173 protein-coding genes, 1 tRNA gene and 5 pseudogenes are annotated in these 181,711 nt (G+C 65.7%); 97 read left to right on the top strand and 82 right to left on the bottom strand.

Features of this window, described 5'->3' with window-relative positions:
- Positions 1-188: pseudogene (locus tag M1248_RS19555) on the top strand (HNH endonuclease); the annotation flags it as partial.
- A 660-nt stretch (positions 189-848) separates the two neighbouring features.
- On the opposite strand, the gene M1248_RS19550 reads toward M1248_RS19555, so the two are convergent.
- Entirely contained in the window at positions 849-1,301 is a 453-nt protein-coding gene (locus M1248_RS19550) for a VOC family protein (protein ID WP_163730771.1), read from the bottom strand.
- 84 nt (positions 1,302-1,385) lie between these two features.
- Here M1248_RS19550 and M1248_RS19545 point away from each other — a divergent pair, with 84 nt between their 5' ends.
- Positions 1,386-2,963 carry a glycosyltransferase family 39 protein gene (locus tag M1248_RS19545; protein WP_410506693.1) on the top strand — a complete coding sequence of 526 codons (1,578 nt, stop codon included), beginning with the start codon at positions 1,386-1,388 and terminating at the stop codon, positions 2,961-2,963.
- 1 nt (position 2,964) lies between these two features.
- On the opposite strand, the gene M1248_RS19540 is transcribed toward M1248_RS19545, so the two are convergent.
- From M1248_RS19540 to M1248_RS19530, 3 genes are all read right to left on the bottom strand, one after another.
- Entirely contained in the window at positions 2,965-3,810 is an 846-nt protein-coding gene (locus M1248_RS19540) for a family 16 glycosylhydrolase (protein ID WP_317149455.1), read from the bottom strand.
- Between the two features lie 85 nt (positions 3,811-3,895).
- Entirely contained in the window at positions 3,896-4,501 is a 606-nt protein-coding gene (locus M1248_RS19535) for a maleylpyruvate isomerase family mycothiol-dependent enzyme (RefSeq protein ID WP_410506695.1), read from the bottom strand.
- 2 nt (positions 4,502-4,503) lie between these two features.
- On the bottom strand, positions 4,504-5,622 hold the full coding sequence (locus tag M1248_RS19530) for a citrate synthase 2 (protein WP_317149454.1): 1,119 nt from the start codon (positions 5,620-5,622) through the stop codon (positions 4,504-4,506).
- Between the two features lie 126 nt (positions 5,623-5,748).
- Here M1248_RS19530 and pdxH point away from each other — a divergent pair, with 126 nt between their 5' ends.
- The 5 genes from pdxH (at position 5,749) to M1248_RS19505 (ending at position 10,620) form a co-directional block, all read left to right on the top strand.
- Complete coding sequence (pdxH, locus tag M1248_RS19525) at positions 5,749-6,408, top strand: pyridoxamine 5'-phosphate oxidase (RefSeq protein WP_410506694.1); 660 nt, start codon at positions 5,749-5,751, stop codon at positions 6,406-6,408.
- 140 nt (positions 6,409-6,548) lie between these two features.
- A complete protein-coding gene (locus M1248_RS19520) occupies positions 6,549-7,199 on the top strand; it encodes a TetR family transcriptional regulator (protein WP_317149438.1) in 651 nt (216 codons plus the stop codon).
- 105 nt (positions 7,200-7,304) lie between these two features.
- A complete protein-coding gene (locus tag M1248_RS19515; protein ID WP_163730763.1) occupies positions 7,305-8,600 on the top strand; it encodes a citrate synthase in 1,296 nt (431 codons plus the stop codon).
- Positions 8,601-8,765: 165 nt separating this feature from the next.
- Positions 8,766-10,202 carry an MFS transporter gene (locus tag M1248_RS19510; RefSeq protein WP_317149437.1) on the top strand — a complete coding sequence of 479 codons (1,437 nt, stop codon included), beginning with the start codon at positions 8,766-8,768 and terminating at the stop codon, positions 10,200-10,202.
- Entirely contained in the window at positions 10,192-10,620 is a 429-nt protein-coding gene (locus tag M1248_RS19505; RefSeq protein WP_317149436.1) for a MarR family winged helix-turn-helix transcriptional regulator, read from the top strand. The genes M1248_RS19510 and M1248_RS19505 overlap by 11 nt, the downstream gene beginning before the upstream one ends.
- Positions 10,621-10,630: 10 nt before the next feature.
- On the opposite strand, the gene M1248_RS19500 is transcribed toward M1248_RS19505, so the two are convergent.
- Together M1248_RS19500 and M1248_RS19495 are read right to left on the bottom strand one after the other, a co-directional pair.
- Positions 10,631-12,193, bottom strand: a complete 1,563-nt coding sequence (locus tag M1248_RS19500; RefSeq protein WP_317149453.1) for an NAD(P)/FAD-dependent oxidoreductase — start codon at positions 12,191-12,193, stop codon at positions 10,631-10,633.
- Positions 12,190-12,438 carry a DUF2630 family protein gene (locus M1248_RS19495; protein ID WP_163730757.1) on the bottom strand — a complete coding sequence of 83 codons (249 nt, stop codon included), beginning with the start codon at positions 12,436-12,438 and terminating at the stop codon, positions 12,190-12,192. The genes M1248_RS19500 and M1248_RS19495 overlap by 4 nt, the downstream gene beginning before the upstream one ends.
- A gap of 22 nt (positions 12,439-12,460) precedes the next feature.
- On the opposite strand from M1248_RS19495, the gene M1248_RS19490 reads away from it, so the two are divergent.
- Positions 12,461-12,844: an FKBP-type peptidyl-prolyl cis-trans isomerase gene (locus tag M1248_RS19490; protein WP_207568664.1), complete on the top strand. Its 384-nt coding sequence runs from the start codon at positions 12,461-12,463 to the stop codon at positions 12,842-12,844.
- 10 nt (positions 12,845-12,854) lie between these two features.
- Here M1248_RS19490 and M1248_RS19485 read toward each other — a convergent pair whose 3' ends face one another.
- A complete protein-coding gene (locus M1248_RS19485; RefSeq protein WP_163730753.1) occupies positions 12,855-14,195 on the bottom strand; it encodes a sensor histidine kinase in 1,341 nt (446 codons plus the stop codon).
- Positions 14,196-14,199: 4 nt separating this feature from the next.
- Positions 14,200-14,910, bottom strand: coding sequence for a two-component system response regulator PrrA (gene prrA, locus M1248_RS19480; RefSeq protein ID WP_163737715.1), 711 nt, complete (start codon positions 14,908-14,910; stop codon positions 14,200-14,202).
- 150 nt (positions 14,911-15,060) lie between these two features.
- On the opposite strand from prrA, the gene M1248_RS19475 reads away from it, so the two are divergent.
- From M1248_RS19475 to M1248_RS19450, 6 genes are all read left to right on the top strand, one after another.
- Positions 15,061-16,050 (top strand): phospholipase D-like domain-containing protein, encoded by a 990-nt coding sequence (locus M1248_RS19475; RefSeq protein ID WP_317149435.1) that lies wholly within the window; start codon positions 15,061-15,063, stop codon positions 16,048-16,050.
- Positions 16,043-16,612 carry a chromate transporter gene (locus tag M1248_RS19470; RefSeq protein ID WP_317149434.1) on the top strand — a complete coding sequence of 190 codons (570 nt, stop codon included), beginning with the start codon at positions 16,043-16,045 and terminating at the stop codon, positions 16,610-16,612. The genes M1248_RS19475 and M1248_RS19470 overlap by 8 nt, the downstream gene beginning before the upstream one ends.
- 10 nt (positions 16,613-16,622) lie before the next feature.
- Positions 16,623-17,168, top strand: coding sequence for a chromate transporter (locus M1248_RS19465; RefSeq protein ID WP_317149433.1), 546 nt, complete (start codon positions 16,623-16,625; stop codon positions 17,166-17,168).
- A gap of 66 nt (positions 17,169-17,234) precedes the next feature.
- Positions 17,235-18,113, top strand: coding sequence for an ion transporter (locus M1248_RS19460; protein WP_317149432.1), 879 nt, complete (start codon positions 17,235-17,237; stop codon positions 18,111-18,113).
- A 232-nt stretch (positions 18,114-18,345) separates the two neighbouring features.
- The gene (locus M1248_RS19455) at positions 18,346-20,301 is read left to right on the top strand and encodes an ABC transporter ATP-binding protein (RefSeq protein WP_317149431.1); all 1,956 of its coding nucleotides are present in this window, start codon (positions 18,346-18,348) and stop codon (positions 20,299-20,301) included.
- Positions 20,298-22,121 (top strand): ABC transporter ATP-binding protein, encoded by a 1,824-nt coding sequence (locus M1248_RS19450; protein ID WP_317149430.1) that lies wholly within the window; start codon positions 20,298-20,300, stop codon positions 22,119-22,121. Before M1248_RS19455 ends, M1248_RS19450 begins: the two co-directional genes overlap by 4 nt.
- Before the next feature lie 30 nt (positions 22,122-22,151).
- Here M1248_RS19450 and M1248_RS19445 read toward each other — a convergent pair whose 3' ends face one another.
- Complete coding sequence (locus M1248_RS19445; protein ID WP_317149429.1) at positions 22,152-23,528, bottom strand: NAD(P)-binding protein; 1,377 nt, start codon at positions 23,526-23,528, stop codon at positions 22,152-22,154.
- 8 nt (positions 23,529-23,536) lie between these two features.
- Positions 23,537-24,670, bottom strand: a complete 1,134-nt coding sequence (locus M1248_RS19440) for an epoxide hydrolase (protein WP_317149428.1) — start codon at positions 24,668-24,670, stop codon at positions 23,537-23,539.
- A 99-nt stretch (positions 24,671-24,769) separates the two neighbouring features.
- Here M1248_RS19440 and M1248_RS19435 point away from each other — a divergent pair, with 99 nt between their 5' ends.
- Positions 24,770-26,398, top strand: a complete 1,629-nt coding sequence (locus M1248_RS19435) for an AMP-binding protein (protein WP_317149427.1) — start codon at positions 24,770-24,772, stop codon at positions 26,396-26,398.
- A gap of 30 nt (positions 26,399-26,428) precedes the next feature.
- A complete protein-coding gene (locus tag M1248_RS19430) occupies positions 26,429-26,830 on the top strand; it encodes a hypothetical protein (protein WP_317149426.1) in 402 nt (133 codons plus the stop codon).
- Here M1248_RS19430 and M1248_RS19425 read toward each other — a convergent pair.
- A complete protein-coding gene (locus M1248_RS19425; RefSeq protein ID WP_317149425.1) occupies positions 26,808-27,944 on the bottom strand; it encodes an FAD-dependent oxidoreductase in 1,137 nt (378 codons plus the stop codon). The genes M1248_RS19430 and M1248_RS19425 overlap by 23 nt on opposite strands.
- 101 nt (positions 27,945-28,045) lie before the next feature.
- On the opposite strand from M1248_RS19425, the gene M1248_RS19420 reads away from it, so the two are divergent.
- Positions 28,046-28,588 carry a TetR/AcrR family transcriptional regulator gene (locus tag M1248_RS19420; RefSeq protein WP_317149424.1) on the top strand — a complete coding sequence of 181 codons (543 nt, stop codon included), beginning with the start codon at positions 28,046-28,048 and terminating at the stop codon, positions 28,586-28,588.
- Positions 28,589-28,600: 12 nt separating this feature from the next.
- Positions 28,601-29,047, top strand: a complete 447-nt coding sequence (locus M1248_RS19415) for a hypothetical protein (protein WP_317149423.1) — start codon at positions 28,601-28,603, stop codon at positions 29,045-29,047.
- Between the two features lie 6 nt (positions 29,048-29,053).
- Here the strand turns inward: M1248_RS19415 and M1248_RS19410 are convergent, their stop codons facing one another.
- The gene (locus M1248_RS19410) at positions 29,054-29,746 is read right to left on the bottom strand and encodes a hypothetical protein (protein ID WP_317149422.1); all 693 of its coding nucleotides are present in this window, start codon (positions 29,744-29,746) and stop codon (positions 29,054-29,056) included.
- Between the two features lie 105 nt (positions 29,747-29,851).
- The gene (locus M1248_RS19405; protein WP_317149421.1) at positions 29,852-31,321 is read right to left on the bottom strand and encodes a carboxyl transferase domain-containing protein; all 1,470 of its coding nucleotides are present in this window, start codon (positions 31,319-31,321) and stop codon (positions 29,852-29,854) included.
- Positions 31,322-31,347: 26 nt separating this feature from the next.
- Here M1248_RS19405 and M1248_RS19400 point away from each other — a divergent pair, with 26 nt between their 5' ends.
- Genes M1248_RS19400 through M1248_RS19375 form a run of 6 tightly spaced genes read left to right on the top strand, consistent with a single transcriptional unit; the run spans position 31,348 to position 37,964 of the window.
- The gene (locus tag M1248_RS19400; RefSeq protein ID WP_317149420.1) at positions 31,348-32,082 is read left to right on the top strand and encodes an enoyl-CoA hydratase; all 735 of its coding nucleotides are present in this window, start codon (positions 31,348-31,350) and stop codon (positions 32,080-32,082) included.
- Positions 32,082-33,191, top strand: coding sequence for an MBL fold metallo-hydrolase (locus M1248_RS19395; RefSeq protein WP_317149419.1), 1,110 nt, complete (start codon positions 32,082-32,084; stop codon positions 33,189-33,191). The genes M1248_RS19400 and M1248_RS19395 overlap by 1 nt, the downstream gene beginning before the upstream one ends.
- Positions 33,192-33,217: 26 nt before the next feature.
- Positions 33,218-34,804, top strand: coding sequence for a serine hydrolase (locus M1248_RS19390; protein WP_163730735.1), 1,587 nt, complete (start codon positions 33,218-33,220; stop codon positions 34,802-34,804).
- A gap of 28 nt (positions 34,805-34,832) precedes the next feature.
- Complete coding sequence (locus M1248_RS19385) at positions 34,833-37,220, top strand: cation-translocating P-type ATPase (RefSeq protein ID WP_317149418.1); 2,388 nt, start codon at positions 34,833-34,835, stop codon at positions 37,218-37,220.
- 10 nt (positions 37,221-37,230) lie between these two features.
- A complete protein-coding gene (locus M1248_RS19380; protein WP_163730733.1) occupies positions 37,231-37,512 on the top strand; it encodes an antitoxin in 282 nt (93 codons plus the stop codon).
- Positions 37,513-37,517: 5 nt separating this feature from the next.
- Positions 37,518-37,964 carry an SRPBCC family protein gene (locus M1248_RS19375; RefSeq protein WP_317149417.1) on the top strand — a complete coding sequence of 149 codons (447 nt, stop codon included), beginning with the start codon at positions 37,518-37,520 and terminating at the stop codon, positions 37,962-37,964.
- Between the two features lie 71 nt (positions 37,965-38,035).
- Here M1248_RS19375 and M1248_RS19370 read toward each other — a convergent pair whose 3' ends face one another.
- From M1248_RS19370 to M1248_RS19305, 14 genes are all read right to left on the bottom strand, one after another.
- On the bottom strand, positions 38,036-38,602 hold the full coding sequence (locus tag M1248_RS19370; protein ID WP_317149416.1) for an isomerase: 567 nt from the start codon (positions 38,600-38,602) through the stop codon (positions 38,036-38,038).
- Positions 38,602-39,807, bottom strand: a complete 1,206-nt coding sequence (locus tag M1248_RS19365) for a cytochrome P450 (RefSeq protein WP_317149415.1) — start codon at positions 39,805-39,807, stop codon at positions 38,602-38,604. Before M1248_RS19365 ends, M1248_RS19370 begins: the two co-directional genes overlap by 1 nt.
- Complete coding sequence (locus M1248_RS19360) at positions 39,804-40,217, bottom strand: hypothetical protein (protein WP_163730729.1); 414 nt, start codon at positions 40,215-40,217, stop codon at positions 39,804-39,806. Before M1248_RS19360 ends, M1248_RS19365 begins: the two co-directional genes overlap by 4 nt.
- Positions 40,214-41,272 (bottom strand): dihydrodipicolinate reductase, encoded by a 1,059-nt coding sequence (locus M1248_RS19355; RefSeq protein WP_163730728.1) that lies wholly within the window; start codon positions 41,270-41,272, stop codon positions 40,214-40,216. The genes M1248_RS19360 and M1248_RS19355 overlap by 4 nt, the downstream gene beginning before the upstream one ends.
- Positions 41,265-42,314 carry a dihydrodipicolinate reductase gene (locus tag M1248_RS19350; protein ID WP_317149414.1) on the bottom strand — a complete coding sequence of 350 codons (1,050 nt, stop codon included), beginning with the start codon at positions 42,312-42,314 and terminating at the stop codon, positions 41,265-41,267. Before M1248_RS19350 ends, M1248_RS19355 begins: the two co-directional genes overlap by 8 nt.
- Positions 42,311-43,528, bottom strand: coding sequence for a cytochrome P450 (locus M1248_RS19345; protein WP_163730726.1), 1,218 nt, complete (start codon positions 43,526-43,528; stop codon positions 42,311-42,313). The genes M1248_RS19350 and M1248_RS19345 overlap by 4 nt, the downstream gene beginning before the upstream one ends.
- Positions 43,525-43,959 carry a hypothetical protein gene (locus M1248_RS19340; protein ID WP_163730725.1) on the bottom strand — a complete coding sequence of 145 codons (435 nt, stop codon included), beginning with the start codon at positions 43,957-43,959 and terminating at the stop codon, positions 43,525-43,527. Before M1248_RS19340 ends, M1248_RS19345 begins: the two co-directional genes overlap by 4 nt.
- A gap of 23 nt (positions 43,960-43,982) precedes the next feature.
- Positions 43,983-44,678, bottom strand: a complete 696-nt coding sequence (locus tag M1248_RS19335; RefSeq protein ID WP_317149413.1) for a hypothetical protein — start codon at positions 44,676-44,678, stop codon at positions 43,983-43,985.
- Entirely contained in the window at positions 44,675-44,803 is a 129-nt protein-coding gene (locus tag M1248_RS19330; RefSeq protein ID WP_286201645.1) for a hypothetical protein, read from the bottom strand. Before M1248_RS19330 ends, M1248_RS19335 begins: the two co-directional genes overlap by 4 nt.
- Position 44,804: 1 nt before the next feature.
- Complete coding sequence (locus M1248_RS19325; RefSeq protein WP_163737709.1) at positions 44,805-45,590, bottom strand: CbbQ/NirQ/NorQ/GpvN family protein; 786 nt, start codon at positions 45,588-45,590, stop codon at positions 44,805-44,807.
- 29 nt (positions 45,591-45,619) lie between these two features.
- A complete protein-coding gene (locus M1248_RS19320; RefSeq protein ID WP_317149412.1) occupies positions 45,620-47,152 on the bottom strand; it encodes a MorD protein in 1,533 nt (510 codons plus the stop codon).
- Between the two features lie 135 nt (positions 47,153-47,287).
- Positions 47,288-47,890 carry a TetR/AcrR family transcriptional regulator gene (locus tag M1248_RS19315; protein ID WP_163730722.1) on the bottom strand — a complete coding sequence of 201 codons (603 nt, stop codon included), beginning with the start codon at positions 47,888-47,890 and terminating at the stop codon, positions 47,288-47,290.
- Positions 47,891-47,947: 57 nt separating this feature from the next.
- Positions 47,948-48,679, bottom strand: a complete 732-nt coding sequence (locus tag M1248_RS19310) for a hypothetical protein (RefSeq protein ID WP_163730721.1) — start codon at positions 48,677-48,679, stop codon at positions 47,948-47,950.
- A gap of 40 nt (positions 48,680-48,719) precedes the next feature.
- Positions 48,720-49,319, bottom strand: a complete 600-nt coding sequence (locus tag M1248_RS19305) for a TetR family transcriptional regulator (protein WP_163730720.1) — start codon at positions 49,317-49,319, stop codon at positions 48,720-48,722.
- Between the two features lie 100 nt (positions 49,320-49,419).
- On the opposite strand from M1248_RS19305, the gene M1248_RS19300 reads away from it, so the two are divergent.
- The 3 genes from M1248_RS19300 to M1248_RS19290 are packed head-to-tail and all read left to right on the top strand — an operon-like array spanning position 49,420 to position 53,552.
- Positions 49,420-50,208 (top strand): SDR family NAD(P)-dependent oxidoreductase, encoded by a 789-nt coding sequence (locus M1248_RS19300; protein ID WP_317149411.1) that lies wholly within the window; start codon positions 49,420-49,422, stop codon positions 50,206-50,208.
- A gap of 13 nt (positions 50,209-50,221) precedes the next feature.
- Entirely contained in the window at positions 50,222-51,295 is a 1,074-nt protein-coding gene (locus tag M1248_RS19295; RefSeq protein WP_317149410.1) for a dihydrodipicolinate reductase, read from the top strand.
- Between the two features lie 52 nt (positions 51,296-51,347).
- Entirely contained in the window at positions 51,348-53,552 is a 2,205-nt protein-coding gene (locus tag M1248_RS19290) for a molybdopterin-dependent oxidoreductase (protein ID WP_317149409.1), read from the top strand.
- Here M1248_RS19290 and M1248_RS19285 read toward each other — a convergent pair.
- The 6 genes from M1248_RS19285 to M1248_RS19260 form a co-directional block, all read right to left on the bottom strand.
- Positions 53,536-54,195: an NAD(P)-binding oxidoreductase gene (locus tag M1248_RS19285; RefSeq protein ID WP_317149408.1), complete on the bottom strand. Its 660-nt coding sequence runs from the start codon at positions 54,193-54,195 to the stop codon at positions 53,536-53,538. The two genes, M1248_RS19290 and M1248_RS19285, sit on opposite strands and share 17 nt — an antisense overlap.
- A gap of 103 nt (positions 54,196-54,298) precedes the next feature.
- Entirely contained in the window at positions 54,299-55,762 is a 1,464-nt protein-coding gene (locus tag M1248_RS19280) for a long-chain fatty acid--CoA ligase (protein ID WP_317149407.1), read from the bottom strand.
- Entirely contained in the window at positions 55,759-56,529 is a 771-nt protein-coding gene (locus M1248_RS19275) for an SDR family NAD(P)-dependent oxidoreductase (RefSeq protein WP_163730714.1), read from the bottom strand. The genes M1248_RS19280 and M1248_RS19275 overlap by 4 nt, the downstream gene beginning before the upstream one ends.
- Before the next feature lies 1 nt (position 56,530).
- Positions 56,531-58,078, bottom strand: coding sequence for an AMP-binding protein (locus M1248_RS19270; RefSeq protein WP_317149406.1), 1,548 nt, complete (start codon positions 58,076-58,078; stop codon positions 56,531-56,533).
- Positions 58,075-58,821, bottom strand: coding sequence for a GntR family transcriptional regulator (locus M1248_RS19265; protein ID WP_317149405.1), 747 nt, complete (start codon positions 58,819-58,821; stop codon positions 58,075-58,077). Before M1248_RS19265 ends, M1248_RS19270 begins: the two co-directional genes overlap by 4 nt.
- Positions 58,818-60,422: an SMP-30/gluconolactonase/LRE family protein gene (locus M1248_RS19260; RefSeq protein WP_317149404.1), complete on the bottom strand. Its 1,605-nt coding sequence runs from the start codon at positions 60,420-60,422 to the stop codon at positions 58,818-58,820. The genes M1248_RS19265 and M1248_RS19260 overlap by 4 nt, the downstream gene beginning before the upstream one ends.
- Before the next feature lie 138 nt (positions 60,423-60,560).
- Between M1248_RS19260 and M1248_RS19255 the strand changes: the two genes are divergently transcribed.
- The 12 genes from M1248_RS19255 to M1248_RS19200 all read left to right on the top strand — a co-directional run bounded on the left by M1248_RS19255 (position 60,561) and on the right by M1248_RS19200 (position 75,174).
- Positions 60,561-61,406, top strand: coding sequence for an SDR family NAD(P)-dependent oxidoreductase (locus tag M1248_RS19255; protein WP_317149403.1), 846 nt, complete (start codon positions 60,561-60,563; stop codon positions 61,404-61,406).
- Between the two features lie 12 nt (positions 61,407-61,418).
- Positions 61,419-62,843 carry an aromatic ring-hydroxylating oxygenase subunit alpha gene (locus M1248_RS19250; protein WP_163730709.1) on the top strand — a complete coding sequence of 475 codons (1,425 nt, stop codon included), beginning with the start codon at positions 61,419-61,421 and terminating at the stop codon, positions 62,841-62,843.
- Positions 62,844-62,910: 67 nt separating this feature from the next.
- Positions 62,911-64,770 carry an NAD(P)/FAD-dependent oxidoreductase gene (locus M1248_RS19245; RefSeq protein ID WP_317149402.1) on the top strand — a complete coding sequence of 620 codons (1,860 nt, stop codon included), beginning with the start codon at positions 62,911-62,913 and terminating at the stop codon, positions 64,768-64,770.
- The gene (locus M1248_RS19240) at positions 64,763-65,677 is read left to right on the top strand and encodes an SDR family NAD(P)-dependent oxidoreductase (RefSeq protein ID WP_317149401.1); all 915 of its coding nucleotides are present in this window, start codon (positions 64,763-64,765) and stop codon (positions 65,675-65,677) included. The genes M1248_RS19245 and M1248_RS19240 overlap by 8 nt, the downstream gene beginning before the upstream one ends.
- Positions 65,670-66,830 carry a CaiB/BaiF CoA transferase family protein gene (locus M1248_RS19235; protein ID WP_163730706.1) on the top strand — a complete coding sequence of 387 codons (1,161 nt, stop codon included), beginning with the start codon at positions 65,670-65,672 and terminating at the stop codon, positions 66,828-66,830. The genes M1248_RS19240 and M1248_RS19235 overlap by 8 nt, the downstream gene beginning before the upstream one ends.
- A gap of 3 nt (positions 66,831-66,833) precedes the next feature.
- Positions 66,834-68,000 (top strand): acyl-CoA dehydrogenase family protein, encoded by a 1,167-nt coding sequence (locus M1248_RS19230; RefSeq protein WP_317149400.1) that lies wholly within the window; start codon positions 66,834-66,836, stop codon positions 67,998-68,000.
- Positions 67,997-68,914, top strand: a complete 918-nt coding sequence (locus M1248_RS19225; RefSeq protein WP_317149399.1) for an acyl-CoA dehydrogenase family protein — start codon at positions 67,997-67,999, stop codon at positions 68,912-68,914. Before M1248_RS19230 ends, M1248_RS19225 begins: the two co-directional genes overlap by 4 nt.
- Complete coding sequence (locus tag M1248_RS19220) at positions 68,911-69,831, top strand: Gfo/Idh/MocA family oxidoreductase (RefSeq protein WP_317149398.1); 921 nt, start codon at positions 68,911-68,913, stop codon at positions 69,829-69,831. Before M1248_RS19225 ends, M1248_RS19220 begins: the two co-directional genes overlap by 4 nt.
- Positions 69,828-71,042, top strand: a complete 1,215-nt coding sequence (locus M1248_RS19215) for an acyl-CoA dehydrogenase family protein (protein ID WP_163730702.1) — start codon at positions 69,828-69,830, stop codon at positions 71,040-71,042. The genes M1248_RS19220 and M1248_RS19215 overlap by 4 nt, the downstream gene beginning before the upstream one ends.
- On the top strand, positions 71,042-71,989 hold the full coding sequence (locus tag M1248_RS19210) for an acyl-CoA dehydrogenase family protein (RefSeq protein ID WP_163730701.1): 948 nt from the start codon (positions 71,042-71,044) through the stop codon (positions 71,987-71,989). Before M1248_RS19215 ends, M1248_RS19210 begins: the two co-directional genes overlap by 1 nt.
- 19 nt (positions 71,990-72,008) lie before the next feature.
- The gene (locus tag M1248_RS19205; RefSeq protein WP_163730700.1) at positions 72,009-73,721 is read left to right on the top strand and encodes a thiamine pyrophosphate-binding protein; all 1,713 of its coding nucleotides are present in this window, start codon (positions 72,009-72,011) and stop codon (positions 73,719-73,721) included.
- Positions 73,722-73,749: 28 nt separating this feature from the next.
- On the top strand, positions 73,750-75,174 hold the full coding sequence (locus M1248_RS19200; RefSeq protein WP_163730699.1) for an aldehyde dehydrogenase family protein: 1,425 nt from the start codon (positions 73,750-73,752) through the stop codon (positions 75,172-75,174).
- A gap of 4 nt (positions 75,175-75,178) precedes the next feature.
- Here M1248_RS19200 and M1248_RS19195 read toward each other — a convergent pair whose 3' ends face one another.
- On the bottom strand, positions 75,179-75,499 hold the full coding sequence (locus tag M1248_RS19195) for a DUF1330 domain-containing protein (protein WP_317149397.1): 321 nt from the start codon (positions 75,497-75,499) through the stop codon (positions 75,179-75,181).
- 4 nt (positions 75,500-75,503) lie between these two features.
- On the opposite strand from M1248_RS19195, the gene M1248_RS19190 reads away from it, so the two are divergent.
- On the top strand, positions 75,504-76,403 hold the full coding sequence (locus M1248_RS19190; protein WP_163730697.1) for an amidohydrolase family protein: 900 nt from the start codon (positions 75,504-75,506) through the stop codon (positions 76,401-76,403).
- A 90-nt stretch (positions 76,404-76,493) separates the two neighbouring features.
- Positions 76,494-77,258, top strand: a complete 765-nt coding sequence (locus M1248_RS19185) for a VOC family protein (RefSeq protein ID WP_317149396.1) — start codon at positions 76,494-76,496, stop codon at positions 77,256-77,258.
- Here M1248_RS19185 and M1248_RS19180 read toward each other — a convergent pair.
- Positions 77,255-77,911: an SDR family oxidoreductase gene (locus M1248_RS19180; RefSeq protein ID WP_163730695.1), complete on the bottom strand. Its 657-nt coding sequence runs from the start codon at positions 77,909-77,911 to the stop codon at positions 77,255-77,257. The two genes, M1248_RS19185 and M1248_RS19180, sit on opposite strands and share 4 nt — an antisense overlap.
- Before the next feature lie 161 nt (positions 77,912-78,072).
- Between M1248_RS19180 and M1248_RS19175 the strand changes: the two genes are divergently transcribed.
- Both M1248_RS19175 and M1248_RS19170 read left to right on the top strand, forming a co-directional pair.
- Entirely contained in the window at positions 78,073-78,450 is a 378-nt protein-coding gene (locus M1248_RS19175) for an RNA-binding S4 domain-containing protein (RefSeq protein WP_163730694.1), read from the top strand.
- Between the two features lie 36 nt (positions 78,451-78,486).
- The gene (locus M1248_RS19170; protein WP_317149395.1) at positions 78,487-79,260 is read left to right on the top strand and encodes a 3-keto-5-aminohexanoate cleavage protein; all 774 of its coding nucleotides are present in this window, start codon (positions 78,487-78,489) and stop codon (positions 79,258-79,260) included.
- Here the strand turns inward: M1248_RS19170 and M1248_RS19165 are convergent.
- Positions 79,196-79,642, bottom strand: coding sequence for a cupin domain-containing protein (locus tag M1248_RS19165; protein ID WP_317149394.1), 447 nt, complete (start codon positions 79,640-79,642; stop codon positions 79,196-79,198). The two genes, M1248_RS19170 and M1248_RS19165, sit on opposite strands and share 65 nt — an antisense overlap.
- Before the next feature lie 22 nt (positions 79,643-79,664).
- Here M1248_RS19165 and M1248_RS19160 point away from each other — a divergent pair, with 22 nt between their 5' ends.
- Together M1248_RS19160 and M1248_RS19155 are read left to right on the top strand one after the other, a co-directional pair.
- A complete protein-coding gene (locus M1248_RS19160) occupies positions 79,665-80,102 on the top strand; it encodes a hypothetical protein (RefSeq protein ID WP_163730691.1) in 438 nt (145 codons plus the stop codon).
- Positions 80,099-80,695: a GNAT family N-acetyltransferase gene (locus tag M1248_RS19155; protein ID WP_163730690.1), complete on the top strand. Its 597-nt coding sequence runs from the start codon at positions 80,099-80,101 to the stop codon at positions 80,693-80,695. Before M1248_RS19160 ends, M1248_RS19155 begins: the two co-directional genes overlap by 4 nt.
- A gap of 85 nt (positions 80,696-80,780) precedes the next feature.
- On the opposite strand, the gene M1248_RS19150 is transcribed toward M1248_RS19155, so the two are convergent.
- The 4 genes from M1248_RS19150 to M1248_RS19135 all read right to left on the bottom strand — a co-directional run bounded on the left by M1248_RS19150 (position 80,781) and on the right by M1248_RS19135 (position 84,969).
- Complete coding sequence (locus M1248_RS19150) at positions 80,781-81,230, bottom strand: Hsp20/alpha crystallin family protein (protein ID WP_163730689.1); 450 nt, start codon at positions 81,228-81,230, stop codon at positions 80,781-80,783.
- Between the two features lie 117 nt (positions 81,231-81,347).
- Complete coding sequence (locus tag M1248_RS19145; RefSeq protein WP_317149452.1) at positions 81,348-82,196, bottom strand: winged helix-turn-helix transcriptional regulator; 849 nt, start codon at positions 82,194-82,196, stop codon at positions 81,348-81,350.
- Positions 82,197-82,229: 33 nt separating this feature from the next.
- Positions 82,230-83,747, bottom strand: a complete 1,518-nt coding sequence (locus M1248_RS19140) for a carotenoid oxygenase family protein (RefSeq protein ID WP_317149451.1) — start codon at positions 83,745-83,747, stop codon at positions 82,230-82,232.
- A gap of 7 nt (positions 83,748-83,754) precedes the next feature.
- Positions 83,755-84,969 (bottom strand): acetyl-CoA acetyltransferase, encoded by a 1,215-nt coding sequence (locus tag M1248_RS19135; RefSeq protein WP_317149393.1) that lies wholly within the window; start codon positions 84,967-84,969, stop codon positions 83,755-83,757.
- A gap of 187 nt (positions 84,970-85,156) precedes the next feature.
- Here M1248_RS19135 and M1248_RS19130 point away from each other — a divergent pair, with 187 nt between their 5' ends.
- The 8 genes from M1248_RS19130 to M1248_RS19095 all read left to right on the top strand — a co-directional run bounded on the left by M1248_RS19130 (position 85,157) and on the right by M1248_RS19095 (position 91,490).
- Positions 85,157-85,864 (top strand): GAF and ANTAR domain-containing protein, encoded by a 708-nt coding sequence (locus M1248_RS19130; protein ID WP_317149392.1) that lies wholly within the window; start codon positions 85,157-85,159, stop codon positions 85,862-85,864.
- A gap of 24 nt (positions 85,865-85,888) precedes the next feature.
- The gene (locus M1248_RS19125) at positions 85,889-86,593 is read left to right on the top strand and encodes a Type 1 glutamine amidotransferase-like domain-containing protein (protein ID WP_317149391.1); all 705 of its coding nucleotides are present in this window, start codon (positions 85,889-85,891) and stop codon (positions 86,591-86,593) included.
- Between the two features lie 73 nt (positions 86,594-86,666).
- A complete protein-coding gene (locus M1248_RS19120; protein WP_317149390.1) occupies positions 86,667-87,197 on the top strand; it encodes a hypothetical protein in 531 nt (176 codons plus the stop codon).
- A gap of 306 nt (positions 87,198-87,503) precedes the next feature.
- Positions 87,504-88,601 carry a site-specific integrase gene (locus tag M1248_RS19115; protein WP_317149450.1) on the top strand — a complete coding sequence of 366 codons (1,098 nt, stop codon included), beginning with the start codon at positions 87,504-87,506 and terminating at the stop codon, positions 88,599-88,601.
- A gap of 355 nt (positions 88,602-88,956) precedes the next feature.
- Positions 88,957-89,136, top strand: coding sequence for a helix-turn-helix domain-containing protein (locus M1248_RS19110; RefSeq protein ID WP_317149389.1), 180 nt, complete (start codon positions 88,957-88,959; stop codon positions 89,134-89,136).
- A gap of 45 nt (positions 89,137-89,181) precedes the next feature.
- The gene (locus tag M1248_RS19105; protein ID WP_317149388.1) at positions 89,182-90,327 is read left to right on the top strand and encodes a hypothetical protein; all 1,146 of its coding nucleotides are present in this window, start codon (positions 89,182-89,184) and stop codon (positions 90,325-90,327) included.
- A gap of 85 nt (positions 90,328-90,412) precedes the next feature.
- Complete coding sequence (locus M1248_RS19100; protein ID WP_317149387.1) at positions 90,413-90,724, top strand: hypothetical protein; 312 nt, start codon at positions 90,413-90,415, stop codon at positions 90,722-90,724.
- A gap of 406 nt (positions 90,725-91,130) precedes the next feature.
- A complete protein-coding gene (locus tag M1248_RS19095; protein ID WP_317149386.1) occupies positions 91,131-91,490 on the top strand; it encodes a hypothetical protein in 360 nt (119 codons plus the stop codon).
- A 359-nt stretch (positions 91,491-91,849) separates the two neighbouring features.
- Here the strand turns inward: M1248_RS19095 and M1248_RS19090 are convergent.
- A tRNA-Arg gene (locus M1248_RS19090) sits at positions 91,850-91,922 on the bottom strand.
- A 118-nt stretch (positions 91,923-92,040) separates the two neighbouring features.
- Between M1248_RS19090 and M1248_RS19085 the strand changes: the two genes are divergently transcribed.
- The 3 genes from M1248_RS19085 to M1248_RS19075 are packed head-to-tail and all read left to right on the top strand — an operon-like array spanning position 92,041 to position 93,622.
- The gene (locus M1248_RS19085; RefSeq protein ID WP_174262265.1) at positions 92,041-92,757 is read left to right on the top strand and encodes a hypothetical protein; all 717 of its coding nucleotides are present in this window, start codon (positions 92,041-92,043) and stop codon (positions 92,755-92,757) included.
- A complete protein-coding gene (locus M1248_RS19080) occupies positions 92,754-93,344 on the top strand; it encodes a cytochrome c oxidase subunit 3 (protein ID WP_317149385.1) in 591 nt (196 codons plus the stop codon). The genes M1248_RS19085 and M1248_RS19080 overlap by 4 nt, the downstream gene beginning before the upstream one ends.
- Complete coding sequence (locus M1248_RS19075; RefSeq protein WP_317149384.1) at positions 93,344-93,622, top strand: cytochrome C oxidase subunit IV family protein; 279 nt, start codon at positions 93,344-93,346, stop codon at positions 93,620-93,622. The genes M1248_RS19080 and M1248_RS19075 overlap by 1 nt, the downstream gene beginning before the upstream one ends.
- On the opposite strand, the gene M1248_RS19070 is transcribed toward M1248_RS19075, so the two are convergent.
- A complete protein-coding gene (locus M1248_RS19070) occupies positions 93,623-94,444 on the bottom strand; it encodes a TIGR03621 family F420-dependent LLM class oxidoreductase (protein ID WP_317149383.1) in 822 nt (273 codons plus the stop codon).
- Positions 94,445-94,616: 172 nt separating this feature from the next.
- Here M1248_RS19070 and M1248_RS19065 point away from each other — a divergent pair, with 172 nt between their 5' ends.
- Positions 94,617-95,717 (top strand): glutamate--cysteine ligase, encoded by a 1,101-nt coding sequence (locus M1248_RS19065; protein WP_317149382.1) that lies wholly within the window; start codon positions 94,617-94,619, stop codon positions 95,715-95,717.
- Here M1248_RS19065 and M1248_RS19060 read toward each other — a convergent pair.
- The 13 genes from M1248_RS19060 to M1248_RS19000 all read right to left on the bottom strand — a co-directional run bounded on the left by M1248_RS19060 (position 95,714) and on the right by M1248_RS19000 (position 107,330).
- Positions 95,714-96,433 carry an anti-sigma factor gene (locus M1248_RS19060; RefSeq protein WP_317149381.1) on the bottom strand — a complete coding sequence of 240 codons (720 nt, stop codon included), beginning with the start codon at positions 96,431-96,433 and terminating at the stop codon, positions 95,714-95,716. The two genes, M1248_RS19065 and M1248_RS19060, sit on opposite strands and share 4 nt — an antisense overlap.
- Positions 96,430-97,011, bottom strand: a complete 582-nt coding sequence (locus M1248_RS19055) for a sigma-70 family RNA polymerase sigma factor (RefSeq protein WP_163730677.1) — start codon at positions 97,009-97,011, stop codon at positions 96,430-96,432. The genes M1248_RS19060 and M1248_RS19055 overlap by 4 nt, the downstream gene beginning before the upstream one ends.
- Positions 97,008-97,793 carry a DUF1295 domain-containing protein gene (locus tag M1248_RS19050; protein ID WP_317149380.1) on the bottom strand — a complete coding sequence of 262 codons (786 nt, stop codon included), beginning with the start codon at positions 97,791-97,793 and terminating at the stop codon, positions 97,008-97,010. Before M1248_RS19050 ends, M1248_RS19055 begins: the two co-directional genes overlap by 4 nt.
- Before the next feature lie 25 nt (positions 97,794-97,818).
- Positions 97,819-99,090: a class I SAM-dependent methyltransferase gene (locus M1248_RS19045; RefSeq protein WP_317149379.1), complete on the bottom strand. Its 1,272-nt coding sequence runs from the start codon at positions 99,088-99,090 to the stop codon at positions 97,819-97,821.
- Complete coding sequence (locus M1248_RS19040; RefSeq protein ID WP_317149378.1) at positions 99,087-99,830, bottom strand: DUF1365 domain-containing protein; 744 nt, start codon at positions 99,828-99,830, stop codon at positions 99,087-99,089. Before M1248_RS19040 ends, M1248_RS19045 begins: the two co-directional genes overlap by 4 nt.
- Positions 99,824-101,122 carry an NAD(P)/FAD-dependent oxidoreductase gene (locus M1248_RS19035; protein ID WP_317149377.1) on the bottom strand — a complete coding sequence of 433 codons (1,299 nt, stop codon included), beginning with the start codon at positions 101,120-101,122 and terminating at the stop codon, positions 99,824-99,826. The genes M1248_RS19040 and M1248_RS19035 overlap by 7 nt, the downstream gene beginning before the upstream one ends.
- Before the next feature lie 49 nt (positions 101,123-101,171).
- The gene (locus tag M1248_RS19030; protein WP_317149376.1) at positions 101,172-102,236 is read right to left on the bottom strand and encodes a poly-gamma-glutamate hydrolase family protein; all 1,065 of its coding nucleotides are present in this window, start codon (positions 102,234-102,236) and stop codon (positions 101,172-101,174) included.
- Positions 102,236-103,462 carry an Nramp family divalent metal transporter gene (locus tag M1248_RS19025; RefSeq protein WP_317149375.1) on the bottom strand — a complete coding sequence of 409 codons (1,227 nt, stop codon included), beginning with the start codon at positions 103,460-103,462 and terminating at the stop codon, positions 102,236-102,238. Before M1248_RS19025 ends, M1248_RS19030 begins: the two co-directional genes overlap by 1 nt.
- Positions 103,463-103,540: 78 nt before the next feature.
- Positions 103,541-103,789 (bottom strand): hypothetical protein, encoded by a 249-nt coding sequence (locus M1248_RS19020; protein WP_317149374.1) that lies wholly within the window; start codon positions 103,787-103,789, stop codon positions 103,541-103,543.
- 93 nt (positions 103,790-103,882) lie between these two features.
- Entirely contained in the window at positions 103,883-104,197 is a 315-nt protein-coding gene (locus M1248_RS19015) for a hypothetical protein (protein ID WP_317149373.1), read from the bottom strand.
- Between the two features lie 30 nt (positions 104,198-104,227).
- Positions 104,228-105,304 carry a diacylglycerol kinase gene (locus M1248_RS19010; protein ID WP_317149372.1) on the bottom strand — a complete coding sequence of 359 codons (1,077 nt, stop codon included), beginning with the start codon at positions 105,302-105,304 and terminating at the stop codon, positions 104,228-104,230.
- Between the two features lie 10 nt (positions 105,305-105,314).
- The gene (locus M1248_RS19005) at positions 105,315-106,106 is read right to left on the bottom strand and encodes an SDR family oxidoreductase (RefSeq protein ID WP_317149371.1); all 792 of its coding nucleotides are present in this window, start codon (positions 106,104-106,106) and stop codon (positions 105,315-105,317) included.
- 144 nt (positions 106,107-106,250) lie between these two features.
- The gene (locus M1248_RS19000) at positions 106,251-107,330 is read right to left on the bottom strand and encodes a methyltransferase (protein ID WP_317149370.1); all 1,080 of its coding nucleotides are present in this window, start codon (positions 107,328-107,330) and stop codon (positions 106,251-106,253) included.
- Between the two features lie 72 nt (positions 107,331-107,402).
- Here M1248_RS19000 and M1248_RS18995 point away from each other — a divergent pair, with 72 nt between their 5' ends.
- Complete coding sequence (locus tag M1248_RS18995; protein WP_317149369.1) at positions 107,403-108,065, top strand: helix-turn-helix domain-containing protein; 663 nt, start codon at positions 107,403-107,405, stop codon at positions 108,063-108,065.
- A gap of 3 nt (positions 108,066-108,068) precedes the next feature.
- On the opposite strand, the gene M1248_RS18990 is transcribed toward M1248_RS18995, so the two are convergent.
- The 4 genes from M1248_RS18990 to M1248_RS18975 are packed head-to-tail and all read right to left on the bottom strand — an operon-like array spanning position 108,069 to position 112,314.
- Positions 108,069-108,974 (bottom strand): Ku protein, encoded by a 906-nt coding sequence (locus M1248_RS18990; RefSeq protein WP_317149368.1) that lies wholly within the window; start codon positions 108,972-108,974, stop codon positions 108,069-108,071.
- A gap of 9 nt (positions 108,975-108,983) precedes the next feature.
- Positions 108,984-109,931, bottom strand: coding sequence for a carbohydrate kinase (locus M1248_RS18985; protein ID WP_317149367.1), 948 nt, complete (start codon positions 109,929-109,931; stop codon positions 108,984-108,986).
- Positions 109,928-111,316, bottom strand: coding sequence for a mannitol dehydrogenase family protein (locus tag M1248_RS18980; RefSeq protein WP_317149366.1), 1,389 nt, complete (start codon positions 111,314-111,316; stop codon positions 109,928-109,930). Before M1248_RS18980 ends, M1248_RS18985 begins: the two co-directional genes overlap by 4 nt.
- Entirely contained in the window at positions 111,313-112,314 is a 1,002-nt protein-coding gene (locus M1248_RS18975; RefSeq protein ID WP_317149449.1) for an NAD(P)-dependent alcohol dehydrogenase, read from the bottom strand. Before M1248_RS18975 ends, M1248_RS18980 begins: the two co-directional genes overlap by 4 nt.
- A gap of 115 nt (positions 112,315-112,429) precedes the next feature.
- Here M1248_RS18975 and M1248_RS18970 point away from each other — a divergent pair, with 115 nt between their 5' ends.
- The 9 genes from M1248_RS18970 (at position 112,430) to M1248_RS18930 (ending at position 126,495) form a co-directional block, all read left to right on the top strand.
- Entirely contained in the window at positions 112,430-113,452 is a 1,023-nt protein-coding gene (locus M1248_RS18970) for a sugar-binding transcriptional regulator (protein WP_410506692.1), read from the top strand.
- A 19-nt stretch (positions 113,453-113,471) separates the two neighbouring features.
- Positions 113,472-114,836, top strand: coding sequence for a sugar ABC transporter substrate-binding protein (locus tag M1248_RS18965; protein WP_317149365.1), 1,365 nt, complete (start codon positions 113,472-113,474; stop codon positions 114,834-114,836).
- On the top strand, positions 114,836-115,819 hold the full coding sequence (locus tag M1248_RS18960; RefSeq protein ID WP_317149364.1) for a sugar ABC transporter permease: 984 nt from the start codon (positions 114,836-114,838) through the stop codon (positions 115,817-115,819). Before M1248_RS18965 ends, M1248_RS18960 begins: the two co-directional genes overlap by 1 nt.
- Complete coding sequence (locus M1248_RS18955; protein WP_317149363.1) at positions 115,819-116,688, top strand: carbohydrate ABC transporter permease; 870 nt, start codon at positions 115,819-115,821, stop codon at positions 116,686-116,688. Before M1248_RS18960 ends, M1248_RS18955 begins: the two co-directional genes overlap by 1 nt.
- Positions 116,689-116,698: 10 nt before the next feature.
- Positions 116,699-117,778: a sn-glycerol-3-phosphate ABC transporter ATP-binding protein UgpC gene (locus M1248_RS18950; RefSeq protein ID WP_317149362.1), complete on the top strand. Its 1,080-nt coding sequence runs from the start codon at positions 116,699-116,701 to the stop codon at positions 117,776-117,778.
- Position 117,779: 1 nt separating this feature from the next.
- A complete protein-coding gene (locus tag M1248_RS18945) occupies positions 117,780-119,036 on the top strand; it encodes a DUF4032 domain-containing protein (RefSeq protein ID WP_317149361.1) in 1,257 nt (418 codons plus the stop codon).
- 122 nt (positions 119,037-119,158) lie between these two features.
- Positions 119,159-120,820 (top strand): HNH endonuclease signature motif containing protein, encoded by a 1,662-nt coding sequence (locus M1248_RS18940; RefSeq protein WP_317149360.1) that lies wholly within the window; start codon positions 119,159-119,161, stop codon positions 120,818-120,820.
- Positions 120,821-120,849: 29 nt separating this feature from the next.
- Positions 120,850-123,156, top strand: coding sequence for an ATP-dependent DNA ligase (locus tag M1248_RS18935; protein ID WP_317149359.1), 2,307 nt, complete (start codon positions 120,850-120,852; stop codon positions 123,154-123,156).
- 309 nt (positions 123,157-123,465) lie between these two features.
- Positions 123,466-126,495 (top strand): protein kinase domain-containing protein, encoded by a 3,030-nt coding sequence (locus tag M1248_RS18930; RefSeq protein ID WP_317149358.1) that lies wholly within the window; start codon positions 123,466-123,468, stop codon positions 126,493-126,495.
- Here the strand turns inward: M1248_RS18930 and M1248_RS18925 are convergent.
- Both M1248_RS18925 and M1248_RS18920 read right to left on the bottom strand, forming a co-directional pair.
- Entirely contained in the window at positions 126,492-127,106 is a 615-nt protein-coding gene (locus M1248_RS18925) for an FHA domain-containing protein (RefSeq protein WP_317149357.1), read from the bottom strand. The two genes, M1248_RS18930 and M1248_RS18925, sit on opposite strands and share 4 nt — an antisense overlap.
- A 117-nt stretch (positions 127,107-127,223) precedes the next feature.
- Positions 127,224-128,237, bottom strand: coding sequence for a hypothetical protein (locus tag M1248_RS18920; RefSeq protein WP_317149356.1), 1,014 nt, complete (start codon positions 128,235-128,237; stop codon positions 127,224-127,226).
- Between the two features lie 187 nt (positions 128,238-128,424).
- Here M1248_RS18920 and M1248_RS18915 point away from each other — a divergent pair, with 187 nt between their 5' ends.
- Entirely contained in the window at positions 128,425-129,426 is a 1,002-nt protein-coding gene (locus M1248_RS18915) for a linear amide C-N hydrolase (protein ID WP_317149355.1), read from the top strand.
- Here the strand turns inward: M1248_RS18915 and M1248_RS18910 are convergent.
- Positions 129,423-130,298, bottom strand: a complete 876-nt coding sequence (locus M1248_RS18910; RefSeq protein ID WP_317149354.1) for a TIGR03619 family F420-dependent LLM class oxidoreductase — start codon at positions 130,296-130,298, stop codon at positions 129,423-129,425. The two genes, M1248_RS18915 and M1248_RS18910, sit on opposite strands and share 4 nt — an antisense overlap.
- A 65-nt stretch (positions 130,299-130,363) precedes the next feature.
- Here M1248_RS18910 and M1248_RS18905 point away from each other — a divergent pair, with 65 nt between their 5' ends.
- On the top strand, positions 130,364-130,630 hold the full coding sequence (locus M1248_RS18905) for a DUF4235 domain-containing protein (protein WP_317149353.1): 267 nt from the start codon (positions 130,364-130,366) through the stop codon (positions 130,628-130,630).
- Positions 130,631-130,656: 26 nt separating this feature from the next.
- Complete coding sequence (locus M1248_RS18900; protein WP_317149352.1) at positions 130,657-131,868, top strand: MFS transporter; 1,212 nt, start codon at positions 130,657-130,659, stop codon at positions 131,866-131,868.
- Here M1248_RS18900 and M1248_RS18895 read toward each other — a convergent pair.
- Together M1248_RS18895 and M1248_RS18890 are read right to left on the bottom strand one after the other, a co-directional pair.
- The gene (locus M1248_RS18895; protein WP_317149351.1) at positions 131,808-132,095 is read right to left on the bottom strand and encodes a DUF4873 domain-containing protein; all 288 of its coding nucleotides are present in this window, start codon (positions 132,093-132,095) and stop codon (positions 131,808-131,810) included. The genes M1248_RS18900 and M1248_RS18895 overlap by 61 nt on opposite strands.
- 28 nt (positions 132,096-132,123) lie before the next feature.
- Positions 132,124-133,014 carry a diiron oxygenase gene (locus tag M1248_RS18890; protein WP_317149350.1) on the bottom strand — a complete coding sequence of 297 codons (891 nt, stop codon included), beginning with the start codon at positions 133,012-133,014 and terminating at the stop codon, positions 132,124-132,126.
- Between the two features lie 126 nt (positions 133,015-133,140).
- Here M1248_RS18890 and cobF point away from each other — a divergent pair, with 126 nt between their 5' ends.
- The 4 genes and pseudogenes from cobF (at position 133,141) to M1248_RS18870 (ending at position 135,190) form a co-directional block, all read left to right on the top strand.
- On the top strand, positions 133,141-133,884 hold the full coding sequence (cobF, locus tag M1248_RS18885; RefSeq protein WP_163730644.1) for a precorrin-6A synthase (deacetylating): 744 nt from the start codon (positions 133,141-133,143) through the stop codon (positions 133,882-133,884).
- A gap of 25 nt (positions 133,885-133,909) precedes the next feature.
- On the top strand, positions 133,910-134,311 hold the full coding sequence (locus tag M1248_RS18880) for a phage holin family protein (RefSeq protein ID WP_163687602.1): 402 nt from the start codon (positions 133,910-133,912) through the stop codon (positions 134,309-134,311).
- Positions 134,312-134,326: 15 nt separating this feature from the next.
- Positions 134,327-134,569, top strand: a pseudogene (locus M1248_RS18875) (DNA-formamidopyrimidine glycosylase family protein); the annotation flags it as partial.
- Positions 134,570-134,722: 153 nt separating this feature from the next.
- Complete coding sequence (locus M1248_RS18870) at positions 134,723-135,190, top strand: zinc finger domain-containing protein (RefSeq protein ID WP_317149447.1); 468 nt, start codon at positions 134,723-134,725, stop codon at positions 135,188-135,190.
- On the opposite strand, the gene M1248_RS18865 is transcribed toward M1248_RS18870, so the two are convergent.
- Complete coding sequence (locus tag M1248_RS18865) at positions 135,183-135,770, bottom strand: chorismate mutase (protein ID WP_410506691.1); 588 nt, start codon at positions 135,768-135,770, stop codon at positions 135,183-135,185. The genes M1248_RS18870 and M1248_RS18865 overlap by 8 nt on opposite strands.
- An 11-nt stretch (positions 135,771-135,781) precedes the next feature.
- Here M1248_RS18865 and M1248_RS18860 point away from each other — a divergent pair, with 11 nt between their 5' ends.
- Positions 135,782-136,531, top strand: a complete 750-nt coding sequence (locus M1248_RS18860) for an SDR family oxidoreductase (RefSeq protein WP_317149348.1) — start codon at positions 135,782-135,784, stop codon at positions 136,529-136,531.
- A 47-nt stretch (positions 136,532-136,578) separates the two neighbouring features.
- Complete coding sequence (locus tag M1248_RS18855) at positions 136,579-136,956, top strand: hypothetical protein (protein WP_163730640.1); 378 nt, start codon at positions 136,579-136,581, stop codon at positions 136,954-136,956.
- 125 nt (positions 136,957-137,081) lie between these two features.
- On the opposite strand, the gene pgi is transcribed toward M1248_RS18855, so the two are convergent.
- Positions 137,082-138,749, bottom strand: coding sequence for a glucose-6-phosphate isomerase (gene pgi / locus M1248_RS18850; RefSeq protein WP_317149347.1), 1,668 nt, complete (start codon positions 138,747-138,749; stop codon positions 137,082-137,084).
- A gap of 48 nt (positions 138,750-138,797) precedes the next feature.
- Between pgi and M1248_RS18845 the strand changes: the two genes are divergently transcribed.
- Together M1248_RS18845 and M1248_RS18840 are read left to right on the top strand one after the other, a co-directional pair.
- Complete coding sequence (locus M1248_RS18845; protein WP_163730638.1) at positions 138,798-140,246, top strand: NAD-dependent succinate-semialdehyde dehydrogenase; 1,449 nt, start codon at positions 138,798-138,800, stop codon at positions 140,244-140,246.
- Between the two features lie 87 nt (positions 140,247-140,333).
- On the top strand, positions 140,334-142,271 hold the full coding sequence (locus M1248_RS18840) for an acyltransferase family protein (protein ID WP_317149346.1): 1,938 nt from the start codon (positions 140,334-140,336) through the stop codon (positions 142,269-142,271).
- 3 nt (positions 142,272-142,274) lie between these two features.
- Here M1248_RS18840 and M1248_RS18835 read toward each other — a convergent pair.
- A pseudogene (locus M1248_RS18835) lies at positions 142,275-142,581 on the bottom strand (chorismate mutase).
- Positions 142,582-142,782: 201 nt separating this feature from the next.
- Between M1248_RS18835 and pcrA the strand changes: the two are divergent.
- A complete protein-coding gene (pcrA, locus tag M1248_RS18830) occupies positions 142,783-145,095 on the top strand; it encodes a DNA helicase PcrA (RefSeq protein WP_163730635.1) in 2,313 nt (770 codons plus the stop codon).
- Here pcrA and M1248_RS18825 read toward each other — a convergent pair.
- A complete protein-coding gene (locus M1248_RS18825) occupies positions 145,092-145,673 on the bottom strand; it encodes a hypothetical protein (RefSeq protein ID WP_317149345.1) in 582 nt (193 codons plus the stop codon). The two genes, pcrA and M1248_RS18825, sit on opposite strands and share 4 nt — an antisense overlap.
- Positions 145,674-146,747: a M23 family metallopeptidase gene (locus tag M1248_RS18820; RefSeq protein WP_163730633.1), complete on the bottom strand. Its 1,074-nt coding sequence runs from the start codon at positions 146,745-146,747 to the stop codon at positions 145,674-145,676. It abuts the gene before it with no gap.
- Positions 146,748-147,023: 276 nt separating this feature from the next.
- Here M1248_RS18820 and sucC point away from each other — a divergent pair, with 276 nt between their 5' ends.
- From sucC to M1248_RS18805, 3 genes are all read left to right on the top strand, one after another.
- Positions 147,024-148,187, top strand: coding sequence for an ADP-forming succinate--CoA ligase subunit beta (sucC, locus tag M1248_RS18815; RefSeq protein ID WP_163730632.1), 1,164 nt, complete (start codon positions 147,024-147,026; stop codon positions 148,185-148,187).
- 12 nt (positions 148,188-148,199) lie between these two features.
- On the top strand, positions 148,200-149,114 hold the full coding sequence (sucD, locus tag M1248_RS18810) for a succinate--CoA ligase subunit alpha (protein WP_163730631.1): 915 nt from the start codon (positions 148,200-148,202) through the stop codon (positions 149,112-149,114).
- A gap of 87 nt (positions 149,115-149,201) precedes the next feature.
- Positions 149,202-150,734 carry an acetyl-CoA acetyltransferase gene (locus tag M1248_RS18805; RefSeq protein ID WP_317149344.1) on the top strand — a complete coding sequence of 511 codons (1,533 nt, stop codon included), beginning with the start codon at positions 149,202-149,204 and terminating at the stop codon, positions 150,732-150,734.
- 2 nt (positions 150,735-150,736) lie between these two features.
- Here the strand turns inward: M1248_RS18805 and M1248_RS18800 are convergent, their stop codons facing one another.
- Complete coding sequence (locus M1248_RS18800; RefSeq protein ID WP_317149343.1) at positions 150,737-151,585, bottom strand: LLM class F420-dependent oxidoreductase; 849 nt, start codon at positions 151,583-151,585, stop codon at positions 150,737-150,739.
- A gap of 117 nt (positions 151,586-151,702) precedes the next feature.
- On the opposite strand from M1248_RS18800, the gene sfnG reads away from it, so the two are divergent.
- Genes sfnG through purH form a run of 5 tightly spaced genes read left to right on the top strand, consistent with a single transcriptional unit; the run spans position 151,703 to position 157,519 of the window.
- Complete coding sequence (gene sfnG / locus M1248_RS18795) at positions 151,703-152,833, top strand: dimethylsulfone monooxygenase SfnG (RefSeq protein ID WP_317149342.1); 1,131 nt, start codon at positions 151,703-151,705, stop codon at positions 152,831-152,833.
- A 49-nt stretch (positions 152,834-152,882) separates the two neighbouring features.
- Positions 152,883-153,725 carry a DUF5336 domain-containing protein gene (locus tag M1248_RS18790; protein ID WP_163730627.1) on the top strand — a complete coding sequence of 281 codons (843 nt, stop codon included), beginning with the start codon at positions 152,883-152,885 and terminating at the stop codon, positions 153,723-153,725.
- A 59-nt stretch (positions 153,726-153,784) separates the two neighbouring features.
- Complete coding sequence (locus M1248_RS18785; protein ID WP_317149341.1) at positions 153,785-155,314, top strand: DUF6350 family protein; 1,530 nt, start codon at positions 153,785-153,787, stop codon at positions 155,312-155,314.
- 10 nt (positions 155,315-155,324) lie between these two features.
- Entirely contained in the window at positions 155,325-155,954 is a 630-nt protein-coding gene (gene purN, locus M1248_RS18780; RefSeq protein WP_163730625.1) for a phosphoribosylglycinamide formyltransferase, read from the top strand.
- On the top strand, positions 155,951-157,519 hold the full coding sequence (purH, locus tag M1248_RS18775; protein ID WP_317149340.1) for a bifunctional phosphoribosylaminoimidazolecarboxamide formyltransferase/IMP cyclohydrolase: 1,569 nt from the start codon (positions 155,951-155,953) through the stop codon (positions 157,517-157,519). Before purN ends, purH begins: the two co-directional genes overlap by 4 nt.
- 68 nt (positions 157,520-157,587) lie before the next feature.
- On the opposite strand, the gene M1248_RS18770 is transcribed toward purH, so the two are convergent.
- Positions 157,588-157,845: a Rho termination factor N-terminal domain-containing protein gene (locus M1248_RS18770; protein WP_163730623.1), complete on the bottom strand. Its 258-nt coding sequence runs from the start codon at positions 157,843-157,845 to the stop codon at positions 157,588-157,590.
- Between the two features lie 147 nt (positions 157,846-157,992).
- Here M1248_RS18770 and M1248_RS18765 point away from each other — a divergent pair, with 147 nt between their 5' ends.
- Both M1248_RS18765 and M1248_RS18760 read left to right on the top strand, forming a co-directional pair.
- Complete coding sequence (locus M1248_RS18765; protein ID WP_317149339.1) at positions 157,993-159,375, top strand: ATP-binding protein; 1,383 nt, start codon at positions 157,993-157,995, stop codon at positions 159,373-159,375.
- Positions 159,368-161,359, top strand: a complete 1,992-nt coding sequence (locus tag M1248_RS18760) for a VWA domain-containing protein (RefSeq protein WP_163730621.1) — start codon at positions 159,368-159,370, stop codon at positions 161,357-161,359. Before M1248_RS18765 ends, M1248_RS18760 begins: the two co-directional genes overlap by 8 nt.
- 9 nt (positions 161,360-161,368) lie before the next feature.
- Here the strand turns inward: M1248_RS18760 and M1248_RS18755 are convergent, their stop codons facing one another.
- The 10 genes from M1248_RS18755 to M1248_RS18710 all read right to left on the bottom strand — a co-directional run bounded on the left by M1248_RS18755 (position 161,369) and on the right by M1248_RS18710 (position 173,638).
- Positions 161,369-161,950, bottom strand: a complete 582-nt coding sequence (locus M1248_RS18755; RefSeq protein WP_163730620.1) for a DUF1707 domain-containing protein — start codon at positions 161,948-161,950, stop codon at positions 161,369-161,371.
- A gap of 190 nt (positions 161,951-162,140) precedes the next feature.
- Positions 162,141-162,902, bottom strand: a complete 762-nt coding sequence (locus M1248_RS18750; RefSeq protein ID WP_317149338.1) for an SDR family oxidoreductase — start codon at positions 162,900-162,902, stop codon at positions 162,141-162,143.
- 9 nt (positions 162,903-162,911) lie between these two features.
- Positions 162,912-164,417 (bottom strand): glycosyltransferase family 39 protein, encoded by a 1,506-nt coding sequence (locus M1248_RS18745; RefSeq protein WP_317149337.1) that lies wholly within the window; start codon positions 164,415-164,417, stop codon positions 162,912-162,914.
- 175 nt (positions 164,418-164,592) lie between these two features.
- Positions 164,593-164,979 carry a hypothetical protein gene (locus tag M1248_RS18740; protein ID WP_317149336.1) on the bottom strand — a complete coding sequence of 129 codons (387 nt, stop codon included), beginning with the start codon at positions 164,977-164,979 and terminating at the stop codon, positions 164,593-164,595.
- Between the two features lie 238 nt (positions 164,980-165,217).
- Complete coding sequence (locus M1248_RS18735) at positions 165,218-165,988, bottom strand: enoyl-CoA hydratase family protein (RefSeq protein WP_317149335.1); 771 nt, start codon at positions 165,986-165,988, stop codon at positions 165,218-165,220.
- On the bottom strand, positions 165,988-167,148 hold the full coding sequence (locus M1248_RS18730) for an acyl-CoA dehydrogenase family protein (RefSeq protein WP_317149334.1): 1,161 nt from the start codon (positions 167,146-167,148) through the stop codon (positions 165,988-165,990). The genes M1248_RS18735 and M1248_RS18730 overlap by 1 nt, the downstream gene beginning before the upstream one ends.
- A gap of 8 nt (positions 167,149-167,156) precedes the next feature.
- Complete coding sequence (locus tag M1248_RS18725) at positions 167,157-169,094, bottom strand: acetyl/propionyl/methylcrotonyl-CoA carboxylase subunit alpha (protein WP_317149446.1); 1,938 nt, start codon at positions 169,092-169,094, stop codon at positions 167,157-167,159.
- A 2-nt stretch (positions 169,095-169,096) separates the two neighbouring features.
- Positions 169,097-170,686, bottom strand: a complete 1,590-nt coding sequence (locus tag M1248_RS18720) for an acyl-CoA carboxylase subunit beta (protein ID WP_317149445.1) — start codon at positions 170,684-170,686, stop codon at positions 169,097-169,099.
- Positions 170,687-170,688: 2 nt separating this feature from the next.
- The gene (locus M1248_RS18715; protein WP_317149333.1) at positions 170,689-171,843 is read right to left on the bottom strand and encodes an acyl-CoA dehydrogenase family protein; all 1,155 of its coding nucleotides are present in this window, start codon (positions 171,841-171,843) and stop codon (positions 170,689-170,691) included.
- A 49-nt stretch (positions 171,844-171,892) separates the two neighbouring features.
- A complete protein-coding gene (locus M1248_RS18710; protein WP_317149444.1) occupies positions 171,893-173,638 on the bottom strand; it encodes an acyclic terpene utilization AtuA family protein in 1,746 nt (581 codons plus the stop codon).
- Between the two features lie 256 nt (positions 173,639-173,894).
- Between M1248_RS18710 and rpmF the strand changes: the two genes are divergently transcribed.
- The 7 genes from rpmF to M1248_RS33415 all read left to right on the top strand — a co-directional run bounded on the left by rpmF (position 173,895) and on the right by M1248_RS33415 (position 180,165).
- Entirely contained in the window at positions 173,895-174,068 is a 174-nt protein-coding gene (gene rpmF, locus M1248_RS18705) for a 50S ribosomal protein L32 (protein ID WP_066978450.1), read from the top strand.
- 92 nt (positions 174,069-174,160) lie between these two features.
- Positions 174,161-174,847, top strand: a complete 687-nt coding sequence (locus M1248_RS18700) for a response regulator transcription factor (RefSeq protein WP_317149332.1) — start codon at positions 174,161-174,163, stop codon at positions 174,845-174,847.
- Positions 174,847-176,334: a HAMP domain-containing sensor histidine kinase gene (locus M1248_RS18695; RefSeq protein ID WP_317149331.1), complete on the top strand. Its 1,488-nt coding sequence runs from the start codon at positions 174,847-174,849 to the stop codon at positions 176,332-176,334. The genes M1248_RS18700 and M1248_RS18695 overlap by 1 nt, the downstream gene beginning before the upstream one ends.
- Before the next feature lie 143 nt (positions 176,335-176,477).
- A complete protein-coding gene (locus M1248_RS18690) occupies positions 176,478-177,854 on the top strand; it encodes a S1C family serine protease (protein ID WP_317149330.1) in 1,377 nt (458 codons plus the stop codon).
- Positions 177,855-177,883: 29 nt separating this feature from the next.
- Positions 177,884-178,429 (top strand): MogA/MoaB family molybdenum cofactor biosynthesis protein, encoded by a 546-nt coding sequence (locus M1248_RS18685; RefSeq protein WP_317149443.1) that lies wholly within the window; start codon positions 177,884-177,886, stop codon positions 178,427-178,429.
- A 581-nt stretch (positions 178,430-179,010) separates the two neighbouring features.
- Positions 179,011-179,655, top strand: a complete 645-nt coding sequence (locus M1248_RS18680) for an MspA family porin (RefSeq protein WP_317149442.1) — start codon at positions 179,011-179,013, stop codon at positions 179,653-179,655.
- A 378-nt stretch (positions 179,656-180,033) separates the two neighbouring features.
- Positions 180,034-180,165 (top strand): helix-turn-helix domain-containing protein, encoded by a 132-nt coding sequence (locus M1248_RS33415; RefSeq protein WP_333894593.1) that lies wholly within the window; start codon positions 180,034-180,036, stop codon positions 180,163-180,165.
- A gap of 685 nt (positions 180,166-180,850) precedes the next feature.
- Here the strand turns inward: M1248_RS33415 and M1248_RS18675 are convergent.
- Positions 180,851-181,288: pseudogene (locus M1248_RS18675) on the bottom strand (ATP-binding protein); the annotation flags it as partial.
- Positions 181,289-181,358: 70 nt separating this feature from the next.
- Here M1248_RS18675 and M1248_RS33410 point away from each other — a divergent pair.
- A pseudogene (locus tag M1248_RS33410) lies at positions 181,359-181,661 on the top strand (ATP-binding protein); the annotation flags it as partial.
- Positions 181,662-181,711 lie beyond the last annotated feature (50 nt).

Here is a 181,711-nt window from a genome sequence, read left to right as displayed (position 1 = left end):
CCATCACCGGACCCGCCGACAGCCTCACCGTCACCGACAGCGATGGCCGAACCCTGAGCCCGGGATCACTGGCCCGCCCACCCACCCGCCCCCCACCCGACGCCGCGCCCTACCGCGGACCCACCGGCGAACGCGCCCAATGGAAGTGGTACACCCCCTTCCAACCCACACCACAGAACGACAACTAGGTCTGGCAGTCGAGGCTGAATCATGTTGGCCTAGTGCCGGATCGCGGAGGTCAGCCGATCCTCTGCCTAAAGTTCTGATTCGCACCATTCGGGCATGTCGCGATGCGAGTGGTGAGAAGCGCTGTCCACTCGCTGAGATATCGATCGTCGGGTACTCGCGCCTGCGATCGGCGAAAGGGTGGGGCGAAGCGGGCTCCGAGTATGCCGTCGACACTGAGTGCGGTATCGGGATGGCCACATCCGAGAGACGTGCGAACGGTACTCCGCCGAGCATCAGTCGAAGCACGAGGCGCAAAACGAGGGAGCCTTAAAGAACATCAAAGACTCGGTGGCGCAAATGGATGTTCTCGAGAGGCTCGCGAAACACGAATCGTCATATCCAGTCTGGCCGTTTGGCTATAGATCGCGAGTTGGGGTGTTCCTAAACTCCACGTTTCCGCTCACGTGCACGCTCGCCGGTGTGGTCGTCGACAACATGATCGGAATCTAGCCCCGGCCTCCATGCCGAGTTGAGTCAAAGAATCGCCTCGGCTTGCAGGTCGAGCGACGGAGGGTTTGCGGCGATGACGCCGTTGATGTCGATGATGGCTGAGCGCAGGGCTTGAGACACCCCGGCGATCCCAGGGGGTCACAGACGCTGCCCTGCGCTCGCCCGAGCCGTTACTGGCTCTGCTTCATCGCCGCTTCGATCTCCTCCATGCTGACCTCGCGCATCGGCTGGCCCATCGACCACAGATGGCCGAACGGATCGCGCACGACGCCGTACCGGTCGCCCCAGAACGCGTCCTCCAGCGGGTGCACCACCGTGGCACCGGCGTCTATGGCCTGCTGGAATTTGGTGTCGACCTCGGTGACCGTCAGGTGAATGGTCACCGGGCTGCCGCCGAGCGCCTTGGGGGTCGTCGACTTGCCCTCGGTCATCTCAGGGAAGTCGTCGTTGAGCATCACCGTGGAACCGTTGATGTTCAATGCGGCGTGAACGAGCTTGCCGTCGGGACCCGGAACTCGGCCGTACTCCTGGGCGCCGAAAGCCTTGACGTAGAAGTCGATGGCCGCCGCAGCATCGTCGACGACGAGGTGGGGGGATACGGCGGGCTGGACGTCGATTGCCATGAGCAGTCTCCTAGAGAGTTGAATTTCCCGTGCGGGCAACGAGTACGACTCGGCCTGCGAGCCAAACTCATCGCGCCGGTCCTCATGCAAGCACCGAGCACCGACAAGTGCTTCTGGCAACATAGCGGCGTGCCTGGCCAGGAAGTCCCGACGAAGTCGAGGGTGGCGGTATTCGATCCCCTCGTCGTCGGGGTGTTCGCCGCCGCGCTCAGCATCGTCGGCGCCGGCCGCCCGTCCTTCTGGTACGACGAGGCGGCGACGATCTCGGCTTCGTACAGCCGCTCGCTGGGTCAGCTGTGGCACATGATGGGCAACGTCGACGCTGTCCACGGGCTGTATTACGTGCTCATGCACGGCTGGTTCACGATCTTCCCGCCGACAGAGTTCTGGTCGCGCGTGCCCAGCGGTCTGGCCGTCGGCGGTGCGGCGGCGGGCGTCGTGGTGCTGGGCAGACAGTTCTCGTCGCGCACTGTCGCACTGAGCGCCGGTGTCCTGTGTGCGATCCTGCCGCGCGTGACATGGGCGGGTATCGAGGCCCGTCCGTACGCGCTGACGATGCTGGCCGCCGTGTGGTCGACTGTTCTGCTGGTCCACGGTGTGCGCCGCAACAACGACTGGATCTGGCTCTGCTACGCGGCGGCCATGGCGGCGTCGATTCTGCTCGACGTGTACCTCGCGCTGATGTTCCTGCCACACGCCGTCTTCCTTTGCTTTCATCGTCCGGCCCGGACCGTCGTCGTGCGGTTCGCCGTCACCATGGTGTGCACGTGTCTGGCAGTGGCGCCGTTCGTGCGGCTGGCCGTCGGTCAGGCGCACCAGATCATCTGGATCTCACCGGTGGGCCGCCGAACCGTCGAAGACGTGGCCGTTCAGCAGTACTTCGAGAGAAGTCCGTTGTTCCTGATCGTCTCCTGCTGTGTCGCCGTCGCGGCGATCGTCTTGTGGCGCTTCACATCTGCGAAACTTTCCGGGCCGGATCGTCAGCTGTTGGCCATGGCGATCGCATGGCTGGTGGTCCCCACCGCGTTGATCCTCGGCTGGTCGGCTCTGGTAAATCCGATCTACACACCGCGGTATCTGTGCTTCACCGCACCGGCGATGGCACTCGTGCTGGGGGTGTGCGTTGGCGCGTTGGCGGTCCGGCCGTGGGTAGTCGCCGTCGTGCTGGTCGTCTTCACTGCTGCGGCAGCGCCCAATTATCTTCTGGTGCAACGCAGTCCGTATGCGAAGTACGGAATGGACTACAGTCAGGTCGCCGACCTCATCGAAGCGAAGTCCCAGGGAGAGCCGGGTGAGTGCCTGCTGGTGAACGACACCGTGACCTTCATGCCCGCGCCGATGCGCCCCCTGCTCGCCGCCCGCCCCGATGCCTACGACAAAGTCGTCGACATCAGCCTGTGGCAGACGGCGGTCGAGCGCGACGACGTCTTCGACACCAACCTCATACCGGAAGCGTCGGTAGGTCCCCTGAACGTCTGCCGCGTGCTGTGGATCATCACGCAGGCCGACCCGACACGGCCTGCCCACGAACAGAATCCAGCGATGGAGCCGGGCCCGCTATTCGGCGGCACCCCGGCCTTCGCCGTAACGCGTGAAACCGGCTACCGACTGGTGGAACGCTGGCAGTTCAACCTGGTTCAGGTCATCAAAGCGCAGCGATGAGTTACCAGACGCGGAGATAGTCGACGAGCATTGACGCCGGGAACACACCTGCGGCCGGGTTGCCGCCACCGGGCCCACCGACCGCGAGGGTGAACATCGGCTGCATCCAGTAGCCGGGAATGCTGAAGGGCCACCGGAGGTCACCGGGCCGGCCCGACACGGGGATCGGGTTGGGCGGCACATGGAAGTACGGTTCGGCACCATCGACGTAATCCCGCCAGAACGTGAAACCGTCCTCGCCCCAGTGCATTCGCCAGGTGTGCCAGGCGGTGTCGACCATGCCTGGGATCGACTTGCCCTCCCAGGTCTTACCGTTGGACGCCGCATGCACCGTGGTGCCGGGTGGCCACTGATTGTTGCCGTACCACTCGAAGACGTCGACCTCACCGTCGGGCAGCGGGTCCTCGTTGACGGCCCAGAACGCGGGCCAGCAGCCGGGGGTCAGGCAGTCGAGCTTGATCCGCGCTTCCCACGTCTGGTTGATCATGCCGCGCCAGATACCGCGCAGCTTGGCGCCGTAGTAGGTGCCCATCTCGTTGGTGGCCATCATCACCAGATTGGAGTTGCCATCCTGGAAGATGTTGCGGCGATCGTTGCGGTAGATGCCCTGAACCGGCGGGTAGACCTCGTCCTGCCAGGTCTGGATCAACCACTTGGCCGGGTCGGGCGCCGATCCGGCCGGGCCGTCGAACTCGTCGTGGAAGATATAGGTTCCCGGGTCGGCAGTCGGCGGCTGCGTCGGTAGCGGCGCGCGCTTCATCGGGCTTGCCTGGGCTTGGGCGACGGGGATCGTGGCTGCCAACACGCCAAGACCCGCCATCATCGTCATCATGTCGCGGCGATCCATCTGGGGCACCCGCTCACCCTAGAAGGAAGTTCCCAGGTTTAGGTTCATTTCCGGGTCGCACGTGTTGTATCTAACCTTTGCCGGCTCACACCACGGAGAACGACGGCGGCAACGCGGAGCGACCCGTCAGCGCCATTAGCAGCGACTCCCCGCCGCCGGTCGCAATGGCCGTTCGCGTCGCGATGGCCAGCGCCTCGGCGAGTACGTCCTCGGACAACTGGAACGAAATGTCGACCGCCCTGGCGATGTCCACTCCGTGTACGGCCAGTTCGAATACCCGGGTCGGCAAGTACGTGCGCAGCCGAATCCCCAGCCCGCCAATGATCTTGATCAACGGATCGCCGTCGACCTCTGTGAGTGCACCAAGCACTTTTGAGACCAATGCGTCGACGGCGGCCGCCGGATCTTCGCCGAGATCCCGGCCCGCCTGTCTGCCGCGCTCGGCGACATCGGCGGGATCAATACCCAGCGCGGCAGGTGTCACCAGCACGTAGTACTCCTGCGGAGTCGCGATGTCCTCCCGGTCAGCGCTGGTCTGTAGGTAGCTGAGCACGGTGGTCAGCGAGCGCGACGTGTGGCCCACCAGCGCGCGAACGTCCCAGTCGCCCAGTCCGGGCTGGCCCCACGCGCCGGCCGGAATCTCGCGCACCAGCGCGGCGAAACTCGTCGCCGCCGCACGATACGTCTCGATCGTCACGACCGGGCGACTTGGTCCCAACCCTCGACGGACTCCGGGCTGCGGGGGCCGGGGCCGACGTAGATCGCGGCCGGGCGCACCAGCTTGCCGAGCCGCATCTGCTCGAGGATGTGCGCACACCAGCCGGCGGTGCGACCGCAGGTGAACATCGCGGGCATCATCTGGGTCGGTACCTCGGCGAAGTCCAGGATCACCGCTGCCCAGAATTCGACGTTGGTCTCGATCGCGCGGTCGGGACGGCGTTCACGTAGCTCGGCGAGTGCGGCCTGCTCCAGCGCCGACGCGACCTCGAAGCGGGGCGCCCCCAACCGCTTGGCGGTGGCCCGCAGCACCCGCGCCCGCGGGTCCTCCGCGCGGTAGACGCGGTGGCCGAAGCCCATCAGCTTTTCCTTGCGGTCGAGGATGCCCTTGACGACCGCGCGCGCATCGTCGGTCTTCTCGACTTCCTCGATCATCGGCAGCACGCGGGCCGGGGCACCGCCGTGCAGCGGTCCGCTCATCGCGCCGATGGCTCCGGACAACGCCGCCGCGACGTCGGCGCCGGTCGATGCGATCACGCGGGCGGTGAACGTGGACGCGTTCATGCCGTGCTCGGCGGCCGACACCCAGTAGGCGTCGATCGCCTCGACGTGCTTGGGATCGGGCTCACCCTGCCAACGGGTCATGAATCGCGCTGTCACGGTGGAACATTCGTCGACGACCCGCTGGGGAACCGCGGGTCGGTAGATACCGCGTGCGGACTGCGCGACGTAGGACAGGGCCATCACTGACGCGCGGGCCAGCTGGTCGCGCGCAGTTTCTTCGTCGATGTCGAGCAGCGGCGCATACCCCCAGATCGGAGCGAGCATCGCCAGGCCGGCCTGGACGTCGACGCGGACGTCGCCGCTGTGAATCGGCAGCGGGAACGGTTCGGCGGGCGGCAGTCCGCGGCCGAACTTGCCGTCGACCAGCAGCGCCCAGACATCGCCGAAGGTGACGTGCTGGCTGACCAGATCGTCGATGTCGACGCCGCGATAGCGCAGCGCGCCGCCATCCTTGTCGGGTTCGGCGATCTCGGTGGTGAAGGCGACCACGCCCTCGAGTCCGGGTACGAAATCCTCAGGAACCGTCGACACCGTAGTCATGGGCAAAATTCTCGCACCCGCTCCCGCGCCTTTTACTACCGGTCGGTAATGGGTCGGCGAACCGCGCAGGCGTAGCGTGAGCGCGTGGAACCTCGCGACGACGACCATCTGGCGAGAATGCGGGTCGAGTACGGCTCGGTGGAGAAAGACGGCAGCGGCGACCTCGACGCGGACTGGCTCGCCGACGGCTGGGTTGCGCTGCTGCACAAGTGGTTAGCCGACGCCGAACGCGCAGGGGTGGCCGAGCCCAACGCGATGGTGGTGGGCACCGTCGACGCGCGCGGACGCCCGTCCACCCGCTCGGTGCTCTGCAAGAGTGTCGACGCCGACGGCATCACCTTCTTCACCAACTACGACTCCGCCAAAGGTGAAGACCTGGCCGGGACGCCGTACGCATCGGCGACATTCCCCTGGTACCTGCTCGGCCGCCAGGTCCACGTCCGGGGACTGGTCACCAAGGTTTCCGCCGAACAGACCGCGGACTACTGGTCCAAGCGCCCGCGGGGTTCGCAGCTGGGCGCCTGGGCGTCGCACCAGTCCGCGCCGATCGCCTCGCGTTCCGCGCTACTCGAACAGCTGGCCGAGGTGACCCAGCGGTTCGCTGATCTCGACGAGGTGCCGGTGCCGCCGAATTGGGGCGGGTACCTCATCTCTCCCGAGGTGGTGGAGTTCTGGCAGGGCCGGGAGAACAGGGTGCACAACAGGATTCGTGTCGTCATCGATGCCGAGCTGCCGGTGAGCATGCACAACAGCCGCATCGAGCGGTTACAGCCGTAAGTGCTCGGCCGGATTCCCCGCTCGCGCGGGCGCATCTCTGCCGATATCGGTGACGCCGGAGTGTGACCTAGGGGGCCAATTGTCGGAGGGTGCCACTTTTCTCAGCGGCCTCTTACGTTGGCTGGCTAGCATCCGAGTTCGTGTCTGATCTCAGCGGGGAGGCAACCCTCGGGCTGCGGGAACGCAAAAAGCAACGCACCCGTGCCACCCTCATCGACGCTGCGGTCGACCTTTGCGAACGCCAGGGGTTCGATCGCACCACCGTCGACCAGATCGCCGCCATCGCCGACGTCTCGCCGCGCACGTTCAGCCGGTACTTCGCCACCAAGGACGCGATTGCGCTGGCCCTCATCGACGAGGTGCTGGAGAGGACGGCCATCGAACTGGCCCGGCAACCGCTCGACGTCAACCATTTCGAGGCGCTGCTGAACGCCTACCTCGCGATGGCCGAGGCGTCGAAGGTCGCGCCGGCCGGCGAGCTGTCGGCGGACCGGGTGATGTGCATCGTGCGGATCATCTTGTCGTCGTCGGCCTTACGGCAGTCCGCACTGGAGTACCGCGGAAACGCCATCGACGCGGAACTCGCCAGGCGGATGGGACTGGCCATCGGCGATCGCGCGCCACGGCTGGTCTCCGCGGTGTGGGGTTCGATGCTCATGACCGCACTGACCGGTCTGGCCGCAGGCGGCCGGGACGGTACCCAGCTGACGATCGACGACGTGGCCGCCTATCTGGAGGACACATTTGCCGAGTTCACCGGCCTCATGACCGGCAATCGGCAGCCGGTCTGACCGTCTGGCGGCACCCCCTCGGGCGAGATCGTTGGAATGGGACTACCTTTTGAGGGACAGACACGACATGTTCTCGATATTCCTTGCAACGTAGAAGGGATCCCCGTGGCCGAAAAAGACGAGCACGCCACCCTCAACTACCCCGGTGGCGAGCTTGAATTGGACGTCGTCAAGGCCACCGAGGGCTCCGACGGCATAGCCCTGGGTTCGCTGCTGGCCAAGACCGGCTACACCACGTACGACGACGGCTTCGTCAATACCGCCTCGACCAAGAGCGCCATCACCTACATCGACGGCGACGCCGGGATCCTGCGTTATCGCGGTTATCCGATCGACCAGCTCGCGGAGAAGTCGAACTTCATCGAGGTCAGCTACCTGCTGATCTACGGTGAGCTGCCGACCCCGGATCAGCTCGAGGCGTTCACCACGCAGATTCAGCGGCACACCCTGCTGCACGAGGACCTCAAGCGGTTCTTCGACGGCTTCCCGCGCAACGCACACCCGATGCCGGTGCTGTCCAGCGCGGCGAATGCGCTGAGCGCTTACTACCAGGACTCCCTGGATCCGTTCGACGACGAGCAGGTCGAGCTGTCGACGATCCGGTTACTGGCCAAGATGCCGACGATCGCGGCGTACGCGTACAAGAAGTCGGTCGGCCAGCCGTTCCTCTACCCGGACAACTCGATGAGCCTCGTCGAGAACTTCCTGCGGATGACGTTCGGTCTGCCGGCCGAGCCATATGAGGTCGACCCGGAACTGGTCCGCGCTCTCGACATGCTCTTCATCCTGCACGCCGACCACGAGCAGAACTGCTCGACGTCGACGGTGCGGCTGGTCGGCTCGTCGCAGGCCAACCTGTTCACCTCGATCTCCGGCGGCATCAATGCGCTCTGGGGTCCGCTGCACGGCGGTGCGAACCAGGCCGTGTTGGAGATGCTGGAGAAGATCCGTGTCGGAGACGACGACGTGCAGACCTTCGTCAAGAAGGTCAAGAACAAGGAAGACAACGTCAAGCTGATGGGCTTCGGCCATCGGGTCTACAAGAACTACGATCCGCGGGCGCGCATCGTCAAGGAACAGGCCGACAAGATTCTCGGCAAGCTCGGCGGCGACGACGAACTGCTCGACATCGCCAAGGAACTCGAAGAGTTCGCGCTCACCGACGACTTCTTCATCGAGCGCAAGCTGTATCCGAATGTCGACTTCTACACTGGCGTGATCTACCGGGCGATGGGCTTCCCAACCCGGATGTTCACCGTGCTCTTCGCGCTGGGCAGGCTGCCGGGATGGATCGCGCACTGGCGCGAGATGCACGACGAGGGCGGCGGCAAGATCGGCCGTCCGCGCCAGATCTACACCGGGTACACCGAGCGCGACTACGTCGACACCGGCTCACGCTAAGCCCCCCCGCGTCTGCCGAACGTGGGTTACCCGCACGCTTCGGGCGGCCGGAGCGTGTCACAACTCCACACTCGGCGTCGTAACGCATTTCACTCGCGGTAGGGCTTGCCATCGCAACAGTTGTAGTTTCACAATAGTTGTGTGAATGAAACTGTCGTCCGATCAATGAGCAGTCGGCGCAAGGCCATCATCTTGGTGTCCTGCTGCCTGAGCCTGCTGATCGTGTCGATGGATGCGACGATCGTGAACGTCGCCATTCCGAACATTCGCAAGGATCTCGGCGCGACGGCGTCGCAGCTGCAGTGGGTCATCGACATCTACACGCTGGTGCTGGCGTCGCTGCTGCTGCTCGCGGGCGCGGCGGCGGACCGCTTCGGGCGTAGGCGCACCTTCCAGATCGGGCTGACGGTCTTCGCGGTCGGCTCCCTGCTGTGCAGCCTCGCGCCCAACATCGAGACGTTGATCGCCGCGCGATTGGTACAAGCCGTCGGCGGTTCGATGATGAACCCGGTCGCCATGTCGATAATCACCCAGGTGTTCACCGGCCGCGTCGAGCGCGCCCGCGCCATCGGTGTGTGGGGCGGTGTCGTCGGCATCTCGATGGCGTTGGGCCCGATCGTCGGCGGGGCGCTCATCGAGTTCTCCAGCTGGCGTTCGGTGTTCTGGATCAACCTGCCGATCTGTGCGCTCGCGATCCTGCTCACCGCGATCTTCGTGCCCGAGTCCAAGTCGGTCACCATGCGCGACGTCGACCCTATCGGTCAGGGCCTCGGCATGGCGTTCCTGTTCGGCATCGTCTTCGTCCTCATCGAAGGACCGAACTTCGGCTGGGGCGACGCCCGCACCATCGTCGTGGCCATCGTCGCGGCTGCCGCCCTGGTCGCCTTCCTCCGCTTCGAGTCCCGACGCCACGACCCGTTCATCGATCTGCGCTTCTTCCGCAGCATTCCTTTCGCGTCCGCGACCGTGATCGCGGTGTGCGCGTTCGCCGCGTGGGGTGCCTTCCTGTTCATGATGTCGCTGTACCTGCAGGACGAGCGCGGCTTCTCGGCCATGGAGACCGGGTTGATCTATCTGCCGGTAGCCATTGGCGCGCTGGTGTTTTCACCGCTGTCGGGCCGGATGGTCGGACGTTGGGGGAGCCGGCCGTCGATTGTCATCGCGGGCGTGCTGATCACCACGTCGACGGTGCTGCTCACCTCGCTGAGCGCGACGACGCCCGTGTGGCAGCTACTGATGATCTTCGCAGTGTTCGGCATCGGCTTCTCGATGGTCAACGCCCCGATCACGAATGCTGCCGTCAGCGGCATGCCGACCGACCGGGCCGGCGCGGCATCGGCCGTCGCGAGCACCAGCCGCCAGGTCGGCGTCAGTCTTGGTGTGGCGGTGTGCGGTTCGATCGCCGGGTCGGCGCTGGCGACGGCGGGCGCGGACTTCGCCGTGGCGGCGCGACCGCTGTGGGTCATCTGCGCAGTGCTCGGGGTGACGATCGTCGTGCTCGGCGTGTACTCGACCTCGCCGCGCGCACTGCGTTCGGCCGAGCGACTCGCGCCTCTGATCGTCGGAACCGAAGCGCAGCGGGAGGTCGCCGATGTCCGATAACCCATTGGCCGACGAGGTCTGGCGCACCATGGCCGAGGTCGTGATCGACAACCGCGACTCATGGAAGCGGGCGGTGGTCGAACGATCGGGCCTGCCGTTCAGCAGGATTCGCATCCTCAAGCGATTGGGCCAGCGCTCGATGTCGGTCAAGGAGTTGGCGCATGCGGCAACCATCGACGCGCCTGCGGCGACCGTGGCGATCAACGACCTCGAGGGTCGCGGACTGGTCGTGCGCGAGATCGATCCGGCGAACCGACGCTGCAAGATCGTATCGCTCACCGAAGACGGCCACGCGATGCTTCGCGTCATCGACGCGACCGAGGACCCGGCACCCGAGGCGCTGGCGTCACTCGACGACGCCGAACTCCAGTCGCTGCGCGCGATTTTGGCGCGCTTACAGTCCTTCAGCGTCCACTAGCGCGCCGAATTCACGTTTCTAGAACGGCCATCGCGGCGTTGTGCCCTCCGACGCCCGACACCGCGCCACCGCGGCGTGACCCCGAGCCGCACAACAGAATACGGTCATGCGCGGTCGCGACACCCCAGCGCCGCGCCGGGGTGTCCAGCGGCTCGTCGTCCTCGACGAACGGCCACGACAACGCACCGTGGAAAATGTTGCCAGACGTCATGCCGAGTGAGTGCTCCAGGTCGGCTGTCGTCTTCGCCTCGATGCACAGCCGTCCGGCGGAATCCTGCATCAGCACATCTTGAATGGGTTCGGCCAGAACGGAGTTCAGCGAGTTTAGCACCGCCGAGGTCAAGGTATCCCGCATCCGGTCGGGATCGCCGGCGGACACCAACGTATGCGGGGTGTGCAGGCCGAAGACCGTCAACGTGTGCGCACCAGAGGCGCGAAGGCTGTCGGACAGGATTGTCGGATCGGTCAGCGAGTGACAGTAGATCTCGCACGGTAGCGGGTCGGGCACGACGCCGTGATCCGCCCGCGTGTAGGCCCTGTCGAGTTGGCGGTAGGTCTCGTTGATGTGGAAGGTCCCGCCGAAAGCCTGTTCCGGCGAGACGGTTTGGTCGTGCAGCCGCGGTAGTCTCTGCAGCATCAGGTTGACCTTCACCTGCGCGCCTGGTGCCTGCGTGGGTGCAGGTTCGCCCAGCAGCGTGGCGAGCACGGTCGGCGTGACGTTCGAAAGGATGTGTCCCGCGTGGACGCGGTGGTCGCGGCCGTCCCGACGGTAGCGCACGTCCCCGTCGGGGCTGATCGCGTAAACCTCGGCATCACATATGATTTCGGCGCCGTATCCGGTGGCTGCGGCCGCCAGTGCACCGCTGACCGCGCCCATACCGCCGATCGGGACGTCCCAGTCGCCGGTGCCACCGCCGAGCAGGTGGTACAGAAAGCAGATGTTCTGGGTCAGCGCGGGATCGCTGAGGCGGGCGAATGTGCCGATCAGTGCATCGGTGGCCATGACACCGCGCACGAGGTCGTTCGACACGGCGGCGGTGATGGCCTGTCCGATCGGCTCGTCGACCATCAGGTGCCACGCGACGTCGTCGCCGACGTGTTTGCGCGCCTGGTCGCGGGTGCTCAGCGGTCGCAGCAGCGTCGGCCACATGCGCGACGTCAGTGCGCGACAGCGTTGGTAGAACTCTTCGAAACCGGCCTCGTCCGACGCCGCGCCCACCGCGCCGAATGTCGACGGCGGCCCGATCAGCAACCCGGTCCGGCCGCCCGCTTCCGGATCAGGTGTGTACGACGAATAACGGCGGCGCACCAGCCGAACCCGGGCGCCCAAGTCCTCGACGATGCGCCGCGGCAGCAGGCTCACCAGATACGAGTAGCGCGACAGCCGGGCGTCCACACCCTCGAAGGCGTGTGCAGACACCGCCGCGCCGCCGACGTGGTCGAGCCGCTCCAGCACCTGTACCCGTCGACCGGCGCGGGCGAGGTAGGCCGCAGCCACCAGCCCGTTGTGTCCGCCACCGACGATGACGACGTCGGATGTCGCCGACCTCGCGGCTCCGGTGTCGGAGGTCAGTTGAGGTAACCCTCGACCTCGTCGGGCGGACGGACGCTCGCCGCCCCCGGATCGCCGCCGGTCTCACGAAGTGCGCGGCGCTGGCGCAGCAGATCCCAGCACTGGTCCAACTGCACCTCCAGGGCGCGTAGACGGTCATGCTCCTCGGACTCGTCGATCTCGCGGTGCTGCAGCTGCGCGCGTAGCTCCTTCTCCTCGGCAACGAGCTGGTTCACCTGATCGAGAATGTCTTGGTCCTTCGCCATTGCTTCAGTGTGCCCGACTACGGTGAATACGGTGACTTCCAATTCAGGACAGAAGCCCGAGATCGAGTTCATCGACGGTCCCCCTCCGACCGAACTGGTCATCAAGGATCTGGTGGTCGGCGACGGTGCCGAGGCGGTGCCCGGTGGCAACGTCGAGGTGCACTACGTCGGCGTCGAGTTCGACACCGGCGAGGAGTTCGACAGTTCGTGGGCGCGTAACGAGTCGATCGAATTCCCGCTGCGTGGCCTGATCCAGGGCTGGCAAGACGGCATCCCCGGCATGAAGGTCGGCGGCAGGCGCCAACTCGTCATCCCGCCGGAGCAGGCCTACGGACCCGCGGGCGGCGGGCACCGGCTGTCCGGCAAGACGTTGATCTTTGTTATCGACCTACTGGCAACCCGATAGAGGGGGCGCGTCAGCTCGGGCCGGGCAGTCTCAGCAACAGCCGGGCGCCGCCGAGCGGACTCTCCTCGAGAGCGGCTGTGCCGCCGTGCAATTCGGCCTGCTGCGCGACCAGCGCCAGCCCCAGCCCAGAGCCTGAGTGCGACGCTGTCGAACCGCGGGAGAACCGGTCGAACACGAGCTTGCGTTCCTCTTCGGGGACGCCGACGCCGTCGTCGTCGATCGCGATCTCCACACCGGCGCGCGAACTGACCGCCGACAGCTGCACACGGGATGCACCCCCGTGTTTGACAGCGTTGGCGATCGCGTTGTCCACCGCCAGCCGCAGCCCGGCGGGCAGCCCGACGATGATCACGGTCGGCGCGGGCACCAGCGACACGTCCAGCTCCGGGTACACGCGCATCGCGTCGTGAGCGGCGCGGTCCAGCAACTCGGTGATGTCGACGGTCACGTGGTCGTCCGCCGTCGACAGCTCACCCTGGGCCAGCCTCTCCAGTGCCCCGAGCGTGGCCTCGATGCGTGACTGCGTGCGGATGACGTCGTTGACGACTTCCTTGCGCTGTTCCTCGGGCAGATCCAACGTGGCCAGCACCTCGAGATTGGTCCGCATCGCGGTCAGCGGTGTCCGTAGTTCGTGCGCCGACACCGACGCGAAGTCGCGGGCCGACGTCAACGCCGCCTTGGTCTTGTCCTGTTCGTTCCACACGCGTTCGACCAGTCCCTGCACCGCCTCGGCGATCTCGACGGCCTCGGTGGCGCCGGCGACGTCGATGTCGGGATCCTCGTCGCCCGCGTCGATCTGCCGGGTCTGCTGGGCCAGTCGTTTGAACGGGCGCACGGCGAACGCGGCGAGCACCCACCCGCCCACGGTCGCGGCGCCGATCGCCAGGGTGCAGATGATGATCACCCGGCGATGCAGGTTGTTGATGTCGGCGATGGTCCCTTCGTAGGTCGCGCCCACGGCCACCGACATCGGTTCGGGCAGGCGGATGTCGACGGTGCGGACGCGGTAGCGCACGCCGTCGATGTACGTGTCGGCGTAGCCCGGCTCCAGCTCCGGCAAGACGATGTCGGAGTTCGACGTGACCTGACCGTCCTTGCGGACGGTGATGATGGCGTCCTGATCGTTCGGCGACTTCGGGATCTCGTCGAGCCCGCGGGGGACGAACGGGATCGCGAAGCCGGCCGCCTCGTCCAGCCTGCGGTCCAGCCGCTCGTTCCACGCGTCGGTGATGCCGAACCAGACCACGGTGCCCGCGATGACGACGACGATCGCGCCGGCGATGGCGCTGGTGAACGCCACCCGCTGTCGAAGTGAGGGGGTCCGCCGGAAGACGCGCGTCAGAATGCTCATCGGACTACTGCGTGCGCAGGACGAAGCCCACTCCGCGCACGGTGTGCAGAAGCCGGGGTGCGCCGCCTGCCTCGAGCTTGCGGCGCAGATAGCCGATGAAGACGTCGACGACGTTGGTGTCGGCAGCGAAGTCGTATCCCCACACCAGCTCGAGCAGTTGAGCCCGCGACAGTACCGCGGTCTTGTGCTCGGCGAGCACGGCGAGCAGATCGAACTCGCGCTTAGTGAGGTCGACGTCGACGCCGTTGACGCGGGCGCGACGGCCGGGGATGTCGACCTCCAGTGGACCGACCTGGATGGTCTCCGATGAGAACGTCGCTGTGGAACCGCGCCGGCGCAGCAGCGCCTTGACCCGGGCCACCAGTTCCTGGAGCACGAATGGTTTGACGAGGTAGTCGTCGGCGCCGGCTTCTAGACCAGCGACCCGGTCGTCGACCGAACTGCGCGCCGACAGGACACACACGGGCACGTCGTTGTCCATCGCACGCAGCGCGGTCACCACGCTGACGCCGTCGAGCACGGGCATGTTGATGTCGAGCACGATCGCGTCCGGGCGGGTCTCCGTCGCACTGCGCAGCGCTTCGGCGCCGTCGATCGCGGTGGACACATCGAAACCGGAGAGCCGCAGTCCACGCTCGAGTGAGGCGAGCACGTCGGGGTCGTCGTCGACCACGAGCACCCGCGGGGAGGCTGCTCCACTGTCCATGGCCACAATCTTGCCTGATGGCACCTCCGGCATGTGTCAGGCGCGTACGTCGGGCGGTCTCACCGCAGCCACGGTCTTGTCACCGCCGCGTCACGGCGCCCGAAACGATCGGTTGATAGCAAAGCGGGCAAACACGCGCGCTGCTAGCATCCGACACTTGTGCCAGCTCCTTCACCCCGGTTGATCGTCGAGCCCGACGACGGCGTGGAACCGGTCCGAGAGTTGATCGCCTCGGCACAGAATTCACTGCTGATCAAGCAGTTCACGTTCACCGAGGACATCTTGATACAGACGGTGATCGACCGGCGCAACGCGGGTGTCGACGTGCGCGTGATGCTCAACCCTGCGCGGTCGGGCGGTGACCGGGCCAACGACGAGACGTTCCAGAGATTCGCCGACGCCGGTATCACCGTGAAGTGGTCCAACCCGAAGTTCTATGTCACGCACGAGAAGTCGATCGTCGCCGATGACAGGGCCGCGCTCGTCGCCACCTTCAACCTGTGCACCAAGTACTTCACGATGACCCGTGACTACGGCGTCATCACCCATGACCCCGTGCACGTCGCACAGATCGTCGAAGTCTTCAATGCCGATTGGCACGAGCAGGATTGGACCTGTTCGGCGTACGAAGGTCTGCTCTGGAGCAATTCCAATTCGCGCTATCACATGGCGCAATTCATCGACACCGCCACATCCCGGCTCGATATTCAGCACCCGAAGTACGTCGACGCCGTCATTCTCGAGCGAATTGCGGCGGCCGCCGATCGCGGGGTCAAGGTGCACGTTCTCTGCGGCGGCAAGCACGGCATCAGCGAATGGGACATCCTCGACACCTTCGCGTCGCTGCGCACCCTGCGCCGCTTCGGGGTGAAGGTGCACAAGCAAAAGAATCTGCGGGTGCACGCGAAGCTGTTGCTCGTCGACGACGAACGCGCGCTGGTCGGGTCGATGAACATCGACCGCAGCGCGTTCGACCTGCGTCGTGAGCTGGGAATCCTGGTGTCAGACGCGCCGACGGTGGCACGTCTGAAGGAGGTCTTCGACGCGGACTGGGAACTGTCGCACCACTACGAACCTCCGGATCCGCTGCAGCCTGCCCACCACCACGAGGACGACTTCCCGCACGATCACGAACTGATGCATGAGTGAGCCCGAGCCCGGGCTCGAGAAGGTCCCGCTAGCCGAGCTGGCGTGGACGTTCAACCACATCGCGCTGGCGTCCTTTGGCGGCGGTCTGTCCGCGTGGTCGCGTGAGGTGCTTGTCGTCGAGAAGAAGTGGCTGGGCGAAGAGGAGTTCCTGTCGGCGATGACGATGTGCCGGATCTTGCCCGGTGCGAATCAGGTGAACATGGCGGTCTTCGCGGGCAGCAAGATGCGTGGGCTTCCCGGTGTGCTCGCGTCGCTGTTCGGGCTGTGCTTCCTGCCGGTGGTCATCGTGCTGGTGATGGCATTCCTGTATTTCCGCTTCAAGGAGCAGGCCGCGGTCAAGGGGGTCCTGCATGGGGCGTCTGCTGCGGCTGTGGCGCTGACCATCGCCATGGTGATCCAGACGGGTAAGAAGTGTCTGACCGGGCTCGTGCCGATCGCACTGTTCTTGGCGGCGTTCGTGCTGAACGGTCTTGTGCGGCTGCCCTTGCCGATGACGTTGCTGATCGTCGCGCCGCTGGCGCTGCTGTGGGCGTGGCCGCGAAACCGTGCCGCGCAGTCGTGAAGACCTCGCGATGAACACCTATCTAGAGCTGGCCGGCATGTTCGCGAGTCTGTCGCTGCTGTCGATCGGCGGCGGCAACGCGGTGCTGCCCGACATGCATCGCCAGGCCGTCAACGGTCATCACTGGATGACCAACGCGCAGTTCGCCGACATATTCTCGATCTCCCAGACCGCGCCGGGTCCGAGCATCCTGATCGTGACGCTCGTCGGTTACGGCGCCGGGTTGTCGGTGGGGGGCGTGCCCGGCGCGATTGTCGGGGGGCTCATCGCCACGGTGGCGATGATCGTCCCGGCGGCGTCGCTGATGTACACGGTGACGCTGTTCTGGCAGAAGGCGCAGAAGTCGAAGTGGCGGATCGCCGTCGAGAAGGGCTTCGCGCCGTTGACCGTCGGTCTGATCATGGCGACCTCGCTGGTGATGAGCCGGACCGCCGACCACGACTGGCGGGCCTACCTGCTGACCGCGGTGTGCACGGCGATCTTCGTCTTCACCAAAACCAACCCGTTGATCGTGGTGGTGGCGGCCGGTGTCATCGGCTACTTCGGAATTGTTTGACGCGGACGACAAAAAAAGAGTGCGGTTCGTCGGGCGGATAGGCGTGCGTACTGCTATCCACATAGGGTGACGGTCAAATCACCCGACGCTGTCGGGGCTCCACCGCCTGAACGGGCGCCTGAACCGCAGTCGAACTCGAGCTCGATCCCGGACCGCTGCCGTGCCCTGATCAACAGTCGCACGTTCGAGCTCTTCATCGTCGGCGTGATCGTCTTCAACGCAATCGTGCTGGGTTTGGGGACATACGCGGACATCGCGAGTCGCCATGAACCCCTGTTCGCCACGATCTATAACGTCATCCTCGGCATCTACGTCGTCGAGTTGCTGATTCGCCTCACGGCTTATCGGTGGAATCCTCGCGAGTTCGTCAAGGACGGCTGGAACGTCTTCGACTTCATCGTCGTCGCCGCCTCCTTCGTCCCGGCGTTGCGGGCGAACGCGATGCTGCTTCGGTTGGTGCGGCTGCTGCGCATCGTGCGCCTGGTGCGATTCCTGCCCGACCTCCGCATACTCGTCTCCGCGGCGGGCAGGAGCGTGCCGGGCATCGCGTCGCTGGCGGCGGCGACGTTCGTGCTGATCTTCATCTACGGGATGCTCGGCTGGGTGTTGTTCAGCGGCCACGATCCGGCCAACTACGGCAACGTGGGCCAGGCCATGCTGACGATGTTCGTCATGCTCACGCTGGAGAACTTCCCCGACAATGTCGCGATGGGGCAAGCGGTTTCGCAGTGGTCGATCGTGTACTTCATCAGCTATGTGCTGCTGGCCAGCTTCCTGATCTTCAACCTGTTCATCGGCATCGTGCTGAACGCCATGGAGGAGGCCAGGGGCGCCGACCGCAAAGAGCACGAGACCGACGACCTGCTCACCCGGCTGCGAGACGCGCGAGAAGCGTTGGAGCAAGCCGAAGAGGAGCTGCAGAAAACGCATCGCGACGACCGTTAGTCGCGCGCCGCGCAGCCCACTCGCTCCGGGGACCACGTCCTGCCTGGCAAAGAGGGCTCTGTAGCAGTCGAGCGACATTGTCGCTGAGACGACGGCACGCAGGGTATATGCCTCGCGGACCTGACACGACGCCGGGCGGCCGTGCTCGGAAGCAATTGACCTCAATGTTTGTTGAGGTTTTACGGTGCGTCCAGCACGTTAACAGTTTGCATGTAATGGGAAGATCTACTAAGTGACTGACTCCTCGAACGCGCTTCGCGCGGCGCCGGCGATAGCGCCGCCGCCCAAACGCGTCAGAGCGAGCTCGGATCTATGGCGCATCCTGCCCTATCTCATGCCCTACCGCGTCCGCTGGATCGCGATGGTCGCGACCGCGCTCCTTTCTCTGGTCGCCACCGTGGCGATCCCGCTGATGACCAAGGCCGTCATCGACGGCCCGGTGCGTCGTCAGGATCAGCAGGGGCTGTGGCTGCTCGGCGCCGCGGCGATGGGCGTCGGCATCTCCGAGGCGGTGCTGTGGTTCATTCGGCGGTGGCTGGTCGCGCGCGCGACCATGGGTGTGGAAGCCGACATCCGCAAGGACCTCTACGCACGCCTTCAGATCCTGCCGATGAGCTTCCACGGCCGCTGGCAATCGGGTCAGCTGCTGTCGCGAATCATGAACGACCTCGGCACGATTCGCCGATTCATGTCGTTCGGCATGGTCTTCCTGCTGCTGTCCACCATCCAGATCACCGCGGTGACCATCATCCTGCTGACGATGTACTGGCCACTCGGTGTGGTCGTGCTGCTGTCGATCGTGCCGATCGCCGCGACGGTGCTGCATTTCCAGCAGGAGTACGTGCGGTTGTCGCGGTTGGCTCAGGATCAATCGGGCCACGTCGCCACCCACGTCGAGGAATCCGCGTTGGGTCTGCGGGTGGTCAAGTCGTTTGGTCGCGAGGACTACGTCTACAAGAGGTTCGACGAACAAGTCACCGACCTCTACGACACCCAGATCAACAGAGTGCAGGTGTCCGCGAAGTTCTGGACGCTGCTCGAGGTCATCCCCAACCTGACGCTGATCGTGGTGCTCGGCTTCGGTGCGTACGCCGCGGGGCACGGTCTGGTCACCATGGGCACGCTGGTCGCGTTCATCACGATGATGCTGTCGCTGGTCTGGCCGATCGCGTCGCTGGGATTCCTGCTGTCGATGACGCAGGAGTCGTTCACCGCCGCCAACCGCATTGCCGAGATCTTCGATGCGCCGGTGGAAATCGTCGACGGGCCCAGTGACGTCGTGCCGTCGCGCGGCAAGCTGGAGTTCATCGACGTCGGATTCCGGTTTCCCGACGCCAAGGACGACGGGCTGGCGCCGTCCGGCGAGCCGGACAAATGGGTTCTGCGGCACGTCACCGTCACCGTGGAACCGGGGGAGACGCTGGCGCTCGTCGGTTCGACCGGATCGGGCAAGTCCGTGCTGGCGTCGCTGGTGTCGCGGCTTCACGATGTCACCGAAGGCGCGATTCGTATCGACGGCACAGACATTCGCGAGCTGACGCTGCCCACACTGCGCAAGACGGTGGCCACCGCGTTCGAGGATCCGACGCTGTTCTCCATGTCTGTCGCCGAGAACCTGAGGTTGGGCGCCCCGGATGCGACCAACGAAGAGATGGCTCAGGCGATCGACGTCGCGGCGGCACAGTTCGTTTACGACCTGCCGTTCGGTCTGGACACCCGCATCGGTGAGCAGGGGATGAGCCTGTCCGGCGGTCAGCGGCAACGGCTTTCGCTCGCGCGCGCCATCCTGGCGGCGCCGAAGATCCTTGTCCTCGATGACACGCTGTCCGCGCTGGACGTGCACACCGAGGCCGTCGTCGAGGAGGCTCTGCGTCGGGTCTTGCATGCGGTGACCGGCATCGTCGTCGCCCATCGCGCATCGACCGTATTGCTCGCCGACAAGGTCGCACTGCTGGACGACGGCGTCATCACCCACGTCGGCACCCACGCCGAGTTGCTTGCCGCCGTCCCGCAGTACCGCTATCTGCTGGCCGCCGACGACGAACTCGACGACGGCCGCGAGCGTGCCTGCGAGTGGCAGGAGGACGACGACCGTCACCGGCTCGATCACACATACAGCGAGCAGGAAGCACTGGAACGCGAACGCGTCGGGTCCAAGTTCGTCACCTCGGAGGCCGAGGGCCGATGAGCACCACAGAGTGGCGCGGCAGGTTCGACGAGGACCAGGACGACGATCTGCCGATCGACGAAAGCCTTCCGCGGCGCCGCGAGGCCCGCGCGCTGCTGGGCTCGTTGCTGCGGCCGTACAGCAGAACGGTGGCCTTGCTAGCGCTCGTCGTCGTGGTGGAAAATGCTGCACGCCTTTCTGTTCCGATTCTGGTGCAGCGAGGTATCGACCGGGGCATCCCGCCGATCGTCGACGGGGGCTCGGCACACACCTTGATGCTGGTGGTGGCTGCCATGGCCGGAGTGGTGCTGGTGCAGGCCGTCAGCAGAGTCTTCTTCCTGCGGCGGTCGGGCCGTGTCGGGCAGAAGGTCCTGACGGAGTTGCGGCGCAGAGTGTTCCGGCACTTCCAGCGGCTCGACATCAGGTTCCACGACCGCTACACCTCGGGCCGGGTGGTGAGTCGGTCGACCAACGACGTCGAAGCCATCCAGGACATGCTGGAGACGGGTTTCGACAGCATGATCACCGCGGTGCTGACCCTGGTCGGCACGTCGATTCTGCTTGTGACGCTAGATGTTCGGCTCGGCCTGATGTGTCTGGTCGCCGTGCCCGTCCTGGTGGCGCTGGTGTGGTGGTTCCGCAACGAGTCGGCCAAGGTCTACCGCAAGGTGCGCGAAAGCGCGGCGCTGGTGATCGTGCAGTTCGTCGAGACGATGACCGGTATCAAGGCGGTGCAGGCGTATCGGCGGGAACCCCGCAACCAGGAGATCTTCGAGGACGTTGCCGACGACTACCGCGAGATCAACGAAAAGACCTTCAGGTTGCTCGCGATCTTCATGCCCGGTGTGAAACTCGTCGGCAACCTGACCACCAGCGTGGTGCTGCTCTATGGCGGCTACCGCGTCCTGCACGGCGAGATGACCATCGGCACGCTGGCGGCGTTCCTCCTCTACCTGCGGATGTTCTTTGAACCGATGCAGGAGATCTCGCAGTTCTTCAATACGTTCCAATCCGCGTCGTCGGCGCTGGAGAAGCTGGCGGGTGTGCTGGCCGAGCGGCCGAGCATCAGCGATCCGCAGCAGCCCGTCGAACTCGACACGGTTCGCGGTGACATCGCGTTCAACGATGTGCAGTTCTCGTACGTCGAGGGACGTCCAGTGCTGCCGGATCTCAACCTCGAAGTGCCTGCGGGTCAGACCGTCGCGCTTGTGGGCACCACGGGTGCGGGCAAGACGACGATCGCGAAACTCATTGCGCGCTTCTATGATCCGTCGTCGGGATCGGTCACCTTGGACGGTGTCGACTTACGCGACCTCGCCCAGTCCGAACTGCGCCGCCACGTCGTCATGGTGACGCAGGAGAACTTCATGTTCGAGGGCACCGTGGCCGACAACATTCGCTTCGGCAGGCCCGACGCCACCGACGAAGAGGTCGTCGAAGCGGCCGCGGCCGTCGGCGCCGACCGATTCATCGACGCGCTGCCCGAGGGGTACGACACCGACGTCGCCAAGCGCGGTGGACGGCTGTCGGCCGGCCAGCGGCAGTTGGTGGCGTTCGCCAGAGCCTTTCTGGCCGACCCCGCGGTACTGATCCTCGACGAGGCGACGTCGTCGCTGGACATCCCCAGCGAGCGGCAGGTGCAACGCGCGCTGGAGACGGTGCTCGCCGACCGGACCGCACTCGTCATCGCGCACCGGCTGTCCACCGTGCAGGTCGCCGATCGGGTGTTGGTGGTCGACAACGGGCGCATCATCGAGGACGGCCCTCCCGACGACCTGATCGGTCGCGCCGGCGGCCGGTACGCGGCGCTGCACCAGGCGTGGGAAGACTCGCTCGCCTAGTACTACTTCGCGAGGACAGTCTCGCGAACATCACGCCTGCGCGATCAGCTTCTCCAGCTTGTCGTTGATGACGGGCATGTTGGAGTTCAGCACCGAGATGATCTTCTCCCGGGCACGCTCGCTGACGCCGGCCGACACGTGATGCAGCACGTTGAGCCGAGACGCGTCGACCCACGCCATCATGTCCGGGTCGGAGAACCACTGCAGCTGGTTCTTGTTGAACGCGAGCATCATTCGCAGCCAGTCGATGGGATCGGACGGATACGGTACGGGGTTGCAGTACGCGTTTTTGGTCTCATCGTCGGGGTACGTCGCTTCCACATGGCCGATGACGGCCGCGCTGAACGCCGGTTGGCAGGTCCGCACCGCCTGCAGGGCGATACCCTCGTCGGTGAAGATCGTCGCCGGCGCGATCCGCGCGAAACCGTCTGCGCTGCAGTCGATGTACAACGCTGAGTCGTCGATGTCGCGGGTCCCTCCCTCGAGCGTGATACGGCCCGGCTCGATCGACTGGACGTGACCCATCCGGACGACATCGGAGATTCGTCGCAACTCCTCGAGTTCTGCCTTCGACAGGATCGCGCACCGGTACATCGTCGGCTCGATCGAGGTGTCGATGCGCTGCAGACAGCCTTTGTCCTCCAGGATCCTGAACAGATCCGGCAGCGACTCGGCCTCCAGCACCGCGTTGAGCTGATTGGAGAAGTCGCGCAACACACCGCGCGCGAACTGCGAGCCGGGCTGGATCGCCGCGCGGTCCAGCAGCCACGAGTCGCGCGGCTTGATCCACGTCAACCGCGCCGGCGCCACGCCGTGGCGCAACAGCCACAGGCAGGCATCCATCGCGGTCTTGCCCGCACCGACGATCACGTACCGGCCCCGCGCCTCGCGGAGACGCGGAAGGGCGTTGGGCGGTACGCATTCGACGCCGGCGGCGACGTCGTAGGACGGCCCGCGCATCGACGGCACGATGATCTCGACGTGCGTGGTGACGACGCGGCGCGCGGCCACATCGATCTCTTCGCCGCCGAGCGTGCGCACGCGCCGGTCGCCGAGGTATTCGCTCATCGGCAGGTATGTCACTCGACCCGTCGGCAGCAGATGCTGACGCATCACCGCGTCGAAATAGGCGCAGACCTCCGCGCCGCTGGCCAACTCGTAGTAGCCGGCGTTCAGGCCGCTGTGGTCGATGGTGTCGCTGCCCAGACTCCGCGAGTTCACGCCGTAGTAGGCCGACGGCTGATGCAGGCGAACGAACGGGTACGCCGCCGTCCAGTGGCCTCCCGGCTGGTCGTTGCGATCGACCACCACGACCGTCGCGTCCGTTTCGGCCACCAGTGTGTCGACGAACGCGAGTCCCATCGCGCCCGCGCCGACGACGAGGTAATCGGCCTCGATCGTTCGCATGGAATCTCCTAGCGCAGCGTGGTGAAGAACTTCTGGACGTCGTCGACGAAAAGGTCCGGCTGTTCGAACGCCGCGAAATGACCCCCGCGCGGCATGTCCGTCCAGTGCGTGATGTTGTACCCAGCTTCGCACCAACTACGCGGCGCCTTGAGGATCTCCCTGGGGAACGCCGCGACGCCGGTGGGGAGCTCGACGCGGTCGAAGCTGCCGAACGCGTTGAAGCTCTCCCAGTACAGCCGCGCCGACGACGCCCCGGACGCGGTCAGCCAGTACAGCATCACGTTGTCGAGCATCTCGTCGCGGGTCAGCACATTCTCCGGATCGCCGTCGCTGTCCGTCCACGACCAGAACTTCTCGACGATCCACGCCAACTGGCCCACGGGGGAGTCGACCAATCCGTAGCCGACGGTCTGCGGCCGCGTCGATTGCTGTTTGGAGTAGCCGGAATCCCACTTCTGGTAGTACTGGCCCCGTTCGAGCGCCGCCTTCTCCTCGTCGGTCGGATTGTCGAGTTTGCCGGGCGGGAAGCCGAGCGGCATGTTCAGGTGGATGCCCGCGCAGCCGCTGATGTCGCCGCCGGGGCGGCTCCGGGACCCCGCGTTGCGGCCGATCTGCGTGGTCACGGCTGCGCCCCAGTCGCCGCCCTGTGCGCCGAAGCGTTCGTAGCCGAGCCGGCCCATCAGGGTGTCCCACGCCGTCGCGATCTTCTCGACACCCCAGCCCGTCGTGGTGGGCTTGGCGGAGAAGCCGTATCCCGGCAGCGACGGGCACACCACGTCGAAGCCGCGTTCGTTCAGCGGCTCGATGACCTTGTGGAACTCGACGATCGAACCGGGCCAACCGTGGGTGATCAGCAGCGGGAACGCATTCTTCTCATCCGATCGCTGATGAATGAAATGAATGTCGAGACCGTCGATTTCCGTCGTGAAGTGGTCGAACCGGTTCAGCGCCGCTTCGCGTGCCCGCCAGTCGTATTCGTTGGCCCAGTAGTCGGCCAGCCGCCTGGTGTAGGCCAGTGGGATGCCCTGGCTCCAGTCGTCGACGCATTCGGCCTCGGGCCAGCGGGTGCGGGCCAGCCTGGCCTGCAGGTCGTCGAGATCGGAGTCGGGAATCGCGATGCGGAAGGGAGAGATCTGGCCCATGCCCCCCATCCTTACCCCCTCGGACACCGAGCCTGCGCAGAGTGCACGAATTTCGGCCGATTCGCGATCTGTGCGCAGTTTCGACGCGACGATGAGCTGATGAAGTCGCAAGACGCGGGTCGCACCGACATCCCCATCCTCGAGGAGACCATCGGGCAGAACTTCGAACGCACCGTCGCGGCCAACCCCGACGGCGATGCGTTGGTCGACATGGCAAGCAGTCGGCGGTGGACGTACACCGAACTCAACGACGACGTGGACCTGATCGCACGCGGCCTGATGGCGCTGGGCATCGAACGCGGTGAGCGCGTCGGCATCTGGGCGCCCAACTGCCCCGAGTGGACGATCGTGCAGTACGCGACCGCGAAGATCGGCGCGATTCTGGTCAACATCAACCCGGCCTACCGCACCCACGAACTGGCCTACGTGTTGCAGCAGTCCGGGATCCGGACGCTGATCTCCGCCACAACGTTCAAGACGTCGGACTACGTGAGCATGGTCGACGAGGTGCGCGCCGAGGCACCCGAGCTGCGGGACGTGTTGTACCTCGGCACCGATGACTGGCGTGCCCTGTTCGACAAAGCGGAGGGCGTCTCCGTCGACGAGTTACGCACCAGAACGGACTCGCTGGACAACACCCAACCGATCAACATCCAATACACCTCGGGCACAACGGGTTTCCCCAAGGGCGCCACGCTCTCGCATCGCAACATCCTCAACAACGGCTACTTCACCACCGAGGTCATCAACTTCGGCCCGAACGACCGGCTGTGCATACCGGTGCCCTTCTATCACTGCTTCGGCATGGTGATGGGCAACCTGGGATGTACGAGCCACGGCGCCACCATGGTGATCCCGGCGCCTGCCTTCGAACCCGCGCTCACCCTGGACGCCATCGAGAAAGAAAGGTGTACAGGCGTTTACGGGGTGCCGACGATGTTCATCGCGATGCTCGGCCAGCCCGACCTGGCGCAGCGCGATCTGTCCTCGCTACGCACGGGCATCATGGCCGGATCGGTCTGCCCGGTCGAGGTCATGAAGCGCTGCGTCAGCGACATGCACATGACCGAGGTCGCGATCGCCTACGGCATGACGGAGACGTCGCCGGTGTCCTGTCAGACGCTCATCGACGACGACCTCGAACGTCGTACCAGTTCGATCGGCCGGGCCCATCCGCACGTCGAGATCAAAATCGTCGACCCCGAAACCTGCGAGGTCGTCGAGCGGGGCCGGCCCGGCGAATTCTGCACGCGCGGTTACTCGGTGATGCTCGGCTATTGGGAGGACGAGGCCAAGACCGGCGAGGCGATCGACGGCGACGGCTGGATGCACACCGGCGACCTCGCCGTCATGCGCGACGACGGCTACTGCAACATCGTCGGCCGCATCAAGGACATGGTGATCCGTGGCGGTGAGAACATCTATCCGCGCGAGATCGAGGAGTTCCTGTACACCCATCCCGATGTCGACGACGCGCAGGTCATCGGTGTGCCCGATGCGAAGTACGGCGAGGAAGTCTGTGCGTGGGTGCGGATGAAGCCGGGCAAGGACCCGCTGGACGCCCAGACTCTGCGGGAATTCGCCGACGGAAAGCTGGCCCACTACAAGATCCCGCGCTACGTACACGTTGTCGACGAGTTCCCCATGACGGTCACCGGCAAGGTGCGCAAAGTCGAGATGCGCGCCGAAACGGTCAAACTTCTCGGTCTCGACTCCACGGAGGGATGAGTTCTGGTCGCCGCCGGAGTCTGCACCTACGTGACGTCCCCATCGATTCTCGCCCGACGGGCGTGCGCGGTGCTGGCAGCCGTGTCAGCCGGCTTGCACGCGGCGATGCTCGGCCACGCGTCCAGCCTGGTCGCGACGGCGCTGCTCGCGGCGATGATCATCACCTGCCTGTATTGCGCACACGATCTGTGGTGTGACGGTACGGCGCGGGCGTGGGTGGTCGTCGCGCTGATGAACCTCGCCATGATCGCCGTGCACCTGCCCGCTCCCGCGCATCAGCACGGCGCCCCACACGTTGCCGCGCCGACGCCGTCGACGCTCATGACGGTGGCGACGCTGCTGGCGTTCACCGAGGTCGTTGCCGCGACCGCGGCGCTGTATGTCGGCAGCCGCGGCCGCATGGGCGCGCTCAGCGGTACACCAGACCGCTGAGCCTGCGGGCCAGCGCCAGCCGAATCGACGGCACCCGCCCGGCCAGGCCGATGACCGCATTGCGGATCGGGCGTGCCGCGCGCGGCAGCGTGGCCAACCGGGTGAGCCGATCCGTCATCGCCACAACGTCTTTGGCGATCGGGCGACGATTATCGCTGTATTCGTCGAGCAGGCTGTCCGGCGCTCCGTCGAGAACGGCGGCGACCGCGTGGGCCAACGCGACGGCGTCCTGAATGCCCAGATTCATGCCCTGCCCGCCGGCGGGACTGTGCACGTGCGCGGCGTCGCCTGCAAGGAGCAGACGGCCCGCGCGGAAGGTGTCGGCGACGCGGTGGTGGACGCGGAACCGCGAACCCCAGATGACGGCGGTGACCTCCAGTCGGTTCGCGCCGACACGGGTGTCGAGGACCTGTTGTACGAACTCTGCGGACGGCGCCTCGGGGGCGTCGGCGACGGGTGCGACGATGCGGTACGTGCCATCCGGAAGGGGAGCCACCACGGTCAGGCCGGCCGTCGCCCAGTACAGAATCACTTGGTCATGTGGCGCGTCGCCCGTCAATTTGACGTCGGCGAGCACGAACGATTCGTCGTACACGCTGCCCTCGAAATCGATCCCCGCCTGCTGGCGCACGATGCTGCGAATGCCGTCCGCGCCGACGACATAGCGCGCGCGAACGACGTCACCGTCCTCGAATGTCGCCGTCACCCCGTCGGGATCCTGATCGATCGCGGTGACGCTCCGCGGCCGCTGCACGGATCCGCCGAGTTCTTCGAGGCGTTCGAGCAGCAGCCGTTCGGTGGTCGACTGCGGCACCATCAGCGAGTACGGATATTCGGTCGGCAACCCGCTGAAGTCGATCGGGATCAGCGTGCGGCCCCGGTCGCGGATCGTGAACCGCGGCGCCTCGACGCCTTCCTTGACCAGCCGTCTGGACACGTCCAGGTCTTCCAGCACCTCGAGCGTGCGGGCGTTCACCACGGCGGCGCGGGAGGTGTTGGCTCCCGCCGCCTGCTGGTCGACGACCGTGGTCGTGACTCCGCGTGCGACCAGTGAGGCGGCCAGGGCCAAACCCGTCGGACCTGCGCCGATAACCAGAACGTCGGTGTCATACATTGCCGTCTCCTTCTCTCGAACTGCCTATGCCAACACTTGTTGGCATAACTATCGTCCGAGTCGTGACCAATGTCAACACCTGTTGGCATACACTTGTTGGCATGCGTAGATCTTCGGAGGAGACCAAGGCCGTGATCCTGGCGGCAGCCAGGGAGCAGTTCGCCAAAGCCGGGTTCGAGCGGGCGACCATCAGGGCCATCGCCGCGGACGCGAACATCGACCCGTCGATGGTGATGCGCTACTTCGGCAGCAAGGACCAGCTGTTCGCCGCGGCGGCCGACTTCGACCTGGAGCTACCCGACCTCTCGGATATCGACCGTGACCGGTTGGGCGCAGCCCTGGTCGACCACTTCATGAAACGGTGGGAACGCGACGAGGTGCTCATCGTGCTGCTGCGGGCCAGCGCTACCAATGCCGAAGCAGCGCAACGGATGCGGGCGATGTTCGCGACTCAACTGTTGCCGGTGATCACGAAGATCAACCCCGCCGAACCGGAACGTCGCGCCGCGTTGATCGCCACGCAGACGCTCGGTCTGGCCCTGTGCAGGTACGTCCTGCAGTTGCCGCCGATCGTCACGATGCCGCACGACGAGGCGGTGGCGTGGCTGGGACCCACCGTTCAGCGCTATCTGGACGCGCCCTGATAATTGGCGGTGATGTGGACACCGACGCTCGTCCTGATCGCCACAACGACCCTTGTCGCCTGCGTTCTGCTCGGCGGCGGCCTCTATGAAACCGTCGTCGTCGACCCCGCCTGGCCGAAGCGACCCGGCATCATCCAGGCGCAGAACGGCGGCATCTCGCGGCGCCGATTCTGGATTCCGGTGCACACCCTCTTCGAGGTGCTGCTGATCGTCGCGCTGATCGCCTCCTGGGGTGACGCCGCCGTACGGCTTGCGCTGCTGGTGGCGTTGGTCAGTCACGCCGTGATGCGGGTGTGGTCGTTGGTCGACTTCGTGCCAAGGGCGGTGGAGTTCGAGAAGGCGGATCCCGCAGGTATCGATGAAGCGGCCGCGGTGGCCTGGACCCGACGCAGCCTCATGCGGCTGCCGCTGGATCTCGTCACGTGCGTGGCGTTGCTCGTCGCCCTGGTCGTCGCCTGAAAAGGGTCAGGCCTCGATCTCGCCCGCGATCTTGCGCTCGATGGCGGCGCGGGTGACGGCCGGAAGCACGATCAGCCCGTCGAGTTCCTTCTTGGCGCGCGCGTAGGCGGCCCTGCGCTCCTCGTTGGTGGCGCCGCCGTCCGACGCCAGCCGCAGTAGATGCTGTGCACGCTCGAGACGCTCTTGTGCTTCGGCGGAGAAATCGCTGCGGCGTCGGCGGATCGCCTCGGCCTCCGCCACATCGAACGCGGCGACGTATTCGTGCACCGCGTCGCGGTACTCCAGCTGCGCATCGCGGTCGTCGAGGATGTCCTCGACGCTGTCGGGTCGCAGTAGATCGGCACGGCTGCGAGCCTTGTGGAACGCAATGGTCAGTGGGTCGCGCATATCCGTCATCAGCGGAAAGTCCAGCAGCTTGGCGACGTCGATCTCGTATTCGAGCCAGCGGGCGTCGGTGTTGTCGTGGCGGGTCAGCACTTTCGTCATCTCGCGACGATTGGCGGCTTCGTTGGTGCGGGCCCGACCCGACGCCTCCGCGAGCGCGACCTTGGTCTGCTGTTTGATGCGGTAGCGCTCGAGCCGTCGCTGCGCGCGACGCTCATTGGCGGCCTGGACGGCCTTCAACCCACCACCGATGACCCCACTGAGCGGAAAGATCAGCCACCAGAAGTTTCCGGCGAAATGCAGGAGAGCTTCCACCTATCCCAGAATGCCACGGCCGAGGTCTCACGCGTCCCGGCCGAACGTGGGTTACCCGCACAAGAAACTGCACTTTGGCGTGCGGGTAACCCACGTTCGTCGGCGCTACAGGCCGATCTGGCGATAGCGTGCGAGCCTGACGTTGAGCCGTTCCGCGTCGGGCATCGAGCGCAACCCGTGCAGTTCGTTGGCGATGGTGTCCGACAGCCGGCGCGTGAAGGCCAGTGGCTCATCGGCCGCATCGGGCGACTCGGGCACGATCGCGTCGACGATACCGCTGCGCAACAGGTCGGCTGAGCGGATACCTTGTGCCGCAGCAAGTTCCGGAGCGTGCTCGGTGTCGCGGAAGACGATGGCGCTCGCGCCCTCCGGTGGTAGCGGGGCGAGCCAGCCATGCAATGCGGCCAGTACCCGGTCCGCGGGCACCATCGCCAGCGCGGGCCCCCCGCTGCCCTGGCCGAGCAGGATCGACACCGTCGGAGTGTCCAGCGTGACGAGATCGGCCAGACAGCGCGCGATTTCGCCGGCCAGGCCGTCCTGTTCGGCCTCGACCGTGAGCGCCGGTCCGGCCGTGTCTATGACGAGCACCAGCGGCAACTTGAGTCCCGCGGCCAGTGCCATGCCGCGTCGCGCCTCACGCAGCGCCGCCGGGCCGACCATCCCGCCCAGCACCCGCTGCTGGCCGAGCACGACAGCCGGTTGACCGCCGAACCTGGCCAACGCCAGCAGTGTGGTGCCATCCTCGCCGCGGCCGGTGCCCGACAACAAGACCCGGTCGGATGTGCCGTGCCGCAACAGGTATCCCACGCCGGGGCGGTCCGGCCGACGCGAGGCCACCACCGAATCCCACGCGGGCACGTCGGGTATCGGTACGGACGCCGGCGGTGGCGGTGGCGGCTCGGGCGCATCGGCAAGGACCTTCAACGTGCGGTCGAGCGTTGAGCGCACCGCCTCCAGCGGCACGACGCCGTCGATCACGGCATGGCGCTCCAGGTTCTCCGCGGTCTGCACACCCGAAGGGAAGGCTTCACCGTAAAGGTGCTCGTACACCCTCGGGCCGAGGAAACCGATCAGCGCGCCCGGTTCGGCCGCGGTCACATGGCCGAGTGACCCCCACGAGGCGAACACCCCACCGGTTGTCGGATGACGCAGGTACACCAGATAGGGCAGATGCGCCCGCTTGTGCAGTTCGACGGCCGCCGTGATCTTGACCATCTCCAGGAACGCCACCGTGCCCTCCTGCATGCGGGTGCCACCTGAACTCGGTGACGCGACCAGCGGCAGGCGCTCGGCCGTCGCGCGGGCCACCGCACGGGTGATCCGCTCCGCCGCGGCCACCCCGATCGAACCCGCCAGGAAATCGAACTCGCAGGCCACCAGGGCCACCCGTCGCCCGAACACGGTGCCCTCGCCCGTCAGCACCGACTCGTCGAGGCCGGTCTTGGCGGCCGCGGCAGCCAGTTCGCGCTGATACTCCTCACTGCCGCCCACGTCGAGCGGTGGGCTGTCCCAGCTGCGGAACGAGTCCGCGTCCAGCACGGCATCGCGCAGTTCAAGGGCACTGATGCGGCTCACACCCAGAGGCTATATAGGGTGGCGCCATGATTGGTGTGACCCGCGACGGCGATGTGATGACGCTGGAAATGCAGCGCGCCGACCGCCGCAACGCGCTCAACGGCGCACTCGTAGACGGTTTGCGTGATGCGGTGGAGAAGGCCGCGAGCGAGAACGTCCGCGCCATCGTGCTCACCGGCCAGGGCCATGTGTTCAGCTCGGGGGCGGATCTGTCGGACGCTGCGGGTGTCGCCGAGGAGCTCCCCGAGAAGGCCAAGGCCCTCAACATCGCGATCGACAGGGCCCCCGTGCCGGTCATCGGCGCCATCAACGGCCCCGCGATCGGCGCAGGCGTCATCCTCTCGATGATCTGCGATCTACGGGTCGTTGCACCCGAGGCGTACTTCCAGTTCCCCGTCGCGAAATACGGCCTGGCGCTGGATAACTGGAGCATCCGGCGGCTCACGTCGCTGGTCGGAGCCGGCCGTGCGAGGGGCATGCTGCTCGGCGCCGAACGGCTGACCGCCGAGGCCGCGCTGCACACGGGCATGGCCAACCGCATCGGCACGCTGGCGGACGCGCAGGCCTGGGCCGCCGAGCTCGCCGGCTACGCGCCGCTGGCCCTGCAGCACGCCAAACGCGTGCTCAACGACGACGGCGCATACGAGGACCCGTGGCCTGAGCACACGGATCTGTTCGACCGGGCGTGGGCCAGCCAGGACGTCATCGAGGCTCAGGTGGCGCGCATCGAGAAGCGGCCGCCGAGGTTCCAGGGGGCCTGATGATCGGGGCGACGCTGCGCATCGGCTTTGGTACGGCTTCGTTGCTGGCCGGGGGATGGGCATTGCGCGCGCTGCACGGTACGCCGTCGGCCCTCGGCGCGTCCCCGGGGGAGATCGACGGTGTCGCCAAGCGGTCCCCGAACTACCAGGACGGCGTCTTCGTCAACATCGAGGCGGCCAGCCCGGTCGAGTTGACTCGTCAGGAGCAGTTCCTGCTGGTCCGTGAGGTCATCGGCGGCAGTTCGAACCAACAGCCGTCCTCGGCTGTCCCGTTGGTCACACCCGACCCGAGTGTGGCGGTCGGAGATCTCGCGGTCACCTGGTACGGCCACTCGTCGGCCGTCATCGAGGTCGACGGCTACCGCGTGCTGGCAGATCCCGTGTGGAGCGACCGCTGCTCGCCGTCGAGGACAATCGGTCCGCGGCGGCTGCACCCGGTGCCGGCCCCGCTGGAGGCGCTGCCCGCCATCGACGCGGTCATCATCAGCCATGACCACTACGACCACCTCGACATCGACACCGTCAAACAGCTGGCGCGCACCCAGCGAGCCAAGTTCTTCGTCCCGCTCGGCATCGGCGCCCATCTGCGGTCCTGGCACATCCCGGCCGACCGGATCGTCGAACTCGACTGGAACGAGAGTGCCCGCCTCGACGACCTGACCCTGGTGTGCACCCCTGCGCGGCATTTCTCCGGCCGGTTCCTCACTCGCAACACGACGCTGTGGTCGTCATGGGCGTTGATCGGGCCCAGCCACCGCGCGTTCTTCGGCGGTGACACCGGATATTCGAAGAGTTTCGGCGACATCGGCGTCGAGCACGGACCGTTCGACCTGACCCTGATGCCGGTGGGCGCCTATCACCCTGGCTGGCCAGATATCCACATGAACCCCGAGGAAGCGGTTCGCGCGCACCGCGACGTCACCGACGCGGGGTTGCTGGTCCCGATCCACTGGGCGACGTTTCGGCTCGCGCCGCATCCGTGGTCTGAGCCGGTGCAGCGACTGGTCAAGGCGGCCGAAGCCGACAACGCCCTGATCGCGGTGCCGAAGCCGGGGCAGCGGGTCCAGCCCGACGCGGCCTTGGCGAACGACCCGTGGTGGCTCCTCTAGCCATTTCGACGGGATACGGTGCACGCATGAACGCACTGGCCAGGCTGGCCGTCGTGGGGTTGATCGCCCTGCTACCGGGCTGTACCGCGGACAAGCCTGCCGAACCGGCGCCGCCGTCCACGCCGACCCAGGCGGACATACCGCCGCCGCTGGTGCCCGCGATGCCCTTGCCCGAGAACGCCGTCGACAAGGCCATCGCCAAACTCGACGGCATCGCCGAGGAACTGATGCGTAAATCCGGGATTCCCGGCATGGCCGTCGCCGTCGTGTACCGGGGGGAAACCGTGTACGCGAAAGGTTTCGGCGTCAAAGACGTCCGAGCCGGCGATGACGAGAAGAACCGCGTCGACACCGACACGGTGTTTCAACTGGCGTCGCTGTCAAAGCCGCTGTCCTCGACGGTGGTCGCCCACCAGGTCGGTGTGAACGCGATCGGCTGGGACACCCCCGTCGTGTCGAAGCTGCCGTGGTTCGCCCTGTCGGACCCGGTCGTCACGCAGATGGTCACCGTGGGCGACATGCTCTCGCACCGCTCCGGACTGCCCGACCATGCCGGCGACATGCTCGAGGACATCGGCTACGACCGCCGCTACATCATGGACCGGCTGCGCGACCAACCGCTCGATCCGTTCCGAATCTCCTACGCCTACACGAACTACGGCTACACCACGGGCGCCGAGGCGGTCGCGGCGAGTGCCGGCAAGCCGTGGGATGTGCTGGCCGACGACGTGCTGTTCGACCCACTCGGTATGCCGTCGACGAGCTACCGGTTCGCCGACTACGAGTCCCGCGCCGACCGCGCCCTCGGACATATCCACGTCGACGGCCAGTACCAGCCGCTCTATGTCCGTGACGCGGATCCACAGGCGCCCGCGGGCGGTGCGAGTTCCTCCGTCAACGACATGACCCGGTGGCTCGCGATGGTGCTCGCGAACGGAAAGCACGGCGACAAGCAGATCGTCGAGGCCGACGCGCTGTTGCCCGCGCTCACCCCTCAGATCGTGTCGAGCCCCGCGTCGGAACCCGCGATGCGGTCCGGCTTCTATGGATTCGGATTCAATGTGGGGACGACGTCGGCATCGCGGACCGAACTGAGCCACTCGGGTGCGTTCGAACTCGGCGCCGGAACGAATTTCGCGATCCTGCCGTCGGCCGATGTGGCGATCGTCGCGCTGACCAACGCCACGCCCTCGGGCGTACCCGAAACGCTGACAGCCCAATTCGCCGATCTCGTTCAGTTCGGCGAGGTGCGTGAGGACTGGTACGGCCTCTACAGCGGGGTCTTCGCCCAGATGGAGGAACCCGTGGGGTTGCTCGTCGGCAAGCCGCGGCCGTCAAGTCCGGCGCCGGCCGCGCCGCTGGCCACCTACGTTGGCACCTACGCCAACGACTACTGGGGTCCGGCGCGGGTCACCGAGCAGGACGGCCAACTGATGCTGGCGCTCGGCACGAAGCTGAACGTGCCACTGCAACATTGGGACGGCAACGTCTTCACGTTCACGTTCGTCACCGAAAATGCGCCGCCGGGAACAATTTCCAAGGCGACATTCGACGGCGACAAGCTGATGCTGGAGTACTACGACGAGCTCGGCAAGGGGACGTTCGTACGATGAGCGCTCGTGCGAAGGGAATCGAGTACGGATGACCACCGTTCCCATCACAGCCAGCGGGCTCACCGACGCCGAAGTCGCACAGCGTGTTTCCGAAGGCAAGACCAACGACGTGCCGACCCGCGCGGCCCGCAGTGTCTCCGAGATCGTGCGGGCCAATGTGTTCACCCGTATCAACGCGATTCTCGGCGTGCTGCTTGTCATCGTGCTCTCCACCGGTTCGGTGATCAATGGCGCTTTTGGGCTGCTCATCATCGCCAACAGCGCGATCGGGATCATCCAGGAACTGCGGGCCAAGCAGACGCTGGACAAGCTGGCCATCGTCGGCCAGGCAAAACCCTTGGTGCGCAGGCAAACCGGAACGAAAGCGGTACTTCCCGCCGAGGTCGTGCTCGATGACATCATCGAGCTCGGCCCGGGCGACCAGATCGTCGTCGACGGTGAGATCGTCGAGGAGTCCAACCTCGAGGTCGACGAGTCTCTGCTCACCGGTGAGGCCGACCCGATCGCCAAGGACGCCGGCGACCACGTGATGTCGGGCAGCTTCGTCGTCGCGGGCAGCGGCGCATACCGGGCCACCAAGGTCGGGAAGGAAGCCTACGCGGCTAAACTCGCCGAGGAGGCGAGCAAGTTCACGTTGGTGAATTCCGAACTTCGCAGCGGTATCAACAAGATCCTGCAGTTCATCACCTACCTGTTGATCCCCGCGGGCGTGCTGATCATCTACACCCAGCTGTTCACCACCGAGTCGGGTTGGCGGGAGTCGGTGTTGCGGATGGTGGGCGCATTGGTGCCGATGGTGCCCGAGGGTTTGGTGCTGATGACGTCGATCGCGTTCGCCGTCGGCGTCGTCCGACTCGGCCGCAGGCAGTGCCTGGTCAACGAATTGCCCGCAATCGAGGGGTTGGCCCGCGTCGACGTCGTATGTGCCGACAAGACCGGCACTCTGACCGAAAACGGTATGCGGGTCTCGGATCTCAAGGTACTCGACGAATGCGCGGTCGCCGACATCCTGGCGCAGCTCGCCGCCGACGACGCGCGGCCGAACGCCAGCATGGCGGCGATCGCCGAGGCCTACAAGATGCCGCCCGGGTGGCAGGCGTCGGCGACCGCACCGTTCAAGTCCGCCACCAAGTGGAGTGGGGCGTCGTACACCGACCACGGCAACTGGGTGATCGGCGCACCCGACGTGCTGCTCGAACCGGGTTCTGACATCGCCCAGGAAGCCGAGCAGATCGGCGCCAAGGGGTTACGGGTGTTGCTGTTGGGCTCCTGCGAGATGGCCGTCGATGACGCGGAGGCGCCGGGCCGCGTCACGCCGGCCGCGCTGGTGGTCCTCGAACAGCGTGTGCGGCCCGATGCCCGCGAAACCCTGGATTACTTTGCGGAGCAAAAGGTTTCGATCAAGGTCATCTCGGGTGACAACGCGGTGTCGGTCGGGGCGGTCGCCGGCTCGCTTGGCCTCGAAGGCGAGACCATGGACGCCCGCCAGCTGCCCGACGAGCCCGATCAGCTGGCCGACACCCTGGAGGAATACACCACGTTCGGCCGGGTGCGACCCGATCAGAAGCGCGCCATGGTGCACGCGCTGCAGTCCCGCGGGCACACGGTGGCGATGACCGGCGACGGTGTGAACGACGTGCTGGCCCTCAAGGACGCCGACATCGGTGTGGCGATGGGATCGGGTAGCTCGGCCTCACGCGCGGTGGCTCAGATCGTGTTGCTGGACAACAAGTTCGCGACGCTGCCGTACGTGGTCGGCGAGGGCCGCCGGGTGATCGGCAACATCGAACGGGTCTCGAACCTGTTTCTGACCAAAACCGTGTACTCGGTGCTGCTGGCGATACTCGTCGGCCTCGCCGGGTTGTCATCCAAGATCTTCGGTACCGATCCGTTGTTGTTTCCCTTCCAGCCGATTCACGTCACGATCGCGGCGTGGTTCACCATCGGCATCCCGGCGTTCATCCTGTCGCTGGCGCCCAACAACGAACGGGCGCACACCGGATTCGTGCGACGGGTCATGACGGCGGCACTCCCGTCGGGCATGGTGGTCGGTATCGCGACGTTCACGTCGTACCTGGTGGCTTATCAGGGGCGTGAAGCGACTGCGGTGGAGCAGACGCAGGCGTCGACGGCCGCCCTGATCACGCTGTTGGTGTCGGGAGTGTGGGTGCTCGCGGTGGTGGCGCGGCCGTATGAGTGGTGGCGGGTCGCGTTGGTCGTGGTGTCCGGGCTGGCGTACGTGGTGATCTTCTCGATACCGCTGGCGCGAAAGGCGTTCATGCTCGACGCGTCGAACATCAAGATCACGACTGTGGCGCTGATCATCGGCCTCGTCGGAGCCGCGGCGATCGAGGTCATCTGGTGGGTTCAGGGAGCCGTTTTGGGGGAACGTCGCAGCTTGTGGCGCTCGGAGTAGGGTGGGCCGCATGGCATTCCTCGACAAGCTCAAGACAGTGCTGGCCAAGAACGCCGACAAGGTCGACACCGCGATCGACAAGGCCGGTGACCTCGTAGACAAGAAGACGCAGGGTAAGTACGCCCAACACGTCAACAAGGTGCAGGACGCCGCCAAGAAGGCGGTGGACACCAACGCCAACCAAACCGGCCAGGTGCCTCCGACGCAGCAATCAGGCCAGGTGCCGCCACCTCAGCCGCCGCCCGGGACCCCGCCGCAGCAGCAGCCCCCGACGGCCCCACCCACCTCCTAGCGCGTATGGCCAAACTCTCCGTCTCCGTCGACGTTCCCCTTCCGCCGGAGAAGGCGTGGGAGTGCGCGTCTGATCTGTCCCGTTACAAAGAATGGCTCAGTATTCACCGGGTTTGGCGCAGCAAGCTGCCCGAAACCTTGGAGAAGGGCACGGTCCTCGAGTCGATCGTGGAAGTCAAGGGCATGCCCAACCGGATCGAGTGGACCATCGTGCACTTCAAACCGCCGGAGGCGATGACGCTCAATGGCGACGGCCGCGGTGGCGTGAAGGTCAAACTCCTGGGCAAGGTGCGGCCCTCTGCACAGGATCCGGAGGGGTCGACGGTCACGTTCGACATCCACCTCGGCGGGCCGGCGTTGTTCGGTCCGATCGGTATGGTCGTCGCGAGTTCGCTGAAGAGTGACATTCGAGAGTCGTTGAACCGCTTCAAATCTGTGTTCGCTCCGGGCTGATTCAGTGACGAGTGGCCACCTGTCCGACGCAAATCGCCGCCGGGCGTAGGTTGATTGGCCACTCGGCACAATCAGCGGTGGAGCTGGCGGCGCACCAGCTTGGCGAACTCGACGGTCGAGCGGCGCACCGATTCGTACTCCAGCGACACCAGCAGGGTGTCGACCATCGCGAACGGCAGCGTCGTGGCCACCGCTCCGCGGCCGTACTCGATATGCCACGAGCCGGGATGGATGGTCATGCCACGGGCTTCACCCCTCGCCATGTGCGCGTGTTCACCCGGCACCAACGTGTTGGCAGTGAGGTCGTCCGATTCCACGTCGTACCAGTCGATTTGGCCGGCGATCAGGAACTTGTGCACGTCGACGTGCTTGTAGCGACCCGAAAAGCCTTGGGTGCCAGTCGGTGAGCCGAAGATGACGATGTACTCACGCGGGCTGAAGTAGAGGAACCGGACCTTGCCGAGGATCCCGCCGGCCTTGCTGCCCACCCAGCGTCCCGGCGTGGCATCGATGAGGTCTGGGTATTCGTCGGCGAGCGCCTCGATGGCCCGGGTGATCAACTCACCGCTCTCCAGCGGCAGGCCGACGACCTGCTTGGCCACCCTGCCCAGCACGTCGGGATCGATCTTGTAGGACATCAGGCGAACTCTATCTTCAGGCTGGTCGGTCCGCTGAGACCGAGCAGAGGTTTCCACGGCACCGATTCGGTGCGCCGTGGGGCGGGGATGCGCGTGGTGAGTATCTTCAGCGCCTCCGCGAGTTCCAACCGTGCCAGGTTGGCGCCCAGGCAGTAGTGGACGCCGCCACCGAAGGTCAGGATCGGTGGCGGTTCGTCGCGGGTGATGTCGAAGCGAGCCGGATCGTCATAGATCGCGCTATCGCGGTTGGCGGCATAGGTATTCACGATGATGAAGGTGTCCGCCGGAAAGGTGTAGTCGCCGATGGTGACGTCCTCGGCGACGCTGCGCACCGTGCTGCACATCGACGGTGAATGACGCATCGTCTCCTCGACGGCCCGCATCGCCAGCTCCGGCTGCTCTCTCAGCAGCGACCACTGCTCGGGGTGATCGCAGAACACCTGCATCGACGCGGCGAGCTGGCTGCGCGTGGTATCGGTGCCGGCTACCAGAATGCTGAACGCCAGCATGCGCAACTCCCCGGTGTCCAACCGGTCACCCGCATCCTCGATGCGGATGAGGTCGGACAGCAGATCGTCGGTCAAGTTCTGCCGCCTGTCGGCGACCATGTCGTCGATGTAGTCGTCGAACTCGCCCCACGCCTTGAGGACGACGGGTTCCTCCTCGAGGAGATTGCAGTCGAAGCTGACGATCTTGAAGATGTCGTCGGCCCATCGCGAAAACTGCCGCCAGTCCTCCCGCGGAGCGCCCAGCAGCGCGCAGATGACCGGAATGGGGTAGGGCCGTGCGATATCCGCGACGAACTCGCAACCGCCCGAGTCGGCAACCTGGTCGATGAGCTCGTTCACGACGGCGTGAATGGTGTCGTGCATTCGGGCCGTCGCCCTTGGCGTGAAGGCCCGCGACACCAGGCTCCGCAGTCGACGGTGTTCGTCGCCCTCCATGTTGAGGATGCTGCGGGTCACCCTGTCCCACAACGGTCCTGACGTGATGCCGTGGGCGGACAGGTGGATGCCCTTCGGGACGACGAACCGCGGATCGCGAAGCACGGTGCGGGCCAGCTCATACGAGATCACCTCGGGACCGATCGGCCCTAGCGCGATTGGCGCGAGCTGCTGTGCGGCCCGAAACTGCGGGTAGATCTCCTGCGGCGTGTCGGTGACGTCGTAGGACAGGATCGGGAGGCCGGCGTCGAAAACGCTCACGGAATGTTGGTGTCCAACAATGTCAACGGCAGGCCCAACACCGACAGGTCGATCTCCTCGAGGTGCGTGCCGTCGCCCTCCAGTTTCTGACGAAAGCGGATCGTCGACGCGTACCGCTCGGCGACGGCCTCGGCCTCCGAGGCGCCGGGGACCTGCAGCACGACGGTGTAGATGCCATCACCCTTGCTGTCGAGAAACGCCTGGACCGATGCCGCCACATCCGCCGTCGCGCCCGCAGTGGGGCTGATGAGCTCGATGCCCCGATCCCAGTCCAGGCTGACGGTGACCCCGAGTTCGGCGAGTTCGGCCGGTTGCAGACGGAAGCCGAGGTCGGTGAACATCTGCGCGACGGTCTCGTGGCGCTCTGGCGCGACGGCGAAGACGACGTGATGGAGCCGCGGTGCGGTCATTTGCGAACCAGGCCTCGCGGCCGGATCAGGCCCAGGTCGAAATGGTGCACCCACCCGGGCTGCGCATCGCAGACGTCGGGAATCGCGTTGATGGCACCCATCGCGGTCCAGTCGTAGCCCGGATGATGCATCGTGCCGTCGGGTTGGTCGACGCCCTGGAGGATGAGTTCGGTCGGCGGGTCGCCCTGGATCTCGATGCGGTAGCGCGTTTTCCCGAATTCCCAGGCCGGCTCGAGCTTGTCCGGAGTGGTTGTGGTGTAGAGGGCCTCGAAGACGATGAGCGGACTGCCGCCCACCCAGGCCGTCCACTCGTGGCGTTGGGCCGCGACGGTGCCCCGCGGTATCGCACCCAACGGATGGGGGATGTCCTCGGTGGCCACAGCCGCTGCCACATCCGCGGCGGTCACCTTGTCGATAGACACACCGAGGCCGTCGGCGATCATGTACATCGATTGCGCGAAGAACGGAAGGCCAAGCCCGAGAATCGTTGGCTCAGAGAGGAATTTGTCCCTGTCCTTGCCGAACCCCATCCAGTCGATGTGGTCGAGTGGCGCATCGGTGAGAACGTTGACCACCTCCTCGACGCGGATCTGGTCGATCCTGTTCATCACTCGGGCCAGCGTTACCGGCAGGATGTCGCCCGCGTATCCGGGGTGGATACCGCCGCCGTGAAACGACGTTCCGCCGTCGGCACACGCAGCACGAATCTTCTCGCCGTCCGCGGCGAAGTCGGGTGACGGGTAGAAGAAGCCGCTTGTGGTGACGACGTTCTTGCCGGAACGCAGGAGCCTGCACACGGTGTCGGTGTCCATGATGATCGGCGTGTAAAAGACACAGTCGGCATCCATGGTGATGACCGCCTCGATGTCATCGGTCGCGATGACACCTGTCGGCGGGATGCCTGCGATCTCACCCGCGTCCTTGCCGACCTTTTCCTTGTCGTGCACGAGGACGGCGACGAGGTCGAACGTGGGGTTGTCGGAGAAGTGCCGGACCCCGACCTGCCCGACGTCGCCGGTCATCCATTGAATGACTCGATAGGTCTTCTCAGACATTCACGACACCTCGCGGTAGGAGCAGCGGCAGATCGTTGTAGGTCGCGATGCCGGGGTCCGCCGCGACGACGGCGGGGATCGCGGTGATCGCCGGGACGGCGGTGATGGTGAGTCCGAGCAGGATGTATTCCTCGATGGTCTCGGCCACGAAGTCGGGCGGCGGCTCGAAGGCTAGGGTGGTCTTGATCGTCGGCCGCCCCTCGACCGTGATCTTGTAGCCGAATCCCATCTCCCACACAGGATCCAATGCTTGACCCTTGGTCCACACCGCCCGTGCTTCGACGACGTCCCGGTCACCGACGTAGCCCTTCCAGCTCACGTCGATTCCCGCCACGCAGCCCTTGGCGATGACCCAGTCGCCGGGAAGGCTGACGTCCTCCGTGGCCTGCGCGTATTTGGCCTCGCAACGGATGTCGTCGAGTTCGACCCCCAGGGCGTCGGCGACGAGCATGACCGCTTCACGGAATATCGAAGACCCTTCCTCGGTCACCGCATGCAGATCCGGGTAGTCAATCGGGTATCCGAATCCCATGATCTTCTCGGTCTCCGGAGAGTTGTAGATCGTGGTGTCGAAGGATTCCTCGATGTACACCCGATCGATCCGATCCGACAGTCCTGCCGAAACGATCGCGAAGAGCTGGATGAAGCCGGGGTTCAGTCCGCTGCCGAAGATCGTCGACTTGCCGGCCTCACATGCCTTCGCAACACGATCACGCCCGTCGCCGAGCCGGTGTCCGGTGATGAACTCCGTCGTAGTGACCACGTTGATCCCCGCCTCGAGAATGCGGACAAGGTGGTCGACGTCGGCGAACATCTGGTTGTAGACAACGCAATCCGGCTTCAGCGCGATCAAGGCGTGGACATCGTCGGTGGCCAGCACACCAAGGGGTTGGATGCCGCATAGTTCACCGACGTCTTTGCCGACCTTGTCCGGTGACCATGCGTAGCACCCGACCAACTCGAGTTGCGAGTTCTCGACGATGGCGTGCACCGACTTCACTCCGATGTTGCCGGTCGTCCACTGGACGATTCGGAACGTCATATCGACTTCTCGCCGGGCGTGAAATTCACTGGGATAGCACGGAAACCTCGGGTAACGGAGTTGCCGTGGAACACCGCATCCCGGTCGGACGCGAGGCGATAGTCAGGCATCCGTGACAGCACCTGCTCGACCCCGATCTGGAATTCCAGGCGAGCCAGATTGGAGCCGAGGCACCGATGGACGCCTGCGCCGAATCCCAGGTGGCGATTCGACTTGCGATCGAGGATGCACCGGTCTGGGTCGGGAAACTGTTCCGCATCGCGATTCGCGGAGGCGTAGTTGACGATGACGGATTCACCGGGGCAGAAGGTGTGGCCACTCAGTTCGACTTCCCGGGTGACGGTGCGCGGGATGCCGTGGATCGACCCTGAGAAGCGAAGGAACTCCTCGATGGCACGCGGCCGCAGCTCGGGGTCCTCGATGAGGCGGTCGCGCTCCTCGGGATGGGTAGCAAGATAGTGGAAGGCGAACGACATCGCGCTTGCCGTGGTTTCGAGACCTGCCTGCACCAAGAGCATTGCGTTGCCGACGATGTCGCCGAACTGCAGCTTTTCGCCGTCGATCTCGGCGTTGAGAAGGACGTCGATCATGTCGTCCTTCGGGGGTTGGGTGGTCCGTGCGGTGATCGCGTCGTGGAGGTGCTGGTACAGCCCGCCCCACGCGGCCCCGCGCGCTTCCTCGGTGTCGCCGTTCAACCCGGCGTCGGTCAGGTCGATACACAGCGGTACGTCGTCGGTGGGCAATCCGAACAGGTACTTGAAGAACACGATCCCAGGCTGGCGCCACGCAACCTGGGCGAGGTCTCCGCGACCCTCGTCGATGAAATCGTCTATCAGATGGTCGGTTTCGTCGCGGATCTGGGGTGTGAGCGCCTTCATCCGCGCCGGTGAGAAGTACGGGTTGAGCACCTTGCGGAACTGCTGCTGCCGAGGCGGATCGAGCGTGATCACGAGATCGCCGGCGAGCCGCTCGGAAGCCTCGGGCGTCGGATTGGACGAGAAATGCTCCCAGTCCTGCAGAATCTTGTAGCAGTCCTCGTAGCGGACCGCCACCCACGCGCCGCCGGGCGTCGCGCTCAGAAACGGCGTATCGGTATGCGCAAAGGGTGAGTTGCGACGCATCACTTCGTAGACGTCGTAGAGGAAGTCGTTGTCCTGGAAATCCTCGTGTCGAAGGTCCCAGTTGTCCGCGTGCTCCTCGAGCGATTTGGTCACGGTGCGCCTTGCTGTTCAGCGGCCTGCCGCGCCTCACGCTCTTCATGTATCCGCACCAGTTCGCGGAACCCGATCCGGTTGTACTTCGGGACCGGTTGGATCCCCCACTCGTCCTGTGCGGTGTCCTTGCCTTCGGCTCCCTCCGGCGGACCAAGCGGCGGGTACGGAACCTTGCATTCCAGCGCGTCATCGGAATACCGCACCTTCAGCAGCTCGCTACAAATCTCGGTGAGACTCAGCGTCGGATAGCCGTAGTAGACGGCCATGAACGGTAGCGTGAAGGCGCCCTCGATGACGAGCGCGACGAGGCATACCAGGACCGCTCGCTTGATCCACTTGTGCATCCGCGCGTAGTACGGCGTGGTGCCAGGTGGCAGGTCTTCGGTCTTCTGTTCCGTTTCGGCTTCCGGTGTTTGAGAAGTTGAAGTCACAGCTGTGCTCCCTCGAATCAGGTTCAGTCGGAGAAGATTTCGCGATTGACCGTGTGCAGATACGGGATCGCGAGGAATGGGGTGATGTAGAAGATGTCGTAGAGCCACCAGCCGATGACCGGGAAGACCACACCGGCAAACCGCACGTCGGCGTACATGGTCATGTTGAACACGTAGAGACACCAGATGAGCACGCCCATCCAGCAGGTGACGATCATCCACTGGTGGCCCCAGCGCTTCATCTGCAGGAACCCGATCGCCGCCGCGCACCGCATCGCGAAGACAGTGACGATCATCCCGAACACCATGGACTTCTCGCCCGGTCCGGCCGCGCCACCGACCCAGAATTCGTTGTAGTGCCAGAAGTATCCGGCGTCGAACATCGCACCCCAGCCGACCATCAGCACGCGGTTGATCAGCGTGTGGTTGGCGACGAGATCCAATGCCCACCCGAGGCTGTTGAGCATGCCGTCGATCAGCACCAGGTATCCGATCAGGGTGACGATCATCGGCCGCATCGACAGACCGGCGCGCGCTGCCTGGCGCTGCAGCCAGACCCCACGCAGGAAGATCGGCAGGCCGAAGATCCCCGGTGCCCACATGCCCATCAGGCCGGCGCCGACGATCATCCATTTGTCGGCCCGGCGTTGCGCCAGCCGCGACGCCTCGTCGTGCTCCTCGAGGCTTACCGTGCCGCCCGACCGGACGTCGAGGCTCACAACTCCCACCACCCCCGGGCGAAGGACATGTACAGCTGGATCCCGAACATCGTCAGCAGGTAGCCGTAGATGACGATCTGCAAGATGATGAGTGCCCTCTTGCGCTTGCGTTCCTTCTGATCCACGTCAGTTGACTCCTTCCATGAGGCTGGCCGCCGCGACTTCGCGTAGACCTTCGGTGATGGCCCCGTCGCTCGAGAGCGGCGCGAGAATGCAGGCCTCGGCCGCCTCCAATTCAGTTGCGCCCGCCGCGATCAGGTGCGCTGCGGTGACGAGCACTCGGGTGGACGGGGGTTCGAAGTGGAATGCTTCGTCCGCGGTCCTGATCGCCGTTGCACATTGCACAAGACGCTGGGCCGACCCCAATGCGATACCGGCCTCGGTGACGATCACCTCGGCCTCGCGATCCGGCGGGAGATAGCGCATCGGGAGGGTGACGAAGCGCTGCCGGAACGACGGCTTGAGTTCCTTCAACGAACTGCGGTACGCGGGGTTGTAGGAGCACACGAGCATGAACGCTTCGGGCGCCTGGACTACCTCGCCCGCCCGGTCCAGGTAAAGAGCCCGACGATGGTCGGTCAGCGAGTGCAGGATCGCGAGCGAATCGTGGCGGGCCTCTACGACCTCGTCGAGATAGCAGATGGCTCCGGCCTTTACGGCTCTGGTGAGCGGACCGTCCGTCCAGACGACGTCACCGCCGGTGACCATGAACCGTCCGACCAGATCCGAGCTCGTCAGGTCGTCGTGGCAGCTGATCGTGACGACGGGCCGCCGTAGGAGCAGCCCCATGTGCTCGACCAGACGTGTCTTACCGCACCCGGTGGGCCCGGTGAGCATCACCGGTAATCGCTGGCGGTACGCCTGTTCGAACAGCTGAACTTCGTTGCCGTTGGAGTAATACTGCTGAGACATGTGCGATCCGCTGTCGCTACTCGCTTCTGTCACGCTGCCACCAACTCTCGATGCACATGGGCCAACACCCTGGGAAGCTCCTCGATCCGCCGGATGCGTTGGGAGCGGCGAGGTCCGAACACCTCGGGCAGCGGATCGACGCGCGTCGGGCCGACGCCGACGTAGTACATGCTCACGCCCGCCTCGCTGGCCTCCTTCACCGCATGCGCGGCATCCGCCCAGGCGTAGCGGCCCTCGTATCCCTCGTCGGAGATCAGGCCGTCGCCGATGACGATCAGCAGTCGCCGTTCCGACGGTTGGGCGAGCAGCCGGCTGGTCAGATGCCGCAGTGGCGCGCCGAGCCGGGTGTATCCGCCCGTGGCCAGGCCGAGGCCACCCGGCGGCACGAACCGGCGGTCCTCGAAATCCTTGAGGCAGGTGACCTCGACGCGGTGGCGGGTGTTGCCGGTGAACACGAATATCCCGTGGCGTTCGCGGGCGAGGGTCATCGCCTGTGAAAGCGCGTCGGCGCAGGCCAATTCGAGCTTGAAGATCTTGCCGCCGTGCACCCCCAGCGACGAGCTACCGTCGAGCAGCAGTGCGGTGGTGACGTCGCGGCTGCTGGGCAACAGGTCCCGGAAGATGCGTGGCTCGACGGCTTCGCCGGTCGTCAGATCGATGTAATGGCTGACGTACTGCTCGACGTCGAGGTCGGATCCGTCCTCCAGCCTGTTCTTCATGGCGCGATGGGTGTGCTCTGAGAACCACTTTCGCAGATCCGCCGAGGCCATCACCTGATGGCGGTGCTGACTCGTGTGGGTGCGTTCGAGCACCGCAACGTGGTCGGCCAGGAAGCTTTCGGTCCACGCATTCCACTCCGGATACGGGATGCCGGGGCGGTGCTCGGGCGTGATGTCCAGATCGTTGTCCTGCGGACGACTCGGCGGAGGCAGGTTCGGATTGCGCACGCCGCCATCGCCGCCGACGGGAACGGAGTACGGCCGGGGCAGCCGCTTCTGTGTTGTGGTCCAGGGCATCCGGCCGAAGGTGCGACGCAGCTTGTCGGCAATGCCCTGCGGGTCGGTGTACGCCCGGGGCAAGGTGCCCAGCAACGGGTCAACAATGAGCGGCTGCTGCGTACGCGCCAGTGCGACGGCGCGATGGAGCATCTCCTTGGCGTCCATATCGCTGGGCGCGACCGCAAGATCAGGTAGCAGACGGCGCACTTCCGCCAGCAGCCCAGGCCAGTTGTCCGCGATCCAGCCCACGGCGACACCCGCCTCGACGAGGGACAGCGCGCTCAGCTCCCGCGCCGAGAGCTCGTTCAATCGATAGTCGACCACGCGGTCCTTCGACGGTGAACATTGAAGCGCTACACCGCATGTCAGGCTGCGCCTGGTCCAGTCGTGAACCGGTGGGGGATACGGGACATGGACGAAATCGAGGGTGGAGCTCAGACCGAAGTCCCGCCGGTGTCCGCTCACGAGGCGCACACCCTCGCGGCGTTGCCCGCTGAGGGCCACGGCCGTGACGGCGCAGCTGCGTTCCACGGCGAGCGCGTGCGTTTCGGACAGCTCAGACATATCGATTACTCAGAACGTGCCGATGTTCGAGAACATCCAGTACCAGAACCAGATGATCAAACCGGTGCCGCCCCAAGCGGCGACGTATCGCAGGATCTCCCATACCCAATCCACGTCAGGCCTCCTTGCTATAAGTCATCGGATCTCCAGACCTCGGACCGCCGTGTCGACCAATTTGGCGAGCATCGTGTCCCGGATATCGGACTTGACCGTGGTCGTGAACACGCCGTACACGCCGAGCAGGAAGAACGCGGCGCTGTAGAACGCGTCGACGGCGGGATGCACCGCACCGTCGCCGCGCGCCCGTTCGATCTCATCGACCAACAACACGATCATCGGGTGGTCGGTCCATTCGTCCTTGGTCGGCCGGGTCGGCGAGAAGTGCAAGGCGAGTAGCTCTTTGAACAGCAGCGGGCCAAGACGTTCTTCGAGGCCGGTCACCAGCTGGACCGCCTCATCGAGCACCGTCACCAGATCATGTGGGTGACCCACGAAGCGGGCGAAATCGGCAGCCATCCGTGCCTCTTCGCGGCTTTCCAACTCGAGGAGGACGTGCTCCTTGCTCGGGAAGTGGAAGAAGAAGGTGCCGTGGGCGACGCCGGCGGCCGTCGCAATCGCGTTCACGTCGGCGCCGGACATGCCCGCGAGCTTGAACTCGGCGATCGCTGCGCCGAGGATGCGTTCCCGCGTCTGCAACCGGCGCGTTTCCCGCGCCGACTGCTTGACTTGAGGCGTCATGGTCCGCCCTTTGTAACTTAGTTACTGACCAAAGTCAATGAGTTGAGTCATTGACACTCAGTCGGAGAAGATCTCACGATTCACCGAATGCAGGTAGGGGATCGCGAGGAATGGGGTGATGTAGAAGATGTCGTAGAGCCACCAGCCGACGACGGGTAGGACGACGCCCGCGAACCGCACGTCGGCGTACATGGTCATGTTGAACACGTAGAGACACCAGATGAGCACGCCCATCCAGCAGGTGACGATCATCCACTGGTGTCCCCACCGCTTCATCTGCAGGAATCCGATCGCCGCCGCGATGCGCATGGTGAAGACGGTGAGGATCATCCCGACTTCCATGGCCTTCTCGCCGGGCCCGGCGGCACCTCCCAGCCATAGTTCGTTGTAGTGCCAGAAGTAGCCCGCGTCGAACATTGCGCCCCAGCCGTTCAACAGGATTCGGGCCAGGATGGTGTGGTTGGCGACCAGGTCCAAGGCCCATCCGACGGTGTTGATCGCCGCGTCGATGATCACCAGATAGCCGAGCAGCGTCACCAGCATGGGGCGCACTGTCAGACCTTCGCGTTGTGCCTTGCGAAGGAGCCATACCCCTCGCAGAAACAGCGGCAGACCGAAGACGCCGAGCGCCGCGGTACCGATCAGCAGGCTGCCGGATATGAGCCACTTGTCGGCCTGCCGCTGTGCTGCCTGCGACGCGGCCATGTGTTCGTCAAGGCCACTGCCGGAGGGCTTCGCGCTCGTCGAGGCAGCACGTTTACGGCCCAGATTCAGCGTGGGCAGATTCATGCAGACTGACTATAGTCAACCAGCGACGGTAGTCAATCGGCTACTCTGCTTCGATGCTGCGCAGTGTCCGCGTCACGTAGTCGTCGATCATCGCGGCCTGGCCGGGCCAAGCGTGGGTCGTCGTCAACAGCGCATACAGCCCGAGCAGGAAGAACACCGCGCTGTTCATCGGGTTCACATCCGGTGCTACTTCGCCCCGCTTCTGGGCGTGTTCGATCGCCTGTGCGACCTCAACGATAACGGGGTGCTGACGGCTCTCGTCGATGGGTCTCGTCTGTGAAAAGTGGAGTGCGAGAAAGTCTTTGAACAGCACCGCGCCGAGACGGCGTTCCAGTCCCATCACCAGCCGCACCGCTTCCCCCAGCATCGATGCGAGGTCATGTTCGGAGCCCGCGGCCCGTGCGAGTTGTTTGGCGATGCGTTCTTCTTCACGCTGCTCGAGTTCGAGCAGTACGTGTTCCTTCGTCGGAAAATGGAAGAAGAACGTGCCGTGAGCGACGCCTGCTGCCGCGACGATCGCGCCGACGTCCGCTTCGGCCATCCCCGCGCGTTTGAACTCGGCGATGGCCGCTCCCATCAAACGCTCGCGGGTCTGCAGACGCTTCGTCTCACGCGCTGAGGGCCTGTCTACCACTGCCATACGCCGACTCTACCGTCTGACTGCGCGTGCTTGAACGACGCTTATTGACTTCAGTCAATGGAAGTCGTTAGATGAGCAGCACTCAAAGGAGAGGACGCGGATGGCGCTGGAGCAGTTCAACCTCGCCGGGCAGGTGGCCATCGTCACCGGCGCCGGCAAGGGGGTCGGTCAGGGGATCGCGAGGGTGCTTGCCGAAGCCGGCGCGACCGTCGTCGGAACAGCACGTACGGAGTCGGACATCGTCGCGACGATCGACGGCATCGAGAAGGAGGGCGGCAAGGGGCTGGCGCTGGTCGCCGACGCCATGAGCCGACCCGACGGTGAACGCGTCGTGTCGACGGCCATGGAGCAGTTCGGCCGTATCGACATCCTGATCAACAATGTCGGCGGCTCGAGATTCGGGTCGTTTCTCGACATCACCGACGAGGACTTCAGGCGCACCTTCGACTGGTGCGTGACTTCGGCGTTCATCATGAGCCAGCTCACTGCTCCGCACATGATCGGGGCCGGACACGGATCCATCGTCAACATCTCCTCGGGTTCAGCACGTTTCGGCATCCGTGCGCTCACTGCGTACTGCGTCGCCAAGGGTGGGCTCGAAGCGCTCACCCGGGCGATGGCCCAGGAGTTGGCGCCGAAGATCCGGGTCAACGCGATCGCACTGGGCTCTTTCGCTACGGAAGGGCTACAGAGCGGCTTGGACATGATGCCGGGGGCGCTGGACACGATGCTCGGGCTCACGCCGCTGCACCGCCTCGGCGACGTCGAGGACCTCGGGCGTCTCTGTGTGTATCTGTCGACCAAAGACTGTTACGCGACCAACGCTATCTTCCATGTGGACGGCGGCATCGACTCGAACAACCTACCGCTGCCCATTCCCGACTACTGATCGAGGAACTCACATGCGACGAGTTGTGCAGTTCTCCACCGGCAACGTCGGCCAGCATTCACTCAAGGCGATCATCGGTCGGCCGGATCTGGAGCTGGTGGGTGTGCACGCGGCCAGTCCGAACAAGGTCGGGCGTGACGCCGCCGAACTGTGCGGATTGACCGAGCCGACGGGCGTCATCGCGACAGACGACATCGATGCGCTGATCGCGCTCAAACCCGACTGCGTCGTCTACACAGCACAGGCCGAGACCCGGCCGATGGAAGCCGTCGAGCAATTGGCGAAGCTCCTTGCCGCCGGCATCAACGTCGTCGGCTCGTCGATGGTGTGGCTGGTGACGCCGCGTCAGGCCGACGACTGGCTGACCGGACCGCTGGAGAAAGCGTGCGAGGAGGGCAACTCGTCGCTGTACGTGAACGGCATCGACCCCGGCTACTCCGGCGACACCGAGGTGCACAGCGCGCTGAGCTTGGTCACCCGCGCGACGTCCGTTCTTGTCCAGGAGATCTTCGACTACGCAAACTATGACGATTACGAGTTCACCGGTAAGTCAATGGGTTTCGGCCTGAAGGCGGATGACGAGCAGCCGATGTTCTTTCTGCCTGGTGTGCTGACGACCATGTGGGGCGGCCCGGTCCGCAATCTCGCCGACCAGCTCGACATCGAACTCGACGATGTGCGGCAGCGGATCGAACCCTGGTACACCGACCAGAGGATCGGGTGCAAGCTGTGCACCGTCGAGCCCGGTGGCATGGCCGCGGTCAAGTTCGCGGTCGAGGGGGTGCGTGACGGGGTTCCCGTGATCACGATGGAGCACATCACCCGACTGACGGAGGTGGCCGCGCCGGAGTGGGAGTTCCCGCCCGTCGGCAAGCCCGGTGTGCACCGCGTGGTGGTCGAGGGTGAGCCGCGGGTGGAGCTGAACACGCACGTCTCGGATCCGCTGCTCGATGTCACCGAGGCCGGATGTGTCTCCACCGCGGCCCGGGTGGTCAACGTGATCGATTGGGTGTGCGACGCCCCCAAAGGACTGATCGCGGTCGAGGACATTCCGCAGGCAGCGGTTATCCGCGGGCTGTTCTGGTGACGTCATCCGCGATTGCACTCCGGATTGCTGAGCAGTCGCCTAGCATCGGGTGATGTCGCAGACCACCACCCAGCCGGGAATCTGCCGGATCTGCTCGGCGCACTGCGGGGTGCTGGCAACCGTCACCGACGGTCGGCTCACGAAGGTGACGGGGGATCCCGACAATCCCATGTTCAAGGGGTACACCTGCGCCAAGGGTCGGGCACTGCCGGAAATCCACAACAACCCAATGCGGCTCCTGCACAGCCAGAAACGACAGGCGGACGGTACCTACGCGCCGATCGAGTCCGAGCGCGCGATGGACGAGATCGCGGCGAAACTGCAGGACTTGATCTCCACCCACGGCCCGCGCTCGATCGCGATGTACCTGGGAACCAACGGTTTGCCGTATCCGGCGTCGGCGTTGATGGGCAACGCGTTTCTCAGAGCGATCGAGTCGCCGATGTTCTTCACCGCCAACACCATCGACCAACCCGGCAAGCAGATCGCGCTTGCTGCACACGGTCACTGGCTCGGCGGGGATGTCGACTTCCACCAGGCCGACAGCTGGCTGCTGGTGGGAACGAACCCGCTGGTCTCCAAGGCCATCGGCATCCCCGGGCAGAACCCGGCGCAGAACCTGCGGGCAGCGATCAGCCGTGGGATGAAACTCATCGTGATCGATCCGCGCCGGTCCCAGACGGCGGCACGCGCAGCGATTCACCTGCAGCCCCGCCCTGGTGAAGATGTGACGATTCTCGCTGGGATGATCAACTTCGTCATCCGGGAAGGTCTGTGCGACACCGCGTTCATCGAGGAGAACGTGGCAGGCTTTGATGACCTGGCGGCAGCCGTGGCCGGTTTCACCCCGGCCTACGTCGCCGAGCGCGCCGACGTTCCGGAGGGCCAGTTCATCGCCGCTGCAAGGCTTTTCGCGACGTACGGCGAGCGGCGCGGAATGGTGAATGCGGGAACCGGCGCCAACTTCGCGATGCACGGCAGCTTGCTCGAATATCTGTGTCTCGCGCTGACGACGATCTGCGGCCGCTGGCAGCGTGCCGGCGAAAAAGTGCTGCGGCCCAACACATTGATGCCTGCGTTCACAGCCAAGGCGCAGCCGCATCCGCCCTACGAGGGATGGGGATACGGCGAGAAGTTGAGGATGCGCGATCTTACCGACACCGTGGCCGGTATGCCGACTGCGGCGCTCGCCGATGAGATCCTGCTCGAGGGCGATGGTCAGGTGAAGGCGTTGATCTGTATCGGTGGCAATCCGATGGCCGCGTGGCCCGATCAGCGCAAGACGCTGCGCGCTCTGGAGAGCCTCGACCTGCTGGTCACCCTGGATACGGAGATGTCGCTGACGTCGCGGCTCGCTGACTATGTCATCGCCCCGATGATGCAGATGGAGACACCCGCGATGACGATGGGCAGCGAGCTCATCAAGTACTACACCAGCGGCACAGGCATCCCCGCTGCATACGCGCAATATGTGCCCCGACTCCTCGATCCGCCGGCCGGTTCCGATCTCACCGAGGAGTGGCAGTTCTTTCTCGGACTGACCAAACGCATGAACCTGGATCTCTGGTTTGTGAACTTTTTCGGCGGCGGTGGGGGCAGATTCATGGAATCACCACCGGTGGTGCTCAACATGAATCGCGACACCGACCTCACTACCGAAGAACTGTTCGCGCAAATGTGTTCGACTTCGCGTGTCCCTTTCGACGAGGTGCGCAGCCATCCGCACGGCAAGATCTTCGACGTCGATGCCGTGGTCGAGCCACGGGATCCCGATTGCACAGCCCGGCTCGACGTCGGCAACAGATACCTCCTTGGTGAGCTGGCAGACGTGCTGACTGAGGACTTCGCCACTGCTCGAAGCGATTCCGCCTTCCCGTTCCGGCTGATCCCGCGACGCAGTCAGAACTTCATGAATTCCTCTGGCACCAATCTCGCCGCGCTGCACAGGGGCAAACCGTACAACCCCGCGTACATGCACCCCGATGCGATCGACGCACTTGGCCTGCGGTCCGGGGATTCGGTGCGAATCGAATCCCCCCACGACGGCGTTCCGGCGGTGCTGGAAGCCGACGACAGCCTGCGGCCCGACGTGATAGCGATGCACCACGCTTTCGGTGGATTGCCCGAGGAAGACGCCGAGTTTCGGGACAGGGGCTCGAACGTCGGCCGCCTCGTCCCCACCGACGTCGACTACGACCGCATCACCGGCCTACCGCGTCAGGGCAACATTCCCGTCGTTGTCACCGCGCTTGGTTGACCGCCTGGGCGATCGGCGTTTCCCCGCCGATCAGCTCGAACGTGCGCCCGGCGGTCTCGGGAGTGTCGAGCATCCCGAGCAGAACCTTGGCGACATCCTCGCGCGGGATGTCACCATGCCCGGTCTGGTCGGATATCTCGACCCGACCCGTGCCCGCGTCGTTCGTGAGATGGCCGGGGCGTATGACGGTGACCTCGAGTGCATCACGCGCGCGGATCACGTCGTCCGCATGGCCTTTCGCGCGCAGATACGCGACGAACACCGGATCGCCGATGTCATCGGGTGCCTCGACATCGGCACCGATCGCCGAAACCATCACGTAGCGCCGCACTCCCGCGATCTCGGCCGCGTCGGCGAGCAGAATGGCCGCATCACAGTCGACGGTCTGCTTGCGTGCCGCGCCACTGCCAGGGCCTGCCCCCGCCGCGAACACGACGGCGTCGGCGCCCTGCAGGTGCGTTGCGACGTCGGCGGCGGTGACCGCTTCGAGGTCGACGACGACCGCCTGGGCACCTGTCGCTTCCACGTCGGCGACGTGGTCGGGGTTTCTGATCAGGCCGACCGCCGTGTCTCCGCGCTCGGAGAGCAGGCGTTCGAGGATGAGGGCGATCTTGCCGTGCCCACCGGCGATGACGACGCGCATGCTGCCATGCTACGGCTCCTCTTCTCCGCCGAACGTGGGTTACCCGCACGCATACTCGGCTCTTGGCGTAACAAAACCCCACACTCGCGTGTTCTGGATCTCGCTAAGCCAAGCGCTCGCGCAAGGCCCGCTTGAGCACCTTGCCGTAGCTGTTCTTCGGCAGCTCGTCGATGTACTCGTACCGCTTGGGCCTTTTGAACCGCGCGATGCGCTCGAGCAGATGAGCGTCCAGGTCCGCGGGCGACGCCGAGCCGACGATGAACGCAACGACGACCTCGCCCCACTCCTCGTCAGGCGCCCCCACGACACCCGCCTCGTCGACGCCCGGATGCTCGAGCAGGATCTCCTCGACCTCGCGCGGATAGATGTTGCTTCCTCCGCTGATCACCACATCCTTGGAGCGGTCCCGCAACGTGAGGAAGCCGCGCTCGTCGAACGACCCCAAGTCGCCGGTGCGCAACCACCCTTCCTGCAGGGTCTTCGCGGTGGCCTCGGGATTGTTCCAGTAGCCGGCCATGACAACGTCTCCGCGACAGACGATCTCACCGATCTCACCCGCCGACGCCGGTGTGCCGTCGTCGCGCAGCACCGCGACGTCCACACCTGACCGGGCGTACCCGACGGAACCCAGAACCGCGTCATCGGCGTCGATGTGGTCGGCCCTGCGCAGCCCGGTGATGGTCATCGGTGCCTCGCCTTGACCGTAGAGCTGGACGAATATCGGGCCGAACGCCGCCATCGCCTTCTTCAGGCTGTCGACGTACATCGGGCCGCCGCCGTACACGATCGTGCGCAGGTTCTGTGGGCGTGCGCGTCCGGTCTGGACGAGGCGCTGAACCATCGTGGGCGCGAGGAACGCGCTGCAGCCGGGATGACGCTCACAAAGGTCGAGAAACTCGCCCGGCTCAAACGCCGCGGAGGCCGGAATCACCTGCCGCGCAGCACGTAACACGTAGGGCGGGATGTACAGGCCGGAGCCGTGCGACATCGGTGCGCCGTGCACCAGGCTGCAGGTGTGGTCCGGCGAGTCGAAATCCGCCAGGTGCGACACCGTCATCGCCATCAGGTTGCGGTGCGAGAGCATGGCCCCCTTCGAGCGGCCGGTGGTCCCGCTGGTGTAGAAGAGCCAGGCCAGGGTCGCCGGGTCGGTGCTGCGCGGCCGTTCCACCGGGGTGCTCGTTGTGCGCGCCGAATAGGCCTCTGAGTCAACGGTTTCGACGGGCACGTCGGTGGCCGACGACAGCTCCGCGCCGATCTTGGGCGACGCGAACACCTGCGAGACCCCTGCGTCGTCGATGATCTGGACCATTTCGCGCGGATGAAGCTTGTAGTTGATCGGCACGACCGCACACTCGGCCGCCCATGTCGCGAACATCAGCTCGACGATCTCAGGGCGGTTCTCGCTGGCGATGGCGATACGGGTGCCGGGCGCCCCAAGGGTGGACGCGATTCGCATCGCCCGTTCACGCAACTCGGACCACGTGTGCAACTGGCTCTCACCACGGAACACCGCGCCACGATCGCCGAACCGCTCTGCGGCCTGGTCCAGAAGGCCGAACAGGTTCACTGCCGCTCGACCCAATCGGCGTTCAGCGCGAAGTCCGAGAGGTACTTGGTCGACGTCCAGCCGCCGTCGACGGCGATCTCCTGCCCGTTGATGAAGGCTGCTCCGTCGCTACACAGGAACGCGACGGTGCTCGCGATGTCCTCGACCTCGCCCAGGCGTGGGTACGGCGTCATCTCGGTGTTGATCTTGCGGAATCGCGGGTCTTCTAAACGGCTCGCCACCATCGGAGTGAGGGTGACACCCGGGGCAACGGCATTGCAGCGAATGCCCTGTGGCCCGTACTGGCAGGCGATGTGCCTCGTCAGGGATGTCAGGCCACCCTTGGCCGCCGAGTAGGCGCCGCCCCGCAGACCGCCCACGATGGCGAATGTCGACGTGATGTTGATGATCGCCGAACCGGGCTGCATGTGCACGACCGCTTCACGGGCCAACCGGAACGGCGCGCGCAGCATCAAACCCAGGAAATAGTCCAGTGATTCGTCGTCTGTCTCGTGTAATGGCTTGGGGCTGCCCACTCCGGCGTTGTTGATCAGGAAGTCGATGCGGCCCCACCGTTCGATGGCGGTGTCCACGATCCGGCGCGGCGCATCGTCCGCGGTGAGATCAACGGCGAGGGTCTCGATGTGCCCCGGGTCGTGGCTCTTGAGTTCCGCGAGCCTGGCGTCGTCGCGGCCGGTGCCCAGCACGGCCATTCCCTGGGAGGCGAGTTTGGTCGCGCATCCGAACCCGATGCCGCTACTCGCGCCCGTCACGATCGCAACCTGCATATCACTCCACCTTCTCAAGTGTCGCCCGGATCTGATGCTTGAGCACCTTGCCCGCGTCGTTCTTCGGCAGCGCATCCCAAATAACGATCTGCTCAGGGATTTTGAACTTGGCCAGACCTGCACCGATCAACAGTTCCCGCAGGTCGTCGATGTCGGGTACGCGTTCTCCGGTGGCGACGACCACCGCGCACGCGCGTTCTCCCGTCCGGTCGTCGGGCACGCCGACGATCGCGATCTCGGCGATCGCCGGGTGCGCGATGAGCAGGTCCTCTACTTCCTTGGGCGAAATGTTCTCGCCGTTGCGGATGATGATGTCCTTGGCCCGGCCAGTGACCACCAGGTAGTCCTCATCGACCCAGCGGGCCAGATCGCCGGTGCGGAAATAGCCCTCGCTGTCGAAGGATTCCGTCTCGTCGTCGGAGTGCAGATAACCGACGAGCATCTGCGGGCCGCGCGCACAGATCTCACCGCCGATCAGTTTGACATCTGCGATACCAGCGCGACCGTCGGTATCGGCCGCATGGTCGACGTCATCGAGAGATCCCACGGTTGTCACCGGCACCTCGGTCGATCCGTACACCCGGGACACCGCGGCCTTCTCGAAATAGTCTGTCGCCCCGCGGATCAGCGACGGCGGAACCGAAGCGCCGCCGCAGATGAACACCTTCAGGTCTGGCAGCCGGCTGTCCGCCCGCTCAGCGGCCGCCAACAGACCGTCGAGAAACGGTGTGGCACCCGCCATGTGAGTGCAGTGTTCCGCCAGCATCAGCGCCACCGCGGCATCCGGATCCCAGCGTTCCATCAGCACCGCCGTGGTGCCGAGCAGCAGCGGGCACTCGAACGCGTAGATCGACCCGCCGATGTGTGCGATCGGCGATGGGACGAGGAACCGGTCGTCGTCGGCGACCCACCAGTGCTCGCCGATCTGGCGGATCAGCGCGTGGATCGAATTATGCGTGTGCAGAACGCCCTTGGGCCGTCCGGTCGTGCCGGAGGTGTAGAGGATCATGCGCACGGTGTCGGGATTCAGAACCGGCAACACCGCGGTCGTCTCGGTCGCGAACATCGAGGCGTACGGCGTATGGCTGTCACCGCGGACGACCACGACGGCCGGTGGTGCGGCCATCGATGCGGTCACCCGTTCCAGCATTGCGGCGTAGTCATGGCCACCGAAGTTCGACGGTATGAAGATTACGCGGCTGTCGGCGTCGCACAGGATGAACGCGAGTTCGCGATCGCGAAGCGAGGGCAGAATGGGATTCACCACCATGCCGGCGAGGGTTGCGCCCAGATATATGACGGCGGCCTCATGCCAGTTCGGCAGCATGAACGACACCACGCTGCCCGCGGGCATCAACGCCATCAGGGTTTGAGCCAGTGCGGTGGCCTTGTCGTGTAAATCTCTGCAGTCGAGCCGGATTGCACCGTCCACCAACACCGTGCGCTCGGGTGTGGCCCTGGCCGCGTCGCGCAGCGAGTCGGCGAGCGTCTCGCTCACCCACAGCCCACGTCGGTACGCGTCGGCCGCGCGCTGCTCGTCGACCCTCACTGGCCGGCCTGCTCCTTGACCCGGCGCATCGTCATGGAATGCCGGTAGCGTGACGAGGGATGGGTGTTGACGGTGACCTGCGCGACCTCACCGTCGGACGTCTTGTAGGTGCGCTGCATCTCCAGCGCCGCGCTGCCCACCTCGACCTGGAGCACCGCGGCCAGCTCGGACGTGACGGGCACCGCGGCGATCTCCTGTCGCACCTCGACGATGCTGACCCCGAACAGGTCCTCGATCAGCGGGAAGATGGGCCCCGAATGCCGTTGCAGCAGGCGGCCGACCGCCGCGAACGCCCGGTTGATGTAGTACTCCGTCGCGCATACCGGAGCTGAGGTGCCGTCCGCTCGGTGGCCGCGGACGGCCAGCCATTCCGTTCCCACGCTGAGGCCGGTCCGCTCGCCCAGGTGCTCGTCGATGACCACCATCGCATTGCTTTCGATCGTGAGCTGTGCACCAGAGGCGAACGCGAGCAGGTCGTTGATCGACATCACGTCTTGGGCATAGCTGTTCGTCTCCGGCCGCGGCACCACCAGTGTGCCGGCGCGAGGGCGGGATGCGACGAGATTGTCGTCGCGCAGCCGTCGCAGCGCCTCGCGCACGGTGTAGCGGCTGACCTCGAAACGTTCGCACAGCTGTTGTTCGGTAGGCAGTTGAGAACCGACGGGATACACCCCGTCCACGATCTCCTTCCGGAGAGTGCGCGCCACCTGGAGGTACCGGTGATCGGCCGGCGTGACTGTCATGTGCGCCGCAACGCCAGAACGCTGCCGTCGCCGTCCGCCGAGAAATACAGGGAGCCGTCAGGTCCCGAGGTGATGCCGGCGAACGGTCCTTGTGGCCCGGAGAACGGCGGCATTCCCTTGAGCGGCTTAGGATCAACCCCCGGCGGCGGCCCGACGGGCAGGCCGGAGGCGATGGTATTCCGTTCACCGCTCGCGAGATCGACCGCGACGACCTCCTTGGCTCCCGCGTCGACGATGTACAACTGACCGTCTCTGACGTGGATTCCCTGCGGTCGTTGCAATCCGTCGACCACGGTCTCGGTCGAACCCGCAACCCGTACGACTCGGCCGGCGCCCGACTCGGCGACCATCGGCACACCGTCGGGCCCGAAGGTCACACCGACGGGGTCCTGCAGGCCGGCGGCGAGCAACTCGACGTGGCCCGACCGCAATGCGTGCACGCTGCCGGTACCGAGTTCGGCGAACACGATGCTGTCGCCCGGTCCGATGGCGACACCGTACAGTTGATCGAATCCGTCTGCGAGGTAGTCGGTTTCGCCGTCGCCGGGCCGGTAGCGTGCGATCTGCCCACCCGATGTCGCCACCACGAAGACGCCGGGACCCGCTGGAGCCAACCCGCGCAGAAAGCCCGGATACCCCGGAGTGAACAACATCCCGACGGTTTCCAGCACGCCGTCGGTGCCGACGGCGTAGAAGTACGTGCCGTCGGCGACGTAGAGCTGGCCGTCGTCGCCGACGACCAGGTCCAGCGGCCAATTCAGCCCGCCGGGCAGCGCGGTGCGTGTTTCACCGCCGGCCAGGATCTCGGTGATCTCACCGGTGAAGTTGGACACGAACAGCCGGTCGCCTACGAAGGTCAGGTTGTCCAGGCCGGGGTTTAGTTGCGCCAGCAGCATCTTGTCGCCGCTGCGCGGGTCGATGCGCAGCACCTGCCCGCTGGCCACCTGCGTGGATACCAGATAGCCCTGCGGGTCGAACTTGACCGCGTCGGGCACGCCGAGATCACCGGTGACCCGTTGCGGCTCGCCGCCATCGGGATGAATGCGCCAGATCTCGTTGGCCGTCATCAGCGGGTAATACAGCATGCCGTCGGGGCCGACTTCCATCGCGTTCGGCGAGGACAGGTCCTCCAACAGAATTCGCGATGCGCCGGTGGCCCTGTCCAGCTCCATCAGCCTGCCGCCGTCTCGACATTCATTGATGAACAACCGGTCCTGATACACGGTGATGCCGTTGGCGCACGGAAGATCGTCGCGCAGCACCCGCGCTGCACCGGCGGCGTCACGCACGCTCACCCGGCCGTCCATCACCTCGGTCGCGTACAGGTTGCCGCTCGAATCGAAGGCGACATCATCGGGCGCGATGATGTCGCCTCCCTTGGGGCTGATGGCCTCGACGTCGCCCGCGAGGTCAAGGGCGCTGATCTGGCTGCCGGTCACCTGCGCGACATAGACCCGTCCGTCGGGACCGGTGCGCAGGCCGTTCGCCCCGAACAGCCGGCTCGGTGGCGTGAGCCTCTCGAGCCGCCAGCCGTTGGCCGTCCTCGGGTCGGTCGCGATGTACCGGGAGGGCGGGCGCGAGGCCGTCGCGGGAACAGTCATGAACCCGGACGCTACCAAGCCCTGCTAGTCCAGACAATAGCCCGAATTGCCAGGTACCTCGCCCTTGACGGGGTCATTACCGCTGCGGAATAGTGTTCTGCAATATGCAGAGCAACATATGTTGTCCGGACAAATGTCATGACTGACCTGCTGGGGCTGGCTGGGCGCATGGTCGTGGTGTCCGGTGCGGGCGGTGGCGGCATCGGTACCACGGTCACGCGCATGGCCGCGGAGGCGGGCGCCACCGTGATCGCAGTGAGCCGGTCGAAAGAGAATCTCGACGAACACGTCGCGCCCCTGGCCGAGCAGGGTTTGTCGGTGGTGCCGGTCTCCGCGGACGCGTCCACCGACGAGGGAATCGCCACGGTGATGCATCACGTGCGGCGCATCGACGGTGTGCTGTACGGGTTGGTGAACATCGCGGGCGGTGCGGCGCCGTCGACGTGGATGCCTGCCACCCGGGTCACGCGCGAGGACTGGCGGGCGCTGTTCGCCGCGAATCTGGAGACCGCGTTCTTCATGAGCCAAGCGGTCGCCGCCGAGATCCGGGCACAGCAGACGCCGGGATCGATCGTCTCGGTGTCCTCGATCAGCGGAATGAACACCGCGCCCTTCCACATCGCCTACGGCACCGCGAAGGCGGCGATCGTGGCGATGACCCGCACCATGGCCGCCGAACTGGCACTGGACAACATCCGCGTCAACGCTGTCGCCCCCGGGGTGACGGCGACAGCCGCGTCGCGCACCTACGTCGACGACGACCCGGATCGTGACCGCACCGCCATCGCGATGGGCCGTCGCGGCACTCCCGAGGAGCAGGCGGGTGCGATCCTCTTTCTGCTGTCGGGCATGTCGAGCTACATCACCGGCCAGACGCTGCTGGTCGACGGCGGCCTCAACCTCAAATGGACGCACCTCGGCGCCGACAACACGTCGCTTTTCCTCGCCGACGAATCCTTCCGCGAAGCCATCAGTCGGCCCTGAAAGGTAGACGAAGTGACCCACACCGAATCCGATCTGGACGCCGCGATCGAAATCGATGGAGACCCGGACGACTCGACGGGGCAGATCGCCGAAGACCTGTCGTCGCCGATGACCATCGGCGTCGACGCCTACATCTCCGAGGATTATGCCCGTGCCGAGCGGGATCGGTTGTGGCGCAAGGTATGGCAACAGGTCGGCCGGGTGGAGGAGATACCTGAGGTCGGCAGTTACCTGACCTACGACATCCTCGACGACTCGATCATCATCGTACGAACGGGCACCGGATCCGGGCCCGACTCCTTCAAGGCGCATCACAACGTGTGCATGCATCGCGGCCGCAAACTGGTCGACAATCCCGAAGGCGCCAAGAACGCCGTCGGGCGGGCCCGCAAGTCCTTCGTCTGCGGATTTCACGGCTGGACATACGGTTTGGACGGAGCCTGCACCCACATCCGCGAACAGGACGACTGGAAGGGTGCGCTGACGCCGGACAACACCCACCTCGTACCCGTCCAGGTCGACACCTGGGGCGGCTGGCTGTTCATCAACATGGACCCGGATTGCGAACCGCTGGTCGACTACCTGTTTCCCGCGGCGAAGATCCTCGACCCGTTCGGTCTGGAGAACATGCGCTACAAGTGGCGCAAGTGGCTCTACTTCGACTGCAACTGGAAGGTCGCGATGGAGGCCTTCAACGAGACCTACCACGTGTTCACCACTCACCCGGAGTTCAACAGGTTCGGCGAATTCAAGGGCTGGGCCAAGGCGCAGGGCAAGCACAGCAACATCGGGTATGACGCTCCCAAAGGGATGGACGAAACCAAGTCCAAAATCCGTTTGGGAACCGGCGATCCGCGTATATCGACCGCTGAGATGCAGGTCTACACCATGGAGGAGACCAACGCGACCACCACCAACACGCTGGTGAACGCAGCTAAGCGGCTGGTCGACGAACTGCCCGAGGGCACTCCCGCCGACCAGGTGCTGCAGCATTGGCTCGCGTCAGCCCGCCGTGACGACGAAGCGCGTGGGGTGATCTGGCCGACGATCCCGGCCGACATTCTCGGTCAGAGCGGGACCGCCTGGCAGATCTTCCCGAACTTCCAGGTCGGCCAGGGCTTGACGAGCGCGCTCTGCTACTCGGCCCGTCCTGATCCGAGCTACAACCCCAACAAGTGCATCTTCGAGGTCGCGGTGTTCGAGCTCTATCCCAAAGATGAAGAGCCGCAAACGGAATGGCAGTACACACCAAAGGACTCGCCGAACTGGCTGTCTGTGCTGCCGCAGGATTTCTCGAATATGGCGGCAGTACAGCAGGGCATGAAGTCGGCCGGCTTCCCCGGTACGAGGCCCAACCCGTACCGCGAGCGCAGCACCGTCAACCTTCATTACCAGCTGTCCAAATACATGGGCACCGGCGAACCACAGGAGCTTTGAGCGATTTCGGTGTAGTTGGTCGCGTTGAGCGCGACCAGCTACACCGAAATCACGAGTTAGGAGATACATGACGACCACCGAGAACACGTGCGGGCCGACCGACACCCCGTCCGACATCGACATCCCCGCGATCCGGGAGAAGTACGCCGCTGAACGGGCCAAACGTCTACGACCCGAGGGTGGGTCGCAGTATTTGGAACTCGAAGGGGAGTTCGCGGAGTTCTCCGAGGTCGACCCCTATACGACGGTGGTCGAGCGCGACCCGGTCGCCGAAGACGTCGACGTCGTCATTCTCGGCGGCGGCTTCTCCGGCCTGCTGGCCGGCGCCTATCTCAAGAAGGCCGGCGTCGACGGCATCCGCGTCATCGAGATGGCGGGCGACTTCGGCGGGGTGTGGTACTGGAACCGGTTCCCTGGAATCCAATGTGACAACGACGCTTACTGCTACATCCCGCTGCTCGAAGAGTTGGACTTCATGCCGTCGAAGAAGTTCGCCGACGGCGCCGAGATCTTTCAGCACTGCCGCAACATCGGCAAGCACTTCGGCCTGTACGACGGCGCGCTGTTCTCCACTCAGGTCCGCGATTTGATCTGGGACGACGCCACCGCGCGCTGGCGTATCAGCACCGACCGCGGAGACGACATCCGCGCTCGCTTCGTCGTGATGGCTCAGGGCTCGTACAACCGCCCGAAACTTCCCGGAATCCCCGGCATCAAGGAGTACCAGGCTGCCGGTGGGCACGTGTTCCACTCCGCGCGTTGGGACTACGACTACACCGGCGGAGACGCCGACGGCGGCCTGACCAAGCTGGCGGACAAGCGCGTCGCACTCGTCGGCACCGGTGCCACGGGCATCCAATTGGTACCGCACCTCGGTCGCGACGCCAAGCACCTGTTCGTATTCCAGCGGACGCCGTCGTCGGTGGATACGCGCACCAACCCCGCCACCGACCCCGACTGGGCTGCGTCGCTGCAACCGGGTTGGCAGGAGGAGCGCAAACGCAACTTCCACAACTGGTCGCCGTTTGTGGGCGTCGTGTTCGGTGAGCCGGATCTGGTGTGCGACTTCTGGACTGAACTCGGCCGCAACCTGACCGCCCGCATCGCGGGTAGCGAGGATCCGGCTTCGGTGACCATCGAGCAGATCATGGCCTTCCGGGAAGAGGAAGACTACAAGATCATGGAGCGGTTACGTCGCCTCGTCGACGAGATCGTCGACGATCCGGACACCGCCGAGACGCTCAAGCCGTACTACCGCTTCATGTGCAAGCGGCCGACGTCCAGCGAGCAGTATCTCGCCACCTTCAACCGACCCAACGTGACGCTGGTCGACGTGTCGGCGTCCAAGGGTGTGGAACGGCTGACCAAAAAGGGAATCGTCGCCGATGGCGTCGAATATGAGGTCGACTGCGTCGTGTTCGCCAGTGGTTTCGAGATCTCGACCGAGATCAGCCGACGCTATGCGATCGATCGAATCGTCGGCCGCGACGGGCTCTCGCTGTTCGACTATTGGCAAGACGACTACAAGACCCTGCACGGGATGACAAGTCGGGGTTTCCCCAACCAGTTCTTCATGGGATTCATCCAGGGCGGCGTTTCGGCCAACACCACGGCGATGTTCGAGCAGCAGGCCAACCACATCGCTTACCTCATCGCCGAGGCGCAGAACCGCGGCGCCACGACGATCGAGCCCAGTCAGGAGGGCCAGGACGCCTGGGTGCAGACCGTCCGTGAACTCGCCATCGACAACTCGGCATTCGAACTGTCGTGCACGCCCGGCTACTACAACAACGAAGGCCAGGGCGGTGCCGTGAAGAACGGCGCATTCCTCGGTGACTTCTATTCGCCCGGCTTCTACGCCTTCGACGAGTTGATCGCGCAGTGGCGGGCCACGGGCGACCTCGACGGGCTTGAACTCCGTGCCTGACCTGAGGTTCGACGGCCGGGTCGCGGTCATCACCGGCGGCGGCAGGGGACTGGGCCGCTCGTACGCCCTGTTGCTGGCGGCGCACGGCGCGAAGGTCGTGGTGAACGACGCCGGCGGAAGTCTCATCGGTGACGGTTCAGATGCCGAGCCTGCCGATGACGTGGTGCGCGAAATCATCGCCGCGGGTGGAGAAGCGGTCGCCAACACCGATTCGGTCGCGACTCCTGAGGGCGGTCAGGCGATCATCGGGACGGCGCTGGACCGGTTCGGTCGCATCGACATCCTCATCCACAACGCCGGAAATGTGCGACGGTCCCCGCTGCGCGAGATGTCCTACGAGGACTTCGAGGCCGTCGTCGACGTACATCTGCGCGGAGCGTTCCACGTTGTGCGCCCGGCTTTTCCGGTGATGTGTGATGCGGACTATGGCCGCATTGTGCTGACATCGTCGATCGGCGGGCTGTACGGCAACCACGGCGTCGCGAACTATGCGGTCGCCAAGGCGGGCGTGATCGGGCTGTCCAACGTCGCCGCGATGGAAGGTGTCGACTACGGCATCAGGAGCAATGTGATCGTGCCCGCCGCCGTCACACGCATGGCCGAGGGCATCGACACCTCGGCGTATCCTCCGATGGGACCAGAGCTGGTGGCGCCCGCCGTCGGATGGCTGGCACACGAGACATGTTCGATCACAGGGGAGATACTCGTCGCGCTCGCGGGCCGGGTGGCGACGGCAAAGGTAGCGGAGACTCCGGGTGTGTACCGGCCGTCGTGGACGATCGCCGACGTCGGTGAGAACATGACGGCGATCCGCGACGACACCGAACCGCTGGTTTTCCCCGTGGTGCCCGACGGCCACGGCGACCACATCCGGTACAGCTTCGCGATGGCAGCGCAGAATGCCTAGCGGTCCGCTGGCGGGCGTCCGCGTCGTCGACCTCACCGCTGTGGTGATGGGGCCGTACTGCACCCAGATCATGGCGGACATGGGCGCCGACGTCGTGAAGGTCGAACCACCCGAGGGCGACATCGTGCGCTACGTCGCCGAGGGGCCCGCGCCCGGTATGAACGGCGTCTTCATGAACGTCAATCGCGGTAAGCGCAGCGTGGTCCTCGATCTGACGTCCGACGAGGGCGTCGTGGCGCTTCGCGCTCTTGTCGAATCAGCCGACGTCTTCATACATTCCATGCGAGCGAAAGCGATCGCCAAGCTCGGATTCGACTACACCGCTGTTGCGGCTATCAATCCGAAGATCATCTACACCAACTGCTACGGCTACAGCAGGCGTGGTCCGGATGCCGACCGCCCGGCCTACGACGACACCATCCAGGCCGAGTGCGGACTACCTGCCGTCCAGAAGGAACTAACAGGAGACGCCACGTACGTGGCAACGATCATGGCGGACAAGGTGACCGGGCTGACGGCGCTGTACGCCACCATGATGGCGCTGTTCCATCGGGAGCGCACCGGGGAGGGGCAGGAAGTCGAAGTCAGCATGTTCGAGACCATGGCCTCCTTCATGTTGGTCGAACATGCCAACGGTGCAATATTCGACCCTCCACTAGGTCCGGCAATCTACCCGCGCACGGTTGCACCAAACCGGCGTCCGTACCGCACGAGTGACGGTCATGTCGCCGCGTTGATCTACAACGACAAGCACTGGAATGCCTTCATCGCGTCGGTGCAACCGGCGTGGAACTGCGATGAGTTTGCGACGCTGGCCCTGCGCGCCAAGCAGATTGACAGGGTCTACGGTTTGCTGGCGCAGACCATGTTGCAGCGCACCACAGCCGAGTGGCTCAAGCTCTTCGCTGAACTCGAGATTCCCGCCACGCCGATCAACACCCTCGACTCTCTGTTCGACTCCCCGCAACTCAATGCGGCCGGTCTGTTCGAAACCGTCGAAACTCCCCAAGGCCCAGTGCGGTTTCCCGGTGTTCCGACATGGTTCTCGCGGACTCCCGGTCGGGTCGCCGGTCCGGCTCCTCGGCTTGGCGAAGACACCGACGAGGTGCTCGGCGAGCTTGGGCTGGCATCGGACCTGAAGAGATCGGGGTAGGGCATGGACTTCACGATGGGCCAGAAGGCCCACGAGCTGCGCGCAGAGTTACGCGAGCTGGTGAACGCCAATGTGCCCGAACACTTTCTGGGTGCCTTCACCGACGATCCCGCCGACCTGGAGACCGCGCAGGCCTTCTGTCGCTTACTCGCCGAGCGCAACCTGCTGTGCCTGTCCTGGCCCGAGGAGTTCGGCGGCGGCGGCGCGTCGGTGTGGGAGCAGACAGTCGTGCGCGAGGAGATGTGGGCCCATCACGAACCGCGCGGAGCCCAGTACATGGGGGTGAACTGGGTCGGGCCGATCATCATGCGACACGGCACCTCCGAACAGCAGCAGAAACATCTGCCACCGATCGCGCGCGGCGAGGTCATCTGGTGCCAGGGTTTCTCCGAACCGGAGGCGGGCTCGGATCTCGCGTCACTGCGCACCGCTGCACGACGCGACGGCGACGATTGGCTGGTCAGCGGTCAGAAGATCTGGACCTCCTACGCGACCATGGCGCAATGGTGCTTCCTGCTGGCGAGGACGTCGAAGGTCGGAGTAGGCGCAACCCAGAAAAAACAACAGGGTCTGACGATCTTCTTGGTGCCGATGGACGATCCGGCGATTCAGGTGCGACCGATCCGCTGCATGATGGGCCCGCACCACCTCAACGAGGTGTTCTTCGACGACCTGCGGGTCACCGAGGCCGACGTGCTCGGCACCGTTGACGCGGGCTGGTCGATCGTGCAGGACGTGATGTCCTTCGAGCGGGTCGGCATCGCCCGGTATGCCCGATGCGAACGGCTACTGGCGGCTGCCCCAACGGTTCTCGGGGGCCGCTGGGAGGACCTGTCCACCGAACTGCGCGGACGCTGGGTGCGGATGCTGACCCACTGCCGCCGCGCGCGCCTGATGGCGTACCGGGTGGTCTCGCTGCAGAGCAGCGGGCGTATCCAGCCCGGTGACGCGGCGGCCTACCGGATCGCCGTCACCAAGCTGGACCAGGACAGCGCCGAGGTACTGATGGACATCGCCGCCGAGGTGTCGCACGACGATCCGCGCGCGGCATGGTTTCTCGGCGAGGTCGAGGACCACTGGAAGTACTCGCAGGCCTCCACCGTGTCATCCGGCAGCATCGAGATGCAGCGCATCCTGCTGTCGCGCAGCCTGCTGGCGGCCACGAGATGATTCTCGATCTCAGCGAGGACGCCAAAGAATATGGCCGTCAGGCTCTTCGCGCATTCGAGGCGGGGGGCGGCGACCAACTCGTACAACAGGCGGAGGCCAAACCCGCCATCCGCGAGTCGCTGGCGGGGCCAGTGCTCGCTGGACTAGGCGCCTGGGAACTCGATCCCCGCAACGACACCGACGGTCTCGAAGCCGCCGCGGCGCTGTGCCGAAGCGCCGGTTACTGGGCGGTGCCCTACCCGGTCGCCGAACGGCTGGCGGCGCCGACCGACCTCGATGCCGACGGTCTGATCGTGGTCGCGCGCACTCGTCCGTCCGGTGCGCTCGCCGGGCTCGAATCACGTTGGGCTGCCGTCACGCTGGACGGGGCCCGGTCGACGGTGTCAGGCATCGGCGGCACAGGGACGGGTTTCGTCACCGAGGTGACACTGTCTGCGATCGACGACGGCGGTGCGGACGATGTGGCGCTGGGACTCGTGCTGCCGTGTTGGACACTGCTCGGCATGCTCGATCGTGCGATCGAACTGACCGTCTCGCACGTCAGCCTGCGCAAGCAGTTCGGGCAGACGCTGTCGTCCTTCCAGGGTGTGCAGTTCCAACTGACCGACGCCGAGGTCGAGCGCAGTGGGCTGGACATCCTCGCCAAGTACGCGCTGTGGAGTATCGGGACCCGCCAGCCGGATGCGCTCAATGACGCGTTGGCGCTGCGGATGTCGGCGATCGAGGCGGCGGAGGTGATCTTCCGGGTGTGCCACCAGCTGCACGGTGCGGTCGGGTTCTGCGACGAGACCACGCTGTCGTGGCTGTCGCGCTACAGCCAACCGCTACGCCGGTTGCCCCTGGGCCTTTCGGCCACGCGCGACGAGCTGACCCGCCGCGTCGGTGGATCCGGATTGACGGGCCTGTTCGCATGAAGGTCGCCGTGATCGGAACCGGCTTCGGTAAGCACGCCGCCGCACCCGTGTATGAAAGTCTCGGGCTCGACGTCGAGGTCATCAGCCCTCGCGACGAGGCGGCGGTGAAGACCGCAATCGCCTCCGACGTCGCCCTCATCTCGGTGCACTCTCCGCCCTTCATGCACGTCGAGCATGTGACGGCCGCAGTCGATCACGGACACGCAGTGCTGTGCGACAAGCCGTTCGGCCGCAACGCCGAGGAGGCGGAGTCGATGCGCGAACACGCCCGCGCCGCCGGTGTACTGAACTTCCTGAACTTCGAATTCCGCTACAACGAGTCGTGGGCGAAGATCAAACAGCTGGCCGACGATGGAATCATCGGCACACCCCTCCATTTGAACTGGACGTTCTACGGCAGCGGCATGCGCGGTCGAAAGTACGGCTGGATCAACGACCGTGAGCTCGGCGGCGGATGGATCGGGGCGTACGGCTCCCATCTGATCGACTTCACGCGCTGGCTGTTCAACAGCGAGGTCGCCGATTGTGGAGGCGTGACCCGGATCGACGGGTCGCCGCCCGGGGCCACTGCCGAAGACGCGTATTCGGCATGGTTCACGATGGCGAACGGCTGCACCGCCGCGCACGACACCGGCTTCGCCGGGTCGGTCCCCCTCGCGCCACGCGCGACACTGCTGGGCAGCGACGGCTCGCTCGAGCTGGCCGGGGACACCAGACTGGTCGTGCATCGGCCAGGCGCGGAACCCCAGACGTTCGAATTCCCACCGGCGCCGCGGAGGTCGCCACCGCCGGCGCTGTCGGCGTTCCTGAGTGACGTCGTCGGTGCGGTACGAACCGGCACACAGATCGCCCCGTCGTTCGACGACGGTGTGGCGGTAGCCCACGCGATGGACAAGCTCCGGGTGAACGCATCATGAGCCTGGACGACTTCCGCGACACTGTGCGCGCGTGGTGCGTCGAGCACATCCCGCCGGACTGGCGTCAGGCCCAAACCGGCGCCACCGACGAGGAATTCGTCGCCTTCCAGAAGTCGTGGTTCGCGACGCTGCACAGCGCCGGCTACGCCGTCCCGCACTGGCCGCGCGAGTGGGGCGGCGGTCTCTCGGTCGCCGAGCAGGTCGTGCTGTACCAGGAGTTGGCCGCCCACGACGCACCACGACTGGTGCTCGCCTTCGTCGGAATCCACCACGCCGCGTCGACCCTGCTCGTTGCGGGCACCGACGAACAGCGCCGTCAACACCTACCCGCGATCCTCGACGGCGAGATCTGGGTGCAGGGCTTCTCCGAACCCGAGGCCGGGTCCGACCTGGCGAGCCTGCGCACCACAGCACGACGCGCGGGCGACACCTTCGTCGTCAACGGCCAGAAGTTGTGGGCCAGCGGCGGCATGCACGCCGACTGGTGCCTGCTGTTGGCCCGCACCGACCCCGAAGCCCCCAAGCGCCCTGGTGCCCGAAAGAGCGCTGGCATTTCGTACTTCCTGCTGGACATGACGACACCCGGCGTGGAGGTGCGGCCGATCCGCAACGCGATCGGCGATTCACATTTCTGCGAGGTGTTCCTCAACGATGTGCGAATCCCCGCCGCCAACCTCATCGGCGATGAGAACCAAGGCTGGCAGGTCGCCCAGGCGACGTTGGGTGCCGAGCGGGGCATGACGATGCTCGAGCTCGCCGAACGTCTCGGCAACGCCGGCTTCCGCTGGCTGTTGCAGAGCAGCCCGGTCGACGACCCGATCGTGGCCGACCGCCTGGCGCAGTTCGAAACCGAGATCGCGGGTCTGCGCGGTATGTGCCGAAAGGTAGTCGAGGATAACGAGAGTGGGAGCGCAGGCCCCGCCGACGCATCCATCGTCAAACTGTTCTACAGCGAGCTGCTGCAGCGGATGACGGATTTCGGCGCGGAGGTCGGGGGACTGGCCGCGCATACCGAGTTGACGAAGCCCATGTCGAGCGGCTGGGAGTCCGGCGCCTGGATGCTCGACTTCATCGGGTCGTGGGAGTGGACGATCCCCGGTGGAGCGAGCGAGATCCAGCGCACCATCATCGGTGAGCGCGGGCTCGGGCTGCCGCGAGAACCGAGTTCCGAGCGGGGCCTTGTGAGACCGCGAGAATCGGGCAGAGTGTGATGACCGACTATTCGGAGTTCCACGACGAGCTGCGCTCGGTCGCAGGTGACCTGCTGGCCAAGGATCGCGCGGTGGACTGGCCGGTGCTCGTCGACGCGGGCTGGGTGGGCCTCGAAGTTCCCGAGCAGTTCGGCGGAGCGGGTGCGACGTTCGCCGAGACCGCGGTGATCTGCGAGGAGATCGGCCGAGCCGCCAGCGCCAACAGCTACCTGGGTAGCGCTGTACTGGCCGTCGGTACCTTGAAAGCGCTGCAGCCCAGTGATACTCGAGATCAGCTACTCACCGACCAGGCATCCGGGGCGGTCAGGCTGGCCGTCGCGATCGAATCGGACTTCGTGCCCGACGCCGAGGGCGCCGACAGGATCCTCATCATCACCGACGACGGCGTCGCCGTCTGCGCGCCGAGCGTCACCGCGCAGCCGGTGCTCGACGACACACGCAGACTGGCCACGGTCACGGCTATCGACAGCGCCGAGGTGCTGCGGTTCGAGGGGGACCCCGCCGCTGCAATGAGGCGCCTACGTGATCGCGCCGCGGTCGCCGTCGCCTGCGACAGCCTGGGCATCTCGGAAGCGATGCTGGACGCGACGGTGGGTTATGCGAAGGTGCGCGAGCAGTTCGGCAGGCCCATCGGCTCGTTCCAGGCCGTCAAGCACGCGTGCGCCGACATGCTCGTCACCGTCTCGGTCGCGCGCCAGCTCGTCGGCGCCGCGGTGCACGCCATTGCCGACGACCGACCCGACGCCGATGTTGCCGCTGCGATGGCCAAGTCGTACGCGTGCGGATCCGCCGTCGACATCGCCGGCAAGGCCATGCAGCTGCACGGCGGCATCGGTTACACGTGGGAGAGCGGCATCCACGTGTACCTCAAACGCGCCGCTCTCAACCGTTCTCTGTTCGGCTCGCCGGCAGCTCACCGCAAGCACATAGCTCAACGCTATCTATAAGGGAATCAAGGAGTTTCACATGGGTGTACCCGTCTACAAACGCATTCTCGACCTGTTCGAGGCCGAGGGCGTCAACACGCTGTTCGGCATCCCGGACCCCAACTTCGTGCACATGTTCTCCGAGGCCGACGCCCGCGGATGGTCGGTGGTGGCACCGCACCACGAGTTGAGCGCCGGCTTCATGGCGGAGGCGGCGTCGCGGATGACCGGCAAGCCCGGCCTGTGTATCGGCACGCTCGGTCCGGGTATGGCGAACATCGCGGGCGCCATCCAGTGCGCCTTGGTGGAGAACTCGCCGGTGATCTTCCTCGGCGGCCAGCGCGCCCGCGTCACCGAACGTCGCGTGCGCCGCGGCCGTATCCAATTCGTGCAGCAGGAACCGCTTTTCGCGAACTCCGTCAAGTACAGCAGCTCGATCGAGTACGCCGACCAGACCGACGAAATCATCCGCGAGGCCATCCGTCGCTCGATGTCCGGAACGCCCGGGCCGTCGTACATCGAGTTCCCGTCGCACGTCATCCTCGAAGAGCTCGACGTCCCGGAACCCCTGCCGCCCAACCGGTATCGCCTCGTCAACCAGGGTGCGGGTGCACCCGAGATCGCAGCGGCTGCCAAGCTGATCCGCGAGGCGAAGAACCCGATCCTGTTGGTGGGCCACGGCGTGCACACGTCGCGCACCCAGCAGGAGGTCAAAGAGCTGGCCGAGCTGATGAACTGTCCCGTCATCCAGACCTCCGGTGGCACGTCGTACATCCCGGGACTGCAGGACCGGACGTTCCCCTACTTGTTCTCCCCGGCCGCCAACGAGGCCGTGGAGGAATCCGACCTGTGTGTCGCGCTGGGGACCGAACTGGGTGAGCCCATGCACTACGGCCGGACCCAGCACTGGGCCGGCAACGACGCCAATCGCAAATGGGTTTATGTCGAACAGGATCCGGCCGCCATCGGCGTCAACCGTCAGTTCGATGTGCCGCTGGTCGGCGATCTGCGCGGTGTTGTGCCGCAGCTCGTCGAGGCGCTGAAGGACACCCCGCGCGCCCCGTCGGCCAACCTCGACAAGCTCGTCAAGGCCGACTCCGAAGAGTTGGCGGAACTCGCCGCATCCGCACCATCGGGACGCGCGCCGATTCACCCGGCGCGCTACGTCGTCGAGGCCACCAAGGCGTTCAAGGAACTCGAGGACGGCATCATGGTCCGCGACGGCGGCGCGACGGTGATCTTCCAGTGGACGTACTCGCAGTCCAAGCCGCGCGACGTGATCTGGAATCAGAACTTCGGCCATCTCGGCACGGGACTGCCGTACGCGGTGGGGGCGTCGGTGGCCGAGGGACGCAAGCGGCCGGTGATGCTGCTGACGAGCGATTCCGCGTTCCTCTTCCACATCGCCGAACTCGAGACCGCCGCGCGAGAGGGCGTGCCCCTGGTCTGCGTCGTGGGCGTCGATCATCAGTGGGGCTTGGAGGTCGGCGTGTACAAGCGCACGTTCTCGCAGCCGTCTCCGCAGCCCGGCGTGCACTGGAGCAAGGACGTCCGGATGGACAAGATCGCCGAGGGATTCGGTTGTCACGGCGAGTACGTGGAGAAGGAAGACGAGATCGGTCCGGCCATCGCCCGCGCCTATGCCAGCGGCAAAGTCGGTGTGGTGCACGTGTGTATCGATCCGAAGGCCAACTCCGAGGAGATGCCGAAGTACGACCGATTCCGCACCTGGTATGCAGAAGGCACCCAGTAACAGCCTGCGTTAGGGAAGAGTGCAAGACATGCGCGAATATCTGAAGTTCTACATCGACGGCAAGTGGGTCGACCCGGTCGAGCCGAAGACGCTCGACGTCGACAACCCGACCACCGAGCAGGTGTCGGGCAAGATCGCGATCGGCGGGGCCGCCGACGTCGACAATGCGGTGAAAGCCGCGAGAAAAGCGTTTGCCACCTGGTCGGTGAGCAGTCGTGAAGAGCGCCTCGATCTCTTGCAGGCGATCCTGGCCGAGTATCAGAAGCGTTCCGCGGATCTCGGTGAGGCGGTGTCCGAGGAGATGGGCGCGCCGCCGTCGCTGGGCTCGGGCACGCAGGTCTATCTCGGCCTCGGACACCTCAACGGTGCCATCGACGCGCTGAAGAATTTCGAGTTCGAAGTGCCCCGCGGCGCGGCGATGATCTTCAAGGAGCCGATCGGGGTCTGCGGTCTGATCACGCCGTGGAACTGGCCCATCAACCAGATCGCATGCAAGGTGTTCCCGGCGCTGGCCACCGGCTGCACGATGGTGCTCAAGCCGTCGGAGGTCGCCCCGTACTCCGGGCAGATCTTCACCGAGATCATGGACGCGGCCGGCACGCCTGCCGGCGTGTACAACATGGTGTTCGGCGAGGGCGCAGGAGTCGGCGCCGCTCTGTCCAGCCACCCGGACATCGACATGGTGTCCTTCACCGGCTCGACGCGGGCCGGCATCGACGTCGCCCGCAACGCCGCGGCGACGGTGAAGCGGGTGACCCAGGAACTCGGCGGCAAGAGCCCGAACATCGTGCTCGACGATGAGAATTTGGTTCAGAACGTCACCCTCGGAGTGCGGGCGATGATGCCGAACTCGGGTCAGAGCTGTAACGCCCCGTCCCGCATGTTGGTGCCCAAGTCCCGCAAGGATGAAGCCATCGCCGCGGCCAAGGCCGCCGCCGAACAGGTCAAGGTCGGCGACCCCGAGGATGGGTCGGCCATCGGGCCGGTCGCATCGAAGGCGCAGTTCGACAAGATCCAGGGCCTGATCCAGAAAGGCATCGAGGAGGGCGCGACGGTCGTCGCCGGTGGCCCCGGTCGGCCTGAGGGCCTGGAGACCGGCTATTACGTCCGGCCGACGGTGTTCGCCGACGTCACCAACGACATGACGATCGCGCGCGAGGAGATCTTCGGGCCGGTGTTGTGCATCCTCGAATACGACGACATCGATCAGGCGATCGAGATCGCCAACGACACCGAGTACGGGTTGGCGGGTTACGTCTCGGCTGCGGACATCGAGGCGGCGCGTGCGGTGGCTCGCCGGATCCGCGCCGGCCAGGTCGCCATCAACCACGCGTTCGACCTGAACACGCCGTTCGGTGGCTACAAGCGCAGCGGCAACGGCCGTGAATGGAGCGAGTTCGGCTTCGACGAGTACCTCGAGATCAAGGGCGCCCTGGGCTACTCACCGGCCTAGATCGCTACGCCTTGAGCAGCGGCCGAAGATCGTCGAGGCGGTCGAAGAGGTGCCAGATGTAGGACGACGACCCGTTCTCCCGGTGTGCGTGCAGATCGGCGAGTTCGGGGTCGTCGCAGTAACTGTCGAACGCGGAACGTGAGTCCCACTCGACGAGGATCAGCACCTTGCGCGGTTCGATGTCGCCGAGGATCGCGTCGTTGAACTGCCCGAGCGCGACGACGCGGCCGCCGTGCTTGGCGACCTCTTGGGGCGAGCGTTTCGAGTACGCGAGGTACTCCTCGCGATCGGCGATATCGAAGAGGTTCAGCGCGTATATCGTCACGTGGGTGACGGTACAGGGCGAAAAGTACGAATATGCGATCGATTTCGACAAGGTCGCGGCCATCGACATTCACACTCACGTCGAGGTCGACGCGCACGGCCACAAGGCGTACGACGACGAGCTGGTCGACGCGGTCGGCAAGTACTTCAAACGAGGACCCGGCGCGCTGTCGAGCGTCGACGCGTTGGCCGACGAGTACCGGCGGCACAACACGGCGGCGGTCGTCTTCACCGTCGACGCGCGCACTGGCATGCGGCATACGCCGAACTCGATCGAAGACCTCATCGCGGGCGCGGTGCGCAACAACGACGTGCTGATCCCGTTCGGCAGCGTCGACCCGTGGCATGAGCGCCGCGCGGTCCATCGCGTCCACGAACTCGTCCGCGACTACGGGGTGAAGGGCTTCAAATTCCACCCGAGCATGCAGGCCTTCGAGCCGAACAACCGAAAGTTCTACCCCATCTACGAGGCGATCGCCGAGGCCGGCGTGCCCGCGCTGTTTCACACCGGGCAGACGGGAATGGGCGCGGGTCTGCCCGGCGGGCACCGCATCAAGCTGCGGTACTCGGATCCGATGCTGCTGGACGACGTCGCCGCCGATTTCCCGGAGATGACGATCGTGATGGCGCACCCGGCGGTGCCCTGGGTCGACTCGCAGATCGCGATCGCCACGCACAAGACCAATGTCTACATCGATCTGTCGGGCTGGTCGCCGAAGTACTTTCCGCCGCAACTGGTGCGCGCCGCGAGCCGACAACTGCGGACCAAGGTGCTGTTCGGAACCGACTACCCGTACATCCAGCTGGACCGCTGGCGTCGGGACTTCGACGAGCTCGATGTCGATCCGGCGGTGGTGCCGCTGATCTACAAAGAAAACGCACTACGAGTACTGGGCATCCGATGAGTTTCTGACGGGGCGGTGGTCTGCATCGGTGACTGGATGTCGCCGCCGGGGCGGCTCCGGGACCGACCCACCATCTCGAAGGAGACCATCGTGCCCGTCCGCACTTCCGCCCCCGTGGGGGCACCGATCTGGATCGACCTGGCGTCGTCGGATGTCAACCGCTCCAAGGAGTTCTACGCCGGGGTGTTCGGCTGGACCTTCGAGGCGTCCGGACCGGAGTTCGGCGGGTACGTCAATGCGTTCTGCGACGGGAAACCCGTTGCCGGGCTGAACTTCAACGATCCGCAGTGGAACGTCCCCGACGCGTGGGCGACGTACCTGCACACGACCGACGCCAAGGCCACGCTCGACAAGGCGGTTGCGGTGGGCGGCGTTGCCTGCACGGAGGGTCCGCCCGAGCCCATGCAGATCGGCGACCGGGGTCAGATGGGCATGCTGAGCGATCCGACGGGCGCGTTCGTCGGACTGTGGCAGCCGGCGGGCCACCGAGGCTTCGAAGTCGTCAACGAGAACGGCGCGCCAACGTACTTCCAGCTGACCACCCGCGAGTACGGCAAGGCGCTCGACTTCTATCGCGAGGTCTTCGACTGGAACATCGAGACCGTGTCGGACACCGACGAATTCCGCTACAGCACAGCCAACTTCGACGGCGAGGCGTTGCTCGGTGTCATGGCAATGGACGTCGAACCCAGCTGGTTCTTCTTCCTCGGTGCCGACGACGTCGACAAGACCGTGCAGTTGGTCCTCGACAACGGCGGCAGCGTCATCCGCGACGCCGAGGACACCCCATACGGCCGGTTGGCCTCGGTCGCCGACTCCACGGGAGCAGGCTTCAACCTGTCGTCGCTGGACTAGGCGATCTTCAGCGAGTCAGCGCCGCCGACGTACACGATCCCGGACGGGTTCGGGGTGGTGGCGGCGTTGACGATCGCGCCTGCGAACGTCGCATCTCCCGCATCGCTGGATACCACCGTGAAGTGCACTCCCGCCCGGCGGAACACCGACCGCAGTGCATACAGCGCGGTTTCGCCGGCCCACTTGCTCGCGGCAACGGCCGTCTGACCCTTCGGCACCGCCCGGTGCGGGAAGAAATGGGCCGCGTGGCTGGTGACGAACACGATGCGGCCGCCGGCCGGCATCAGCGGCACGGTCTTCAGTGCAATGCGGCGCTGGGCGTCACGGTTGAGGCGCTTTGCGTTTCCGAGATCGGTGCCGGCCCCGGGGCTGACGGATGCATTCAGAATGGCCGCGTCCAGACGGCCGAAACGATGCGAGATGGTGTCGATCATCGCCGCGCACTCGGCCTCGTCGGCGATGTCGGCGCGCAACGTCGAGGCATGTCCACCTGCATCGCGGATGGACTGGGCGATAGATTCGGCTCGCTCGGCATGCTCGCGGAAGTTCACGACGACATGGGTGTCGGGGCTGGCGAGTCTCTGCGCGATCTCCGCGCCGATACCCCTCGACCCGCCGGTGACCAGGACAATCCGTAAAGGTGCTTGATGCATGTCGGCTTCCTTTCGTCGCTGCAGTGCGTGCGCCTTGGGTCTCACCGTACACCTATTCTTAAGAAAAATAAGGCTTACATAAGGTCACAATAAGGCTGCGGTCGCGGTGTGTTCTCGTAACACGAATCGGCGGGCTGGGTAGTTCACGTTGCGGAAAGTCCATGATGGAAGGCGTGGAGTCGACCCGCGTGGACAGATGGCTGTGGTCGGTCCGGCTCGTCAAGACGCGGCCCGACGCCGCCGACGCCTGCCGGGGCGGACACGTGCAGGTGAACGGCCGGCCCGCGAAACCCGCCACCATGGTGTCACCGGGCGACGAGGTACGCGCATTGGTGGGCCAGACCATGCGGGTGGTCGAGGTGGTGCGGGTGATCCAGAAGCGGGTGGGGGCGGCCGATGCCGCGACGTGCTTTCTCGACCGAACACCCACACCTGAGCCCACCGAGACGATGGCGATCGCTGTGCGCGACCGGGGTGCCGGCCGGCCGACCAAGCGAGACCGCCGACGGCTGGACAAGCTGCGCGCAGGCCGACTCTGAGCAGCTTCAGCCTGTCATCGCTGGAAGGATGAGCTGATGCCCGAGACCTACGTGAAAGCGTGCATCAACGGAGCTCGCACCCCTGACGAGCACCCGGACTTGCCGGTCACCCCCGATCAGCTGGCGGCCTCGGCGCTCGCCGCGCACCAGGCCGGCGCCAAGGCCGTCCATATGCACCCGAAGACCGCCGACGGAGTCGACTCGCTGGAGGCATCTGTCGTCGACGCCGCGGTTGCGGCGGTGCGCCATGTAACGCCCGGGCTGCCCCTGGGCGTGACGACGGGTTTCTGGGCGCTGCCCGATGTGGGGGCCCGGCTGCGGGCTGTCGGCAAATGGAGTGAACTGCCCGACTTCGCCTCGGTGAACTGGCATGAGCCCGGCTCCGATGAGCTTGCCGAACGGCTGCTCGATCGAGGAGTCGGAGTCGAGGCCGGCATCTTCCACGCCGAGGCGGCCGCGTCCTGGGCGGCCTCTGAACTGGCACCGCACTGTATGCGGGTGATGGTCGAGTTGGCGGGCGACGGCGATGTGGTGACCGCGGACGAACTGCTCACTCAAGTGAAGGCCGCAGGCTCGCCCGCGCCGGTGTTGTTGCACGGTCTGGACGAAAGCTGTTGGCCGTTACTGGAACATGCCGGGGTGTGTGGTGTCCAGACTCGCATTGGTCTGGAAGACACGCTTCGGTTGCCGGACGGCTCGCGCGCGCCGGGAAACGCCGAACTGGTCTCCGCCGCTGTGCAGTTGCTCAGTCGGCTGGTGCCCCGAGGGCGAAGTCGGCGAAGTCGAATCCCGGGACCACGACACAGCTGACGAGGCAGGGCTGATCGTCACGCGGGCGGGCGCGCTGCCAGTGCCCGGGCGGCACGACGATCTGCGGGCTCTCGCCACCCATGATGTCCGAGCCGAGTAGATGTGTTGTGGCGGTGTCCTGTTCGGGACCGATCTCGAGGAGCAGCGGCCCCCCGGAGTGATACAGCCACAGCTCGGCACTGCGCACGGTGTGCCATGCCGACTGCTGGCCGGGCATCAGTAGGAACAGGATGGCCGTCCCGGCGTTGCGCGGGCCGTTGTAATCCTGGGGAAGTGCCGATTGGGGCACCGTCAACTCGCTGCGCCAGGTCTCCCTGAAATAGCCGCCCTCGGGGTGAGGAGCCATGCCGACGTGGCGCGCCCAGTCGGGTAGTTCGGTCATCGTCATACCGTAGTCTCGACGCATGTCGCGCCTGCGTCCCGGATGGCTGGTCGCACTGTGCGCGACGGTCCTTGTGGTCAATGCGTGGATGCCCTGGCTGACGGCTGACGGTGCTCGGGCCAGCGCGGTCGGCGGCGTGGTCGGCGATATGGATGAGTTGCGGAATCGGTTATCCGGCTTCGGCGTAGGTCAACTCATCGTCCTGCTGTCGGCGACGTTGATCGTGGCGGGAGCGATGGCGGCGCGGGGGTTGTCGGCCCGGGTGGCATCCTCGGCAGCACTGGCCATTTCGGTGCTGCTGGTGGTTCTCACGGTGTTCTACTACCGGTTGTATGTGTACACGCCGGTGTCGGCTGGATTCGGCTTCTATATCGGCGTCGCGGCGGCGATCACGGCGGCGGTGCTGTCGGTGATGACGATGGTCGCTGCGTGGTCGGCGGCCACCGTGCGAACGCCATGAGCGGGTACGTCGAACCGATCTCGCTGACCGGAGACCGCTGGGTAAAGCTGGAACCTCTTGGCTCAGAACATGTTCCGGAGATCAAAGCCGCCGCTGCCGATGGCGAACTCGGGCGCCTGTGGTTCACCGCGGCGCCGGCCCCAGAGGCGGTCGAGCGATGGGTCGACGCTCGGCTGGCCGTACAGACGCCGGACACCGGACTGACGATGGTCGTGCGTCGGCTGGACGGCACGTTCGTCGGCTCGTCGAGCTTCATGAACGTGGACCCGGCCAACCGGCGACTCGAGATCGGCAACACGTGGTACGTGGAGTCGGCGCGGCGCAGCGGGGTCAACAGCGAGACGAAGCTGCTGATGCTCGGCCATGCTTTCGATCAATTGGATTGTGTCGCAGTTGAATTCCGTACGCACTTCTTCAATTTCACCAGCCGAAAGGCGATCGAGAGCCTGGGCGCCAAGCTCGACGGCGTGTTGCGCAGTAACCAGCTGCTGGCCGACGGATCGCGGCGCGACACCGTCGTGTACTCGATTCTGGACATCGAGTGGCCGTCGGTGCGCAACAACCTGCGGTACCGGCTGGGCCGTCACGCGTGACCGGATGCCTCTTGGGCGCGCGAGACTGCGGACAGATCGCGTTTTCGAGCTGAATCGCGATCTGCCCGCAGTCTCGATTGAGCGGTTACTCCGAGTCGGCGGTGGTTGGCTCGATCGACTGTTGTCTGCCGCTGTGGGCGACCTCGATCTTGCGCGGCTTCGCGCGCTCGGCGACCGGGATCGTCACGGTCAGGACGCCGTTCTCGTAGGTCGCCGAAATCGCCGTTGCATCAATCCCTTCCCCAAGGGAAAGCTGCCTGCGGTAGGTGCCGAAGAACCGCTCGTTCGCCAGCCACTGGACGGAGTCCTCGGAGCGGGCAGTGCGGTGCGCGGAGATCGTGAGGGTGCCGCTGTCGACGTCGACATCCACCGATCCGGGATCGATACCGGGCAGGTCCGCTGTCAGGACGTAATGGTCATCGATCTTGCAGAGGTCCATCGGCATGAACCGAGGGGTGCGAGTCGATCCGGTCTGGCTGGTCAGCAAGCCACGGGTCAAGGCGTCAAGGTCACTGAACGGATCAAAACGAAGCACAGCAATTCACCTCCTACGTAACTCAGAGCCCGCCACCCTGGCGGGCGACCAAATCACTGTGCACCTGCGAGATTAGCACTCTCGGGCAGAGAGTGCCAGTGACTTTCGGCCCTAATTTCACACCGCGGCGACATGCGCGCCACGCAGTGGTTCGGAGCACTGATCGCATGTCAGGACGGGTACGAACCGGCGGCCGCACGCCGTGTGGGCGAGGGCTACCGCCGGTCCCTCGGGTGACTGGTACCAACGCTGCGCCCACTGCAGGGCGGTCACTAGGACCGGATACAGCGCCCGGCCCTTCTCGGTCAGGCGGTATCGGTTGTCGGACATCTCGAACACCCCATTGGCCGTGAAGATCGCCAGCCGGTCGGCGATCGAGCCCGGGGGCGCGCCCAGCTGCGTCTGAAAATCGGTGAAGCGACTCATCCCCACAAACGCGGCGACCAACAGCGCGAATCCCCATCGGTTGCCCATGACGCTCATCGTCTGAGGGAACAACCCTGCCGACTGATCGGACGCCGACCGTCGTCGCGTCGCCGCCACCGGAATCGACCGTGACCACGAGCCGCTCGGACCCCACTGTGCGACGACGTCTTTCTCGCTCGCCGCCTCTTTACATGAGCCGCAGGCGACGATCGGTGCGAAGTCGCCGCCGCACGATGTGTGACGCATGCCGGGCAGCGGATCGTCGTGGTCGGGCACCCAGTGGCGTTCCCACTCCCAGATCGACAGCAGCACCGGCCACAGCGATCGGGAGCGTTCGGTGATGACGTATTCCGAACGTGGTGGATTGGATTGGTACGAGCGGCTTTCGAGCAGCGCTTCACCGGTCAGCAATCGCAGCCGCGCCGTCAGCACGGAGTTCGAAATGGGTAGCCGGGCGCGGAAGTCGCCGTACCGCGTCGCGCCGAGGAGCGCCTGCTGGACGACGAGCAGAGTCCACTCGTCGCCCAGGAGCCCCAACATGCGCGCGACGGCGTTGGGGCCCGGCTCGGTCACCTACAGGCCGATCGCGCCGGCCGCGGTGTCGGCGTCTCGCCAGCGCCGCAGCTCCGAACCACGCGCCCATGTCGAGTGGGTGCCGCTGGAAATGCGCTCCGGCAGTGCGAGTTTGCACACCGGTCCGTCGGCGACCCTGGCCGCGTCGAACACCAGGCAGTACGAGGCGTCGGCGTTCATGTCGGTGGTCAGCGTCACGAGGTAACCGTCGTCCTCGGCGCTGCTTCCCACCCGCGGCGCCATTGCGGTCTCGCTGCCGTACACGCCGTCGTCGAATGTGAAACGTTCCTCGGCGCCCGTGGCAACGTCGTGCTTCACCAAACCGTCGAACAGGAACCATCCTGGCTTACCCGTTGCGGCATACGTGTAGCGGTACTGGCCGCCCGCGTATCCACCGTTGATCATGCCGAACTCGGTCGTGGAGTCCGAAAGGCGTTCTTCGCGCGTCTCGCCGGTGACCAGGTTGAAGCGCCAACGATGGAGGTTGGTCTGCAATCCGTCGAGGGCGAGATACCGGAACGCCTTCTTGTACTTGTCTCCGGTGAGGGTGTCGACCGGCGCGGGATCACCTTCGAAGAAGCCGTCGAGGACGATCTCGTCGCCGTCCTCATAGGCATTGACCCAATGCAGGACGAAGGTTGGATCGGCCTCGAACCACCGGATCTCCTCCGGGCCACCGCGGCGGGGGATCACCGCGAACCGGGACGGCATATCTCGGTGAAACCCAGGGAGGTGGACGCCGGCCTGCAGCAGCTTCGGATCCCAGAACAGCGGAAAGTCGTTGAGGATCGCATAGCTTTCGGTGAACGCCATGTCGTGGGGGAGGCGCGGTCCGGGAAGCGGGATATCGATGAAATGCACCAGATCATTGGCGGCATCGACGACGCCGTAGCGCATGTACGGCGCTTCCTTGCTGTAGGTGAAGAACAGCAACTCCCCGGTGCGGTCGTCGACCTTCGGGTGCGCCGAAACCCCCCAGTCGAACGGGAAGCCGCCGTTGAAGTCCTCTTTACCCAAGGTGTTCCCGGTGAAGGGATCGATGCGGTACATGTCGCCGCACTGGTAGTGGCTCGTCAACGCCGTGCCGCGGTGCACGATCACGTCGGTACTCGACGCGTCCTTCATCAGCGTCCGTGCGCCCCAACCGTAGTCGCGCTTCGCGAGCTGGATCGGTTCGGCGAGGCCGGGCCACAATGGGCCGCCCTCCTCGTTCTCCGCGTCGAAACCGTCGGTGCGCACGAACCTGTTGCGGTAGAACGCCTTTCCGTCACGGAATCCGACGACGTGCACCATGCCGTCGCCGTCGAACGGATGGTAGAACTTCAGCGCGGGGTGCAGAGGGTTCTCGGTGTTGCGCAGGTACACGCCATCGAGGTCGTGCGGAATCTCGCCCTCGACCGCCTGCAGATCGTCGGCATCCCATTCGGTGGTCTGTGGGCGCCACGGTCCGGTGCGGTAGGGGTGGTCGTCGTCCTCGGGCAGCGTCGACAGAAACTTCCCGACGACCTCCACGTTCACGCTCATCTCACACTCCACTCACGACGAAACTGACGGTGGTGGCGGTGCTTCCGCCGAAGTTCAAGGTGCCGAACGTCTTTGCGCCCTCGACCTGGTAATCGCCCGCACCGCCGCTGACTTGCTTGGCGGCGTCCAGGAGCATGCGCACACCGGACGCGCCGACGGGATGCCCGCCGCCGATGAGGCCTCCGCTGGGGTTGATCGGCAGCAGCCCACCCATCTCGATCTCACCGTTCTCGATGGCCTTCCACGATTCGCCGGGTCCGGTGAGCCCGATGTGGTCGATCGCGAGATATTCGCTGGGCGTGAAGCAGTCGTGCACCTCGAAGCCGTCGACGTCATCGAGGGTGACGCGCGCCCGGTCGAACGCGTCGAGCACCGCGGTGCGCACGTGGGGCAGCACATAGGGGTTGTCGGCCGAATGGTCGAGTTTCTGCTGCAGGCCGAGGCCGACGGTGCGGTGGCCCCAGCCGTCGATTCGTCCGATTGGACGCGCGGTGGTGTGATCGCGCAGCCAATCGTCGGTGACGAGGACGATGCCCGCGGCCCCGTCGGTCATCTGGCTGCAGTCGAAGCGACGGATGCGCCCATCGATGACGGGGTTTGCGTCGTCGTCCGCGGTGATCGGGTCCGGAACCGCCCACCCCCGCGTCTGCGCATTGGGATTGTTGCGCGCGTTGGCGAAGTTGACCTGGGCGATGGCGCGCAGGTGGGAGTCATCGATGCCGTAGCGGCGGTCGTACTCGGCAGCCACTTTGTCGAACATGTGTGGCCACATGAATTTGGCGTCGGCTCCCTCGTGGTCGGTCCACGCGGCCGCGCCGAGGTACTGGGCGGCGGTGTCGCCGTGCACCGTCTTCTCCAGCTCGACGCCCAGCACCAGCGCGGTCCGGTATGCGCCCGAACGAAGATCCGCGATGGCTGACAGCGTGGCGACACTGCCCGAGGCGCAGGCGGCCTCGTGCCTCGAGGCGGGTGTGTCCCACAAACCGCTGTTGACGGTGGCGGGCATGGCGCCGAGGTGGCCCTGCCGGGCGAACATCTCGCCGAAAGCGTTGCCCAGGTGTACGACGTCGATGTCGGACGCGTCGACCTTCGAGGCGGTGAGGGTCGAATCCACGACTTCGCAGGTCAGGTCGGCGAAATCTAGGCCCTCCCGGGTCAGGTTGCGGGCGAAATCGGTCTGATAGCCACCGAGGATCCAGACATTGGGTGCGCCCACGATGGTGACGTTACTACAATTAAGAGAGTGACCCTAGGGTTCGGCTCCGTCGGCACTCAGGTCTGAACCGACGGAACCTTGGCTGTGCGTAGAGGTCGACCACTACGCGAGCCTCTATTGGGACTGCCCGTTGTGTGAGATGGCAAACGTTCGTGTATCGGACACCCGGATTGGGAAGACTGTAGCGATGACTGAGGTACGGAACCACGACCTAGCTCGCCGGATGGCCGAGTTGGCGCGTGCTGCCGCGTCGCCTCGCAGTGTCGGTGAAGTTCTGTCCGACGTCACCGAGACGGCGAAGGAACTCATTCCGGGTGTCGACACAGCGGGGGTACTGCTTGTCGGCAAGAACGGCAAGTACGAATCGTTGGCCGGTACCTCTGACTTGCCTCACACCCTCGACGACCTACAGATGACTTTCGGCGAGGGTCCGTGCGTGCAGGCCGCGATGGACGATCTGATTGTGCGGACCGACGATTTCCGGTCCGAAGCACGCTGGCCCAAGTATTCGCCTGCAGTCGTCGAACTCGGCGTGCTCAGTGGACTGTCGGTCAAGCTGTACACCGCCGATCGGACCGCCGGCGCCCTGAACATGTTCAGTTTCGAGGCGAACTCGTTCGACGGCGAGGATGAGACGATCGCGACTGTTCTTGCTGCGCACGCCGCGGCCGCGATCCTGGCCAGTCGGCAGGGCGAGCAGTTGCAGTCGGCGTTGACGACAAGGGATCGCATCGGCCAGGCCAAGGGCATCATCATGGAGCGCTACGACATCGACGATGTGGCGGCTTTCGAGATGCTGAGGCGGCTTTCGCAGGACAGCAACGTCCGTCTGACCGATATCGCACAGCGAGTCATCGAGACGCGGGGCGGTAACGACAATCGCGGCGCCGAGTAGGCGATCCGCACCGCGAGAAAGCGCTTGACTGAGACGGCGCCGACACTGCAGCCGCTCTATCTGTTCGCCGACAGTCAGCTGCTGTTCTGGAGGCGCAACGGCCGACTGGTTCTGGACGCGGCCCTCGACGGTTTCGCGCGGAACACTGCAATCCGCGCAGCTTACGTAGGTGCCTCCAACGGCGACAGGATGGATTTCTACGAAGTCTTCGAAGCGGCGATGGATGCGATCGGAATCGCCGATCGACGCATGATCGTTTCCTCGTTTGGTCCGGCCGACCGCGCATTTCTGGAGTGTGCACAGTTGATCGTCCTGGCGGGGGGCGATGTGCAGCGTGGCTGGGCCACGATCGAAGCAACCGGCATGAAGGACGTGATCTTGGACCGGCACGCTAAAGGCGCTGTGCTGGTGGGTATTTCAGCCGGTGCGGTGCAGCTGGGGTGGTATGGCGTCGGCGAGACGTGGGCATCGGCGCCGGCGGCGCCGTTCGAGGTGTTCGGGCTCGTCCACATGGTCGTCGACACACATGACGAGCACGCCGGATGGGCGCGGCTGGCGCGCACGATTCATCTGCTCGACGGAACAGTCGCCGGGCTCGGGATCCCCTCTGGTGGCGGAGTCATCGTGCACCCGGACGCCACCATCGAGTCGCTGCGACGGCCCGCACTCGAATTCCGTTCAGAGCGTGGAAGGATCGCGCATTCACTGCTCCACCCGAAAATCGATTAGTTCCGCCGATCCGGCGCAATGCCCTCATAACGTGTCACAATGATGTGGCCGACCTTCAGTGAAGGAATCGATCGTGGAGTTTTCGAGATTGGCCCGTAGTTGGCCGGATCGCCGGCTGTGGGCTGCGCGGGTGTTCGCATTGCGAGCGACCATCCTCGGATTGATTGATCAGTATCCGTGGGCCGCGGGGATGATCGCGGTGCCGCTGACGATCATCGGGCTGGCTGGCGTGGTCACGCTCCCTCTGCTTTTTGTGCCACTGCTGGTACTGACCGGCGTCGTGTTGGTCGTGATCGAGTATTACGCGGATCAGCAGAAGCCGGGTGTGTACCAGGAGCAGACTGCCGGCGGCGGCCCCACGAGATGGAACCTCCGGTCGCGCATGGGCCAATTCAGGCTGCACGGCTCATCCAAGTGGCCGCAGATGATCAGGGAAGCGCGTGCTCGGGCGGAAGCCGTGGCAGCCGAGTCGCTGGCCTCCGCAGCCCGAGCCCTGGCCGCTGACGCCAGGAAGCAGGCAGACGTCGCGGAGGCGCGGACGCGGGCAAACCAGCTGCATGTCGAAACACAAACCGAGACCAAACCGACCTTGCCTGCGGATTAGACGCTCTTCTACTGCGCCGCCATATGCCTGCGCACAGCCCGGTACGGCGACCGCAACATGCAGCCATTATTAGATAGTCGCGCTGTGCCCCCGGCAGGATTCGAACCTGCGGCACGCCCCTCGACAGCAAACCGTCTATCAGCGTAATATCGCGTCTAGCTGCACTGATGCCCGCCGCCTCGCTTGACAGCAAGTGACTCAGAGTGACACTGGAGGGCACAGATAGGGCACAGCTAAGGCACGACGGGAGCACCGACCATGAGCACGACCCAGCGAACACGCCGCCCGCGACGATCTTGGGGCAAGGTGAAAGCCTTGCCGTCCAAGCGCTACCAGGCGTCGTATATCGGCCCCGATCTGCTGCGGCATTACGCGCCGCACACCTTCACGTCGAAGCTGGACGCCGAGCACTGGGTCGCTGAGGAGAGGCGAGTGCTGGAGCGCGGCGAGTGGACCCCACCGAGCGTGCGAGCCGCCGCCCAGGCCGCACGAGGGCAGACGTTCGGGGAGTACGCGAAGGTGTGGATAGCTCAGCGTGACCTCAAGCCGCGCACCCGGCAGGGCTATGAGGAATTGCTCGCCGCACCGCTGCGGCGGCTGCACCCCGTCCCGCTGGCGATGATCACCCCGGCCACCGTGCGCACCTGGCATAGCGGGCTGGGCTCAGCGACTCCACGACGACGGGCACACGCCTACGGCTTGTTGCGGGCGATTATGAGCACCGCCGTCGCTGACGGGCTGCTCACCGCCAACCCGTGCCAGCTCCGAGGGGCACAGAACACGCCGACCAAGCGGGCCGCAATCGTGTTGACGCCCAACGAGATAGCGAAGATCGCGATCAACATTCGACCGGCACCACTGAAAGCCGCCGTGCTCATCATGGCGTGGGCTGGCCTGCGGTGGGGTGAACTTATCGAGTTGCGGCGCAAAGACATTGACATCGACGCCGCCGTGATCCACGTAGGCCGCGCGGCCACGCACCGCAACAAGCAATGCTGGGTGGACTCACCGAAATCGGGCCGTATCCGCACAGTGACGCTGCCGCCGCACATTGTCGGTGACCTGTCTGACCACCTCGCCGCGTTTGTGGACGACGACCCCGAGGCGCTGCTGTTCTGTGCCCCGCACGCCTGCCACTACAACGACCGCACATTTCGCGATCACTTCGCTGAAGCTGTTGCCACCGTGGGTAAATCGGGTGTGCGCATTCACGATCTGCGACACACCGCAGCGACGACAGCGTCGAAAGTCGCCTCTCAGGCTGCGCTACAGGCGCGCATGGGGCACAGCACGGCGTCAGCATCGGCCCGGTATCAGCACGTCGCCTCCGGTGAGGACCGGGCCATTGCGCATGCTCTGAGCGCTTTGGCTGCCACGCTGGACGCTGATAGCGCCACCGGCTGATCACGCTGCTCGCGCCCGTCGTCGCAAATTAGACCATCGGGCAGGGCCGTCACGATGGCCCGCCACGCAGGCTCAGGTGCGTCATTTGTCGCACCTCAGTGCCCCGAATCCCCGCTGTGAGAGCCGGTTTCGGCATGGTGTGACGCAGATCACACAACGAATTTCCTTGGCTACCGTAGCCGAGCGTTGAGGCGCGACCTGCGGAAACGAGTGTTTCCGTGGCTACCGTAGCCAATATTCCTGATTCCTTCGCTACGTCAGTTTACCGTTGCGGCACAACGGGTTTCGCGGTTGCGGGCGGGTGTAGCTTCTGTCTCATGTCATCACCGACAACGACAGGAAAGGAAACAGGATCATGCAAAGAATGCTCAGCCTGGCCGACGCCGCCGAAGCGGTGGGCGTCAGTAAGCGCCACATTCGGCGACTGGTTGACGAGGGACAGTTAGCGGCCTATCGGCTGGGACCGCCGCCGTCGCGAGTCGTGCGCGTGAAAGAAGAGGATCTGATCGCGCTATTCGAGAACATCAAAGGCTGATACAGCGAATTAACCAACACACCAACACATTTGAAAGGCTGCGAAATGACAACCAAATCCGCCGACGCCAAACCGCGCGGCGCACCACCCGCGACGTGGGTGATCGAACAGACGGACTCAAAGGGCCATCTGTCCTACTGGCTTGACTGCGACCTGTTCGGCGGCTTCGCGTCGATAGTGACGGGGCCGCTGGGGCCACCGGACGGCGTCGGCACCGTTCGCACATGGGGCACCAAGGCCGACGCTGAAGCGGCGTTCCGCAAGGTGTACGGGCGCATGGCGCGCGGCTATCGCGCGGTGAGGCTGACCGACGAGCAGGTCGCACGGCTGACGCCACCGGGTGCCAACACCAAACCCGTGCCCGACACGGTGGCCGCAGCGCTGGCCAAAGCGCGAGCCAAGAAAGCCGCACCGGCTGACACCACCCCTACCGAGATCGTGCCGCAGCGGGCGACTGAGCCCGTGACACCGGGGGCTGATGCGCAGGCCGCGCCTGCTGTGCCCGATGTGACAGACAAGCCGCTGACCAAGGCGGCGGCGCGGGCGCTCACCGACGAGATCAAGCGCGATGCCGAAGTGCTGTGGGAGAAGATCGCACAGGCGTTCACGGAACGCGCGTGGGCCGCACTGGGCTACCCCTCGTGGGATGGGTACTGCGCCGCCGAGTTCGGGTCGCTGCGGTTGCGCCTGCCCCGCGAGGAACGCAGCGAGGTGGTGTCGTCACTGGCCGACGCCGGTCTGTCGAATCGCGCCATCGCGACGGCTACCGGAATCAGCGAGATGACGGTGCGCCGCGAGAAGGCAGCTGCGACAAATGTCGCACCTGTGATCGACGCCGAGATCGTCACGGAGGCACCTGTCTCGAATGAGACACCTGGCCGCAAGCTGACGGTGGTGCGCGAGCCAGCCCGCACGGTGACCGGCACCGATGGGAAGCGCTACGCGAGCAGTCGGGTTAAGCCGCCGAGGCAGAGGCAGCGCGACGTTTTCAAGGGTGCTGCCAATCTGGCGGTGCTGACGTGCAAGGTGGCCGACGAGGTAGACCACCTCAAGAATTTGGGCAAACACAAAGGCACGCCAGATGAGGTCGCGAAGCTTCTCGAAGCTATCCGACACTTGAGGTACGCGCAGAAGATTCTGGATAAGTGGCTGGCGACCAACGTGATTGACAAACCGACAGGCAATGGCTGAACGCGCGGCGGCGTAACGGCACCCCAAATCCGTTGCGCCTGCGGGCTACTCAGCTCACCACAGCACCACGATTGAAAGGAACATCATGAGCACACTGCAATGGCAGCACAAAGAGGCCCACGACGGCACGCCAGAGGGTTACCTCGCTTGTGTTGTTGACGACGATGGAGCAGAGCGCGTCTACGCCATCTTGAGGACGAATCCCGCTGCGCAAGACGGTGATCCGAGTTTGGTGATCACCAGCGAGGAACTTCGCTACCGGCAGGATGGGTGGTCGATGTCTGCGATCAGCAGTGCCACGGGACTCGATGGCCTGGACGCAGTGCACCTCTATGCGACTGCCGAAGCGGCTCAGCTCGCGGCGCAAGAGCGCGAGGATTCGGTGGTGACACCATGACTACCGCGACGACCAATCTTGATGTGCTGCGGGCATATACGGCTCAGTTCGGCGTTGAGGTGGGGCCTGATGAAACCTTCATGCCGCACGAGCCGGTCAGCGCCGACGCCGCCGCCGAGGTTGTCCGAAACTGGGTGACCGGCTCCGTGACCTCTGGGGTTACACCCGACGGCGGTATCGCCACATTGGAGCCGCGTCGGGCCGTCGGGAGAAACTTAGATATCAAAAAAGGAACTATATTAATACAATGGGGGGTACAAAGAATGCGTTGCGGCACAACAAGATTCATGGAGACAATTCTTCTACGACCGTAGAACAATTCGACGCCGTTGTCCCCCAACGGTTTTCGCGCACAGAGGCATTGACACAGCTGGGTATAGTGGAGTAGACGGTGGGATGGTGACACATGGGTGAAGTCGTACGAGGCGAATTCGCTTTAGGGCCGTCGCAGCGCGCCGAGGCCGCAGAGCGCCGGGTTTCGCACAGCACCGTGTGGTTGGAGCGCAAAGGCGATGAGTTGCCCTACGCCAAAGTCAGGGGCACCAACGGCAAGGTCTACAACGCACGCCAGCTCACCGCCGAGCAGCGCCGCACGCGCACAAAGCGCATCAAAATGCTGTTGAACCTGGGCTATAGCGTCACGGCCATTGTCGAAACGCTCGATGTCTCTCGTGGTGTTGTGTCGAGAGTTGCGGAGTCGACGCCGAAACGCCGGAAAGTCTCCAGGGCGAGCCGCCGCGCTTGGAAGAACCGAGGCACCGGCTAGCCGCCGACGCCGCCGCCAGCGGGCAGCACAGCGGCGGGAATCGACCACTAGGCGCACCCGGTCCCGTATCACTCGCCGTCGAATCGACGTTTGTGCCGAAGAGTCGAAAACTGGGTCGACCGACCCCATTGTGCCGCCCGTTGTATCAACCGCTCAGATGTCAGAAGCGACACCCACTGTGCCCCTCACGGTGGCCGACCAGCAACACGCCCGGCATCGGGTCGCAGTGACTCAGAGTGTCAGCGAACGCCATACGAGAGGCTGCGCTAGGGCACGAGGCCGCATCGGCGGTCAGACTGGCTAACAGCGAGAGCATCGCTACGCAGTGGCGAAGTCGTGACAGCAAACGACAACAAGGGTGCCCCCGGCAGGATTCGAACCTGCGACACCGGCTTTAGGAGAGCCGTGCTCTATCCCCTGAGCTACGGGGGCGGACCGCAGGAAGCTTACCGGTCGGGACCGCCACCTCTTGGGCAGCCCAGATCTCGGTTTTGGCAAATTTGACAAAACTTCTTCCGAATTGGCCCGCCGCACCGTAGCGTCTTCAGCCGTGGAGCTGAAGTTGCAGCGCGTCGGCGCATGGTGTGGGACCGCGATGATCGTCCTCTACAGCGTGTGCTTTTCCGGTATCGCAAAACTCTTTCCGCCGATGTCCCCATCGGACACGGCCGAGCAGACCGACGCCTTCCTGACCACCGAAAACCTCTGGGTCCGTTTCGGGCTTGCCGGCGCACTGCTCGCAGCCGCGCTCGCCATTCCGTTCCACGCGGTGATCGTGCTGCGCCTGCGGCGAGCCGAGGGGCAATGGGGCATGCTCACCCTGACCCAGATCCTGGCCGCCGCGATCTTCACGCCGGCGATGATGTTCTCGCTGATGGCGTTGGCGGCGGCCGCATTTCGGGCCGGGCAGCGCGATCCGGAGATCACCCAGGCGTTCAGCGATTTCTTCTGGCTGTGGTTCATCGGCATCGTCGGCACCATCGTCATGCAGAACCTCACGCTGGCGATCGCCTCGTTCACCGACAAGGGCAACCCCCCGACCTTCCCGCGCTGGTACGGCTTCCTCAACCTGTGGGTGGCCATGCTGTCGCTCCCCGGCTGCGTCGTGATCGCCATGAACACGGGGCCGCTTGCATGGGATGGCGTGTTCTCCTACTACCTGCCGGGTCTCGCCCTGATCGTCTGGATGATCGGCACCACCGTCGTGCTGCTGAAGTCCATCAAGGCGGAGGAAGCCGCCGAAAGCCGGCTGGCCGCAACGCCGTGACGGCGGCTGCGACGGCGCCGGGCGATCCATCCGCCCGGCGGATCCCCGCCGAGTCCGGCACATGGGTGTTCCTGTTCGGCGACATGCTCGTGTTCGGCGTCTTCTTCGTCACCTTCATGGTGGAGCGGGCCAAGGCGCCCGAGCTGTTCGACGTCGCCCGCACGTCGCTGCACACCGGCGTCGGCGTCACGAACACCCTGGTCCTGCTCACCAGCTCGCTGTGCATCGTCGTGGCGCTCGGCGCGATCCGCGCAGGCGCGAAGTCGATTGCCGCCAAAGCTGTTTCGGCGGCGATCGCGTTCGGCCTGCTCTTCATCGGCCTCAAGGTCTATGAGTATGTGTCGCTGGCAACCAGCGGCCACGGCCCCGGTGCGAACGACTTCTTCCTCTACTACTTCATCCTGACCGGACTGCATCTCTTCCACGTCTGCGTCGGCATCGGCGTGCTGGGGTTCCTGCTGACGCAAACGCGCCGCGACGACATCAGCACCACCCGGATGGCGGCCATCGAGGGTGGCGCGTGCTTCTGGCACCTCGTCGACCTGCTGTGGATCTTCCTGTTCGCGCTGCTGTACCTGGTGAGCTGATGCGGGGGCCTTCGGTGTTCCAGCTGGTGCGCAACCGCGCGGGCCTCTCATGGCTGATCCTCGTGGCGGCGACGCTCGTCTCGTGGGCAGTCGGCGCCGATCACGGCACCGGCTCGATGGTGGCGATCGTCGTCCTGGCCATCGCGGCGATCAAGGTGCGCCTCGTCGGCCTGGACTTCATGGAACTGCGCCACGCGCCGATACCGTTGCGCGTGTTGTTCGAGGTCTACTGCCTCGCCGTGTGGGCGGTGCTGTCGGGCCTCTACCTCTGGCTGTGACTAGCGCAGTTCGGCGATCACCTTCGCGAACTCCTCGCCGTGTTGCTGCTGCACGGTGATGTAGGTGACCCCGTACGCGTCGCGCAGGTGTCGAATGGTGTCGGCGATGTCCCTCGGCGTACCCGAGAACACCGCGGGCGTCGCCAGCATCTCTTCCTCGGACAGGTCCGGCAGGAACCTCCTCACCAGCGACAGGTCGGGAACCCCCGAGTTGTCGGTGGGCAGCGCGATCACCGACAGGTTCAGTTCGAGCTCGTCGAACCGGTCGCCGGCGGCCTCGCGGACGAAGGCGATGCGGTCGGCGAGCGGATCCACGCCGCCGATGATCGGGTGACCGCCCGTCAGCCCGATGATGTTCGCCTGCTGCGCGGCGAGGGTCAGCAGCTTGTCGCCGTTGCCCGCGATGAGGATCGGCACATCGGCGGCGTGCTCGTTCATGTGCTCGGTGACGTGACGCAGCCACGCGACGCGTTCACCCGCCGTGGGGTAGGGCAGCTCGGCTTGCTCGAACTCCTCTTTGACGTACCCCGCGCCGAGGCCGAGATCGAAACGGCCGCCGCTGAGGTCGCGCAGCGACATGACGTCACGCGCCAGTAGTGCGGGCCGGTAGAAGCCGGCGTTCAGCACAAAGGTGCCGACCCGCAGCCTCTCGGTGGCCATCGCCATCGCCGTCATCATCGGGAACGGTGCGGTCGTGTAGAGGTGGTCGGCCATGTGGATGATGTCGTATCCCATGTCCTCCGCGCGGCGCGCCCAGTCCTGGACCGACTTCTGCCGACGTGCAGCCTGCAGCCCGACACCGAACCGGAAATCTCTGCCCATCGCCTGATCGTAGAAGTTCTGCTCGGCGGGGTTTAGCCGGTGTCAGCAATGGGCATGATTCTGCCGCCGGCTTCGATACCCGAAGCCCGCCACCACCGACTTGTCACCCCGATCCGGTCCGTCGTGAGCAAGCCTCCGACGGGCCGGATCTATTTTCAGACTCGAACACACCATGGCCACTCATCCCACAATCGGCGTAGAAGAGGAATTCCTGCTCGCCGATCCCGCAACGGGCGAACCGGTCGCCGTCAACAAGACGGTCGCCGGTCACGCCGCCGAGCGCGGCGTGAAGCTACAGCTCGAGCTCACCAGCTGCCAGGTCGAAACCGCCACCGACGTTGTCGGCGGCACCCGCGAACTCGCCGACCAGCTGTTCAGGTTGCGCCGGATCACGGCCGAGGCCGCCGAAGCCGGCGGCGCCCGGCTGCTGGCCGTCGGACTACCGCCCACCGTGCCGCACGAATTCCCGATCACCGACACCCCGCGCTACCGAAAGATCGCCGAAAGGCACGGCATGATCGCGCACGAACAAGGCATCTGCGGTGCCCACGTGCATGTCGCCGTGCCGAACCGTGAGGCCGCAGTACGGGTCAGCAACCGGCTGCGGCCGTGGCTGCCGCTGCTGCTCTCGCTCAGCACGAATTCCGCGATCTACCGCAATACCGACACCGGCTACGCCAGCTGGCGCAGCGTGTTGTGGGCGCGGTGGCCGAGCGCGGGACCGCCGCCGGCATTCGATTCCGTCGACGAGTACGACGCCGTCGTGCAGATGCTCATTCGCGTGGGCGCCGCGCTGGACGACGGGATGGTCTATTGGGATGTCCGGCCGTCGGCGAACTTTCCGACTGTCGAGGTCCGTGTCGCCGACGTGCCGGCCACGGTCGCCGAGACCGTGCTGCTGGCGGCGTTGATCCGCGGAGCGGTGATGACGGCGCTGGACGACGAGCGGCAGCGCCAACCGGTATCGCCGCTGGCACCCCATGCCCTGCGGGCCGCCTACTGGAAATCGGCGCGCGACGGCCTCGACGGCGAAGCGCTCGACCTGGCCGGGGGTCACGAGTGTGCGCCTGCGCGATCGTTGTTGGAAAACCTGGTCGAGCACGTGCGGCCCGCGCTCGAGGCGGTCGGCGACTACGACCTCGTCAGCGGCGAACTGCACCGCGTCGCCGAGGAGGGCAACGGGGCGATGCGCCAACGGCGGGCGTGGCAGCGGGGTCACGACGTCGCCGATGTGATCGCCGAGGCCGCAGCGGCCACTCTCGAGGGGACCTAGGTCAGTGGTAGTGCCGCGAAGGGCGCCGTGGTCGGCATCAGTGAACCGCCGGCCGGTTCGATGGTGAACGCCAGAGTGCTCGACCCGTCCAGATCCGGCAGCACCGCGGTGGTCGACGGCGCGATGGCCTGCGCGTCCATGGTTCCCGCCGAATGCGGCCCCTCGTCGTTGATCAACCACATCTGGTAGACGGTGCCGGTTTGGGGCGGCGCGACGTTGTTCATCACCAGCACGCCCGCGTTTTTGTCGCGGGAGAAGACGACCGTCGCACGTCCGCCGCCGGGAATGTCGCCGGAAACGGTCCGCACATCCGGTGCGGCGAAGATCTGCTCCGCGGTCGTCGGTGGGGGCCGCAGCGCCAAGCCGACGCCGAGGGCGCCGAGTCCGACGATCAATGCAGCCGCGGCGGCCAGCACGGCCGTGCGCCACCGCTTCGCGCGGGGTTTCATCGGGATCACCGGTGCCTCCACGGCAGGCGTCCTGCCGATTTCGGCGAGGACACGGTCGCGGAGTTCGTTCGGCGGCTCGACGGCGGTGGCGGCCGATATCGCCGCCATGGTTTCGCGCACCGCACGGACTTCGTCGCCGAAGGCGCGCGCCACGTCGGGCGGTGCACTCGCAAGACGACGGTCGATGTCGGCACGTTCAACCTCGGACATCGCGTGCAACGCATACGGCGTCGCAAGGGCGGTCAAATCGTCTATCGGTTGAGTCATGTCAGCCCCAAACACCTGCGTAGGCCGCGAATGGCATCGCGCATCCGCGATTTGATCGTCGCGAGGTTGGCCGACAGCCGCTCGGACACCTGAACGTAGGTCAGGCCGTCGTAGTAGGCGAGGTGAATGGCCTCTCGCTGAGTATCGGTCAGTGAGCCGAGACATTCGGCCACCTGGCGATGCTCGTCGCTCTGGATCACCGAGTCGGCGACCTGGTCGGACGGTGGCTCGACATTGGCGGCGCCATAGCGGGACTCGCGCTGACCGGCGGCCTGCTCAGAGCGCACCCGGTCCACGGCACGACGATGCGCGAGCGTCATCAGCCACGACATCGGGGACCCCGCGGCGGGATTGTATGAATCCGCGGTGCGCCATACCTGCAGGTAGATGTCCTGCGTGGTCTCCTCGCTATAGCCGGGATCGCGCAAAACTCGGGTGACCAGGCCGTATACCCGCGCCCGAGTCTGATCGTAGAACTCCGCGAACGCGTCGACGTCCTGCCGGGCGACTTGGCGGAGCAGCTCGTCGAGGTCCCTTGTCACAGGCCGTAGCCTATCGACCGGCGCAATTAGCGTCATGGTATTCGCGATCTAGGTGGACGCGGTACGAAAAATGAAGTACGCGAACGGTATTCGCCGAAGCCGTTTCTACTGGCCATGTACTTCTCGGTGAGGCGGGCTCCGGTGGCGTACACCAGGAAGTAGGTCATGAGCACCGGGGACAGCACGGTGACGAGCGAAATCGCGCCCGCGATGCTGGCCAGCCACAGTCCCCACCACACACATGCGTCGCCGAAGTAATTCGGATGCCGGGTCCACGCCCACAGTCCGCGGTCCATGATGACACCCTGGTTGGCCGGGTCGGCCTTGAAGCGGCGCAGCTGGTGATCGCCGACGGCCTCGAACAGCAAGCCGAGCGCCCACACGGCGACACCCAGGACGAACACCGGGCGCAGCAACGCCGGCGTCGGACCCAGGACAGCCGAAAGTTGAAGGGGCAACGAGACGAACCACGTCGCCGCCCCCTGGATCAAGAACACCTTTCGGATCACATGCCCCGCCGAGAAGTCGCCGCGCAGCAGGTCACGGTAGCGTGGATCCTCGCCCTTACCAGCCGATTTCAGCGTCATGTGCCACGCGAGTCGCAGTCCCCACACCGCGACGAGCGCCAGTAGGAGGACCCGCCGGAACGCGTCACCCGTGCCGAGGGCGGCAGCGACGGCGGCCACCGCGACGAATCCCAGACCCCACGCGGTGTCGACGACGTTGTATCGCCCGATCCGGCGGCCGATCAGGAAGGTGACGGTGTGAACGATGACCAGGATGGCCAGCGACGCCGTGGAGACGACGACGAGATTCATTGCCCGCCTCCGGCGAACGGTGTCATCACGCACGTCCCGACGGCGCGAACGTCCACTGGTAAACGTTGAGGTACCCCGACCGGAAACCGGCCTCTGAGTAAGCCAGATAGAGCTCCCACATCCGGTGAAACACGTCGTCGAATCCCAACTCCGCCAGGGCATCTTGGCGAGCGACGAAACGCTCCCGCCACAACCGAAGCGTCTCGGCGTAGTGCAGGCGCAGCGAGAACATGTCAACGGTGCGCAGCCTGGTGGTGGACTCGGTGATGCCGAGGATCGCCTCGGTCGAGGGCAGCAGACCGCCGGGGAATATGTACTTCTGGATCCAGGTGTAGGTGTTGCGGCTGGCCAGCATCCGGTCGTGCGGCATGGTGATGGCTTGGATCGCCACCCGGCCTTCGGGAGCGACCAGCCGGTCGAGCGTCTGAAAGTACGTGGGCCAGAACGGGTATCCAACGGCCTCGATCATCTCGATCGACAGCACGGCGTCATAACTGCCTTCGACGTCGCGGTAGTCGCACAGGTCGATCTCAACCAGGTCGGACAGCCCCGCCTCGGCCACCCGCTGTCGGGCCAGTCGCTGCTGCTCGGCCGACAAGGTGATCGAACGGACGTGTGCGCCGCGCATTGCGGCGCGGATGCACAGTTCACCCCAGCCGGTGCCGATCTCGAGCACCCGGCTGCCCGACCCGACCCCCGTGGCGTCGAGGATGCGGTCGATCTTTCGGCGTTGCGCATCCGCGAGGCTCGACTCATGCGCGGGAAGGGACTCGAACAGCGCGCTGGAGTACGTCATCGTCTTGTCGAGGAATTCGGCGAACATGAGGTTCGACAGGTCGTAGTGGTCCGCGATGTTGCGGCGCGCCTGCCGACGGCTGTTGTACTGCGACCGCGGTGGGCGCACGACGGCGAGCGGCCGGAACCTCTGCAGGACAGGAGGAATCAGCTCTGTCAGCCGCTTGCCGAACTCGGTGAGCAGGCCCGCGATATCCGTAGAGCTCCAGTCGCCTGCCATATACGACTCACCGAAGCCGATGAGCCCGTAGCGACCGACCCGGCGAACCATGGCCTCGGGCCGATGCACGACCATGGTCGGCAGCGTGGGGTCAGCCGCCCCGATGACGGTCCCGTCGGGATAGACGACGCGGATCGGCAACCGCGACACGGCGCGGCGGAACAACCGGTCGGCGATCGCGCCCGTTGCGGCACTGAGCGGCCCGACCGGTACTCGTGCCACGGCCGGCCATCTGTCCGAATCGATGGTGGCCGGGGCGGCCGAGGTGAGGTCAATGATCACGACTGGTGGACTCTTTCCTTGACGTGGGACTCGCGTGGCACGACGGGGACTCGTCGCAGCCAGAGAGTGATGCCTTGTACCCGAATCCCGATCGCGCCCATCAACGGAGCCAGCGGCGCGACGAGTTGCAGCCGCAGGATCTCGGCAACACCTGCGCGCCTTCGGTTCCCACGCATCGTGACGACGAAGGCCGGCTGGTTCTCGCGGTGCAGGGAGATGCGCACGTCGAGGGTCTCGTCGGGGCGCGGGGCGGTCACCAGGTAGTAGCCGTCCACGTCATTGAACGGTGAGACGTACAGCCTTTTCATGACGATCGTAGGGTGGTCGCTGTCGGGCGGCAGCACGTAGGCATGGCGTCCGCCGTAGGTGTTGTGTACCTCGGCGATGATGTGACGCAACGTTCCGTCGGCGTCGTGGCACCAGTAGAGGCTGAGCGGGTTGAAGACGTATCCGAGAACCCGCGCCTGCAGCAGCGCGGTGACACGGCCGCCGTTCAGGTCGATGCCCCGGTCGGCGAGGAACGCGTCGATGCGTTGACGCAGGGTGTCATTCGGACCATCGGATTCGAAGAGGTGGTCGCGTGCGTCGAAGCGGGCGAACGGCCGCAGCCACCGGGGCAGCTTGGGTAGAGCGTCGACGTCGACGTACCAGCTGTACCCGCGATGCTCGAAGTAGTGATGCACCGGGGCGCGACGGAGGTGGGTGATCCGAGTGCGGTAGATGGCGGGCGGCGTCAGCATGCCACCGCCTCGCGGGCGACGGCCGGCCAATCGACCCCCAGACGCTGCGCCGCCCGCAATCCGGACGCCGCACCGTCCTCGTGGAAACCCCACCCGTGGTACGCGCCTGCGAATACCACGCGATCGTCGTCCAAGGTCGGCAACAGTCGTTGAGCGGCAACAGAACTCGGCGTGTACATCGGATGGCTGTATGTCATCTCGGTGAGCACGGCGGCGGGGTCGACGCGATCCCTGCCGCCGAGTGTCACCAGGATTCGGGAGCCGCCGCCGAGGCGCATCAGTCGCGTCACGTCGTAGGTGACCATCACCGACGCGTCGTCGGAGGTGGCCAGGTAATTCCACGACGCCCTGGCGCGTCGGTTCTTGGGCAGCACCGACTCGTCGGTGTGAAGCTGTGCATGGTTGATGCTGTACTCGATGGCACCGAGCACCGCGCGTTCCGTTGGTGTCGGGTCGGCGAGCATGAGCAGCGCCTGATCGGGGTGGGTGGCGACGACGGCGGCGTCGTAACGCCGCGGTCCGTCGATGTCGTCGGAAACTTCGACGCCATAGGGCAGTCGTGCCACCGAGCGCACCGCGGCGCCCAACCGCACCTCGTCGATCTCTTTGGCCACCGCGTCGACGTACGTGACGGAACCGCCGACCACAGTCCGCCAGGTTGGCGAGTCGAACACCGACAGCATCCCGTGGTGCTCCAGAAATACGAACAGGTAGCGCGCCGGATAGTTCAGCGACCGGCCAGGCGGAGCCGACCACACCGCGGCGATCAGCGGCGTCATGAAGTACTCGATGAAGTACTGGGAGAAACCGTGGCGGTCGAGGAACTCGCCGACCGTCGCGTCGTCCTCGTCGCTCTCGAGCAGGCGCAGCGCCGCCCGGTGAAAGCGTTTGACCTCGACCAGCATGTACAGGTAACGCGGGCGGGTGAGCGACGACCACGACGGAAACAACCCGCCGATCCCGCGGGCACCGGCGTATTCGAGGCCGCTGGCGTCGTCGCGAACCGACATCGACATGTCGGTGTCGCGGGTGGCGATGCCGAGTTCGTCGAAGAGCCGGCACAGCGTGGGGTAGGTGCGGTCGTTGTGCACCAGGAATGCCGAGTCGACGCCGATCGTCCCGCCGGCGTCGGGGTGGGGGATCTGGTGGGTGTGGGCGTGCCCGCCGAGTCGGGTGTCGGCCTCGTAGAGGGTCACGCGGTCGCGCTGTGCCAGAACATATGCCGCGACCAGGCCTGAGACGCCGCTGCCGATGACGGCGACCGAGCGTGAAGCGGGGCTGGAACTTTCCACACCTCGTATTCGGAGCGGGGGCCGGTCCGGATGGGTGAGGTCGTACCCGCTAGGTCGGGGACGATTCCCAGGAACGCGCCGCCGCGGCCAGCCCCTGCACCAACGTCGAAGTCGCGGGGGAGAGCCCGTCGTCCCCGGGTAGCTGGCTGCGCGGGCTGATGCCACGTACCCGCGGCGTGAGTTCGAGCTGTGTGCCGCCCCGTCGCACCCGGTTCACCGGGTTGTCCGGGTGCAGGCCCCGCAGCTCACGGGGTATGGCGTCGATGTCGGTGACCACCTGATACCCCGGAACGGTGACGTGGAGCGCGAGATGTTCGGCCAGTCGGCGGTTGCGGCCGCCGGCGAGCAGCTGTGTGCTGCGACCTATGCGGCCGTAGCCGTGCAGCGACACCACCACGTCGACATGGTCGAGGAACCCGGCCAGTCTTTCGGACTCCGCGGGGTCATAGCGCGCCGATGACAGGTGGTGCGGGTAGTGGTCGGGGTGACGCACCACATACAGCGACGCGTCGGCGGCATCGGCGGCGCGCTCGGCGATGACGTCGGTCATCTGCTCCAGGCCGCCGCCGTGGAAGGCCATGAACCCGAACCGCGACCGCAGAGTCAGCTCTTCGACGATGCCGGGGTCCGCGAGTAGTTCTGAAAGTGATTGTGGTGCAAGTGAACTCGAACTTGCCGTGCTTCCGGGCCACCGGGTTGGATCCCATCGCCTCAGGAAGTCGATCCAGCGCTGTGGCAGGCCGTGATGCAGTGCGCCGTCGACGACGCGTTCGAGATAGCCCGGCCGCGGCGGGCCCGGTTCGACGCGGTGATCGATGTACACCCATGCCTGGTACGGGCCGTCGTCGGTGTGCACGGTGAGGCGGTCGCGGCGATACCGCACCGGAACACCTTCTGCGCTGTCGAGGGTCGCGAGGTCGGTATCGGTCAGCTGCCACACGACGCCGTGTACCTGCGAGCCGTCGAACTGTTCGACTGTCGCCACGCCGCGCTCGTTGATGAGCCAGTCGTGGTCGGCCAGCGTCGCCGGCCGCGGGTCGACAGCGCCTGGGCACCGCCGCGCCATCTGCCGAACGCACAGGTTCGACCCGTAGGCGAAGTAGGTATGCCGCATCAGCCCTTGACGGTGAGATAGATCAGCACCACATTCAGCACTGTAATCAACGCAGCGACCAGCCACCCAAGAGCTGTGGTCACCCGATGGTTGGTGTCGTCGCCCATCACTGCGCGGTCGCTGGTCAGCCGCACCAGCGGGATCAGCGCGAACGGGATTCCGAACGACAGCACCACCTGCGACAACACCAGCGCGCGGCTCGGGTCGACGCCCACCGCCAAAATCACCAGTGCGGGCACGAGGGTGATGAGCCGTCGGGCCACCATCGGAATCGACACATGGAGCAGGCCCTGCATGATCATCTGGCCTGCATATGCGCCCACCGATGACGACGCGAGACCCGACGCAAGCAGTCCGATCGCGAACAGCAGGGCGACCGTCGGGCCCAGTGTGTCGCTGACCGCGGCGTGGGCACCCTCGATCGAGTCGGTGTTGTCGCGGCCCTGCAGGTTCGTCGCCGCTACGAGCAGCATCGAGAGGTTGACCGCACCCGCGACGACCATCGCGATTCCGACGTCCCAGCGGGTGACGCGCAGCAGCATCCGGCGCATCGGACCGGGTTCGGGGTGACCGTGGCGGTCGCGGGTGAGACCGGAGTGTAGATAGACCGCGTGCGGCATCACGGTCGCTCCGAGCATTGCCGCGGCGAGCAGCACGCTCTCGGTGCCCGCGAACATCGGCACCAGACCGGCGGCAGCCTCGCTCGCGGGCGGCGCTGCGACGAACAGGCTGGTGCAGAACCCGATCGCGATGACCAGCAGCAGGCCGGTGATGACCCGCTCGAACATCTGCTGGCCGCGGCGGTCCTTGATCACCAAGAGCAACAGCGAGACGGCTCCGGTGATCACGCCGCCGGTGAGCAGTGGGAGATCGAAAAGTAGGTACAGCGCGATGGCTCCGCCCACCACCTCGGCGAGATCCGTTGCCATCGCGACTAATTCGGCTTGCAGCCAGTAGCCCAGCCGAGTCGAGCGTCGCATCCTGCCGCCGACGGCTTCGGGCAACGACTGACCGCTGACGAGACCGAGCTTCGCCGACAGGTACTGCACCAGGCAGGCCATGATGTTGGCCACCACGATGACCCACACCAGTAGGAAGCCGAACTGCGCGCCCGCGCTGACGTTGGCGGCGACGTTGCCCGGGTCGACGTAGGCGATGGCGGCGACGAACGCCGGCCCGAGCAGCAACCAACTCGGCCGCAACCGCACGTCAGCGTCCTGTGCCACCAACCCACCTTCTATCGGAACGGCGAATAGAAAAGTTAGGTTAGCCGAAACCTCCGCTGACGCGAAACTAACGCGTCGTCACCAGCCCAAGCCCCATCCGCCGAGGTCGATGACCAGGCCACCGCCCCAGTACGGTCCCCAGCCGCCGCCGTTGCTGATCGGTGGCGGTGAGGTGACGATCTGTGAGCTGCCGTTGGTCTGGCACTGTGTCGTGTTAGGGCCGGTGTTGACGCATTCTGGTGCGGCCGCCGCGGCCGGAGCGAGGGCAACGCCGCATGCGCCTGCCATCGCGAAAACTGTTGCGGTATAACGAATCCTGGACCGCATGGTAGGCCTCCTTAAGGCCGCGGTTGTGGTGATCAGCGGCCGCAGGGGCCGCCGCCACCACCGGTGGCTCCTAGGCCGTGACCACGACCCCGATCAGGGGAAGAACAAGCCGGGCTCGCCCCACATGTCGCCCCACGGGCCGACGTACTCCTGCTGGGCGGGCGTGTCGTTGATCTGCACATTGCCCGGCGTCGCGCACTCGGTCGAGGAGCCGCCGAGGGCTGCGGAGCCGCCCTCGTTGACGCATTGTGGGAGACCCGACGCCTGCGGACGCTGTTCCTGGACAGGTGCAGGTGCAGGAACGGGTTCGGGTGCCGGCTGGGCGCTGGCCGCGGGGGCGGCCACGACAGCGATCGCTGCCCCGGCAGCGGCAACGAACGGAGTGAAGATTCGAAGTGTGGTCCGCATAGGCGCGCCCTTCATCAAGTTTTCCCCGGCTCATCGATCAGAGTACAACCCTTTTCCGGTGATCAGGGGTAGGTCCAGGGTGGTCCTGATGCCGGCCGGAGCGGCGACCACCGCGGGGATCGCGTTGACGACGCGGGCGGCCGTCGCCACCAATCCGGCGTGATTGTGATCGCCATTCGGGCTGCTGAGGCAGAGGTCCAAAGCGTAAGACGGCTCACCGGTGATCTCGATGCGATAGGAGCCGCCCTCCTGAGCCGGCTGCGGCCAGTCAGGCCGCAGATCGTCACGCAACCGCGTGACGTGTTCGAGCACGACCGCGACCTTGCCGTCCTTCTTTCCCTGGACCTCAAAGCGCAATGCTGCGGCAGTGCCCTTCTCGATGTGGCCCGACGCGATGTCGAAATCCTCGGGCGCGGGCTCGCGTACGTAGGTCTCGGTCACCTCATCGAGTTCGACGCCGAGGCCCGCCGCCAGTTGCCGCACCACCGAACCCCAGGCGAGGCTCAGAACCCCGGGCTGCAACAGCATCGGAAGGTCGTCCATGGGCCTGCCGAAGCCCATCACGTCGAACATCACGGTGGCGCTGTCGTAGGTGTCGTAGTTGATGATCTCCATGCACCGGATCTGCTCGATGCTCTGGCACGTTCCGGCCAGTGCGAGCGGAAGCAGGTCGTTGGCGAACCCAGGGTCGATGCCGTTGACGAATATGCTGGCGTTGCCCTCCTTCGCCGCATCCTCGATCGGTTTGAGGAGTTCGTCGGGAATCACACCCCATGGGTATTGAAGGAACACCGCGCTGCTGGCGACCACGTTGACGCCCGCGGCCAAGATGCGCCGGTAGTCCTCCAGCGCTTCGGGCAGACGGTTGTCGGCCATCGCGGTGTACACCGCACAGTCCGGTTTGGTCGCCAGAACCGCGTCGAGATCGGTCGTGGCGGTGATTCCCGTCGAAACATCGAGTCCGGCAAGCTCTCCGGCGTCCTTACCGGCCTTGGACTCCGACGACACCCACACCCCGGTCAGCTCGAGCTGCGGATCGTTGATCAGCTGGGTCAGAGCGTGACGTCCGACGTTGCCGGTGCCGATCGCTGCGACTTTGATATTCAAGAGTTGCTCCTCACAGATCCGGGATCGGTAGGTCGAGGTTCGGGAAGGTGAGGCCGCCGTCGACCTCGAGCGTCTTACCGGTCAGGTAGGAGCCGGCGGGGGAGGCGAGGTACACGGCCGCTGCGGCGATGTCCTCGGGTTGGCCCAATCTGCGCATGGGCGTGGCCTTTTCCATCGGTGCGCGCAGTTCGTCGTTCGAGGCGACCACGTCGAGCGCCGAGGTGAGGATTGAGCCGGGGGCGATCGCGTTGACGCGAATCTTGGGGCACAAGTCCAAAGCGGTGAGCCTGGTGTAGTGCGCGAGCGCGGCCTTGGCGGTGCCGTATGCGGCGAATCCGCGACCGGCTTCGCGGCCCATCGTCGACGTGATGTTGATGATGCTCCCGCCACCGGAATGCTCGAGCATCAGCGGAACGGCGGCGGTGGTGAGCGCGTGCGCAGTCGCCACGTTGAACGTGAAAGCGTCGCGCAGGTCCTTCGTGGAGGTGGTCAGCAGTGTGTTCGGCATGGTGCCGCCGACGTTGTTCACGACGATGTCTAGTTTGCCGAAGGCCTCGATGGCCTCGCCCGCGAGCTTGGCGGTGTCCTCGGGGTGGGCGAGGTCGGCGACCACGACGTGGGCTTTGCGACCGGCACCCTTGATCTGCTCGGCCACCTCTTCGAGTTGCGATTGGGTGCGGGCGGCAATGACCACGTCAGCACCGGCTTCCGCGAATGCCAGCGCCATCGCCGCGCCGAGGCCGCGGCCAGCGCCGGTCACCACCGCGACGTGGTCGTCCAGCCGAAATCTGTCCAGTATCACAATTGTTTCCTTCCGTCGCCCGGGCGAACCTTAGCAAGCCTAGACAGCGCCGGTAAGGACTTTCTGAAACACGTTCTACTTTTGTCAGGGTGGTGGCGGCGCCGGCAATCGGGCCGTGGGCCGACCGTTCGACTGACCGCTACTTCAAGCGACTCTCGCCTCGACCAGGCTGTACGGAGACGCCGTCGGTATGACGCGCGTCATCTCGAGTCCGCTTCGGCGCAGCAGGTCGCGATACTCGTCGGCACTGCGCTCACGGGCGCTTCCGCCGAGCAACATCTCCAGATCGGCCCACTTGCCGATGAAGTCGCGGTCGTGTTCGGGAATCACCAGTTCCACCAACACGATTCGGGCCGCGGGGCCGACAGAAGCGCGGATGGTGCGAAGGATGTCGAGGGCCTGCTCGTCAGGCCAATCATGAATGATGTGCTTCAGGAGGTAGACGTCGCCGTCGGCCGGGACCTTCTCGAAGAACGACCCGCCGTCGATGCGGACGCGGTCGGCCACTCCCGCTTTCTCCAGCAGCGCAGGCGCGTTCGCTACCACCTGCGGCAAGTCGTAGAGCACACCGCTGGCGCCAGGCGTAGCAGCCAGGACGGAAGCGAGCAGCCGGCCGTGTCCACCCCCCACATCGACGATCGTCGAGCCGCCGCTGAAGGGGTATGCGGCAACGACGAATTCCTCGGACAAACCCGAAATGTTGGTCATGGTTTCGTTGAACAAGCCAGCGAGTTCGGGCTCGTCGTCGAGGTACTCGAAGAAGTCCTTGCCGCGCAGCCGCGGAATACTTGCTTGGCCCGTCCGAATCGAGTCGACGAGCATGCTCCAGTGTTCGCGGTGCTGCGGCGAGCCGTAGTACTTCGCGGCCGCGGCCATGGACTGCGGCGCGTCGGACCGCAAGGTGTCGGCAAGATGATTGAGTGCGTAGCGGCCATGGCGGTCCTGCCGGAATACGCCGCGTCCGATGAGAGCTCGTAACAGCCTGCGGAGCGCGTCGGGGTCGGCGTCGACGCGACGCGCCAAGTCCTCGAGGGGCAGCGGACCCGACGCGAGAGCGTCGGCGACGCCCAGCTGCGCGGCGGCCTGGATCGCCTGCGACGTCCACGCCGCCAGGATCAGTTCCACCATGGCCACCGGGGCAGGCGCGAGCCGGAGATGCAGTCGGTTGACGTGATGCCGTGCGCGCTCGACGACTCTCGCGAGTCCAGGGGGAACGGTAGCCATGGTGGCCTCCATGCTAATTTGGATAAAGCACCATATATTGGATATAGTGAACTATAAGGAAGTAGATGATCAGTGTCAACAGCTGCCGATTCGAAGCCTCGGCGCAAGTACGACAACAGCCGCCGGCGCGCCGACGCCGAAGCGCGCCAACGCAGCATCATCGAGGCGGCCACCGAGTTGTTCGTCGAGCAGGGTTTCGGTCCGACGACGATCGATCAGATCGCCGCCGCGGCCGATGTGTCGGCGCAGACCATCTATGCGACCTACGGTTCCAAAGCCGCTGTCCTCTTCCGCGCCATCGAGATCGCCGTCGCCGGCGATTACGAGGAAGCCCCGCTCATGGATTTCGCACCCGATCTCGCGGAGCTGGCCGAGCACCGTTCACAGTTCGCCGCCGCCGCGCATTTCGTGCGTGAAATGCATGACCGCGTCGCGGCGCTCATGCGGGTGATGGAAGGGGCCGCTTCGGCTGATCCCAGTCTCGAGGAAAGGCGCACAGACCTACTTCGCCAGATTCGATCCGCGGTTGCGGTGTGGATCTCGCAGATCGGATCGGAGGCGCTGCGGCCCGGCCTATCCGAGGATCAAGCGACCGACGTGGCGTTCACCGTGCAGGCCCCGCATCTGTATTCGATATACACAGCCGATCTGGGCTGGACGCCGGACCAATACGAGGAGTGGCTCTCACACGCGCTGCCCCGCCTCTTGCTGCGTCCAGAACTTTTGACCGAATGACGGCTACTTCTTGGTGGCGGCCTTCTTGGCGGGCGCTTTCTTCGCGGCTTTCTTGGCCGGGGCCTTCTTCGCCGCCTTCTTTGCGGGTGCCTTCTTGGCAGGCTTGTCCGAACCGCCTTCGCGGCGGGCCTTGACGCTGGCCTCCAGTTTCGCCAGCAGATCCGAGACGTCCTCGGTCTCGTCGAGTTCCTTCGGCTGCTCCTCGGTGGTAAACGCCTCGCCGCCTTCGAGTTTCGCCTGGATAAGCTCGTGCAGCTGTTCCTGGTAGTCATCGTGATATCGGTCGGGCTTGAAGTCGTCGGTCATCGACTCGACGACCTGACTCGCCATCTTGAGCTCGGCGGGCTTGATGTCGGTCTTCGTATCGAGCGACGGGAAGTCGGGATCGCGGATCTCGTCGGGCCACAGCAGCGTCTGGATCACCATGACATCGCGCTTTGAGAAGTCCTGCACCCGCAGTGCCGCCAGCCGCGTCTTGTTTCGCAGCGCGAAGTGCACGATCGCGACCCGGTCGGTATCCATCAGCGTCTTGGCCAGCAGCACGTACGACTTCGTCGACTTGCCCTCCGGTTCGAGGAAGTAGCTCTTGTCGTACATCATCGGATCGATGTCGCTGGCGGGAACGAACTCCAGCACCTCGATCTCACGGCTGCGTTCCTCGGGCAGGGTCGCGATGTCGTCGTCGGTGATGATCACCGTCTGACCGTCGTCGGATTCGTAGGCCTTCGCGATGTCACGGAACTCGACGACCTCGCCGCACACCTCGCAGACGCGCTTGTACCGGATGCGTCCGTTGTCCTTCTCGTGCACCTGGTGGAACTTGACGTCGTGGTCTTCGGTCGCGCTGTAGACCTTGACCGGGACGTTCACCAGGCCGAAGGCAATTGAACCCTTCCATATGGAGCGCATAAACCCACGTTAGCCGGGTCGGGGCGACCGCGGGCCGGAGCTTGCCGCTGCAGCCTCACGTGTTGCGCGATCGGGGAGGTCGGCACCGGCACGGCCGACGGTCAGCGCCGACGAGAGCGCCGCCGTCGCGACTACCGAGTTGAGCGCATCGAGACCGATGGCGCGCAGGTCGTGGCGCCTTTCGGCGCCGAGCAGATTCAACTCCCACAACGCATCGATCAGCCCGGTCATGAACGCATCGCCGGCGCCGACCGTGTCGACCACGTCGACCGGGAGGGCCGCGATCCGCGCCGTACCCGCGTCGCACATTGCGAAGGCGCCGCGATCGCCCATCGTCACCGCGACGACGGCAGGGCCCAGGCTCAGCCAAGTCCGGGCGATCTGTTTGGCCGAGCGATTCGGGTCGATCCAGCGCAGGTCCTCATCGCTGGCCTTGACCACGTCGCACTTCTCGAGGAGCCGGTCGATGCGGCCCCGCGTGGCGTCACCGTCTTCGATCAGCGCCGGACGCACGTTGGGATCGAAGGTGATCGTTGCCGACGGGTGGTACGTATCCAGTAGCGCCGCCGTGGCACGGCAGCCCGGCTCGTGCCAGCTCGCGATCGATCCCGTGTGCGCGACGAGCGGCGGTGTGACCTCCGGAGTGCCCGTAAGCTCCCAGTCGATGTCGAATGTGTACTGCGCCGAACCGTCTTCGTCGAGCGTGGCGACGGCGGTCGGGGTGTGGTCGGCGGACATACTGCCTGAAACCAGTTGTACACCAGAGCTTTCGACGTACTCGGCGATGCGCCTTCCGCGCGCATCGTCGCCGATGTGGGTGAGGAAATCGACTCCCCGGTCCAGCCGAGCCAACCCCACCGCCACGTTGAGCGGGCTACCCCCGACGTGCTCACCAGTCACCCGACCGTCTCGCTCGACGATGTCGATCAGCGCCTCGCCGATCACCAGCGCTCTCATCGCGAATCCTTGCGAAGCAACGTTTCGAGCGTTGTCCGCGCCCCGTCGCGGTGCAGCGATTCCAGTGCCCATACATAGGCCTCGACGAATCGCGAATCGTTGGCGAGGTCACCGAACACGTCGGCGTTCTCGATGAACGCGGTCGGGTTCTTTCGTTGCGACTTCGCCAGCGGGACAAGAGTATCGACCAGTTGGTCCTGAACGTCGATCGGCTCACCCTGCTCGTCGACACCTTCGGCGTAACGCGCCCAGCTGGCCACGGTGGCGGCGGACAGCCGAATCGGTGCATCAGTTCTCAGGTTCTCTCTGATCACCGGAAGCAGCCATTTGGGGATGCGGTCGGACGAGCCGTAGCACAGCCGCGCAATCGTGTCCTTGACACCGGGATTGGCGAACCGCTCGATCAGTGTTCGCTTGTAGTCCGGCAGGTCGATACCAGGCACCGGCTTCAGCGTCGGGGTGGCTTCCTCGTCCATGTAGCACATCAGGAACTCGGCGAACAGCGGATCACCTGCGGCATCGTGCACTAGCCGATATCCCGCCAGATATGCGAAGTAGCACAGGCTTTGATGGCTGGCGTTGAGCAGCCGCAGCTTCATCAACTCGTACGGTGTGACGTCGTCGACCATCAGCACGTCGACCTTCTCCAACGGCGGTCGGCCATCGGAGAAATCGTCCTCGAGCACCCACGAGGTGAACGGTTCCGCGACGACTGGCCACCGGTCGTCGACGCCGAATTCGTCCTTGACGGTGGCGATCACGTCGGGTGTGGTGACCGGGGTGATGCGGTCCACCATCGAGTTGGGGAACGTGGTGTGCGCGGTCATCCATTCGCCGAGGCCGGGGTGGACACGGTCGGCGTAGGTGGTGAACGCGTGCCGGGCGACGTCACCGTTGCCCTCGATGTTGTCGCACGACACGATCGTCGGTGAGGCGATGCCGCGGTCGCGTCGACGTGCCAGCGCCTCGGCGACGAGACCGAATACGCTCTCGGGTCCCGCCCCGTCGATGTTGTAACCGCCCTCGGTGATGGTCAGCGAGACGATGCGGGTGCTGGGTGCGGCGAGCAGTTCGATCACCGAATCGGGATCGTCGGGCGCGAATCGATAATCGATGATCGACCCGATCACCCGCGCAGTGCGGGTGCCGTCGGGGTTCTCGAGCAGCAACGTGTACAGCCCGTCCTGTGCGGCCATCACGTCGGCCATCTTGCGGTCGGCCGCCATGACACCGACGCCGCAAATCCCCCAGTCTTTGGCGAGGCCCATCTCGAGGAGTTGGTCGATGTACATCGCCTGGTGGGCGCGATGGAATCCGCCGACCCCGAAATGCACTATGCCCACGCTGATCTCGTCGCGATCATAGCTAGGCCTGCTGACTGTCATGACACGGTCACCACCGACTTGACGCTACCCGGGATCCGGTCTGAGTCCAGTGCCTCAGCGGCTTCCTCCAGGGGGAAGCGGGCGGTCACCATGGCATCGAGGTCGACGCGCCCGGATTCCACCAGCGCGATCGCCGTCGGCCACGTGTTGGCGTACCGGAACACCCCCGTCAGCACCAGCTCACGATTCTGGATCAGCTGCGTGGGCAGTTCCATGGACTCGGCTCCCGAACCGACGAGGACAATCCGTCCCGCGGGACGGACGGCGTGGATTCCGGCGGCGACGGCCGCCGCCGCACCGGACGCATCGATGAATGCGTCGACCGCCAGACCGTCATTGCTCCCGGCGGCGGGGTCCACGGTTGTGGTGGCGCCGAAGGTCAAGGCGCGGTCGCGACGGGTCGGGTCGGGATCACTGACGACGATTTCCGTTGCGCCATAGGCCTTGGCGAGCTGGGTCAGCACGATGCCGATGGGTCCGGCGCCTGCGATGAGCACCCGCGATCTGCCGTCGAGTTCGGCCTTGCGGATCGCGGCGATGCCGACGGACAACGGTTCGCACAGCGCCGCGGCATCGTCGGATATCGAGTCCGGCACCGGGTGCGCGAACTCCGCACCGATGGTCACGTAGTCGCACAGCGCGCCGTCGACCGGCGGGGTGGCGAAGAACTGCATATGCGGACACAGGTTGTAGTGACCGCGCCGCGTCTCATCGCTGTCGGGATCGGGCCGCTGGGGTTCGATCGACACCCGTTGACCGATACGCGACGGGTCGACCGAATCGCCGACGCCGACGATGGTGCCCGCCGCCTCGTGTCCGAGGACCAGTGGCGCTTCCACGACGAAGCCACCCACCCGGCCATGCCGGTAGTAGTGCGTGTCCGAGCCGCAGACGCCCACCGACGAGACCTGTATCAGCACGTCACCGGCCCGCGGCGTCGGCACTGGGCGCTGCTCCATTTCGATGCGGCCCGGCTCGATGAGTACGGCGGCCCGCATTCGGGTATCGGGCGAAAGTGTTGTGTGCGTCACACCCAACATGTTAGCGTGATGAGCATCTACTCGCACCCCTGAGCAAATGCTCACACGGTTTAAGGAAAGTGGGGCGCATTACGTGACCGCTTCGACGTCGAACGGCGAGCTCGCCAGGCCGGCTGCGCAGAGTCGTGTCGGGGCGCCCGAGGACCTTCGGCTCGCACTGCGCGCGGCAACGCTGTATTACCTCGACGGCCTGACGCAGGCCGAGATCGCGGCCCGTCTCGGGGTCTCACGCCCGACCGCGGGCCGGTTGGTGGCCAGGGCGAAGGCCAAAGGCCTGGTGCGCATCGATGTCGTCGTGCCACCGGATCTGCGTGACGACCTGCACGCCGACGAGGAGCGCGAGCTCGAACGCCGCTTCGGCCTGACCGAGGCCGTGGTGGCCGGACACGGCGTCGACGTCGGATCGCCCGGGCGCCCGGCCGCGTACGCGAGCGTGGGCCGCGCCGCGGCCGCACTACTGATGCGCCGGCTCTCCCCAGATGATGTCCTCGGATTCACCTGGGGCCCAGAACAGGTCGCGGTGGCCACCGGACTGCTGCCGGGCGTCGCCAGCTGCCGGGCCGTGGTGCAGCTGGACGGTGCAATGTCGACCGCGGCCTACCAGACCGGTACCGAGCTGATCCTCAGCCGTTGCGCAGACGTGTTGCGCGCCACCGCGATCCGGCTGCCCGCCCCGCTCTATGCTGATCCTTCGACCGTCGTCTCGATGCGCAGCGACTCGGTGATCTCGCGGACGCTCGAGGCGGGCAGGCGTGCCGACGTCATGGTGTTCGGCGTGGGCGCGGTTTCGACCTCCACGACGCTGTTCGAAGGCAGTTATCTGGACATTCGCATGCTCGACGAGCTGATATCGCTGGGCGCCGTGGGTGAGATCGGCGGACGCTTCTTCGACGCCGACGGCGCGCCCGTGGACACCGAACTGCAACAGCGCGCGGTCTCCGTTCCGCTCGAGGACATCCGCCGCTGCCAGAAGACGCTTCTGATCTCCAGCGGCGTCACCAAATATCCCGCCACGCTCGGCGCACTACGCGGAGATCTGGCCAGGCTGCTTGTTTGTGACATCGATTGTGCCCGTTGGCTACTGGCCCAGGCATGATCCAGCGAAAGGTGATGTGATGGTGAAAGCGCTCAAGCGATGGGCCGCATTGACCGCCGTGGCGGGTTTGACGCTGACGGCGGTCGGCTGTTCCGGTGCGGGCAGCCTTGGGGCCTCCGATAATCAGGTGACGATTGCCCTCGTGTCCAACTCACAGATGACCGACGCGCAGGAGTTGTCGGCGGAGTTCGAGAAGGACAATCCCGGCACCAAGCTGAAGTTCATCACGCTGTCGGAGAACCAGGCGCGCGCCAAGATCACGATGTCCTCGGCGATGGGTGGCAGCGAGTTCGACGTCGTGATGATCAGCAATTTCGAAACGCCGCAGTGGGCGAAAGACGGCTGGCTGATGAACCTTTCGGAGTTCGCAAGGAACACGCCGGGGTACGACGAGAACGACTTCATTCCGTCGCTGCGGGAATCACTGTCCTACGAGGGCAACATGTATGCCGTTCCGTTCTACGGCGAATCGTCATTCCTGATGTACCGCAAGGACCTCTTCGAGCAAGCCGGTATCCAGGTCAACCAGGACCCGAACTACCAGCCGCAATGGCAGGAGGTCGCCGACTGGGCGAAAAAGTTGAAGACCGACGACCGGGCGGGGATCTGCCTGCGCGGCAAGCCGGGTTGGGGTGAGGTGCTGGCACCACTGGACACCGTGATCAACACGTTCGGGGGCCGGTGGTTCGACGAGCAGTGGAACGCTCAACTCAACAGCCCCGAGGTGAGCAAGGCCGTCAACTTCTACGTCGACCTCATCAACGAGGCCGGCGAACTCGGGGCCTCATCGACCGGATTCCAGGAGTGCGCCAACCTGTTCGGTCAGGGCCAGACGGCGATGTGGTACGACGCGACGTCGGCCGTGTCGGTGCTGGAGGATCCCAAGACGTATCCGGAACTCGTCGGCAAGATCGGCTACCTGCCCGCGCCGATCGCCGAGAAGCCGAACTCGGGGTGGCTGTACACCTGGGCGCTGGGAATCCCGAAGAACGCCAAGAACCCTGAGGGCGCTTGGAAGTTCATCTCCTGGATGACGAACAAGGACTACATGAAGCTGGTGGGCGAGAAGCTCGGGTGGGCCCGCGTCCCACCTGGTAGCCGAACCTCGACCTACACCGATCTGCCGGAGTACGAGGCGATCTCCAAGTCGTACGGGCCGCTGACGCTTCAGTCGATCGAGAACGCGACCCCGAACAAGCCCACGGTGCAACCGGTTCCGTACACCGGGGTGCAGTTCGTCGGAATTCCGGAATTCCAGGATCTCGGGACGCGGGTCAGCCAGCAGATCAGCGCCGCGATCGCCGGGCAGAAGTCGGTGGATGACGCGCTGTCTCAAGCACAGGAATACGCCGAGGTCGTCGGCCGGACATACCAGGAGAAATGATGACTTCAACGTCGCTTACCGCTGGCCCTCAGGCTGATGCCAGTCAGGACGCCGTGGCCGAACGGGTCCGCAAGATCCGGGAGGCCCAGGGCGCCGGGGTGAGTCGCGCCGAAGGCTGGCGCAGGCGTGGCCCGCTGTTGCCCGCGCTGATCTTCATGATCGTCGTCACCCAGATCCCATTCCTGTTCACGCTGTACTACTCGACACTGTCGTGGAATCTCGTGCGTCCGGGCTCGCGCCAGTTCGTCGGACTGCAAAACTACATCGCGGTCGTCAAGGACAGCCAGTTCTGGACCGTGGCCTTCAACACGGTTGTCCTGATCGTCGGGGTCGTGTTGATCTCGGCGTTCCTCGGCCTGCTGCTGGCACTACTGCTGGATCGCGCGTTCCTGGGACGCGGCATCGTCCGGACCCTGCTGATCACCCCGTTTCTCGTGACACCCGTTGCAGCGGCACTGATCTGGAAGACCACGATCCTCGATCCGACGAACGGCATCCTGAACTGGGTGCTGTCGCTCGTCGGCATCGGACCGGTGGACTGGATCGGTCAGTTTCCGTTGACCATGGTGATGGTCGAACTGATCTGGCAGTGGACGCCGTTCATGATGCTGCTGATCCTCGCCGGCCTCCAGTCGATGCCTCGCGACATCCTGGAGGCCGGTCGAGTCGACGGTGCGGGCGCGTTCCAACTCTTCCGGGAGTTGACGCTGCCCCACCTTCGGCGCTTCATCGAACTGGGTGTGGTGCTCGGCGCGATCTATTTGGTCAACACTTTCGACGCCATCTACATGATGACGCAGGGCGGCCCGGGTATCGCAAGTGCGAACTTGCCGTTCTACATCTACCAGCGAGCGTTCCTCGGCTTCGACATGGGGCAGGCGGCGGCCTACGCCGTGGTGGTGGTGATCTTCACGATGATCATCGCCAGCTTCGCGCTTCGGTTGATCTTCAAATCATTCTCCGGCAAGGAAGAGGCGGCCTGATGACTACGACAACGGAAAAGTCTACTGCGGTCGAGGATTCGGCGGTCACACCGAAGAAGAAGTCCCGGAAGTTCGATGCTTGGGGCGCGGTGGCCTGGCTGGTCGGACTCGGGTTCTTCTTCCCGGTGTTCTGGATGGTGTTGACGTCATTCAAACAAGAGGGCGATGCGGCGACCAGTCCGCCGACGCTGTTCTTCACCCCGACCCTGGATCAGTACGGGAAGGTGTTCGATCAAGGCATCGGGCCGGCGATGCTGAACTCCGTTTGGGCCACGGCTATTTCGACACTTCTGGTGCTGCTCCTCGGCACCCCCGCCGCGTTCGCGCTGTCGTTGCGGCCGGTACGCAAGACGCAGGATGCGCTGTTCTTCTTCATGAGCACCAAGATGCTGCCGATCGTCGCGGCCATTCTGCCGTTGTACGTCATCGTCTCCAACATCGGTCTGCTGGACAACATCTGGGCGCTGGTCATCCTCTATACGTCGATGAACCTGCCGATCGCGGTGTGGATGATGCGGTCGTTCTTCCTCGAGGTGCCAGCGGAACTGCTCGAGGCCGCCAGTCTCGACGGTGCCAGTCTGTGGCGGTCGGTGCGCGAGGTGATCCTGCCGCTGGTCTCACCCGGCATCGCGGCGACGGCGCTGATCTGCGTCATCTTCGCGTGGAACGAGTTCTTTTTCGCGGTCAACCTGACCGCGGTGAACGCTCAGACCATGCCGGTGTACCTCGTCGGATTCATCGCCGGTGAGGGTCAGTACTGGGCCGTGCTGTCGGCGGCCGCAACCATGGCCGCACTTCCGGTGATCCTGTGTGGGTGGTTCGCACAGAACAAGCTCGTTCGTGGTCTTTCCTTCGGCGCAATCAAATAGGAGAATTCCAATGGCCTCAATCACTTACAAGAACGCGACCTGTATCTACGAAGGATCCGACAAGCTCGCGGTCGACTCGCTTAGTCTCGATATCCAGGACGGCGAGTTCGTCGTGCTGGTGGGTCCGTCCGGGTCGGGCAAGAGCACGGCGCTGCGCATGCTGGCGGGTCTCGAGGACATCGACGAGGGCGCCATCGAGATCGGCGGCAAGAACATGGTCGGCGTGCCGTCCAAGGACCGCGACATCGCGATGGTGTTCCAGAATTACGCGCTGTACCCGAACAAGACCGTCGCCGAGAACATGGGTTTCGCGCTGAAACTGCGCGGCGTGTCCGCCGACGAGCGTCGCAAGAAGGTCGAGGAAGCGGCGAAGATCCTGGATCTGACCGAGTTCCTGGACCGCAAGCCGGCCAAGCTGTCCGGCGGTCAGCGGCAGCGCGTCGCGATGGGCCGCGCCATCGTGCGTGAGCCACAGGTCTTTTGCATGGACGAGCCGTTGTCGAATCTCGACGCCAAACTCCGGGTGCAAACGCGCACCCAGATCGCCGCGCTGCAAAGGCGTCTGGGCACCACCACCGTCTACGTCACGCACGATCAGGTCGAGGCGATGACGATGGGCGACCGGGTAGCCGTACTGCGGTTCGGCAAGCTGCAGCAGTTCGCCTCGCCGAACGAGCTGTATGACCGGCCGGCCAACGCTTTCGTCGCAGGCTTCATCGGTTCGCCCGCGATGAACCTCGTGACGCTGCCCGTCGCGCCCGAAGGCGTCAAGATCGGTGAGTCGGTGCTGGCACTCGAGCGTGACGATCTGACCAAGCTGAGCGACGCGGGCCTGTCGGAGGTCACCTTCGGTATCCGGCCCGAGCAGCTCGAGATCTCCGAGTCCGACGGCGTCGAGGTCGTGGTCGACCTGGTCGAGGATCTCGGCAGTGAGGCATATGTCTACACGCACGCAGGTTCGGGTGTGGAACTGGTCGCGCGGTGCAACCCACGCACCGCGCCCAGACTGGCCGACACGGTGCGACTGCGTAAGAACCCCGAGGGCGCGGTGCATCTGTTCCACCCCGAGTCGGGTGAACGCCTGAATTAGCATGCAAGCGCCGGACTTCCGGCTCCGGACACCGACTCCCGGTCTGCTGGGGCTCCCGTGGGACCGGCCACTCCACGACTGGACGGTTCCCGACGTCCCGTTGCGCGACATCGCGGTGGGGCCCAGCCGTCACCTGGTGAAGTTCGTCGACGCCGATGGTGCGCTGTGGGCGGTCAAGGACATGCCGCCGCGGATCGCGGCCAAGGAGTACGACGTCCTGCGGCGGCTCGAGGAGATGGGCCTGCCCGCGGTGCGTCCCGCCGGGGTGGTGGTGCAGCCCGAATTCGACACCGCGATCCTGGTCACCCGCTACCTCGAAGGGTCTTGGCAATATCGCCGGCTGTTCATGCGGCTGCCGCCGGACCAACCGAAACACCGTGCGCGGCTGCTGGACGGAATGGCCGGTCTTCTGGTGGAACTGCACCGGCACGGTGTGTTCTGGGGTGACTGCTCGCTGGCGAACACATTGTTCTCCCGCGACGGACAGCTGCTGCAGGCGTGGCTGGTCGACGCTGAAACCTCGGAAGTACACCCGAGTTTGAGCCGGGGGCAACGCGAGCACGACCTCGACATCATGGTCGAGAACGTCGCGATGGGAATGGTCGACCTGGCCGAGCGGCTTGGACAGACGGCACTGGAGGACGTGCTGATCACCGAGGTTCAGGACACCAGGGCTCGCTACGACATGCTGTGGGACGCGTTGCACGCCGAGCCCGTCTTCGGGTTCACCGACCGCTACCGCGTCGAGGGTACGGTGCGGAAACTGAACGACCTCGGCTTCGCGGTCGACGAAGTGTCGCTGCAGCCGATCGAGGCGGGCAAGCTCAAACTCCGTGTCGCCGTGGGTGATCGGCGCTACCACGCGCAGCGTCTGCAGGAGCTCGCGGGACTGGATGTGGGCGAGGGGCAGGCCCAGATCTTGCTTGGCGATCTGCTCGCGTATCAGGCGCAGTTGTGCCGAGAGGAGGGCCACGACGTCGACGAGCGTACCGCCGCGAGGTTGTGGGTGATCGAAGTGTTGACCCCGTACGAGAGGCTGGCCCACGACGTCGTCGGCAACAAGGGCACCCCGATCCAGGCGTACTGCGATCTGCTCGAAGTCCGCTGGCTGCTGAGCGAGCGGGCGGGTCACGATGTGGGCACCAACGCGGCGCTCGCCGCGCTACACGGGGACGTGATCCCCACTGACTCGGCGGCGAAGGTGGCTGTCGCCGAGACGCCAACCGAGCCGTTCGAGGTGCTGTCGCTCGACGACTAGTTTGTTCCCTCAAATAACTCGCGTCACAACAGCTTCAGAAGCATGTGCTTTGCCGGGCGTTCTTAGGGAACTCTTCGGATGGTTTCTAGAAAGTTCTTAGAGATCGAACGTATGTTCGAGTCATGAGTGCGGAGGCGGTGCAGGAAGCGATCGCAGCCATGCGTGCCGCGCACGATCACTTGGCCGCGCTGCCCATCGACGCGCTGACCAAGTCCGAATTGACTGATGCCCTTGATGAACTGGAGACGCTGTCGTGTCAGTTGCCGACTCAGGGCCACCGGATGTTGGCCCGCTTGCAGATCGAGGCGACGGCCAAGGAGATGGGCGCCAAGTCCTGGCGTCAGGTGTTGGCGACGCGATGGCGCATCTCGACGTCGGAGGCGGGGCGTCGCCTCGATGAGGCGGCGCTGTTGGGACCGCGCCGCGCGTTGACCGGAGAGCCGCTGGACCCGGTGCTGCCGTGTGTTGCGCTCGCGCAGGCGCGCGGAATGATCAACGGCGAGCATCTCGAGGTGCTGCGGAAGGCGATGGACCGTATCCCGCCCGCGATCGACACCCTGACCCGCGCGCAGATCGAAGTCGATCTGGTCGGCCACGCGGTCGGATTGGGACCCAAGGAACTCAGGGATCAGGCCGAGCGCACCCTGTTCCTGCTGGACCAGGACGGCCCCGAACCCGACGATGCCGAACGCGCACGCCGCCGCGGCGTGTCAAAGGGGCCGCAGGGTTCGGACAAGATGACCCCGTTGAGAGGCAATCTCACCCCGGAGTTGGCGGCCACGCTGGAGGCGATCTACGCGAAGTGGGCCGCGCCTGGAATGTGCGACCCCGATGACGAGAACCCCTGCATTTCGGGCACTCCGAGCCAAGCCCAGATCGACAACGACCATCGCACCCTGACGCAGCGCCAGCACGACGCGCTGCTGGCGGTTGGGCGCAGCGTGCTGGCCAGCGGTGTGCTGGGTCAGCACAACGGGTTGCCGACCTCGATCATCATCCGCACCACGTTGCAGGATTTGGAGAGCCGTGCCGGGGTCGGTGTCACCGGTGGGGGCACCGTGGTGCCGATTCGCGACGTGATCCGCATGGCCGCGCACGCGAATCACTTTCTGGCGGTGTTCGACAAGGCGACCGGTTCGGCGCTGGATCTGTTTCGGGCTCGGCGGGTGGCGTCCCCGGCGCAGCGGCTGATGCTGATCGCCCGCGATGGGGGGTGCACGAAACCGGGGTGCACCGTTCCGGCGTATGGCAGCCAGGTTCATCACGCTGCCAAGGATTGGGCCGATGACGGGTTGACCAATGTCGATGAGCTCGGGTTGGCGTGCGGGCCGGATAACCGGATGGTCGGCCCGGGCGGGTGGACCACCCGGATGAACAAGGACCACGAGGTGGAATGGATCCCACCGCCGCACCTGGACACCGGCCAAGCCCGCGTCAACGATTACCACCGACCCGAGCGCCTGCGCCCACCACGCAACGAACTCTTCACGCCCGCCGACGAACCCGCACGAACCCGGCGGCCCAGAACCCAACGCCGCCTGACGTCGGTCAGCCGACAACGGCCGGGTTGCCAGGGTCGAGGCCGCTCGGCAGGTTCGGGCTCAGACCGCTTCCGCTTCCGTGGGTGGCTTCTTGGTGAGCCATCGGCCGGCAGTTGTTGTCCATCGGCGTCTGATCGCCGGAGCAGTAGGGCAGCAGATCCTCGGGGTCGGCGGCCGCTTGCGGCGCTGAGAAGACGATGGCTGCGCCCGCGAGCAGGCACGCCGCGAAGATTCTCGTCATAGTCGCACGCTACCCGGGGTAATACCGTGGTGTGGTGGATCAGTTCGGTCGGGTGAAACTGACCAATCCGGACAAGGTGCTGTATCCCGCCACGGAGCTGCGGCCGAAGGCCGTCACAAAGCAAGAGGTCTTCGACTATTACGTCAACGTGGCCGAGGCGATGCTCCCGCACATCGCAGGCCGGGCCGTCACCCGTAAACGCTGGCCCAACGGGGTCAACGAGCCGGCATTCTTCGAAAAACAGCTCGCGTCCTCGGCGCCGGACTGGCTCGAACGGGGATCGATCAGCCACAAGTCAGGCACCACTACGTATCCGATCATCAACAGCGCCGAGGGGCTGGCGTGGATCGCCCAGCAGGCGTCGCTGGAAGTGCACGTGCCGCAATGGCGATTCGTCAGCACCTGGACCAGAGAGGAAGGAGCCGAACAGACGCCGGGTCTGGCCACCCGGGTGGTTTTCGACCTGGATCCGGGCGACGGTGTCACGTTCCGGCAGCTGTGCGAGGTGGCGCACGAGGTGCGTGAGCTCATCACCGGCATCGGACTCACAACGTTCCCGTTGACCAGCGGCAGTAAGGGGTTGCATCTGTACGTGCCGCTGGAGAAGCCGATCAGCTCACACGGCGCTTCGGTGCTCGCCCGCCGCATCGCGGTGCAGCTGGAGAAGACGATGCCCAAGCGTGTGACGGCCACCATGACCAAGAGTCAGCGCAGCGGCAAGGTGTTCGTCGACTGGAGCCAGAACAACGGCAACAAGACGACCATCGCGCCGTATTCACTGCGCGGTCGCGACGAGCCGACCGTCGCCGCCCCGCGTACCTGGGATGAGATCGAGGATCCCGATCTGCGGCACCTCCGATTCGACGAGGTGCTCGAGCGGTTGGAACGTGACGGCGACCTGTTGGCCGAGATGGACGCCGACGCCCCGGTGGCCGACGCACTCAGCACCTATCGCAGCATGCGCGACGCCGGCAGGACACCCGAGCCGGTACCCAACATCGCACCAACGCCGGGCAATGACGACTTCTTCGTCATCCAGGAACACCACGCCCGCCGACTGCACTACGACTTCCGGCTGGAGCGCAACGGCGTCCTCGTCAGCTGGGCGGTGCCGAAGAACCTGCCGGACAGCCCCGCGGTCAACCACCTCGCCGTGCACACCGAGGATCATCCGTTCGAATACGGCAGCTTCGAAGGTGAAATCCCGAAGGGTGAATACGGCGGCGGCAAGGTGATCATCTGGGACACCGGCACTTACGAGACCGAAAAATTCCGCGACCACTCGCCGGACGGCCCTGAATCGGGCGGCGAAGTCATCATCACGTTGCACGGCAAGAAGATCGACGGCCGCTACGCGCTGATCCAGACAAACGGCAAGAACTGGCTGGCGCATCGCATGAAGGAGCAGGCCAACCCGCAGGCCAGCGATTTGGCCCCAATGCTCGCGACAGAAGGCTCGATCGCGAAGATGACCACGGCGCAATGGGCCTTCGAGGGCAAATGGGACGGCTACCGCGTCCTGGTTGACGCCAACCACGGCAAGCTCAACGTGCGGTCGCGCCGAGGGCGTGACGTCACAGACGAGTATCCGCAATTCGCCGCGCTCGCAGCCGATCTCGCCGATCACCACGTGATCCTCGATGGTGAAGCCGTGGCTCTCGACGACTCGGGCGTGCCGAGTTTCGGCGAAATGCAGAACCGCGCGCGTTCGACGCGGGTCGAGTACTGGGCGTTTGACATCCTCTACCTCGACGGTCGCTCGCTGCTCAAGGCCAAGTACTCCGACCGCCGCCGCGTGCTGGAAGCGCTCGCCGAGGGCGGTGGTCTGATCGTGCCGGATCTGTTGCCCGGCGACGGCCCCGAGGCGCTGGAGTTCGCACGCAAGAAGCGTTGGGAGGGTGTGGTCGCCAAGAAGCGCGACGCTACCTATCAACCGGGACGACGGTCGTCGTCGTGGGTCAAGGACAAGATCTGGAACACCCAGGAAGTGGTGATCGGCGGCTGGCGCAAGGGCGAGGGCGGACGCTCCAGCGGCATCGGCGCATTGATGCTGGGCATCCCGGCCGAGGGCGGCCTGCAGTTCGTCGGCCGGGTCGGCACAGGGTTCACCGACAAGGCGCTGAAGCAACTCAAGGACATACTCAAGCCGCTCGAGACGGACGAATCACCCTTCAACGCACGCCTTTCCAAGATCGACGCCCGCGGCGTCACCTTCGTTCGGCCGGAACTGGTCGGCGAGGTGCGCTACAGCGAGCGGACCTCCGACGGCAGACTGCGGCAACCGAGCTGGCGAGGGCTGCGTACCGACAAGGAACCGTCTGACGTCGTCTGGGAGTAGGAGCCGCTGGTCGCGCGTACGCCGCGGCGCAGTCGACGTGCCCGAGGTGTCGGCGCTGTCGGAGCGGACTCAGCGCTATCGCGCTTGGCGGCAGCTGATTTCCCGGCGATCACCGTTAGCTGACCGGACGCCGACAGGGCTGAAGTGCGGTGACTACTGGTCCGATTACCCCGGGGGTAGATGAAGTCAAGGACGCGTGGGCTCGCCGTGGACGTCGGAGCCGCAACGAAAGCGCAAATGCGGCGCTTGCGGGATCGTTGCTCGGTACCTTTAGCGAAGTATTCGCATTTCACGGAAGTCGAGAACACGATGAGCGGGATAGCGTCGGAACTGGCGGCCGCCGGGTTCGAAGACGCCGTCGAAGTGGGCCGAGGCGGCAGCGGTGTCGTCTATCGCTGCTCCCAGAAGTCGCTCGGACGAAGTGTTGCCGTCAAGGTGCTGGCGTCTGATCTCGACGACTCCGATCGCGAGCGTTTCCTGCGCGAGGGTTACGCGATGGGAAGGCTCTCCGGGCACCCGAACATCGTGAACATCCTTCAGGTCGGCGTCACCGAGAGCGGCCGGCCGTTCATCGTAATGCCCTATCACGCAGTGGGTTCGCTTGCGGAGCGGCTGCGCCGCGAGGGCCGCATCGCGTGGCCCGAGGCACTGCGCATGGCGGTGAAACTGTGCGGTGCCCTCGAGACCGCCCACCGGGCGGGCACTTTGCATCGCGACATCAAACCCGCGAACGTCCTCTTCAACGACTACGGCGAACCTCAACTCAGCGACTTCGGGACCGCGCGAATCGCCGGTGGATACAAGACGGTGACCGGATTCTTCACCGGCACCCTGTCCTACACCGCCCCCGAGGTGCTCGCCGGCAACCCGCCGACGGTCGCGGCCGATGTGTACTCGCTGGGCGCCACGATCTACGCGCTGATCGCCGGTGGGCCGCCGCACGAGCGCAAGGCCGAAGAGGATCTGATCGCGCACTACCTGCGCATCACCTCCACTCCCGTGCCAGACCTGCGACCGCACGGAATCCCCACCGATGTCTGCGCTGCGATCGAGAAGGCGATGTCCCGCGAGCCCACCGATCGGCAGGTATCGGTCGCCGAGCTCGGCCACGAACTGCAATTGGCGCAGCGTCACAACGGCTTGGCGGCGGATCCGATGGCGCTCAGTGAGCCCGGCGGTGAGCCCGAGCCGACGGGCGGCAGCCAGGCGTTGCCGCTCTCGGGAGCGCCTCGCGAGCCCGAGCCGTCCCAATCCAAGACCGAGATTCCGGAATCCGCACCCAACCTGCCCGTGAGCCCGGAAAGCTCGGCGCCGCCGCTGGACCCGAACATGTTCGCGCACACCGCTTCGGTCAGCCAGGGCAGTATGCCCTGGCAGGTTCCGCCGACCCCGCCCACTCCGCCCGCCCCGCCTGCCGAGACGGCGTCGCAGCCCGGTCCCGAGCCGACGACGGACAAGAGAGATCCGAAGCGTCTCCTGATCACCGTCGGCGCGGCCGCCGTCGCGCTGCTCCTCGTCATCAGCGGCATCGTCATGTTCACCTCGCGCGACAAGGGCGAGGAACAGCAGGCGGCCCCGACCCGGCCCACCGTCGAAGCGCAACCGGAATGGGCACCGATCGCGGACGCGCGCGTCGCCCGCGATGCGGTGGCCGCCACCGAAGCCGACGGCACCATCTGGGTGTTCGGCGGTCAGGGAGCAGGCAACCAGGTGAGCGGAGCGCACGAGGGCTACGACCCTGCCCTCGACAGCTGGAAGGGCGGCGAGAATCTACCCGTTCCCGTCCAGCACGCGATGGCGGTGACGTGGGAGGACACCCCGGTGGTGCTCGGCGGATGGCGCACCGACGGCACCAATCGGGAGGTGGCGACCGACAAGGTGTGGCGGGTCGTCAACAGTCGCTGGATCGAGTTGCCGCCACTGCTGCAGCCGCGCGCGGCGGCAGCCGCCGGCGTCGTCGGCGACCTACTCGTGGTGACCGGCGGTGTGGACGCCGACGGGAAGCTGCTCAACACCACCGAGATCTACGACGGCACCGGCTGGAGACTCGGCGCCCCCATTCCGACGCCACGCCAGATGTCCGGTGCGGCGTCGGACGGCAAGCTCGTCTACGTCGTCGGCGGCTCCGACGACACCACAGACCTGACCGCCGTCGAAGCCTATGACCCCGTCACGGACAAGTGGGCGACCATGCCCGCACTTCCGCAGGGGCGCAGCGACTTTGGCGTGGCGATCGCCGACGCCCGGCTGATGGCCGTCGGCGGGATGTCGGATGGTGACGCCCTCAAGAGTGTGGCCGCGCTCGACCTCACCACGGCGACCTGGACCGCGCTCCCGGATCTGGGGACCGCGCGGCACGGGGCCGCGGTTGCCGCCGTGGGCAAGACCGTTTACGCGATCGGCGGGTCGACGGGTGCGTCGAACCAGATCACCGCGTCGGCCGAATCGTTGAAACTCGCACCACGCAAACCTCAACCGGCAGCGGAATGGCGGTTGTTGCCGGACGCGCCGACTGCACGACTGATGATGGCGTCAACCGTGCTCGACGGAAAGATCTTCGTTGCGGGCGGCATGTTGGGACACGCCGAAACGCTCGACACATTCGAGAGCTACGACCCCAAGACCGGCGACTGGGAGACGCTCCCTTCGTTACCCGTTCCGCTACACCACGCGACCGCGACGGCGTACCGCGGCGAGGTCGTCGTCATCGGAGGGGCCAGCGAAACCGTCACCGAGGCGTCGAACAAAGTGTTCGCCTTCCGCAACGGAAAGTGGGAGGAGCTGCCGAGCCTGCAGCATGCCCGGGCCGCGCCGTCGGCGGCGGTGGTCGACGACAAGATCGTGGTAGTCGGCGGACAGGACGACAAGAAGCTCGTCACGCAGACCGAGGTCTTCGATGGCGACTCTTGGACGACGGCTGCCGATATGCCAACGCCGCGTGAGCATTTGGCCGCCGTATCGGACGGCGTCTACGTGTACGCGGTCGGTGGCAGGTCGCTGAGTGCCGACGAGAACTCGGCCGCCTTCGAGCGCTTCGATCCGGAATCAGGAAGCTGGGAGAAGCTCACGGACATGCCGACTCCGCGCGGCAGCTACGGGGCCGCACTCATCGACGGCCGGATCATCTCGGTCGGTGGGGAAGAACCGACACGGGTGCTCGCCACAGTCGAGATGTACGACATCTCCACCGGGAAGTGGACGACGCAGGCGCCGATCAACACGCCGGTGCACGGTCAGGTGGTGGCCGCCGTCGATACGACACTGTTCTGCATCGGCGGCGCCGACCGGCCCAGCCACGAAGGTCCGGTGGCGATCGTCGAGGCACTCGACTTCAACTAGCTCCCGCTGTCGCGCAGCTGCGCGATGGTGACGGCGCCGCGCCGGAGCGCCTCGTTGGCCAGCCGCACCCGGCGGTCACCCTCGGTGGGGATGGCGAACTTGTCGTAGAGGTTCTGCAGGTGCTGTTTGACGGCGGCTTCGGTGACGTACAGCTCGCCCGCCATCCGCCGGACCGACGCCGGCTCGGGAAACGGGTCCTCGGACACCAGCGGACGACACAACACCATGAGCACGTCGACCTCCCGCCGGGTCAGCCGAGGCGGGAGCTGTGCGGCGTCGGGCACGATCGTCGCCTCGTCGGCCGGCTCGCCGGACTGCCGTGCCTGCAGGTACACCAAGCGGGATTTGCCGATGCGCACCTCGTCCCCGGGCCGCAGCACCTGTTCGTAGGCGATCTTCTCGCCGTTGACGAACGTGCCGTTGCGACTGCCCACGTCGCGGATCGACCACGCCGACCCGTGGTTCTCCAGGATTGCGTGCAGGCGAGAGACGGTGGGGTCGTGTTCGAGCGCCACCACATTGGTCGCAGCCTTGCCCACCGTCACCCGGTTGCCGGTCAACGGGACCAACTCACGTCCCGTCGGCTTGAAGACTTCCAGATGGGAAGACATGCAGACCTCCTATAGGGGGCAATTTTCACCCACGGCAGGGGTCCGTGGTCTGCGAACGCGCCGGGCATATGACCGCGGGTCGCCGGAGAGCTTCCCGACGACCCGCGGCGCGCACTCCTAGTGCGGCGAATTGGTGATCTTCTTCTTGAACCGGATGGCCCGCTTGGCCAGCGTCGATTCCGACAGGGGTGGCCAAGGCCAACCGCTCTGACCCCCGCGCGGCGCCTTCAGGAACGCCAGCCCGAGGAACAGCCCGAAGATGACGTGCCCCAGCAGAGTGATGATCACCGTGGCCGTGTTCAGCGGGAACATCCGCTCCTCGCCGTTCGGCGACAGCGCGACGGTTGCCATCAGGCCGGCCCAGGTGGGAAACACCCCGAAGCCAATCGCAGCCAGCACCGCGTAGACGTTCTTCCACCTATCGATGCCGATGGCGTACGCGACGACGAAGAAGGCCACCCCCAGCCCGCCGGCATCGCCGAGGTATCGGTACACGTAACCGACCGCCGCACTACCCGCCGTGTCCGGCTCGCCGGTGACGAACGACCCCATCACGGGGATGAAGTCGCCCATCAATCCCAGCACGTGCACGGCGAACAGCCTGGCAGCGTCGTACACGATGCAAGCCACCATGCCCGCGATCAGGCCACGCCCGACGATCATGTCGATCCGGTGCGGCGCGAACGCGATGAGCGTTGCGAGCAACGCAACCAGCGAAATGGTCACCAGCGTGATGCCGCTCTGGGGCAGCAGACCGAACACCTCGACCGAGATCGCCAGGATTGGCATCGACGCCAGCAACAGCACCAGGGCGATGCGCGCGTACTCCCACTTGGTCGGCGGTGTGACCGCCGCCTTGCTCAGGTCGATGTAGCGCTGTCGGATGGTGTTGGTGACCTTTCCTACGACCGGGATGTCAACGAGTGGACGCAGCCGAACGGTGGCGCTGTCGACTCCGCTTACGGCCTTCGGAAGTGCCTTCAGCCGCACGGTCTTCGGCTCGCCGAGCGCTGCGGCCCCCTGGGGAGCGGTGGCTTGCGGAATCGGCCTGGCCGGCAGGTCGCCGGGGCGCAGCCGCACAGTTTCTTCAGGAGCTCGTCCGGTCATGCCGGTCGGTGCTGTCGTGGACATCGGATATTCCTGTTTCGCGGTGTTGACGACCTTTGCGATCGTTTTCAGTCGTTCTGGACGACATTCATAATGGTTTTCGGAGGTAGCCGCGGGTAATCGCCGCGAAGTCAGTTTTTCGCGCCGCAGCCGATAGGTTTTCCTATCCGCCAGGCAAGTTCGCCGCGAATCCGCGACCGAACATGGCAGGGTGAGCATCGATTCTCAGGGGGAGGTGGCGCGGTACATGTGCACGCGGGTGCTGTGGAACACCGAGGGCCGATACGTCATGGCGGGTCGCACGATGGACTGGCCCGAGTCGACGCAGCCGACGATCGTCGCCTTTCCGCGGGGGCGGCAGCGCGACGGCGGCAAGGTCGGCGACATCGTCGCGGTTGCCGACAAACCCCTGCGGTGGACGAGTCGCCACGCGAACCTGGTCACGACGGTGTACGGGATCGGCACCGTCGACGGGTTCAACGAGGCGGGCCTCGGAATGCACGCCCTGTTCCTCAAGTCCACCGACGTCGGAGCACGTGATCCGGGTCGGCCGGGTCTGCAGATGGGGCTATTTGGCCAGTACCTGCTCGACCAGGCAGGCAGCGTCGCCGAAGCCCTCGAGTTGATCGGCACGTTCCAGCCGGTGATGGTGGAGGCGCACGGACGCCAGGCCACCATCCATTTCGCGCTTGAAGACGTCGGCGGGGACTCGGCGATCATCGAGTTCGCCGAAGGGGAACCCGTCATTCACCACGGACGTCAGTTCACCATCATGACCAACGATCCCACCTATGACGAGCAGCTGGATTTGCTTTCACAGCAGGATTTTTCGAATCCGAGCAGTGACACCCCATTACCCGGAAACGTGAACCCGAAGGATCGGTTCCAGCGTGCGGCCTATTATTCAGCCCTGCTGACGCCGCCCGCCGATCGGCGGCAGGCAGTGGCGAGCGTGATGGCGATCATGCGCAACGTCTCGGTGCCGTTCGGTGCGCCGTACCACGACTTCGGCGTCTACAACACCGAATACCGGACCGTCATCGACCTGACGGAGAAGCTGTATTTCTTCGAACTGTCGACCAGTCCGAACGTGATCTGGATCGACTTCGACGCGCTGAAGCTCGACGGTCAGCCGTTGGAGATCAACCCGTACGACACCACTCTGGTCGGCGACGTCACATCGCGGTTCGAACCGCAGCCGGTGCCGTTCTAAATCTTCGAGATGACCTTCTCGCCGTACTTGTCGATGGCGCGCAGCTTGTTCTCCAGCGGTTCGGGGTCGGGCCCTACGGCGTAGGGCATCCGGAAGCCGACCATGATGTTCGTGACGCCGCGGTCCTCGAGCCGCTTGATGCCGTCGGGTTTGTACGCATCGAGCGACTGGGCGTGAATCTCGAACGGGTCCGTGCGGCCCTCTTCCTCGCGAAGCTCGTTGAGCCGCTTGATATATCGGTCGAGTGACTCGGGGTCGCCGAGGTCACCCCCGCCGTGCATCCAGCCGTCATTGCGGGCCGCGCGCCGCAGCGCCGCCTCGGCGTGCCCGCCGATGAGAATCGGGATCGGCCGGGTGGGCGCCGGTGACATCTTGGTCTTCGGGATGTCGTAGAACTCGCCGTGGTACTCGAAGTAGTCGCCAGTCGTCAGGCCCTTGACGATGTCGATGCACTCGTCCATGCGTTTGCCGCGCCGCGCGAACGGCACGCCCATCAATTCGTAGTCCTCGGGCCACGGGCTGGTACCGACGCCGAGGGCGAGCCGGTTGTCGGACAACGCGGCGAGCGAGCCGGCCTGCTTGGCCGTCAACGCCGGCGGGCGGATCGGCAGCTTGAGGACGTAGATGTCGAACCGCAGCGTCGTGGTGACGGCGGCGAGTGCGCTGGCGAGGACGAATGTCTCGACGATCTCCTTGCCGTCGAGGAATTCGCGGTTCCCGTCGGGGGTGTACGGGTACTTCGAGTCCGACTCATACGGGTAGGCGACGCTGTCGGCGATCGTCATCGCGTCGAAACCCGCGGCTTCGGCCGCCTTGGCGAGCGGGATGTAGTACTTCGGATGAGTCAGTGATTCCGCATAGGTGAAGCGCACCAGCCGATATTAGAACGTGTTCTAGTCTCAGGTTTGAGCATTGACGCGAAGGGAACTTCAACGTCGTGAGTGCGGCTAAGACGTTTTACAAGCCTCTGTCGATCGTGAGCAGCGTGATGGGCGGCCTGATCGCGGGCAAGATCTTCACCGAAATCTGGCAGCGCTTGAACCCCGACGACGAGGAACCGGATCCGAAGGATCTGAGTCGCTCGTTGCGGGAGGTCATGATTGCCGCCGCGGTCCAGGGGTTGATCGTGGGCGTGGTTCGTGCCGGGCTGGCCCGTGGGCAAGCCAAAGGATTCGCGGCGATCACCGACGAGGACTTGAGCTAGCCGGCCCAACCGGCATCATGGCCTAGGTGCGCAGCTGGTTGACCCGCAATGTGCGGTTGCTCGCGGCCGTGTCGTTTCTGCAGGACACCGCCAGCGAGCTGCTCTACCCGCTGCTGCCGATCTATTTGACATCGGTGCTCGGTGCGCCCGCCGCGGTGGTCGGCGCCGTCGAAGGCGCGGCCGAGGGTGCGGCGTCGCTGACGAAGCTGGCAGCCGGGCCGCTCGGTGATCGTTTCTCGCGCCGGCCGCTGATCGCCACCGGCTACGGCATGGCCGCACTGGGCAAGGTGATGGTGGCCGCCGCCTCGGGGTGGACGGGCGTGCTCGCGGGCCGGGTGGTGGACCGGCTGGGTAAGGGCATCCGTGGTGCGCCTCGCGACGCGCTTCTGATCGTCGACATCGACGCGGCCGCGCGCGGTCGGGTGTTCGGATTTCACCGTGCGATGGACACCTTTGGCGCCGTGGTCGGTCCGCTGCTGGGTCTGGTGGGCTATCAGCTGCTGGACCAGCAGATCGCACCACTGTTGTGGGTCGCGGTCGTGCCCGCCGTGCTGAGCGTCGCGTTGGTGTTCCTGGTGCGCGAACGTGTGCCGCTGCCGAACAAGGCGACTCGCCGCGCGGTGTTCTCCCGGGTCAAGGATCTGCCCTGCAGCTATTGGCGGGTGACGGCGGTTGTGGTCGCGTTCGGATTGGTGAACTTTCCCGACGCGTTGCTGTTGTTGCGGCTCAACGAGATCGGGTTCTCGGTGACCGAGGTGATACTCGCGTATGTGGGTTACAACGCCGTCTACGCGGTCGCCAGCTATCCGGCGGGGCTGCTCGCCGACCGTGTCGGCAAACCGCTGGTGTTCGGCATCGGGTTGGTGTTCTTCGCGATCGGTTACACGGGTCTCGGTATGACGACCGACGCGCTGTCGGCGTGGCTGCTGATCGGCGTCTACGGTCTGTTCACCGGATGTACCGACGGCGTGGGTAAGGCCTGGGTCTCGTCGCTTGTCCCCGACGACGTGCAGGGCAGCGCGCAGGGAGTCTTTCAGGGCCTCAGCGGCTTTGCAGTCCTTGCGGCTGGTCTGTGGGCCGGGTTTCTGTGGGGCGACGGTCGACTACCGCTGTTGATTTCGGGTGTCGCGGGCGGGGTGGTCGCCGTTGTGGTGCTTTTGATCGCGATCGGCGGCCGTCACCGCACCTCGACTGCCTCCAGCGCGAAGGGCGGTGCGCCGACTCCGGCCACCGAATAGCCGCCCTGCGGGGGCCGCTCGACGATGCGTGCCTGCGCGTGGTGCTCTCCGATCGAGACGGTCGCCTGTCGCGGCAACTTGGTGTCGCCGGGCAAGTCGTCGAAAACCGTTCCCTGCCAGTGATATCGGCCGTCTATCGGGTCGACGTGGCCGGCCAGTCGCACGCGCACGGTGTGTTCGTCCTCGCCGATGCGCACGCTGGCGGGCCCGTCGTAGATCTCGCTCACCGTTGTCTGTTCTTCGCGCAAGCGCTCATCACCGGGGCAGGAACCCGCTGCGCCGCCACATGCGCCGCGCGATCGGGCCCATCAGCCCGACCTCCTCCAGGAACGCCGCCAGCGGCGCGAACCCGAGGACGTGCGTTTCGTGCCGGTGCGCGCTGCTGCGCGCTGCGCGGCGGGCCTCGCGCGCGTCCAGGCCGACGCGGCGGTACTGCACCTTGTTGGTGAACAGGAAGCGGAAGAAGTAGCCGCCGACGCCGTTGATGTTGGCGACGAAGAACTTCGGCAGCCGCCGCATGGTCGGGGTGCGCTTACGCAGCCCGTCGCGGGCGAATTGGATGTGGCGGGCTTCCTCGGTGACGTGGATACGCATGAGGCGCTGGATGATCGGCTGCAGGTCGTCGTCGTCCATCATCTGCCGTTGAAGGGAGTCGAAGATCTCCTCGCCAACCAGCGCGGCGACCCACAGCATCGGCCCCTGGAAGGCGAAGGGCAGCAGGTTGATGATGAAACGCTGGTAGTACCTGGGCCGCACCGGGTTTGCGCCGACACGTTCGATCGCCTTGCCGAACATCACCATGTGACGGGTCTCGTCACCGAGCTCGGTGAGTTCGTAGTGCGTGGCGCTGGCGGTGGGGTCCTGGTGCATCATCTTGCGCAGCAACGCCTGGTTCAGGATGTTCTCGAACCAGATGCCGGCCGACAGCGTGTTCACCAGCTCCTGGCGTGACAACTCGATCTGCTGCTCGCGGGTCATCGCGTTCCACATCGGCGTGCCATAGAGCGAGACGCATTTCGGCGGCAGGAAGAACTTGTCAGGGTCCAGCGGCGCATCCCAGTCGATATCGACGACCGGCGCGTAGGACTTCTTGACGGAACCCTTCAGCAGACGTTCGGCGAACTCTTCACGAGTGGGTGCGGTCATCAACGACTCCCTCCGACTGCGCTGTCGTGAACGTTGTTCGAAAGGTACGGAGCCGGGTGCCAACATGTCAATACCCCGGGTATCGGGTACCCATGGTATCCCCAGCTCGTGCCGTATTCTCGGCGCGTGACCCGTCGGATCCACGTCATCGGCATCGGCGCGGGCGACCCCGACTACGTGACGGTGCAGGCAGTGACCGCGCTCAACGACACCCGGGTGTTCTTCGCGATGGACAAGGGCGACACCAAGGACGACCTGGTCGCGCTGCGACGCCTGATCTGCGAGCGATTCATCCGCGAACCGGGGTATCGGTTCCACGAGATGCCTGATCCGCCACGCGCCAAGGGCGGCGACTACCGACAGGCCGTCGCCGACTGGCACGCCGAACGCGCCCGCCTGTGGGCTGACGCGATCACCTCAGAACTCGGCCCCGGCGACGTGGGTGCGTTTCTCGCATGGGGTGATCCATCGCTCTACGACAGCACACTGCGGATCCTGGACCGCGTGGCCGAACACGTCGACATCGACTACGACGTCATTCCCGGGATCACCGCGATCCAGGCGCTGACGGCCCGACACCGCATACCGCTCAACGACGTTGGCGAGCCCGTGCTCATCACCACCGGACGGCAGTTGCGCGCCAGCGGTTTGGCGGGCAGCGCGGTCGTCATGCTCGACGCCGACTGCTCGTTCCAGGGGTGCCCGCCCGACACCCGGATCTGGTGGGGTGCCTACCTCGGCACGGCCGACGAACTGCTGTTCTCCGGAACGGTCGGCGACGTCGGTGCGCACATCGTGACGGCGCGCGCAGCAGCCCGCGCCGAACACGGCTGGATCATGGACACCTATCTGCTGCGCGGCCCGGAATAGCCCGCATCGTGGGAAGATCAGCCGCATGGGATCTTTCCTGCTGCGTGCGGCACTGACCGGGTTTGCGCTGTGGGTTGTGACCCTGATCGTTCCCGGGATCAGCTTCATCGGCGGGGATTCGACGCTGCAGAGAGTCGGCATCATCTTCGTCGTCGGCGTGATCTTCGGTCTGGTCAACGCGATCATCAAACCGATCGTGCAATTCATCTCGATCCCGCTCTACATTCTGACGCTCGGCCTGATTCACATCGTGATCAATGCGCTGATGCTGTGGATCACGTCGTGGATCACCGAGCACACGACGCACTGGGGCCTGTTCATCGACGACTTCTGGTGGACGGCGATCTGGGCGGCGATCGTGCTGTCGATCGTGACCTGGTTGTTGTCGCTCGTTGTCGGCTCGAGTGAACGCGCAGCGGACCGCTAGCGGCACACTGGAGATATGCCCGAACTGCCCGAGGTCGAAGCGCTCGCCGATCATCTGCGCCGCAACGCCGTCGGGTTGACCATCGGGCGCATCGACGTGTCGGCGTTCTCGGTGCTCAAGACGTTCGACCCCGCTATCGCGGTGCTGCACGGCCAGACCGTCACCGGCGCCAATCGGTGGGGCAAGTACCTCGGAATTCAGTCCGGCGATCTGCACCTGATCACGCACCTGTCGCGGGCCGGATGGCTGCGGTGGTCGGACAAGCTCGCGGCGGCGCCCCTGAAACCCGGTAAGGGTCCGATCGCGCTGCGCGTCCACCTCGGCACACCGGGGGAAGGGGCGGGCTTCGACCTCACCGAGGCCGGGACGCAGAAGCGGCTGGCGGTGTGGCTGGTCGACGATCCGGCCAAGGTGCCGGGCATCGCCGCGCTCGGACCCGACGCGCTGTCGCTGGGACCGGAAGACCTGGCCGCCGTTCTTGCCGGCAACAGCGGTCGTATCAAGACCGTGATCACCGACCAGAAGGTGATCGCCGGCATCGGCAACGCCTACAGCGATGAGATCCTGCACGTTGCGAAGATCTCGCCGTTCGCGACGGCGGGCAAGCTCACCGAAGCGCAGCTCTCCGCATTGCACGACGCGATGATCTCCGTCCTCACCGATGCCGTGAGCCGATCCGTGGGTCAGGGGGCCGCAACGCTGAAGGGGGAGAAGCGATCCGGGCTGCGCGTGCACGCCCGTACCGGCCTGCCGTGTCCGGTGTGTGGTGACACCGTGCGCGAGGTGTACTTCGCCGACAAGTCGTTCCAATACTGCGCGACGTGTCAGACGGGCGGCAAGATTCTGGCGGACCGGCGAATGTCGCGGCTGCTCAAGTAGATCGGCAGTACGAGCGGGTGGCCGACGTCAACGCCTGCTGGTAGAGGCCGTCGAGTTTTCGTGCGGTGACCACCGCGGCCGTCGCATCCGCCAGGTCTCTCCCGCAGCCCTGACTGTGTAGCGAATTCCAGTGCAGGGCAATCTCATCAACCAGGGTCTTGTTCAGCCCGTTGATCTGGGTTCGTGATTCGGCGAGGTCCGGTGCGCTTGTCGGTGCGATGCCCGGATCGAACTTCCACTGGCCGAAGCGGGTGTACTGGACCCCTTCGTTGGCGGCTATCTGATCGGTGAAGACGGTACGCACGTAGGCCGGGTCGATACCGTGGGCCGTCGCATCGGCTGCCACCGAGTCCAGTACCTGGTTCGACCTCGCGGGGTCGGTGATGGCGCCGCCGTTGATCCACTTGGTGGCCGCCACCGGATCGGCGGTCGCCAAGCGTTGGGCTGTCGCGTCGACCAGTTGATAAAAGGGGTAGACGGGCTGGGCCGCGGCGACCGGCGCCAGGACTACCTGGCCCGCCAGCAGGGCAGAGGCCACGAGAAGTGAACTTCGATTCGGGATCACACCATCATCATGCATAAGCTGACCGCGTGACTCGGCAGAAAATCTTGATCACCGGCGCCAGTTCGGGGCTCGGAGAAGGCATGGCCAGGGCGTTCGCCGCCAAGGGGCGCGACCTTGCATTGTGTGCCCGCCGCGTCGAGCGGCTCGACGACCTGAAGGCAGAACTCCTGGAGCGCCATCCCGGCATCACGGTGGCCGTCGCCGCGCTCGACGTCAACGACCACGATCAGGTGCCCAAGGTTTTCGCCGAGCTCTCCGACGAGTTGGGCGGTATCGACCGCGTCGTCGTCAACGCGGGTATCGGTAAGGGCGCACCGCTCGGGTCGGGCAAGCTGTGGGCGAACAAGGCCACGCTCGAGACGAATCTCATTGCCGCACTTGTCCAGATCGAGACCGCGCTGGAGATGTTCAAGGCCGCCGGCGGTGGACACCTGGTGCTGGTCTCTTCGGTGCTCGGCAACAAGGGCGTCCCGGGAGTGAAGGCCGCGTATGCGGCGAGCAAGGCCGGTGTGACGTCGCTTGGAGAGTCGCTGCGTGCCGAATACCTCAACGGTCCGATCAAGGTGACCACCCTGGAACCGGGATACATCGAATCGGAGATGACGGCGAAGTCTGCGTCGACGTTGTTGATGGTGGACAACGAGACTGGGGTCAAGGCGATGGTCGACGCGATGGAGCGCGAGGCCGGCCGGGCAGCCGTTCCGTGGTGGCCGTGGGGGCCGCTGGTACAGCTGATGCGGGTCCTCCCGCCGCGTCTTGCAAAACGTTTTGCTTAGAAAAGCTTCATGTTTAATGGCCGCGCGGCCGCGGGTAGCCCAATTTCATGAACGCGAAGATGATGAAGTTGACACCTTTCCTATTCGCGGGTGCGGCGGCCGCCGCGATCGCTGCTGCGCCCATCGCCAGTGCTCAGCCGGCGCCGCCGCCGTGCGTGAACGCTGACGGCACGCCCTGTGGGGCCATCGGCAACGTCACAGCCGGGCCGGGCGGCGGAGCGAACGTCGCCATTCCCAACGGGCCGGTCGGCACTGCCGACGGCGGCGGGGCCTCCGGTGTGATTCCCAACGGTCCTGGTGGTTCCGCGGACCTGGGCGGTGCTAGCGGCTCACTGTCGCCGGTCGGACCGGGCGGTTCAGCAGGTCCTGGTGGGGCCAGCGGATGTCTCCCCAATGTCGGGTGCATCAACATCCCGGCGGGATAACCCCAACGCCCAGTTGTGATTTCGGTGCGCCTGTGATCGCTCCGCGAGTGTAGGCGCACCGGAATCGCTAGGCGGAGCGACCCCGCTCCGCGCGGCTCAGGCGGTTCTACCGCGCTCCGCGCGGCTCAGGCGGAGCGACCCCGCTCCGCGCGGTAGTGACGCACCAGCGCGTCGGTCGAGGAGTCCGACTGTTCCGCGGGCGCGTCGTCGGCGGTGATCACCGGAAGCAGCGCCTTGGCCTGGGTCTTGCCGAGTTCCACACCCCACTGGTCGAACGAGTCGATGCCCCAGACGACGCCTTCGGTGAACACCTGGTGTTCGTAGAGGGCGATCAACTGGCCCAGCACCGACGGCGTCAGCTTGGTCGCCAGGATCGACGTGCTGGGCCGGTTACCCGGCATCACCTTGTGCGGAACGACATCCGGGGGAGTCTCTTCCGCGGCAATCTCTTCGGCGGTCTTGCCGAATGCCAGCACCTGCGTCTGGGCGAAGAAGTTGCTCATCAACAGGTCGTGCATGCTGCCCGTGCCGTCGGCGGTCGGCAGGTCGTCGGTGGGCTGCGAGAAGCCGAGGAAATCGGCGGGCACCAATCGGGTGCCCTGATGCAGCAGTTGGTAGAAGGCGTGCTGGCCGTTGGTTCCCGGTTCGCCCCAGAAGATCTCGCCGGTACTCGTCGTCACCGGTGAGCCGTCGGCACGCACCGACTTGCCATTGGATTCCATCGTCAGCTGCTGCAGGTAGGCGGCGAACCGTGACAGATCATTCGAATACGGCAGTACCGCACGGGTTTCCGCGCCGAAGAACTCGTTGTACCAGAGGCCGATGAGGCCGAGCAGCGCTGGCGCGTTCGCCTCCAGTGGCGCGGTACGGAAGTGTTCGTCGACGATGTGGAAACCGGAAAGGAACTCTGCGAACCGCTCCTTGCCGATGACCGCCATCACCGACAAACCGATTGCCGAGTCCACCGAATACCGTCCGCCGACCCAATCCCAGAAGCCGAACATGTTGTCGGTGTTGATACCGAAGTCGTCGACCAGCTTCTTGTTCGTCGACACCGCCACGAAGTGCTTGGCCACCGCGGCGTCGCCGAGCGCGTCGGTGAGCCAGCGACGCGCGGCAGTCGCGTTGGTCAGCGTCTCCAGTGTCGAGAACGTCTTGGACGCGATGATGAAAAGCGTTGTGGCCGGGTCGAGTCCGTCGAGCTTGGCCACCAGGTCGGCGGGGTCGACGTTGGAGACGAACCGGGCCGAGATACCAGCGTCGGCGTAGTGACGCAGGCCGAGGGTGACCATCGCAGGGCCCAGATCCGAACCGCCGATGCCGATGTTGACCACCGTCGTGATGCGCTCGCCCGTCGCGCCGGTCCACTCACCGCTGCGCAGCCGGTCGGTGAAGTCGCCCATCTTGTCGAGCACCTCATGGACGTCGGCGACGACGTTCTGGCCGTCCACGGACAGCTCGGCACCACGCGGCAACCGCAGCGCGGTGTGCAGCACCGCGCGATCCTCCGAAGTATTGATGTGCGCGCCTGCGAACATCGCGTCGCGGCGCTGCTCCAGGCCCGCCGCGCGCGCCAGGTCCACAAGCAGCGCCAGCGTCTCGCGGGTGACGCGGTGCTTGCTGTAGTCGATGTACAGATCGCCGACCGTCAGCACCAGCTCCGACCCGCGGGCAGGATCTTCGTGGAAGAACTCGCGTAGGTGTTCCTCGCCGATATCGTCGTGATGCCGTTGCAGGGCCTGCCATGCGGCAGTGGCGGTGATGTCGGGAATCTGCGAGGTATCGGCGGTCATGTAGCCGACATTAATGCGGCCAAATGTCCAAAGGTGTAAGAGGGAGTAATGGATACCGCCAAGCTGCTGTCGTCTGTGCCCACCGGCCTGTGGATCGGGGGCGAGGAGCGCAAAGGTTCCTCGACGTTCGACGTGCTCGACCCGTCCGACGACAAGGTTCTGATCTCTGTTGCCAACGCGACGCCCGAGGACGCCGTCGCCGCCCTGGACGCCGCGTGCGCGGTACAGGCCGACTGGGCGGCCACCCCGCCACGCGAACGCGGCGAGATCCTGCGTTCGGTGTTCGAGAAGATCACCGAACGCGCCGAAGACCTGGCCACCCTGATGACGTTGGAGATGGGCAAGGTGTTGCCCGAGAGCATGGGTGAGGTCAAGTACGGCTCAGAGTTTTTCCGCTGGTTCGCCGAGGAAGCCGTGCGCATCGCGGGCCGCTTCACGCCGAGCCCGGCGGGCACCGGCCGCATCCTGGTCACCAAGCAGCCGGTCGGGCCGTGCTACGCGATCACGCCGTGGAACTTCCCGCTGGCCATGGGGACCCGCAAGATCGGCCCGGCGTTCGCGGCCGGCTGCACGATGATCGTCAAGCCCGCCCAGGAGACGCCGCTGACGATGCTGCTGCTGGCCAAGCTGATGGACGAGGCGGGGCTGCCCAAGGGCGTGCTGTCGGTGCTGCCGACGAGCAGCCCCGGCCCGGTCACCGAGGCCCTGATCAACGACGGCCGGCTTCGCAAGCTGACCTTCACCGGATCCACCGGCGTCGGGAAGGCGCTGGTGAAGCAGTCGGCCGACAAACTGTTGCGCACCTCGATGGAGCTCGGCGGCAACGCGCCGTTCATCGTGTTCGACGACGCCGACGTGGACGCCGCCGTCGACGGCGCGATCCTGGCCAAGATGCGCAACGGGGGCGAGGCCTGCACGGCGGCCAACCGCTTCCACGTCGCGAACTCGGTGCGTGAGGAGTTCACCGACAAGCTGGTCAAGCGGATGAGCGAGTTCACGCTCGGCAAGGGCACCGACGAGTCATCGACACTGGGGCCGCTGATCAACGCCAAGCAGGTCGCCACGGTCGAGGACCTGGTGTCCGACGCGGTGTCGCGCGGCGCGACGGTCGCGGTCGGTGGCGTCGCTCCCGGCGGTCCGGGCAACTTCTACCCGGCGACCGTGCTGGCCGACGTTCCCGCCGACGCCCGCATCCTCAAGGAGGAGGTGTTCGGGCCCGTCGCGCCGATCACCGGCTTCGACACCGAGGAGGAGGGCATCGCCGCCGCCAACGACACCGAGTACGGGCTGGCCGCCTACGTCTACACGCAGTCGCTGGACCGCGCGCTGCGCGTCGCCGAGGGCATCCAGTCGGGCATGGTGGGCATCAACCGCGGGGTGATCTCCGACCCGGCGGCACCGTTCGGGGGAGTGAAGGAATCCGGATTCGGCCGCGAGGGTGGCTCTGAGGGCATCGACGAATACCTCGACGTCAAGTACATCGCGCTGACCAAGTAACACCCCTTGCGCGAGGCTGCGTAAAAGTCCGTCCGGCACGGCGTGTCGGGGACTTTCGCGTCTGCTCGCGCGGGAAAGATTTCGGCAGTGCGCACCGCTGAGAGCCGTGGGGGAATCCCCGCGTTGGACGGCATCCGTGCGGTGGCGGTCGCGCTGGTCCTGGCCGACCACGGCGGTGTCCCGGGCCTGTCGGGCGGGTTCCTCGGCGTCGACGTGTTCTTCGTGCTCAGCGGATTCCTGATCACGTCGCTGCTGCTCGACGAGCACCGGCGGACGGCGCAGATTCGTCTCGGCGACTTCTGGATTCGGCGCGCCCGTCGACTGCTGCCCGCCCTGCTGGTGATGGTGCTGGCCGTCGTGGCGGCCCGCGATCTGTTCTCGCCCGAATCCACGGCGTCGCTGCGCGAAGACGCCGTCGCCTCGTTCTTCTGGATGTCCAACTGGGCCTTCGTCGCGCAGCGCGCTGACTACTTCTCACAGGGCGCGCCGCCGTCGCCGCTGCAGCACACGTGGTCGCTCGGGGTGGAGGAGCAGTACTACCTGCTGTGGCCGCTGCTGCTCGTCGGCGTCGCGGCGCTGTTCTGGTCCCGGCTACGACTGGCCGTTTTCGTGCTGTCGACCGTCGGCGTCATCGCTTCGGCGACCGCGGCGATCGTGCTCACCACCGACTCGACGCTGAACCGCATCTACTTCGGCACCGACAGCCGCGCACAGGCGTTGTTGGTCGGCTCTGCCGCGGCCGCACTGCTGGTGCGGGACTGGTCGGTGCTCAACGACGGCGGAACGCTGATCCGGACGCGGTGGGGCCACATCGTCGCGCGCATCCTGCCGTTCATCGGCCTGGCTGTGCTCGGCGCGGCGGCGCACTATGCGACCGGCAGCGTCGGCGACTTCCGCGGCGGCCTGCTGATTGTGGTGGCGATCGCGGCCGTCCTCGTCGTCGCACCGGTGGCACTGGAGCAGGAGGGACCCGTCGCGCACGCCCTGGCGTGGCGGCCGCTGGTGTGGCTCGGCGCGATCTCCTACGGCGTGTACCTGTGGCACTGGCCGATCTTTCTGGCGCTCAACGGTGAACGTACGGGGCTGTCCGGCTGGCCACTGTTCGTCGTTCGCTGCGCGATCACGGTGGGCCTTGCCGCGGCGTCGTGGTGGCTGCTGGAGCAGCCGATCCGTCGCTGGCGGCCTATGCATGTGCCGCTGCTGCCGTTGGCGGGTGCGACGGCCGCGACCGCCGCTGTGGTGACGATGGCGGTGCTACCCGTCGGCGTGAAGACCGAGCAGCCGCCGCTGGGCCCGGCGATCGACTCCGCCGCGCTCGCGCTCGTCGGGCCGGAGGTGCCCGTCGAGGTCCGCAAACCGACTGCGCACGAGCCCGGCACCCGCACCGTCGCGGTGTTCGGCGACTCGATCGCGTGGACGATGATGCGGTACCTGCCGCCGACACCAGGGCTGGCGTTCACCAATTACACGACGATCGGGTGCGGCATCGCCCGCGGCGGCCCCTACCGGTACGTCGGACAGACGCTGAACCAGAAACCCGAATGCGACACCTGGTCCAGCCGGTGGTCGCAGCGCATCAACCATGACCGCCCGGACGTGGTGTTGCTGATGGTCGGCCGCTGGGAGGTGGTCGACCGGATGAACGAAGGCGTCTGGACCCACATCGGCGAGGACGGTTACGAGGACTATCTGCGTGGCGAACTCGACCGCGCGCTCGACATTCTCGGCTCGACCGGCGCGCAGATCGTGGTCACCACCGAGCCCTACAACCGGCGCGCCGAAAAGCCGGACGGCAGCTTGTATCCCGAAGACAATCCCGATCGCGTCGACCAGTGGAATGCGTTGCTGCGCAGCGTCGTGAAAACGCGCCCGAACGTCGAGTTGCTCGATCTGAACCGCAAACTCGGGCCCAACGGCGTCTACACCAACTGGGTCAACGGCATCCGTGTGCGCAGCGACGGTGTGCACCCGACACCGGAAGCGGTGGAGTGGCTGACGCCGTGGCTGACCGACGCGCTGCGCTGAGTCCTAGTGCCCGAGGCGGCCGCGGCCCAGCCGCAGCAGCAGCATCGCCAGGTCCTTGCCGTCGGGTCCGAGTTCGCTGTAGCGCTCGATGACCTTCATCTCACGGCTGTGCACCAGACGGGTGCCGCCGGACGCCATCCGGGCCTGGCCGATGAGCTTGGACACCTCGGTGCGGCGTTTCACGGCTTCCAGGATCGTCGCGTCCAACTTGTCGATTTCCTGGCGCAGGTCGTCTATGTCTGGCAACTGTTCGACCTCGATAGTCATGGGATTCTCCGGTTTCTCGTTGTGTAAGGGACTGCGGTCTCATCCGGTGATCGGGCCTCACACAAGAGACGAGCCCCGGATCCGGAAGAGGACCGCGGGGCTCTGTGAAGCAGCTAGACCACGGGTACCTCTGGCCGGTACCCGTAAAAAAATCGTCCTTGCTGCATGAGCACGTAATGAGTGTGCCATCAAGGGCCGCGCCGGCGCAAAGATGTCGCTGGACAGCGGTAAGTTCGGTGATGAAATGTCGATTTCTTCGCCACCATCCTCCATGGACACCGAGACCGACCAGCTCCTCGACGGGCTGAACCCCCAGCAACGGCAGGCGGTGCTGCACGAAGGCTCGCCGCTGCTGATCGTCGCCGGGGCGGGTTCCGGTAAGACCGCCGTGCTGACCCGCCGGATCGCCTACCTGCTCGCCGCCCGAGAGGTCGGTGTCGGCCAGGTGCTGGCCATCACGTTCACCAACAAAGCGGCCGCCGAGATGCGCGAGCGGGTGGTCAACTTGATCGGCCCGCGCGCTCGGAACATGTGGGTGTCGACGTTCCACTCCACGTGTGTGCGGATCCTGCGCAACCAGGCCTCGCTGCTGCCCGGGCTCAACTCGAACTTCTCGATCTACGACTCCGACGACTCGCGCCGCTTGCTGATGATGATCGGCAAGGACATGGGCCTGGACACCAAGCGGTACTCACCGCGGTTGCTGGCCAACGGCATCTCCAATCACAAGAACGAGCTGGTCGGCCCCGAGCAGGCGGCGGCCGAGGCGTCGGAGGCCGGCGAGGAACTGCCGCGCATCATCGCCGAGGTCTACGGCGAGTACCAGCGGCGCCTGCGTATGGCCAACGCACTGGACTTCGACGACCTCATCGGCGAGACAGTCGCTGTGCTGCAAGCCTTTCCGCAGATCGCGCAGTACTACCGGCGGCGGTTCCGGCACATCCTGGTCGACGAGTACCAGGACACCAACCACGCGCAGTACGTCCTGGTGCGCGAGCTGGTCGGCAGGGAAACCGAAGACGGGGTGGCGCCGGCCGAGCTGTGCGTCGTCGGCGACGCCGACCAGTCGATCTACGCCTTCCGCGGTGCGACCATCCGCAACATCGAGGACTTCGAACGCGACTTCCCCAACGCCACAACCATTCTGCTGGAACAGAACTACCGCTCGACGCAGAACATCCTGTCCGCGGCCAACTCCGTCATCTCCCGGAATGCCGGCCGTCGTGAGAAGCGGCTGTGGACAGACTCCGGCGAGGGTGAGCTGATCGTCGGCTACGTCGCCGACAACGAGCACGACGAGGCACGCTTCGTCGCAGGCGAGATCGACGCGCTGGCCGACCGCGGCGACATCTCCTACAACGACGTCGCGGTGTTCTACCGCACCAACAACTCCTCGCGCGCGCTGGAGGAGGTGTTCATTCGGGCCGGCATTCCGTACAAAGTCGTTGGCGGCGTGCGCTTTTACGAACGCAGGGAGATCCGCGACATCGTCGCCTACCTGCGCGTGCTGGACAATCCCGGCGACTCGGTGAGCATGCGGCGCATCCTGAACACCCCGCGGCGCGGCATCGGCGATCGCGCCGAGGCGTGCGTGGCGGTGTACGCCGAGAACACCGGCGGCAGCTTCAACGACGCGCTGCAGGCCGCCGCCGAGGGCAGGGTGCCGATGTTGAACACCCGCTCGGAGAAGTGCATCGCAAGCTTCGTCGAGATGCTCGACGAACTGCGCGGGCGTCTCGACGGTGAGCTCGGCGAGCTCGTCGAGGCGGTGCTCGATCGCACCGGCTATCGCACCGAGCTCGAGAATTCGAGCGACCCGCAGGACCTCGCACGCCTCGACAACCTCAACGAATTGGTCAGCGTCGCACACGAATTCAGCACCGACCTGGCCAATGCTGAGGCCCTGGGCGAGCCTGAGGACGAAGACATCCCCGACACCGGGGTGCTCGCCAAGTTCCTGGAGCGGGTGTCGCTGGTCGCCGACGCCGACGAACTGCCCGAGCACGGCGCGGGTGTGGTGACGATGATGACGCTGCACACCGCCAAGGGGCTCGAGTTTCCGGTCGTGTTCGTGACGGGCTGGGAAGATGGCATGTTCCCGCACATGCGGGCGCTCGGCGATCCGACGGAGCTGTCCGAGGAGCGTCGGCTGGCCTACGTCGGCATCACTCGTGCCCGTCAGCGGCTCTACGTCAGCCGGGCCAAGATCCGCTCGTCGTGGGGTCAGCCGATGCTGAACCCGGAATCGCGCTTCCTCAAAGAGATTCCGCAGCACCTGATCGACTGGCGGCGTACCGACCCGGGGCCGTCGATGCCGGCGCCGGTGAGTGGGGCGGGCAGGTTCGGGACACCGCGTCCGTCACCCACACGTTCCGGCGCGGGCAAGCGGCCGCTGCTCGTGCTCGAGCCCGGCGATCGGGTCAACCACGACAAGTACGGCCTCGGACGCGTCGAAGAGGTTTCCGGCGTGGGCGAATCGGCGATGTCGCTCATCGACTTCGGCAGCTCAGGCCGCGTCAAGCTCATGCACAACCACGCCCCGGTCTCCAAGCTCTAACCGCTGCTGCGACCCCACCGCGCGGTAGCGGGCAACAACGCGCACGCGATCGTCGCCAGCGGCAGCACTGGTATCGCGTAGACGATCGTCGGCAGCCTGGCCCCGGCGACGAACAGGCTCGAGAAGATCATCAGCGCGACGACGGCGCCGACGATGATCAGCAGGCGGCTCACCCGGCGGCGCAGCAGCAGCCCGATCAACCCGGCGATGAGCGCAGCCGCGGAGATGGCGGTCAGAAACGCGACGGCCACACAGAACAGCAGGTCGGTTTCCCACCAGCCAGTGATCAGGTCAGTGGCGATGACCGCCGTCGCCCAACCACTGAGAATGCTCAAGATGGCCGCCGCGATCGCCGGGCGCGGGTTCGGCCACGGATTCGTGGGCGTCACCGGGGTCGGCCTGGCGCGCGGGATGTAGGACGTCTGCGGATCTGCCGCGGCGGGAAACTCGCCGGTGGGGTGGCGGCGGATGATCGACGTCTGCGGATCCGCTCCGACGGGGATTTCGCCCGTGGGGTGTCGGCGGATTATGCGGGTGGAGCTGGGTTCGTCGTCGTCACTTCCACTGTCACTGGCCACTTAGCCAGAGTAATTGGACAACGCGAGTCCCCGTTTGGAGAGCCAGCCGACGGGGTCGACGCGGTCGGTGCCGTTGAGCAGCACCTCGAAGTGCAGATGCGGGCCCGTCGAGTTGCCGGTGTTGCCCATCTTGGCGATCTGATCGCCCGCCCACACGCGCTGCCCGATCTCGACGTTCCACGCGCTGAGATGTCCGTAGAGCGTGACGGTGCCGTCGGCGTGCCGCAGCTTGACCCAGTTGCCGTAACCGCCCTGCGGCCCGGCGTCGATGACGATGCCGTCCGAAGCCGCAAGGATCGGGGTGCCGATCGCGTTGGCGATGTCGATGCCGCCGTGCAGTACACCCCAGCGGTAGCCGAAGCCAGACGTCCAGGCGCCCTTGGTGGGCATCACGAACATGGGGCGCTGCAGGCGGGCCTCGCGTTCGGCGCGCTCGCTCGCGAACGCGGCGGCCTTGGTGACCTCCTCGGCGTGCACAGCAGCATCGAACGTCGAGGAGACGGTCACCACCTGCATGCCGTCGGTCGAACCGGTGATGGCACCGCCGGCGAGGACGTCCTGGTCCGCTGCCAGCACGGTCGCGGGGCCTTCCTCGGACGCGTTGGCCATCGTGTAGGCGCCGGCAGCGGTGGCGCCGACCGCCATCGCTGCGACCATCAACCGGCCCTTGACGGGCACTTCCTGCTTGCGGTGCGCGCCGCCGCGGGTGATCGCGAAGATGTCGGTCGCGGCCGCGCCGTCGCTGACGTCGGTGTGGCTGTCTCGGTACGCGTGTGATGAGCGCCGTTCGTCGCGCGGATCGCGGCGGAATTCGGACGGCACAGCCAGTCGCTGAGGTAGCTGATCGTCGGTGTCGTGCAGGTCGTCGAGCTCGGGAGCGTGGATGACCTGAGCTTCGCGATCGAAGGCACTGTTCTGATTGAAGTCCAGCTCAGCCCCGAGATCAGGCAGGTCGCCGAACTCGTTGAACGGAATGATGTCGGTGATTTCCGCGGGTCGTTCAGCGGGGCGGCGGATGGTTAGCCGGGTGGTCGACACTCCAGATGGAGATCGTGACGCACGGTGCTGAGCCAACCTGAAAGTCCCTTTGCTCGTGATCTATTCGTTACCAACGCGGACCAAAGGCACGTTAACCAAATCCCAATGTTGGTGGCAACCCGAGGGAGTATTCCGCCGGGGATTGTGACGTGTATCACTGATACCCGGCGGTGAGATCCACCACATGACAGGTAGGCGGTTCAGAGGGCTCAACCTCGTGTGGATAAAGTTCCCCCGAGCCTGTGAGGCCCAAACCTTCGACTTCATTACTCAAACAGACACGCAGCACAGACAAGGGATGTTTCAGAGCCCATGGACCTTTTCGAATACCAAGCCAAAGAGCTGTTCGCGAAACACCACGTGCCGACCACACCTGGCCGTGTCACCGATTCCGCCGAGGACGCCAAGGCGATCGCCGAGGAGATCGGCAAGCCGGTGATGGTCAAGGCGCAGGTGAAGGTCGGCGGACGCGGTAAGGCCGGCGGCGTGAAATACGCCGCGACTCCCGACGACGCGTTCACCCACGCGCAGAACATCCTCGGCCTCGACATCAAGGGTCACGTCGTCAAGAAGCTGCTGGTCGCCGAGGCCAGCGATATCGCCGAGGAGTACTACATCTCCTTCCTGCTCGATCGTGCCAACCGCACCTATCTCGCGATGTGCTCGGTCGAGGGCGGCATGGAGATCGAAGAGGTCGCGGCGACCAAGCCCGAGCGGCTCGCCAAGGTGCCCGTCAACGCCGTCAAGGGTGTCGACCTGGCCACCGCCCGCTCGATCGCCGAGCAGGGCCACCTGCCGGCCGAGGTGCTCGACGCGGCCGCAGTGACCATCCAGAAGCTCTGGGAGGTGTTCGTCGCCGAGGACGCCACTCTGGTCGAGGTCAACCCCCTGGTGCGCACTCCGGACGACCAGATCCTCGCCCTCGACGGCAAGGTCACGCTCGACGCGAACGCCGACTTCCGCCAGCCCGGTCACGCGGAGTTCGAGGACAAGGACGCGACCGACCCGCTGGAGCTCAAGGCCAAGGAGCACGACCTCAACTACGTCAAGCTCGACGGTTCGGTCGGCATCATCGGTAACGGCGCCGGGCTCGTCATGTCGACACTGGACGTCACCGCCTACGCGGGGGAGAAGCACGGCGGAGTGAAGCCGGCGAACTTCCTCGACATCGGTGGCGGCGCGTCGGCCGAGATCATGGCCGCGGGTCTGGACGTCATCCTCAATGACGCTCAGGTCAAGAGCGTCTTCGTGAACGTGTTCGGCGGCATCACCTCCTGCGACGCGGTCGCGACCGGCATCGTCAACGCGCTGAAGATTCTCGGTGACGAGGCCAACAAGCCGCTGGTCGTCCGTCTCGACGGGAACAACGTCGAAGAGGGGCGCCGCATCCTGGCCGAGGCCAATCACCCGCTGGTCATCCAGGCCGACACCATGGACGCCGGTGCCGACAAAGCCGCCGAGCTGGCGAATAAGTAAGGGAATCTTGATATGTCGATCTTTCTGAACGCAGACTCCAAGGTCATCGTCCAGGGCATCACCGGCGGTGAGGGCACCAAGCACACCGCGCTCATGCTGAAGGCAGGTACCCAGCTGGTCGGCGGCGTGAATGCCCGCAAGGCCGGGACTGAGGTGTCCCACGTCGACAGCGAGGGCAAAGAGGTCCGTTTACCGGTGTTCGGCTCGGTCTCCGAGGCGATGAAGGAGACGGGCGCCGACGTGTCCGTCGTCTTCGTGCCACCGAAGTTCGCCAAGGACGCGATCATCGAGGCCATCGACGCCGAGATCCCGCTGCTGGTCGTCATCACCGAGGGAATTCCGGTGCAGGACAGCGCTTATGCGTGGGCGTACAACCTGTCTAAAGGTGGCGACGGGGCGCCGAAGACCCGCATCATCGGCCCCAACTGCCCGGGCATCATCACGCCGGGTGAGGCGCTGGCGGGCATCACGCCTGCCAACATCACCGGCTCGGGCCCGGTCGGTCTGGTGTCGAAGTCGGGCACGCTGACCTACCAGATGATGTTCGAGCTGCGTGACTTCGGCTTCTCGACCGCCATCGGCATCGGTGGTGACCCCGTCATCGGCACCACCCACATCGACGCCATCGAGGCGTTCGAGAAGGATCCGGCGACCAAGGTCATCGTGATGATCGGTGAGATCGGTGGCGACGCCGAGGAGCGGGCTGCCGACTACATCAAGGCCAACGTCAGCAAGCCGGTCGTCGGCTACGTCGCGGGCTTCACCGCACCCGAAGGCAAGACCATGGGCCACGCCGGCGCCATCGTGTCGGGCTCGTCGGGCACCGCACAGGCCAAGAAGGAAGCCCTCGAGGCCGCCGGTGTGAAGGTGGGCAAGACCCCGTCGGAGACGGCGCGCCTGGCGCGGGAGATCCTGCAGAGCCTCTGACTCGGGGCGTGAGATGCGCCGCAGAATTAGTAACACGTTCTAGTTATCGATTAGCCTGACGAATTAACACGCGTCAGGAGGTCTGTAATGGCGGTCGATCCGCGCACACCGGTGTTGGTCGGTGTCGGCCAATTCACCGAGCGCATCGACGATCCCTCCTATCGGGGCATGTCATCGGTGGAGCTGGCCACGGCTGCGGTACAGGCCGCCCTGGCCGACACCGGTGTCGACGCCGGCCCCGTGGCGCAGGCCATCGAGGTGTTCGTCGGACTGCGGCAATTCGAGATCTGCACGCCGTTCGATAAGCCGCCGCTGGGTTGCTCGGACAACTACCTGCGGTCGGTGGCCAGGCGCGTCGGCGCGGATCCGGCCCGCGCGGTGCTGGAGCCCATCGGCGGCAACGGACCGCAGAAGCTGGTGACGGAGTTCGCCGGAGCGATAGCGGCAGGCGACATCGAGGTCGCGCTCATTCTGGGCTCCGAGAACGGCTCCACGTTGCGGACTTTCGCGCGCCGCGACGACAAGCCAGATCACAGTGAGACCGTCGGCGGCCAGCTCGAGGACCGGGGTTACGGCTTCGAGCAGTACATGAGCGAGTACACCGCGACGCACGGGCTGACCGGTGCGCCGGTGCAGTACGGCCTGTTGGACAATGCGCGCCGCGGCCGACTGGGTCTCAGTGTCGCCGACTATCGCGTGCAGATGGCCGAACTGTTCGCGCCGTTCTCCAAAGTGGCTGCCAAGAATCCGTTTTCGTCATCCCCGGTCGAACGTTCGGTGGATGAGCTGATCACGGTCACCGACGACAACCGGATGATCTGCGATCCGTATCCGCGTTTGATGGTGGCCCGCGATCAGGTGAACCAAGGTGCGGCCGCACTGCTGATGTCGGTTGCCGCCGCGCAACGGCTCGGCGTGTCCGAGGACAACTGGGTGTACCTGCGTGGTCATGCCGACCAGACCGAACAGGATCTGCTGGACCGCGTCGATGTCAGCATCAGCGTATCGGCCAGACAGTCTGTCGCAGAAGCACTTCGGGTCGCTGGAATCGGCATCGACGACGTGGCGACATTCGACCTCTACAGCTGCTTCCCGTTCCCGGTCTTCACCGTGTGCGACGAGTTCGGGCTGGCGGCCGACGATCCGCGGGGCCTCACGCTCACCGGCGGTCTGCCGTACTTCGGCGGCCCGGGTAACAGCTACTCACTGCACGGCATCGCCGAGACGGTGAGCCAAATGCGAGACCATTCAGGCACATTCGGTCTCGTCGGCGCGAACGGCGGCGTCATGAGCAAGTACTCGGTGGGCGTCTACTCGACGGAGCCCGCCGACTGGGTAGCCGACCGCAGCAAGGCGCTGCAGGCGGATATCGCCGCGCTGCCCAAGGTGGCGGTCACCCGTAACGCCGAGGGTCGGGGCAGGATCGAGACTTATTCGGTGCGCTACGACTGGCCCGTCACCACGGGTGTCATCATCGGTCGACTCGACGCCGACGACAGCCGGTTCATGGCACTCACCGAGGACGAAGACCTCGTGAAGCTGATGACCACGGGTGACCCGCTGGGCGCGGCGATCTCGGTGACCTCGGACGGCAAGAAGAACACCGCCACGCCGGCCTAGTTCTAGACGAGCGCAGCGAGCTTGCCCGCCAGCCGTTCGACATAGGACGCCACCTCGGCCTCGGACTTGTCGGGCAGGCCGAAAAGGACCTCGGTGACCCCGAGGTCGGCCCACTTCGCGAGCTTGTCGGGGTCGGGCTTGAAGTCCAGGGCGACGATCTGCGGCGCTCCGTCACGACCGGCCGCGGCCCAGGTGTCCTGCAGCAGCTTGACCGGCGCGTCGATGTCGAAATCACGCGGCGTCGTGATCCAGCCGTCGGCCGAACGCGCGATCCACTTGAAGTTCTTCTCGGTGCCCGCCGCGCCGACCAGCACGGGGATGTGCGCCTGAACCGGCTTGGGCCAGGCCCAGCTTGGGCCGAAGTTGACGAACTCGCCCTCGTAGGACGCTTCCTCCTCGGTCCACAGGCTGCGCATGGCCTCCAGGTATTCGCGCAGCATCGTGCGGCGCCGCCCGGGCGGCACGTTGTGGTCGGCCAATTCGTCTGTGTTCCAGCCGAATCCGACGCCAAGCGAGACGCGGCCGCCGGAGAGATGATCCAGTGTGGCGATGGACTTCGCCAGGGTGATCGGGTCGTGCTCGACCGGCAGTGCGACGGCCGTGGACAGCCGCACCCGCGAGGTGACCGCGCAGGCGGCGCCGAGCGACACCCAGGGGTCGAGGGTGCGCATGTAGCGGTCGTCGGGCAGTGACTCGTCGCCGGTGGTGGGGTGGGCGGCTTCACGCTTGATCGGGATGTGCGTGTGCTCGGGCACGTAGAAGGTGGTGAAACCGTGATCGTCGGCGAGTTTGGCTGCCGATGCGGGGTCGATGCCCCGGTCGCTGGTGAAAAGTACGAGCCCGTAGTCCATACCAGGATTAGAACGTGTTCTAGTCCGAAGGGCAACGTCGGGGCCCCAAAACGGCGTTTCGTTCACCGCGATCGATACCGATGACCTCGCGGCACCCCGGCGATGGGATGGGTCAGCATGACGACAGAACGCATCGCCGATCACATCAAGTTCGCCTACTGGGTGCCCAACGTCAGCGGTGGCCTGGTCACCAGCGACATCGAGCAGCGCACCGACTGGAACTACGAGTACAACGCCAAGCTGGCCCGCACCGCCGAGAACAACGGCTTCGAGTACGCGCTGTCCCAGGTCCGCTACGAGGCCAGTTACGGCGCGGAGTTTCAGCACGAATCGACGAGCTTCTCGCTGGCGCTGCTGCTGGCCACGCAGCGTCTCATGGTCATCGCCGCGGTTCATCCGGGCCTGTGGCAGCCGGGTGTGCTGGCCAAACTCGGCGCGACCGCCGACCAGCTGTCGGGCGGTCGATTCGCCGTCAACGTGGTGTCGGGCTGGTTCAAGGACGAATTCACCCATCTGGGCGAGCCCTGGCTCGAGCACGACGAGCGGTACCGACGCAGTGCGGAGTTCCTGCAAGTGCTGCGCAAGATCTGGACCGAGGACGACGTGGATTTCCGCGGAGACTTCTACCGCATCCACGACTTCACGCTGAAACCCAAGCCCGTCAACACGTCCGAGCGTCCGAATCCCGAAATCTTCCAGGGCGGCAACTCGACGGCCGCACGGCGTAACGGCGGCCGCTATGCCGACTGGTACTTCTCCAACGGCAAGGACTTCGACGGTTTGACCGAGCAGGTCGTCGACGTACGCAATCACGCTCGTGACGTGGGCCGCGAGGTCCGTGTCGGGCTCAACGGATTCATCATCGCGAGGGACACCGAAAGGGAAGCCAAGGAAGTCCTGCGAGAGATCATCGCAAAGGCGAATCGGCCCGCCGTTGAGGGATTTCACGCCGCCGTGCAGCAGGCAGGCAACTCGACATCCGACCGCCGTGGTATGTGGGCGGATTCCACATTCGAGGATCTGGTTCAGTACAACGACGGCTTCCGCACGCAATTGATCGGCACGCCCGAACAGATCGCGGAACGCATTGCGGCATACCGCAAACGCGGCGTCGATCTGATTCTCGGCGGCTTCCTGCATTTCCAGGAGGAGATCGAATACTTCGGTTCGCGCGTGCTGCCGCTGGTTCGCGAAATCGAGGAATCCGAGCAACATTCCGCAGCGGAACCCTTGCTGGCGTCGCGGTAACCGGGAGTGCGCTAGCGTGGGTTCGAAGCCGTCCAGCACAGGAGAGGTCATGTCGTACCCCCAAGGTCCGCCCGGCAATCCCGGATACCCGCCCGCCCAGCAGCCGACCACGCAGTTCGCCGCGCCGACCCAACAGTTCGGTAGGGCGCCCGAGCCCGGTCCAGCCGCGGGTCCGAGCCAACTGCCGAAGTACCTGACCATCGCCGTCGCGGTCCTCGGCCTGGGCGTGTACCTGTCCAGCTTCGGGCCGCTGTTCACCGCAGGCGCGGACTACTTCACTCCTACGCTGCTGGATCTCGGCGTCGTCGCGGCGCTGGCGGCCGGGCTGATCGCCGGCGTATCGCTGCTGCCGAAGCAGAAGCCATTTCCTGCGGCTGTCGCGGTGCTGTCGGTGCTGGCGTTCCTCCTGGTGATCGCCATCGTGCTGACAGCGCCAGAGGGCGTGTCCATCGACTGGGGCCTCTACCTGATCATCGCGTTCACCATGTTCCAGGCGATCGTCGCCGTGGCGGTGCTGCTGTTCGATGCGGGCGTCATCACCCCGCCCGCGCCGCAGCAGCCCCGGTATGACCAGCAGTACGGCCAGTACGGCGGGCCGAGCGCGCCGTACTACGGTCAGCAGTCTCAGCACGGCGGCCCGCCGCAGCACCAGCAGGGGTTGTCGCAACGTCCCGGTTATCCGTCGCAGTACGGCGGTTACCAGGGTGGCGGCCCATCGACCGGCGGATTTTCCGCCGGCCAACCCAGCGGTCAGCAGAGCGGGCCCCCGACCCCTCCGACCGGTTTCCCGACCTTCGGGCAGCCGCCGTCGAGCTCCACCCCGACGACCCAGGCGCAGATGCCGTCGCAATCGGGAGCGTCATCCACGCAGTCGGGCCCCCCACCGTCGTAGTCTGAGCCGCGCGTGCGTCAACTTCGCGCGCGTGTGAGCTTGTGCGAGGAGCGGCCTTAGTGGAAAACCGGCCAGTCGGCACACGCCAGGCGCGTGAGCTGCTTCGGGTCGCGTTCGGGCCGTCCATCGTGGCGCTGGGCGTCATCGCGGCCGTGGTGTTGCTGCAGCTGTTGATCGCCAACAGCGACATGACCGGCGCGCTGGGCGCGATCACCAGCATGTGGCTCGGCGTACACATGGTGCCGATCTCGATCGGCGGTAGTGAGCTGGGCGTGATGCCGTTGCTGCCCATGCTCGCCATGGTGTGGGGAACCGCACGCGCGACCGCCCGTGCGACATCGCCGCAGGGTTCCTGGTTTGTCACGCGGTGGGTCGTCGCATCGGCCGTCGGCGGCCCGCTGCTGATCGCGGCGATCTCCCTGGCCATCGTCCACGACGCGGCGTCGGTGTTCACCCAGCTTCAGACGCCGGACGCCCTGCGCGCGTTCGGCAGCGTCCTGGCGGTGCACGCGGCCGGCGCGGTGATCGGGGTCGGGTCGCGCATCGGCAGGCGCGTCTTGTCGGAATCGCCGCTTCCCGGGTGGCTGCCCGACGCGATTAGGGCTGCCAGTGCAGGCGTTCTGGCGCTGCTGGGACTGTCCGGCGTCGTGATGACCGGTTCGATGATCGTGCACTGGGCGACGATGCATGATCTCTACGGGATCACCGATTCGGTGTTCGGTCAGTTCAGCCTGACGCTGTTGGCGATTCTGTACATCCCCAACGTGCTCGTCGGGACGGCTGCGGTCGCCGTCGGGTCCAGTGCGCACATCGGGTTGGCGACGTTCAGCTCGTTCACCGTCTTCGGTGGTGACATCCCCGCGCTGCCGGTGCTGGCCGCCGTGCCGACTCCACCGCTGGGCCCGGTCTGGGTGGCGCTGTTGATCGTCGGCGCGGTGTCGGGTGTCGCGTTGGGCCAGCAGGCGGCGCGACGACCGCTGCCCCTGCTGCCCGCGATCGGCAAGCTCATCGTCGCGGCCGCGCTCGCGACGCTGATCATGGCCGTTCTCGGCTACGCCGGCGGCGGGCGGCTGGGCAATTTCGGCGATGTCGGCGTCGACCAGGCCACGTTCGGGCCCGCGCTCTTCCTGTGGTTCGCCGGTATCGGGGCGCTGACCGTGGCGATGACGGGTGGCATCGCGAGGCGCGTCAGGGTTCCCAAGCCCAAAACCGAACCCGAGCCCGAAGCTGAAGCCGCGCTCGAATCCGAGACCGAGCTCGAATCCGAGACTGAGTTTGAGGCCGAGCTCGTATCCGAGCCCGAGCCCGAGCTCGAGGCCGAGTCGGACTTCGAGCCTGCGTTCGACGACGAGTCAGCGGCCGACTTCGAGCCCGCGTTCGAGCCCGAGGCGGACGCAGCCATCGACGACCTCGAAGCGCAGGCCGTCGACGAACCGTTCGACGAGCCCCCGGCCGCTCCTCCGCGGCCTCGGAACGAACACCGGGACGCGTTCGGAGATCCCGAGGACCACTTCGTCGTCGACGACGTCCCCGACGATCAAGCCACGCCGGGCGCGACCACGGACCGGGCGCCCGATCGCGACGATTAGGCTGCCAGGCGTGCAGCAACCGCTTCGAGTGCCCCCGAAGGTGCCCGCACGCGTTGTGGTGCTCGCATCCGGTACCGGTTCGCTGCTGCGATCGCTCCTCGACGCCACCGGCGGCGATTACCCGGCCGACATCATCGCCGTCGGGGTGGATCGCGACTGCCCGGCCGTCGACATCGCCGCGTCGGCATCGGTACCCAGCTATACCGTGCGGCTGCGCGATCACCCTGACCGCGAGGCCTGGGATGCTGCGATCACCGACGCGACCGCAGCGCAGAAACCTGATTTGATCGTGGCTGCCGGATTCATGAAAATCCTTGGGCCCCATTTTCTTTCCCGCTTCATGGGCCGGATCATCAACACCCACCCGGCGCTGCTGCCCTCGTTTCCCGGGGCACACGCGGTACCCGACGCGCTGGAATACGGAGTCAAGGTGACGGGGTGCAGCGTGCACCTCGTCGATGCCGGCACCGACACCGGACCGTTGCTGGCCCAAGAAGCCGTGCCGGTGCTCGACGACGACGACGAAGCTTCCCTGCACGAGCGGATCAAAGTCGTCGAACGACGACTGCTGGTGGACGTGCTGGCCGCGGTGGCTACCCGCGGCGTGACCTGGACCGGACGAAAGGCGACATTGGGATGACTGACCGCAGGGCTATCCGGCACGCGTTGATAAGCGTGTACGACAAGACCGGTCTCACCGACCTCGCGCGTGGCCTGCACGAGGCGGGCGTCGAACTCGTCTCCACCGGGTCGACCGCGAAAACCATTGCCGACGCTGGCATTCCGGTCACTTCCGTCGAGCAGGTCACCGGGTTCCCCGAGGTGCTCGACGGCAGGGTCAAAACCCTGCACCCGCATGTCCACGCGGGACTGCTCGCCGATCAGCGCAAGCCCGAACATGTTTCGGCACTCGCCGAACTCGGCGTCGCGCCGTTCGAGCTGGTGGTCGTCAACCTCTACCCGTTCACCCAGACCGTCGACTCCGGCGCGGGCGAAGACGAATGCGTCGAGCAGATCGACATCGGTGGCCCGTCGATGGTGCGCGCCGCCGCCAAGAACCATCCGAGCGTCGCGGTGGTGGTCGATCCGCTGGGCTACGACGGTGTGCTCGCCGCGGTACGCTCCGGTGGCTTCACGCTGGAGGAGCGGAAGAAGCTGGCCTCCTTGGCATTCCGGCACACCGCCGAATACGACGTCGCGGTCGCGGCGTGGATGTCGTCGGTGCTGGCGTCCGAAGGCGATGCCGCACCGCCGTCGCTGCCGCTGTGGACGGGCGCGACGTACCGGCGCGAAGCGGTGCTGCGGTACGGCGAGAACCCGCATCAGCAGGCGGCGCTGTATCGCTACGACTCGGGGTGGCCGGGCCTGGCCCAGGCGCAGCAGTTGCACGGAAAAGAGATGTCCTACAACAACTACACCGATGCCGACGCCGCCTGGCGCGCGGCGTTCGACCACGAAGAGATCTGTGTGGCGATCATCAAGCACGCCAACCCGTGCGGGATCGCGATCTCGTCGGTGTCGGTGGCCGATGCGCATCGCAAGGCACACGAATGCGATCCGCTGTCGGCGTTCGGTGGGGTGATCGCGGCCAACACCGAGGTGACCGTCGAGATGGCGGAGACGGTCGCCGACATCTTCACCGAGGTGATCATCGCGCCCGCCTACGAGGCGGGTGCCGTGGACGTGCTGGCGCGCAAGAAGAACATCCGCGTGCTGTTGGCGTCCGAACCGCAGCAGGGCGGGACCGAGTTTCGTCAAATCAGCGGCGGCCTGCTGATCCAGCAGCGCGACGAGTTCACCGCACCCGGCGACGATTCCGCGAACTGGGAATTGGCGACGGGCTCACCCGCCGACCCGGCGACGCTGGCCGACCTGAAGTTCGCGTGGTTGGCGTGCCGCGCGGTGAAGTCGAACGCGATCGTGGTCGCCGCCGACGGCGCGACCGTCGGGGTCGGCATGGGGCAGGTCAATCGGGTCGACGCGGCCAAGCTGGCCGTGCAGCGGGCGGGTGATCGTGTGCAGGGTGCCGTCGCGGCGTCCGACGCGTTCTTCCCGTTCCCCGACGGACTCGAGGTGCTCACGAACGCGGGCGTGAAAGCGATCGTGCACCCCGGTGGTTCCGTGCGCGACGACGAGGTCACCGCGGCGGCCGCCGAGGCGGGCATCACGCTGTACCTCACCGGGGCGCGCCACTTCGCGCACTGACGTCCCGCCGAACGTGGGTTACCCGCACGCTCTCGGTCCGGACAGCGTGCGGGTAACCCACGTTCGCGCTACGAGTTGCGGATCTTGTCGATCAGCTTCGACTTGGTCAGCGACGAGTAGCCGGAGAGACCGATCTCCTTGGCGCGCTTCTTCAGGTCCGAGACCGTCCAATCGTCGTACGACCCGGATTTCCCGCCCTTGCGCCCAACGGCCGACTTGCCGCGCGCCGCGGCGGCGTTGGCGATCCTGGCGGACTTCTGCTTCGAGTTGCCCTGTTCGCGCAGGTCCTCGTACAGCTTCTCGTTCTTGATGGACGGGTTCGGCATGGTTGTCACTCCTTGATCGACTACTGATCGGAGGGTGCCCACTGACGAGGCATTTATACACCGGCCGAGCGTGCGCAGAATGTGACGGATTGGCGGCGTGTCCACCGGGGACACGCACGTTCGGGACACAAGTCGTAGCGTGGAGTTGTGACATCACCTAACGATTTGCCCCGGACCGTTGCCGAGCTGAGGGCCTCCGGTCACGTCGAGCGCGGCGTCAAGGCCGAAATCCGCGACAACCTGCTGGCCGCGCTTGCCGAGGGTCGCGACGCGTGGCCGGGCATCCTGGGCTTCGAGGACACCGTGATCCCGCAGCTGGAGCGGGCCCTGATCGCCGAGCACGACGTCGTGCTGCTGGGCGAACGCGGGCAGGGTAAGACGCGCCTGCTGCGCGCACTGACGGGCCTGCTCGACGAGTGGACCCCCGTCATCGCCGGTTCGGAACTGAACGAGCACCCGTATTCACCGATCACCCCCGAGTCCATCCGTCGGGCCGCCGACTCGGGCGACGACCTGCCCGTCGAGTGGCGACATCGCAGCGAGCGCTACACCGAGAAGTTGGCGACTCCGGATACCAGCGTGGCCGACCTGGTCGGCGACATCGACCCGATCAAGGTGGCCGCGGGCCGCAGCCTCGGTGACCCCGAGACCATCGCCTACGGCCTCATCCCGCGGGCGCATCGAGGCATCGTTGCGATCAACGAGTTGCCCGACCTCGCGGAGCGCATCCAGGTGTCGATGCTCAACGTGATGGAGGAACGCGACATCCAGGTGCGCGGCTACACCCTGCGACTGCCCCTCGACGTCCTCGTAGTCGCCAGCGCCAACCCCGAGGACTACACCAACCGCGGCCGCATCATCACGCCGCTGAAGGATCGCTTCGGCGCCGAGATCCGCACCCACTACCCGTATGAACTAGAGGCCGAGGTCGGCGTCATCAACCAGGAGGCCAACCTCGCTTCCGAGGTGCCCGAGTACCTGGTGCACGTGCTCGCCCGGTTCGCGCGCTACCTGCGCGAGTCGCGGTCCATCGACCAGCGCTCCGGTGTGTCGGCGCGCTTCGCGATCGCGGCCGCGGAGACGGTCGCCGCCTCGGCCCGACATCGTTCGGCCATCCTCGGCGAACAGGATCCGGTGGCGCGCGTCGTCGACCTCTCGACGGTGATCGATGTGCTGCGCGGCAAGCTGGAGTTCGAATCCGGTGAGGAAGGCCGGGAACAGGCCGTGCTCGAACACCTGCTGCGCCGTGCCACCGCGGACACCGCGCAGCGGCTGCTCGGCGGCATCGATGTCGGGCCGCTGGTGATGGCGATCGAGAACGGTTCCGCGGTGACCACCGGAGAGCGCGTGTCCTCCCGTGACGTGCTGGCAGCGGTCCCCGAGGTTCCGGCGATCGCCGAGATCCAGCAGCGGCTCGAGGCGACGACGGACGGACAGCGCGCGGCGGCCGTCGAAATGGCGCTCGAGGCGCTCTATCTGGCCAAGCGGATCGACAAGGTGTCCTCAGAAGGCGAAACCGTCTATGGCTGATCCCGGGGCCAGGCGCCTCACACGGTATTCGCGATACACCGGCGGGCCTGATCCGCTGGCGCCGCCCATCGACCTGCGCGAGGCGCTCGAGCAGATCGGCCAGGACGTCATGGAGGGCAGCTCACCTCGGCGCGCGCTGTCGGAGCTCATGCGGCGCGGCACGCAGAACATGCGCGGTGCCGACAAGCTCGCCGCCGAGGCCAACCGCCGGCGCCGGGAACTGTTGCAGCGCAACAACCTCGACGGCACCCTGCAGGAGATCAAGAAGCTGCTGGACGAGGCGGTGCTCGCCGAGCGCAAGGAGCTGGCGCGCGCGCTGGACGACGACGCACGGTTCAACGAGATGCGCATCGAGTCGTTGCCGCCCTCGCCGGCAAAGGCCGTGCAGGAGCTCTCCGACTACGATTGGCGCAGTGCAGAGGCGCGCGAAAAGTACGACCAGATCAAGGATCTCCTCGGTCGCGAAATGCTCGACCAGCGCTTCGCGGGCATGAAGCAGGCGATGGAGAACGCCACCGACGAAGACCGCCAACGTGTCAACGAGATGCTCGACGATCTCAACGATCTGCTGGACAAGCATGCGCAGGACAACGACACGCAAGAAGATTTTCAAAACTTCATGGACAAGCACGGCGAGTTCTTCCCAGAGAACCCGCGCAACGTCGAGGAGCTGCTGGACTCTTTGGCCAAGCGTGCCGCGGCCGCACAGCGCTTCCGTAACAGCCTGTCGGCTGATCAACGCGCCGAGCTTGATGCGTTGGCGCAGCAGGCATTTGGATCACCCTCGCTGATGAATGCGCTCAACCGGCTCGACGGCCACCTACAAGCGGCACGGCCGGGCGAGGACTGGGATGGTTCGTCGCGGTTCTCCGGTGAAAACCCGATGGGCATGGGAGAAGGCACCCAGGCGATGGCCGACATCGCCGAACTGGAGGAGCTCGCTGAGGCGCTCTCGCAGAGTTACGCGGGCGCCACGATGGAGGACGTCGATCTCGACATGCTCGCTCGCCAACTGGGCGACGAGGCCGCGGTCGACGCCAAGACGTTGGCCGAACTCGAGCGGGCCCTGATGGACCAGGGGTTCCTGGACCGAGGCTCGGACGGGCAGTGGCGGCTGTCTCCCAAAGCGATGCGACAGCTCGGACAGGCCGCGCTCCGCGATGTGGCACAGCAACTTTCAGGGCGACATGGCGAGCGCGAAACCCGTCGCGCGGGTGCGGCCGGAGAGCTCACCGGCGCGACGCGACCGTGGGCATTCGGTGACACCGAACCCTGGAACGTCACCCGCACGTTGACAAACACGGTGCTGCGCCAGGCCGGTACCAGCGGCGTCGACATGCCGTTGAAGTTCGCCGTCGAGGACGTGGAGATCTCCGAGACCGAGACCCGCACCCAGGCGGCAGTAGCACTGCTGGTCGACACGTCATTCTCGATGGTGATGGAGAACCGGTGGCTGCCGATGAAGCGCACAGCGCTGGCGCTGAGCCACCTCGTCAGCACGCGGTTTCGCTCGGATGCGTTGCAGATCATCGCTTTCGGCCGATATGCGCGCACCGTGTCCACGGCGGAACTGACCGGGCTGGAAGGCGTGTACGAGCAGGGCACCAACCTGCACCATGCGCTCGCACTGGCGGGTAGGCACCTGCGCCGCCATCCCAACGCGCAGCCGGTGCTGCTCGTCGTGACCGACGGTGAACCCACCGCACACCTGGAGAATTACTCGGGTGGCGCGGAGAGCGGGCCTCAAGTGTTCTTCGACTACCCGCCACATCCCCGCACCATTGCCCATACGGTCAAGGGCTTCGACGATATGGCGGGGCTGGGTGCGCAGGTGACGATCTTCCGGTTGGGCAGTGATCCGGGGCTGGCCAAGTTCATCGATCAGGTGGCGCGTCGTGTCGAGGGACGCGTCGTGGTGCCCGATCTCGACGGGCTGGGTGCCGCCGTCGTCGGCGACTACCTGCGGTCGCGGCGTCGGCGTTGAGCCGTGCCGCTAGACCGGCTTGCGCTTCCTGCGCTTGACGCCGACGCTGCCCCACAGCGAGAAGCCGCGGATGCGCACGCAGGGTGCTCCCGGCGAACCTTCCCCGCTCACACTTTGGTCGAAGGACCCCATCACCCCGACCCCACGCAGGTCCACGTTCACCTCGGGCGGCACCAAGATGGTCTGGCCGCCGAAGATCGAGTACGAGTGGATCTCGACTTCCGGCGAGGTGAAGTCGGCGTACCGCAAATCCACCACGCCGCCGCCGAAGAGAGCAAACGTGGTCATCCGCTTCGGCACGTTCCAGCGGCCGCGACGCTCGAACCCGCTCATGATTGCCAGCAGCATCGTCGAGGGTGCGGGCCGCACCGGCCCGCCGCTGGGGCCGCGCGAGACGGAACCGGGCAGGTCCGCGGAGAGCCGATCGAGTTCGTCGTATGTCTGCGCGGCGTAAGCCCTGGTCAGACGTTCTTCGTATTCGTTGAGCGGCAGTCGGCCCTGGGCGGCGGCATCGGTGAGCAGCTGCGCCATGTGAATACGATCGGTGTCTGCAGCGCGCCTTGAGCCGTTCCGCGACGCGGGAGTACTCATCCCGGCCATCTGTTCTTTGCGCAGGCGCTCATCACGACCATCTGTTCTTGGCGGAACCGCTCATCACTACCATCTGTTCTTCGCGCAGGCGCTCATCACCGACGAGCCTACGACGAACGCTGGCACATGCAAGGCCGATGTCCAAACTGTGCACTCATCGATGCCGGCGAATCAGATAGACAAGCAAACTTCATTCCGTGCCTGCCAAGTAGTCGGCAAACTCGACGGCGCCGACGGGGTTCTGGGGTGCGAGGTGCGCGCCCGATCGGTACGCGGCAGCGATGCGTCCCGGGACGGGGACGGCCACGACGTTGCGGCGGCCCCCACGCGCGGTCAGGTACATCCGCCCCAACTCGGCATGCGTGTGCACCGTCGGTCCGCCGATGTCGGCCACCCGGCCCGACGGCTCGGAATCGATCAGCTCGACGAGCCGGCGCGCGACGTCGCGGGTGTCGATCGGCTGGAAGCTGACGCCGCGAAGCGCCCACAGCACGGGGGAGTACCGCTGGATCGCGAAGCTGGTGGCGATCAGGTCGTGGAACTGGGTGGCGCGTAGCACCGTATGGGCGACGCCGGAGGTGTCGAGTGCTTGCTCGGCGCGGATCTTGGTCCGGTAATAGGGCAACGGGATTCGGTCGATACCGACGATCGATACGTGCACGAGGTGGCCGACGCCGGCCCGTCGCACGGCCGACGTCAGGTGCTGCATCGCGGTGACATCCTTGTCGCCGGTCGGCTGCGTGGCGCAATTGACGATCACGTCCACCCCGTCGACCGCCGCGTGGATTCCCTCATCCGCCAGCAGATCGCCGCGGCGCCAGCGCACTTCGGTGTTGTCGTTCCGATCGCGCCGACTCAGCGCATGCACCGTATGTCCGGCTGCGAGCGCGGCGACCACCACCTGGCGGCCGAGCGTGCCGGTCGCTCCGGTGACCAAGATTTGTGTCCCCATTCAGGGATCCTATGCCCGCGTGAGGACGCAGACGTACCGCCGCGGAGTGTTGTAGAAGCACGACGAGTCCCTCACGGGGAATCCCACCAGCGATGCCTCCGCGATTTCGGCCGGCCCACCACAGGCGAGTCCGATCGAGCGCTCGAAAAGCGGGTCGCACGTCATGATGAGCAACTTTGCCTCCGACGGATCGACGATCTGCATACCGTTGCGGCGCAACGGGAATTCGATCGCGCCTCCGGACTTGTTGACGCCCGTTACCGCTACCGGCACATCACCGAGAGCGGCCCTCACATTCTCGGCCGCCTGCACGGCGTGCGGCCACCCCTTCTCGGATGGTGCGAACGACGGCATCACCACGATCGACGAAGCCACGCACACGAGGACGGCGACAGCGGCGGCACATCGCACGTGAACCGGTCGAGCCGACCATCCGCGGCCGGCGGCTATCCCGATGGCGGCGAACACAATCGGATGGAGCCAGGAGTAATACTGATCCTTTGGCAGACCGGGATAGCTCACGGCCAGACTGGGTGCCACGAGGGCCAGCGTGATGATCGCCCATACCGTGGTGAGGACCGCCCAGCCGCCGAACCACCGCGCGATGCCTCGCGTCGTGACCGCGGCGGCGATGAGCACCGCCACAGTGACGACGACAGCCGGCCAAGCCGACAGTGGGGCAGCCGCGGAATCGCCAGCCACCGGCCCGGCCAGGATTCGCCACCCGATGACCGGGACGGCGGCGATTCGCTCGCCAAGCGACTGATCGATTCCGAGATTCCCTGCGAAGAGATAGTCCGAGATGCCGCGCGTCTCGGCGAAGCCGGTGCGCGCCTCGTGGATGCCAACCGGGACGAGTCCGGCCGCAACGATCAGTGCCGTTGCGCCCAGTACGCCGAGCATGGGCCGTCGTGGCTGCCGAAGCACGTCGAGGACGAACAACGCGACCAGCGGTGGTACGGCGAGCACGGCAAGGAGGTGAGCGTGGACCAGGAGAACCGTTGCGGCGGCGGTCAACACCCACCAGCCGAGCTCACGCGTCCGCCACGCGTGCCAGGCACTGGCCGCAGCCAGCGCGGCCACCGGACCGACGATGTTCGCGTTCCACAGGAACGTCGATGCGCCGATTGCCGACGGGCTCACGGCCATCAACAATGCCGCGACATGTCCGGCCACGGGCCCGCCCACCGTGCGGCCCAGCCACCACGTCGCCGCGACTCCGGCGATGCCGATGAGTGCCACGGTGGTGACGACGACGACCGGGTTGACATCGCTGAGAAACGCGCTGGGCGCCAATACCCAGTAATAGGCGACGCCGTGATGTCCGGTGGCGAAGGAGGCCTGCGGCCCCACCAAGGGCAGCTGGCCGTCGCGCACCCAATGCAGCAGCGTGAGTAGTTCGGTGCCCTGGTCGTCGTCCCATTCGCCGCGCCCAGCGAGTCCTACCAGCCGGACGGCCGCTGCGATCAGAAGGATGACCGCCAGCACCAGTCCGTCGCGTCGGGCGGGGGTCACGCCCACACCCTAGGATGCGGCTGTGGCGGATGACGAGGAGCGACTGCAGCGCGTCGTACCCGCCACTCGTGCGCCGCGAGAATGCCAGGAGTGCACGGACTTCGAGGGAAGCGCAACGCAATCCGCCCCGCCGGCATCACGGCGGCGGGGCGGATCGGTAGGTTCTTTACCCGTATTACTCGGGCGCAGGGACTGGCCCGAACGGTTTAGCCAGGCTTGCGGCCGCGTCAGAAGGCAGACTTGCGATCTTGCCGATGAAATTGCCCGGTAGGTTCGCGATGCTTGTCGCGGCGTCACTCGGCAGACTCGCGATCTTTCCCGGAGCGTCTCCGAGCCTCGCGAAGCTGTTTGCGGCATCTTCGGGCAGCGATGCGACGCCGCCCACAAATTGTCCCGGCAGAGCAACGAGACTAGTAACCGTCTGATGAGGAACCGCGGCGATCTTGCAGGTAAAGGCCGGTGCGCAGCCCACCAACCAGTCGGGGTCGTCTGCTGACGCCGGAGCGGCTGTCGCCAAGGCGGCCCCGCCGACGAATCCGGCAATGACGATGATTCGTTTCATGATGACTCCGTTCACGAAGGATAGTTTGCCTGCGGCAGGGAGAAGCGGGTGTTCAGCTACCGACAGCCGAGCCCGCTAATCAGCAGAAACGATAGTCGATCTTGTTCGACGTGTCGCATCGAGTGTGCTTTGCCAAGCCCACATGCAAGTTAACCTTGATTCTGATGTATCGGCGGCAACCAGCCGAAGCCCAACCGCCGTCCGAATCGTGAACATCACGCGACACCGCGCCGCCTACTCAGGAATTCGCCCAGTTCGGCGCGCGCTTCTGCAGAAACGCCAGCATGCCTTCTCTGGCCTCTTCGGAGACGAACAATTCGGCGGACTGCCGCGTCAACGCCTCGGCATCCCGGTCGAACGCCGCCAGCAGCGGCGCGGTGGTCAGGGCCTTGGAGGCGGCCAAGCCCTGCGGCGAGGCCTTGCCGATCTCTGCGGCTAGGGCCGCCACCGTTGCCTCGACGTCGTCAGTGGCGACGGTGATCAGGCCGATGTCGGCGGCCTCGGCGGCGCCGAACTTCTCGCCGGTCACGAAGTAGCGGCCCGCGGCGCGGGTCGTCATCTTCGGCAGCAGGGTGAGCGAAATGATCGACGGCGCAACACCAATGCGCGCTTCGGTCAGCGCGAACGTGCTCGCCTGGCCCGCCACCGCGATGTCGCATGCGCCCACCAGCCCCAGCCCACCGGCGCGGACGTGTCCGTCGATCGCGCCGATCACCGGGATCGGCAGTTCGAGGATCCGGCGCAGCAGCCGGGTCAGTTCGCGTGCCCGTTCGACGGCGATATCGGCGGGATCACCACCTGATGCCTGTGCGAGATCGGCTCCTGCGCAGAAGGTTCCGCCGGTGTGGCCGAGCACCACAGCACGAACTCCGCCGTCCGTGGCGGCGTCGGTGAGGCCCTGGTGCAGCTGGTCCACCAGCGCGGTTGACAGCGCGTTGCGGTTCTCCGGCGAGTCCAGCGTCAGGCGCGCGACGCTGCCCTCGACGGAGTAGCGGACGAGCGCCCTCATCAGTACGACCTGGGCAGACCCAGTGACGTCTGCGCGACGAAGTTGAGGATCATCTCTCGGCTCACGGGTGCGATGCGGGCCAACCGCGATGCCACCAGCACCGAGGCGATGCCGTACTCCTTCGTCAAGCCGTTGCCGCCGAGGCACTGCACCGCCTGATCGACCGCGCGCACCGACGCCTCACCCGCCGCATACTTGGCCATGTTGGCGGCCTCGGCCGCGCCGACGTCGTCGCCGAGGTCGTACAGCGAAGCGGCCTTCTGCATCATCAGCTTCGCCAGCTCGATCTCGATGTGGTTCTGCGCCAACGGGTGTGACAGTCCTTGATGCGCGCCGATCGGCGTCTTCCACACCTGGCGCGACTTGACGTACTCGGTGGCTTTGTTGATCGCGAACCGGCCCATCCCCACCGCGCTGGCGGCGCCCATGATGCGCTCCGGGTTGAGTCCGGCGAACAGCTGCGCGATGGCCGCGTCTTCGGACCCGACGAGCGCGTCGGCGGGAAGTCGCACCTCGTCCAAGAACAGCTGGAACTGGTTCTCGGGGCTGACGATCTCCATGTCGATCTTGGTCCACGTCATGCCCGGGGTATCGGTCGGAACGACGAACAGTGCCGGCTTGAGGTTGCCGGTCTTGTGATCTTCGGTCCGGCCGACGACCAGCACCGCCTGCGCTTGGTCGACGCCCGAGATGTACACCTTCTGACCCGACAGAATCCAGTCGCTGCCGTCACGGCGGGCGGTGGTGGTGATCTTGTGACTGTTCGACCCCGCGTCGGGTTCGGTGATCGCGAACGCCATGGTGATCGACCCGTCGGCGATTCCCGGGATCCAGCGCTTCTTCTGCTCCTCGGTGCCGAACTTGGCGATGATGGTGCCGTTGATGGCGGGGGAGACCACCATCAAGAGCAGGGCGCAGCCGGCGGCAGACATCTCCTCCATGACCAGCGACAGCTCGTACATTCCGGCCCCACCGCCGCCGTACTCCTCGGGCAGGTTCACCCCGATGAAGCCGAGTTTGCCTGCCTCGCTCCACAACTCGGTGGTGTGCTCACCAGCGCGGGCCTTCTCCAGGTAGTACTTCTCGCCATAGTTGGCGGCCATCGCTGCGACTGCCTTGCGCAGCGCCTGCTGTTCTTCGGTCTCGACGAAGCTGCTCATGTGTTTCCTTAGGGGTTGTCCACTCGGGCGAGTACGGTCCCGACGTCGACCTGCTGGCCGACCTCGACGTTGAGTTCGGCGAGCACTCCGTCGCCGGGCGAGGTCACGGTGTGCTCCATCTTCATCGCCTCCAGCCACACCAGCGGCTGTCCGGCGGTCACCGAGTCGCCCACTGCGGCGCCGATGCGTAACACCGATCCGGGCATGGGCGCCAACAGCGACCCCTGCGCCACAGCGGCGTCCGGGTCGCCGAAGCGAGGTAGCGCCGCCAGGTGCACGGGTCCCAGGGACGAGTCGACGTACACGTCGGCGCCGTATCGCGCGACATCGAAGGCACGCTCCACACCGTCGATGGACAGCACGACGCGATCGGCGGCGCAGGACACGACACCGACGCCGTCATGGTCGGGAAGGTGCACGCCGTTGCGGGTGTAGCGGTACCGCACCGCGTGCTCTGCGCCGGCGGCACCGCCGTAGGACTTGGTCTGGAATCCGGACGCCAGGTTGCGCCAGCCGCTCGGTGCGGCGGCGAACACCGTTGCGCTGTCACGGTTCTGCGCGGCGTCGGCAAGTGCCGCGGCGACGGCTGAGAGTGCGGCGGCCCGGTCGTCGCCCAGTGGGGCGGATAACCGGTCGAGGCCGTGAGTGTCGAAGAAGGCCGTATCGGTGGCGCCGGCGAGGAAAGCCGGGTGCCGCAGTACGTTGACCAACAAATCGCGATTGGTCCTGATGCCGTGCAGCCGGGTGCGGGTCAGCGCGTCGGCGAGGACGGCCGCGGCTTGGCGCCGCGTCGGTGCGTAGGAGATGACCTTGGCGAGCATCGGGTCGTAGAAGATCGACACCTGCGAGCCGTCCTGGATGCCGGTGTCGACACGCACCGTCTGCGGTACCTCGAACCGGTGCACGGTGCCCGCCTGCGGCTGCCAGTTCTTCGCCGGGTCTTCGGCGTACAGCCGTGCCTCGATGGATGATCCACGCGACGGTGGCGGTTCGGGGTCGAGCCGTCCGCCGTCGGCGACGTGCAGTTGCAACTCGACGAGGTCCAGCCCCGTGGTGGCCTCGGTGACGGGATGTTCGACCTGCAGTCGGGTGTTCATCTCGAGGAAATAGAAAGACCCCGCCCCTGGACCATCTGGGCCGGCCATGAACTCGACGGTGCCCGCACCCGCGTATCCGATGGCCTCGGCGGCCAGCCGCGCGGCGTCGAACAGCTTGGCGCGCATGCCTTCCGTCCGCTCGACGAGCGGCGAGGGCGCCTCTTCGATGATCTTCTGATGGCGCCGCTGGATCGAACATTCGCGTTCGCCGACCGCCCACACGGTGCCGTGCTGGTCGGCCATCACCTGGACCTCGACGTGATGACCGGTGGCGAGGTAGCGCTCGCAGAACACGGTCGGATCGCCGAAGGCCGACTGCGCTTCGCGGCGTGCGGCCTCCACTTGCCCGGGCAGCGACGACAAGTCGTCGACCACCCGCATGCCGCGGCCGCCGCCACCGGCAGAGGCCTTGATCAGCACCGGCAACTGGTCGGCGGTGACGGTGTCGGGATCGAGTTCCTCGAGCACCGGGACGCCCGCGGCCGCCATCATCTTCTTCGCCTCGATCTTGGAGCCCATTGCGGCGACCGCGGCCACCGGCGGACCTATCCACGTGAGCCCGGCATCGATCACCGCGGCGGCGAACTCAGCGTTCTCCGAGAGGAATCCGTATCCGGGGTGGATTGCGTCGGCACCGGCCGCCTGTGCGGCGGCGATCAGCTGGGCCGCGTCGAGGTAGCCCTTGGGGCCTTCCAGTCGCACCCGGGCGTCCGCCTCGGCGACGTGCGGAGACGCCGCGTCGGGATCGGTGTAAACGGCGACCGTGCCGATGCCGAGCTTGCGGCAGGTGTCGAACACTCGGCGAGCGATCTCGCCGCGATTGGCAACCAGGATTTTGGTGATCATCAGGTTCACATCCGGAAGACGCCGAAGTTCGACGTCCCCTTGATCGGGCCATTCGCGATGGCGGACAGGCACATTCCCAACACCGTGCGGGTGTCTCGCGGGTCGATCACCCCGTCGTCGTAGAGCCGGCCGGACAGGAACATCGGCAGCGACTCAGCCTCGATCTGCGCTTCCACAGCGGCCCGCAGGGCGGCATCGGCGTCCTCGTCGACCTGCTGGCCGCGGGCCTCGGCGGCGGCGCGGCTGACGATCGACAGCACGCCCGCCAGCTGCGTGCCACCCATGACAGCGGACTTGGAGCTGGGCCACGCAAACAGAAACCGGGGATCGTAGGCGCGGCCGCACATCCCGTAGTGGCCCGCGCCGTACGAGGCGCCGATCAGCAGGGAGATGTGCGGCACGGTGGAATTGGAGACGGCGTTGATCATCATCGAGCCGTGCTTGATCATCCCGCCCTCCTCGTACTTGCGGCCGACCATGTAGCCGGTCGTGTTGTGCAGGAACAACAGTGGAGTGTCGGCACGGTTGGCCAGCTGGATGAACTGGGTGGCCTTCTGCGACTCCTCGGAGAACAGCACCCCGCGGTGGTTGGCCAGGATGCCGATCGGATAGCCGTAGAGGGTGGCCCAGCCGGTCACCAGCGAGCCACCGTAGAGGGGTTTGAACTCGTCGAAGTCGGAGCCGTCGACGATGCGGGCGATGACGTCACGTGGATCGAAGGGAATCCGCAGATCTGCGGGGACGATGCCGACCAGCTCCTCCGGATCGAACAGCGGCGCGGTGACCGGGCCCGGCGGTGGGCCCTGCTTGCGCCAGTTCAACCTGGCCACGATGCGACGCCCGATGCGGATCGCGTCGAGCTCGTCGACTGCGAAGTAGTCGCCGAGTCCCGAAGTGCGGGCGTGCATCTCGGCGCCGCCGAGCGATTCGTCGTCAGATTCTTCGCCGGTCGCCATCTTCACCAGCGGCGGTCCGGCCAGGAAGACCTTGGAACGCTCCTTGATCATCACCACGTGGTCGGACATTCCGGGGATGTAGGCACCGCCGGCCGTCGAGTTGCCGAACACCAGCGCGATGGTCGGGATCCCCGCCGCCGAGAGCCGGGTGAGGTCGCGGAACATCTGACCGCCGGGTATGAAGATCTCCTTCTGCGTCGGCAGATCGGCGCCGCCGGATTCCACCAGTGACACCACCGGCAGCCGGTTTTGCAGCGCGATCTGGTTGGCGCGCAAGATCTTCTTCAGTGTCCACGGATTGCTGGTGCCGCCCTTGACCGTTGGGTCGTTGGACACGATGAGGCACTCCACGCCCTCGATCGCGCCTATGCCTGTCACGACGCTGGCCCCGACCGCGAAGTCGCTACCCCATGCGGCCAGCGGGCTGAGTTCCAGGAACGGCGAATCTGGGTCGAGCAGCATTTCGATGCGCTCGCGCGCGGTCATCTTCCCGCGGTCGTGATGGCGTCTGACGTACTTTTCACCGCCACCGGCCAACGCCTTGGCATGCTCGGCGTCGAGTTCGGCGAGCTTGGCGGTCATGACGTCCGCGGCCTCGGAGAACGCCGCCGACCTCCTGTCGATGGTCGACTTCAGCACGGTCACGACTGGAACCCAAGGGTTTTCGCGGCCAGGCCGGTGAGAATCTCCGTCGTACCGCCGCCGATGCCCAGGATGCGCATGTCGCGGTACTGCCGCTCCACTTCGGATTCGCTCATGTATCCCATCCCACCGAACAACTGGACCGCCTGATTGGCCACCCACTCGCCGGCCTCGACGGCGGTGTTCTTCGCGAAGCACACCTCGGTGATCAGATTGGTCTCGCCGGCAAGCTGCCGTTCCACGATGTGGCGCGTGTACACCCGCGCCACATCGATGCGCCGGGCCATTTCGGCCAGGGTGTTCTGTACGGATTGACGTGCGATCAGCGGCCTGCCGAACGTTTCGCGGTTGCGGCACCATTCGACGGTCAGGTCGAGGCACCGCTGCGCGCTCGCGTATGCCTGCGCGGCCAGCCCGACGCGTTCGGAGACGAATGCGCCTGCGATTTGGATGAATCCGGTGTTCTCCCCGCCGATGAGGTTGGCGGCGGGCACCCGCACATCCGTGTAGGAGAGCTCGGCGGTGTCGCTGGACCGCCAGCCCATTTTGTCCAGTTTCCGGCTGACCTCGAATCCGGGTGTCTTCTTGTCGACGACGATCAGCGAAACACCGGCAGCGCCGCCGCCTCCCGTGCGCGCCGCGGTCACCACATAGTCCGCCCGCACACCGGAGGTGATGTAGGTCTTCGCGCCGTTGATGACGTAGTCGTCGCCGTCGCGGACGGCGCGCGTGGTCAGGTGCCCGACGTCTGAACCGCCGCCCGGTTCGGTGATGGCCAGGCTGCCGATCAGGTCGCCGCGCAGTGTCGGCCGCACATAGGTGTCGATCAACCGCTCGTCGCCGGCGGCGATCATGTGCGGCACCGAGATCCCGCAGGTGAACAGAGAGGCGAAAACGCCGCCGGGTGCGCCGGAGTAGTGCATCTCCTCGCAGATGACCACCGCGTCCGCACCGTCGCCACCGCCGCCGCCGACGGCTTCGGGCATGCCTGCCCCCAGCAGGCCCGCATCGCCCGCCTTGCGGTGCAGATCGCGGGGCAGGTCGCCGCTGCGCTCCCACTCGTCGGCGTTGGGCAGGATCTCGCGTTCTGCGAACGCCCGCACCGTCTTTCGAAGTTGTTCCCGTTCCGGGGTGTGCCAGATGGCTGTGCTCATTCCTCGACTCCCACTCGCTCCGGTCCTCGCTCGTGCCTCGCTGCGATCCTCACTCGCGCTCGCCTTCGGGTGACAAGCACTCCTCAGGGATGTCGACATGGCGGCTGCGTAGCCATTCACCAAGACCTTTGGCCTGTGGATCGAAGCGGGCCTGATAGGCCACCCCTTGACCGAGGATGCCCTCGATCACGAAGTTGACCGCCCGCAGACGCGGCAGCAGGTGGCGGGTGACTTCCAAATCCGCTGTCTCAGGTAGTAACTCGCGAAGCTTGTCGACGGTCAGGGTGTGTGCAAGCCATCGCCAGTGGTCGTCGCGCCGTACCCACAACCCGACGTTGGCGCTGCCGCCCTTGTCGCCGCTGCGCGCGCCCGCAATCCGTCCCAGCGGCACGCGTCGGGTCTCGCCGAACGACTCCGCCGAGGGCAGTTCGGGCGGTGCCACCGGCGCCAGGTCCAGTGTCTCGGAGGCCGGAGCGATATCGGTGCGGCTGCCGTCGGCGTGCACGGCGACATGGGCGACCTCGGTGGCAGGCACGAATGCGGGGTGGAAAACGCCGTAGATCTGACCGTTACCCGGGGGCGCGGTGCTGGTGAAACCCGGATAACTGGCCAACGCGAGTTCGACAGCCGCCGAAGAGAATTGACGTCCGACGTTGGCCGGATCGGGGTCGCGCACCACGCATCGCAGCAGTGCGCTGGCGGCTTCCTCGGTGTCGGCGTCGGCGTGATCGGTGCGCGCCAGCGTCCACTGCATCTCGGCGGGCTTGACCGCCAGGGCGCTCTCGAGCTGTCTGCGTACGAGCGCGGCCTTGGCCTCGATGTCCAATCCGGTGAGCACCAAGGTCATCTCGTTGCGGTATCCACCGATGCTGTTGAGCGAGACCTTCAACGTCGGAGGCGGCGCTTCGCCCGTCACCCCGCTGATGCGAACGCGGTCCGGCCCGTCGTCGCTGAGTTCGATGGTGTCGACGCGCAGTGTGGCATCGGGATTGGCGTATCGCGCACCGGTGATCTCGTAGAGCAGTTGTGCGGTGACGGTGTCGATGGTGACCGCTCCGCCGGTACGCGGGTGTTTGGTGATGACCGACGATCCGTCGGAGTGGATCTCGGCGAGTGGAAAGCCCGGATGCGTGAGGTCGGCTATCTCGGTGAAGAACGAGTAGTTGCCGCCGGTGGCCTGCGCGCCGCACTCGATGACGTGGCCCGCGGCTATTGCGCCCGCGAGGCGGTCGTAGTCGGTGCGACCCCATCCGTGGTGCGCGGCGGCCGGCCCGACGATGACCGACGCGTCGGTGACGCGACCGGTGACGACGACGTCCGCGCCGGAGTTGAGGCAGTCGACGATGCCCCACGCCCCGAGGTACGCGTTGGCCGCCAGCGGTGGGCCCCCGCCCGATGTCGCCGCCGTCGCGGCTCCGAAGCCCGATGTCGCCGCCGTAGCGGCTCCGAAGCCCGATGTCGCCGCCGTAGCGGCTCCGAAGCCCAACTCCTCGGCTCGTGGCAGCAGATCGTCACCCTCGACGTGGGCCACCTCCACGCTCAGCCCGAGGCGGTCCGCCAGATCGCGCACCGCCTGTGCCAGCCCGGCGGGGTTGAGGCCGCCGGCGTTCGCGACGATCCGCACGCCGCGATCCAGCGCGGTGCCGAGGCACTCCTCGAGCTGGATCAGAAAGGTCTTCGCGTAGCCGCGGTCGGGCGACTTGACGCGGTCGCGGGCCAGGATCAGCATCGTGAGTTCGGCGAGGTAGTCACCGGTGAGATAGTCCAGCTCACCGCCGGTGAGCATCTCTCGCATGGCCGCTAGACGGTCACCGTAGAAGCCCGAGCAGTTGCCGATGCGGACCGCTGCAGAACTAGTAGCCACGCGCCTCCTTGCGACGTATCAACCAACCGGTAGGTTAGCGGGTACCGGTGGTATCGCGCCAAGCCACTCCGCTGTTTTGGAGGCTACGCAGGTCACCGGCTATCCTGAAGAGCAATTGCCGATGCCTGAGTCGTTGCGCGGCACATACTTCATCAGAGATAGACCCTCGACTAGGAGATTTTCGATCATGGCTGTTCCCAAGCGGAGGATGTCGCGCGCGAATACCCGTAGCCGGCGTTCGCAGTGGAAGGCCAAGCGCACCGAGCTCGTCGGCGTGACGGTGGCCGGTCAGCAGCACAAGGTGCCGCGCCGTCTGCTCAAAGCTGCGCGCCTCGGCCTGATCGATCTCGACCGCCGCTGATCTCGTCCCCGCTCGTTGGGCGGGGTCTTCTCTTCGGACAAGATCGGCGCGCCTCTCAGGCCGCTCTCAGATAGCGGGTTGACACTGTGGCTGTGCGAATACTTGTCGTCGACGATGACCGCGCTGTGCGCGAATCGCTGCGTCGATCGCTCTCCTTCAATGGTTACTCCGTCGAGCTGGCGCAGGACGGACTCGAAGCTCTCGATCGGATCGCCAGCGATCGGCCGGATGCCGTCGTGCTGGACGTGATGATGCCGCGGCTCGACGGCCTCGAGGTGTGCCGTCAGCTCCGCAGCACCGGCGACGACCTGCCGATTCTCGTGCTGACCGCGCGAGACTCGGTCTCCGAACGGGTAGCCGGCTTGGACGCGGGCGCCGACGACTATCTCCCGAAGCCGTTCGCGCTCGAGGAACTGCTCGCCCGCATGCGTGCCTTGCTGCGGCGCACCTCGCCCGATGAGGGCACGGATACACCGGCGATGACGTTCTCCGACCTGTCGCTGGATCCGGTCACTCGGGAGGTCACCCGCGGTCAACGTTCGATCAGCCTGACGCGCACCGAGTTCGCGCTGCTCGAGATGCTCATCGCGAACCCGCGGCGGGTGCTGACCCGTAGCCGCATCCTCGAAGAGGTGTGGGGTTTCGACTTCCCGACCTCGGGCAACGCCCTGGAGGTGTACGTCGGCTACCTCCGCCGTAAGACCGAGGCCGAAGGAGAGCCGCGACTGATCCACACCGTCCGCGGGGTGGGTTATGTGCTGCGCGAGACACCTCCCTGATGTCTGCTCGGAAATCCTCGCCTCGGCCCGGGCCATATCCACAGACGGTGCAGTCGACGGCCAGTTCGTTGTCGCTGCGCTGGCGGGTGATGCTGCTCGCGATGTCGATGGTGGCGATGGTGGTGGTCTTGATGGCCGTCGCCGTGTACGCCGTCGTCTCGCGCGCGCTCTACGACGATATGGACAACCAGCTGCACAGCCGTGCCAGCCTGCTGATCGAAAGCGGTTCGTTGACCACCGATCCCGGGAAGGCGATCGAGGGCACCGCGTACTCCGACGTGAACGCGATGCTGGTCAATCCCGGCCGCTCGATCTTCACCGCGAACCAGCAGGGGCAGACGCTGCCGCTGGGTGATCCCGAGAAAGCCGTCATCCGTGGCGACCTGTGGATGTCGAAGCGATCGGTCGACCAACAGCGGGTGCTGGCCCTGCATCTGTCCAACGGCAGTTCGTTGCTGATCTCCAAGAGCCTGGTGCCGACCGACAAGCTGCTCAAGCGGTTGGGCACCGTGCTGCTCATCGTCGGTGGGGTCGGCGTGGTGGTGGCCGCGATGGCAGGTGGTGCCGTCGCCCGCGCGGGCCTGCGGCCGGTGGCGCGGCTCACATCGGCGGCGGAGCGCGTTGCGCGCACCGACGATCTGAGGCCGATTCCGGTATACGGCAGCGACGAACTCGCCCGTCTCACCGAGGCTTTCAACATGATGCTGCGTGCCTTGGCCGAATCGCGCGAGCGGCAAGCACGGCTGGTCACCGACGCCGGCCACGAACTGCGCACGCCGCTGACGTCGTTGCGCACCAACGTCGAACTGCTGATGGCATCGATGGCCCCGGGTGCACCGCGGCTGCCCGAGGAGGAGATGGCGGGCCTGCGCGAAGACGTCATCGCTCAGATCGAAGAGCTGTCCACCCTCGTCGGCGATCTGGTCGACCTGACCCGCGACGAAGCCGGCGTCGTCATTCACGAGCCCGTCGACATGACCGAGGTCGTCGACCGTTCACTGGAGCGAGTTCGCCGTCGCCGCAACGACATTGAGTTCGATGTGAACCTGGTGCCGTGGCAGGTCTACGGTGACGGCGTCGGCCTGGGCAGGGCGGTGCTCAACGTGCTCGACAACGCCGCCAAATGGAGCCCGCCCGGCGGTCGGGTCGGTGTGCGGTTGTCACAGGTCGACTCGATGCACGCCGAGTTGGTGATCACCGATCACGGCCCCGGTATCCCGCCGCAGGAACGGCGGTTCGTGTTCGAGCGCTTCTTCCGCTCGGCCTCCGCACGCGCGATGCCGGGATCGGGTCTGGGTCTGGCGATCGTGAAACAGGTTGTGCTCAAACACGGCGGCGCGCTGCGCGTCGAGTACGCCGTACCAGGGGGACAGCCGCCGGGCACGGCGATTCACATGGTGCTGCCCGGCAGAACGATGCCCGGTGAGTCCGCGCGACACGCGGTCGCGGGCGTGGACTTGCCCGTAATCAGCGCCGACAATGATTAGCCTGGACGCGCTCTGGGGAAGCAAGTCTGTGCATGTCCCAATCGTTCTCTAAGTGGATTCTCAGCCCGCTTAGGCAACTTTGAGACTGCGAACGCCGTTGTTCTGGATGTCGGACCCCCAAAAGGAAAGAGCACCGCACCGAGATGACCAACCATCCGAGGTATTCGCCGCCACCCCCGCCGGGTCGTCGCCCGGAGCCTGCGACATCCGGATACCCCGGTGCGCAGGCCGACCCGTACCAGCAGCAGCCGTACGACTGGCGGTACCAGACTCAACAGCAGCAGCAGGCGTTCCGCGGGCCCTATGACCCGTATCGCGGCGCTCCGCAGCCGGCCACGGCGCGGTACCCGCAAGCTCCTTTTCCGTCGCAGCAACCGCAGAAGCGTTCTCGCACAGGCTCTTTGATCGCTGGTGCCCTCGCGGTGGCGGTCGTGTCGGCCGGCGTCGGCGGGGGAGTGGCGCTGCTCGCGCAGTCCGAGCGGCCCGCGGCCACGTCGACCATCAACGGCGCCGCCCCCGGTCAGCCCGTCGCCAGCCTGCCCGCCGGCTCGGTCGAGCAGGTCGCGGCGAAGGTCGTGCCGAGTGTGGTGAAGCTCGAGGTGGACCTCGGCAGGAAATCAGAGGAGGGCTCCGGGATCATCCTGTCTTCGGACGGCCTCATCTTGACGAACAATCATGTCGTCACCGCCGCCCAGGGTGCGCCCGGTGGACCCGCCGGTCCGGGGGGGCCTGCGGCACCCACTGGCGGCGGCGGCGCGCAGACCAAGGTGACGTTCGCCGACGGCCGCAGCGCACCGTTCACGGTGCTCGGAACCGACCCCAGCAGCGACATCGCGGTGGTGCGCGCCCAGGGAGTGACGGGTCTGACGCCGATCACCGTCGGCTCCTCGGCCAACCTGCGCGTCGGCCAGGACGTCGTGGCGATCGGGTCGCCGCTCGGGCTCGAGGGCACGGTGACCACCGGCATCATCAGCGCGTTGAACCGGCCTGTGGCCGCCGGTGGTGACATCCGCAACCAGAACACGGTGCTGGATGCGGTGCAGACCGACGCCGCCATCAACCCCGGCAACTCCGGGGGTGCGCTGGTCAACATGAATGGTGAGTTGGTCGGCGTCAACTCGGCGATCGCCACATTGGGCGGCGACGCCGATGGCGCGGCGCAGGGCGGTTCGATCGGGTTGGGCTTCGCCATCCCGGTCGACCAGGCCAAGCGCATCGCCGACGAACTGATCGAAAACGGCACCGCCTCGCATGCCTCGCTCGGCGTCCAGGTCGGTAACGACGCGACGGTCGATGGCGCGCGCATCGTCGAGGTGACGGGCGGCGGTGCCGCCGCCGCGGCAGGACTGCCCAGCGGTGTGGTGGTCACCAAGGTCGACGACCGCGTGATCAATAGCGCTGACGCGCTGGTCGCAGCGGTCCGGTCGAGGGCGCCGGGAGACAGGCTGACGCTGACGTATCTCGACAACGCGGGCAAGCCGCAGTCCGTCGAGGTCACCCTCGGCAAGGCCCAGCAGTGAGACCCACGGTGACCTCCGGGCCCATCACCCTGAGAGTGGCCGCGCCGCTGTCGCCGCCCGGATATACGGTTGGCGTCATGGAACAGCCAGGGGAGTTGGTGGGCCGGGCATTGGTCGTCGTCGTAGATGACCGCACTGCGCATGGTGACGAGGAGGACCACAGCGGTCCGTTGGTCACCGAACTGCTAGGTGAGACCGGCTTCGTCGTAGACGGCGTGGTCGTGGTGTCCGCCGACGAGGTCGAGATCCGCAACGCGCTGAACACGGCGGTGATCGGTGGAGTCGACCTGGTGGTGTCGGTCGGCGGCACGGGTGTCACCCCGCGCGACGTCACGCCCGAGGCGACGGTCGATCTGCTTGACCGTGAACTGCTGGGCATCGCCGAGGCGCTGCGCGCGTCGGGTTTGTCGGCCGGCGTCTCCGATGCGGGCCTTTCGCGCGGTTTGGCGGGAATCTCCGGGAGCACGCTGGTCGTGAACCTGGCCGGATCCCGCGCGGCGGTGCGCGATGGTATGGCGACCCTTACTCCGCTCGCGACTCAGATTATTGGACAGCTGTCGAGTCTCGAGATCTAAGAGCAACGATGAGAACGAAGTATAATCTTCGTCACGGCAAGGAGGCTGGCCGACGGCAGATCCACCCGCACGTTCGATCGAAGCACTTAACGAGATTTTCGGCGATGCGCTGCAACCCGAATCGTCTGACGACCGCGATAGTTCATCTCCGACGGTCCTGACAACGATCGTTGGTTGAAGGAGAACAGGCCACCACACCATCATTGAGCTGTGGTTTCATTCGAACCACGGGTCACTCTTATCCGGCTAGCTTGACGTGGTCCGACACTTTCAGCCAAATACGACCGGTTGACTTGATGGGCCGCGTCTCGCTGTCGCGATGACGCCGGCCGCATAACGGAAGTGAGCGATTTGGCAGTGCGTAACGTCGGGCCGAGCATTTTCGATTCTTGCGTTGCCGGGTTGGTGCGCGACCGTTATGGTCTTCGTGTCAACGATGAGCAGGTCGTAAGAGCGGCGTGTGAGGATCCTCACTTGCGTTCTAGAGGAACCTGCGTCGGTTGCTGCGTAGCGGTAGTGCCGGCACGAACAACAAAGACATTGGTCCTCGTCGGTCCACTGTCGACATAGCTAGGGAGAACATGAAGGAATTCACTCTGGTGCTGAGCGCCATGGTAGCCGCCATCGCGTCTCTGTTCGTGGGCACTGGCACTTCCCACGCCGGGTTGGACAACGAGCTGAGCCTCGTTGACGGCCAAGACCGGACACTGACGATCCAGCAATGGGATACCTTCCTCAACGGCGTCTTCCCCTTGGATCGCAACCGGCTGACCCGCGAGTGGTTTCACAGCGGCCGCGCGAAGTACATCGTGGCCGGTGAGGGGGCCGATGAGTTCGAGGGCACCTTGGAGCTGGGTTACCAGATCGGCTTCCCGTGGTCGTTGGGCGTGGGCATCAACTTCAGCTACACCACCCCGAACGTCCTGCTCGACAACCTCAATCCGGTCGTTCCGATCAACCCAGGTGGAGGGTTTGGTTTCATTACCACGCCGAATCTATTTCCGGGTGCTTCGATCAGCGCCGATCTCGGCAACGGTCCGGGTATCCAGGAGGTCGCGACGTTCTCTGTAGATGTCCAAGGTCCAAAAGGCGGTGTTGCGGTTTCGAATGCGCATGGCACCGTGACTGGGGCGGCTGGAGGCGTGCTGCTGCGCCCGTTCGCTCGGCTCATTTCGGCGGCCGGTGACAGTGTCACTACCTACGGCGAGCCCTGGAACATGAACTAGCAAGTCTCTTCCCGGCTGTTCTGCTCGATGTGGTGAAAGTGTTCGATTGACTGCCTGCGTGGTTGGGTGGATATGTTCAATGCGGCATCCGTGCCTTTTGGAGTTGTGCATGCCCCAGTGCCTATCCGCATTCGACGGTGATCCGTCGGGAGTTGTTCGATTGGGGTTGTCTGGGCGAGCCGTTGAAGCGGCGGCGAGGATGATGGGCGTGTCGACGACGGCCGCCACCATGTGGTGGCGGCAGGCTGGCGCAATGCCCACTACACCGCGGTCAAACGCCGAAGGGGCCCTTGTTTGACGACAGCCCTGGTCGACCTGCCGACCTGAGAGCCCGGCGGGCACGGTCACCGACTCAGCATCGGCGAGCGCGTCGAGATCATGCGTGGCCGGGATGCGGGTCTGTCATGTGTCGAGATCGGGTCACTCATCGACTGCGACCGCAGTGTGGTGTGGCGGGAAGTGCACACGAACTTCAAAAAAGTGCTGGGGGCGTTCAACGTGACTCGTTGATTGCAAAGCGTGAAGCACGCCAGATCCGAAGTCCACCACTCCTGGGACGCTGTCTGACGGAATTCCGTATTGCTGCGAGAAGGGGTGCGTGCGCTGTATGGAACACACGCATCATCGAGTTGTTGCGCGGAGGGAATCCGAAGCGGTTCGGCGCCGCAGGCGTCCTTGCTATGGATGAGATTCGGCCGTACCCTCGTGTCCAATCTTGGCGTGCGGTACGGGCGTTGGGCCCAAAGTACCGGGCTTTCGGCCGAGACGGGCGCACTCAGGCTCGGTGGTGCATGGCACTCCTCGGATTGCAGGGACGTCCGGATTGCCCGGGATGGGCTGCAACGGCGAGCGCGGTGCAAGATGCGGTGTGCACGACAGGCTGAACACGTCGACTTCTTCTCCGTTAGGGCAGGGAGCCGCCGACGTGATTAAATCACTGCTGGTACCGGCGAATTGCGGCACCGCCGCGACCGCAGCGAGGACTCCACCGGCCAAGGCAAGCGGAAGCCAGTGGTCACGGCAGGTAGCTGAAGGTCCAGTACCGGACCCACTATGACCCTTCATGTTGAGCCACTTTCTCCAAGGGACTGTGGCGTACGCATAATCCGATACTACTGAGTTATAAGTATCTGTCGATTGCCAGGGTGATGGGACCACCTGATTGCCATGGGGATGGGACCACCGTGGCGCGTCATTAAGGATGCTCGTCACCCGGGTCTGGGTCAAGCTGGCCGGGTCGGGTACGTTGGCGGTAGGACGGTCCTTCGACGACGAGGGTGTGGGCGGTGGCGGTGAGTCGGTCGATCGCTGATTGGGCGAGCAGGGTGTCGGCGGTCATGGTCAGCCATTCGGCGGGTTCCCTGTTCGAGGTGACGATGGTCGTCTTGGCGCGGTGGCGTTCGACGACGATCTCGTAGAAGTCGCTGGTTTCGGTAGCGGTGAGGGGCCTGAGTGCGAAGTCGTCGATGATGAGGACGTCGATGGTGGCCAGTCGGCGGATCTCGGTGTCGAGGAGGCGGGCGGCGCGCAGTCGGGTGAACAGTTTGTCGGCGCGAGCGAACAAGACGGTGTTACGGCGGCGAATGGCCATGTGTCCCAGTGCCGTTGCCAGGTGCGTCTTCCCGACGCCGACGGTTATCAACGGGTAGTAACACGCTCGAATCTATGTATGCGACATAGGGGTTGATGCTGGGCAAGTCATCGTTGTTGCCGGTTTATCGGCGGGTGTTCTTCAACGTGAAGGAACGGCAACGATGGCGTATCCAGTGGCAGTGTCTCCTGCGGGAGGGCAGCGGACCTGGACTGTGGTCGATGAGGTCGGCTACATCCCCTTCGAAGCCGAAGCCGCCAACCTGTTCTTCCAACTCGTCTCGTCGCGCTACGAACGAGCAAGTCTGATTGTGACCAGTAACAAGCCCTTTGGCCGCTGGGGCGAGGTGTTCGGCGACGACGTCGTGGCCGCCGCGATGATTGACCGCCTTGTCCACCACGCCGAAGTCAGAGCTTGTCAAGATTTCTGTGTAGGTGGCTGGTTTACAGGTAGGGGTTGATGCGT

The organism is Mycobacterium sp. 29Ha (genome assembly GCF_032883055.1).
GTDB classification, from domain to species: Bacteria; Actinomycetota; Actinomycetes; order Mycobacteriales; family Mycobacteriaceae; genus Mycobacterium; species Mycobacterium gallinarum.
Note: the sequence above shows the minus strand (reverse complement) of the source record. Positions and strands in the feature narration are given on the sequence as shown.

Coding starts and splice junctions, on each gene's coding strand:
- M1248_RS19055 (WP_163730677.1), bottom strand. CDS start 97,011: ATGACGCTAATTGCGCCGGTCGATAGGCTACGGCCTGTGACAAGGGAC.
- M1248_RS19285 (WP_317149408.1), bottom strand. CDS start 54,195: ATGCGCGTCGTCATCGCCGGTGGGCACGGCAAGATCGCCCTCATCCTC.
- M1248_RS19400 (WP_317149420.1), top strand. CDS start 31,348: ATGATTGGTGTGACCCGCGACGGCGATGTGATGACGCTGGAAATGCAG.
- M1248_RS18800 (WP_317149343.1), bottom strand. CDS start 151,585: ATGGACTACGGGCTCGTACTTTTCACCAGCGACCGGGGCATCGACCCC.
- M1248_RS19030 (WP_317149376.1), bottom strand. CDS start 102,236: ATGCGGCATACCTACTTCGCCTACGGGTCGAACCTGTGCGTTCGGCAG.
- M1248_RS19305 (WP_163730720.1), bottom strand. CDS start 49,319: ATGGCAGTGGTAGACAGGCCCTCAGCGCGTGAGACGAAGCGTCTGCAG.
- M1248_RS19395 (WP_317149419.1), top strand. CDS start 32,082: ATGATCGGGGCGACGCTGCGCATCGGCTTTGGTACGGCTTCGTTGCTG.
- M1248_RS19165 (WP_317149394.1), bottom strand. CDS start 79,642: ATGACCGAACTACCCGACTGGGCGCGCCACGTCGGCATGGCTCCTCAC.
- M1248_RS19230 (WP_317149400.1), top strand. CDS start 66,834: ATGGACTTCACGATGGGCCAGAAGGCCCACGAGCTGCGCGCAGAGTTA.
- purH (WP_317149340.1), top strand. CDS start 155,951: ATGACTGACCGCAGGGCTATCCGGCACGCGTTGATAAGCGTGTACGAC.
- M1248_RS18945 (WP_317149361.1), top strand. CDS start 117,780: ATGCAAGCGCCGGACTTCCGGCTCCGGACACCGACTCCCGGTCTGCTG.
- M1248_RS19000 (WP_317149370.1), bottom strand. CDS start 107,330: ATGGCTACCGTTCCCCCTGGACTCGCGAGAGTCGTCGAGCGCGCACGG.
- M1248_RS18755 (WP_163730620.1), bottom strand. CDS start 161,950: ATGAGTACTCCCGCGTCGCGGAACGGCTCAAGGCGCGCTGCAGACACC.
- M1248_RS19300 (WP_317149411.1), top strand. CDS start 49,420: ATGGCGCTGGAGCAGTTCAACCTCGCCGGGCAGGTGGCCATCGTCACC.
- M1248_RS19290 (WP_317149409.1), top strand. CDS start 51,348: ATGTCGCAGACCACCACCCAGCCGGGAATCTGCCGGATCTGCTCGGCG.
- M1248_RS19385 (WP_317149418.1), top strand. CDS start 34,833: ATGACCACCGTTCCCATCACAGCCAGCGGGCTCACCGACGCCGAAGTC.
- rpmF (WP_066978450.1), top strand. CDS start 173,895: ATGGCTGTTCCCAAGCGGAGGATGTCGCGCGCGAATACCCGTAGCCGG.
- M1248_RS19130 (WP_317149392.1), top strand. CDS start 85,157: ATGACTGAGGTACGGAACCACGACCTAGCTCGCCGGATGGCCGAGTTG.
- M1248_RS18680 (WP_317149442.1), top strand. CDS start 179,011: ATGAAGGAATTCACTCTGGTGCTGAGCGCCATGGTAGCCGCCATCGCG.
- M1248_RS19380 (WP_163730733.1), top strand. CDS start 37,231: ATGGCATTCCTCGACAAGCTCAAGACAGTGCTGGCCAAGAACGCCGAC.
- M1248_RS19440 (WP_317149428.1), bottom strand. CDS start 24,670: ATGGGCCAGATCTCTCCCTTCCGCATCGCGATTCCCGACTCCGATCTC.
- M1248_RS18740 (WP_317149336.1), bottom strand. CDS start 164,979: ATGAAACGAATCATCGTCATTGCCGGATTCGTCGGCGGGGCCGCCTTG.
- M1248_RS18955 (WP_317149363.1), top strand. CDS start 115,819: ATGACTACGACAACGGAAAAGTCTACTGCGGTCGAGGATTCGGCGGTC.
- M1248_RS19360 (WP_163730729.1), bottom strand. CDS start 40,217: ATGACCGCACCGCGGCTCCATCACGTCGTCTTCGCCGTCGCGCCAGAG.
- M1248_RS19100 (WP_317149387.1), top strand. CDS start 90,413: ATGAGCACACTGCAATGGCAGCACAAAGAGGCCCACGACGGCACGCCA.
- M1248_RS19510 (WP_317149437.1), top strand. CDS start 8,766: ATGAGCAGTCGGCGCAAGGCCATCATCTTGGTGTCCTGCTGCCTGAGC.
- M1248_RS18845 (WP_163730638.1), top strand. CDS start 138,798: ATGGATACCGCCAAGCTGCTGTCGTCTGTGCCCACCGGCCTGTGGATC.
- M1248_RS18750 (WP_317149338.1), bottom strand. CDS start 162,902: ATGGGGACACAAATCTTGGTCACCGGAGCGACCGGCACGCTCGGCCGC.
- M1248_RS19485 (WP_163730753.1), bottom strand. CDS start 14,195: ATGAGCATTCTGACGCGCGTCTTCCGGCGGACCCCCTCACTTCGACAG.
- M1248_RS19145 (WP_317149452.1), bottom strand. CDS start 82,196: ATGTTGGGGCTCCTGGGCGACGAGTGGACTCTGCTCGTCGTCCAGCAG.
- M1248_RS18715 (WP_317149333.1), bottom strand. CDS start 171,843: ATGAGCACAGCCATCTGGCACACCCCGGAACGGGAACAACTTCGAAAG.
- M1248_RS19540 (WP_317149455.1), bottom strand. CDS start 3,810: ATGGATCGCCGCGACATGATGACGATGATGGCGGGTCTTGGCGTGTTG.
- M1248_RS19170 (WP_317149395.1), top strand. CDS start 78,487: ATGCCCGAGACCTACGTGAAAGCGTGCATCAACGGAGCTCGCACCCCT.
- M1248_RS18730 (WP_317149334.1), bottom strand. CDS start 167,148: ATGAGCAGCTTCGTCGAGACCGAAGAACAGCAGGCGCTGCGCAAGGCA.
- M1248_RS19175 (WP_163730694.1), top strand. CDS start 78,073: ATGATGGAAGGCGTGGAGTCGACCCGCGTGGACAGATGGCTGTGGTCG.
- M1248_RS19255 (WP_317149403.1), top strand. CDS start 60,561: ATGACTGACCTGCTGGGGCTGGCTGGGCGCATGGTCGTGGTGTCCGGT.
- M1248_RS18865 (WP_410506691.1), bottom strand. CDS start 135,770: ATGCATGATGATGGTGTGATCCCGAATCGAAGTTCACTTCTCGTGGCC.
- M1248_RS19060 (WP_317149381.1), bottom strand. CDS start 96,433: ATGACTCAACCGATAGACGATTTGACCGCCCTTGCGACGCCGTATGCG.
- M1248_RS19545 (WP_410506693.1), top strand. CDS start 1,386: ATGCAAGCACCGAGCACCGACAAGTGCTTCTGGCAACATAGCGGCGTG.
- M1248_RS19420 (WP_317149424.1), top strand. CDS start 28,046: ATGCGTAGATCTTCGGAGGAGACCAAGGCCGTGATCCTGGCGGCAGCC.
- M1248_RS19450 (WP_317149430.1), top strand. CDS start 20,298: ATGAGCACCACAGAGTGGCGCGGCAGGTTCGACGAGGACCAGGACGAC.
- M1248_RS18940 (WP_317149360.1), top strand. CDS start 119,159: ATGAGTGCGGAGGCGGTGCAGGAAGCGATCGCAGCCATGCGTGCCGCG.
- M1248_RS19235 (WP_163730706.1), top strand. CDS start 65,670: ATGCCTAGCGGTCCGCTGGCGGGCGTCCGCGTCGTCGACCTCACCGCT.
- M1248_RS18930 (WP_317149358.1), top strand. CDS start 123,466: ATGAGCGGGATAGCGTCGGAACTGGCGGCCGCCGGGTTCGAAGACGCC.
- M1248_RS18975 (WP_317149449.1), bottom strand. CDS start 112,314: ATGCGGGCCGCCGTACTCATCGAGCCGGGCCGCATCGAAATGGAGCAG.
- M1248_RS19265 (WP_317149405.1), bottom strand. CDS start 58,821: ATGACAGTCACGCCGGCCGATCACCGGTACCTCCAGGTGGCGCGCACT.
- M1248_RS19310 (WP_163730721.1), bottom strand. CDS start 48,679: ATGAATCTGCCCACGCTGAATCTGGGCCGTAAACGTGCTGCCTCGACG.
- M1248_RS19215 (WP_163730702.1), top strand. CDS start 69,828: ATGAGCCTGGACGACTTCCGCGACACTGTGCGCGCGTGGTGCGTCGAG.
- M1248_RS19445 (WP_317149429.1), bottom strand. CDS start 23,528: ATGCGAACGATCGAGGCCGATTACCTCGTCGTCGGCGCGGGCGCGATG.
- M1248_RS19065 (WP_317149382.1), top strand. CDS start 94,617: ATGGCCACTCATCCCACAATCGGCGTAGAAGAGGAATTCCTGCTCGCC.
- M1248_RS19325 (WP_163737709.1), bottom strand. CDS start 45,590: ATGTCTCAGCAGTATTACTCCAACGGCAACGAAGTTCAGCTGTTCGAA.
- M1248_RS18925 (WP_317149357.1), bottom strand. CDS start 127,106: ATGTCTTCCCATCTGGAAGTCTTCAAGCCGACGGGACGTGAGTTGGTC.
- M1248_RS19320 (WP_317149412.1), bottom strand. CDS start 47,152: ATGTCTGAGCTGTCCGAAACGCACGCGCTCGCCGTGGAACGCAGCTGC.
- M1248_RS18760 (WP_163730621.1), top strand. CDS start 159,368: ATGGCTGATCCCGGGGCCAGGCGCCTCACACGGTATTCGCGATACACC.
- M1248_RS19105 (WP_317149388.1), top strand. CDS start 89,182: ATGACAACCAAATCCGCCGACGCCAAACCGCGCGGCGCACCACCCGCG.
- M1248_RS19050 (WP_317149380.1), bottom strand. CDS start 97,793: ATGAATCTCGTCGTCGTCTCCACGGCGTCGCTGGCCATCCTGGTCATC.
- M1248_RS18920 (WP_317149356.1), bottom strand. CDS start 128,237: ATGTCCACGACAGCACCGACCGGCATGACCGGACGAGCTCCTGAAGAA.
- M1248_RS19205 (WP_163730700.1), top strand. CDS start 72,009: ATGGGTGTACCCGTCTACAAACGCATTCTCGACCTGTTCGAGGCCGAG.
- M1248_RS19200 (WP_163730699.1), top strand. CDS start 73,750: ATGCGCGAATATCTGAAGTTCTACATCGACGGCAAGTGGGTCGACCCG.
- M1248_RS19350 (WP_317149414.1), bottom strand. CDS start 42,314: ATGACGTTCCGAATCGTCCAGTGGACGACCGGCAACATCGGAGTGAAG.
- M1248_RS19180 (WP_163730695.1), bottom strand. CDS start 77,911: ATGCATCAAGCACCTTTACGGATTGTCCTGGTCACCGGCGGGTCGAGG.
- M1248_RS19110 (WP_317149389.1), top strand. CDS start 88,957: ATGCAAAGAATGCTCAGCCTGGCCGACGCCGCCGAAGCGGTGGGCGTC.
- M1248_RS19015 (WP_317149373.1), bottom strand. CDS start 104,197: ATGCGGACCACACTTCGAATCTTCACTCCGTTCGTTGCCGCTGCCGGG.
- M1248_RS19390 (WP_163730735.1), top strand. CDS start 33,218: ATGAACGCACTGGCCAGGCTGGCCGTCGTGGGGTTGATCGCCCTGCTA.
- pcrA (WP_163730635.1), top strand. CDS start 142,783: ATGTCGATTTCTTCGCCACCATCCTCCATGGACACCGAGACCGACCAG.
- M1248_RS18950 (WP_317149362.1), top strand. CDS start 116,699: ATGGCCTCAATCACTTACAAGAACGCGACCTGTATCTACGAAGGATCC.
- M1248_RS19495 (WP_163730757.1), bottom strand. CDS start 12,438: ATGGCGAAGGACCAAGACATTCTCGATCAGGTGAACCAGCTCGTTGCC.
- M1248_RS19225 (WP_317149399.1), top strand. CDS start 67,997: ATGATTCTCGATCTCAGCGAGGACGCCAAAGAATATGGCCGTCAGGCT.
- M1248_RS18960 (WP_317149364.1), top strand. CDS start 114,836: ATGACTTCAACGTCGCTTACCGCTGGCCCTCAGGCTGATGCCAGTCAG.
- M1248_RS19210 (WP_163730701.1), top strand. CDS start 71,042: ATGACCGACTATTCGGAGTTCCACGACGAGCTGCGCTCGGTCGCAGGT.
- M1248_RS19355 (WP_163730728.1), bottom strand. CDS start 41,272: ATGTCTGAGAAGACCTATCGAGTCATTCAATGGATGACCGGCGACGTC.
- M1248_RS18890 (WP_317149350.1), bottom strand. CDS start 133,014: ATGACCGCACCCACTCGTGAAGAGTTCGCCGAACGTCTGCTGAAGGGT.
- M1248_RS19415 (WP_317149423.1), top strand. CDS start 28,601: ATGTGGACACCGACGCTCGTCCTGATCGCCACAACGACCCTTGTCGCC.
- M1248_RS18805 (WP_317149344.1), top strand. CDS start 149,202: ATGGCGGTCGATCCGCGCACACCGGTGTTGGTCGGTGTCGGCCAATTC.
- pdxH (WP_410506694.1), top strand. CDS start 5,749: ATGCGGGTCGAGTACGGCTCGGTGGAGAAAGACGGCAGCGGCGACCTC.
- M1248_RS18710 (WP_317149444.1), bottom strand. CDS start 173,638: ATGCGAGAGATGCTCACCGGCGGTGAGCTGGACTATCTCACCGGTGAC.
- M1248_RS18990 (WP_317149368.1), bottom strand. CDS start 108,974: ATGCGCTCCATATGGAAGGGTTCAATTGCCTTCGGCCTGGTGAACGTC.
- M1248_RS19040 (WP_317149378.1), bottom strand. CDS start 99,830: ATGCTGACGCCGCCCGCCATCTACCGCACTCGGATCACCCACCTCCGT.
- M1248_RS19375 (WP_317149417.1), top strand. CDS start 37,518: ATGGCCAAACTCTCCGTCTCCGTCGACGTTCCCCTTCCGCCGGAGAAG.
- M1248_RS19155 (WP_163730690.1), top strand. CDS start 80,099: ATGAGCGGGTACGTCGAACCGATCTCGCTGACCGGAGACCGCTGGGTA.
- M1248_RS19315 (WP_163730722.1), bottom strand. CDS start 47,890: ATGACGCCTCAAGTCAAGCAGTCGGCGCGGGAAACGCGCCGGTTGCAG.
- M1248_RS33415 (WP_333894593.1), top strand. CDS start 180,034: ATGCGTGGCCGGGATGCGGGTCTGTCATGTGTCGAGATCGGGTCACTC.
- sucD (WP_163730631.1), top strand. CDS start 148,200: ATGTCGATCTTTCTGAACGCAGACTCCAAGGTCATCGTCCAGGGCATC.
- M1248_RS19070 (WP_317149383.1), bottom strand. CDS start 94,444: ATGGGCAGAGATTTCCGGTTCGGTGTCGGGCTGCAGGCTGCACGTCGG.
- M1248_RS18980 (WP_317149366.1), bottom strand. CDS start 111,316: ATGACAGTCAGCAGGCCTAGCTATGATCGCGACGAGATCAGCGTGGGC.
- M1248_RS19075 (WP_317149384.1), top strand. CDS start 93,344: ATGCGGGGGCCTTCGGTGTTCCAGCTGGTGCGCAACCGCGCGGGCCTC.
- M1248_RS18690 (WP_317149330.1), top strand. CDS start 176,478: ATGACCAACCATCCGAGGTATTCGCCGCCACCCCCGCCGGGTCGTCGC.
- M1248_RS19550 (WP_163730771.1), bottom strand. CDS start 1,301: ATGGCAATCGACGTCCAGCCCGCCGTATCCCCCCACCTCGTCGTCGAC.
- M1248_RS19425 (WP_317149425.1), bottom strand. CDS start 27,944: ATGTATGACACCGACGTTCTGGTTATCGGCGCAGGTCCGACGGGTTTG.
- M1248_RS18880 (WP_163687602.1), top strand. CDS start 133,910: ATGGGATCTTTCCTGCTGCGTGCGGCACTGACCGGGTTTGCGCTGTGG.
- M1248_RS18770 (WP_163730623.1), bottom strand. CDS start 157,845: ATGCCGAACCCGTCCATCAAGAACGAGAAGCTGTACGAGGACCTGCGC.
- M1248_RS18790 (WP_163730627.1), top strand. CDS start 152,883: ATGTCGTACCCCCAAGGTCCGCCCGGCAATCCCGGATACCCGCCCGCC.
- M1248_RS18695 (WP_317149331.1), top strand. CDS start 174,847: ATGTCTGCTCGGAAATCCTCGCCTCGGCCCGGGCCATATCCACAGACG.
- M1248_RS18735 (WP_317149335.1), bottom strand. CDS start 165,988: ATGAGGGCGCTCGTCCGCTACTCCGTCGAGGGCAGCGTCGCGCGCCTG.
- M1248_RS19470 (WP_317149434.1), top strand. CDS start 16,043: ATGAGTGAGCCCGAGCCCGGGCTCGAGAAGGTCCCGCTAGCCGAGCTG.
- M1248_RS19260 (WP_317149404.1), bottom strand. CDS start 60,422: ATGACTGTTCCCGCGACGGCCTCGCGCCCGCCCTCCCGGTACATCGCG.
- M1248_RS19275 (WP_163730714.1), bottom strand. CDS start 56,529: ATGCAGGTTGCGATCGTGACGGGCGCGAGTAGCGGCATCGGGTTCGGA.
- M1248_RS19505 (WP_317149436.1), top strand. CDS start 10,192: ATGTCCGATAACCCATTGGCCGACGAGGTCTGGCGCACCATGGCCGAG.
- M1248_RS19370 (WP_317149416.1), bottom strand. CDS start 38,602: ATGTCCTACAAGATCGATCCCGACGTGCTGGGCAGGGTGGCCAAGCAG.
- pgi (WP_317149347.1), bottom strand. CDS start 138,749: ATGACCGCCGATACCTCGCAGATTCCCGACATCACCGCCACTGCCGCA.
- sucC (WP_163730632.1), top strand. CDS start 147,024: ATGGACCTTTTCGAATACCAAGCCAAAGAGCTGTTCGCGAAACACCAC.
- sfnG (WP_317149342.1), top strand. CDS start 151,703: ATGACGACAGAACGCATCGCCGATCACATCAAGTTCGCCTACTGGGTG.
- M1248_RS19245 (WP_317149402.1), top strand. CDS start 62,911: ATGACGACCACCGAGAACACGTGCGGGCCGACCGACACCCCGTCCGAC.
- M1248_RS19020 (WP_317149374.1), bottom strand. CDS start 103,789: ATGCGGTCCAGGATTCGTTATACCGCAACAGTTTTCGCGATGGCAGGC.
- M1248_RS19435 (WP_317149427.1), top strand. CDS start 24,770: ATGAAGTCGCAAGACGCGGGTCGCACCGACATCCCCATCCTCGAGGAG.
- M1248_RS18965 (WP_317149365.1), top strand. CDS start 113,472: ATGGTGAAAGCGCTCAAGCGATGGGCCGCATTGACCGCCGTGGCGGGT.
- M1248_RS19160 (WP_163730691.1), top strand. CDS start 79,665: ATGTCGCGCCTGCGTCCCGGATGGCTGGTCGCACTGTGCGCGACGGTC.
- M1248_RS19095 (WP_317149386.1), top strand. CDS start 91,131: ATGGGTGAAGTCGTACGAGGCGAATTCGCTTTAGGGCCGTCGCAGCGC.
- M1248_RS18985 (WP_317149367.1), bottom strand. CDS start 109,931: ATGAGAGCGCTGGTGATCGGCGAGGCGCTGATCGACATCGTCGAGCGA.
- M1248_RS19465 (WP_317149433.1), top strand. CDS start 16,623: ATGAACACCTATCTAGAGCTGGCCGGCATGTTCGCGAGTCTGTCGCTG.
- M1248_RS18855 (WP_163730640.1), top strand. CDS start 136,579: ATGAACGCGAAGATGATGAAGTTGACACCTTTCCTATTCGCGGGTGCG.
- M1248_RS19220 (WP_317149398.1), top strand. CDS start 68,911: ATGAAGGTCGCCGTGATCGGAACCGGCTTCGGTAAGCACGCCGCCGCA.
- M1248_RS19295 (WP_317149410.1), top strand. CDS start 50,222: ATGCGACGAGTTGTGCAGTTCTCCACCGGCAACGTCGGCCAGCATTCA.